Origin of the sequence: Sphingomonas montana, assembly GCF_001956315.1 — a bacterium.
In the GTDB taxonomy this organism is placed as follows: Bacteria; Pseudomonadota; Alphaproteobacteria; order Sphingomonadales; family Sphingomonadaceae; genus Sphingomonas_R; species Sphingomonas_R montana.
Genome location: NZ_KV887144.1, coordinates 1 through 230686 on the forward strand (window position 1 = coordinate 1; position 230686 = coordinate 230686).

General features: G+C 66.7%; 204 protein-coding genes, 4 tRNA genes, 1 other RNA gene, 1 pseudogene and 1 riboswitch (1 of these 211 cut by a window edge). Of the genes and pseudogenes, 107 read left to right on the forward strand and 103 right to left on the reverse strand.

The window, feature by feature from the left end; all coding sequences use genetic code 11:
• Window positions 1-766 (reverse strand): TPM domain-containing protein (locus tag BKY59_RS04790; RefSeq protein ID WP_076069030.1); only part of this gene is annotated, 766 nt, incomplete at its 3' end.
• A 5-nt stretch (window positions 767-771) separates the two neighbouring features.
• Entirely contained in the window at window positions 772-1377 is a 606-nt protein-coding gene (locus BKY59_RS04795; protein ID WP_076069031.1) for a LemA family protein, read from the reverse strand.
• A gap of 135 nt (window positions 1378-1512) precedes the next feature.
• Here BKY59_RS04795 and mscL point away from each other — a divergent pair, with 135 nt between their 5' ends.
• From mscL to BKY59_RS04810, 3 genes are all read left to right on the forward strand, one after another.
• Entirely contained in the window at window positions 1513-1956 is a 444-nt protein-coding gene (mscL, locus tag BKY59_RS04800; protein WP_076069033.1) for a large conductance mechanosensitive channel protein MscL, read from the forward strand.
• Window positions 1957-1973: 17 nt separating this feature from the next.
• Window positions 1974-2335: a transfer-messenger RNA gene (gene ssrA, locus BKY59_RS04805) on the forward strand.
• A gap of 404 nt (window positions 2336-2739) precedes the next feature.
• Complete coding sequence (locus BKY59_RS04810) at window positions 2740-5208, forward strand: TonB-dependent receptor (RefSeq protein WP_076069035.1); 2469 nt, start codon at window positions 2740-2742, stop codon at window positions 5206-5208.
• 206 nt (window positions 5209-5414) lie between these two features.
• Here BKY59_RS04810 and BKY59_RS04815 read toward each other — a convergent pair whose 3' ends face one another.
• Together BKY59_RS04815 and rnd are read right to left on the reverse strand one after the other, a co-directional pair.
• A complete protein-coding gene (locus tag BKY59_RS04815) occupies window positions 5415-5723 on the reverse strand; it encodes an I78 family peptidase inhibitor (RefSeq protein ID WP_083671881.1) in 309 nt (102 codons plus the stop codon).
• Window positions 5644-6900 carry a ribonuclease D gene (rnd, locus tag BKY59_RS04820; protein WP_083671882.1) on the reverse strand — a complete coding sequence of 419 codons (1257 nt, stop codon included), beginning with the start codon at window positions 6898-6900 and terminating at the stop codon, window positions 5644-5646. Before rnd ends, BKY59_RS04815 begins: the two co-directional genes overlap by 80 nt.
• Before the next feature lie 93 nt (window positions 6901-6993).
• On the opposite strand from rnd, the gene aspS reads away from it, so the two are divergent.
• On the forward strand, window positions 6994-8772 hold the full coding sequence (aspS, locus tag BKY59_RS04825) for an aspartate--tRNA ligase (protein ID WP_076069039.1): 1779 nt from the start codon (window positions 6994-6996) through the stop codon (window positions 8770-8772).
• Window positions 8773-8790: 18 nt separating this feature from the next.
• On the forward strand, window positions 8791-9579 hold the full coding sequence (locus BKY59_RS04830; RefSeq protein WP_076069041.1) for a polyphosphate kinase 2 family protein: 789 nt from the start codon (window positions 8791-8793) through the stop codon (window positions 9577-9579).
• Between the two features lie 132 nt (window positions 9580-9711).
• On the opposite strand, the gene BKY59_RS04835 is transcribed toward BKY59_RS04830, so the two are convergent.
• Window positions 9712-10200 (reverse strand): GreA/GreB family elongation factor, encoded by a 489-nt coding sequence (locus BKY59_RS04835; protein ID WP_076069043.1) that lies wholly within the window; start codon window positions 10198-10200, stop codon window positions 9712-9714.
• 98 nt (window positions 10201-10298) lie between these two features.
• A complete protein-coding gene (locus tag BKY59_RS04840) occupies window positions 10299-12302 on the reverse strand; it encodes a lytic transglycosylase domain-containing protein (RefSeq protein ID WP_165374795.1) in 2004 nt (667 codons plus the stop codon).
• A 108-nt stretch (window positions 12303-12410) separates the two neighbouring features.
• Here BKY59_RS04840 and dapA point away from each other — a divergent pair, with 108 nt between their 5' ends.
• The 6 genes from dapA (at window position 12411) to BKY59_RS04870 (ending at window position 19615) form a co-directional block, all read left to right on the forward strand.
• A complete protein-coding gene (gene dapA / locus BKY59_RS04845) occupies window positions 12411-13286 on the forward strand; it encodes a 4-hydroxy-tetrahydrodipicolinate synthase (protein WP_076069046.1) in 876 nt (291 codons plus the stop codon).
• A 70-nt stretch (window positions 13287-13356) separates the two neighbouring features.
• Window positions 13357-13839, forward strand: a complete 483-nt coding sequence (gene smpB / locus BKY59_RS04850) for an SsrA-binding protein SmpB (RefSeq protein ID WP_076069048.1) — start codon at window positions 13357-13359, stop codon at window positions 13837-13839.
• Complete coding sequence (locus BKY59_RS04855) at window positions 13832-14398, forward strand: DUF2062 domain-containing protein (RefSeq protein WP_240499960.1); 567 nt, start codon at window positions 13832-13834, stop codon at window positions 14396-14398. Before smpB ends, BKY59_RS04855 begins: the two co-directional genes overlap by 8 nt.
• Before the next feature lie 115 nt (window positions 14399-14513).
• Window positions 14514-16583, forward strand: a complete 2070-nt coding sequence (locus BKY59_RS04860; RefSeq protein ID WP_129586203.1) for a M13 family metallopeptidase — start codon at window positions 14514-14516, stop codon at window positions 16581-16583.
• A 118-nt stretch (window positions 16584-16701) separates the two neighbouring features.
• The gene (locus tag BKY59_RS04865; RefSeq protein WP_076069049.1) at window positions 16702-19155 is read left to right on the forward strand and encodes a hybrid sensor histidine kinase/response regulator; all 2454 of its coding nucleotides are present in this window, start codon (window positions 16702-16704) and stop codon (window positions 19153-19155) included.
• Window positions 19156-19255: 100 nt separating this feature from the next.
• Window positions 19256-19615, forward strand: a complete 360-nt coding sequence (locus BKY59_RS04870) for a response regulator (protein WP_076069051.1) — start codon at window positions 19256-19258, stop codon at window positions 19613-19615.
• 312 nt (window positions 19616-19927) lie between these two features.
• Here the strand turns inward: BKY59_RS04870 and BKY59_RS04875 are convergent, their stop codons facing one another.
• The 12 genes from BKY59_RS04875 to BKY59_RS04930 form a co-directional block, all read right to left on the reverse strand.
• The gene (locus tag BKY59_RS04875; RefSeq protein WP_076069052.1) at window positions 19928-21280 is read right to left on the reverse strand and encodes a PQQ-dependent sugar dehydrogenase; all 1353 of its coding nucleotides are present in this window, start codon (window positions 21278-21280) and stop codon (window positions 19928-19930) included.
• Between the two features lie 84 nt (window positions 21281-21364).
• Window positions 21365-22258, reverse strand: coding sequence for a hemolysin family protein (locus BKY59_RS04880; RefSeq protein ID WP_076069054.1), 894 nt, complete (start codon window positions 22256-22258; stop codon window positions 21365-21367).
• Between the two features lie 150 nt (window positions 22259-22408).
• On the reverse strand, window positions 22409-22918 hold the full coding sequence (gene ybeY / locus BKY59_RS04885) for an rRNA maturation RNase YbeY (protein ID WP_076069055.1): 510 nt from the start codon (window positions 22916-22918) through the stop codon (window positions 22409-22411).
• 30 nt (window positions 22919-22948) lie between these two features.
• On the reverse strand, window positions 22949-23947 hold the full coding sequence (locus tag BKY59_RS04890; RefSeq protein ID WP_076069057.1) for a PhoH family protein: 999 nt from the start codon (window positions 23945-23947) through the stop codon (window positions 22949-22951).
• Between the two features lie 160 nt (window positions 23948-24107).
• Window positions 24108-25424 (reverse strand): tRNA (N6-isopentenyl adenosine(37)-C2)-methylthiotransferase MiaB, encoded by a 1317-nt coding sequence (gene miaB / locus BKY59_RS04895; RefSeq protein ID WP_076069058.1) that lies wholly within the window; start codon window positions 25422-25424, stop codon window positions 24108-24110.
• On the reverse strand, window positions 25421-26308 hold the full coding sequence (locus BKY59_RS04900) for a lysophospholipid acyltransferase family protein (RefSeq protein ID WP_240499961.1): 888 nt from the start codon (window positions 26306-26308) through the stop codon (window positions 25421-25423). Before BKY59_RS04900 ends, miaB begins: the two co-directional genes overlap by 4 nt.
• Window positions 26309-26334: 26 nt before the next feature.
• The gene (locus BKY59_RS04905; RefSeq protein ID WP_076069060.1) at window positions 26335-26757 is read right to left on the reverse strand and encodes a Fur family transcriptional regulator; all 423 of its coding nucleotides are present in this window, start codon (window positions 26755-26757) and stop codon (window positions 26335-26337) included.
• Window positions 26758-26869: 112 nt separating this feature from the next.
• Window positions 26870-27352: a GNAT family N-acetyltransferase gene (locus tag BKY59_RS04910; protein WP_076069062.1), complete on the reverse strand. Its 483-nt coding sequence runs from the start codon at window positions 27350-27352 to the stop codon at window positions 26870-26872.
• The gene (gene tsaB / locus BKY59_RS04915) at window positions 27349-27966 is read right to left on the reverse strand and encodes a tRNA (adenosine(37)-N6)-threonylcarbamoyltransferase complex dimerization subunit type 1 TsaB (protein WP_076069063.1); all 618 of its coding nucleotides are present in this window, start codon (window positions 27964-27966) and stop codon (window positions 27349-27351) included. The genes BKY59_RS04910 and tsaB overlap by 4 nt, the downstream gene beginning before the upstream one ends.
• Window positions 27966-28556, reverse strand: coding sequence for a malonic semialdehyde reductase (locus BKY59_RS04920; protein ID WP_076069688.1), 591 nt, complete (start codon window positions 28554-28556; stop codon window positions 27966-27968). Before BKY59_RS04920 ends, tsaB begins: the two co-directional genes overlap by 1 nt.
• A gap of 30 nt (window positions 28557-28586) precedes the next feature.
• Window positions 28587-29153, reverse strand: a complete 567-nt coding sequence (locus BKY59_RS04925) for a NifU family protein (protein ID WP_076069691.1) — start codon at window positions 29151-29153, stop codon at window positions 28587-28589.
• Between the two features lie 40 nt (window positions 29154-29193).
• Window positions 29194-30489 (reverse strand): M20/M25/M40 family metallo-hydrolase, encoded by a 1296-nt coding sequence (locus tag BKY59_RS04930; RefSeq protein ID WP_076069065.1) that lies wholly within the window; start codon window positions 30487-30489, stop codon window positions 29194-29196.
• Between the two features lie 527 nt (window positions 30490-31016).
• Here BKY59_RS04930 and BKY59_RS04935 point away from each other — a divergent pair.
• Complete coding sequence (locus BKY59_RS04935) at window positions 31017-32339, forward strand: DEAD/DEAH box helicase (RefSeq protein ID WP_076069067.1); 1323 nt, start codon at window positions 31017-31019, stop codon at window positions 32337-32339.
• Between the two features lie 308 nt (window positions 32340-32647).
• On the opposite strand, the gene BKY59_RS04940 is transcribed toward BKY59_RS04935, so the two are convergent.
• Window positions 32648-33511 (reverse strand): class I SAM-dependent methyltransferase, encoded by an 864-nt coding sequence (locus BKY59_RS04940; RefSeq protein WP_076069068.1) that lies wholly within the window; start codon window positions 33509-33511, stop codon window positions 32648-32650.
• A 50-nt stretch (window positions 33512-33561) separates the two neighbouring features.
• Between BKY59_RS04940 and BKY59_RS04945 the strand changes: the two genes are divergently transcribed.
• From BKY59_RS04945 to BKY59_RS04980, 8 genes are read left to right on the forward strand one after another with little or no spacing between them, the layout of a single operon-like run.
• Window positions 33562-34302, forward strand: a complete 741-nt coding sequence (locus tag BKY59_RS04945; RefSeq protein WP_420822074.1) for a double zinc ribbon domain-containing protein — start codon at window positions 33562-33564, stop codon at window positions 34300-34302.
• Window positions 34303-34360: 58 nt separating this feature from the next.
• Window positions 34361-34618 carry a glutaredoxin 3 gene (grxC, locus tag BKY59_RS04950; RefSeq protein ID WP_076069071.1) on the forward strand — a complete coding sequence of 86 codons (258 nt, stop codon included), beginning with the start codon at window positions 34361-34363 and terminating at the stop codon, window positions 34616-34618.
• Window positions 34615-35442: a carbon-nitrogen hydrolase family protein gene (locus BKY59_RS04955; RefSeq protein WP_076069073.1), complete on the forward strand. Its 828-nt coding sequence runs from the start codon at window positions 34615-34617 to the stop codon at window positions 35440-35442. Before grxC ends, BKY59_RS04955 begins: the two co-directional genes overlap by 4 nt.
• On the forward strand, window positions 35439-35867 hold the full coding sequence (locus BKY59_RS04960) for a DUF1178 family protein (protein WP_076069075.1): 429 nt from the start codon (window positions 35439-35441) through the stop codon (window positions 35865-35867). The genes BKY59_RS04955 and BKY59_RS04960 overlap by 4 nt, the downstream gene beginning before the upstream one ends.
• Window positions 35868-35926: 59 nt before the next feature.
• Entirely contained in the window at window positions 35927-36952 is a 1026-nt protein-coding gene (gene queA, locus BKY59_RS04965; protein ID WP_076069076.1) for a tRNA preQ1(34) S-adenosylmethionine ribosyltransferase-isomerase QueA, read from the forward strand.
• Between the two features lie 13 nt (window positions 36953-36965).
• Window positions 36966-37742, forward strand: a complete 777-nt coding sequence (locus BKY59_RS04970) for an SDR family oxidoreductase (RefSeq protein ID WP_076069078.1) — start codon at window positions 36966-36968, stop codon at window positions 37740-37742.
• Between the two features lie 49 nt (window positions 37743-37791).
• Window positions 37792-38946 (forward strand): tRNA guanosine(34) transglycosylase Tgt, encoded by a 1155-nt coding sequence (gene tgt / locus BKY59_RS04975; protein ID WP_076069080.1) that lies wholly within the window; start codon window positions 37792-37794, stop codon window positions 38944-38946.
• A complete protein-coding gene (locus BKY59_RS04980) occupies window positions 38936-39169 on the forward strand; it encodes a hypothetical protein (RefSeq protein ID WP_076069081.1) in 234 nt (77 codons plus the stop codon). Before tgt ends, BKY59_RS04980 begins: the two co-directional genes overlap by 11 nt.
• A gap of 61 nt (window positions 39170-39230) precedes the next feature.
• On the opposite strand, the gene BKY59_RS04985 is transcribed toward BKY59_RS04980, so the two are convergent.
• From BKY59_RS04985 to BKY59_RS05005, 5 genes are all read right to left on the reverse strand, one after another.
• The gene (locus BKY59_RS04985; protein WP_129586204.1) at window positions 39231-39923 is read right to left on the reverse strand and encodes a hypothetical protein; all 693 of its coding nucleotides are present in this window, start codon (window positions 39921-39923) and stop codon (window positions 39231-39233) included.
• A gap of 74 nt (window positions 39924-39997) precedes the next feature.
• Window positions 39998-41542, reverse strand: a complete 1545-nt coding sequence (locus BKY59_RS04990) for a DEAD/DEAH box helicase (protein ID WP_076069693.1) — start codon at window positions 41540-41542, stop codon at window positions 39998-40000.
• Window positions 41543-41668: 126 nt separating this feature from the next.
• Window positions 41669-42004 (reverse strand): hypothetical protein, encoded by a 336-nt coding sequence (locus BKY59_RS04995; RefSeq protein ID WP_240499962.1) that lies wholly within the window; start codon window positions 42002-42004, stop codon window positions 41669-41671.
• A 10-nt stretch (window positions 42005-42014) separates the two neighbouring features.
• Window positions 42015-43559: a L,D-transpeptidase family protein gene (locus BKY59_RS05000; protein ID WP_083671884.1), complete on the reverse strand. Its 1545-nt coding sequence runs from the start codon at window positions 43557-43559 to the stop codon at window positions 42015-42017.
• Window positions 43560-43649: 90 nt separating this feature from the next.
• Window positions 43650-44795: an extracellular catalytic domain type 1 short-chain-length polyhydroxyalkanoate depolymerase gene (locus BKY59_RS05005; protein WP_076069087.1), complete on the reverse strand. Its 1146-nt coding sequence runs from the start codon at window positions 44793-44795 to the stop codon at window positions 43650-43652.
• Window positions 44796-44958: 163 nt separating this feature from the next.
• Between BKY59_RS05005 and BKY59_RS05010 the strand changes: the two genes are divergently transcribed.
• Window positions 44959-46893 carry an AI-2E family transporter gene (locus BKY59_RS05010; protein ID WP_083671885.1) on the forward strand — a complete coding sequence of 645 codons (1935 nt, stop codon included), beginning with the start codon at window positions 44959-44961 and terminating at the stop codon, window positions 46891-46893.
• On the opposite strand, the gene BKY59_RS05015 is transcribed toward BKY59_RS05010, so the two are convergent.
• Window positions 46886-47743, reverse strand: coding sequence for a glycosyltransferase family 2 protein (locus BKY59_RS05015; protein WP_206362012.1), 858 nt, complete (start codon window positions 47741-47743; stop codon window positions 46886-46888). The genes BKY59_RS05010 and BKY59_RS05015 overlap by 8 nt on opposite strands.
• Window positions 47725-49863, reverse strand: a complete 2139-nt coding sequence (locus BKY59_RS05020) for an HAD-IIB family hydrolase (protein WP_240499963.1) — start codon at window positions 49861-49863, stop codon at window positions 47725-47727. Before BKY59_RS05020 ends, BKY59_RS05015 begins: the two co-directional genes overlap by 19 nt.
• Before the next feature lie 49 nt (window positions 49864-49912).
• On the opposite strand from BKY59_RS05020, the gene BKY59_RS05025 reads away from it, so the two are divergent.
• A complete protein-coding gene (locus BKY59_RS05025) occupies window positions 49913-50965 on the forward strand; it encodes a glycosyltransferase family 4 protein (protein ID WP_076069088.1) in 1053 nt (350 codons plus the stop codon).
• The gene (locus tag BKY59_RS05030) at window positions 50965-52143 is read left to right on the forward strand and encodes a glycosyltransferase family 4 protein (protein ID WP_076069090.1); all 1179 of its coding nucleotides are present in this window, start codon (window positions 50965-50967) and stop codon (window positions 52141-52143) included. The genes BKY59_RS05025 and BKY59_RS05030 overlap by 1 nt, the downstream gene beginning before the upstream one ends.
• Here BKY59_RS05030 and BKY59_RS05035 read toward each other — a convergent pair.
• Window positions 52130-53077, reverse strand: a complete 948-nt coding sequence (locus BKY59_RS05035; RefSeq protein WP_076069092.1) for a glycosyltransferase family protein — start codon at window positions 53075-53077, stop codon at window positions 52130-52132. The two genes, BKY59_RS05030 and BKY59_RS05035, sit on opposite strands and share 14 nt — an antisense overlap.
• A gap of 186 nt (window positions 53078-53263) precedes the next feature.
• On the opposite strand from BKY59_RS05035, the gene BKY59_RS05040 reads away from it, so the two are divergent.
• Window positions 53264-55171, forward strand: coding sequence for a potassium transporter Kup (locus tag BKY59_RS05040; RefSeq protein ID WP_083671886.1), 1908 nt, complete (start codon window positions 53264-53266; stop codon window positions 55169-55171).
• 104 nt (window positions 55172-55275) lie between these two features.
• On the opposite strand, the gene BKY59_RS05045 is transcribed toward BKY59_RS05040, so the two are convergent.
• A complete protein-coding gene (locus BKY59_RS05045; RefSeq protein WP_076069094.1) occupies window positions 55276-55974 on the reverse strand; it encodes a pirin family protein in 699 nt (232 codons plus the stop codon).
• Between the two features lie 107 nt (window positions 55975-56081).
• On the opposite strand from BKY59_RS05045, the gene BKY59_RS05050 reads away from it, so the two are divergent.
• The 3 genes from BKY59_RS05050 to fghA all read left to right on the forward strand — a co-directional run bounded on the left by BKY59_RS05050 (window position 56082) and on the right by fghA (window position 59092).
• Window positions 56082-57014, forward strand: coding sequence for a LysR family transcriptional regulator (locus tag BKY59_RS05050; RefSeq protein ID WP_076069096.1), 933 nt, complete (start codon window positions 56082-56084; stop codon window positions 57012-57014).
• 84 nt (window positions 57015-57098) lie between these two features.
• Complete coding sequence (locus tag BKY59_RS05055) at window positions 57099-58208, forward strand: S-(hydroxymethyl)glutathione dehydrogenase/class III alcohol dehydrogenase (RefSeq protein ID WP_076069098.1); 1110 nt, start codon at window positions 57099-57101, stop codon at window positions 58206-58208.
• Between the two features lie 44 nt (window positions 58209-58252).
• Window positions 58253-59092, forward strand: a complete 840-nt coding sequence (gene fghA, locus BKY59_RS05060; RefSeq protein WP_076069100.1) for an S-formylglutathione hydrolase — start codon at window positions 58253-58255, stop codon at window positions 59090-59092.
• A gap of 1741 nt (window positions 59093-60833) precedes the next feature.
• Here the strand turns inward: fghA and BKY59_RS05070 are convergent.
• Window positions 60834-61661, reverse strand: coding sequence for a class I SAM-dependent methyltransferase (locus BKY59_RS05070; protein WP_083671887.1), 828 nt, complete (start codon window positions 61659-61661; stop codon window positions 60834-60836).
• Between the two features lie 813 nt (window positions 61662-62474).
• Window positions 62475-62565 (reverse strand) — tRNA-Ser (locus tag BKY59_RS05075).
• Between the two features lie 72 nt (window positions 62566-62637).
• Here BKY59_RS05075 and BKY59_RS05080 point away from each other — a divergent pair.
• Window positions 62638-63531: a peptidylprolyl isomerase gene (locus tag BKY59_RS05080; RefSeq protein ID WP_076069105.1), complete on the forward strand. Its 894-nt coding sequence runs from the start codon at window positions 62638-62640 to the stop codon at window positions 63529-63531.
• 449 nt (window positions 63532-63980) lie between these two features.
• On the opposite strand, the gene BKY59_RS17885 is transcribed toward BKY59_RS05080, so the two are convergent.
• Window positions 63981-64598 (reverse strand): hypothetical protein, encoded by a 618-nt coding sequence (locus BKY59_RS17885; protein ID WP_206362013.1) that lies wholly within the window; start codon window positions 64596-64598, stop codon window positions 63981-63983.
• 198 nt (window positions 64599-64796) lie between these two features.
• Here BKY59_RS17885 and acnA point away from each other — a divergent pair, with 198 nt between their 5' ends.
• On the forward strand, window positions 64797-67493 hold the full coding sequence (gene acnA, locus BKY59_RS05090) for an aconitate hydratase AcnA (RefSeq protein ID WP_076069110.1): 2697 nt from the start codon (window positions 64797-64799) through the stop codon (window positions 67491-67493).
• A 324-nt stretch (window positions 67494-67817) separates the two neighbouring features.
• Entirely contained in the window at window positions 67818-68042 is a 225-nt protein-coding gene (locus tag BKY59_RS17240) for a hypothetical protein (RefSeq protein WP_076069112.1), read from the forward strand.
• Window positions 68043-68414: 372 nt separating this feature from the next.
• Here the strand turns inward: BKY59_RS17240 and ygfZ are convergent, their stop codons facing one another.
• The gene (gene ygfZ, locus BKY59_RS05100; protein ID WP_076069710.1) at window positions 68415-69146 is read right to left on the reverse strand and encodes a CAF17-like 4Fe-4S cluster assembly/insertion protein YgfZ; all 732 of its coding nucleotides are present in this window, start codon (window positions 69144-69146) and stop codon (window positions 68415-68417) included.
• A gap of 67 nt (window positions 69147-69213) precedes the next feature.
• Here ygfZ and BKY59_RS05105 point away from each other — a divergent pair, with 67 nt between their 5' ends.
• On the forward strand, window positions 69214-70545 hold the full coding sequence (locus tag BKY59_RS05105; protein ID WP_076069114.1) for a dihydroorotase: 1332 nt from the start codon (window positions 69214-69216) through the stop codon (window positions 70543-70545).
• A 203-nt stretch (window positions 70546-70748) separates the two neighbouring features.
• Here BKY59_RS05105 and BKY59_RS05110 read toward each other — a convergent pair whose 3' ends face one another.
• Complete coding sequence (locus BKY59_RS05110; protein ID WP_240499964.1) at window positions 70749-71555, reverse strand: DUF1134 domain-containing protein; 807 nt, start codon at window positions 71553-71555, stop codon at window positions 70749-70751.
• Window positions 71556-71714: 159 nt separating this feature from the next.
• On the opposite strand from BKY59_RS05110, the gene BKY59_RS05115 reads away from it, so the two are divergent.
• Window positions 71715-71807 (forward strand) — tRNA-Ser (locus BKY59_RS05115).
• Window positions 71808-72002: 195 nt separating this feature from the next.
• Here the strand turns inward: BKY59_RS05115 and BKY59_RS18010 are convergent.
• Window positions 72003-72134 (reverse strand): annotated as a pseudogene (locus BKY59_RS18010) (transposase); the annotation flags it as partial.
• Window positions 72135-72285: 151 nt separating this feature from the next.
• On the opposite strand from BKY59_RS18010, the gene BKY59_RS05125 reads away from it, so the two are divergent.
• On the forward strand, window positions 72286-73422 hold the full coding sequence (locus BKY59_RS05125) for a serine hydrolase domain-containing protein (RefSeq protein ID WP_240499965.1): 1137 nt from the start codon (window positions 72286-72288) through the stop codon (window positions 73420-73422).
• Window positions 73423-74194: 772 nt separating this feature from the next.
• Entirely contained in the window at window positions 74195-74461 is a 267-nt protein-coding gene (locus BKY59_RS18015) for a recombinase family protein (RefSeq protein ID WP_240499966.1), read from the forward strand.
• Between the two features lie 309 nt (window positions 74462-74770).
• On the opposite strand, the gene BKY59_RS05135 is transcribed toward BKY59_RS18015, so the two are convergent.
• Window positions 74771-75190, reverse strand: coding sequence for a hypothetical protein (locus BKY59_RS05135; RefSeq protein WP_129586206.1), 420 nt, complete (start codon window positions 75188-75190; stop codon window positions 74771-74773).
• A 294-nt stretch (window positions 75191-75484) separates the two neighbouring features.
• Here BKY59_RS05135 and BKY59_RS05140 point away from each other — a divergent pair, with 294 nt between their 5' ends.
• The gene (locus tag BKY59_RS05140; protein WP_076069122.1) at window positions 75485-76417 is read left to right on the forward strand and encodes an L-lactate dehydrogenase; all 933 of its coding nucleotides are present in this window, start codon (window positions 75485-75487) and stop codon (window positions 76415-76417) included.
• A 115-nt stretch (window positions 76418-76532) separates the two neighbouring features.
• On the opposite strand, the gene rpsU is transcribed toward BKY59_RS05140, so the two are convergent.
• Entirely contained in the window at window positions 76533-76733 is a 201-nt protein-coding gene (rpsU, locus tag BKY59_RS05145) for a 30S ribosomal protein S21 (RefSeq protein ID WP_076069124.1), read from the reverse strand.
• Between the two features lie 701 nt (window positions 76734-77434).
• On the opposite strand from rpsU, the gene BKY59_RS05150 reads away from it, so the two are divergent.
• Window positions 77435-79582: a calcium-binding protein gene (locus BKY59_RS05150; protein ID WP_165374796.1), complete on the forward strand. Its 2148-nt coding sequence runs from the start codon at window positions 77435-77437 to the stop codon at window positions 79580-79582.
• A gap of 736 nt (window positions 79583-80318) precedes the next feature.
• On the opposite strand, the gene BKY59_RS05160 is transcribed toward BKY59_RS05150, so the two are convergent.
• Together BKY59_RS05160 and BKY59_RS17610 are read right to left on the reverse strand one after the other, a co-directional pair.
• The gene (locus BKY59_RS05160; RefSeq protein ID WP_076069130.1) at window positions 80319-83966 is read right to left on the reverse strand and encodes a lamin tail domain-containing protein; all 3648 of its coding nucleotides are present in this window, start codon (window positions 83964-83966) and stop codon (window positions 80319-80321) included.
• Window positions 83967-84463: 497 nt separating this feature from the next.
• Window positions 84464-84634, reverse strand: a complete 171-nt coding sequence (locus tag BKY59_RS17610; RefSeq protein ID WP_165374793.1) for a hypothetical protein — start codon at window positions 84632-84634, stop codon at window positions 84464-84466.
• A 9-nt stretch (window positions 84635-84643) separates the two neighbouring features.
• Between BKY59_RS17610 and BKY59_RS05165 the strand changes: the two genes are divergently transcribed.
• A complete protein-coding gene (locus BKY59_RS05165; RefSeq protein WP_076069132.1) occupies window positions 84644-87094 on the forward strand; it encodes a glycosyl hydrolase 115 family protein in 2451 nt (816 codons plus the stop codon).
• A 5-nt stretch (window positions 87095-87099) separates the two neighbouring features.
• Here BKY59_RS05165 and BKY59_RS05170 read toward each other — a convergent pair whose 3' ends face one another.
• Complete coding sequence (locus BKY59_RS05170) at window positions 87100-87381, reverse strand: DUF3253 domain-containing protein (protein ID WP_076069715.1); 282 nt, start codon at window positions 87379-87381, stop codon at window positions 87100-87102.
• 272 nt (window positions 87382-87653) lie between these two features.
• On the opposite strand from BKY59_RS05170, the gene BKY59_RS05175 reads away from it, so the two are divergent.
• On the forward strand, window positions 87654-87974 hold the full coding sequence (locus BKY59_RS05175) for a hypothetical protein (protein ID WP_076069134.1): 321 nt from the start codon (window positions 87654-87656) through the stop codon (window positions 87972-87974).
• Window positions 87975-88148: 174 nt separating this feature from the next.
• On the opposite strand, the gene BKY59_RS05180 is transcribed toward BKY59_RS05175, so the two are convergent.
• A complete protein-coding gene (locus tag BKY59_RS05180) occupies window positions 88149-90359 on the reverse strand; it encodes an alpha-galactosidase (RefSeq protein WP_240499967.1) in 2211 nt (736 codons plus the stop codon).
• Between the two features lie 163 nt (window positions 90360-90522).
• Here BKY59_RS05180 and BKY59_RS05185 point away from each other — a divergent pair, with 163 nt between their 5' ends.
• Together BKY59_RS05185 and BKY59_RS05190 are read left to right on the forward strand one after the other, a co-directional pair.
• Window positions 90523-93324 (forward strand): TonB-dependent receptor, encoded by a 2802-nt coding sequence (locus BKY59_RS05185; RefSeq protein WP_076069136.1) that lies wholly within the window; start codon window positions 90523-90525, stop codon window positions 93322-93324.
• A gap of 70 nt (window positions 93325-93394) precedes the next feature.
• Window positions 93395-94438 (forward strand): aldose epimerase family protein, encoded by a 1044-nt coding sequence (locus BKY59_RS05190; protein WP_129586208.1) that lies wholly within the window; start codon window positions 93395-93397, stop codon window positions 94436-94438.
• Window positions 94439-94442: 4 nt separating this feature from the next.
• Here the strand turns inward: BKY59_RS05190 and BKY59_RS05195 are convergent, their stop codons facing one another.
• From BKY59_RS05195 to BKY59_RS05215, 5 genes are read right to left on the reverse strand one after another with little or no spacing between them, the layout of a single operon-like run.
• A complete protein-coding gene (locus BKY59_RS05195; RefSeq protein WP_240499968.1) occupies window positions 94443-95141 on the reverse strand; it encodes an SDR family NAD(P)-dependent oxidoreductase in 699 nt (232 codons plus the stop codon).
• 14 nt (window positions 95142-95155) lie between these two features.
• Window positions 95156-96301 carry a galactonate dehydratase gene (dgoD, locus tag BKY59_RS05200; RefSeq protein ID WP_076069142.1) on the reverse strand — a complete coding sequence of 382 codons (1146 nt, stop codon included), beginning with the start codon at window positions 96299-96301 and terminating at the stop codon, window positions 95156-95158.
• Entirely contained in the window at window positions 96294-97283 is a 990-nt protein-coding gene (gene araH, locus BKY59_RS05205) for an L-arabinose ABC transporter permease AraH (protein ID WP_076069144.1), read from the reverse strand. Before araH ends, dgoD begins: the two co-directional genes overlap by 8 nt.
• Window positions 97280-98806 carry an ATP-binding cassette domain-containing protein gene (locus tag BKY59_RS05210; protein ID WP_076069146.1) on the reverse strand — a complete coding sequence of 509 codons (1527 nt, stop codon included), beginning with the start codon at window positions 98804-98806 and terminating at the stop codon, window positions 97280-97282. Before BKY59_RS05210 ends, araH begins: the two co-directional genes overlap by 4 nt.
• The gene (locus BKY59_RS05215; RefSeq protein ID WP_240499969.1) at window positions 98803-99777 is read right to left on the reverse strand and encodes a substrate-binding domain-containing protein; all 975 of its coding nucleotides are present in this window, start codon (window positions 99775-99777) and stop codon (window positions 98803-98805) included. The genes BKY59_RS05210 and BKY59_RS05215 overlap by 4 nt, the downstream gene beginning before the upstream one ends.
• Before the next feature lie 113 nt (window positions 99778-99890).
• Here BKY59_RS05215 and BKY59_RS05220 point away from each other — a divergent pair, with 113 nt between their 5' ends.
• Both BKY59_RS05220 and BKY59_RS05225 read left to right on the forward strand, forming a co-directional pair.
• Window positions 99891-100751 (forward strand): SMP-30/gluconolactonase/LRE family protein, encoded by an 861-nt coding sequence (locus BKY59_RS05220; protein WP_076069151.1) that lies wholly within the window; start codon window positions 99891-99893, stop codon window positions 100749-100751.
• A gap of 36 nt (window positions 100752-100787) precedes the next feature.
• A complete protein-coding gene (locus BKY59_RS05225) occupies window positions 100788-101543 on the forward strand; it encodes a FadR/GntR family transcriptional regulator (RefSeq protein WP_076069153.1) in 756 nt (251 codons plus the stop codon).
• Between the two features lie 5 nt (window positions 101544-101548).
• On the opposite strand, the gene BKY59_RS05230 is transcribed toward BKY59_RS05225, so the two are convergent.
• On the reverse strand, window positions 101549-103795 hold the full coding sequence (locus BKY59_RS05230) for a penicillin acylase family protein (protein WP_420822079.1): 2247 nt from the start codon (window positions 103793-103795) through the stop codon (window positions 101549-101551).
• 84 nt (window positions 103796-103879) lie between these two features.
• Here BKY59_RS05230 and BKY59_RS05235 point away from each other — a divergent pair, with 84 nt between their 5' ends.
• Complete coding sequence (locus tag BKY59_RS05235; RefSeq protein WP_076069721.1) at window positions 103880-105241, forward strand: M24 family metallopeptidase; 1362 nt, start codon at window positions 103880-103882, stop codon at window positions 105239-105241.
• A 193-nt stretch (window positions 105242-105434) separates the two neighbouring features.
• Here the strand turns inward: BKY59_RS05235 and BKY59_RS17890 are convergent, their stop codons facing one another.
• Genes BKY59_RS17890 through BKY59_RS05250 form a run of 4 tightly spaced genes read right to left on the reverse strand, consistent with a single transcriptional unit; the run spans window position 105435 to window position 108024 of the window.
• The gene (locus BKY59_RS17890; protein ID WP_206362014.1) at window positions 105435-105932 is read right to left on the reverse strand and encodes a Rossmann-fold NAD(P)-binding domain-containing protein; all 498 of its coding nucleotides are present in this window, start codon (window positions 105930-105932) and stop codon (window positions 105435-105437) included.
• The gene (locus BKY59_RS17895; protein ID WP_206362015.1) at window positions 105826-106293 is read right to left on the reverse strand and encodes an NAD(P)H-binding protein; all 468 of its coding nucleotides are present in this window, start codon (window positions 106291-106293) and stop codon (window positions 105826-105828) included. Before BKY59_RS17895 ends, BKY59_RS17890 begins: the two co-directional genes overlap by 107 nt.
• Window positions 106290-106856, reverse strand: coding sequence for a TetR/AcrR family transcriptional regulator (locus tag BKY59_RS05245; RefSeq protein WP_165374797.1), 567 nt, complete (start codon window positions 106854-106856; stop codon window positions 106290-106292). Before BKY59_RS05245 ends, BKY59_RS17895 begins: the two co-directional genes overlap by 4 nt.
• 40 nt (window positions 106857-106896) lie before the next feature.
• Window positions 106897-108024 (reverse strand): FAD-dependent oxidoreductase, encoded by a 1128-nt coding sequence (locus BKY59_RS05250; RefSeq protein WP_165374798.1) that lies wholly within the window; start codon window positions 108022-108024, stop codon window positions 106897-106899.
• A gap of 672 nt (window positions 108025-108696) precedes the next feature.
• Here BKY59_RS05250 and BKY59_RS05255 point away from each other — a divergent pair.
• Together BKY59_RS05255 and BKY59_RS05260 are read left to right on the forward strand one after the other, a co-directional pair.
• Complete coding sequence (locus BKY59_RS05255; protein WP_076069160.1) at window positions 108697-109122, forward strand: hypothetical protein; 426 nt, start codon at window positions 108697-108699, stop codon at window positions 109120-109122.
• 115 nt (window positions 109123-109237) lie between these two features.
• A complete protein-coding gene (locus BKY59_RS05260; RefSeq protein WP_076069162.1) occupies window positions 109238-110215 on the forward strand; it encodes a bifunctional methionine sulfoxide reductase B/A protein in 978 nt (325 codons plus the stop codon).
• A gap of 56 nt (window positions 110216-110271) precedes the next feature.
• Here BKY59_RS05260 and BKY59_RS05265 read toward each other — a convergent pair whose 3' ends face one another.
• The 5 genes from BKY59_RS05265 to BKY59_RS05285 all read right to left on the reverse strand — a co-directional run bounded on the left by BKY59_RS05265 (window position 110272) and on the right by BKY59_RS05285 (window position 112155).
• A complete protein-coding gene (locus tag BKY59_RS05265; RefSeq protein ID WP_076069164.1) occupies window positions 110272-110562 on the reverse strand; it encodes a DUF1488 family protein in 291 nt (96 codons plus the stop codon).
• Window positions 110563-110568: 6 nt separating this feature from the next.
• Window positions 110569-110853, reverse strand: a complete 285-nt coding sequence (locus BKY59_RS05270) for a hypothetical protein (RefSeq protein WP_076069166.1) — start codon at window positions 110851-110853, stop codon at window positions 110569-110571.
• Window positions 110854-110925: 72 nt separating this feature from the next.
• Complete coding sequence (locus BKY59_RS05275; protein WP_129586209.1) at window positions 110926-111432, reverse strand: DUF6438 domain-containing protein; 507 nt, start codon at window positions 111430-111432, stop codon at window positions 110926-110928.
• Window positions 111433-111487: 55 nt separating this feature from the next.
• Window positions 111488-111859: a hypothetical protein gene (locus tag BKY59_RS05280; protein ID WP_206362016.1), complete on the reverse strand. Its 372-nt coding sequence runs from the start codon at window positions 111857-111859 to the stop codon at window positions 111488-111490.
• A gap of 11 nt (window positions 111860-111870) precedes the next feature.
• Window positions 111871-112155, reverse strand: coding sequence for an I78 family peptidase inhibitor (locus BKY59_RS05285; protein WP_076069170.1), 285 nt, complete (start codon window positions 112153-112155; stop codon window positions 111871-111873).
• Window positions 112156-112477: 322 nt separating this feature from the next.
• Here BKY59_RS05285 and BKY59_RS05290 point away from each other — a divergent pair, with 322 nt between their 5' ends.
• Window positions 112478-112873, forward strand: coding sequence for a potassium channel family protein (locus BKY59_RS05290; protein WP_083671893.1), 396 nt, complete (start codon window positions 112478-112480; stop codon window positions 112871-112873).
• 17 nt (window positions 112874-112890) lie between these two features.
• Here the strand turns inward: BKY59_RS05290 and BKY59_RS05295 are convergent, their stop codons facing one another.
• The 4 genes from BKY59_RS05295 to BKY59_RS05310 all read right to left on the reverse strand — a co-directional run bounded on the left by BKY59_RS05295 (window position 112891) and on the right by BKY59_RS05310 (window position 116975).
• Window positions 112891-113715 carry a TrmH family RNA methyltransferase gene (locus BKY59_RS05295; protein ID WP_076069728.1) on the reverse strand — a complete coding sequence of 275 codons (825 nt, stop codon included), beginning with the start codon at window positions 113713-113715 and terminating at the stop codon, window positions 112891-112893.
• Window positions 113693-114607, reverse strand: coding sequence for an oxygen-dependent tRNA uridine(34) hydroxylase TrhO (gene trhO / locus BKY59_RS05300; RefSeq protein ID WP_076069172.1), 915 nt, complete (start codon window positions 114605-114607; stop codon window positions 113693-113695). The genes BKY59_RS05295 and trhO overlap by 23 nt, the downstream gene beginning before the upstream one ends.
• 113 nt (window positions 114608-114720) lie before the next feature.
• A complete protein-coding gene (locus BKY59_RS05305; protein ID WP_076069174.1) occupies window positions 114721-114915 on the reverse strand; it encodes a YbdD/YjiX family protein in 195 nt (64 codons plus the stop codon).
• Window positions 114912-116975: a carbon starvation CstA family protein gene (locus tag BKY59_RS05310; protein WP_076069176.1), complete on the reverse strand. Its 2064-nt coding sequence runs from the start codon at window positions 116973-116975 to the stop codon at window positions 114912-114914. The genes BKY59_RS05305 and BKY59_RS05310 overlap by 4 nt, the downstream gene beginning before the upstream one ends.
• A gap of 226 nt (window positions 116976-117201) precedes the next feature.
• Here BKY59_RS05310 and BKY59_RS05315 point away from each other — a divergent pair, with 226 nt between their 5' ends.
• On the forward strand, window positions 117202-118470 hold the full coding sequence (locus BKY59_RS05315) for an MFS transporter (protein ID WP_076069177.1): 1269 nt from the start codon (window positions 117202-117204) through the stop codon (window positions 118468-118470).
• Window positions 118471-118475: 5 nt separating this feature from the next.
• Here the strand turns inward: BKY59_RS05315 and BKY59_RS05320 are convergent.
• From BKY59_RS05320 to lnt, 4 genes are all read right to left on the reverse strand, one after another.
• Window positions 118476-118549 (reverse strand) — tRNA-Gly (locus BKY59_RS05320).
• Window positions 118550-118609: 60 nt separating this feature from the next.
• Window positions 118610-119290: a tRNA (guanosine(46)-N7)-methyltransferase TrmB gene (trmB, locus tag BKY59_RS05325; RefSeq protein ID WP_076069179.1), complete on the reverse strand. Its 681-nt coding sequence runs from the start codon at window positions 119288-119290 to the stop codon at window positions 118610-118612.
• Between the two features lie 263 nt (window positions 119291-119553).
• Window positions 119554-120741, reverse strand: a complete 1188-nt coding sequence (gene metK, locus BKY59_RS05330; protein ID WP_076069182.1) for a methionine adenosyltransferase — start codon at window positions 120739-120741, stop codon at window positions 119554-119556.
• 82 nt (window positions 120742-120823) lie between these two features.
• The gene (gene lnt, locus BKY59_RS05335) at window positions 120824-122326 is read right to left on the reverse strand and encodes an apolipoprotein N-acyltransferase (RefSeq protein WP_129586210.1); all 1503 of its coding nucleotides are present in this window, start codon (window positions 122324-122326) and stop codon (window positions 120824-120826) included.
• 284 nt (window positions 122327-122610) lie between these two features.
• Here lnt and recA point away from each other — a divergent pair, with 284 nt between their 5' ends.
• The 4 genes from recA to alaS all read left to right on the forward strand — a co-directional run bounded on the left by recA (window position 122611) and on the right by alaS (window position 127867).
• On the forward strand, window positions 122611-123675 hold the full coding sequence (gene recA, locus BKY59_RS05340) for a recombinase RecA (RefSeq protein ID WP_076069187.1): 1065 nt from the start codon (window positions 122611-122613) through the stop codon (window positions 123673-123675).
• Window positions 123676-123995: 320 nt separating this feature from the next.
• Window positions 123996-124253: a hypothetical protein gene (locus tag BKY59_RS17615; RefSeq protein ID WP_165374799.1), complete on the forward strand. Its 258-nt coding sequence runs from the start codon at window positions 123996-123998 to the stop codon at window positions 124251-124253.
• Between the two features lie 261 nt (window positions 124254-124514).
• A complete protein-coding gene (locus tag BKY59_RS05345; RefSeq protein ID WP_076069190.1) occupies window positions 124515-125141 on the forward strand; it encodes a glutathione S-transferase family protein in 627 nt (208 codons plus the stop codon).
• A 65-nt stretch (window positions 125142-125206) separates the two neighbouring features.
• Window positions 125207-127867 carry an alanine--tRNA ligase gene (alaS, locus tag BKY59_RS05350; protein WP_076069193.1) on the forward strand — a complete coding sequence of 887 codons (2661 nt, stop codon included), beginning with the start codon at window positions 125207-125209 and terminating at the stop codon, window positions 127865-127867.
• 45 nt (window positions 127868-127912) lie between these two features.
• Here alaS and BKY59_RS05355 read toward each other — a convergent pair whose 3' ends face one another.
• The 3 genes from BKY59_RS05355 to BKY59_RS05365 all read right to left on the reverse strand — a co-directional run bounded on the left by BKY59_RS05355 (window position 127913) and on the right by BKY59_RS05365 (window position 132204).
• Window positions 127913-128272 carry a hypothetical protein gene (locus BKY59_RS05355; protein WP_076069196.1) on the reverse strand — a complete coding sequence of 120 codons (360 nt, stop codon included), beginning with the start codon at window positions 128270-128272 and terminating at the stop codon, window positions 127913-127915.
• A 16-nt stretch (window positions 128273-128288) separates the two neighbouring features.
• Entirely contained in the window at window positions 128289-131768 is a 3480-nt protein-coding gene (gene mfd / locus BKY59_RS05360; protein ID WP_076069729.1) for a transcription-repair coupling factor, read from the reverse strand.
• Between the two features lie 169 nt (window positions 131769-131937).
• Entirely contained in the window at window positions 131938-132204 is a 267-nt protein-coding gene (locus BKY59_RS05365) for an FAD assembly factor SdhE (RefSeq protein WP_076069731.1), read from the reverse strand.
• A gap of 77 nt (window positions 132205-132281) precedes the next feature.
• Here BKY59_RS05365 and recG point away from each other — a divergent pair, with 77 nt between their 5' ends.
• Complete coding sequence (gene recG / locus BKY59_RS05370) at window positions 132282-134342, forward strand: ATP-dependent DNA helicase RecG (protein WP_076069733.1); 2061 nt, start codon at window positions 132282-132284, stop codon at window positions 134340-134342.
• 125 nt (window positions 134343-134467) lie between these two features.
• On the opposite strand, the gene BKY59_RS05375 is transcribed toward recG, so the two are convergent.
• From BKY59_RS05375 to BKY59_RS05390, 4 genes are read right to left on the reverse strand one after another with little or no spacing between them, the layout of a single operon-like run.
• Complete coding sequence (locus tag BKY59_RS05375) at window positions 134468-135274, reverse strand: hydrolase 1, exosortase A system-associated (RefSeq protein ID WP_076069198.1); 807 nt, start codon at window positions 135272-135274, stop codon at window positions 134468-134470.
• Window positions 135259-135963 (reverse strand): alpha/beta hydrolase family protein, encoded by a 705-nt coding sequence (locus BKY59_RS05380; RefSeq protein WP_076069201.1) that lies wholly within the window; start codon window positions 135961-135963, stop codon window positions 135259-135261. Before BKY59_RS05380 ends, BKY59_RS05375 begins: the two co-directional genes overlap by 16 nt.
• A complete protein-coding gene (locus BKY59_RS05385; RefSeq protein ID WP_076069204.1) occupies window positions 135960-136229 on the reverse strand; it encodes an acyl carrier protein in 270 nt (89 codons plus the stop codon). Before BKY59_RS05385 ends, BKY59_RS05380 begins: the two co-directional genes overlap by 4 nt.
• Window positions 136230-136255: 26 nt before the next feature.
• The gene (locus BKY59_RS05390; protein ID WP_076069206.1) at window positions 136256-137269 is read right to left on the reverse strand and encodes a GNAT family N-acetyltransferase; all 1014 of its coding nucleotides are present in this window, start codon (window positions 137267-137269) and stop codon (window positions 136256-136258) included.
• 47 nt (window positions 137270-137316) lie between these two features.
• On the opposite strand from BKY59_RS05390, the gene BKY59_RS05395 reads away from it, so the two are divergent.
• From BKY59_RS05395 to BKY59_RS05455, 13 genes are all read left to right on the forward strand, one after another.
• Complete coding sequence (locus BKY59_RS05395; RefSeq protein ID WP_076069208.1) at window positions 137317-138825, forward strand: AMP-binding protein; 1509 nt, start codon at window positions 137317-137319, stop codon at window positions 138823-138825.
• Window positions 138822-140069, forward strand: coding sequence for a pyridoxal-dependent decarboxylase, exosortase A system-associated (locus BKY59_RS05400; protein WP_076069210.1), 1248 nt, complete (start codon window positions 138822-138824; stop codon window positions 140067-140069). The genes BKY59_RS05395 and BKY59_RS05400 overlap by 4 nt, the downstream gene beginning before the upstream one ends.
• 128 nt (window positions 140070-140197) lie before the next feature.
• Window positions 140198-140839 (forward strand): XrtA/PEP-CTERM system exopolysaccharide export protein, encoded by a 642-nt coding sequence (locus BKY59_RS05405; RefSeq protein ID WP_420822075.1) that lies wholly within the window; start codon window positions 140198-140200, stop codon window positions 140837-140839.
• A 49-nt stretch (window positions 140840-140888) separates the two neighbouring features.
• A complete protein-coding gene (locus tag BKY59_RS05410) occupies window positions 140889-142442 on the forward strand; it encodes an XrtA system polysaccharide chain length determinant (protein WP_076069213.1) in 1554 nt (517 codons plus the stop codon).
• A gap of 11 nt (window positions 142443-142453) precedes the next feature.
• The gene (locus BKY59_RS05415) at window positions 142454-143335 is read left to right on the forward strand and encodes a P-loop NTPase (RefSeq protein WP_076069734.1); all 882 of its coding nucleotides are present in this window, start codon (window positions 142454-142456) and stop codon (window positions 143333-143335) included.
• Window position 143336: 1 nt separating this feature from the next.
• The gene (locus BKY59_RS05420) at window positions 143337-144941 is read left to right on the forward strand and encodes a hypothetical protein (RefSeq protein ID WP_076069215.1); all 1605 of its coding nucleotides are present in this window, start codon (window positions 143337-143339) and stop codon (window positions 144939-144941) included.
• A gap of 49 nt (window positions 144942-144990) precedes the next feature.
• The gene (locus tag BKY59_RS05425; protein ID WP_076069217.1) at window positions 144991-146031 is read left to right on the forward strand and encodes an XrtA/PEP-CTERM system-associated ATPase; all 1041 of its coding nucleotides are present in this window, start codon (window positions 144991-144993) and stop codon (window positions 146029-146031) included.
• Between the two features lie 6 nt (window positions 146032-146037).
• A complete protein-coding gene (locus BKY59_RS05430; protein ID WP_076069219.1) occupies window positions 146038-146904 on the forward strand; it encodes an XrtA system polysaccharide deacetylase in 867 nt (288 codons plus the stop codon).
• Between the two features lie 274 nt (window positions 146905-147178).
• Window positions 147179-148216 (forward strand): FemAB family XrtA/PEP-CTERM system-associated protein, encoded by a 1038-nt coding sequence (locus BKY59_RS05435; RefSeq protein WP_076069736.1) that lies wholly within the window; start codon window positions 147179-147181, stop codon window positions 148214-148216.
• A complete protein-coding gene (locus tag BKY59_RS05440) occupies window positions 148213-149436 on the forward strand; it encodes a TIGR03087 family PEP-CTERM/XrtA system glycosyltransferase (RefSeq protein WP_076069221.1) in 1224 nt (407 codons plus the stop codon). Before BKY59_RS05435 ends, BKY59_RS05440 begins: the two co-directional genes overlap by 4 nt.
• Window positions 149433-150968 (forward strand): exosortase A, encoded by a 1536-nt coding sequence (gene xrtA, locus BKY59_RS05445; RefSeq protein WP_083671894.1) that lies wholly within the window; start codon window positions 149433-149435, stop codon window positions 150966-150968. Before BKY59_RS05440 ends, xrtA begins: the two co-directional genes overlap by 4 nt.
• Window positions 150968-152866 (forward strand): XrtA/PEP-CTERM system amidotransferase, encoded by a 1899-nt coding sequence (locus BKY59_RS05450; RefSeq protein WP_076069224.1) that lies wholly within the window; start codon window positions 150968-150970, stop codon window positions 152864-152866. Before xrtA ends, BKY59_RS05450 begins: the two co-directional genes overlap by 1 nt.
• A gap of 23 nt (window positions 152867-152889) precedes the next feature.
• On the forward strand, window positions 152890-153609 hold the full coding sequence (locus BKY59_RS05455; protein ID WP_076069742.1) for a queuosine precursor transporter: 720 nt from the start codon (window positions 152890-152892) through the stop codon (window positions 153607-153609).
• On the opposite strand, the gene truA is transcribed toward BKY59_RS05455, so the two are convergent.
• Together truA and fmt are read right to left on the reverse strand one after the other, a co-directional pair.
• A complete protein-coding gene (gene truA / locus BKY59_RS05460) occupies window positions 153584-154378 on the reverse strand; it encodes a tRNA pseudouridine(38-40) synthase TruA (protein ID WP_076069229.1) in 795 nt (264 codons plus the stop codon). The two genes, BKY59_RS05455 and truA, sit on opposite strands and share 26 nt — an antisense overlap.
• Window positions 154375-155277 carry a methionyl-tRNA formyltransferase gene (fmt, locus tag BKY59_RS05465; RefSeq protein ID WP_076069232.1) on the reverse strand — a complete coding sequence of 301 codons (903 nt, stop codon included), beginning with the start codon at window positions 155275-155277 and terminating at the stop codon, window positions 154375-154377. Before fmt ends, truA begins: the two co-directional genes overlap by 4 nt.
• 53 nt (window positions 155278-155330) lie before the next feature.
• Here fmt and recR point away from each other — a divergent pair, with 53 nt between their 5' ends.
• The 3 genes from recR to BKY59_RS05480 all read left to right on the forward strand — a co-directional run bounded on the left by recR (window position 155331) and on the right by BKY59_RS05480 (window position 158048).
• Window positions 155331-155927, forward strand: coding sequence for a recombination mediator RecR (gene recR, locus BKY59_RS05470; protein WP_076069235.1), 597 nt, complete (start codon window positions 155331-155333; stop codon window positions 155925-155927).
• Window positions 155928-155965: 38 nt separating this feature from the next.
• On the forward strand, window positions 155966-156493 hold the full coding sequence (gene def / locus BKY59_RS05475; RefSeq protein WP_076069238.1) for a peptide deformylase: 528 nt from the start codon (window positions 155966-155968) through the stop codon (window positions 156491-156493).
• 82 nt (window positions 156494-156575) lie between these two features.
• Window positions 156576-158048, forward strand: coding sequence for a DNA recombination protein RmuC (locus BKY59_RS05480; protein WP_076069241.1), 1473 nt, complete (start codon window positions 156576-156578; stop codon window positions 158046-158048).
• 188 nt (window positions 158049-158236) lie between these two features.
• Here the strand turns inward: BKY59_RS05480 and BKY59_RS05485 are convergent, their stop codons facing one another.
• The 7 genes from BKY59_RS05485 to BKY59_RS05515 all read right to left on the reverse strand — a co-directional run bounded on the left by BKY59_RS05485 (window position 158237) and on the right by BKY59_RS05515 (window position 163815).
• Window positions 158237-159040 carry a TrmH family RNA methyltransferase gene (locus tag BKY59_RS05485; RefSeq protein WP_076069244.1) on the reverse strand — a complete coding sequence of 268 codons (804 nt, stop codon included), beginning with the start codon at window positions 159038-159040 and terminating at the stop codon, window positions 158237-158239.
• Window positions 159041-159475: 435 nt separating this feature from the next.
• Window positions 159476-159748, reverse strand: a complete 273-nt coding sequence (locus BKY59_RS05490) for an HPr family phosphocarrier protein (RefSeq protein ID WP_076069246.1) — start codon at window positions 159746-159748, stop codon at window positions 159476-159478.
• On the reverse strand, window positions 159745-160152 hold the full coding sequence (locus BKY59_RS05495; RefSeq protein WP_076069249.1) for a PTS sugar transporter subunit IIA: 408 nt from the start codon (window positions 160150-160152) through the stop codon (window positions 159745-159747). The genes BKY59_RS05490 and BKY59_RS05495 overlap by 4 nt, the downstream gene beginning before the upstream one ends.
• A 7-nt stretch (window positions 160153-160159) precedes the next feature.
• Window positions 160160-161077: an RNase adapter RapZ gene (gene rapZ / locus BKY59_RS05500; protein WP_076069251.1), complete on the reverse strand. Its 918-nt coding sequence runs from the start codon at window positions 161075-161077 to the stop codon at window positions 160160-160162.
• Window positions 161074-161514 carry an HPr kinase/phosphorylase gene (locus BKY59_RS05505; protein ID WP_076069254.1) on the reverse strand — a complete coding sequence of 147 codons (441 nt, stop codon included), beginning with the start codon at window positions 161512-161514 and terminating at the stop codon, window positions 161074-161076. Before BKY59_RS05505 ends, rapZ begins: the two co-directional genes overlap by 4 nt.
• Entirely contained in the window at window positions 161511-163103 is a 1593-nt protein-coding gene (locus tag BKY59_RS05510) for a sensor histidine kinase (RefSeq protein ID WP_076069257.1), read from the reverse strand. The genes BKY59_RS05505 and BKY59_RS05510 overlap by 4 nt, the downstream gene beginning before the upstream one ends.
• Window position 163104: 1 nt before the next feature.
• Window positions 163105-163815 carry a response regulator transcription factor gene (locus BKY59_RS05515; protein ID WP_076069259.1) on the reverse strand — a complete coding sequence of 237 codons (711 nt, stop codon included), beginning with the start codon at window positions 163813-163815 and terminating at the stop codon, window positions 163105-163107.
• Between the two features lie 761 nt (window positions 163816-164576).
• On the opposite strand from BKY59_RS05515, the gene BKY59_RS05525 reads away from it, so the two are divergent.
• The 4 genes from BKY59_RS05525 (at window position 164577) to BKY59_RS05540 (ending at window position 169298) form a co-directional block, all read left to right on the forward strand.
• Window positions 164577-166025: a M28 family peptidase gene (locus BKY59_RS05525; protein ID WP_076069267.1), complete on the forward strand. Its 1449-nt coding sequence runs from the start codon at window positions 164577-164579 to the stop codon at window positions 166023-166025.
• 67 nt (window positions 166026-166092) lie between these two features.
• Complete coding sequence (guaB, locus tag BKY59_RS05530) at window positions 166093-167550, forward strand: IMP dehydrogenase (RefSeq protein WP_076069269.1); 1458 nt, start codon at window positions 166093-166095, stop codon at window positions 167548-167550.
• Window positions 167551-167553: 3 nt separating this feature from the next.
• Window positions 167554-168735 (forward strand): RsmB/NOP family class I SAM-dependent RNA methyltransferase, encoded by a 1182-nt coding sequence (locus tag BKY59_RS05535; RefSeq protein ID WP_076069273.1) that lies wholly within the window; start codon window positions 167554-167556, stop codon window positions 168733-168735.
• Between the two features lie 32 nt (window positions 168736-168767).
• Complete coding sequence (locus tag BKY59_RS05540; RefSeq protein WP_076069276.1) at window positions 168768-169298, forward strand: tetratricopeptide repeat protein; 531 nt, start codon at window positions 168768-168770, stop codon at window positions 169296-169298.
• A gap of 274 nt (window positions 169299-169572) precedes the next feature.
• On the opposite strand, the gene rsmA is transcribed toward BKY59_RS05540, so the two are convergent.
• The 4 genes from rsmA to BKY59_RS05560 form a co-directional block, all read right to left on the reverse strand.
• Window positions 169573-170415 carry a 16S rRNA (adenine(1518)-N(6)/adenine(1519)-N(6))-dimethyltransferase RsmA gene (gene rsmA / locus BKY59_RS05545; protein WP_076069280.1) on the reverse strand — a complete coding sequence of 281 codons (843 nt, stop codon included), beginning with the start codon at window positions 170413-170415 and terminating at the stop codon, window positions 169573-169575.
• The gene (pdxA, locus tag BKY59_RS05550; RefSeq protein WP_129586211.1) at window positions 170412-171419 is read right to left on the reverse strand and encodes a 4-hydroxythreonine-4-phosphate dehydrogenase PdxA; all 1008 of its coding nucleotides are present in this window, start codon (window positions 171417-171419) and stop codon (window positions 170412-170414) included. The genes rsmA and pdxA overlap by 4 nt, the downstream gene beginning before the upstream one ends.
• The gene (locus BKY59_RS05555) at window positions 171412-172725 is read right to left on the reverse strand and encodes a peptidylprolyl isomerase (protein ID WP_420822076.1); all 1314 of its coding nucleotides are present in this window, start codon (window positions 172723-172725) and stop codon (window positions 171412-171414) included. The genes pdxA and BKY59_RS05555 overlap by 8 nt, the downstream gene beginning before the upstream one ends.
• Before the next feature lie 115 nt (window positions 172726-172840).
• Complete coding sequence (locus tag BKY59_RS05560; protein ID WP_076069288.1) at window positions 172841-175120, reverse strand: LPS-assembly protein LptD; 2280 nt, start codon at window positions 175118-175120, stop codon at window positions 172841-172843.
• A gap of 204 nt (window positions 175121-175324) precedes the next feature.
• Between BKY59_RS05560 and BKY59_RS05565 the strand changes: the two genes are divergently transcribed.
• The 3 genes from BKY59_RS05565 (at window position 175325) to ndk (ending at window position 177782) form a co-directional block, all read left to right on the forward strand.
• Window positions 175325-176794, forward strand: coding sequence for a leucyl aminopeptidase (locus BKY59_RS05565; RefSeq protein WP_076069290.1), 1470 nt, complete (start codon window positions 175325-175327; stop codon window positions 176792-176794).
• Window positions 176795-176842: 48 nt separating this feature from the next.
• Complete coding sequence (locus tag BKY59_RS05570; protein WP_076069293.1) at window positions 176843-177283, forward strand: DNA polymerase III subunit chi; 441 nt, start codon at window positions 176843-176845, stop codon at window positions 177281-177283.
• A 76-nt stretch (window positions 177284-177359) separates the two neighbouring features.
• Complete coding sequence (ndk, locus tag BKY59_RS05575) at window positions 177360-177782, forward strand: nucleoside-diphosphate kinase (protein WP_076069296.1); 423 nt, start codon at window positions 177360-177362, stop codon at window positions 177780-177782.
• A gap of 203 nt (window positions 177783-177985) precedes the next feature.
• Here ndk and BKY59_RS05580 read toward each other — a convergent pair whose 3' ends face one another.
• The 3 genes from BKY59_RS05580 to purM are packed head-to-tail and all read right to left on the reverse strand — an operon-like array spanning window position 177986 to window position 180298.
• Entirely contained in the window at window positions 177986-178603 is a 618-nt protein-coding gene (locus BKY59_RS05580) for a hypothetical protein (RefSeq protein WP_076069299.1), read from the reverse strand.
• On the reverse strand, window positions 178600-179208 hold the full coding sequence (gene purN, locus BKY59_RS05585; RefSeq protein ID WP_076069302.1) for a phosphoribosylglycinamide formyltransferase: 609 nt from the start codon (window positions 179206-179208) through the stop codon (window positions 178600-178602). Before purN ends, BKY59_RS05580 begins: the two co-directional genes overlap by 4 nt.
• Window positions 179201-180298: a phosphoribosylformylglycinamidine cyclo-ligase gene (gene purM, locus BKY59_RS05590; protein WP_076069305.1), complete on the reverse strand. Its 1098-nt coding sequence runs from the start codon at window positions 180296-180298 to the stop codon at window positions 179201-179203. The genes purN and purM overlap by 8 nt, the downstream gene beginning before the upstream one ends.
• Window positions 180299-180358: 60 nt before the next feature.
• Here purM and BKY59_RS05595 point away from each other — a divergent pair, with 60 nt between their 5' ends.
• The 4 genes from BKY59_RS05595 to BKY59_RS05610 all read left to right on the forward strand — a co-directional run bounded on the left by BKY59_RS05595 (window position 180359) and on the right by BKY59_RS05610 (window position 186033).
• On the forward strand, window positions 180359-181636 hold the full coding sequence (locus tag BKY59_RS05595; protein WP_076069745.1) for a hypothetical protein: 1278 nt from the start codon (window positions 180359-180361) through the stop codon (window positions 181634-181636).
• Window positions 181633-182253 carry an HdaA/DnaA family protein gene (locus tag BKY59_RS05600; RefSeq protein ID WP_076069308.1) on the forward strand — a complete coding sequence of 207 codons (621 nt, stop codon included), beginning with the start codon at window positions 181633-181635 and terminating at the stop codon, window positions 182251-182253. The genes BKY59_RS05595 and BKY59_RS05600 overlap by 4 nt, the downstream gene beginning before the upstream one ends.
• 10 nt (window positions 182254-182263) lie before the next feature.
• Window positions 182264-184441 carry an RNA degradosome polyphosphate kinase gene (locus BKY59_RS05605; protein ID WP_083671895.1) on the forward strand — a complete coding sequence of 726 codons (2178 nt, stop codon included), beginning with the start codon at window positions 182264-182266 and terminating at the stop codon, window positions 184439-184441.
• A gap of 95 nt (window positions 184442-184536) precedes the next feature.
• A complete protein-coding gene (locus tag BKY59_RS05610) occupies window positions 184537-186033 on the forward strand; it encodes a Ppx/GppA family phosphatase (RefSeq protein WP_076069311.1) in 1497 nt (498 codons plus the stop codon).
• Between the two features lie 175 nt (window positions 186034-186208).
• Here the strand turns inward: BKY59_RS05610 and BKY59_RS05615 are convergent, their stop codons facing one another.
• From BKY59_RS05615 to BKY59_RS05625, 3 genes are all read right to left on the reverse strand, one after another.
• Window positions 186209-187996, reverse strand: a complete 1788-nt coding sequence (locus BKY59_RS05615) for a cation:proton antiporter domain-containing protein (protein WP_076069314.1) — start codon at window positions 187994-187996, stop codon at window positions 186209-186211.
• A gap of 68 nt (window positions 187997-188064) precedes the next feature.
• Window positions 188065-189672, reverse strand: a complete 1608-nt coding sequence (locus BKY59_RS05620) for a bifunctional GNAT family N-acetyltransferase/carbon-nitrogen hydrolase family protein (protein ID WP_076069316.1) — start codon at window positions 189670-189672, stop codon at window positions 188065-188067.
• A 52-nt stretch (window positions 189673-189724) separates the two neighbouring features.
• A complete protein-coding gene (locus BKY59_RS05625; protein WP_076069319.1) occupies window positions 189725-190945 on the reverse strand; it encodes an NADP-dependent isocitrate dehydrogenase in 1221 nt (406 codons plus the stop codon).
• 158 nt (window positions 190946-191103) lie between these two features.
• On the opposite strand from BKY59_RS05625, the gene BKY59_RS05630 reads away from it, so the two are divergent.
• Together BKY59_RS05630 and BKY59_RS05635 are read left to right on the forward strand one after the other, a co-directional pair.
• On the forward strand, window positions 191104-191838 hold the full coding sequence (locus tag BKY59_RS05630) for a phosphatidylserine decarboxylase (RefSeq protein WP_076069322.1): 735 nt from the start codon (window positions 191104-191106) through the stop codon (window positions 191836-191838).
• Between the two features lie 5 nt (window positions 191839-191843).
• The gene (locus tag BKY59_RS05635) at window positions 191844-192632 is read left to right on the forward strand and encodes a CDP-alcohol phosphatidyltransferase family protein (protein WP_076069753.1); all 789 of its coding nucleotides are present in this window, start codon (window positions 191844-191846) and stop codon (window positions 192630-192632) included.
• On the opposite strand, the gene BKY59_RS17245 is transcribed toward BKY59_RS05635, so the two are convergent.
• Window positions 192604-192822, reverse strand: coding sequence for a hypothetical protein (locus tag BKY59_RS17245; protein WP_129586212.1), 219 nt, complete (start codon window positions 192820-192822; stop codon window positions 192604-192606). The genes BKY59_RS05635 and BKY59_RS17245 overlap by 29 nt on opposite strands.
• Before the next feature lie 237 nt (window positions 192823-193059).
• Here BKY59_RS17245 and rpsB point away from each other — a divergent pair, with 237 nt between their 5' ends.
• From rpsB to fabZ, 11 genes are all read left to right on the forward strand, one after another.
• Complete coding sequence (rpsB, locus tag BKY59_RS05640) at window positions 193060-193818, forward strand: 30S ribosomal protein S2 (protein WP_076069325.1); 759 nt, start codon at window positions 193060-193062, stop codon at window positions 193816-193818.
• 135 nt (window positions 193819-193953) lie between these two features.
• Window positions 193954-194895 (forward strand): translation elongation factor Ts, encoded by a 942-nt coding sequence (gene tsf, locus BKY59_RS05645; RefSeq protein ID WP_076069328.1) that lies wholly within the window; start codon window positions 193954-193956, stop codon window positions 194893-194895.
• Between the two features lie 183 nt (window positions 194896-195078).
• Window positions 195079-195816 carry a UMP kinase gene (pyrH, locus tag BKY59_RS05650; protein WP_076069331.1) on the forward strand — a complete coding sequence of 246 codons (738 nt, stop codon included), beginning with the start codon at window positions 195079-195081 and terminating at the stop codon, window positions 195814-195816.
• Complete coding sequence (gene frr / locus BKY59_RS05655; RefSeq protein ID WP_076069334.1) at window positions 195803-196360, forward strand: ribosome recycling factor; 558 nt, start codon at window positions 195803-195805, stop codon at window positions 196358-196360. Before pyrH ends, frr begins: the two co-directional genes overlap by 14 nt.
• A gap of 26 nt (window positions 196361-196386) precedes the next feature.
• Window positions 196387-197106 (forward strand): isoprenyl transferase, encoded by a 720-nt coding sequence (locus BKY59_RS05660; RefSeq protein WP_076069755.1) that lies wholly within the window; start codon window positions 196387-196389, stop codon window positions 197104-197106.
• Between the two features lie 85 nt (window positions 197107-197191).
• Entirely contained in the window at window positions 197192-197914 is a 723-nt protein-coding gene (locus BKY59_RS05665; protein ID WP_083671896.1) for a phosphatidate cytidylyltransferase, read from the forward strand.
• A complete protein-coding gene (gene dxr / locus BKY59_RS05670) occupies window positions 197911-199071 on the forward strand; it encodes a 1-deoxy-D-xylulose-5-phosphate reductoisomerase (protein WP_076069341.1) in 1161 nt (386 codons plus the stop codon). Before BKY59_RS05665 ends, dxr begins: the two co-directional genes overlap by 4 nt.
• Window positions 199072-199087: 16 nt before the next feature.
• Window positions 199088-200221, forward strand: a complete 1134-nt coding sequence (locus tag BKY59_RS05675) for a M50 family metallopeptidase (RefSeq protein WP_076069343.1) — start codon at window positions 199088-199090, stop codon at window positions 200219-200221.
• A 78-nt stretch (window positions 200222-200299) separates the two neighbouring features.
• On the forward strand, window positions 200300-202981 hold the full coding sequence (gene bamA, locus BKY59_RS05680; RefSeq protein WP_076069345.1) for an outer membrane protein assembly factor BamA: 2682 nt from the start codon (window positions 200300-200302) through the stop codon (window positions 202979-202981).
• The gene (locus BKY59_RS05685) at window positions 202981-203631 is read left to right on the forward strand and encodes an OmpH family outer membrane protein (protein WP_076069348.1); all 651 of its coding nucleotides are present in this window, start codon (window positions 202981-202983) and stop codon (window positions 203629-203631) included. The genes bamA and BKY59_RS05685 overlap by 1 nt, the downstream gene beginning before the upstream one ends.
• An 11-nt stretch (window positions 203632-203642) precedes the next feature.
• The gene (gene fabZ / locus BKY59_RS05690) at window positions 203643-204119 is read left to right on the forward strand and encodes a 3-hydroxyacyl-ACP dehydratase FabZ (protein WP_076069350.1); all 477 of its coding nucleotides are present in this window, start codon (window positions 203643-203645) and stop codon (window positions 204117-204119) included.
• A 156-nt stretch (window positions 204120-204275) separates the two neighbouring features.
• On the opposite strand, the gene mobA is transcribed toward fabZ, so the two are convergent.
• Window positions 204276-204848: a molybdenum cofactor guanylyltransferase gene (gene mobA, locus BKY59_RS05695; protein ID WP_076069353.1), complete on the reverse strand. Its 573-nt coding sequence runs from the start codon at window positions 204846-204848 to the stop codon at window positions 204276-204278.
• Window positions 204849-204868: 20 nt separating this feature from the next.
• Window positions 204869-206743, reverse strand: coding sequence for a TonB-dependent receptor plug domain-containing protein (locus BKY59_RS05700; RefSeq protein ID WP_076069356.1), 1875 nt, complete (start codon window positions 206741-206743; stop codon window positions 204869-204871).
• Between the two features lie 95 nt (window positions 206744-206838).
• Window positions 206839-206996, reverse strand: a riboswitch (cobalamin riboswitch).
• 97 nt (window positions 206997-207093) lie between these two features.
• Here BKY59_RS05700 and rpmE point away from each other — a divergent pair.
• Window positions 207094-207333: a 50S ribosomal protein L31 gene (gene rpmE / locus BKY59_RS05705; protein WP_076069358.1), complete on the forward strand. Its 240-nt coding sequence runs from the start codon at window positions 207094-207096 to the stop codon at window positions 207331-207333.
• Window positions 207334-207391: 58 nt separating this feature from the next.
• Here the strand turns inward: rpmE and BKY59_RS05710 are convergent, their stop codons facing one another.
• A complete protein-coding gene (locus BKY59_RS05710) occupies window positions 207392-208318 on the reverse strand; it encodes an XdhC family protein (RefSeq protein WP_076069361.1) in 927 nt (308 codons plus the stop codon).
• A 17-nt stretch (window positions 208319-208335) separates the two neighbouring features.
• Window positions 208336-208425, reverse strand: a tRNA-Ser gene (locus BKY59_RS05715).
• Between the two features lie 133 nt (window positions 208426-208558).
• On the opposite strand from BKY59_RS05715, the gene BKY59_RS05720 reads away from it, so the two are divergent.
• From BKY59_RS05720 to mazG, 10 genes are read left to right on the forward strand one after another with little or no spacing between them, the layout of a single operon-like run.
• Window positions 208559-209626 carry a lytic murein transglycosylase gene (locus BKY59_RS05720; protein ID WP_076069758.1) on the forward strand — a complete coding sequence of 356 codons (1068 nt, stop codon included), beginning with the start codon at window positions 208559-208561 and terminating at the stop codon, window positions 209624-209626.
• Window positions 209610-210455: a septal ring lytic transglycosylase RlpA family protein gene (locus BKY59_RS05725; protein WP_240499971.1), complete on the forward strand. Its 846-nt coding sequence runs from the start codon at window positions 209610-209612 to the stop codon at window positions 210453-210455. The genes BKY59_RS05720 and BKY59_RS05725 overlap by 17 nt, the downstream gene beginning before the upstream one ends.
• A complete protein-coding gene (locus tag BKY59_RS05730) occupies window positions 210452-211615 on the forward strand; it encodes a D-alanyl-D-alanine carboxypeptidase family protein (RefSeq protein ID WP_076069366.1) in 1164 nt (387 codons plus the stop codon). The genes BKY59_RS05725 and BKY59_RS05730 overlap by 4 nt, the downstream gene beginning before the upstream one ends.
• Window positions 211612-212244 (forward strand): dTMP kinase, encoded by a 633-nt coding sequence (gene tmk, locus BKY59_RS05735; RefSeq protein WP_076069368.1) that lies wholly within the window; start codon window positions 211612-211614, stop codon window positions 212242-212244. The genes BKY59_RS05730 and tmk overlap by 4 nt, the downstream gene beginning before the upstream one ends.
• A complete protein-coding gene (locus tag BKY59_RS05740) occupies window positions 212241-213233 on the forward strand; it encodes an AAA family ATPase (protein ID WP_076069371.1) in 993 nt (330 codons plus the stop codon). The genes tmk and BKY59_RS05740 overlap by 4 nt, the downstream gene beginning before the upstream one ends.
• Entirely contained in the window at window positions 213230-214762 is a 1533-nt protein-coding gene (gene metG, locus BKY59_RS05745; RefSeq protein ID WP_076069375.1) for a methionine--tRNA ligase, read from the forward strand. Before BKY59_RS05740 ends, metG begins: the two co-directional genes overlap by 4 nt.
• Window positions 214763-214793: 31 nt before the next feature.
• Window positions 214794-215570, forward strand: coding sequence for a TatD family hydrolase (locus BKY59_RS05750; protein ID WP_076069378.1), 777 nt, complete (start codon window positions 214794-214796; stop codon window positions 215568-215570).
• Window positions 215567-216334, forward strand: coding sequence for an MBL fold metallo-hydrolase (locus BKY59_RS05755; protein WP_076069381.1), 768 nt, complete (start codon window positions 215567-215569; stop codon window positions 216332-216334). Before BKY59_RS05750 ends, BKY59_RS05755 begins: the two co-directional genes overlap by 4 nt.
• Complete coding sequence (locus BKY59_RS05760) at window positions 216331-216936, forward strand: retropepsin-like aspartic protease family protein (protein ID WP_076069384.1); 606 nt, start codon at window positions 216331-216333, stop codon at window positions 216934-216936. The genes BKY59_RS05755 and BKY59_RS05760 overlap by 4 nt, the downstream gene beginning before the upstream one ends.
• 36 nt (window positions 216937-216972) lie before the next feature.
• A complete protein-coding gene (gene mazG, locus BKY59_RS05765) occupies window positions 216973-217698 on the forward strand; it encodes a nucleoside triphosphate pyrophosphohydrolase (RefSeq protein WP_076069387.1) in 726 nt (241 codons plus the stop codon).
• A 5-nt stretch (window positions 217699-217703) separates the two neighbouring features.
• On the opposite strand, the gene hflX is transcribed toward mazG, so the two are convergent.
• The 7 genes from hflX to dusB are packed head-to-tail and all read right to left on the reverse strand — an operon-like array spanning window position 217704 to window position 226854.
• On the reverse strand, window positions 217704-219005 hold the full coding sequence (gene hflX, locus BKY59_RS05770) for a GTPase HflX (protein ID WP_076069389.1): 1302 nt from the start codon (window positions 219003-219005) through the stop codon (window positions 217704-217706).
• Window positions 219002-219577 (reverse strand): RNA chaperone Hfq, encoded by a 576-nt coding sequence (gene hfq, locus BKY59_RS05775; RefSeq protein WP_083671898.1) that lies wholly within the window; start codon window positions 219575-219577, stop codon window positions 219002-219004. The genes hflX and hfq overlap by 4 nt, the downstream gene beginning before the upstream one ends.
• A gap of 47 nt (window positions 219578-219624) precedes the next feature.
• Window positions 219625-221013, reverse strand: a complete 1389-nt coding sequence (gene ntrX, locus BKY59_RS05780) for a nitrogen assimilation response regulator NtrX (protein ID WP_076069395.1) — start codon at window positions 221011-221013, stop codon at window positions 219625-219627.
• Window positions 221014-221016: 3 nt separating this feature from the next.
• Window positions 221017-223299 (reverse strand): sensor histidine kinase, encoded by a 2283-nt coding sequence (locus tag BKY59_RS05785; RefSeq protein WP_083671899.1) that lies wholly within the window; start codon window positions 223297-223299, stop codon window positions 221017-221019.
• Window positions 223300-223358: 59 nt separating this feature from the next.
• Window positions 223359-224813, reverse strand: coding sequence for a nitrogen regulation protein NR(I) (gene ntrC / locus BKY59_RS05790; RefSeq protein WP_076069396.1), 1455 nt, complete (start codon window positions 224811-224813; stop codon window positions 223359-223361).
• Window positions 224810-225856 (reverse strand): two-component system sensor histidine kinase NtrB, encoded by a 1047-nt coding sequence (locus BKY59_RS05795; RefSeq protein ID WP_240499972.1) that lies wholly within the window; start codon window positions 225854-225856, stop codon window positions 224810-224812. Before BKY59_RS05795 ends, ntrC begins: the two co-directional genes overlap by 4 nt.
• Window positions 225853-226854, reverse strand: a complete 1002-nt coding sequence (dusB, locus tag BKY59_RS05800; RefSeq protein WP_076069398.1) for a tRNA dihydrouridine synthase DusB — start codon at window positions 226852-226854, stop codon at window positions 225853-225855. The genes BKY59_RS05795 and dusB overlap by 4 nt, the downstream gene beginning before the upstream one ends.
• A 93-nt stretch (window positions 226855-226947) precedes the next feature.
• On the opposite strand from dusB, the gene BKY59_RS05805 reads away from it, so the two are divergent.
• From BKY59_RS05805 to BKY59_RS05815, 3 genes are read left to right on the forward strand one after another with little or no spacing between them, the layout of a single operon-like run.
• The gene (locus BKY59_RS05805; RefSeq protein WP_420822077.1) at window positions 226948-228084 is read left to right on the forward strand and encodes a bifunctional 2-C-methyl-D-erythritol 4-phosphate cytidylyltransferase/2-C-methyl-D-erythritol 2,4-cyclodiphosphate synthase; all 1137 of its coding nucleotides are present in this window, start codon (window positions 226948-226950) and stop codon (window positions 228082-228084) included.
• A complete protein-coding gene (locus BKY59_RS05810; protein ID WP_129586213.1) occupies window positions 228085-228609 on the forward strand; it encodes a hypothetical protein in 525 nt (174 codons plus the stop codon).
• Window position 228610: 1 nt separating this feature from the next.
• Entirely contained in the window at window positions 228611-229132 is a 522-nt protein-coding gene (locus BKY59_RS05815; RefSeq protein WP_076069403.1) for a CinA family protein, read from the forward strand.
• Here BKY59_RS05815 and BKY59_RS05820 read toward each other — a convergent pair.
• Both BKY59_RS05820 and lipA read right to left on the reverse strand, forming a co-directional pair.
• Window positions 229075-229554: a type II toxin-antitoxin system RatA family toxin gene (locus BKY59_RS05820; protein WP_076069404.1), complete on the reverse strand. Its 480-nt coding sequence runs from the start codon at window positions 229552-229554 to the stop codon at window positions 229075-229077. The two genes, BKY59_RS05815 and BKY59_RS05820, sit on opposite strands and share 58 nt — an antisense overlap.
• Window positions 229554-230486, reverse strand: coding sequence for a lipoyl synthase (lipA, locus tag BKY59_RS05825; RefSeq protein WP_206362017.1), 933 nt, complete (start codon window positions 230484-230486; stop codon window positions 229554-229556). Before lipA ends, BKY59_RS05820 begins: the two co-directional genes overlap by 1 nt.
• A 65-nt stretch (window positions 230487-230551) precedes the next feature.
• On the opposite strand from lipA, the gene BKY59_RS05830 reads away from it, so the two are divergent.
• On the forward strand, window positions 230552-230686 hold the start of the coding sequence (locus BKY59_RS05830) for a carbonic anhydrase (protein ID WP_076069406.1). Its footprint extends 498 nt past the window's final position; 135 of the gene's 633 nt are visible here — the first part of the coding sequence; the start codon lies at window positions 230552-230554; the stop codon falls past the right edge of the window.

Consider the following 230686-nt stretch of genomic DNA (forward strand, 5'->3'; position numbering starts at 1 on the left):
TGAAGCCGCCGCCCATCCAGCCGCCGCCGGAACCGCCCCCCGAGCCACCCCCGCCGCCGCCGCCCCATCCGCCCCCGAGGCCGGGGCCCCACAGGATCACGGGCATGCCACCGCCGCCCCGATGCCGCCGTCCACCGCCGCCGCGCCGCATCGCCGAGAGCAGGACGATCAGCAGGACCAGGCCGATGAAGATGAATTCGATCGGGATGCCGCCGCCGCCGCGATCGCGCTCGGCATCATATTCCTTCGCGGCCGCCTCGACCTTGGCGCGCGCGGCGGCGTCGGGCAGCCGGAGCTGCGCGATCAGCGCGTCCGCCCCCGCATCCAGCCCGCCGGGGATATCACCCGCCCTGAACCGCGGCAGGATCTGCGTATTGATGACGATGCTGGAAAAGGTATCGGTCAGCACCGGAGTCAGGCCGTAGCCGACCTCGACCCGCACGTCGCGTTGGCCGACCGGGGCGTTGGGTGCCACGAACAGGATCGCGCCATTGTCCAGCTTCGCCAGGCCGATGCCCCATGCGCGGCCGAGCCGGTAACCGTAATCCTCGCCGCTATATCCCTGCAGGTCGGCGATCGTGGCGACGACGAGCTGGCGGCCGGTATCCTTCTGCAACGCCTGCAGCTTGTCGGTCAGCGCGGCTTCGGCGGCGGGGGGGATGACGTTCGCCTGATCGACCACCAGCCCGGTAAAGGCGGGAAAGGTCTGCGCAAGCGCGGGCAGGGGGGTCAGCGCGACGATCGCTGCAAGGCCCGCGCGCCACATGCGGGTCAGGCCGGTTTCGGCGCGAAATCAATGGTCGGCGCGGTCTGTGCGCCCGGGGTCGTCGCCTCGAACGGCGTCATCGGTTTCGCGCCGTAGAAGATCTTCGCACCGATCGCGTCGGGGAAGGTGCGGATGCGGGTATTATAGGCCTGCACCGCCTCGTTATAGTCCCGGCGCGCGACGCGGATCTGGTTTTCCGTCCCTTCCAGCGTTGCCTGCAACGCCAGGAAATTGGCGTTCGATTTCAGGTCGGGATAATTTTCGGTCACCGACATCAGCCGGCCGAGCGCGGCGGACAGCTCGCCCTGCGCCGCGCCGAACCGCTTGAGCGATTCCGGATCGTCGGTGCGGACGTTGATCGCGGTGGCGCTGGCGCGGGCCTGCGTCACCTGCGTCAGGACGTCCTTCTCCTGCGCGGCATAGCCTTTGACGGTGGCGACCATGTTGGGGATCAGGTCGGCGCGGCGCTGATATTCATTCTGCACGTCGGCCCAGCGCGCCTTGGCGGTTTCCTCCGCGGTGGGCACGCTGTTCACGCCGCAACCGGCGAGCAGCAGCGCGACGGCGGGGGCGAGCAGCGCCGTGCGGCGGCGACGGGACGATGGCGGCATGATGTTCCCCCTTGAACGTGGCTGCGGGTCTAGCCCGCGGTCCGCCGGCCCGCAATAACTGCTTGCGGGGCGCGTGACGGCGGTGCGAAACCGCGGGGACAGACAGGCCCGAGGGCAGACAGCGGAGACAGGACCATGCTTACCGAATTCAAGGCGTTCGTCAGTCGGGGCAATGTCCTCGACCTGGCCGTCGCGGTCATCATCGGGGCGGCGTTCGGGCGGATCGTCACGTCGCTGACGGACGATATCATCATGCCGCTGATCGGCCGGGTGTTCGGGGGGCTGGATTTCAGCAGCTACTTCGTGCGGCTGGGAGCCGTCCCGGCGGGCTATGCCGGGTCGCCGGACGATTATGCCGCGCTGAAGAAGGCCGGTGTCCCGTTGCTGGGTTACGGTCAGTTCCTGACGGTGGCGGTCAATTTCATGCTGGTGGCGTTCGTGATCTTCCTGGTCGTGCGCGCGGTCGCCCGGGCGTTGCCCAAGGCACCGGAACAGCCCGTGGTGCCGGTTGAGCCGACCGACGTCCTGCTGCTGCGCGAGATCCGCGACGAACTGCGCGCCGGGCGTGTGACGCCCTGATGACGCCCTGATGACGGCATGTTGCACCGGCCTGTATCTCCGCCTATATCGGCGGTGCCGGGTTCGCCCGGCTATGGTGATAAATGATATCGTGACATAGACGCAGCGGACCCGGGGGCAGTACCCGGCGGCTCCACCATCATCGGCGCACCCCGACCCTAGACGGGGACTGCGCCGATCCTGACGGGGCCGAACTAGGATCGACGTGTGTTGAAAGACGATGTTTTTGCCCGGCCTGATTGAGCCGTAAAACCGATCGCAACCACAAGTGCTAACGACAACGAGGCACTCGCGATTGCTGCGTAACTAAGTCCTAACGGACGAAGTTAAACAGACAAGAGCGCGGTTGGGGCCGCACCGGGCAACAGAAGCGGAAACCGGCGGTACGGGGGGCACCGAGCAACAGAAGCTCCCCACTTTTCGTGCCGAGAGATGCCTGCTTTATTGCGCGTCGCGTTCGGCCGGACCTTCCAGACCATGAAACGACTTGTCCGGCGACCGTTTGCTTTGCGACGGCCGTGCGCGCGGTCTTGTGCGTCGGCATGCCGGCGGTTCGGCGAGGCCCCCATGGGAGCGGCACGAAGGGCCCGGCCCCCAGGCGAACGGTGACGACGACATGCCGGCAAACCCGCATTGTCATCGCTAAAGTTTTATCTCTATCGATTTAGTTGTGATTGATGGCATCATCGGGATCGAAGGCACACCGCCTTCGACCTGCCTCCGCCGCGACGTCGGGCCGCAAACGGGGGCAGGTCATGACGTGTGTAGGATCAGGGGGCTTTCATGAAATTCCGGACCATCGTCTGCGCAGGATCGGCGCTGGCCGCCTTCGCGCTGCCGGCCGCCGCCGCCGTGCAGCCGGTCGCGACCGAACCGGGGCCGACTGCGCCGACGGAAGACGCGGCGACGGCGCCGGCAGCGGCGCCAAACCCGCTCGATATCATCGTGACCGCCCGCCGCCGGGCCGAAAGCGTGCAGAGCGTACCGCTGGCGATCTCGGTGGTCGATGCCCGCACACTGGAATCGACCGGCAGCTTCAACGTCGCCAAGCTGACCCAGCTGCAACCCTCGCTGCAATTCTATTCGACGAACCCGCGCAATTCGGCGGCCAACATCCGTGGCCTGGGCGCGCCGTTCGGGCTGACCAATGACGGGATCGAACAGGGCGTCGGCGTCTATATCGACCAGGTCTATAACAGCCGGATCGCGGCCGCGACGTTCGACTTCCTCGATGTGGAACAGGTCGAGGTGCTGCGCGGGCCGCAGGGGACGCTGTACGGCAAGAACACGACGGCCGGCGCGATCAACATCACGACGCGCGCCCCGAGTTTCGAATATGAGGGCCGGGCCGAGGCGACGGTCGGCAATCTGGGTTTCGTCCAGGCCAAGGCGTCGGTTTCCGGCCCGTTGATCGCCGACAGGCTGGCGATCCGGCTGGCGGCATCGACCACCGACCGGAACGGCACGATCTACAACGTCACCAGCGGGCGGCGGGTGAACGAGCAGGACAATCTGGGCTTTCGCGGTTCGCTGCTGTGGCGAGCGAGCGAGGTCTTCAAGCTCACCCTGTCCGGCGACTATAACCGCCAGAACCCGGAATGCTGCGCGCAGATCTATGTCCGCACGGGCGCGACACAGCGGCCGTTGAACCGCCAGTTCGCCGGGCTGGCGGCGGCGTTCGGCTATGCGCCGCCCAGTACGAATGCGTTCGACCGGCGGACCGATCTGGACACGCCGCTCGACGCGTTCCAGGAAATCGGCGGCGCGTCGCTGCGGGCGGAATGGGAGGTCGGGCCGGGCACGCTGACGTCCGTTTCGGCATGGCGGTTCTGGAACTGGGCACCGTCCAACGACCGCGATTTCACCGGCCTGCCGATCACGACGCGGTCCAACAACCCATCGAAGCAGGATCAATATTCGCAGGAACTGCGCTATGCGGTATCGGGCGACCTGCTGGACTATGTTGTCGGGCTGTTCGCCTATCACCAGAAGCAGCGCACGACCGGCGTGCAGGAACAGGGTATCGCGGCCAGCCGCTGGCTGCTGAACCCGACCAGCGCGAATGCGAACAACCCCGCGGTGCTGAACGGCCTGACGTCGTCCAACAACATCCTGTTCACATCGACCAGCCTGGCGGCGTTCGGGCAGGTGAGCTGGAAGGTGACCGACCGGCTGAAGCTGCAACCCGGGCTGCGCGTGAACTATGATCGCAAGTCCGGCAACTATGTCGCGACGGTCACCAACGGCGCGGGCGTCGCGCTCGATTGTACCGTCATCCCGACGACCAATACCGTCCTGCGCGACCAGTGCGCCACGTTGCCGCCGCAAAGCTACAACCCCAGGTTCAGCGACTGGAACGTGTCGGGGGACTTTACCGCATCCTATCAGTTCGACCGCGACGTGCTGGCCTATGCGACCTATGCGAGAAGCTTCAAGTCGGGTGGGATCAACCTGGCGGGCCTGCCGCTCGATGCGGGCAATCGGCCGATCCTAGGCGCGCAGACGGTCCGGCCGGAGAGCGTCAATCATTATGAACTGGGCCTCAAGACGCAGCTGTTCGATCGTCGGGCCACGTTCAATCTGGCCGCGTTCTGGACCGAGATCGGCGATTATCAGGCGACGGTCACCAACGGCCAGCTCGGCGTCCTGCGCGGCTACCTCGCCAATGCGGACAAGGTACGGGTGCGCGGGATCGAGGCGGATGTCTCCGCGCGGCCGACCGATCGGCTGACCGTCTATGCCAGCGGTGCGTTCACCGACCACGAATATGTGAAGTTCGTCGATGCGCCATGCCCGCCCGAACTGTCCGGTGGTACCGCGCCCACCGCCGGCCAGACGCCCAGCCTGCCCGGTACGGCGGGTGGGATCAGTCCGTCCAATTGTGACATCTCCGGCCAGTGGCTGCCCGGCATATCGAAATGGGCCTTTTCCTACGGCGTGGAATATAACCATCCGGTCATGCTGTTCGGTCTGGACGGGCAGGCCTATGCCGCGTTCGACGGCAATTACCGGTCGAAATTCTCGTCCAACCCGTCACGTTCCGCCTACACCGACATCGCCGGCTATGCGGTGGCGAACGTCCGCGCGGGGTTCCGGGCCACCGAGCGGTGGGACGTCTTCGGCTGGGTCCGCAACGCGTTCGACCGCGATTATTTCGACATATTGGCAACCCAGTCGGGCAGCACGGGGCTGATCGTCGGGCAACCCGCAGATCCGCGGACATATGGCCTGACGGTCAAGCGGCGGTTCTGATCGAACCGGGGTGACGGGCGGGCGGAGGCGTGTCCGAAATCCGACGGCAGCCTCCGAACGTCATACAGACGGACGTCAGTATCCCTTATCGCTCAACTCGGAGGTCTTACCGAAACCGGCGTGATGATGGATCCCAGCGTCCGCTGGGATGACGACTGAAGGGCGCGCGATCATGTCTCGATCGGCGTGGGGCGGGAGTGATCGGCTTATCCGCAGGCCACGCGGCTTGCCCGGCCGGCGTCGTCCACGTCCACCGTCAGGCGGCCACCATTGAACTCGGTCGTGACGATCATGCCCGCTCGGACAATCCGCACCGTCCGCGCGCCGCTGTGGACCCGCCATCGTTCGACCATGGCATCGGACACCGGCTGACCCATCGGGTTACCCAGCACGGCCGCGTTGCAGGCGGACGCCGGACCGGCCGGCGCGGCCGGCTTATCCGGCCGCAGGCAACCGCCCGTCGTGATCGACAGCGTCGCGAGCATCGCGATCGTCGCCATGTGCGGCAGGATCATCGTCGGTCTCCAGCGCAGTGCGGGTCATGGTCAGCTTGCCGTTCACGACCGCGAAGGCGAGCCGGCCCTCGACCAGGTCCAGCGCGTCGCGCCCGAACTGTTCGAACCGCCAGCCTTCCAGCATCGACAGCCCTTCGCGCCGGCCGGCGGCCAGATGCTCCAGTTCGTCGGCGCGTGCGATCAGCTTGGACGCCACGTCGGCATCGCGCGCGCGGATCTTCAGCAGCAGTTTCAGGAGGTCGGCGACCAGCGAGCCGTCCTTGCCGAGGCCGGGCTTCCGGTCCTCGCGCGCGGGCATCTCTGCATCGGGGAGGGGGCCGGCGTCACGGATCACCGCGAACAGCCGGGCACCGATATCGTTGGAGGCCCAGCTCGGGCTCATCCCGCGGACCCGCGAAAGGTCCTGCTGCTGCACCGGTGGATGGGCGGCGAGATCGGCGATCGTCTCGTCCTTAATGAGGCGGCCGCGCGGCAGGTTCTTGGTCTGCGCCTCGCGCTCGCGCCAGGCGGCAATCGCCTTCAGCCGGCCGAGCACGTCGGCCTTGCGGCTCGGGATCTTGATGCGCAGCCAGGCGAGGTCGGGAATGTTGACGTAGCTGGCCGGATCGCCGAGCCGCTCCATCTCCTGATCCAGCCAGGCTCCCCGCCCCTGGCGCTTAAGCTTGCCCAGCATCTTGGGAAAGATATCCGCCAGATAGGTGACGTCGCCAATGGCATAGTCGATCTGTCGCTTGTCGAGCGGGCGGCGCGCCCAGTCGGTGAAACGTGCGCCCTTGTCCAGCTTCACGCCCACCATGCTTTCGACCAGGTTGGAATAGCCGACCTGTTCGCCCATGCCGAGCGCCATCGCCGCGACCTGCGTGTCGAACAGCGGATAGGGCGTCTTGCCGGTGATGTTGTGGACGATTTCCAGGTCCTGCCCGCCAGCGTGGAAGACCTTCAGCACATCCTCATTTTCAACCAGCAGGTCCATCAGCGGGGTCATGTCGAGCCCTTTGGCCTTGGGGTCGATCGCGGCCGCTTCCTCCGCATCGCCGATCTGGATCAGGCAAAGTTCGGGCCAGTAGGTGTTTTCGCGCATGAATTCGGTGTCGACCGCGACGAAGGGCGATTTGGAAAGGCGGGCGCACAGATCGGCAAGCGTCTGGCTGTCGGTGATGAGCGGATGGATCTTCATGGGGACCGTCATAGCGGCTGTGCGCGCCTTGACAAACCGGGGTGGCACGCGTGAAGCGGCACCCTATCAAAATCACTATTTTGTCGAGATCCCATGCACGCCTATCGCACGCACACCTGCGCCGCCCTTCGCGAAAGCGACGTCGGCGCGACCGTCCGCCTGTCCGGCTGGGTCCACCGGAAACGCGATCATGGCGGCGTGCTGTTCGTCGATCTGCGCGATCATTACGGGCTGACCCAGATCGTGGCGAAGGCGGACAGCGATGCGCTGCGCATTCTCGACGGGTTGCGTGCCGAATCGGTGGTAACGATCGACGGCACGGTCGTGGCGCGCGGTCCCGAGGCGACGAACGCCAACCTGGCGACGGGCGCGATCGAGGTTGTAGCGGACACGGTGACGGTGCAGTCGTCGGCCAGCGAGCTGCCGATGCCGGTGGCGGGCGACCAGGAATATCCCGAGGATATCCGGTTGCGCTACCGCTTCCTCGATCTGCGGCGTGAGCGGATCCACCGCAACATCGTGCTGCGGTCGAACGTCATCGCATCGATCCGCCGGCGGATGATCGACCAGGGGTTCATGGAGTTCCAGACGCCGATCCTGACCGCGTCGTCCCCCGAGGGTGCGCGCGACTATCTGGTGCCGAGCCGGGTGCATCCGGGCAAGTTCTACGCGCTGCCGCAGGCGCCGCAGATGTTCAAGCAGCTGCTGATGGTCGCCGGGTTCGACCGCTATTTCCAGATCGCACCATGTTTCCGCGACGAGGATGCACGCGCCGACCGGTCGCCGGGCGAGTTCTACCAGCTCGATTTCGAGATGAGCTTCGTCACGCAAGACGATGTTTTCGCAGCGATCGAGCCGGTCCTGCACGGTATCTTCGAGGAGTTCGCGGTCAACCGGACGGTGACGGCCGCGCCGTTCCCGCGGATCGCGTATCGCGATGCGATGCTGCGTTACGGGTCGGACAAGCCGGATTTGCGCAACCCGATCGAGATCGTCGACGTGACCGAGCATTTCGTCGGGTCGGGCTTCGGCCTGTTCGCCAAGATTGTCGAGGGCGGCGGCGTGGTCCGCGCGATCCCGGCACCGGGCGCGGGGGCGAAGAGCCGCAAGTTCTTCGACGAGATGAACGAGTGGGCGCGCGCGGCCGGTCATGCGGGGCTCGGCTATATCAACATCAAGGACGGCGTGCCCGGCGGGCCGATCGCCAAGAACCATGGCGAAGCGGCGACCGCGAAGCTGATCGCGGCGCTGGGCCTCGGGCCGAACGACGGCGTGTTCTTCGCGGCGGGCAAGGAACTGGCGACCGCCAAGCTGGCCGGTGCTGCGCGGACCCGGACGGGCGAGGAGCTCGGCCTGATCGAGGAGGGCGTGTTCAAGTTCTGCTGGGTCGTCGACTTCCCGATGTTCGAATATGACGAGGACGCCAAGAAGGTCGATTTCAGCCACAATCCCTTCTCGATGCCGCAGGGCGAACTGCATGCGCTGGAGACGATGGATCCGCTCGATATCCTGGCTTATCAATATGATATCGTCTGCAACGGTGTCGAGCTCTCAAGTGGTGCGATCCGGAACCACAAGCCGGAGATCATGTACAAGGCGTTCGAGATCGCCGGCTATTCGCAGGCCGATGTCGACACTAACTTCTCGGGCATGATCAACGCGTTCAAGTTCGGCGCGCCGCCGCATGGTGGTTCCGCACCGGGCATCGACCGGATCGTCATGCTGCTGGCGGAGGAGCCGAACATCCGCGAGGTCGTGCTGTTCCCGATGAACCAGCGCGCCGAGGACCTCATGATGCAGGCGCCCGCACCCGCGACGCCGCGCCAGTTGCGCGAACTGTCGATCCGGGTGGTGGACGGCCCGAAGGCGTAACCGAGCGGAGCTGTGGCGATGGGCATCGACCTTTCCGAGTATGAGACCGGCGCGAAGTATGACGGCGATTATGAGGCGGATCTGGCGACGCTGCAGGAGCGGCTGACCCGGATCATGGTCGCCCATATCGTCCACAAGCGGCGGTCGATCATAGTGTTCGAGGGCTGGGACGCGGCGGGCAAGGGCGGCGCGATCCAGCGGATGACGGCGGAATGGGACCCGCGCTATTTCCAGGTATGGCCGATCGCGGCACCGTCACCGGAGGAGGCGTCGCGGCATTTCCTGTGGCGGTTCTGGACGCGGTTGCCCGCCAAGGGGCGGATCGCGGTGTTCGATCGCAGCTGGTACGGGCGCGTGCTGGTCGAGCGGGTGGAGGGCTATGCGACCGAGGACGAGTGGCAGCGCGCCTATGACGAGATTAACGCGTTCGAGGCGCAGCAATGCGCCGACGGGACGAAGATCGTGAAGCTGTTCCTGCATATCGACCAGCAGGAGCAGGACGAGCGGATCATGCGGCGCGTGCGGCATCCGTGGAAACGCTGGAAGACCGGCGCCGACGACTTCAGGAACCGCGACAAGCGCGCGGGCTATCTCGATGCGATGGCGGACATGTTTCGCCATACCGATACCGAGACCGCGCCGTGGCATGTCGTCGATGCGGGGAACAAGAAGGCGGCGCGGATTGCGGCGCTGACCCATGTCGCGACGGTTCTGGAGAAGCATGTGCCGATGGATGCGCCCGAGGCGGATCCGGAGACGATCGCGCTGGCAAAGGCGCATTTCGGGGCGGCGCTGAAGCTGGATTGACAGTTTCTCGGGTCCCGGCTGATCTACGTCATCCCCCGTTTGGTTCGAGCTTGTCGAGAACTCCGCGCAGGGTTCTCGACAAGCTCGAACCAAACCGGGAGGGGTTTCTAGCCAGACCGGGGGGCGTCGGCGTCAGGGCTGTGGTGTCGGGTAGCTGATCGCCATAATTTCATAGTCCTTCGTGCCGCCGGGGAGGTCGACGCGGCGGACGTCGCCGATCGTCGCGCCGCGCAGCGCGTGGGCGATCGGGGAGGACCAGCTGATCCGGCCGGCGGCGGTGTCGGTTTCGTCCTCGCCAACCAGGGTGAGCGTGCGTTGGGCGTCGTCTTCGTCGGCGATCGTGACGCAGGCGCCGAACAGGACGCGGTGGCGCTCCGTCTGCTGGGCTGGGTCGACGATCCTGGCGGCCTTCATGCGCTTCGACAGCCAGCCGAGTTCGCGGTCGATTTCACGCAGGCGCTTGCGCCCGTAGATATAGTCGCCGTTTTCGGAGCGGTCGCCGTTGCCCGCCGCCCAGCTTATGACCTCCACGAGCTTCGGCCGTTCTTCGCCGAGGAGGTGGCGGTAGCGGGCCTGCATCATGTGGTAACCGGTGGGGGTGATGTAGTTGGGGCGGTCCATAGGTTTGGATCGGATTGCCTGCTGGTGTTGTGCTTGTGGAACTGTTGTCCCCACCCCAACCCCTCCCCTGAAAGGGAGTGGCTTTCGGCAAAGAGGCGTCAGCCCGCCGTGCGCTTGCCGAGGTACGCCGAGAGGCGGTTTGTCGCCGGCATCTTTGCACGGGCAGGGTTCATCATGTCGTAGACGACGGCATTTTCCAGGACGTGCTGGACATAGCCGCGCGTTTCGGAAAGCGGAATCGCCTCGATCCAGTCGATGACATCGACGCCCGCCATGCGCGGATCACCGTTGGCGCGGATGAACTTGTTCACATTGCCGGGACCGGCATTGTAGCTGGCGACGGCCAGGACGTGGCTGCCGCCATAATAATCCAGCATACGCCGGAAATAGCTGGCACCCAGGGTGATATTATATTGCGGATCGCTCGTCAGGCGGCCGTAATCATAGGACATTCCAAGTTTTCCCGACGTCTCGCGCGCGGTGCCGGGCATCAGCTGCATCAGCCCGCGTGCGCCGACGCGGCTGTTCGCCTGCCGGTCGAACTGGCTTTCCTGGCGGCTGATTGCGTGGATCATCGTCCAGTCGCCGGCATAGGGGCTAGGGACGGTCATGGTGGGAAAGCCGTACCGCACCGGATCGGTGGTACCGATCCGCGCATTGCGGGCGACCATGACGCCGAGGTCCGGCCGGTTCATCGTCCGCGAAAGGTCGACCGCGAGCTGATGCGCCACCTGGTCCTTCGCCGCGGCCGCGATCGACCGCACGAACAGAGTCTGATCCTGCCAATTGCCTTCGCGGCCGAGCAGGCGGGCGGCGCGGACCGGTTCGCTGGCCTCGAACGCGGCGCGTTCCGCGGCGCCGACCGGCACGGGGGTCGGTTCGGGCGGGAGGATGATCGCGCGTCCCAGCCGTTCGGCCGAAAGCTGGCCGTAAAACTGATCCATATGCTGCGCGGCTTCGGTCAGGTAGGCGATGGCCGCGGTGGCGTTGCCCGCCGCCTGTGCCGCGCGGCCGGCCCAATAGAGGCCCTTGGTCTGGGTCTGCGGGGTCTGTGCGGCACGGGCATAGCGGGCGAACATCGTTGCGGCGTCCGCAGGTCGGCCGAGTTTCTTGAGCGCGGTAATGCCGCCCAGCCAGACAAGGCTGGTATAGTCGTCGCGCTCGTCCAGATCGCGGTCGCGGATGTTGGTGCCGGGGGCGAACGCCGCCTCAGCCTTCTCGGCGATGGCATAGGCGTAGCTCGACTGATTGTCGGTCGCGGCCCCCCGCGCGATCGTCAGCAGCGCATCGAGATACCGTTCCGCATCATAGGGTTGCGTGTCGATCCTGAGCGGCGATGCGAGATAGGCGCGCGCCGCCGGCACCTGGCCGCTGTTGCGCAGCCAATTCGCGCGATCAACGACATAACCGGGATCGCCGTCATAGCCCGCCGGGGCGACGCCGGCCCCGGGCAGGTTACCCTGTAGCGCGAGGCGTGCGGCGTAGAGCGGGCGTCGTGCGGAGGAGACCAGCGCGAGCTGCCGCATCGCGGGCACGTTGGACCGCGCCCACAACAGGGCCTCCATCCGCCGGTCCTGATCGGTGGCCGAGAAGCCTGCACCATAACGGGTGGAGATCCCGGCCTCCAGATCGGCGGGCAGATAGCCACCGGTCCAGGCCGCGACGGCCGCGGCCTGTGCATCGGCACTGCGACCGGTTGCGGCAAGCGCGTCGGCAAAGCGCGCATTCGCGATCGGAGTGCGCGGCGGGTAGCGGGTGAAGAAGGCGACGATGGTCTGCGGATCGGCCCCGGTCGTCTCCAGCCGTTTCTCCGCCGTCCGGCGCATCGCGGCGTCGCCCGGCCAGCCGGGGTGGGCGGTCAGAAAACGCGCATAATCGGCAAAGACATAGCCGTCCGACTGCCGCAACCGGTTCCATTCGGCGATGATCGCGCGGATCGGATCATAGGCCGACGCCGCATAGCCCGGATAGGGCGCGGGCGCGGCCTGGCCGGGGGCGGGCAACGGGGCCGGGGTGGCGGCCGGCCCCTGCGGCTGGGCGGTGATCGCCGCCGTGGCGACCGATGCGACCAACGTGGAGGAGAGGAGGATACGACTAAGCATGCTGGACACGGTGGCAGGGGCGTCCTTATCAGGCGCTGAACGATCACGGGGCTGCGACATGCCGGCGACTATGCCGGGTGGCGGCGTCCGGGTGAAGGGGAGAAGCGCATGTTTCGCGGGTCCATACCGGCTCTGGTGACGCCGTTCCGCGACGGGGCGTTCGATGAACGCGCCTATCGGATGTTCATCGATCTGCAGATCGAATCGGGCAGCAGCGCGCTGGTGCCGTGCGGGACGACGGGCGAAAGCGCCACGATGACCATCGAGGAGCATGATCGCGTCGTCACGGTCTGCGTCGAACAGGCGGCGGGGCGGGTGCCGGTGATCGCCGGCTGCGGATCCAACGACACGCGGGTCGCGCTGGAACATATGCAGTCGGCGCAGCGGGCGGGGGCGGCCGCGGCGTTGCTGGTGCCGCCTTATTACAACCGCCCGTCGCAGGCCGGCATCATCGCCCATTTCGAGGCGCTGGCCCGCGGGTGCGACCTGCCCATCCTGCTGTACAACGTGCCGGGGCGGACCGCGGTCGACATCCACGTCGACACGATGGCGCATCTGGCGACCCTGCCGACCGTGATCGGCGTGAAGGATGCGACCGGCAATGCGGTGCGCGTGACGGCGCAGCGGCTGGCGTGCGGCCCGGACTTCTGCCAGCTGTCGGGCAATGACGACATGGCGCTGGGGTTCATGGCGATGGGCGGCGTCGGGTGCATATCGGTGACCGCCAACGTCGCGCCGGCCTTGTGCGCGGAATTCCAGGATGCGTGCCTGGAAGGACGCTGGACCGAGGCGCTGGCGTTGCAGGACCGGTTGTTCCCGCTGCACACCGCCTTGTTCAGCGATGCGTCGCCGGGCCCGGTGAAATATGCCTTGTCGCGGGTCCGGCCCGACTTTCCGACCGAACTGCGTCTGCCGATGACCTGGCCATCTGTCGCCGCCCAGGCGCAGGTCGATGCCGGGCTGCTGGCGGCCGGGCTGTTGTGAACGGAGCCCCGACCGACCATCTAGGCGCGACCATGATCGCTTCTTCATCCCTTGCCGAGTATGCCGCCTGATGGCCCGTCCCAAGCCCGTCCAGTTCGAGAAGGTGAAGGTCGTCGCCGAGAACCGCCGTGCGCGGTTCGAATATTTTCTGGAGGATTTCTTCGAGGCGGGCATCGCGCTGACCGGGACCGAAGTGAAGTCGCTGCGGTTCGGCGAAGGCTCGATCGCGGAAAGCTATGCCGAGGTGAAGGACGGGCAGGTGTTCCTCGTGAACGCCAACGTGCCGGAATACAGCTTCGGCAACCGGTTCAACCACGAGCCGAAGCGTCCACGCAAGCTGTTGCTGCACGAACGCGAGATCGAGAAGATGCGCAACGGCGTGTCGCGCGAGGGGATGACGCTGATCCCCATGGCGATCTATTTCAACGCGCGGGGCCGGGCGAAGGTGGAACTGGCGCTGGCCAAGGGCAAGAAGCTGCACGACAAGCGCGAGGTACAGAAGGACCGCGACTGGACCCGCGACCGCGCCCGGATCATGCGCGAACGTGGCTAAGACCTGGCTCGCCGATCGCATCCGCGCGATGCTGCCCGCCCGCGAGGAGCTGGAGGCGAACCGGATGCTGCGTCCCGTGGCACATCTGCTGCTGCGGCCAGCGCTCTGGCGGTTCACGCGGCGGTCGGTGCCGCGGGCGATCGGTATCGGCCTGCTGGTTGGCATATTCGTGATGATCCCGGTGGTGCAGCCGTTGTCCGCCGCGATGCTGGCGATCCCGTTTCGCGCCAACGTGCCGTTGACAGCAGGTACAACGCTGCTGTCGAACCCGGTTACGACGCCGCTGATCGTGATCGCATCGTTGTGGATCGCATCGGCGCTGTTCGGGATGGAGACGGACCCCGGATCGGTCATGCGGATGATCCACGCCGGGGCGTCGTTCGCCGAATGGAAGCATTGGCTGCTGTCGGCGGCGGCGCCGGGCCTGCTGATCGGGCTGACCGTGCTGGCGATCGGGACGGGCGTGGTCGGCTATGTGCTGGCGACGGTCGGGTGGCGGATCTGGATCGGGCACAAATGGCATGCGCGCGGCCGGGAACGCGCCTTGCGCGGTGCCTGAGCGTTGCGACCAAGATGGCGAATGGGACGACGGAACCGCTCGCTTAACCGAAAAATGGCCCTAAGCTGCGGCGTTTAGCCGCGGTATACGCGGTGCCCGATCGAAAAGGATTTCCATGCGTCTGAAGATCGTCCTGCTGGGCGCGCCTGCGCTTGCCAGCATCGCTGCCGCCGCCCTTGCCCAGACCGCACCGTCGCCCGCGCTCATGTCCGCCGCGTCTACCGTGGCAGCCGCGCCGGCCGGAAAGCCCGAACTGGGCACGTTCGGATTCGATACGACGGGCATGGACCGCAGCGTGGCCCCCGGCGACAATTTCGACGCATTCGCCAGCGGCACCTGGAAGAAGACCAACCCGATCCCGGCCGACCGGTCGAGCTACGGCATGTTCACGCGGCTCGACGACCTGTCGACGCTGCGCAGCCGCGAGATACTGGAAGCGGCCGGCCGGACGCCCGGATCACGGATCGGCGACCTGTATGCCAGCTTCGTCGATCAGGCCACGGTGGATGCCAAGGGTGCGACGCCGTTGAAGCCGACGCTGGCCGCGATCGACGCCGCGACCACGAAGCCGGCGCTGGCGGCCGAAATGGGCCGACTGGCGCGGGTCGGCGTGCCGTCGCCGTTCCGGCTGGGCGTGGGGCAGGACGACCGCAACCCCGAAACCTATATCGTCGCGATGGGCCAGTCCGGGCTCGGTTTGCCCGATCGCGATTATTACCTCAAAACCGACGCCAAGCTGGTCGAGGCGCGTACCGCCTATGCCGGTTACCTGACCAAGCTGTTCGCGCTGGCCGGGCTGCCCGACGGGGCCGCACGGGCGCAGGCGGTGATCGCGTTCGAGACCAAGCTGGCGCAGGTCCAGTGGACGCGGATCGACTCGCGCGATTCGGTCAAGACGTACAACAAGTGGGCTAAGCCCGATTTCGCGGCCAAGGCGCCCGGTTTCGACTGGAACGGGTATCTGGCGGCGACGGGCGTCGCCGCGCAGACCCAGTTCCTCGTCGCGCAACCGAGCGCGTTCACCGGCAGTGCGGCCGTGTTCGCCGCGACGCCGCTGCCCGTGCTGAAAGATTATCTGAAGCTGCGCGCGATCAACCGGTTCGCGCCCTATCTGTCACAGCCGTTCGTCGAGGCGGCGTTCGCGTTCAATTCGACGCAACTGCAGGGCACGCCGCAGAACCGCGACCGCTGGAAGCGTGGCGTGGCACTGGTCAACGGGCAGATCGGCGAGGATCTGGGCAAGATCTACGTCGCAAAATATTTTCCGCCGGAGGCCAAGGCGCAGGCCGACCTGCTGGTGAAGAACGTGATCGCCGCGATGGGCGACCGGATCGACGCGCTGACCTGGATGGCGCCGGAGACCAAGGTGAAGGCGCGTGCCAAGCTGGCCGCGTTCCGCGCGAAGATCGGCTACCCCGATACGTGGCGCGACTATTCAGCGCTGAAGATCGAGCGCGGCGACCTGCTGGGCAATGTGCAGCGCGCGACGGCGTTCGAATTCAACCGCGACCTGAACAAGCTGGGCAAGCCGCTCGACCGCGAGGAATGGGGCATGACCCCGACGACGATCAACGCCTATGCCAATTTCGGCATGAACGAGATCGTGTTCCCGGCGGCCATCCTGCAACCGCCCTTCTTCGATCCGAATGCCGACCCGGCGGTGAACTATGGCGGGATCGGGGCGGTCATCGGCCACGAGATCAGCCATCATTTCGACGATCAGGGGTCGCAATATGACAGCACCGGCAAGCTGACCGAGTGGTGGACGCCGAAGGACGTCGCGCAGTTCAAGGCGCTGACCGGGCAGCTGGTGGCGCAGTATGACCAATATGAGCCGCTGCCAGGCCTGCACGTGCAGGGCGGGCTGACGCTGGGCGAGAATATCGGCGATCTGGCCGGGCTGACCGCGGCTTATGGCGCGTACCAGAAATCGCTGGGCGGCAAGCCCGCACCGGTGATCGACGGGATGACCGGCGACCAGCGCTTCTACCTGGGCTGGGCGCAGGTGTGGCGTCGCAACGATCGGGAGGCCGCGTTGCGCCAGCAGTTGCTGACCGATCCGCATTCGCCCGCCGAACAGCGCGCGAACGTCGTCCGCAACCTTGACCCGTGGTATGCCGCATACAAGCCGACGCCGGGGCAGAAACTGTATCTGACGCCCGAACAGCGCGTCCGGATCTGGTAGTATCGATCGGGGGCGGTGACGATCGTCGCCCCCGGATACCCGACCGGCGCCGCTGGTCGGCCGTTTGCGCCAAGCCGCTTGACGCTGCCCCCCCGGCGGGACGAAAGCGCATCCCTGAATGACATTACTTCCTGAACTTGCCGTCGATCCTGATCCCCGCGCGCGCGTCGCGCTGGCCGGCGTGGCGGGCGTTGCGTTCGCCAGCGCGGCAGCGATCTGGTGGATGGCGGGCGACCGTCAGGTGGCGACGATCTTTCTGGCGACGCTCGCCTGCATCGTCGCGCTGATATGGTTCACCCGCCGGTTGCGTCCGGCGGGCGGCGACCGGGCGATACCGGTCAACGACTGGGCCGTGGCGTTCGCGGCGATCGAACAGGATGACGAAGCAGTCGCGATCACCGACCGCGACGGCCATCTGGTCTGCGCCAATCCCTGTTACGAGGCGTGGTTCGGCGAATTGTCGCCGCCATCCGCCATCCTGTTCGATGCGGACGGCAACGCGCGGCTGACGACCGCCGGCCGGGCCGCGTGGCGCGACGGCGCCGGCGAGGCGCAGTCGCTGGGGATGCCGGACCGTATCCTGTCGGTGAAGGTGGTTCGGGCCGGGCAGGCGGAGGATCATCTGGTCTGGCGGTTCCATCCGCATCGGGCGATCGACCCGGTGCGCGACCTGCTGGCGCTGGTCACCGGCGATCCGGGACGGCGGATGGGCGACGCGGGCGTGATGGCGGCACTGGTCGATCGCGCCGGCCGCCTGCTGGGTGCCAATCGCGTGTTGTCCGTCCGGGCGCTGGAAGGGGCAGGGGCCGCGGGGGGGGGCGACGTGGACGCGACCGGCCGACTGTTGACCGATCTGTTGCGGCGTGGGCCCGACGACTGCATCCGGTTCGCAAGCGAGCCCGACGACACCGGCGCACTGCGGCTGGTGCAGGTGCCGATTGATCCGGACCGCGACACGAGCCTGTTCCTGATCCTGGACGAAGCCGAAGGGGCCGGCCCGGCGCCGGCCACCGCGGCGACGTCGGCCGTCCATATCCATAATCTGCTGGGCATGTTGCCGCTGGGCCTCGCGCTGGCGGAACGGGACGGGCGGCTGCTGTTCGTCAATGCGGCGTTCGAACGCGCGGCTGGACTGCCGCCTGGGCAGACGGTGGTCTATCCCAGCGACCTGGTGGTGAAGGACGACAAGGGCGCGGTGTCGGACGCGGTACGGCGGTTCGGATCGGGGCGGAAACATTCGGGGGACCTGTCGGTACGGTTGCGCCACCGGCCGGACGAACCCGTATCGCTGACCATTGCGACGGCGCGCGGGCTGGGCGACGCATCGGTCCTGCTGAGCCTGAAGGATACGACCGAGGAATCGAAGCTGAAACGCCAGGTGGCGCAGGCGACCAAGATGCAGGCGGTCGGCCAGCTGGCCGGCGGCGTGGCGCATGATTTCAACAACATCCTGACCGCGATCATCGGACATTGCGACCTGATGATGATGCGCCACACGCCCGGCGACAGCGATTATGACGATATCCAGCAGATCAAGCATAATTCGAACCGGGCCGCCGGGCTGACCCGGCAACTGCTCGCCTTTTCCCGCCAGCAGACGCTGCGGCCGCAGGTCCTGCAGTTGCCCGATGTGATTTCGGAGATATCGAACCTGCTGAAGCGCCTGCTCGGTGAAACGGTGACGTTGCAGGTCAAGCATGGCCGCGCGCTTGGCGCGGTGCGAGCCGATCCGGGGCAGCTGGAACAGGTGATCGTCAACCTGGCGGTGAATGCGCGCGATGCCATGCCGGGGGGCGGCACGCTGACGTTGCAGACCTATGGCGTGACCGCGGCGCAGGTCCGCGATCTGGGTTCGGATGTCCTGCCGATCGGCGACTACACCGCGCTGTCGGTGACCGATACCGGCACGGGCATCGCACCCGACGTGTTGGGCAAGGTGTTCGAACCATTCTACACCACCAAGGCGGTCGGCAAGGGGACCGGGTTGGGGCTTTCGACGGTCTACGGCATCGTCAAGCAGTCAGGCGGTTTCATCTTTGCCGATTCGCGGATGGGGGAGGGGACGAGCTTCGTCATCTACCTGCCGGTGCATCTGGCCGACTCCAAGGCGGAGGTGGTGCTGCCGCTGCCCAAGGAGAAGCCGGCGGAGGTGTGGGGGACGGGCACGATCCTGCTGGTCGAAGACGAGGACATGGTACGCGCGGTGGCGGAACGCGCGCTGACCCGGCAGGGCTACCGTGTGCTGACCGCGGCGAACGGCGAACTGGCGCTGGAGATGCTGGGGATCGGCACCTGGGGTGCGGGCAACCCCGATCCGGTGACGATCGACCTGCTGATTTCGGACGTGGTCATGCCGACGATGGACGGGCCGACGATGGTCCGTCATGCGCGCGCCACGCTGCCGCAGCTGCCGATCCTGTTCATGTCGGGCTATGCCGAGGAGCAGCTGCGCCGTTCGATCGCGATCGATAACGTAGCGTTCCTGCCCAAGCCGTTTTCCGTGCAGCAGCTGGGGCAGGCCGCGCGTGATGCACTGGGCGTCGCGGTGAAGCCAACCGGACCCTCCCGCTGACCGGACATTACGCGTCTATATTGATTTGTCTTAAGCCATACACCCGGATCCGATACCGAAATGGCTTTGACGCCCGGTTCCGACCTTCTAAAGCGATGGCATGAAGCAACCCCTGTCCGTTCTCATCGTCGAAGACGAACCCCTGATCGCGATGATGCTGGAAGACTTCATCGATGCGCTGGGCCATGTGGTGGCAGGCACGGTCGACAACGTGTCCGCCGCGCTCGACCATGTCGATACGGTGCCATTCGACATGGCGATCCTGGACGTCCACCTGCGCGGCGGCGAAGCCAGCTGGGCGGTCGCCGATGCGCTGGCGGATCGCGGCAAGGCATTCGTGGTCGCCACCGGCGGCATGATCGACCCGCCCCCCGCCCGGCACGCCGATTGTCCGACATTGCCCAAGCCCTTTACGCTTGACCGGGTGGAAAGCGCGCTGGAGAGCATGCGCGCGGACTGACGGCCGCTGGTAACGGGATTTCAGTCGCGGACTGTCCCATGCGTGAATTGGATGGGTCAGGGGCAAGACAAGCGACTTGGTTCATCCATCCCGGATGTGATCCGGAATCAGGAACAATTAGCTCTGCGTTGGGCACATCTGCCTGTTCATCCGTCATCCTGACGAACGTCATTGTCCATTATCACTGCGGTTGTAGCTGGCCCCGGACGAAGTGATAGTGGATCCTGGATCAAGTCCGGGATGACGACCGTAATGGCCGGACCCGATCCAAGCTGACTTTACGACGGGCCACTGGTGCCCGACAGCAGGCCGTTACCGCGCGGCAGTACGGACCTGCGATGCGGCGCTGACCCGCCAGATGCGGTTGCCGACGTCGTCGGCGACGAGCAAGGCGCCGGTGCGGTCCTTGATGACGCCGACCGGGCGGCCGCGGGCGTCCTCCGTAGGACTAAGGAAATCGGTCAGGACATCGACCGGCTTGCCGGTCGGCCGACCGTTCACGAAAGGCACGTACACGACCTTGTAGCCGGACATCGGCTTGCGGTTCCAGCTGCCGTGCTGGCCGATGAACGCACCGTTCGCGAAGCGTGCACCCAGCTTGGCACCGTCCGCAAAGGCGAGGCCCAGCGAGGCGGTGTGCGGCCCGAGCGCATAGTCCGGCCGGACGCTATACTGTCGCATGTCCTCCGGCGGGGCGGGCGAGCGCTTGTCGATGTAACCGCCCCAATAATAGAAGGGCCAGCCGTAGAAGCCGCCGAATTCGACATGGGTCAGATAGTCGGGGACCATGTCGGACCCGAGCTCGTCGCGTTCGTTGACGACGGTGAACAGCTTTTTCGATGTCGGTTCGAACGCCATGCCGACCGGGTTGCGCAAGCCATAGGCGTAGATGCGGTGCTTGCCGGTGGCGGGGTCGATCTCCCAGATTGCGGCACGGCCTTCTTCGGCGTCCAGGCCGCGTTCGCCGACATTGCTGTTCGACCCGATCGACACATACAGCCGCGACCCGTCCGCGCTGGCGACCAGATTCTTCGTCCAGTGATGGTTGATCGGGCCGCCGGGCAGGTCGACGACCTTCACCGGCGGCGTGTCGATCCGCGTCTGGCCCGGCACATAGGGATAGCGGACGACGGCGTCCGCATTGGCGACGTAGAGATTGCCGCCGACCAACGCCATGCCGAACGGCGATATCAGTCCGGTGAGCAGCGTGGAACGGCTTTCGGCGACGCCGTCGCCGTTCGCGTCGCGCAGCAGGGTGATACGGTTGGCGCTGGGCACCTTGGCCCCGGCGCGGCCCATGACCATCGACTGGACGATATTGCGGACGCTCTTCTTTTCGCCGGGCTTGGGAGGCGCATTTGTTTCGGCGACCAGCACGTCACCGTTCGGCAGCAGCAGCATCCAGCGCGGATGATCGAGTCCGGCGGCGAAATCGTTGACGGCCAGGCCTGACGCGGGCGTGGGGGCCTCACCCTGTTTCCAGCCGACCGCCGGGGCGATCTTCACGGTGGGGAAGAAGGACGTCGTCGGATCCGGGATTTCGGGCTTCGTACCCTGCGTCTGCGCCAGATCCAGCTTAGCGGTGGTGCCGCGCGTCAGCCAGTAGAGGAGGCCGCCGCCGGCGACCAGCAGCAGGACGATGACGGCGAGGATACGGTTGCGCACGGGCGTGGCCTTCCAGGCGAGAGACGGTCTTTGAGACGATAACGATCGGGGGGCCGGCCGAGATGCATGCGCCCGGAGCCGGGGTCAGTCCTGGTCCACCACCGGATCGACCGGAGGATGGAGCCTGAGCCGATGGATTCGCTTGGTATCGCCCGCGGTCACTTCCAACCGCCAGCCGCTGGGGTGGAGGATGGTTTCGCCCGGCTGCGGAACGTGGCCGGCCAGCGCGGAGGCGAGGCCGCCGAGCGTGTCGACATCCTCGTCCGTATCGACCAGCCGCGGATCGATGATCGCGATATCTTCCAATTCGGCGCGGGCATCGGCATCCCACATCCCGTCGTCGAGCTGGACGAACAGCGCGTCGGCCGCCTCGTCATGCTCGTCCTCAATATCGCCGACGATCTCCTCCATCAGGTCCTCGATCGTGACGAGGCCTTCCGTGCCGCTATATTCGTCCACGACGATCGCCAGATGGGTACGCGACGAGCGCATCTCGGCAAGCAGGTCCAGCACACCCATCGACTCGGGCACATAGCGCGGTTCGCGCAGCAGCCCAGTCAGGTCGGTCGGGGGCGCGGCACCGGATGCGAGGATGGCGAACACATCCTTGACGTGGACCATGCCGACGACATGGTCGAGATTGCCCCGGTAGACGGGCAGGCGGCTGTGGCCGGCATCGGCGAAGGCGGCGACGAGATCGGGAAAGGAGATCGTTTCGGCGACCGCGATGATGTCCGCCCGCGGCACGCCGATCTCGCGGACCGTCCGCTCGCCGAAATGCAGTAGGTTGCGCAGCATCTGCCGTTCGACGGAGGACAGGTCGCCCGGATCGGGGCGGGCGCCACCATCCTCATGATCCTCGATCGCTTCCTCAATCTGATCGCGCAGCGTCGGTTCGCTGTCCTCGCCGAACAGGAGATTGCGGAGACCGGACCACAGGCGGCCACCGGTCTCGTTGCTACTGGAATAGTCTGGCATGGGGTGGGGAGGGGTCCTGGGTTGCGGTCGCATAATCCTAGCGCGGAATGGAGCGCTGTCGCTATCGCGATGATGAGCGGGCGGAACGATTTCTGGTTGAGCCTTCTCCCGCCCATTGAGGGAGGGGCTCATAAACAAGGCGTTGCGCGCTCAGTCGTCGGCGATGGCGTAGGGGTCGTCGATGCCGATCGCGGCCAGGGCGACGCGTTCGACAGCTTCCATCGTGTCGCCGGCCGCCTCGTTGACATGGTCGAAGCCGAGCAGGTGGAGCGTGCCGTGGACGATGAGGTGGCTGGCGTGGACTTCGACCGGCACGCCGCGCTCGACCGCTTCGCGCGCGCAGACGCCGGACGCGAGCACGATATCGCCCAGCAGGACTTCGCCGTCGTCGGTGTTGGCGAGCGCCGGCAGCAGGTCGGGCTGGACCATCGGAAAGCTCAGGACGTTCGTCGGCCGATCCTTGGCACGGTAGCTGGCATTCAGGCCCTGCACTTCGTCATCGTCGGTGAAGCGGACCGAAACCTCGATCAGCGCTTCGGCATCGATCAGTTCGCCGTACGAGCTGTGGCGTAGCGCGGTGCGGACAGCGCGGTCGGCCAGCGCCTGCCAATCGGTGGTGCCGGACCAGCCGTCTTCGGGGGAGATGGCGACTTCGATCATGCGGCGGTCCGATGCAAATCGCAGAATGCCTCACGCATCGTCGGGGCCTTCATAGGCCTGGACGATGCGGCCGACGATCGGGTGGCGGACGACGTCGGCCGCGCCGAAGCGGACCGTGCCGATGCCCTCCAGACCTTCCAGCCGGCGGACGGCGTCGGCAAGGCCCGACTGTCCCACGCCGGGCAGATCGATCTGGCGGGGGTCGCCGCACACGACCATGCGGCTGTTCATGCCGAACCGGGTCAGGAACATCTTCATCTGCGCGATGGTGGTGTTCTGCGCCTCGTCCAGAATGATGAACGCATCGGACAGCGTGCGACCGCGCATGAAGGCGATCGGCGCGATCTCGATCTCCCCGCTGGCGATGCGGCGTTCGACCTGCTCGGTGGGCAGCATGTCGTACAGCGCGTCGTAGAGCGGGCGGAGATAGGGATCGACCTTCTCCTTCATATCGCCCGGCAGGAAGCCGAGCCGCTCGCCGGCCTCCACCGCGGGGCGCGACAGGATCAGCCGCTGGACCGATCCGTTGATGAGTTGCTGCACCGCCTGTGCGACCGCCAGATAGGTCTTGCCGGTGCCCGCCGGCCCGAGCGCAAAGATCACGTCGTCGCGGCCGAGCGATTCCATATAGCCGATCTGCGTGCCGGTGCGCGGCACGATCGTCTTCTTGCGCGTGCGGATCATGACCGGGGGGGTGTCGCCCGCATCGGCGCGGATGATCCCTTCCAGCGTCGGTTCGGCCGACATCTGGATCACGCCGTCCACCATGCCGGGATCGACATCCTGCCCCTGCACGATGCGATTGTAGAGGCCGGTCAGGATTTCACGCGCGCGCGCGGCGGCCTCGGCCTCGCCCTCGATCTGGATCTTGTTGCCGCGCGCGGACATGTAGACGCCCAGCTTGCTTTCGATCGCGATCAGATTCTGGTCATATTGCCCGAACAGCCGGCCGAGCAGCTGCGGCTTGTCGAACAGGATTTCGATGCGGGCGCGCTCACCCGCGCGGGCTTGCACCGGCTTACGCGACATGGACACTCGTCATCTGCGTCTCGCTCCCTCGGCCGCCGGGGATTCCGGTTCGGCCCGATACTAGCCGAGATGGGGGGTGGGGGGGAGATTGGAAAGATGGGCGTGGGTGATTTGGTTTTGGGTGGTATCTTGGTCACTCCCCTTCACAGGAGGGCTCAAGTCAGATGAGCGCCACCCCACCTACGCTGTTGGGGCCGGCGGAGACGATCCGGACGTCGAGCATCGCGCCGACGGGGGCGTCGGTTTCGAGGTGGACCGATTGCAGCCAGGGCGACTTGCCGATCCGCTGGCCCGGCTTGCGGCCGTCGCGCTCGATCAGGATGCGCGTAGCCCGGCCGACCGTGGCGGCGTTGAACGCGGTCGCCTGTTCCCAGATCAGCGCCTGGAGCGCGTGCAATCGGGTGTCCATGACATGTTCGGGCACGGCCCCGTCCATGCTGGCGGCGGGCGTGCCGGGGCGCGGGCTGTATTTGAAGCTGTAGGCCTGCGCATGGCCGACCTGGCGGACGAGATCGAGCGTCGCTTCGAAGTCCGTGTCGGTCTCGCCCGGGAAACCGACGATGAAGTCGCCCGAAACCGCGATGTCGGGCCGTGCGGCGCGGACCCGGTCGAGGATGCGGAGGTAGCTGTCGCGGCTGTGGCTGCGGTTCATCGCCCGCAGGATGCGATCGGACCCGGCCTGAACGGGCAAATGCAGGAACGGCATCAGCTTTTCGACATCGCGGTGCGCGTCGATCAGGCCCTGCGTCATGTCGTTCGGGTGGCTGGTGGTGTAGCGGATCCGTTCCAGCCCCGGCAGCCGATCGAGTGCGACGATCAGCGCGTCGAGCCCGCCGGGTGCGCCCCTGGCATCGGTGCCGGTCCAGGCGTTGACGTTCTGCCCCAGCAGCGTGATCTCCCGCGCGCCGGCGTCCACCAGCGCGCGTGCCTCGTCCATGACCTGGCCCCAGGGGCGCGAGATTTCGGCGCCGCGGGTGTAGGGCACGACGCAGTAGGTGCAGAATTTGTCGCAGCCCTCCTGCACGGTCAGGAACGCGCTCGGCCCCTGGCGACGGCGAACGGGCAGCTGTGCGAACTTCGACAGTGCCGGCATGTCGGTGTCGATCGCGCGCGTGCCGGCGCTGGCCTGGGCCACCATGGCGGGCAGGCGGTGATAGGCCTGTGGGCCGACGACGATATCGACGGTCGGCGCGCGGCGTGGAATCTCCGCCCCCTCCGCCTGGGCGACGCAGCCGGCGACCGCGATCATCGGCGTGCTGCCGTCGGCGCGTTTCAGGCGGCCGATGTCGGAATAGACCTTTTCCGCAGCGCGTTCGCGGATGTGGCAGGTATTGAGCACGACGAGGTCCGCCTCGCCCGGTTCCGCCGTCGCGGTCAGGCCCTCCGCCTCCAGCATTTCCGCCATGCGGGTGCCGTCATAGGCGTTCATCTGGCAGCCGAAGGACTTGACGTGGAAGGAGCGGGGTGGGGCGTTCATCCCGGCGCTATAGGCGAGCCGGGGGAGAGGGGGTAGCCCCGGTCGCCGAGCGCCGCGTCGATCGCGGCCTGCGCCGCGGCGGCAAGCTGCTTGCGGTCGGCGGAGGGCGCGAGCGGTGCCAGGAAACGCAGCGTTACGGCCAAGCGCCCGGCACGACCGATCAGCCGCCGGGCGACGGCGAGCGCGGTCTCATCCTGTGCCCAGGCGATTTCGGTGGCGGCGGTGCCATAGTCGATCGCGACCGGCTGGACGACCACGCCAGCCGCCGGCGCGGCCCCGAACAGCGCGGCGCGGAACGGCAGCAGGGTGCGTCCGTCGTCGACGGTGCCTTCGGGAAACAGCGTGGCGGGGCGACCGGTGGCGAGTGCGGCGGCGAGCGCATCGGCCTGCGACCGGGCGGCAGCGCGGCTGGTGCGGGCGATGAAGATCGTGCCCCCGACCCGCGCCAGCCAGCCGACAACCGGCCATGCCGCAACGCTGTCCTTCGACACGAACGCCGTACCGGTCGCGCCACCCATCGCCAATATGTCGAACCAGGACAGGTGGTTCGCGACGTAGAGGACATTTGCGGGGAGCGGTGTCCCCTCGACGGTCACGTCCGCGCCGAGCACGCGCGCTGCGCCCTTGAGAAAGCGGCGTACCCAGGTCAGCGGCGTGCCGGCGACCCGGGCAATGCCGTACCCGACGAGGCAGTAGAGAAGGAAGCCGATCAGCATGCCGACCCGCAGGACGATGCGGAAAATGATGGTGAGATTGGTCGACTGCGCGAGTCGTTCGCCATCGTCCCGGCGCAGGCCGGCACCGCGATCCGGCTTGGAGGGCCGCCCGACCGGCGGGAGGTCCCGGCCTTCGCCGGAATGACGGTCCGGAGGCGGGCTGGTCATCTTTCCTTGGTCACCGCCAAGCCCATTCAATGATCGCGGTTCAGCGGGACGCCGTAGAGTTCCATTCGGTGGTCGACGAGCCGGTAGCCGAGCCGTTCGGCGATTTTAGCCTGAAGCAATTCGACCTCGTCGTCGACGAATTCGATGACGCGGCCGGTTTCGATGTCGATCAGGTGGTCGTGATGCGAATCGGGTGCTGCCTCGTAACGGGCGCGGCCGTCGCCGAAATCATGGCGGGCCAGAATGCCGGCTTCCTCGAACAATCGGACGGTCCGGTATACCGTGGCGATCGAGATGCCCGGATCGATCGCGACGGCGCGCAGGTGCAGCGCCTCCACATCGGGATGGTCTTCGGCTTCGGAAAGGACGCGGGCGATGACGCGACGCTGCTCGGTGATCCGCAACCCCTTTTCCGCGCAAAGTGCTTCAACATCGATTCGGCGGTGCATGGCGTCCCTGGGTTCAGGCGCGGCCGCGCGGGATTCGCGGCCGTATCACGGTTTGTCTAGAACATGGCGGGGTCAGGCGAAACCCCGAAGCCGGAACAGGTGCCGGGCAGGATCAGCGAATGTCCAGCCGGCGTTCGAGCGTGTGTGCGTCGTGCGCGGTGCCGTCACGTCCGCGATAATAGCCCTGGCGGGTGCCGACCGCGCGGAAACCGGCCGCGTCGTAGAGGCCGCGCGCCGGGTTGCCGCTGCGGACCTCGAGGAAGAGGCGCCTCGCGCCGCGGGTTCGCGCGGCATGTGCCACATGTTCCAGCAACGCAAGGCCGATGCCGGCGCGGCGATCCGCGGGTCGGACCGCCAGCAACAGCAGTTCCGCTTCGTCGATCACGACGCGGCTGAGCGCGAAGCCGGCGGGGCGATCATCGATCCGCGCGAGCGTCAGCCAGACGCCGGGCAGCGACAGGATGCCAAGGCACTGGCTCTGCGTCCACGCCTCGCCAAAGACCGGGTCGAACGCGTCGGCCATCGTCGTCATGACCTCGGGCAGGCCATCGACCCCGGCATCGCACAGTGTCGGCGGCTCCCGCGGGGGCGTCATGCGGGCAGCTTCGCATCCGGCGCGCGGCCGTAGACCGGGGTGGCGGGCAGGGCGGTGAACGCCGCGGCCAGATAGCGGACGTCGGCGGCGTCGGGCAGACTTTCCGCCCCGTCCGCATCGCCGCGGGCCGCCAGCAGCGCCGGGGCACCCGAACCGACGACCCAGTCGCGCTCCGCCACCGCCGCCGCGGCGGCGGGCAGCAGAGAGGCCAGCGACGTGCGGGCGGACAGGTCGGGACCGCCGAACCGCTGGACGAACAGTTCGCCGTGGCCGCCGGTGATCGCGACTGTCACGGCCGCCAGGTCCGGCCGTTCAGCACATGCGGCCGCCGCCAGCAGCGCGGGCGCGCCGTAGCCATGGACCGGGATCGCCCAGCCGAACGCCAGCGCGCGGGCAGCGGCCAGTCCGACCCGGACGCCGGTAAAGCTGCCGGGACCGCAATCGACCAGGATGGCGTCGGCGCGCCCCCCGCCGGGCAGTTCGGATATCATCGGCACCAGTCGTTCGGCATGGCCGCGCCCCACCACCTCATGCGCGGCCGCGACTACGACGCCGTCGTCGAGCAAGGCGACCGAACAGGCGGCGGTCGCGGTTTCGATCACCAGCACGCGCATCAGGTGATCTTGTTATATGCCTCGAAGTCCGGCCGGGGCAGGCGCGGATGCAGCGCGTCCGGCCGGCCATGACCCACCGAGACGATCAGGTTCGAGCGGATGTTGGTGCCCGCAAAGAACGCCGCGTCCACCGCCGCATTGTCGAACCCCGACATCGGCCCCGTATCGAACCCCAGTGCGCGGGCAGCGAGGATGACATAGGCCGCCTGGAGTGAACTGTTGCGCAGCCCGGCGGTCTCGATCAGCGGCGCATTGCCGATATACCAGGACCGCGCGTCGGCCGGCGGGAACAGTGTGGGCAGATGATCCGGGAAATCCAGGTCGGTGCCGACGATCGCGGTGACCGGCGCATTCAGGATCTTGTCGACATTCCCGCTGCTGGCGCAATCGGCCAGCCGGCGCTTCGCATTGTCGCCGACGCACCAGACCAGCCGGGCTGGCAGCATGTTGGCCGATGTGGGCCCCATCTTCGCCAGATCCCATATCGCGCGCATGTCCGCTTCGGTGACGGGCGTGTCGGCGAAGCTGTAATGGCTGCGCGCGGTGCGGAACAACTGGTCCAGCGTCTCGTCCGGCAGGATGGTCGTCATCGTCGTCATTCCTCGGTCTGGTCGGTTGGCTCAGGCGGCCCGGACTTCGATGACTTCCGGCACATAATGCTTCAGCAGCGACTCGATTCCCTGCTTCAGCGTGGCGGTGGACGATGGACAACCGGCGCAGGCCCCCTGCATCGCGAGGTAGACGACGCCCTTGTCGAACCCGCGATAGACGATGTCACCCCCGTCGCGCGCCACCGCGGGCCGAACCCGCGTATCGACCAGTTCGCGGATCTGGGCCACGATGTCGGCGTCGGCCGGATCGTCGTTATAGTCCGGGTCGACGGCGATGCCGCTCGCGCTGCCGCCGCTGAACAGCGGCGCGCCGCTGGAGAAATGATCGAGCAGCACGCCAAGGACCTGCGGTTTCAGGTCGCGCCAGTCGCTGCCGGGGGCGGCGGTGACCGAGACGAAATCGCTGCCGAAGAACACGCCTTCGACATCGCCCAGCGAAAACAGCGCGGCGGCGAGCGGCGACGCGTCGGCTTCTTCCGGCGCGGCGAAATCGCGCGTCCCGGAATCCATGACGGGGCGGCCGGCCGAGAATTTCAGCGTGGCCGGGTTCGGTGTGGGTTCGGTTTCGATCAGCATGGGCTGCATGTGGTCCGACGGCGGGGCGGGATCAAGTCAATCAAGGCTTGGCCCGCCCAAGCCGAGCCATCAGCAGCGCGGCACGTTTCGCCTGGGTCCCGATGCTGGGGATGTCGACCGTCTCGCCCGGCGCGTGATCGCCGGTGGAATAGGGGCCGAGCCCGGCGAGCCCGTCCACGTCGCGCGCGACGAAGGCGATATCGCCAGCGCCGCGCTTCAGCGGATCGAGTTCGGGCATTGGCGGCAGGCCGAGATCGCGGTTTACCCCGTTGAGCGCGGCGAGCAGCGCGCGGTTGCCGGCGGTCGGCGCCATCGACGGATAGCCTTCGTCGAACAGGATCTTTGCCGACGTGCCGGGCGCATGGGCGGCGACGATCGCCTCCATTTTGGCGCGGACGCGGGCGGTCTGTTCGTCCGACAGCGTGCGGAAATCGCCCCGTGCGATGGCGATGGCGGGAATGATGTTGGGCTTGCCGGTCGCCTGCCCACGCACCGCATCGGCATCGAACGACGCGGTGGCGCCGCCGACGACCAGGCCGGTGTTGAAGGTGAGGTTGGGTTCGGGCAGTTCCCTGCGGAACACCGCCAGAATGCGGGCAAGTTCGTTGATTGCGCCGTCGCCGTGCGAAGCGTCGAAGATCAGGCTGCTGTGCCCGGTCGTGCCGGTGGTGGTCAGTTGCCAACTGTTCGACGAACGGCGCGCGACGGAGCCCATATCGCGCCCGTCCTGTCGGACCAGCCCTTCGAAATCGAGCGCCGCGTCGGCACGCTTCCCGGCCGCGATCAGGCCGGCGCGGGCGACCGACGTCGGATCGCCGGTGCGTTCCTCGTCGCCGGTCAGCACGATCTCGAACGTCGCGTCGTCCAGCGTACCAGCGGCCTTCATCGCCTTCAGCGCGGCAAGCATCACGACCATGCCGCCCTTGTCGTCGCCGACGCCCGGGCCTTCCGCCTTGTCGCCGGTGCGGCGGTAGCGCTGGAACGGGCTGTCCGCCTCGAACACCGTGTCGAGATGGCCGATCAGCAGCAGGCGCTTGCTGCCCGCCCGCCCCGCACGCGTGGCGACGAGGTGGCCGGCGCGCTTGGTCTGCGGCAGCGGCGTCCAGACGACCTTGAAACCGAGCGGTTCGAGTTCGGCACGCATCATTGCTCCGACCCTTGTCACGCCAGGCAGGTTCATGGTGCCGCTGTTCTGGTTCACCAGCCGTTCGAGCAGCGCCAGGTTGGCGGGCATGCCGGCATCGACCGCGGCGATGGCGGCGCGTTCGGCGGGCGTGGGGGCTGCGGGCGCGGGCAGGGCGGTGGCGGCGAGGAGGAGGGCAGCGATGCGCTTCATCGGGAGTGGGCCTTTCGACTGTAGAGCGGGGTGGTATCCCGTCGGGTCGGGGACGTCACCCGTCGTGATGTAGTCAGGACTGCCCTATGCCCCGTCATTCCGGCGGAGGCCGGAATCCATTATCACTACGCTTTGGGTCAGGCCTTCGCGCGGAGTGATACTGGATCCTGACTTCCGTCAGGATGACGGGGGAGGGGTTTCGTTGGGACCAAGGGGTCGGGGGTGTCACGTTGGCGGACGGACCGCACCCAAGGTCTCGTTCGGCGCACGCTTCGGTAGTTCGATCGTTCCCCATCCGAAACTGCTTGTAAGGAGCCGACAACGCTGCCATATGGTCAGCAGCGTCGACGTCCGGTTTACCGGCCGTTAGGGCATGGCAGCGTGAATTCTGGCGTATCAAGCGACAGACCGGCCTTCCCCTTCGGACGCGACCCCACAGGGCTTCCCCATTCACGCGGGTCGTCACACGAACCCGCTTCGTGTCGTCGGCGTGATCGCTGGCGTCCGTCGCGCCGCGAAAGCCGAACATGACCAAGTTTTCAGACCTTTACCTCGCCGAGCCGTTGCAGAAGGCGCTCGCCGCCAAGGGCTATGAGGTGCCCACCCCGATCCAGGCGCAGGCCATTCCGCCGCTGCTCGACGGACGCGACCTGTGCGGCATCGCGCAGACCGGCACCGGCAAGACCGCGGCGTTCGCGCTGCCGTCGCTTCACCGCCTCGCCGCGTCGCCCCGCCCGCGTCCGCCGGGTGGCTGCCGCATGCTGGTGCTCGCCCCGACGCGCGAACTGGCCAGCCAGATCGCCGAAAGTTTTGTCGAATATGGCAAGTTCATGCGCCTGTCGGTTGCGACCGTGTTCGGCGGCGTGCCGATCGGCAAGCAGATCCGCCAGATGGGTTCGGGCGTCGACATCCTCGTCGCCACGCCGGGCCGGCTGCTCGACCTGATCGACCAGCGCGCGCTCAGCCTCAAGAATGTCGAGATCTTCGTCCTCGACGAAGCCGACCAGATGCTCGACCTGGGCTTCATTCATGCGCTGAAGCGGATCGACCAGCTGCTGCCGGCCAAGCGCCAGTCGCTGTTCTTCTCCGCCACGATGCCGAAGGCGATCGCGGAACTGGGCGACCGGTTCCTGACCGACCCGATCAAGGTGGCCGTCGCCCCGCAGGCGACCACCGCCGAGCGCGTCGAGCAGTTCGCGATACTGTGCAACCAGACCGAGAAGGCCGCGCTGCTGATCATGAAGATCCGCAGCGAGCCGATCGACCGCGCACTGGTGTTCAGCCGCACCAAGCATGGCGCCGACAAGGTCGTGAAGCATCTGAAGGCATCGGGCATCGGCGCGGAAGCGATCCATGGCAACAAGAGCCAGCCGCAGCGTGAGCGCGCGCTGGCGCAGTTCCGGTCGGGCGAAATCAAGATCCTGGTCGCGACCGACATCGCCGCGCGCGGGATCGACGTCGGCGGCGTGAGCCATGTGTTCAACTTCGAACTGCCCAACGTGTCGGAGCAATATGTCCACCGCATCGGCCGCACCGCGCGCGCCGGGGCGAGCGGCATCGCGATCGCCTTCGTGGCAGATGACGAGAAGGCGTATCTGCGCTCGATCGAGAAGCTGACCCGCATCAAGATGGAAATGCTGCCGCTGCCGGACAATTTCCTGGCGGAAAAGGCGAAGCTGCCGAAGCCGGCACCGTCCGCGCCCGGCGACGAGCGCCGCAGCGATCGTGGGGCTCCGCGTCGTCACGACGGTCCGGGTGCGCCGTCGGGCGAGAAGCGCCGCTTCGCACCGCGCCGCAGCGGATCGGTCGGGGCGCACAAGGGTGCCGTTCGGAAGGTTGGCGGGCGGTAAGCTTTCGCTGGTTTTCTAAGAGGGGCGTGGCCGGGAGGCTGCGCCCCTTTTTTTTGTTCGTACTCCCTGCTCCGTTTGGTTCGAGCCTGTCGAGAACGTTGCGCAGAGTTCTCGACAGGCTCGAACCAAACGGGGTGGGGGTTTGGGTTAAATTAAACCCGTCTATCCCGAGCGAAGTCGAGGGACCCTTGAGCGCAGTCGAGAAGCCGACAGCGCCCCTCGGCTGCGCTCGGGGGAGAGCGTGCCTTGACTTCGCTCGGCATGGACGGGTTTAAGGGGCGGTCTGACGTTTCGTCGGTCGGCTTAGTTCAGCCCACCCGCGCCCCGCGGAACGCTGGGGGAGGCGGCAGCGGCACGCCCGGTTCCGGTGCCCAGCCGCTCATGAACAGCAGTTCGAATGTCTCCGCGCGTCGCCCGTCCGGATCGGCGCCCGCCGCGAACCGGGTGCGCATGGCGACGAGGCCGGTGCGGGTGATCGGAGAGCGGCCACCGTCCGCCAGCAGGTTGGTCGCCGCCATGCCGCGCAGGTCGTGGATCAGTCGGACAGGATCACCGTAGCGGACGCCGAGCCGGACGCTGTCGGCGACAGGCAGGCGGAAGCCGATGCGGTGGAGGAGGTCGCCCGCCGCGCGGACGTCGATCTGCGGATGGATGCGGGCGGCCACGCCACGGTCGGCGGCGATGTCGGCGGCGAGCAGCGCGTCGCGCAGGACGGTCAGGCTGCCGGCGCCGACGAACCCCGCGAGGAAGAGTCCGTCGGGCCGCAGCACGCGCCGCACCAGCGCGAGTGCGCCGGGAATGTCGTTGACCTGATCGAGGACGCCGGCCGACACGACGAGGTCGAAGCTGTGGTCGGCGAACGGCAGCCGGTCCTCGTCGCACTGCACCCCGCCAGCCATGCTTGCGAAGCGTCGCCCGGCATCGGCGGAGGTCACGGTCATCCCGCGGGCCGCCAGCCGCGCGCCGAGCCGGCCGTCGTGGCAGCCGAGGTCGAGCGCGTCGGTGAAGGTGCGCGTGGTATCGTCCAGCCGGTCGAGAATCTCGTCGCCGATCGCATCGATCAGAAAGGCGTGGTCGCCGAACCGCGCCGCCGCCCGGTCACGCCGGTGGCGGCGGCGGGCGCGATCGAAGATTTCGGGGGGTGCGTCGTCGCGTGCGGTGGGGTCGGCCATGCGGGGCTTGTGCCCGCCGCGGTCGCGCCCGACAAGCGGGGATGGCCGTCATGCTCTCCCATCTCGCCCAGTTCGGTGGTGCGTGCCTCGCGCTCGCGCTGCCGCCGCGTTGTCCGGGATGCGGGGTGGTGGTGCCGGGCGATCATCGTTTCTGCCTGACCTGCTGGGTGGGGTTGGATTTTCTGGGTGGACCCGCCTGCATGCGGTGCGCGATGCCGTTTCCGGACGAGGCGGTGGGCGTGCTGACCTGTGCGCCATGCCTTGCCCGGCCGCCGGCATTCGACCATGCGTCGGCAGCGGTCGCCTACGGCCCGATCGCGCGGGCGCTGGCGCTGAAGCTGAAATATGGGCGGCGGCCGGGTGTCGCGCGGACGATGGCGCGGCTGATGGAACGGCTGGTTCCGGCGGGCGAGGATGTCGTGCTGGTCCCGGTTCCGCTGCATCGCTGGCGGATCTGGACGCGTGGGTTCAACCAGTCGGCGCTGATCGCGCAGACGCTGGCGCGCCGGCGTGGCAGCGCGCTGGCTATCGACGCGATCGAACGGCACCGGCGCACGCCGCCGCTGCGCGACATGAACCCGCGGCAGCGCGCGATGACCGTGCGCGGGGCGTTCCGCGTCCGCGATCCGGCGCAGGTCGCGGGCCGCCGGGTCGTACTGATCGACGATATCTTCACGACTGGGGCCACGGCGGAGGCCTGCGCGCGCGTGCTGCGCCGGGCGGGGGCGGCGGAGGTGCGGCTGGTCTGCTGGGCGCGTGTCGTGGTGCGCGATGGCGATCCCGTGCGTTGACAACGCCGACGGAGCGCGACACCGCGCGCCGCACCACATCGAAGAAGGACGACAAGTCATGGCGAAGGTCGAGATCTACACGAAAGCGACGTGCCCCTATTGCCAGCGCGCCAAGCGGCTGCTGGACGGCAAGGGCGTGGATTATGTCGAGACCGACATCCTGCGCACCCCGGGCGAGCGCGACACGATGATCGGCCGCGCGGGTGGCAAGTCCACCGTGCCGCAGATCTTCATCGACGGGAAGCATGTCGGCGGGTCGGACGATCTGGCGGCGCTCGAGCGCGGCGGCAGGCTGGACGCGCTGCTGGCGGCATGACGCGGATCGCGGTCCATCAGAGCCGGACGGGCATCGATCCGACCACCAACGCCGCAGCGCTGGTGGCGGCTATCGATGCGGCGCATGCGGGCGGGGCGGCAATGCTGTTCACGCCCGAGAACGGCAATCTGATGGACCGCGACCGGAACCGGGCCGCGGCCCACCGCCGGGCCGAGGCGGACGACCCGGTGGTCGCGGCGGTCCGCGCGGCGGCGGCGCGGACCGGCATCTGGGTGCAGTTGGGGTCGGTCGGCGTGGCGCTGGACGACGGGCGTCTGGCGAACCGGTCGCTGCTGATCGACGGTGGCGGCGCGGTGCGTGCGCGATATGACAAGATGCACCTGTTCGACGTGGACCTGCCCGACGGTCAGTCGTGGCGCGAGTCGGCCGCGTACCGCGCGGGCGAGGAAGCGGTCGTTGCCGATACGCCGGCCGGGCGCATCGGCCTGAGCATCTGTTACGACCTGCGCTTTCCGGCGCTGTACCAGGCACTGAGTGCGGCGGGTGCGACTGTGCTGTCGGTGCCGGCTGCGTTCACCGTGCCGACGGGCCAAGCGCACTGGCATCTGCTGCTGCGCGCGCGGGCGGTGGAGACCGGATGTTACGTCGTCGCGGCCGCGCAGGCGGGGGTCCATGCGGATGGTCGCGAAACCTATGGCCGGTCGCTGGTCGTCGATCCGTGGGGCGATATCCTGCTCGACATGGGCGACGATCTCGGCGTCGCCTTTGCCGAGATTGCGGACGCGCGGGTTGCCGAGGTTCGCGGGCGCATCCCGACGCTGGCCCACCGCCGCACGATCCGGCCGGCGCGGGTCTGCCCGTGATCGTCTACGATCTGGCGTGCCGGCCGGCAGGGCATGTCTTCGAAGGGTGGTTCGGCTCCGCGGCCGACTATGACGGGCAACGCGCCCGCGGCCTGCTGTCCTGCCCGATCTGCGGGGCGGCGGACGTCGCCAAGGCACCGATGGCACCGCGCTTGTCGGGGACCGACACGACGCCCGCGTTCCGGCCGGAAGTCGCAAAGGCGATGCTGGCGGGGCTGGCGCGGGCGCAGGCCGAGGTGCTGAAGCGGTCCGACGATGTGGGCGACCGGTTCGCGCGGGAGGCCCGCGCGATCCATGATGGGGACAGCCCGGACCGCGCGATCCATGGCAGCGCGACGCCGTCCGAAGTACGGTCGCTGTCGGAGGATGGCATTGCCGTGATGCCGCTGCCGCTTCCCGTCCGGCCGCCGGGAACCGACAACTGATCGGCGTGCGGCCCGCGGCGGGGCTTTCATGCGATCCGAACCGCGGCTAGAGCGCCGGAATGCGTACCGACCTGTTCGATTTTCCGCTGCCGACCGATCGGATCGCGTTGCGCCCCGCGGTGCCGCGCGATGCGGCGCGGATGCTGGTGCTGGATGCCGCCGGGATGCGCGACATGGTCGTATCGCAGCTCGCAGACTGCCTGCGCCCGGGCGACATGCTGGTGTTCAACGATACGCGCGTCCTGCCGGCGCAGCTGGAGGGGACGCGCGGTGATGCGCGGATCGGCGCGACGCTGCACAAGCGGGCGGGCTTGCGCGCCTGGCATGCGTTCGTCCGCAACGGACGGCGGGTGCGGACGGGTGACCGGATCGATTTCGGTGCGGGCGTCAGCGCGACGGCGGGGGCAAAGGCGGAAGACGGATCGATCCTGCTGACGTTCGACGGCGACGAACCGGTCGAACTGCTGCTGGAACGGGCGGGGCGGATGCCGCTGCCGCCCTATATCGCCGCACGGCGCGCCGCCGACGCGCAGGACCGGTCCGATTACCAGACGATGTTCGCGACCACCGACGGCGCGGTGGCGGCCCCGACCGCGGCGCTGCACTTCACGCCGGCGCTGATGGCGGCGCTGGCGGAACGGGGCGTGCAGGAGGCGCGGCTGACGCTGCATGTCGGGGCGGGGACGTTCCTGCCGATGAAGGCGGACGATACCGACGACCATGTCATGCACGCCGAATGGGGCCGGATCGACGCGGCGACGGCGGACCGGCTGAACGCGGTCCGCGCCGCGGGGGGACGGGTGATCGCGGTCGGCACCACCAGCCTGCGGCTGATCGAAAGCGCCACCGGGCAGGACGGGATCGTCCGGCCGTTCGAGGGCGACACCGCGATCTTCATCACGCCGGGCTATGTCTTTCGCGGGATCGACGGGTTGCTGACGAACTTCCATCTGCCGAAATCGACGTTGTTCATGCTGGTGTCCGCGCTGATGGGGACGGACCGGATGCAGGCGGCCTATGCCCATGCCGTGGCAGGGGGATATCGCTTCTACTCCTACGGCGACGCCTCGCTGCTGCTGCCGTGAGCGGAGCGGGCGCTTGAGACTGCACCACAAGATCTGCGTCGTCACCGGCGCGGCCCGCGGCATCGGGCGCGCGATCGCAGCCCGGTTCCACGCGGAAGGGGCGACCGTGATCGTCACCGATATCGACGCGCCTGCGGGTGCCGCGACCGCTGCGGCGATCGGTTGCCGGTTCGAGGCGCTCGACGTGCGGGAGGAGGCGGACTGGCACCGGCTGGCGGCGATCGTCCCGGTCGCCGACGTGGTGGTGAACAATGCCGGGATCACCGGGTTCGAACAGGGGATGGTGGCCCATGATCCGGAGCATGCCAGCCTGACGGACTGGCGCGCGGTGCACCGGGTCAATCTGGACGGGACGTTTCTCTGCTGTCGCTATGCGATCGGTGCTATGAAGGGGGCGGGCACCGGGTCGATCATTAACATATCGTCGCGGTCCGGGCTGGTCGGCATTCCGGCGGCGGCCGCCTACGCGTCGTCGAAGGCGGCAGTGCGCAATCACAGCAAGACGGTGGCGTTGTACTGCGCGCAGCAGGGATGGCGGATCCGGTGCAACTCGGTCCATCCGGCCGCGATCCTGACGGACATCTGGGAGCCGATGCTGGGAACCGGAGATGACCGTGAGGACCGGATGGCGGCGTTGGTGGCCGATACGCCGCTGAGGCGGTTCGGGATGCCGGACGAGGTCGCGGCGATCGCGGTAACGCTGGCATCCGACGAGGCGACCTATGTGACCGGCACGGAGATCAGCATCGACGGGGGCCTGCTGGCCGGGTCGGCGGCGTCGCCGGGCTAGACGCGCCGCTGCGCTTTTCATCGCGGCGGACAGGCCGTAGAGCGGTGGCATGACCGCTGCACCCCGTTTCGCCTTTGCCGTTCACGCCACCGACGGGGCCGCGCGGACAGGCACGATCCGCATGCGGCGGGGCGATATCCGCACGCCCGCGTTCATGCCGGTCGGGACCGCCGCAACGGTGAAGGCGATGAAGCCCGCCGACGTTCGCGCCACCGGAGCGGACGTGCTGCTGGGCAATACCTATCACCTGATGCTCCGCCCGACGGCGGAGCGGGTGGCGCGGTTGGGCGGGCTGCACCGCTTCATGGGGTGGGACCGGCCGATCCTGACCGACAGCGGCGGGTATCAGGTGATGAGCCTGTCCGAACTGACCAAGCAGTCCGAGGACGGCGTTTCGTTCAAGAGCCATATCGACGGATCGCGGCACATGATCACGCCCGAGCGGTCGATGGAGATCCAGCGCCTGCTGGGGTCGGACATCGTGATGGCATTCGACGAATGTACGCCGCACCCCGCAACCTATGACCGGTCGGCGGCGTCGATGGAACGGTCGATGCGCTGGGCCAGGCGGTCGCGCGCCGGGTTCGACGCGGGGGAGGCCCATGCCGAGGCGGCGGCGCTGTTCGGCATACAGCAGGGGTCGATGGACGAGGGGTTGCGCCGCACGTCGGCGGACCAGCTGATCGATACCGGGTTCGACGGCTATGCGGTCGGCGGACTGGCGGTGGGCGAGGGGCAGGCGCAGATGTTCGCAGTGCTCGATTTCGCACCGGGCCAGTTGCCGGCGGATCGGCCGCGCTACCTGATGGGGGTCGGCAAGCCGGACGATATCGTCGGCGCGGTGGAACGCGGGATCGACATGTTCGACTGCGTGATGCCCACGCGGTCGGGCCGGACCGGTCAGGCGTTCACGCGCGACGGGCCGATCAACATCCGCAACGCGAAGTTCGCCGAGGATCGCGGGCCGCTGGACCCCGAATGCCCCTGTTCGGTCTGCGCGACGTGGGAGCGCGCCTATATCCACCATCTGGTCCGGTCGGACGAGATGCTGGGCGCGATGCTGATGACCGAACATAACCTGGCCTTCTACCAGACGCTGATGGCGGACCTGCGCGGCGCGATCGCGGCGGGCGGGCTGCGCGCCTATGCCGATGCGTTCCGATCGCGATACGTACGGGTGAAGGAGCCGACCGATGGCGCGTAGATATCGGGTGATCCATCAGAAGAAGTCGCTGGTCGAGGCGCTGTTCTCCGGCCGGACCTATACCGACTGGTATGTCGCGCAATGCTGGCGCGTGCTGGCCTGGACGAAGATCGGCATCTATCCGACGCGCGTCGAGGCGGAAGCGGCGTGCGAACATCATGCGGACGGGACACTGATCCGCGGTAACAGCCGGATCGTGTCGGAGTTCGAACGCAAGGACTGAATTTCGCGGGCAAGCAGGGCGAATGACCTGAAGCCGCGATCGTGCGGACCCGTCGACTTCCCTACGACGTCTCGCGTGGCCCCAACAGGCGGGCCAGGGCACGGCGGCCGACCCGGTGCCAAAGCCATGCCAACAGCAGCAGCAATGCCAGCGGGGACCCGAGATAGGCGATCAGCATGAGCGCGGTCGTTATTGTCCAGCTCAGCGAGACATAGCCGACATGCAGCGCCTCGGCGACGCGCGCGCGCAGGCCGACGCCCGTGCCAGCCGTATAGACGAACCCGATCGGCGTGGTGGAGACGCTCGTCGGTGACGCCATGGCTTCCCCGGTCGCACGACCGGTTCCGGCGTAGGCGGTCTCAGCCGTCCGGTCGGAACGCCGATCCGTCCCGACGATCTCGGCGCCGGTCAGCGCACCTCCGGCGGCTTCGATTCGCTGCACCCCGGCCCGGCCGAACGCGCGCGCGATCGGAGCGGCCACCGCGACATCGAGGCTCGCGGTCAATTGGCCCGACTGGTCAAGGCGATAGGTCATGCCGGTGATATGGCAGCGAGCCGCCGTCAGTGCCTCGCACGCGCGCGCGTCGGCTTTCTGCGCGTTGGCGATCCGGTCGGATGGCAGGCGGAAATCATAATGATAGGCAAAGGCGACATTGCTGGCGGACGCGACCGCGTCACCGGGTCCGTCGTCTCCGGGTGCCTTGCTGCACCCGATCGACAGCAGGAGGAACAGATATACACCCAGCCGCCGCATCGCCATTTTCCCTTGCCCGAACCGGACCGAAGCTGACGCCTGTCAGGCGCGGAGGCAAGACAGGGACGTGATGGTCAGTCGCGTGGAGGCAGATCAAGGCGGACCGCAAGAAAGGCGGGGAAGGGGCCGTTCCAGCCGTCGTCCGGGCCTTCGTCGACCATGCGGGCCGGGCGGCGGTCCTCCTGCGGCGCGCGGCGCGGTTCGCGAAAGGGAATGTCGCGACGGTCGTCGCGCACAGGACGCTCGTGGCGATCCTGGCGCGGCTGGGGTGCCTGGGCGGGCTTCGGTTGGACGACCGGGGCGGCGGCGGGCTGCGCCACCACCGGCTCGGCGATCGCGACGGATGTCGTGACCGGCGCGCGTGCTGCGTCCGGCGCAGGTGCTGCGACCGGGCCTGACTTGGCCGGACGGTCGCTGCGTGGGCGGCGGCGGGGGCCGCGGGTTTCCTCGCGGGCGGGTGCTTCGGCAACAGGCGCGGTCGTCTCTGCGACCGGGGTAACGACGACGGGCTTGCCGACGCGTTCGATGGTGGACTTGGTCAGCTTTTCGATGTTGGCAACGGCTTCGGCGTCCTCGGGCGTGACGAGGCTGATTGCCTTGCCGGTGGCGCCCGCGCGGCCGGTGCGGCCGATGCGGTGGACATAATCGTCCGGATGCCAGGGGATGTCATAGTTGAAGACGTGGCTTACGCCCTTGATGTCGAGGCCGCGCGCCGCGACGTCGGACGCGACCAGGATGTTGATCGTGCCGTCCTTGAACCGATCCAGTTCACGCAGCCGTTCGGCCTGTTCCATGTCGCCGTGGATCTGGCCGGCCTTCATGCCCGATCGTATCAGCGTTTCGGCCAGGTCGCGGACCGTGGTCTTGCGGTTGGAGAAGATGATCGCGGTGCGCACGTCTTCCGCCGCCAGCAGCGCCTTCATCGTATCGCGCTTGCCGCGGGACGTGGTTTCGACCAGCCGCTGTTCGATCAGCAGGTTGTTCATGCCGGCGCGCGCGACTTCGATCTGCTTCGGATTTGACAGGAAACGATCGGCCAGCTTCTTGATCGGGGCCGGCATGGTGGCGGAGAACAGCAGCGTCTGGCGGGTCGCCGGCAGCTTGGTGCAGATTTCCTCGATATCGGGGATGAACCCCATGTCGAGCATGCGGTCCGCCTCGTCGATCACCAGGATCGAACAGCCGGACAGCAGGATCTTGCCGCGCTTGAACAGGTCCATCAGCCGGCCGGGCGTGGCGATCAGCACATCGACGCCGCGGGCAAGCGCCGCGGTCTGGTCGCCCATCGATACGCCGCCGATCAGCAGCGCCATCGATAACTTGTGATATTTACCGTATTTCTCGAAATTTTCGGCGACCTGCGCCGCCAGTTCGCGCGTCGGTTCCAGGATCAGCGATCGCGGCATCATGGCGCGCGCGCGGCCGTGGGCCAGCACGTCGATCATCGGCAGGACGAAGGAGGCGGTCTTGCCCGTGCCGGTCTGCGCGATCGCGATCAGATCGCGGTTCATCAGGACGGGCGGGATGGCCTGCGCCTGAACCGGCGTCGGTTCGGTATAGCCGGACTCTGTCACGGCACGCAGCGTTTCGTCGGAGAGGCCGAGATCGGCGAATGTCATGAACGATCCGGATATGATGGCGACCGCAAAGCGCGCGATCCGCGACACCGTCCGCTATGGCCGAATGCCGCCGATTGTCAAGGTCGCAGGTGCGCCGGACGCCCCGGCGCGCGCCTCCGACCGGCCTTACTGGCCTTCGGCGACCGGTGCGTTCTGCGTCTCGGCTTCCTCGCCGCGCGACACGCGTGCGGTCATGCCGGTCGCCTCGGCGTCCTCCATCATCTGATCGTCGGGCGGCACGACTTCCGGCGGGGGCGGCACGTCGATCGCGGCGGTGGCGGGTTCGGCCGTCACCGGTTCATCGGCAGGCAGCTGTTCCGGCTCAGGTTCGGGAAGGGCCGCCGGCGTCACTTCGGTCACCGTCTCGTTATACGGCTCGCCCTCCGGCTGCGGCGGGGGGCTGCGGTCGCAGGCGACGATCAGCAGCGCGGCGGACAGGGCGAGTGGCAGACGGGTCTTCACGGGCATGCTCCTATCGCGATGCGAGGGCGGCGGCACGATTGCCGCGCGCTTCGATCTTGGAAGCCAGGATACCGTCCCAGTCATAGGGGTCGGCACGGAAATTGATCTGCCCCCCGGCACTGGCGAACGCGGTCCAGTAGAGCAGGTACACGGTGACCGGGTTGGTCAGCCGGGCGCGCTTGGTTTCGCCCGCATCAATCGCCGGCTGTACCCCGCCTGCATAGGCCGGGTCGCCGGCAAGCAGCCGATCGGCGAGTTCGACCGGTTTTTCCAGCCGGACGCAGCCATGGCTGGCCAGTCGGTCCCACCGCGAAAACCCGGCCTGCGCCGGCGTATCGTGCAGATAGACCGAGTAGGGATTGTCGAAATCGAACTTCAGCCGGCCGAGCGCGCTCATGTCGCCGGCCGCCTGCTGCAACCGGTTGCCGCCGCCGTCGAGCGGGATCACCTTGATGCGGTTGCGCTTGAAATAGCCGGGACTGGCCTTTTCCTTCGGCCACAATTCCTTCGTCGCGATCGACGTCGGCACGTTCCACGGCGGATTGATGACAATGCTGTGGATGCGCGATTGCAGCATCGGCGTATTGTCGCCTGGACGGCCGGTGACCGCCTTCATCGATGCGACGGGCGTGTCCCCGTCGAACAGCGTGAGGACGGCGGCGGCGATGTTCACCTGTACCCGGTCCTTCGCCAGATCCTGCGGCAGCCAGCGCCAGCGTTCCATATTGGCCATGATCTGCCGGACGCGATCGCGCGCGGGCACGTTCAGCGCGGCAAGCGTCTGCGTCGAGACGATCCCGCTGGGGTTCAGGCCGTAGCGGCGCTGCGCCCGGCGGACCGCATCGAGCAGCGGCCGGTCGAAGCTGTCGCCGCTGCGGGCGACCGCGCTGTCCTCGACCGCGAGCCGCTTGCGGAGCGCCAGGACGCGGGCACCGCTGGCGTTGATCGTCATGTCCGGACCGGGGGCAAGCGTGGGCCAGCCGCCCGATGCCTCGATCGCGCGATAGGTCTTCAGGCCCTTCAGCAGCCCGTCATAGCCCGCGTAGGGCGGCGGCAGCGAGGCGATCCAGGCCGCGAGCCGGTCGTTGGCGACCGCCTGCGAAAATGCCGGCCACGGATCATAGGCGGCGGGACGCAGGCCCCAGTCCTTCAGGAAATCGCTGCTGTCCAGCCGACCGCTGTGGACCGCGCGGGCATGGTCGAGCGCGGCGGTGATGAGGTCCGCATCGCCGCGGTCCGCCGCTTCGCCGTCCGTATCGCGCAGATCGTGCCGCAGGCCCTGCGCCGCGGCGGCATCGATCATCGCCGCAAGCTGCCGCGCCTGTTCGCGCGACAGCGTCGGCATCGTGCGCGGCGCGGGCGGCGGCGGCAGGGCGGTGGTCGTCGTAAGCGCGGGTGCGGGGATGCCGAATGTCGGGATGGCCGGGTCGGCCGGCTGCGCCGATGCAGGGGCGACTGCCGAAACCGCGGCGACGGCCGTCAGCAGGGAGTGCCGGAAGATTGTAGGCGAGCGCGTCGGCAAGGTCGGAAACTCCAGGGTCGTTCCGCGGGGCATAGCCTGTCCCGCCATGGGGCGTCTAGCGCGGTGGACCCTTCGCCAGCCTGAACCGGACACGGCGATCCGGGAATATTCCCGGATCGCCGCCTACTTCATCAGACCGGCGGTGCGCAGCGCGTTCTCGATCACCGTACCGACCGCGCCCTGCATCGGCATGCTCACGGGCGTCGCGAAGCCGGGCAGACCGGCGTCGGAGAAAGGGAGGTCGGCGCCAGCGGTGTCGGCGGCCGGCGCGACCGTGTCGACCGTCAGTTCCGCGGCATCCGTTTCGAGATCCCAGAAGCGCAGGATGAGGTGCGACGAGGCGATCCCGGCATCGAGCATATAGGCGCCGCTGGTCCCATGGTCGGTCCCGGCCGACGGATTGAGCGGGGTCCCGTGGCCCATGCCGGCGATGCGATATTCCTCCAGCACCGACCGGCCGGCGGCATCGTGCCACACGCGGTGCCGGTGTCCGTCGATCGTTTCCTCCTGCGTCGGGCGGTCGGCAAGGCCGTGCAGGTCGCGCCACTGGCCGGCGATCGCGTCGGCATTGGTCTGGGCAACGGTCTGGTCGGCCGCCCCCTGCCAGATCGACAATGTGGGCCAGCGCCCGTCATGCCCGGCCGCATCCCGCGCCCGCGCCGCGAGCATGTCGCGCGAAGGGCCGCCATGGCCGCGCATCCGGTCGAACGCCTCCGGCACGGTCGTCGCCGATCCATAGGGAAGGCCGGCGATCGCGGCACCGCCGGCGAACACGTCGGGATAGGTGGCGAGCATCACCGCGGTCATTGCCCCGCCCGCGGACAGGCCGGTGACGAACACGCGCGCCGGATCGATGACATGGTCCGCGGTCACCTGCGCCACCATGTTGCGGATCGACAGCGCCTCGCCATCGCCGCGCGTCGTATCGCCCGGCACGAACCAGTTGAAGCAGAGGTTCGGGTTGTTCGCACGGCGCTGTTCGGGAAACAGCAGCGCGAAGCCGTGCCGATCGGCAAGCCGGGACCAGCCCGATCCATGATCGTACCCCGCCGCCGTCTGCGTGCAGCCGTGCAGCACGACGACCAGCGGCGCGCCGGGCGGCAGATCGGCCGGAACATAGGTGCGCGCGCGCAGGCCGCCCGGATTGTCACCGAACGCGACGAGATCGGTCAGGCGGTCGACGGGGTTGGCCGTGCCGAATGCCGGCATGCCGGCAGGCAGGCCGGTGGCACGCGTAAGCCGGGCAATCGTATCGCTGATGTTTCGCATCGGGCCAAGCCCTCCGGATCGGGGGTCGTGACCCCGGGTATCGCCAGCATGTTCATGCTGCACTGCACAATAGATGGGCGTCCGCGCGCCAGCGTCAATAGCTGATGTGTTTGGCGGCAGCGAACGCCTATGGTCCCGCCGGACTCGGGCGGGGACGGTACGCATGGACAAGCGGGAGAAGCTTTCCGGATATGAGAATATCGTGACGGGCGACCGGACCGGCGTACCGTCGCCCGACGCCGCGGTCACCATCCCGGGCGCATCGGCACCGGAAATCCGCAGCCTGCTGGGGCTGGCGGTGGCGGCGGTCGTGGTGGGCGCGCTGTATTTCGCGCAGGACGTGCTGATCCCGATCACCCTGTCAGTGATGCTGTCCTTCGTGCTGGCACCGCTGGTGAACATGATGCAGCGGCTGGGCCTGTGGCGCGCGCCGTCCGTGGTGCTGGCGGTGCTGATCGCGGTCGGCGTGCTGGCCGCGGTGGGGACGATGATCGGAACGCAGGCCGCCAACCTGACCGCCGACGCGCCGCGTTATGCTCAGACGATCGAACGCAAGGTGGCCGGGGTGCAGGCGTTCGCGGCGGCGCGGATGGCGGCGGTGTCGAAGGAATTCGCACCCCGATCGCGACCCGCGGCGCGCGGTCCTGCGCCCGCCTCAGGATCAGTATCGGCACCGTCGATCGTGACGGTGTCCACGACAGGCGCGAGCGGCGACCGGCGACCGGTGCTGGTCCAGGTGGTGCAGGAACAGCCGTCGCCGCTGACGGTCGCCCGGACGATCCTGCAACCGATCCTGGGGCCGCTGGAAACCACGGTCATCGTGCTGATCGTCGCGATCTTCGTGCTGTTGCAGAAGGAGGATCTGCGCGACCGGTTCATCCGGCTGTTCGGATCGCACGACCTGCACCGCACGACGATCGCGATGGACGAGGCGGGGCAGCGGCTGAGCCGCTATTTCGCGTCGCAACTGGCGGTCAATACCGGGTTCGGGATCATCGTCGGCGGTGGCCTGGCGCTGATCGGCGTGCCGTCGGCCGCGATGTGGGGCATATTGGCGGGGCTGTTGCGGTTCGTGCCCTATATCGGATCGTTCCTGGCGGCTGTCGCGCCCATCGCGCTGGCGGCCGCGATCGATCCCGGCTGGGGCACCGCCATCGCGGTGGCACTGCTGTTCGTGATCGTGGAACCGCTGGTGGGCTATGTCGTCGAACCCTATCTCTACGGTCATTCGACGGGTCTTTCGCCTGTCTCGGTCATCGTCGCCGCGGTGTTCTGGACGTGGATCTGGGGGCCGATCGGGTTGATCCTGTCGACGCCGCTGACGCTGTGCCTGGTGGTGATGGGGCGGCACGTGAAGTCGCTGGAATTCTTCGACGTAATGCTTGGCGACCGGCCCGCACTGTCCGCGGTGGACAGTTTCTACCAGCGCATCCTCGCGGACAATCCGGACGAGGCGCTGGCGCAGGCGGAACTGCTGCTGACCGACCGGACGCTGGAACGCTATTATGACGATGTCGTGCTGCCCGGCCTGCGGCTGGCGGGGATCGACCATGCGCGCGGGACGATCGATCGCGCGCGGGCGGACCGGATGACGGATGCGATGCTGGCGCTGGTCGGCGATCTGCAGGACCATCGCGACGGGCCGAGCAGCGGCGCGGTGATACCGACGGAGGCGGCGCCGCCCGGCATCGTGGCGTGCGTGACCGGGCGTGGCCCGTTCGACGAGGCAGCCGCCGCAATGCTGACGCAGTTGCTGGGTCGACGGGGGATCGCGACCCGCCGGGTGACGCATGCGGCGGTATCGCGCGCGGCGATCGGCACGCTCGACCTGTCCGGCGTGGCGGTGGTGGCCTTGTGCCATCTGGATCTGGCCGGCACGCCCGCGCATCTGCGATACCTGGTGCGGCGCGTCCGGCAGCGCGCGCCGGACGCACGCATCGTCGTCGGGCTATGGGCGGCGGGCGATCCGGTGCCCGACGACGCGGAGGCGGCACGCCAGGTGGGCGGTGATGATCATGTCGCGACATTCGCCGCGGCTGTTGCCGGGTGCGAAGAGGCGTTGCGCGTGCGCGAGCCGGTCCTGGAACCCGTCAGCTGAACAGGATGTCGTCCGGCTGGCGGGCGGCGGCGATCTCGTCCGCGGTCGGGTGGCGCAGGATGGCGATCCGGTCCCCGGTGACCGCGATCAGGCCGCGTTCCACAAACTGCCCCAGCCAATAGTCCATGCACCACCGACCCCATTTCGCGCGGAACAGCATGGCGTTCCGCACGATGGGATCAAAATGCTGGTAGGGCGGAATGTGGACGCTGTGATGCTGGTGATAGGCGCGCGCACCGCCTACCCAGAACATCGGCACTGCCGCCGCCGCGAGCGACGCGGCGAAATCGGTTTCTTCCCCGCCGTAGCCGACATAGCGTTCGTCCATCCCGCCACTGCGTTCCCACGTCGACCGGGACAGCGCGAAGGATAATCCCCATAGCTCGCCATGATCCGCTTCGGCGCGGATGCCCGTTTCGGGCGGCGCCGGCTTGGCCGGGTGGCGGCGGCCCAGACGGCCGAGCGCGGCGTAATCGAGCGGCAGCGTGACCGCGCCGGCGGGCAGGTAGCGGACCTCGCCCAGGAAGATCGCGTCCATGGATTCGGCCGCGCGGGCATAGCTTTCCACCAGTGTCGGGGTCGGAATGCAATCGACATCGAGCAGGATGAGCAGGTCGCCGGTGGCGGTCGCGACCGCGCGGTTGCGGGCGCGGGCCAGCGGCATGGGGTCGCCCGGCACCAGGACAGTCCGGACCGGCAGAGGCAGCGCCGGCAGGTCGCCGGGCGTGGCGTCTTCCATGAAGGCGATGACGAACTCGTCCGCCAGGCGGGTCTGCTGCGCCAGGCCGGCCATCAACCGTTCGAGATGCGCGCGACGACCGCGCACGAGGGTCAGGACGCTGATACGCACGATATTCCGGTGTTTGCCGCCGCCGGAAGCCCGGACCGCGAAAGCCGCCGGAAATGATCGACGCCATCGATGATCCCGCCGGCATGGCCGAACCGCGACACGAAGCTGTGCGCCAGCGTCGGATCCTGATCCAGCCCGTCGCTATGGTTGGCGACGATGATCGAATGGCGGACGGACCGCAGCATTTCGACGTCGTTGCCGCTGTCGCCCGCGACCATCACCTGTTCGCGCGACAGGCCGTAATGCCGGCGGACATGTTCGACTGCGGTCCCCTTCGACGCCGCGTGGGGCAGGATGTCCAGATAGGTGCCGTGGCTCTGGATGACCGAACAGGCATGACCGGCGGCGCGCAGCAGATCGCGCACGCGCCGCGCGGTATCCGGATCGCCGCGCGTGAAGTAGCTGAGCTTGAACGTCCGTTGTTCAAGCGAGCCCTGCGGTTGCAGGTCGCCCGCCTGCGCCAGCACCGCCGCCACCGCCGCCCGGTCCCAGCCGACCGCGATCCGCGCGGCCCATGCCTCGTCGCGGTCGTAGCCGGTGCCGGTCGGATCGAGATGGTAGATTTCCGAACCGACCGACGTGATGAGCACCTGCGGCTGCGGCACATTCTCGCGCGACAGGATGGCCTGCGCACTGTGCAGCGACCGACCGGTGGCGATGCCGAACAGCAGGTCGGCCTGTCGTCCGTGCCAGTCGGTGAACCGCGACGTGCTGGCCGGGCAACCGACCAGCGTGTTGTCGATATCGCACACCAGCAATGTGGTGTCCGCCGGAACGGGCAACGGGCGGGGCGGACGGCGGCCGAGTGCGGACTCGGCGAAGTCGTGATAGAGTTCGGCATGCCGCGTCCAGTCATAGGCGGCGACCGCGACGGCACCTGCCCGCGAATAGCGATCCCACTGCGCACGGTCGTCCAGGATGCCCGCGATCGCGGTCGCCATGGCCGCATGATCGCGCGGATCGACCAGCACGCCGTTGCCGCACCGTTCGACGATATCGTTCGGGCCGCCGCTGTCGGTCGCGACGACGGGCAGGCCGGCCGCTGCCGCCTCCAGCAGCGTCAGCCCGAACGGTTCGTTCAGCGCCGGGTTCACGAACACCCCGCCGCGCCGCCGGGCGAGCGCGTAGATCGACGGGACTTCGCTTGGCAGATGATGCTTCGGATAGGCGACATGGCCGTAAAGGTCGTAGCGATCGATCAGCCGCAGCAGTTCGTCCAGATTGCCGGCGATCTCCGGCTCCATGCCGCCGATATCGTCGCGGATGCCGGCGACGATGACGAGGTTCGCCGTGCGGCGCAGGTGCGCGGACGTGCCATAGGCATGGACGAGCCCGGCGAGGTTCTTCTTGGTGACGGGCCGGGCGATCGCCAGGATCATCGGCTTTTCCGGGACGGTCAGGAACCGGTCGATCCGCGCAGCCATTGCGGGGTCGGGGGCGGCATCGGCGAAGGCAGCAAGGTCGCTGCCCGGTTCGATCACCCGGATGCGGCCGGGGCAGTACGCGCCATAGCCAGCATATTGGACCTCCGCCTCGTCGCGGGACGAGGCGATGATGCCGGCGGCGGCGGCGATCGTCTTTTCCTCCAGCGCGATGCGGCGGTCCATGCCGGCCAGCGCGTCGTCATCCACGCCGGCAAAGGCCGCGCGCTTGACCCGGCCGAGCGAGTGGGCGGTGAACAGGAAAGGGATGTCGAACGCCGCCCCGACGCGGCGGGCGATTTCGCCGGCGTCGGCATAATGCGCATGCAGGATGTCGGGACGCCGGTCGAGCGCGGCGATATGGGCGACGAGGGCCGCGGTCAGGCTGTCATGTTCCGGCCACAGCGCTTCCTTCGGCAAATAGCGCGAACAGGCGGTCGCCAGCCGGACGATCCGGGTCTTGGCATCCACCGTCTCGGTCTCCGCGGAATAGCAGGTGGACATGCCGTCCTGCTGGAAGCCGCGCGTGACGATCTCGATCCGGTCGACGCGCGGTTCGGCGGCCGATGCACGGACCAGATCGAGCAAATACCGGATGTGGCCACCGGTGTCAGCGTTCACGCCATATTCCACGTCGCGGGCGCGCAGGCACCCCTGCAACGCAATATGCATCACGAACATCGCCGCCTGCCCATTCATTTGTCGTTCAGGCCGGAACCGCCGGCCATATGGCTTGTTCCGGGCGTTAATGTCGATCAGCCCTTTTCTCCGTATCGCGCAACTTGCCCCCGTCATCTTCCCCACGCCGCCCGTCGACCATGGCGGGACGGAACGGGTCGTGGCGGACCTGACGGAGGCGCTGGTCGCGCTTGGCCACGACGTCACGCTCTATGCCCCATCCGACAGCGTGACGTCCGCCCGGCTACGGTCCGCCCATCCCAGCCTGTCCGCGCTGGAGCGGGCGGCGGGGGGCAAGGTCGCGCCGGGTGTGCCGGGGGTGCTGGAGGCGGCGCAACTCGACCTGGTCGCACGGTCGATCGGCGACCATGACATCGTCCATGGGCACGGCGAGTTCGCGCATGCCGCGGTGCTGGCGGGGCGGCCGTCGCTGACCACGATCCACTGGCGGGTCGACGAGCTGGACCGCAGGCTGTTCTTCGCGCATTTCGATCGCCTGCCGGTCGCGGCGATATCGGCGGCGCAGGCGGCGGACATTCCGGCGGGCAATCTGGCGGGCGTGGTGCATCATGGCATCGCGGAGGATCGGTATCGATTGGCCGGCGGCGGCGGGCATCTGGCGTTCATCGGGCGGATGACGGACCAGAAGCGGCCGGACGTCGCGATCCGGGTGGCGCGCGCCGCGGGCCACACGATCCGGCTGGCGGGTACGATCGACGTCGGCAATCCGCGTTACTTCGACGATCGGGTCCGGCCGCTGCTGGACGACGACGCGGTCTATGTCGGGCCGGTCGGCGATACGGCGAAGCAGGCGTTGCTGGGCGATGCGGCCGCGCTGCTGTTCCCGATCGACTGGCCCGAACCGTTCGGGCTGGTGATGATCGAGGCGATGGCGTGCGGCACGCCGGTGATCGCGTGGGACCGCGGCAGCGTGCGCGAGGTGATCGAGGACGGCGTCACCGGTTTCGTCGTGCGCGACGAGGCGGAGGCGCTTGCGGCGATCGCCCGACTGCCGTCGATCGACCGGGCACTGGTCCGGCAGCGGTTCGAGGCGCGGTTCGGCGCGCGGCGGATGGCGGCGGATTATGTGGCGTTGTACCGCGCCATACTGGCCAGGGGCTGATGGAGATCGGGCTGCTCAGCTGGAGCTATCATCCCGAACAGAGCGGTCTTGCGGTCGCCGCGCGGGAGATTGCGCAGGCGCTGGCCGCGGCCGGCCATGCGGTGCGCGTGCTGACGTTCGACCGCACGGGCCGGGAGGCGGACGGCGCGGTCTCGGTCATCGGATGCGCGGTGCGGGCCGGCGGCGTGCTGGCCCGGCTGCGCGGTGTGCCGGCAGCGGGGCATCTGGTGGGGCCGTGGGCGATAGCGCGGGCCGTGCGCGCGGAACATCGCCGGCGCGCGTTCGACCTGATCGAGGCGACGAACTGGTACGCGCCCGGCCTGTTCGTGGCGCTCGACCCGCGACTGCCGTTCGTGACGCGCAATTCCACGCCGGTGGCAACCAGCGGTGCCGGCCGGCGTGGCTTTCGCGCCCGGACGGACGGGGCCGCGGCGCGCGCGCTGGAGGCGCTGTCGGCCATGCGCAGCGACATACTGATATCGAACACCGCGGCGCATGGCGGCAAGATCGCGGCGCTTTACGGGGTGCCGAGGCCCGGGCCCACGCATCATGTGGTGGGGCTGAGCCTAAATCCGGCGATCGTAGCGGCGGGGGCCGTTGCTACATACCCGGAAGGAACGGCCGGGCCGGTGCGCCTCCTGTTCATCGGGCGGGCGGAACGGCGCAAGGGATATGATGCGTTGACCGCCGCCGTCACGGTGCTGGCGGACGAAGCGGAACTTGGGGCGATCTCGGACTTCGCGCTCACGCTGGTGGGGGTGGACGACGCGGCGCTGGCGACACTACCCGCGGCGGCGCGGGCACGGGTCACGGCGCTGCGGGGCGTGGCGCCGGACCGGCTGCACGCGCTGCTGGCGGCGGCGCATGTCGTGGTCGCGCCGTCGCGCTACGAATCGTTCGGGCTGGTCTATCAGGAGGCGATGGCGTTCGGCCGGCCGATCGTGGCGTGCGCGAAGGACCCGAGCGCGCGGTCGTTCGTGGGGGAGACCGGGGCGGGGCTGCTGGCCGAACGCTGCGACGGGCCGGCGGTGGCGGCGGTTCTGCGCCGTGCGATCGCCGAACCCGCGCTTCGCCGGACGTTGCATGATGCCAGCCGGGCGGCGGCGGGTCGGTTCACGCGGACCACGCTGGCCCGCGATACGATCGCGGCGTATCGTAGGCTGCTCAGTCGCGACTGAACGGGCGGAGCAACGCCGCCTCGTCCGCCGGGCGGGCACCGTCGGGGGCCATCGCGCCATAGGCCGCGGTCCGCGCCCGGACGCGGTCACCATCCAGTCGGTGAACGATCGCACCGATCGGGGCGAGCGCGGACCGCCGCCAGTCGCGGGACGGGTCCGGCCGTTCGTGGACGACGCCGGAAAAGCGGACCTCCGCACGGTTCAGTCGGTACTGCACGTCGGGCCAATGGTCCGAGGGCACGCCGTCCACCAGATTGCGACGCGGGAAGGCGAGCGACAGCAGGCGGTGCGCGTCGGCATCGGCCGCCAGGCCGGGGAGCGCGGTGAGCAAGGCGACGTCAAGATCCTCGTCGGCATCGAGTTGCAGCATCCACGGTGTATGGCAGGCGGCGTGGAGCCGATTGCGCTGGGCGGCGAAATCCTGCGCCAGCGGGTGGACCGCATAGGTCAGGCCGGGTCGCGACAGGCCCGCGACGACGACGGGATCGGCGCTGTCGACCAGCACCCGGACCGCGGCGAAACCGGAACCGATACGTTCGATGAGCGCTGCGATGACGGGCAGTTCGGACGCCCGCCCGATCATGCCGAGCGTGATCGCGGGGCCATGTGGCGGCAGCGGAGATAGCGTGGCGGCGGCAGGCAGGCGACCGGTCGGCGCGGCAAGTTCCGTAGCCTGGGGGGCGTCCGCCGGTCGAATGGCGCGACCGATGCCGTAGGCCGCGATGCGCAGCGTCGCGATGCCGCAGGTCCAGTCGGCGGGCGGGTCCCGTGCAAGATCGATCGCGGGCGCGGCCAGCCGTTCGGTCAGGTCCGCGCGGATCGCCACGGGCGGGCGGTGGCCGGGCAGATAGCGCAGCCCGCAATGGGTACATTCCGCGACCCCGCCGTGACGATCGTGGCGCCCCCGGTTTCCACAGATCGCACAGCGCGTCATCACAGAAGCGGTCGGGGCAGATCGCGGCATCGCATCCTGTTGCCTTCGCGCACTATCGCGGCGCAAACAATGCGGCGGCCCCGAAAACATATGGCAATACTATGCGGCGGCGGGTCGCGATGGCTGGTCTTGGCGGGCCGCATCGTGCGATGGCCGACCCCAAGACTTGCGACGAAACGGGGATTTATGGCGACCGGCATCGAACTGGACGGCGCACCGCCGGCGGCCCATCACGGCCCGAACGATCATACCGGCAAGCTGGCGCTGGGTGCGATCGGCGTGGTGTTCGGCGATATCGGGACGTCGCCGCTCTATGCGTTGAAGGAAAGCTTCATCGGCCATCACAAGCTGGCCGTCGATGCGCCGCATCTGTACGGTGTCATCTCGCTGATATTCTGGACGATGACGCTGATCGTCACGCTGAAATATGTGCTCATCATCCTGCGCGCGGACAATCGCGGCGAGGGCGGGAGCCTGGCGTTGCTGGCGCTGATCGTCCGCAATAGCGGCGACCGCGGCTGGACGCGCGGCATCGTGCTGCTGGGCATCGTGGCGACCGCGCTGTTCTACGGCGATGCCATCATCACGCCGGCCATTTCCGTCCTCTCCGCGGTGGAGGGGCTGACGATCGTGCAGGCCGGGCTGGCCCCGCTGGTGCTGCCAATCTCGATCGCGGTGCTGATCGGGCTGTTCGCGATCCAGTCGCGCGGCACGGCGAAGGTCGGGCTTATCTTCGGCCCGGTCATGCTGGTCTATTTCGCGGTGCTGGCTGTTCTGGGCGCGCGCGGCATCCTGCGCCATCCGGAAGTGCTGCAGGCGCTCAGCCCGACCTTTGCCTATCAATTCTTCGCGTTGGACCCGCTGCGCGCGTTCCTGGCGCTGGGGTCGGTCGTGCTGGCGGTGACGGGTGCGGAGGCGCTCTATGCCGACATGGGGCATTTCGGACGCAAGGCGATCGCCATTTCGTGGCTGTACATCGCGTTTCCCTGTCTGCTGCTGAACTATCTGGGGCAGGCGGCGCTGCTGATCGAAACGCCGGCGGCGATCGAAAATCCCTTCTACCTGCTCGCGCCCGACGCGTTCCGCCTGCCGCTGGTCATCCTGGCGACGATGGCGACGATCATCGCCAGCCAGGCGGTGATATCCGGTGCGTTCTCGGTGACGCAGCAGGCAATCCAGCTGGGCTTCCTGCCGCGGTTGAAGGTGGCGCACACCAGTGCCACCGCCGCGGGGCAGATCTACCTGCCGCTGGTCAACTGGGTATTGCTGGCGTTCGTGATCATGCTGGTGGTGGGGTTCCGTACGTCGAGCGACCTGGCCGCCGCCTACGGCATCGCGGTGACCGGCACGATGTTCATCACGGCCTGCATGCTGGGCGTGCTGGCGGTGACGGTGTGGAAGTGGAACCGCTGGCTGGCGTTCGGCCTGACGGGCGTGTTCCTCGTCATCGACGGCGCGTATCTGGCATCGAACCTGACGAAGATTCCCGACGGCGGCTGGTTTCCGCTGCTGGTGGGGGCCGTGGTGTTCACCGTGCTGACGACCTGGGCAACCGGGCGGCGGCTGATGCGCGCCCGGCTGGACGAGAGTGCGATGCCGGTCGACATATTCATCCGTTCGGCCGCGGGGTCGGTCGGGCGGGTGCCGGGCACCGCGATCTTCCTGTCCGCATCGCCGCAGGGTATCCCGTCCGCGCTGCTCCACAACATGAAGCACAACCGCGTGCTGCACGAACGGGTCGTCATCCTGACCGTGACGATCGAGGGCGTGCCGCTGGTCGAGGCGGGGGCATGCCCGGAGGTGATCGATCTGGGACAGGGGTTCTGGCGCGTCGTCCTGCATTACGGGTTCATGCAGGAAATCGACATTCCGGCCGCGCTGGCGACCGTGGCGATCGGCGGCGGCACGTTCCGGCCGATGGAAACCAGCTACTTCCTGGGCCGCCAGACGCTGATTTCCTCCGCCCGGCCGGGCATGGCGCGGTGGCGCGAACAATTCTTCGCCTGGATGCTGCGCAACGCGGAGACGGCGATGGAGTTCTTCAAGCTGCCGCACAACCGCGTGGTGGAGTTGGGGAGCCAGGTGGAGATTTGAGGCTTGTGTCCGTCGCCCCGGACTTGATCCGGGGCGCCGCTGCCTCTTCGACGGTGGAGAAGAAGCGGGATCCCGGATCAAGCCCGGGATGACGGTCTCTCAGGTCAGGCCGCATCGACCAGGATCAGTTCGCTGTCCTCCACCGCGGTGACGCGCAGTACGTCCACGTCGCTGATTGCGGCGCCGTCGCGGGCGTTCACGGTGATGCCGTCGATCGTCACCGAACCGGTGGCGGGGACGAGATAGCCGCGGCGGGCCTTACCGAGCGGATAGTCGATCGTGTCGCCGGCCTTCACCGACGCCGCGACGATGCGGGCATCGGTACGGATCCGCAGCGCGTCCGCATCCTCCGTGAAACCGGACGCCAGCGTCACGAACCGGCCGGACCGTTCCCCCTTCGGAAAGGGCCGCGCGCCCCAGCTCGGGGCCACGCCGCGACTGGTCGGTTCGATCCAGATCTGGAAGATGCGGGTCTCGACGTCCTCCACATTATATTCGGCGTGGGTGATGCCGGTGCCGGCGGACATCACCTGCACGTCGCCGGCCTCCGTCCGGCCCAGATTGCCCAGGCTGTCCTTGTGGGTGATGGCGCCTTCGCGAACATAGGTGACGATTTCCATGTCGCGGTGCGGATGCGGCGGAAAACCGGATTTCGGCGCGATGATATCGTCGTTCCAGACGCGCAGATTGCCCCAGCCCATCCGGGCCGGGTCGTGATAGCCCGCGAAGGAGAAGTGATGCTTGGCATCCAGCCAGCCATGGTTCGCGCCGCCGAGCGTGGCGAAGGGACGAAGGTCGATCATGTCATGCTCCGATCAGTGGCCGGATGGCGGCCGTCGCGAGCAAGATATGCTTCCCGTACCGTACCGGAAGTGCAATGATGGCATCTCATCGGTGAAGGAAACATCCTGTGTCCACGCTGCCCGACCTGGAAGCGTGGGCGATCTTCGCCAAGGTGGTGGAGGCCGGATCGTTCGCGCGGGCGGCGGACGCGCTGCATTTGTCCAAACCGACCGTTTCGAAGGCGGTCAGCCGGCTGGAGGCCAGGCTGGGCGTGCCGTTGCTGCACCGCACGTCGCGGCAGCTGGCGTTGACCGAGAGCGGCCGCGGCGTGCTGGACCGCGCAAGGCGGATCCTGGCGGACGGGGAGGCGGCCGAGGGCGAGGCAGCGTCGCAGGCGGCGACTCCGCATGGCCGTGTCGTGCTCGCGCTGCCCATGACGTTCGGCGTGCTGCATGTGGCGCCACTGCTGCCGGAATTTCTCGAAACCTATCCCGACGTCAGCATCGACATGCAGTTGAGTGACGCGCAGGTCGATCTGGTCGCCGGCGGCGTGGACGTGGCGTTGCGGATTGCCAGCCTGGCGGACTCGTCGCTGCGCGCGCGACGGCTCTGTTCGGTCCGGCGGCCGCTGGTGGCGACGCCGGCCTATCTCGACCGGCATGGCCGGCCGGCGCATCCGCGCGACCTCGATCCGCGGCACGGCCTGCTCTACACCAATGTCACGACGCCCGGGCAGTTGCGGCTGTTCCACGCGGTCGAGGGAGAGCATGTCCTGTCGATCGACGGGCGGCTGCGCGCGAACAGTGCGGACGCGCTGGCGCCCGCGCTGCTGGCCGGGCTCGGCATCGCGGTGCAGCCTGATTTCATGGTGTGGCGCGAACTGGCGGACGGCACGCTGGAGGAAGTGATGCCCGGCTGGCGCATGGCGGACGTCGGGTTGCACCTGATGACGCCGCCGGGGGTGCAGCGGCCGGCGCGGGTGACCGTCCTGCTCGATTTCCTGGCAGGCCGACTGGGCAATGCCGAATGGGCGCAGGCCTGCGCGAACGAGGGCGGCTGACCGGGTCGGGCAAGCGGTGCTGGCGGGGCGGATGCCGGATCGCTACGTTAGGCGACAGACCGAAACCATGACGACGGGTGCAGTATGAAGACACGGGCAGCAGTGGCGTTCGAGGCCAAACGACCGCTCGAGATCGTCGAACTCGATCTGGATGGGCCGAAGCCGGGCGAGGTTCTGATCGAGATCATGGCGACGGGCATCTGCCATACCGACGCCTATACGCTGGACGGGCTGGACAGCGAGGGGCTGTTCCCCAGCGTGCTGGGCCATGAAGGCGCGGGCGTCGTTCGCGAGATCGGGGCCGGGGTGACCAGCCTGGCGGTTGGCGACCATGTCATCCCGCTCTACACCCCCGAATGTCGCGAATGTAAGTCGTGCCTGAGCGGCAAGACCAACCTGTGCACGAAGATCCGCGCGACGCAAGGCAAGGGGCTGATGCCGGACGGCACGACGCGGTTCAGCTACAAGGGGCAGCCGATCTTCCACTATATGGGCTGTTCGACCTTCTCGAACTTCACCGTGGTGCCGGAGATCGCGGTGGCCAGGATCCGCGACGACGCGCCGTTCCAGTCGGCCTGCTACATCGGGTGCGGCGTCACCACCGGGGTCGGCGCGGTGGTCAACACCGCCAAGGTCGAACCCGGTGCGAATGTGATCGTGTTCGGGCTGGGCGGCATCGGCCTGAACGTGATCCAGGGCGCACGGATGGTGGGCGCGGACCGGATCATCGGCGTGGACCTGAACGACGACAAGGCGGCGTGGGGCGAACGGTTCGGCATGACCCACTTCGTCAATCCGTCGAAGATCGACGGCGATATCGTCCAGCATCTCGTCGGCCTGACCGATGGCGGCGCGGACTATACATTCGATTGCACCGGCAACACGACCGTCATGCGGCAGGCGCTGGAGGCGTGCCACCGCGGCTGGGGCGTGTCCGTCGTCATCGGGGTGGCGGAGGCCGGCAAGGAGATCAGCACGCGGCCGTTCCAGCTGGTCACCGGGCGGGTGTGGAAGGGATCGGCCTTCGGCGGCGCACGCGGGCGGACCGACACGCCGAAGATCGTCGACTGGTACATGAACGGCAAGATCGAGATCGATCCGATGATCACCCACGTCCTGACGCTGGACGAGATCAACAAGGGGTTCGACCTGATGCACGCCGGCGAATCGATCCGCTCGGTCGTTGTCTATTGAGGCCGGCAGCCTGAACCCATCTGACCCATCCGGAGTATGAGACCATGGAAATCATTTCCACCGCCCATGCGCATGGCGGCATCCAGGGCGTGTACCGCCACGCATCGAGTGCGACGAGCACCGACATGACCTTTTCGGTCTTCGTGCCCGCACATGCCAGCGGCGACCGGCTGCCCGTCGTCTGGTTCCTGTCGGGGCTGAGCTGTACGCACGCCAATGTGACCGAGAAGGGCGAATATCGCCGGTTGTGCGCCGAACTGGGGCTGATCCTGATCGCGCCGGATACGTCGCCGCGCGGCGAACAGGTGCCGGACGATCCGGCCGGGGCCTATGATTTCGGGCATGGCGCGGGCTTCTATGTCGATGCCACGCGGTCGCCCTTCGCGGCGCATTACCGGATGTGGACCTATATCACCGACGAACTGCCCCGGTTGATCGCCGCGGAGTTCCCGGCCGACATGGGCGCGCAGGGCATCTTCGGTCATTCGATGGGCGGCCACGGCGCGCTGACGATCGCGCTGGGCATGCCGGGGCGCTACCGGTCGGTCTCGGCCTTTGCGCCGATCGTGGCACCGACGCAGGTGCCGTGGGGACGCAAGGCGCTGGCCGGCTACCTGGGTGACGACGAAGCGGTCTGGCGCAGGCATGACGCGGTCGCGATGATCGAAGACGGCGCGCGCGTGCCGAACCTGCTGGTGGACCAGGGCATGGCCGACCAGTTCCTGACGGAACAGCTGAAGCCGGAACTGCTGCGGGCGGCGTGCGACGCGGCGGGCATCCCGCTGACCCTGCGGATGCAGCCGGGGTACGACCACAGCTATTACTTCATCTCGACCTTCATGGAGGATCATCTGCGCTGGCACGCCGAGCGCCTGCGCGGTTGACGGCGATGCATGTCGGACGCGAAGTTTGACGGGCAGGGCCGTGACACCGGGTGAAATTCGGAAAGGTCCCCCGCACGCTGGGCGACCCTTCCGGAGCGGTACCGGCGTTGCGGATATGGAACAATGGTAAGACTCGAGCGGCGCGTTCGCCAGGGTCGCGCGGCTCGATCCTGCGGTTTCGGCGGTGGCCGGCGGGGGGCCAACACCAGGCGTTTGCGCGGATCAGGTCGGTCGGCGACGTGTTTGCGATAGGCCGGTTCAGTCCCGTCGAACGATCACGACCGAGGGCCGGAGCTATTCACGTCTGACCAGGGAGCAGGGGGCTCGATATCCGGTGCTCCCTGCACTCGGGATGACATCGACAACACCGCTCAGTATCCGGGTCTCTTCGTCGATCGTTTCGGGAAGCTGGAAGGAGAAGATGGCCGGACCGATCTGGCCACCGTGCAGCCTCATGTTGAGACGCGCGCCCGCAACGCTGCATATTCCGACCGCGGCACCGTTCTGCAGGACCTGATCGTCCAGGATCCGGTAGGGAGGATCCACCGCTATCGAGCATTGTGGACTGTCAATGACAGGCCACCAGTCTCCTGCCAGACTTGGCTTGCCGGAGGATGTTGAATTATTGATCATATGCTAGGCGGAGTATATGCTTTGCCAGTAATATCATGGTTTCAACACATCCAAGTTATGAACAGGATGATACGATTCGCCATAAAACGACCTGATAAGACTCGATTTATCTGAATGGGAATAGAGTTATTACCTACAAGCGCATTAACATGCGTTTATCATCCGTCGGATCGTCGATGCTGTACGCACTACTCACGCTTGGTCCCGTGCGGGTTGGCTGAAAAGTGAATTGCGGCAGCCGAGTACGAGCCCGGATGGACGTCAGCCAAGCATCTGACGAGCCGGTATGCCGGCTGTTGATCGACCGTCATTATCTTGGGGCCGAGGCGTCTGCCAAGTCCGCCACCAATCGAGCGATGGATATCGGACAGCTGATGTTCACGATCTAAGTTCGGTCCAGCGCTCGGCGATCGACGCTCGCGTTCTGCCGCCGCCCGGCTGGGCACCGCCGCGTGTACCTGCTGATCGGTATGCGATCGTTTTACCACCAGTGACCCAAAACGCCGCTGCCGGCTGGGCTTGATGGCTTCGGGCGCTTACTGAGCGAGCGATCGACAGCCATCGCCGCTTCTGGCGGTCGCATGGGGAATGATCGCAAAATGCGCCGCAGCCTTCTGCGTTTCGCTACGTCACCCGGGCTCCCAACTGGCTTGTGCGCAGCCTTGAGGGTGATCCCAAATCGTCAGCAGTGCGGGTATGGGCACAGCAAGCTGGCTGACCCTGTCGCAACTATGCTCGCCCAAATAGCCGCTGCCGGTCATAACGGACGTCAATCGCGGCCCCATAGTAGCAGGAATGGATAGACGCATAGCCGATATTCCGTTGAGCAAAAACGGCAGCGGTTATTCCAGCCGCAGCGGAGAGCCTTGACCACTCACGGATTTTTTGCCGCCACAACGATGTGGCCGTCATAGATTGCAAATTGACCTAAAGCAATTATTTGGTTCGATTATAGGATTTATTAATCCTCAACTACAATATATCGGACAATTTCTTGATTGTACTACATTATAAGATTTTACGACGCATCGGCTTTATTAGGGAAAACTGAAAATTGCCGCCGTACCTTTGTAAGGCGGTCTCTGCATCTTATATACAATGCTATCGCCTAGATTGGCTTGCGAAGTACTACGATACTTTGATCGACATGCTCGGTATTTTCGGAGAAGCTCACAAGCATGGATCCATACTTTTCCAACAGATATTTTTCCGGAATGAATGTTTCGCCCCAAAAATCTGCAGTAAGTTCAAGACCTCCGGCCATGGGGAACCATTGGAATTGACCCTCCGCATAGTTTCTGGCGATTCGAGCTGGTGTCGGCATATCTTGAACAAGCCGCTCGACATAGGCTACCAAGTTTGAAGGCAGATCGCCACGACTATCCCGTAGCGACTGCAAATGCTCGATAAACTGCCATCCGCGGGTTGTGAAAACAATATGACCACCGGGTTTCAGCTTGGAAAGAAAATACTGGACCCAGTCCAAAAAGTATTTCTCAGAAAGATGTGAGAAGACTGAATACGCGTAAATCAAATCCAGTCCGTCAGGGATACCTTCAATTGGTGGAGACTTTGTATTGTATATGATATTGCAAGGGTTATTAGTATTTTTCAAGCAATCAATTGCGACGTCCATCGCGTCTACTAGATACATATTTTTCGGCGATGTTTCACGTAGAAAGAAACGCGAAATACGCCCCCAACCACAACCAAAGTCCATGATCTTTGGCTCATGGATTGACTTGATATACTCTACCGCCTTTCCGTAAAAACCAAATGCCTGAAGTAGATTCTGACGACCAGACAGAGATGTAAATCCGGTTTGTATTTCGTCACTTGGAAGTGACGGAAGGCGAATGCCAAACTTTCTGAGCGAGCTTTCCCAGTCAAACTGAGCATCAAACCATGTCTGATCATCTGGTCTCAAAACGATCATCTATTTGTCCTCGGTTATAAGGCAAATAAAACATAGCAGCGGTCGTTTAGAAATGTCCAGACCGCAAAGGGTCAACTTACGCACTGCGTTCGAGTGAATTGCGCTGCGTCTTCTACGTTTTGCTACGTCCACCGAACCTCACAACGATGTGTGCAGTAACGGGCAAGGCAGACGGACGGACGCTGTCGTGCTCATGTCGGCCAAAATATGTGCTACCGGTTCCACGCTGGCCGATCGCGGCCGCCCGTGTTAACCCTGTTCATATTTTAGGATTGTCGATGAACACTCCTTCGGTACTATAAATATAAGTTTTGTATTGCTCGATCAGCTAGTGCAAGAAACTAAATGCGCAGAATTTACAACCGATACAAAATTAGCTCGGCGATGCCTAAGTCTAGGGTCACCCTCGGCCTATACTAGAGATTGCTGCGCTTACGCCAGAGCAAAAGGGCAGCTTTGCTGCGACGACCACCAACATTGAAGCCGGACAATACCCTGAGTCCTCGGCCATTGTCGTAGCACGCCATTTAATTTTATCAGGCGAAACCGCCCTTGCCATTGCCGAAGCTGTTCTGCCCGAGTGCACCGCCTCTTGGCAAGACTTCTCGCTAACGACACCAAGCCGGGAACTACAGGCGCGACGGTAGCAATCGGCCGTTTCGACCAGCTACTCCGTCGACGGCTTCGGTCTGAAGGAGCGCGTCACAAACCTAAGCGCGAGCACAATCGTGATTATAATGTGAACTGGAAGAGGGGTTAATCTGCCCAACCGGGAGAATAATCGCTCATTCTCAGGGGCCTACAATAGAATATTGGCGGAGCGGGAGGGATTCGAACCCTCGAAGGGCTATTAACCCTTACACACTTTCCAGGCGTGCGCCATCGACCACTCGGCCACCGCTCCGCGTCCTGGAAAGCGCGCCCTATCGGGTGATGCCGGCTTCCGCAAGTGGCATCGACATGGCAGGATCGCGATATGATCTCCTGGCTTCCCTCGATCCTCGCCCTGGCCCTGCAGCCGTCGGTTCCCGCTACGCCGCCGCGGCCGGCCGCCGCGACGCCCGGCAGCGTGGTCGCGGCAGCACCCGCATCGGCCTGGGCCGACGTGCCGGCGGACCGGTTGCTGGTAATGGACCTGGCCGATGGGCGGCGCGTGACGATCGCGCTGTCGCCCGATTTCGCGGCCGCGCATGTGGCGAACATCGTCGCGCTCGCCCGCGCACATTGGTGGGACGGGACGAGTATCAACCGGGTGCAGGATAATTACGTGACGCAGTGGGGTGACGCGACGGAGGCCAAGCCATTGCCACCGGGCATCGTCGCGCCGTCGCGCAACTACGACCGGCCAGCGGCGGGGCTGGCGTTTCGCGCGCTTCCGTACCGCGACAGCTATGCCGCCGCGGTGGGGCATGTCGGCGGCTGGGCGGTCGCCAGGAGTCGCGACCGGGCGTGGTTGCCGCATTGCTACGGCATGGTCGGCGTAGGGCGGAACCTGGCACCGGATACCGGGACCGGCGCGGAACTCTATGTCGCCATCGGGCATGCGCCGCGACAGCTGGATCGCAACATCGCGGTCGTCGGACGGGTCCTGTCCGGCATGGAGACACTTGCCGCCCTGCCGCGCGGGACGGGTGATCTCGGCTTCTACACCGATCCGGCGCAGCGGACCGGGATCGCGACTGTGCGGCTGGCCAGCGAATTGCCGCCGGGCAAGCGGCCCGCGTGGCAGATCATGAAGACCGACGCACCGGCGTTCACCGCGTGGATCCGGGTGCGGGCCAATCGCATGGACGACTTCTACGAACGACCCGCCGCGGCGTTGGACATCTGCAACAGCCTGCCGCCGGTGCGAGCGCGTCCTGCGGGCTAGAACGTGATGGCGTCCCGGTCACCCGGCCTTGTTCGGTCGATTCCAAGGCCGATCGATATTCAGCCACTGGAGCTTACGGGCTGGTGCAGTTCGGGTCGAACCGATCGGGGGCTGACCCCGATACCGATCGCGCCTCGCGATCCGCGTTCCGAGCGTAAAGGCGACTTCCGGTTCGATGGCGACCTGTCCCGGTGACGTCGCGGGGTGCGTTGCAGGAAGGTACAAGGTGCTGCCGTACCTCTCGACACGTTTCTTCGATCGCCTGCCGAAGCAGGTGCTCACGACATCTTTCCGAAGACGACCCGACGCAGGACAGACGTCTGCGCCGTAAATCAGTCCGAGGTCGTGATGACATGTCGAGCGGGGGCTTCGGACCAGCCCTCCACGATCGGGCACAGCTGAGATACCGATCCGACGGGGGCCCTCGCCCCCGCCGTTTCGGATCGAATTTAGCGCTGACGCTCGACGCGGTTCTGCACACGGCCGAGGATGCCGTCGCGGCGTCCGCCGCCGCCATTGCCGATGGCACGCGGCGGACGGCCGGTGTTCTGGCGGAACTGCTGCCGATCCTGACGCCGTTCCTGACGGAAGTCCTGGCGGTCGCCGCGGCGGTCCTGCCGGAACTGTTCCGGCGTCACCGTACCGTTGCGCAGGCCGCGGCGATCCTCGCGCCGTTCCTGACGGAAGTCCTGACGGTCGTCGCGACGGTCACCGCGATATGCCTGGCGCTGCTGCTGCCAGTAACGCTGCTGCCCGCTGTTCCAGCGCGAGCGGCGGCCACCGCGATCATAGACATAATACCCGTTACCCGGATAATAATAGTTGTTGTACCAGCCCGACCCATAGCCGACGCCGCCGACGGCATAACCCGGCCCGCCATAATAGCCGTTACCGTAGCCATACCCGTCGTAACCACCGCCATATCCGCCCGCGATGCCGTAGCCGGTGTTGATGCCGCCATAGCCATAGTCGTCATACGCGCAGCCGCCGAGTGCCAGGGAGGCCACCATCAACGCGCCGGCAGCAATCTTTTTCACAGAAAAGCCCATGTCCGCTCCGATCGTCATTTATTTGCTTGATGGGCGGTTCTTTGCAGACTTGCGTTGAACCGCCGCTGAACCAAGACGGAGCGTTTCGCCCGATAAACGGTTCCGCGGGGGCCGTACGCGTGCGGTCGCTCGTGCGCGGCCCGTGCCCTTCCCCAAAGCGCGCCCCCTTGCTATGCGCCCCTGAAACGTCGCAATCGCAGACCCAAGGGAAATCCCATGACCGCAATCGGCCAGGACACGCTCGGCACCCGGACCACGCTGGAGGTCGGCAGCAAGACCGTCTCCTATTATTCGATCCCGAAAGCGGCCGAGCAACTGGGCGACGTGTCGCGGCTCCCATTCTCGATGAAGGTCCTGCTGGAAAACCTGCTGCGGTTCGAAGACGGCAAGACCGTCACGATCGACGACCTGAAGGCGATGGTCCAGTGGCTGACCGACAAGACGTCCGAGCGCGAGATCCAGTATCGCCCGGCCCGCGTGCTGATGCAGGATTTCACGGGCGTCCCTTGCGTCGTCGATCTGGCCGCGATGCGCGATGCGATGAACGCGCTGGGCGGCGACGCGCAGAAGATCAATCCGCAGGTGCCCGTCCACCTCGTGATCGATCACTCGGTCATGGTCGACGAATTCGGCACGCCGAAGGCCGCGGAACAGAATGTCGAGCTGGAATATCAGCGCAATATCGAGCGTTATGAGTTTCTGCGCTGGGGATCCAAGGCGCTCGACAATTTCAAGGTCGTGCCGCCCGGCACCGGCATCTGCCATCAGGTGAACCTGGAGAATCTGGCGCAGACCGTCTGGACTTCGGTCGACGCCAACGGCGACATGGTGGCCTATCCGGACACGCTGGTTGGCACCGACAGCCACACCACGATGGTGAACGGCCTGGGCGTGCTCGGCTGGGGCGTCGGCGGAATCGAGGCGGAGGCCGCGATGCTGGGGCAGCCGGTGTCGATGCTGATCCCCGAGGTCGTCGGGTTCAAGCTGACCGGCACGCTGGCCGAAGGTATCACCGCGACCGACCTGGTGCTGACCGTCACGCAGATGCTGCGCGCCAAGGGCGTGGTCGGCCGCTTCGTCGAATTCTATGGGCCGGGGCTCGACGCGCTCAGCCTGGCCGATCGCGCGACGATCGCCAACATGGCGCCGGAATATGGCGCGACCTGCGGCTTCTTCCCGGTCGACGATGCGACGCTCACCTACCTGCGCCTGACGGGTCGTGAGGACGACCAGATCGCGCTGGTCGAGGCCTATGCCAAGGCGCAGGGCTTCTGGCGCGATGCGGCGGCGCCCGATCCGATCTTCACCGATACGCTGGCGCTCGACATGTCGGGCGTGCTGCCGTCGCTGGCCGGGCCGAAGCGTCCGCAGGACCGCGTGCTGCTCGATGCGGTGGACGAGAATTTCAACACGGAACTGGCGAATGGCTACAAGAAGTCGGGCGACAGCGACGTGCGCGTGACCGTCGATGCGGACGGCGCGCGGGTCGGCCACGACATCGGCCACGGCGACGTCGTGATCGCGGCGATCACCAGCTGCACCAACACGTCCAACCCCAACGTCCTGATCGCGGCCGGGCTGGTCGCGCGCAAGGCGAACGCGCTGGGCCTGAAGCCCAAGCCGTGGGTGAAGACCTCGCTGGCGCCTGGTTCGCAAGTCGTGACCGACTATCTGGACAAAGCGGGGCTCAGCGCCGATCTCGACGCGATCGGGTTCAACCTCGTCGGCTATGGCTGCACCACCTGCATCGGCAATAGCGGGCCGCTGCCCGCGCCGATTTCGAAGGCGATCAACGAGAACGACCTCGTCGCCGCCTCCGTCCTGTCGGGCAACCGCAATTTCGAGGGCCGCGTGTCGCCCGACGTGCGCGCCAACTTCCTCGCATCGCCGCCGCTGGTCGTCGCCTATGCGCTGAAGGGTACGGTCCGCGAGGACATCACCAAGACCCCGCTGGGCCAGGGGAGCGACGGGCAGGACGTGTATCTGCGCGACGTGTGGCCGACCAACCAGGAAATCACCGACATGGTGACCGCGCATATCGACAGCGGCATGTACCGTTCGCGCTATGCCAACGTGTTCCTGGGCGACCGCCATTGGCAGGGGATCGCGGTCGAAGGATCGGACACGTACAGCTGGGCCGCCGGTTCGACCTATGTGCAGAACCCGCCCTATTTCGAAGGCATGTCGATGACGCCGGCGGCGGTCGCCGACATCGTCGAGGCGCGCCCGCTGGCGATCTTCGCGGACAGCATCACGACGGACCACATCAGCCCGGCCGGGTCGATCAAAGCGGATAGCCCGGCCGGCAAATATCTGTCGGAACATCAGGTCAGCCGCGGCGACTTCAACAGCTACGGCGCGCGGCGCGGCAACCATCAGGTCATGATGCGCGGCACCTTCGCGAACATCCGCATCAAGAACCAGATGACGCCGGGCATCGAAGGCGGCGTGACCCGCTACATCCCGACCGGCGAGACGATGGCGATCTACGACGCGGCGATGCGGTACAAGGAAGACGGCACGCCGCTGGTCGTGCTGGCCGGCAAGGAATATGGCACCGGTTCTTCGCGCGACTGGGCGGCGAAGGGCACGATGCTGTTGGGCGTGCGGATGGTCATCGCGGAGAGTTTCGAGCGGATCCACCGGTCCAACCTGGTCGGCATGGGTATCCTGCCGCTCCAATATGCGGTGGGGGAAAGCCGCGAGACGCTTGGCTTCGACGGGACCGAAACCTTCTCGGTCGCCGACGTCGCCGGGCTGCGCCCGCGCCAGCAGGTCACGGTGACCGTCGGTCATGCGGACGGGCGGACATCGACGTTCGAGGCGCGCTGCCGGATCGACACCGTGAACGAGCTGGAATATTTCCTGAACGGCGGCATCCTGCAGTACGTCCTGCGCAAGCTGGCGGCGTAAGCGGCGTAATCGACCGGGGGCGGGGCCGGGGATGGGGCCGAGTGGGTTTCATCCCTGCGCCCCTTGCCGCGTCATCCCGGTGGAGACTGGATCCTGGTCGGGCACGGTGAATGCCCTTCACCGGCACAAGCTCCGGCCCTTCGCCGGGATGAGGCCAGGGCAGGGGGAGGAGAAACCAAGACGGGCTTCCCCGGCTTGGCGTATATCAGCTCTCGCCACATGGACCGTCTTGCGCTACGCTCCGGGGATCGTCGCAGCATATCCGCAGGCATCCGGCGACTGAGAGCGCGGTTCGTGCTCCCGCTTGCGTCTGGGAGCAGCGCTATGAGCACCGTTGAAGATTATAGCGCGAAGGCCGCCGAGAGCCTCGCCGCCGCCGAAGCCGCGACCAGCGAGCGCGACCGTGCGTTTCATCGCCGCGCCTACAGCATCTATCGCAAGCTCGTCGCCAATGTCGGCGAGGCCGAAGCCCGCGCCGAAGCCCGCGTGCCCGCCCGCGTCGAAGCCGCCAAGCGCGCCGCGACGGCCAGCGCCATGCGCCAGCGCTGACAGCAGGAGAGACGACATGGCCAAGGGTCAGAAGAAGAGCAACAAGGAAGCCCGCAAGCCCAAGAAGGAAGCGGACAAGAAGATCGTGCCGCTTGCCACCGTGCTCGGTGTGAAGGGCTGATTTCGGCTGCTACCGAGAAGTAGTTGGGTCGTGATGCGAGGATTTGCGTCGCGGCCGTCATCGTGACGGACGTCAGGATCCATTATCGTTACGCCAGTGGCGAACCTTCAGCCTAGTGATAATGGATCCCAGCGTTCGCTGAGATGACACCGACGGGGTAGGTTTTCAGGCAAACCCGTTATGATCGCGACTATGTCGCCGCATCTCTCGGCACTATCGCCACGCCACGCCACGCCATGCACGTCATGCCTTTACTCGGGCTTTGCTTCCGTGCCCTCGTCCCGCTCCGAACCGGCGATCCAGTCCGGCAACGCCCCCTCGGCAAGTCCTTCGACCCGGCGATGCATCACTGCAACGCCCAGTTCCGGATACCAGGCCCGTGCGTCCACTGGCGCGTCGGTGGCGCGCTCCACCAGCAGGCGACGGTTGACCTTGCTGCGATGATGCATCCGCGCAGTGTTCTCCTGACCGACATAGCAGCCCTTGGTGAAGCTGACGCCGTTCAGTTCGCGCGCGTTGGTCTCCAGCCATAATGTCCGGTCGCTGCCGAGTTCAGTGGCCCCCTCGGTCACGCCGAGCGCGAGGCGGTGCGCCGGCCACCCGGTGGCGGGCAGCGTCGGTGGGGCGATCCAGCGATGGCCGAGCGCAGGCAGGCGGGGGTCCGGTACGCCCTGTTCGCCGCTAAGCGCCCAGTGGACGGCCAGTCGCTCATCCCGCCCGATCGTAATTGGCCGGCGCAGGCGGTAGAGCGAGAGCCGGCGGACGAGGGCGTCGACCTGCGCCGCCTCGACGTCCAGCAGCAGGTCGTCGCCGTCCGCCCAGACCAGAAAGTCGAACAGCGCCTTGCCCTGCGGCGTCAGCAGACCGGTCCAGACCGGCAGCTGGCCGGCGACGTCGCTGGTGACGAGCCCCTGCAGGAACCCGCGAACGTCTGCACCGGTCAGGCGGATGACGGCGCGGTCGGACAATGTGGTGGCGTGCATCGAGAACAGGTAAGGCGCGTTCCGGACATTTGTAACCCGCATCACGCACCGCGACGGAGACGACAGCATGGCGACCTATGACATGATCTTGACGGGCGGCACGGTGTGGACACCGGGCGGGCCGGCCGAAACCAGCATCGGCGTACGCGACGGCCGGATCGCCGCGATCGGCGCGGACGGGGATGCGGGCATGGTGATCGATTGCACCGGCCTCACCATCCTGCCTGGCGTGATCGACAGTCAGGTCCATTTCCGCGAGCCCGGGCTGATCGCCAAGGAAGATCTGGAAACCGGCAGCCGCGCGGCGGTGATGGGCGGCGTGACCGCGGTGTTCGAAATGCCGAACACCAAACCGAACACGGACAGTGCCGCCGCGATCCAGCAGAAGCTGGATCTGGCGCGCGATCGGATGTGGTGCGATCATGCCTTCTACGTCGGGGCGACCAACGCCAACGCCGCCGAACTGGCGACGCTGGAGCGCATGCCGGGCACGGCGGGCGTCAAGATCTTCATGGGCGCATCGACCGGCGACCTGCTGGTGTCCGAAGACGCCAATCTGGCGGCGGTGCTGGCATCCGGCACGCGCCGCGTCGCGATCCATGCCGAGGACGAGGCCCGCATGCAGGCGCGGCTGGATCAGCGCGTTGCGGGCGACCCGTCGTCGCACCCGGTGTGGCGCGACGACGAAAGCGCGATGATCGCGGTGAAGCGAATCGTGAAGCTGGCGCGCGCGGCGGGGCGGCGCATCCACGTCCTGCACATCACGACGCCGGCCGAACTGGAATATCTGAGCGCGCACAAGGATATCGTGACGTGCGAGACGACGCCGCAGCATCTGACGCTGGCGGGGGAGGAGGCCTATCCGCGGCTCGGCACCTTTGCGCAGATGAACCCGCCGATCCGGTCCGGCGCGCACCGCGACGGGTTATGGCACTGGCTGGGGCAGGGGGTGGTCGACGTCCTGGGGTCCGACCATGCACCCCACACGCTGGCCGAAAAGGCGCTGCCCTATCCGCAGTCGCCCTCGGGCATGCCGGGCGTGCAGACCTTGCTGCCGCTGATGCTGGACCATGTCGCCGCCGGGCGGATGACGATGCAGCGGCTGGTCGAACTGACGAGCGCGGGGCCGCAGCGCGTGTTCGGCATCGTCGGAAAGGGGCGGATCGCGGTCGGCTACGATGCGGACTTCTCGATCGTCGATCCAAAGGCACGCTGGACGATCGGAGAGGACTGGCTGGCGTCGCGCTGCGGCTGGTCGCCCTATACCGGCATGGAACTGACCGGGCGGGTGACGGGCACGATCGTGCGCGGCCGGCGCGTGATGTGGGACGGGGAACTGTCGGACACGGCCACCGGTCGGCCGATCCGCTTCGAAGGGACGATCGCACCCCAGAGCTGAGATGGCTGCCGCGTGTTGCCGCAGAGGTGGCGCGCGCGGTGTCCTGGCTGGATGCCAGGCGGCGTGCGGTCGTTCCATGCGGCGCGAAGTGATCTGGCGACCCCGGGGTAGCCCTCCCCAACTCACGCCGTCATCCCCGCGAAGGCCGGGATGACGGTTGGAGTCCGAATTTTCACGGACAACCCGCTTGTTCGATCGGCGCCTCAGAACGGCAGGATCTTCGCCTTCTCGCTGAACTTCATGTAGCCGACGTTGGCGCCCAGCCGCCAGCCTACCCCAAGCCGGATCGGGATGAGTACCACGTCGCCGCGCCGCAGATAGCTGATGTGGAAACCGCCGACGAGATAGGCTTGCCCCTCGGCGGCCGGGAAGCGCTTGAACAGATCCTGGCTGTCGTAGAGGTTGTAGACCAGCACGAAGGTCTTGGCGCCGCTACCGCCAAAGTCGATGCCAAGCGACGGCCCGGTCCAGTAGACCGGACGGTCGCCCTCGATCTTGTGGTGCATCGTGCCGGACCCGTAGCGCAGTCCGACGACGAACGCGCCGCCGACCTCGCGCCCCGCGATATAGGCGTTGGGCCGGCCCTGCTTGCGCAGCACGCTTTCCACCGCCTTGGCGAACCCTTCCGCCCCGCGCCCGAACACGCCTTCCGCCGCGCCCAGGATATCGTCGTCCTGATATACGCTGGTGGGGTCGGTCTTGCTTGCCTCGTCGGCGATCGCGGCATCGACCGGCCCCTGCGGCTTGCCGGATGCGGGCGCGGTCCGCAGCGGGGTCGTGTCGCCCGCCACCGGCACTGGATCGGACGTCGGCACCGTTTCGGCGCCATAGTCGGCATCCGGGGCGGGGGCGGCCGATTGCGGGGCGGCGGAGCCGCGCGACCCGGCGACCGACGGGGCCGACGGATCCACCGTGCGGATCTGCGCCGCCTGACCTGCCGTGGCGATCAGTACCGGCACCGCGGCCAAGCCGAGCATCGCGGTCCTGAACATCGTGGCCAAATTCGTCATAGCGCGCTCCCCCGGGGCATCCGGCTTTTGTCGCGGTACCTAAGGCGCAAACCGGCTGTCGCTGCAATGAACATCGCTATTTTTCGCGATCGACACGCTTTTGCGTACGCCCTGTTGATCGAACGCAAGACCTTGGCTATAGCCGCGGCTTGCCGACCCGGAGACGTGGGTGAGTGGCTGAAACCAGCGGTTTGCTAAACCGCCGAGCGGGGTTTACTCGTTCCGAGGGTTCGAATCCCTCCGTCTCCGCCAATTTTCGTAGAAATCACCACATTTAATAGTGGGTTGTGCGATTTGTTGTTGTGCATCGCCATTGTGAGTCCCACTGGCCGCCGCGGCTAGGTTCCGCAGGCTGAGCGTTCTTCTACCAATCCGAGGCATTTGTCGCGACGGGTGACGTCGGCGCAATGCTCGTAGGACAGGTCCCGTTGTCATCCATAATGATGGCCGCGTCTTCCAGTTGTAGAACGTCGCATCGCTGATCCCGTGCTTCCGGCACAACTGGACCGTCTTTACGCCAGCCTCATGCTTGCCCAGCACCCCAATGATCTCATCCTCGGTAAATCGGCCTCGCCGCATCACTCGTCTCCAACTTACAAGCTAACTTACCAGTGGCACGATTTTCGGAGAGCACGTCACCCCCTCGCAGTGCGATCCTGCAACCCCCGCGCAGACTGATCGTTGTCGGCGTGACCGAGCCCCGGCAATCTATCAGATGGAGTCGCGAAATATGCCCAGTTGGGAGAGTCGGCCGGTTGAGCTGTTCGGTGGCGGTGAACAGACGGAAAATTTTGCAAATATGGCATCGATATACCCGTCGCGCCGTATTCGCCGCTCTACCGAGTCCCGTCCGCTGGCGGACGGGCCCCCGATTGAGTTGCCGCTCCACGTGCCGGGCGTTGATGGAATCGGTAATGTGGCAGCCTTTCTGGAGGATGGTCGTTCGACCGGACTGCTGGTTCTGAAGAATGGAAAAGTTCGGTACGAAAAATATTGGCATGGTTTTGATCGTACGACGCAGCATATCTCGTTTTCGGTTTGCAAGTCTTTCGTCGCAACGCTGGTCGCCTTTGCCGTGCGTGAGGGCGTGATCAATTCACTTGATGACAATGTCGATCATTATGTTCCTACCTTACGCGGTTCGGGCTATGAAGGTGCGACTATCCGGCAGGTGTTGCAAATGTCCTCCGGCGTCCGATGGAATGAAGATTATACCACTTCTGAAAGCGATGTAGCCAAGTTCAATGACGCCTTGACAAAAGGTGGATCATTTGGCGCCGTGTGTTCTGGGTTGCCCCGAGAGCATCCACCTGGCACCTTCAATCGATACAACAGCTGTGATACGCATGTACTAAGTATGGTCGTAGCCGGTGCTGCCGGCATACCGTTGTGGGATTTTACCGAACGGATGCTATGGCAGCCGCTCGGAATGGAAGAAGATGGCTATTTTCTCGTTGATGGCCTCGGAACAGAGGCGGCGGCGATGGGTCTGAATGCGACGCTGCGTGACTATGCCAAGTTGGGACTTTTTTACGCCGATCGTGGATGCCTGGACGGTCACGATCTTCTTCCCGCTGGCTTCTGGACAGGTTGTGCGACTGCAACTGAACCACATTTGCGGCCAGGAGAGCGCTTAAATGCTACCTCGCCGTTCGGTTACGGCTTTCAATGGTGGATACCCGACGACACGGGACCCTTCACGGCTATCGGTGTTTATCATCAATATATCTGGATAGACCCGAAATCTCACGTCGTCGTTGTTAAAACCTCCGCTGATCCAAGCTTCGGACAAAACGAACTTGTATCCGATAAGAAGGATAGACAGCATTTTGCACTATTCAAGGCAATTTCCCGTCTACTAGGTTAATAACCAGAACTGAGCTAGGCTATGTTTGCCGGAGGCTCCAGTTCCTGAAAGGGTGGAACCAGGACTATCAAGACGGCGCAGAGCGAGAGGCCACAGATTTCGTAGTATAGATGCGCTATAAGATCAGATTTCGCTCAACCCCTTCATCCGGACGGCGACTATGTGAACTGGAGGCTCGGGATCGAAAATCGTCGCGAGCAGCTTTAGGTCAGTGTGAAGTATCTTGGGATGAACGTCTTATAGACGTTGCGGTCTGAGCGTCAGCCAGTGCGAGAGAGAGACTGGTGGGAAGGGTGCGTTTCAAATTCTGAAAAACGACGAGGTGGCAAATATAACTTCGTTCAACTCGTTGCGCTGCGAGCTATTGATTGGTGGTGTGACTGGAATGTTACCGGTGCTAGTTGGAGCGGGGGGCCGCCAAGTGCAACGGTGTTCCTAACCTACGGCTTTCTGCCGGACCACATTTCCTAAACTTGTTCCCGATCGAGTCTTCCCGGAACTGGCCATCAGAAGTGAAGAGATACCCCGTGACCGACCGGCGGCAACCGAAGTCTTCTTCTTTGTGCCTAAAAGAGAGCTATGCCACTCCGCGTAATATGACACAAAGTCGTTCTGACATCATGTCCAACCTATCACTGGCATCGTATCAATATGGGTATATCCTGAGCATATAGGCGATGAGACGCTACGACTGTTCAATCAGGGACAGTCGCAGCGGTATTGAACACGTGCTGCGGAAGGTCTGGAGCCTGATCGAACAGAAAGGGCTTCGATGACGCTTTTTGGCTACGCGCGTGTATCGACGACTGATCAGGATTTCGGCATTCAGGAAGCCGCGTTGCGGGCGGCTGGTTGCCAGACGATCCGGTCCGAGAAGACGTCGGGCACCGAGCGCGGCGCACGAACCGAACTCCAGATCCTGCTCGACTTCCTGCCCGCAGGCGACACGCTAGTCGTGAGACGCATCGACCGGCTCACCAAATCAATGACGGATCTTCAGGACATCGTCCATGAACTGAAGGGCAGGGGGGCGCACTGAAAGCGACCGAGCACCCGAGCGACACGAACATTGCGGCCGGCAAGGCGTTCCTCGACATGCTCGGCGATTTCGCCGAGTTGGAGACCAACCTGCGCGGCAGGCCGAAGGCATCAAGGCTGAAAAGATGAGGGGTTTCTACAAGGGCGGCAAGGCACGGATCGATCCGGATATGGTCCGCAGATTTGGCAACCGAAGGGATCAAGCCGGCGCACATTGCCCGTCAGGCCGGCATCTCACGCAGGACCGTGTACGGCTTCTTTGCCTAAGGTGATCGCAGAGTCGGTATCGCATAAGGACTTCATCGAATAGCTACGCCGCCCGCAGCGGTGGTTGGCCTTGCGCCTTGCTACCGACGAAATGCTGCCATCGCGCCGCTTGGGTAAACTGCATAGTTGCCGGGGTGCTGATCTCCGAAGGGGCGGCGGCCTTGCAGGCGTCTGCTGTAGCGAGCAGGTCGGTATTGTTCAGTACACGATGATCGACCCACCATTTAGCATCGGTCAAACGCATCCAGGCGGATCTGCCGGCTAGATCATTTGCCACGGCCGCGGAAACGATCGCGGCGAGACGTTTGGCCCGGATCGTCGTTGCCCAGGACACCTGCCGATCGCTGCCGACGAGCGTGGGCAGGTCAAGATGGGCTGCGGCTGCGCTTGCCCGCGCTGCGACATCGGCCTGCTCCAACCGCTTGTCGGCGGCAAAGCACTCCCGATACTTGGTCGTGCGCAACCACGGCACCTTCCGATCCCGCTGCGCGGCAAAGCCGCGGATGTAGTGGGCCTGCGCATGACCGAAGGCATGTGCGATGCGATGTTCCCTGCGGTGATTCTGGCATATCTGGTCACCCCGGCAACGGTCATGAGTCGAGCCGAATCGATCCCGCGATTGGCTGTTGATGCGGACGTCCGATCATTCGCAGCAAGTGTGTGGCCTGACGGCGGCGTTGATCGTTAGTGACGTTACGATCTCGTGCAGCGGCTATAGCGGCTTGCACGTCCAGCTCTAGCCAAAGGAAATTCCGACATGTCCATATCCTCCCGTGTCGCCATCATCGGCGCCGGCAACGTCGGCGCGACGACCGCCTACGCATTGATGCTGCGCGGTCTGTTTTCCGAGATTGTCCTGATCGACCACAATCCCGAACGGGCGGCGGCCGAGGCCACCGACATTGCGGATACCAGTGCGATCGAGCAGCCGGTGCGGATCTGGGCTGGCGACTATGGCGACGTCAAGGAGGCCAGCATTCTGGTCGTCACAGCCGGGGCGAATGCCAAGGACGGCGAACCGCGCACCGCCGTGGCGGCGAAGAGCGCCAAGATCGTAGGGGAGTGCGTCCGGCAGGCACGGGACGCAGGATTCGATGGCATCATCGTCGTCTCGTCCAACCCGGCCGACGCGATGACCCAGGTGGCGCAGATGACATCCGGGTTGCCGCCGGAACGGGTGATCGGAACCGGCACGCTGCTCGACAGCAACCGGTTCCGGAAACGGATAGCGGACCAGCTGAAGATCGCGCCGGCCGCGGTCGAGGCACTGGTGCTGGGCGAGCATGGTGACAGCGAGGTAATGGCTTATTCCACCGTGCGCATCGGCAGCATGCAGCTCGATGATTTTCTCGGCGATGCGGTGTTCGATCGTGAACGGACGGCTCATGACGTGATGCGGGCAGGCTACGCGATCAGCGACGGCAAGGGCTATACGTCGTTCGGCATCGCCACCGCGATCACGCGCATCTGCGAGGCGATCCACCGCGACGAGCATGTCGTCCTGCCCGTGTCTGCCATGATGGATGGTCAGTACGGGATCGAGGGCGTGTATCTGAGCCTGCCGTGCCTAGTCGGTGCAGAAGGGGTGCTGCGTATCCTGACCCCGCAGCTGTCGCCGGATGAGGAGGCCGCGCTCGTGGCATCGGCCGATGTGTTGCGCGAAACTCTTCGTTCCTGCGACGGCCGATGATGCGGCGTTGCTCCGGCGCGTGGTCCGGGCCGTCGAAACGCCTGCACTGCATGGCCGGGAAGATGATCTTTCAGGCTGCGGCGTGAGACTGTTGCATTTGGCGCTTCTGTTAGGATCAGGTGTCGCGTTCAGCACGTTTGCGATCAGCCTTGCGCGCCCGGCTTATGGCGGCTGCGCGTTCCCGGGCGCGCTTCTCTGACGGCTTCTCATAGTGCCGGCGCAGTTTCATCTCCCGATACACGCCCTCCCGTTGCAACTTCTTCTTCAGGGCGCGGAGGGCTTGGTCGATGTTGTTGTCGCGGACAATGATCTGCATGCTGAGCCTTCGCTTGCCGACGCTTCGGTGAATTGCACCTGCTGTATGGCCGGGTGGGCGGCGTGCCAAGTAGCGTCTCCGCCAGCGGTCGGCTGCAAGGCATTAAAAAGGTCGAGTGATTGAATTGACGCCCCATGGACGCCTACATTTGGCCCCACAATCGTATGTGGGCTGCGATAAACCTAACGGCTCAGGGTTGGCTTACGCGAACGGGCGACAACTTTGTTCGAGCTTATCTCCAGCATTGATAGCGCCAGGCTGGCGCCGCGTCGCCACTCGATACGACCGTTGTCGAACCGTCTTTTTCCGCTGTCGCATGCGCCGCCACCCTTAGCTCTGGCTATGGCAATCGAGTACTAAGCCTAGTGTGTTTGCGGCGCTTAGGTCCTGTATGCGGTTTCATGGGGTAGTGTGGGGCCCTAGCCGCCGTCGCCATCCCCCCCCCCGGTTGAAAAATGCCTAAACTTACGAAATATTGTGGAAGGTAGGCCATGCTCTCTACGTCGTAGATATTCGCCCCAACCGACGCCTTGCCGGNCCAACCGACGCCTTGCCGGACAAAGTTATGGTTAAGCGGCTGCTTATCGGAGCAGCTATTGCTTTAATGTGGCGCGGATATGGCTGACAGCTTGCCCGGATGCATGCCAGAACGAGGTAACCGGCGCAGCGCTGAAGCAGATCATAGTAATTTGGAGCTTACAGTGAAAATTCGTAACACCAAGCCGACCAAATTCGGTGTCGACGTAGTCACCTACCCCGATGGTTTTAGCTTTGTCCGATCTTCATCCGCGCCTGGTGTTGACGATAGCCAGACCGGCTCCGAATACCTGTCTGCGCTCGGAAAACCGAGCATGACCATACTGGCTGGGATGCCGAAGGTCATATCGTCGGCATCCCGGTCTGACTCTAGGGTTGCCGCGGATGACGTGTCGTCATGGGCAATCGAGACGGTCGAGCGGTCGATGTTCTACGACATTGGGTTGAACGACGTGATCGAAGGGACGGCAGCCGGCGACACGTTGTATGGCGGCGAAAAGAACGACGTCATCAGCGGACGGGAGGGCGAGGATCGGGTTTATGGCGTTGCCGGCGACGATATACTCTATGGCAATCAGGACAACGATTTTCTGTATGGCGATGCCGGCGTCGACTATCTCTTTGGCGGCCAGGGCAACGACGCGCTTTATGGGGGGGAAGGCAACGACAATCTTGCAGGTGGTGTAGGAAGCGATGTCATCGATGGAGAAGCGGGAGTCAACACCGTTTCCTATTCGATCATAGCGTCCGGGGTAACGGTTAATCTGAACCTGGGGACCGCAACGGGTGGCAGCGGCGACGATATGTTGGTTAATATCCAAAATGTAGTCGGGTCGCTTCATGCCGATACACTGATCGGTAACGCGGCGGACAACGTCTCCTATGGCGGCCAGGGTAGCGATTTGCTGTCCGGCGGTGAGGGCAATGATACGCTGGACGGCGGCACCGGTGGGGGGAGCCTCGGTGAGCTTACTTTCGATCGTCCTGACCTCGTCAAACCAGGCACGAAAATTATCGACTTCCCGACCCGGTTCCAGTTTGGACCCGCATCTCACGATCTCATTGCGAATGATAACATTGCAGATTCGACGACAATCCCGCATGCAACAGTCCATGCCACTGCATCCGGCGGTGTACCCGAATATTATGCATTCACTTTCTTAGCTGGAACACGTTTATATTTGGATATTGATAACAATAGTTTTAACTCTCTTATTCAAATTGTTTCTTACACGGGCATCGTCATTGCCGAGAATGATGACTCCCTCGATCCCGGCAGTAATCCCGGGGCCAGCTTTCTTGACTACACCTTTTCGAATAATGGCTATGCTTACCTTCGCGTGCTGGATCGTGACAACGGCACCGGACCAGCGGCGGGTTCGACCTACACGCTTCATATCTCGAACACGTCGGCGGGAGTTGAGTATCCGGTCACTTCCTCGGCCGAAACAGACGTCCTGGACGGTGGCGCAGGCATCGATACCGTCAGCTATGAAAGCGCGACGTCCTATGTTTATGTCAACCTTGAGCACACGGGCGCGAGACGCACGGGTGGCGGCGGCACAGATAATTTGATCTCGATCGAAAATCTGGTCGGTTCGGCTTTCGCCGATTACCTGAGGGGTAATGCCGGGTCGAACGTTCTGTCGGGTGGAAACGGCGGTGACGAACTTCAGGGCGGCGCCGGTGATGATGTTCTGCTCGGTGGGTTCGGCGTCGATATACTCTATGGAGATACCGGCAACGATCTGCTTTTCGGGAATCAGGGTAATGACGAGTATATGAATGGCGGCGTCGGTGACGATCAGTTGTTCGGAGGTCAGGGTGACGACCAGATGCAAGGCGGCGAAGGCAACGATATCTTGCAAGGTGGCATCGGCAGTGATGTTCTTTCTGGTGATAGAGGCGCCGATATCTTCAGATATGTCACCGTCAACGATTCGCCCCGGATCGCTTCGGACGGCATTGGTGGTTTCCAGACCGGTATCGACAAGATCGACTTTCTGGCGCTCAACACCTCGGCGGCGGATTGTGTCTCGATTTCCAACTCGGGTGAGTTGGCCCTTGTGACGTTTGACCAAGGCGGTACAGGGCTCAACCAGATCCTCATCAGGGTCTACGGCTATAACTCCGGAAATGCAGTGGTATCGGTCGGCGATCTTTTGCTGCACTCGGCAATCGTAACCGTGGACGGAGTCTCCGGCGTGGCAATGGGCGATGAGATAGCTGCATTTGGCCGAGAGCTTGCCCCGATCGACTTTATGGCAATACCGTTCTTCAATAACATCGACGGTGATCTAGCAATGTTTTGATCTAGCGTACCACCATTGCCCAATTGGCTGCGCGGATCGTACAACGCGACCACGATTGACGAAGGCTCGCCTGGACACGCTAGGTGCCGAGGTGGATCTGGCTGTGCGGTTGGGAAAGCCGCGGTCATATGTCTCGAAAGTCGAGACCGGCGAGCGGAAACTGGATTTTGTCGAGTTCGTGGACTGGGCCCCAGCCGGTCGGTGTGAATGAGCTAGATCTTGCAGCTTTGATCCTCAGCGACGCTGCTTTCCAGAACGCTTGATGCGACCTCCCTCGCCACCAGGTCGCCTGGGTCAACGGCGCCTTTGCAGGCGCCCTACGGGAATCAGATCGCTGCTGATTGCACGCCTGAAAAAGACCAGCCTAGCCGCGCTCGTCTAGACGTTCGACGCCGCGGCGGCGCTGTCGGTGCCTGGAGCGCGCAACAACCTTCTCGGTGACATTCTGTCATCAAGCCATGCGGAGCGGCGACGTGACAGGCACCGTTACCCGTTTCGCGAACAACAACGGCCGCTAATGCTTCGGCCGGCTGGCGCTTCTGATGGATTGCATGACCTAGCGCCGACAGGTGCGAGACGGCACCAATGCAGGGAGCATAAAGCAGCCTTGAGACAAACGCGGTTCGTGCTCTACCGTGATCGGCCGGGCATCACGCGACGGCTGCCGATGCTTCGCCGTCGGGAGGGTCTGTCATTCCGACAAACCCTCCTTCGCCATACTTGGATCTGCGACCGTTCAGGCGGAAAGATCAACCGTCGCTACGCCCGCAGCGGACCCGACCAGGCTGTAGACATAATGGTCGATGCCGGTCGCGTCGTCACGCCAGATCCCGTCAAATTCCAGCGCCGTGATCCTCTTGCCGGAAGAGCTGGTCATGTTCACCTGCCCACCCCCGGTCAGATCCAGGACCCTGTTACCACCGAACGTGATCACGCCGTTGGCATTACTGTCGAACAGCATGGCATCGGTGATCAACACATCCTCGGACGAGAAGTCGCTGATGCGATCGACGGTTTTCTTGCGCGATGGAGACGGTGCGTTGTCGCTGAGCAGGAAGGCGAAGACATCGCTACCTGCATCGCCGCGCATCGTATCGGAGCCCGCACCCCCGAACAGCCAATCGTTCCCGCCCAAGCCCGTCAGGCGGTCGTTTCCGGCGCCGCCCTGGATGATGTCGTCGAGGACCGTGCCCGAGAGTATGTCGTCACCCGAGCCGCCGACGATCCGCAAGGCCGCGATATAGCCGGGGGACCCGGTTTCGCTATTGCCTTCCCCGTTCACGATGGTGAAGGCGCCATCGTCGCCCGCGATCGCGAGATTTGTCAGGCGAACATTGTTCAGGCCGTCGGCATTGTCGAAGGTCGCGAGTGCAGGCAGGCCGGTCGATGCGCCGAAGCTGACATTCGCCACACTGGCGCCATCGGCGTTGAAGAGGTTCACCGAGTCCCCGCCCGCGCTGAGACCGATGCCGGAGCCATCATAGGTGCCGAAGGTGAGGCCGGCCGGAGCATTCCCGCCGAACCAGTTATCGATGAACGCGGCCTGCGCCTGCACCAAATCGCCCGTCTGCAGGAAAATCACCGACTGGCCGCTGGCAATGCTGGTGACGCCGTTCAGTGCGACCGACGATGCGAAGCTCTTGGAGTCATCATCGACCCGCCAACCGGAGATGTCGACGGCCGCGTCGGAGACGTTGCTTACCTCGAACCAGTCGAAACCGACCGGGCTGTCTCCACTCGCCCATGGCGCCACCTCCGTTATGCGGATTGCGGGGCCCGTACCTTCATTGGCGATATCGGTGACGTTCAGCACGAAGCTGGTGCTGGCATCGGGCGTCGCACCCACGGTGGGATCGTCAACGGTGACGGTGACCGCGTAGGCAGCCCTCGTTTCGAAGTCGAGGTTGGTGCCGGCTTTCAGATACAGGCCGGTTGCGTCGACCTCGAAGAAACCGGCGTCTGCGCCGGCCAGCGCAAAAGCATTGCCGCCGCGCCCGTCATCGGCGATCACGACGTCGGCGACCTTGACCCGTGCGAGCGTGCTGCTGTTCTCGTCGATCGCGGTCGTTGCGTTGGCGAGCGTGATGCCGGTCGGCGCGGCGTTGTTCTCGTCGATAATGGTCCTGATCGTGCCCGGCGAGCCCGTCTCGGTCCCTTCCGACGTCTGGATCTGATAGGCGCCATTGACGCCGATGCTGCTGACTTGCGTCACGATGCCATTGACGCCGGCGGCATTGTCGAACGTACCCAGCGACGGCAGTGACGTCGATGTTCCGAACACGACGCTGGCGCGCAACATGTTGTTGGCGTCGTACAGGTTCACCTGATCGCCACCGGTGCTCAGGCCGATGCCCGAGCCGTCATAGGTCCCGATCCGAACACCCGCAGGCAGCGTCCCGCCGAACCAGGTCGTGACGAAGGCCTGAACTTCGGTCGCCCCGCCATTGACGAACAGCACCGACTGGCCCGCCGCAATGCTGTCGATCCCATTCAGGGCGACGGCGGCGATCGGCGACTGGGAATTGTCATCGACCTTCCAGCCGGCGAGATTCACCGCGAGACCGGTCGTGTTGGTCACCTCGAACCAGTCGGCGCCCACCGGGCTGTCCCCACTCGACCACGGCGCGATTTCGGAGACGAACAGTCGACCGACCGTACCGGGCGAGCCGATTTCGGTGGTTTCCCCATTAGTGACAGAGAATGCACCGTTGCTGCCAGCTTCGCTCAACAGCGGGATCTCCGCGTTGTTGACGGCACCGGCGTTGTTGAACGTCGCGTAGGGACTGGCGGCCGGCGAGGCACCGAAGCTGACGCTCGCCTGGACTTCGCCCGCAGCGTTGTACAGATTGACCTGGTCGCCGCCGGTGCTGAGCCCGACGCCTGCGCCCGTATAGGCGCCGAACTGCACGCCCGCCGGTGCGACGCCGTCGAACCAGTTGTCGATGAAGGCGGCCCGGGTCGCGTCCAGATCGCCGGTTTCGAAGAAGATCACCGACTGGCCCGCGCCGATCGAAGTTATGCCGCTCAACGCGCGCGCGTTGCTGAACTGGGCCGAACTATCGTCCATCCGCCAGCCAGTGATGTCGATCGCCGTGCTGCCGTTGTTGGTTACTTCGAACCAGTCGGCTGCGACCGCGCTGTTCCCGCTCGACCAAGGCGCGACTTCAGAGATGAAGAGTGTGGGCGCAACGGCTTCGTCGGCAACGTCGGTGACGTTCAGGACGTAATCGACGCTCGCGTCCACGCCAGTTCCGACATTGGCGTCGTCCGTCGATACCGTCACCGCATAGCTGGTCTTGGCTTCGTAATCGATCGCGGTTCCCGCCTTCAGGTACAGGCCGGTCGAGTCCACTTCGAAGAATGCGGCGTCGGAACCCGAGACGCTGAGGGCGTTCACGCCGATCCCGTCATCTGCGATGACGATGTCGGCGACCTTCACGCGCGAAGCAGTCCCGGTATTTTCCTCGATCGCTGTCAGCGCGTTATCGAGCGAGATGCCGGTCGGGGCCGCATTCGGGAAGTCGGCAGGCGCATAGACCCACATCTGCGGACGGTCGGCGGTTCCGCCGCCATTCTCGCTGACGACATAGATGAAGCCGTTGCGATCGACCGTAATCCCTTCATGCTGCTGATCCGCCACGCCCAGCGCATTGCCTGCATCCGTCTGGATGACGAGTTCGCTCAGCACGTTGCCCGCGCGGTCGACCTTGACGATCTTGCCTTCTTCCTGGCTGATGATCAGCAGGTTTCCCTCCTCCGCCGTACCGGCAAACGAAGGGATGTTGGACAGCGCGAACACATCGGCGACATCGGACAGGCCGAGCAGTGCCGGATCGAACAGATCCGCCGAATTCTGTGTCGTCGCCGATCCGTTGCTGGCGGTGTTGGTAGCGAAGTCGATCGTGGTCTGGAACACACCGATCGGGCCGGACTCCTTGACGAAGATGAAGCCGCCGGTCAGCGGATCGTAGGTCAGACCCTCGAGACCGATATTGTTCACGAACGTGCCCAGATTGGCGACCTGCGCGTCGTCGCGGCCCTTCACGGTATCCGCTTCGTAGCGGATGAGCACCGCGTTGCGATCGCGCTCCTCCGTGAAGACGAACTGGCCGTCCCCGATGTAGGTGATGCCTTCCGGATCGTAGAAGGCGGTGCCCTGCGGGCTGTCGCCTGCGGCAAGGGTCATGGTGCTGACCAGTTCGCCGGACTTGCTGACTTCGGTGATCGAGCGGCCGCCGTCACCGATGATGAACAGCGTATCGGTATCCCAGTTGTAGGCGACGCCCGATGCCTCCTGCCCCAGCAGGTTACCGGCCGGCGCAGCGGTGCGGGTAGGCTCCGGCAGATCGTAGCGGCCAACGCGGATATAGTTTGACAGGTCCACAACTCTCTCCGGACTGGATGACGAAACGCAAGCGGATGAAGGTCTACGCGCGAGGCTCCCTCGGTCCCCGAAGTCTGAGCATCATCGCATCCCCCCAATCGGAATGGTTATTGGGGAATTAACTTCGCCTTATGACGAAGCGGTGACACCGAGCGGGATTTCTATGCCGTTGCACAGCAGACCGTTGGGCGCGCCATGTTCACGTGAAATCCGGCCCCCCGGGAGCCGGAGAGGTACGCGGATCATTGGTAAATTTCCGTGCCGGTTGGCGGACCAGTCCTTCTAACGTGCCCGGTGTTATTCAAACATGGCAGCAGAAACCTGAAACTGTCGCCATGCTATCGGCCTCGAAAGGCCGGGCGCTTGCCTCCTTGCCGCCCCGGCAGCGGCTTTGCACCACTTAGGGCAAGCATGATGCCCGGATCGCGGCGGTGGCGAACGGTAAGTGTCGCGTTTCGCCATCCGGACCACCATGCAGCGTTCATGGAACCCGCAGATCACGCTCCGACCTCCCCTTCGAACGGCATCGTCTTCACCGACATCTCGCGCAGCAGCGCAGGCAGCACCAAATAACGGAAGGCGATTGCCCGAAATATCGTAGAGCAATAGTCATGTCGTAAATGGGCGAGGGAAATGTCGCGTTGAGAAGAAGCAGCGGCCGGTTCCATCGGGCTGTGATGGCGCTGGTAGCGCTGTTGCTGGCGCCGGTGATGCCAGCGTCGGCCGAGTCCTTCGTGCGGTTCGCCTCCCTGCCGGGCGGCGTGGTGCTTGCAGATGCCACCGGCGCCGCGCCGATCCTGAGCGATCCCGGCGACGCCGCTGTCGTGGGTCATGCCATCGACGATCTGGCCGACGACATCGGCACTGTTTCTAGCCAGCATCCGGACCGGCTCGCGGCTCCGCCCGCCAGGGTCAAGACGCTGGTGATCGTCGGGACGCTGGGGTCTAGCCGGTACATCGACGCGCTTGCTGTGCGCGGACGCATCGACGTGCGGCGGCTGCGGGGGGCGTGGGAAAGCTTCCTGATCGTCACCGTCGCGCGACCGATGCCCGGCGTCGATCGTGCATTGGTGATCGTCGGCAGTGACCGACGCGGCACCGCGTATGGCGTCTATGAACTGAGCCGCGCGATCGGCGTGTCGCCCTGGATCTGGTGGGCGGACGTTGCGCTGCGCCGACACGCCATGCTGGTTGTCGCACCGGGGACGCGCCGCTTCGGTCCACCCGCGGTCCGCTATCGCGGCATCTTCCTCAACGACGAGGATTGGGGGCTCCAACCCTGGGCAGCGCGGACGCACGATCCTGAATACGGCAATATCGGCCCGAAAACCTATCGCCGCATCTTCCAGCTGCTGCTGCGGCTCAAGGCGAACACGCTCTGGCCGGCGATGCACAAGGTCAGCGCGCCGTTCAACGCCGATCCCGCCAATGCGCGCGCCGCGGACGACTGGGGCATCGTGATGAGCGCATCCCACGCCGAACCGATGCTGCGCAACAATGTCGGTGAATGGCGTGATACTGCCGACCGTTTCAACTATGCGCGCAATCCCGACGGCGTCACCCGCTACTGGCGCGAGCGCGTCCAGGCGAATGCCCGTTTTGAGAATCTATGGCCGCTCGGCATGCGCGGTATTCACGACTCCGCACTGGTCGGCGCGACGACGGACGGGGACAAGGTGACGCTGCTCGAGCGCATCGTTGCCGATCAACGCAGGATGCTCGGCCCCGAGCCGGCGCGGGTACCGCAGCTGTTTACACCCTATAAGGAAGTACTGGATGTGTATCGGAACGGGCTGAAAGTGCCCGACGACGTGACGCTGGTGTGGCCGGACGATAATTTTGGCTACATCCGGCACGTACCTGATATGGTGGAACAGGCCCGAACCGGCGGCAACGGCGTATATTATCATCTGTCGTACCTCGGCGCGCCACTGTCCTATCTGTGGCTCGCCACCACTCCGCCGGCACTGGTGCAGGAGGAGATGACCCGCGCCTGGGATCGTAACGCCCGCCGGGTCTGGATCGCCAATGTCGGCGACATCAAGCCGGCTGAGATCAGCATCCAGCTGTTCATGGACCTTGCGTGGAACGTGCCCGGCCGTCGCCGGCTGAGCCAGCGCGCGCAGCTCGACGCATGGGCGGAGGAGACGTTCGGGGCGGGGCAGGGCAGGACGATCGGGGGAATGCTCGACACCTATTACAGCCTCAATTTCGAACGGCGTCCGGAGCATCTGCAGTGGTGGCTGCCCGGCCAGAAGCCGCGGGCGAGCGGTTGGAGCGGTGCGGATATCGACGCGCGGCTTGCGCGCTTCGCGGCGTTGGTCGCCGCGACGGATCGAACTGCGGTCGGTATTCCTGCCGATCTGCGCGATGCATGGTTCGAACTTGTCGGCTACCCGATCCATAGCGCCGCCGCCGCCAACCGCCGGGCGTTCGCCAACGAACGCTATGCCGCGTTGATCGATAATCAGCCAGATGCCGCCCGGGCCGCGGCGGGCATGGCACGCGCCGCCGATGGCGAGATCAAGGCGCTGACCGATCGGTACAACACCGCCACGGCCGCGGGGAAGTGGCGTTACATGATGGCGGAGGAACCGGCGGACAATCAGTGGCGGACGATGCGGATCAGCCCGGCGGCGTTACCTGCGCCGGGCATCGCAACCGATGCCCTTATGGCCAACGCGCCGCTGCCGCCGCTGCCGATCGATCCGCACCCTGCGATCGTCGTGGAGGGGGAAGATGGCCGGGCATTCACCGGCTGGCGCTTCGTTCAGGGTCTCGGGCGGAGCAGGGGCGCGCTCGTTGCCGACCGCACCGGCACGCCGGCGACGTACGATATCGACCTGCCGGATGCGCGTGCGCTTGTCATCGGCCTGTTGCCGCGCTTTCCGGAGGATGGCGATCGCATCATGATCGACGTTTCAATTGACGGCGATCCCTCCCGCCGGATCGACATGCCTCGCGTTACGGGCAGCCCGGATTGGGGGCAGGCCGTTCTCGACAATCTGTTGCAGGTGCCGGCCGGGCGTCTCGGAGCCGGCCGACACCGATTGACCATCATTGCTCGCAGCGGTGGCGTCGCGATCGATCGCCTGACGTTTCCGCCTTCAGGAGAACCCGACCGCTAGTATGACTACATCGATTCTCGTCCCGCCTTGTCTGGCGCGTCCAAGCCCGGGCAGATCACCGTGAGACGGGCGATCCTGTATGGCCCAGATCGTGTTTCCAGCGGCCGTCCTTTCCAGCTGAGCTGCACCAGTCCGTCGCGGACCAGCCCGTCGATCGCGGCGTGGACCGCGGGCATCGCGCCGCGCCAGTCCGTCGCGATCGCGCGCGCTACCTCGCTCGGGCAGATCGTCGCGTCCGGTGCGCGGTGCGCAAGGAGGGACAGCGTCGCAGCCCGTGGATCGCTCATTTCGTTTACGTCGCGCCCGGACGCCATCCGGTCAAGCTGCAAAAGACGCCAGCTGCGTCGTGCAAGCCTGGCCTGCGACGGGATCTGACCGGCGCCTTGGCAGGCGCGTGAGACCAGCATGGATGACCATCAGCTTGCAACGGTGGTGAACAGGGGTTTGCATGGCCGACTGTGCGCCGTTCTGCTTCGCAGCACGGGCATTCGCCGCTCCGTGGCGTGATCGATTTGCGGGTGCTGATGGCTTGGTCGGCGAGGCGTGCTAGGGCTGGGCCATGTCAAACACCCGAAACAACACCGGTACCGTCGATGTCGATGGATTCAAGTACGACTGGCAGCTCCACCGCGAGCCGCAATGGTCGGATGACGAGGGATGGAGAGGTATGTCGATACGCTTGCAGCAGCAGGATAGCCAACGCGAGGCGTTGCTGGAATTTCCTGCTCCGAAGCGCTTGATGAAGGGGCTGCCGCGTGGGCGTCTCCAGATCGACGACCCGACTGTTTGCCGCGCCGTTCGCTCAGCCCTGCTGGCGGGGTGGGAGCCGATGTCACGCGGCAAGCCGATGATCTTTATGGTCGATGCAGAGGGCAACTGACGTCTTGAGATTAGCCAAGGATGATCCGCCCTTCACTGAGCGTGTCACTTTAGCTCCGCCGTTACCGTCGCGCCGTCGATCGAGTCACCGTGCGGCTTCGGCTCCGCTTCGCCCGGCTCGCGCAACCACGATCGGGCAGTTCTGCCCGATCGTGGTGATGACCGATCGTCACCCTCAACCGACGCGCGTGAGGATGAAGCCGGCGGCCTGGAAGTCACCGCGCAGCGGAACGTCGATGCCGCGCCCCATCCAGTACGCGCCGCTCGCGACTGACGGGATTTCCGTGATCAAGGGCTCGCCGTCCATACGCTCGATCCGGTAGCGCGCTTGGGGATCGAGCCCGGCCAGCTGGATCGGTGCCCGCGGATCGAGGCGGTACGTGCCCTGGACCAGCGAGAATAGCGCCGCCTGGGACCTGTCGGCCGCCACGTAAAGCGTCGTGGACTGCACATCGCCCGGGGTGGGTCGCACAAGCCGATACAGTTCCCCGCGCTGAACGGTCTGCCGGATGCGCTTGTAGACCGCAACATAGCGGGAGGCCGTCGCAAAATCCTCCTCGGCCCAATGGTTCAGGTTGTTGCCGATACCGAGCCCGCCCTGCATCGCCGACAGGAAGCGGAAGGCGAGCGGGGTCGCACGCTTGTTCAGCCAGTTCGGGCTGTCCGTCACCCAGGCCATCATCGTGCCGGGTGCGTAGGCCTGGGTGAAGCCGTCCTGGATCAGCAGGCGGTCGACCGGATCGGTGTTGTCCGAAGCCCAGACCTGGTCGGTGAGGGCCATGATGCCGAGATCGACGCGGCCGCCGCCGCCGGAACAGCTTTCGATTTCTACGTTGGGGTGTCGTTTCCGAAGTTCCGCGAGAAGCCAGTAGAGGTTGCGGACATAGTCGACGTAAATCTTCTGCTGATCGGCGGGCGCTGCGCCGATCATACCCGGTTCGGACCAGTTGCGGTTATAGTCCCATTTCAGGAAGGCGATGTCGTTGCTGCTGAGCAATCGATCGAGTTCGGCCAGCAGGTGATCGCGGACATCGCGCCGGGCGAGGTTCAGCACCATCTGGTTGCGACCCTCGGTGCGCGGTCGGCCGGTCATGCCGATCACCCAGTCCGGGTGCGCGCGGTAGAGGTCGCTATCGGCGTTGACCATTTCCGGTTCGACCCACAGGCCGAATTCCATGCCCAGCGATTTCACCTTGTCGATCAGCGGTTTCAGGCCGTTCGGGAATTTCCGGCGGTTGACCGTCCAGTCGCCAAGCCCGGCCCGGTCGTTGTTTCGCGCGCCGAACCAGCCGTCGTCCATGACGAAACGTTCGACGCCGATCCGTGCCGCCTTCTCGGCGAGCGATATCTGGCCTGCTTCGTCGACCTTGAATTCGGTCGCTTCCCAGCTGTTGTACAGGATCTTGCGCAGGGGCGGGGCGGCACCCTGCTTGGGGAGGATGCGATCGCGTTCGAACCGGTGGAGCAGCCGCGACGCATCGCCCATGCCGTGTCCGGAATAGCCGGCGTAGAAGACGGGCGTATCGAGCGTCTCACCGGGGCGTAGCCGGTAGGCGAAGTCGAATGGATTGTAGCCGCCCGTGATCCGGACGCGCCCCGCAACGTCCTGCGCCACGGTGATGCGGTGGGAGCCGCTCCAAGCCAGCGCACCGAACCAGACCGGCCCGTCCTGTTCGGTCGATCGTCCTGCCCGGCCGATGGCGAACCAGGGGTTGTTCTCGCTACCGGTCGATCCGCGGCGGCTTTCGAGGACCGTGGCGGCCGCCGACACGGGGCGCTGCTGCCGCGTCCATTCCGCGCCCCAGCGGCCGGTGAGGGAATGCAGCTGATAGTCCGGTGCGAACGGAAGCACGTAGGTTGCCGACATCGCCTGATCGATACGCAGGTCACCACGCGTTCCGTTGCGGATCGTGGAGGAGCGGGCGACGATCCCGGTGGCCCGGTCGATCGCGTACCGCAGCGATACCGTGATCGGGAGGCGGATGTCGTGCATCTCGACGGTGACCCCGTCGGCATCCATTCGGTGCGATCCGTACACCAGGACCAGGTCTCGATTGCCGTCTGGCATCGCGATCTTCAGCGCCGGTTCCGCGAACAGGCCGCCGCCCCAGCCGGCATATTCCTGCGGGACAACGTTGGCGGCGACGTCGAAGCCGCTTGCGGCCTTGGCCTGCGCTGCGTCGATCGGATCGCCCGCGCCGATCCGCCGACCCCAGTAGACCGATCGGACGAGCCCGTCCGGATCGATCTTGAAGGCATAGGTGACCGCCCCGCCGTCGAGCCTGAACAGGCGTTTGTCCGCGTCATACCCCGACTCGGCCGCAGCACTGGCGAGCGGGAACAGGCACGCGCCGAGCAGCAGCGACTTGTGAACCAGTCTCAGCACCAGAACCACTCCTTTATCATACATTATTAGTCCCAGTAGCTGGGCGACGGACTTTCTGCAGTCGATAAGTGCGTCAGATATGCAACGCAGGCAACGAGATTCCGCTCGACAACCCGAAATTTAATATCATACTTATTCTCATAGGCACAAAAGGGAGGACACAATGCGCCGCGTTCAATTTGCCGCTTATCTGGTTACCTCGGCCACCATCGCGCTGGCCGCATCGGGTGCCGCGGCGCAGACATCCGGCAGCATCGATCGACCGTCCGTGCCGCAGCCCGCGGGCCAGGTCGATTCGCCGGCATCCGCAACCAATCCGTCCAGTGCCAGCGACGCCGAGGCCGAGATCATCATCACCGGCCAGCGCGCCAGTCTTGCACGTGCCCTAGAAATCAAGCGCGAGACGATCGGCGTCGTCGACGCGATTTCCGCGGAGGACATGGGCAAGTTTCCCGATCAGAACATCGCGGAATCGCTCCAGCGTATTCCCGGCGTCTCGATCGATCGCGTCAACGGCGAAGGGCGCGGCATCACGGTCCGCGGGCTCGGACCGGAATTCAACACTGTCCTGTTGAACAACCGGCTATTGTCGACCGATGCCGGAGGGCGGTCATTCTCGTTCGATATCCTCTCGTCGGATCTGATCAGCGGGGCGGAGGTCTACAAGTCGTCCGAAGCGCGATTGCAGGAAGGCGGCATCGGATCCACGGTCATCCTGCGAACCGCAAGGCCGACGGATCGGTCCGGATTACGCGTCGCGCTGAACATGGCCGGCCGTCACGACAGCACGTCGGACAAGATCACTCCATTCGGATCGGCCGTGATCAGCAGTTCGAACGAGGACCGCTCCTTCGGTATCCAGGCCAGCGTCATCTACGACAAGCGCATTTCGAAGCTGACCAATATCAGTACGGACGGCTGGATCACCGACCAGAATATCGACGCCAACGGCGACCGCGTCCGCGATACGCGCGGGGTCGCATTACCGCGGTCGTTGAACTTCACGTCCACGCGCAACGACCGGGAGCGGATCGGCGGTACGTTCGCGTTGGATTACATATTCTCCGACACGTTGAAGTTCACGATGGATGCGCTCTACACGCAGCAGAAGGTCGCGAGCCGGACCAATCAACTGGGTTATTATGTCGACCCGGACCGGATCACCAACGCGACCGTCAACGGCAACGGCACCGCGACAAGCTTCACCGTACTGCCCGCGACAGCGACGGCGGGACTGGCATCAGACAATATCGTGGCGACGAACCCGCAGGACGCGCGCACCTATCAGATCGGCGGAAACCTCACCTGGACGCCCAGCGATGACCTGACGGTCTCGTTCGACGGCGCGCATTCAAATTCCCGCAATTCGTCGGACCAGCTGTTCTACGTCGTGGGGACCCGGCAGATCGGCGTAACGCCGACATTCGTCCTGGACGGTGCCGGCGGGTTGCCGGAAATGACAAACATCCTGCCGACGAATGACGTTTCGGCGCCACGCCTCCATTGCTGTTCGGAACGCGGCGGGCGGAATGGCGACACCGTGAACCAGGCGACGCTGGACGCGACGTGGAAGACGGACTGGGGCGCGCTTTCAAAGATCCAGACGGGCCTGCTGTTCACCAATCGTAGGAAATCGACGATCGTCCGGGAGTCACCCGAACCGCTTGGCTGCTTCTATTGCGGCTACCAGGCGGTAGCGCCGGCTTCGCTGTTCACCGAGTTCAGCGACAAGGTGCAGGGTCGCAACCTGACATGGCTCGATTACGACCGCGATGCGCTGGTCAGCTATTACGGCAGTGCCGCGGCGGTGAACCAGGTAGGCGGCACGACGCAATCGGCCATCGACGCGCGCAACCGGTTCCTGGCGGTCTATGCCGGCAACAACAACAGTCTCGACCCGATCGACCGGGATCGCGGTTCGGGCACGGTGCGCGAGAACACCTATGCCGGCTATGTGCAGGCAAGCCTGGAGGGCGACTTCGGCGATCGCCGCTGGACCGCCATGCTGGGCGCGCGCCTGATCCATACCGACCTTCACGCGACCGGATTTTCGGTCACGCTGCTGAACGTGATCCAGAATCCGGCCGATCCGACCGCGGCGGTCCCGGTCTACAGCCCCACGGTCGCCGTGACCGCAGACAACAACTACACCTATGTCCTGCCGACGGTGAACTTCCGGCTCGATGCGACCGAGCAGCTCAGCTTCCGGCTTGCCGGGTCGCGCACGCTGACGCGACCGACGCTGAGCCGGCTCGGGCTGTCGCAGGATTTCGTGTTTCGTCCCCCGAACTCCAATACTGTCAGCGGCGGCAATCCATTCCTGAAACCGTTCCTGGCGTGGAATGCGGATGTCTCGGCCGATTATTATTTCAGCAAGACCAGCTATGCGAGCATCGCCGGATTCTACAAGAAGTTGCAGAATTTCATCATATCTGGTCAGCAGCCCGAGCAGTATTTTGGGCTGAACTTCATCGCCAACCGGCCGTTCAACGCCCAGAATGGCGAAGTCTACGGTTTCGAAGCGGCGGTTCAGTCGACGTTCGACTTCCTGCCCGCGCCCTTCAGCAATTTCGGCGGGTCAGCCAACTATACGAAGGTGGAAAGTTCGATCAAGTTCGATCCATCGTTGAGTAACCAGACGTTCAACGTGGAAGGGCTGTCCGACTCCGCGAACCTCGTCCTGTTCTACGAGGATGATCGTTTGCAGGTTCGCGGCGCCTATAACTGGCGTGCGCCGTTCCTGCGGCAGACATTCGGCCCGCAGAGCCAGCCAGAGAACATCAATGGCTACGATCAGATCGACGCGAGTGCATCGTTGCGGATGTTCGGCGAATTCTCGCTCTATGCCGAGGTGCTGAACCTGACGAACAAGAAGTTCCGGAGCTACTCGCGGTTTGACGAGCGGTTGATCACCTTGTCCGACCAGGGTCGCCGGGTCACCGTCGGGGTGCGTGGCAACTTCTGACAGACCGGCCTTGGCGGGCCAGGGTCGGGGCGGCGCAGCGATGCCCCGCCCCGATCGTTTCGAGGGACCCATGGTCGACGTAGAACGCATGCCCACGCGGCTGAAGGACGGACGGGAGATCGCGGTCTTCCGGCTTTCGGCGCGCGATGGGATCGCCGTGACGGTCGCCGAACTCGGTGCTACGCTGATGGGCATCGAAGCGCCGGACCGCGACGGCCGCATGGCCAACATCGTGCTGGGCCTGCCCGATATCGCTGCCTATCCGTCCGCGGGCGCGCCGGGCGCGGATGTCTGCCTGGGCGGCAGCTGCGGCCGTTTCGCGAACAGGATCGGGGGGGCATGTCTAGAACTGGACGGGCGGACCGTTCGGCTCGTTGCCAACGAGGGCCGCAACCATCTGCACGGTGGACCGGATGGGTTCCATCGCCGCATCTGGAAGGGTGAGCGGCTGAGTGATGGGGTCGCCATGACGATCGACAGCCCGGACGGCGATCAGGGCTGGCCCGGCCGTCTGAAGGCGATCGTGGAGTTCAGGCTGATAGGTTCGGATACGGTGTCGATCACGTACCAGGCGACGACCGACAGGCCCACGTTCGTCAACCTTGTGAGCCACGGCTATTTCAACCTCGATGGGGCAGGGTGTGGTGATGTCCGGCAGCACGAACTGCTGATCGCATCCGATCGCTTCCTGGCAATAGACACGGCGGCGCTGCCGACAGGTGAAGTGCGCGATGTCGCGGGCACTGCGTTCGATTTTCGGTCCCGGCGCGCGATCGGGGACGCGATGCGGCTGCCCGACGTGCAGCTTCGCCCGGGGCGCGGCTACAATCATTGCTACATCCTGCCCGGCGACGGCTTGCGGCCGGCGGCCTCGCTTCGGTCGCCACGGTCGGGGCGGACGATGGAGTTGGCAACGGACCAGGCGGGTCTGCAATTTTACGACGGCTATGCGCTCGGACGCGGTGGTTCGCCGTTCGCGGATCGCGCCGGGCTCTGTCTGGAAGCACAGGGATGGCCGGACAGCCCGAACCACGCCGCATTCCCGTCGGCGCGGCTAGACCCGGGCGAGACATATCTTTCGCAGTTGCGATTGCGTTTCGGTACACGCGACTGACGGCCTACAACCGGCCAATGCGGCCACCGTCGGCGACGATGTCTTCACCGGTGACGAAGCCCGCCGCTTCGGACACGAGGAAGAGCGCCAGCGCCGCGATGTCCTCGGGACGCCCTATGTCGGCCGGGTCGATGACCTCCGCCCCGGACCTGATCGCCGGACTTGCATGGAGCAGCGGCGTATCGATCGCCCCGGGCAGGATGGCGTTGCACCGAATGCCGCGTTCGCGTCCCTCGATCGCGGTGGAGCGTGTCAGGCTGATGAGTGCGGCCTTGGATGCGGCATAGGATGCCACCAGTGTCGTCGTCCGCCGTCCATGGACCGACGCCACGTTGACGATCGCCCCGCCGGGGGACATGGCCCGCAACGCGAAGCCGGTCAGCAGGGCAGGCGCGATGAGGTTGACCGCAAGCAATCGCCGCCAGTCGTCCGCATCCTGATCCTCGATCGGCTTGAAGATCATAACACCGGCCACGTTGACGAGAATGTCGATCGCGCCGAACCGCGCAATGCCTGTGTTCCAAGCCGCCTTGACCGCCGCGGCTTCGCCCAGGTCCGCCGCGATCCACATGACGGTATCGCTTGCCGGGATGTCCGGCGTGGCGCCGTTGCGGTCTATCAGGACAAGGCGTGCGCCGGCGCGGGACAGGGCATGCGCCACCGCTCCACCGATCCCGCCCGCGGCCCCCGTGACGAAGGCCACTTTCCCGTCGAGATCTACCATTCGCGCAGCGACCCGTCGCGCCCGCGCCAGACTGGGTTACGCCAGCGATGCGGCCTGGTCGCCGCCGAGCGGACGGCATCCTCGTCGATGTCGACGCCGAGACCCGGCCCTTCGAGCACCTGCACCATACCCTCGCTGACGTTCAGGACCTCCGGGTTGCGGATATAGGTCAGCAGGTCCGCGTCGGCCTGATTGTAGTGGATGCCGAGCGACATTTCCTGGATGACGAAGTTCGGCGCGCTGGCGGCCACCTGAAGACTTGACGCGAGCGCGAGCGGGCCGATCGGGCAATGCGGAGCGAAGGCGACGTCATAGGCCTCCGCCATGGACGCGATGCGCCGACATTCCGATATGCCGCCGGCGTGGCTGAGATCCGGCTGCGCGACGTCGATGCTCGCGGCCTCGAAGAACGGCTTGAAGTCCCAGCGGCTGTAGAGCCGTTCGCCGAATGCGATCGGGATGCTTGTGTGCGCCGCGACCTGCGCGATCGCCTCGGGTTGTTCGCTGGTCAGGATCTCCTCGACGAACAACGGATGCAAGGGTTCGAGCGCGCGGACCAGTTGCCGCGCCATCGGCTTGTGCACACGGCCATGGAAATCGATGCCGACGTCGACACCGGTTTCGCGCACGAGCGCCAGTCGTTCGACCGACGCGTCCACGGAGGCCGGACTGCCGAGCCATTCCATGTCCTCGGTGCCGTTCATCTTGACGGCATCGAACCCTTGCAGGCGCCGTGCCTTGGCCGCTTCGGCAACGTCACCGGGCCGATCGCCCCCGATCCACGCATAGACGCGCATGCGATCGCGGACGCGGCCGCCGAGCAGTTCCGAGACTGGGACGCCGAGCAGGCGACCCTTGAGGTCCCACAATGCCTGGTCGATGCCCGAGATCGCGGACATCAGGACGGGACCGCCGCGATAGAAGCCGAGGCGGTACAGCATCTGCCAGATATCTTCGATCCGGTTCGCGTCGTGACCGATGATCCGGTCGCGCACCGCTTCCATCGCACCGACGACCGCTTCGGCATGACCCTCCAGGCTCGCCTCGCCCCAGCCGACCGCGCCTTCGTCCGTCGTGAGGCGGACGAACAGCCAGCGCGGCGGCACTAGGAATGTGTCGACGCTTGAGATTCTATGCATGGGAAGTCCCGTCTGGGGCCGCGACGCTGCGCCGCAGGCGGAAAGTGGGCAGGCGGCCACCCTGGCGCAGCCGATCGGCGACGACGGCGATCAGCAGGATGCCGCCGCGGACGACATATTGATAGAATGTCGGCACGTTCAGCAGGTTCAGCGCGTTTTGGGCCGCGCCCATGATCAGGACGCCGACAACGACGCCGCCGATCGTGGCGATACCGCCCGACAGCGAGACACCGCCAAGCACGCATGCGGAAATAACGGCTAGTTCGAGGCCGACGCTCGTGTTCGGCTGTCCGCTGGTGATGCGCGCGGCAAGGACGATGCCCGCTAGACCCGCGACGAAGCCCTGTACGGCAAAGACGGTAATCCGCACGCGCGTGACCGGGACGCCGGCCAGACGGGCTGCCTCCGGATTTCCGCCGATCGCCAGGATGTTTCGCCCGAATACTGTTCGATTGAGCAGGACGCCGAAGCCCGTGAAACTGGCAAGCATGACCCAGATCGGCCAGTTGATCCCGAGGAAGCCACCCGATCCGAGCGCGTAGAAGGACTCCGCCGGAATAGCGACGGATTCGCCACCCGAAGCGAGAAAGGCGAGGCCCCGGACGACCTCCATCGTGGCGAGCGTGACGATCAGCGAATTGACCTTCAGCCCGGCCACGACAGCGCCGTTGAACAACCCGACCAGGGTCCCGCCGGCAAGGCCCGCAACCACGCCCAGGCCCACGCTGCCGGTCGCGCCGATCACCACCGCCGTCAGAACGCCCGACAGCGCCACGGTCGATCCGACCGACAGGTCCACTTCGCGCATCGCGAGCACGAGCATCATGGTTGCCGCGATGGTGCCGACCAGCGTCACGGACAGCATGAGGCCGCGCAGATTGCGCAGCCCCATGAAGTCGGGGACGAACAGCGCGAGCACGGGCAGCAGCAGCACGAGCAGGATCAGCGGGCCCGATCGCTTGATGAGGTTCCGAACTGTCATGCGGGCATCCTGAGATCGGCGGGGGCGGAGGCGGACGCGTCCGCGTCGGGCAGCGCGAGGCGGAGCAGGCGCTCGGGACTGGCTTCGTCGCGGGACAGAATGCCGGAGATCCGCCCTTCCCGCATCACGACGATACGGTCGGCGACGCCAAGAACTTCCGGCATGTCGCTCGACGCGAACAGGATGCTGCCACCCTGCTCGGCGAACCGGTACATATGCGCGTAGATTTCACTGCGTGCCCCGACGTCGATCCCGCGGGTCGGTTCGTCGAACAACAGGATGCGTGCGTCGGCCATCAGCCATCGTGCGATGATCGCCTTCTGCTGGTTTCCGCCGGACAGCGTCGAGATCGCGACGTCCGTATTGGCTGCCTTGACGCGCATGCCCGCAATCTGTTCGCGGGTGACTGTCGCCTCCAACCGGTCGCGGAGCAGGGGCGTGGCACCGGCCCGATTGCGCCAGGCGAGCGCCACATTTTCCTGCACCGATGCAAGCGGCACGATACCGTCGGCCTTTCGATCTTCCGGCAGAAGCGCGAGACCGGCCGCGATGGCCGCGCAAGGATCGTCAACAGGAAGATCGGCGCCGTTGATGCTCACCCCGCCACCGGTCCGCGGAACCGCGCCGAAGATGAGACGGAAGAGTTCCGAGCGGCCGGCCCCGACGAGCCCGAAAAATCCCAGGACCTCGCCACGTGCCAGATCGAGCGAGACCGGGGCCACAAGTCCCGGACCCGACAGGCCGCGGATCGACGCGACGGTCGGGCCGTGCGGACGTGCCCGCCAGTCATAGATGTCGTTGATCGTCCGGCCCGCCATCGCGGACACGAGCCTGCCTTCATCCGCCGCGCTGACCGGCGCGGCATCGAGCACGTGACGCCCGTCGCGCAGGACGGTGGCGCTGTCGGCGAGCGCGAACACCTCTTCCATCCGGTGACTGACGTACAGGATCGCGCGGCCGTCGCGGCGAAGCTGCTCGATGATCTCCATCAGCCGTGATGTCTCGCGTGCGCTGAGCGAACTTGTCGGTTCGTCGAAGGCGATGATGCGGGCATCGCGCAACAATGCACGGCCAATTTCGACCATCTGTCGTCGCCCGATCGACAGGTCGCCCAATCGAGCGTCCGGGTCGATCGGTTCACCGAGTCTGTCGAGGATCTCGCGGGCACGCCGCCGCAGTTCTCCACGATCGACGAAGCCCAGGCGTCTCGGCAGTGCACCGAGCATCAGGTTCTCGCCGACACTCAGGTCCGGGACGAGCTGCAATTCCTGATGGATGATACTGATGCCGGCCGCCTGGCTTTCCGCGGGTGTGGCGAACCGTTGCGCGGTCCCGTCCACGAGGAGCGTGCCCGAGTCCGGCTGGTACTGGCCTGCCAAAATCTTGAGCAGCGTCGACTTGCCGGCGCCGTTTTCGCCGATCAACGCGCGCACCTCGCCCGGCGCGACCGAGAAGCTGACCCCGTCGAGAGCGACGACGCCCGGGAAGACCTTGCCGACGGCGGCATATTCGAGTGCGGTCACGCCGCCGCCTCCCGCACCAGCAGGGACCGGTAGTTGTCGCGCGTCATCAACGTGCCGCTCGTCAGCGTCACCGGCGGTGGTTGGCGGCCGTCGTGGATCCAGCGGTACATGGCGATCGCCGTATCGTAGCCATGCCGGCGCGGGCTCAACAGGACGGATGCGTAGAAGCCCGTGGGACGTGTCTTGGAAAGATCCGCAATCGCGACTTCCGAACCGCCGATACCGATGCCGATGATGTCGGCGGCTTTCATCGACAGCCCTTCCGCCGCGCGGACGCCGCCGATCACGGTTTCGTCGTTCAGGCCGAGGACGATCCATTTGTCGACGCCGCCATGCGCGGTTAGGACCGGTGCCGCGGCGCTGAACGCGCCTTCGGTATCGGTCGTGCGTTGCGGCGCGTCGAAGACGGCCGCCGCCGGATAGCCCGCCGCCCGCAGTGCGTCCACGGCACCGGTCAACCGTTCACGACCGGTTTCCAGGGTATCGAAGCTGATCCGAAGGATGCCGGTTTCCGCGATCGTCCAGCCGCGCCGGCGCGCTTCCGCTGCGGCGCTGGCGCCGGCCAACGTGCCGATCGCGCGAGCGGAGATGCCGACATGCGGTATACCCGGCACCGGGCGTCCGTCGGCTCCGGTCAATCGATCGTCGACGGACATCGCCTTCAGTTTCGTCTGGTCTGCAAATCGCGCAATGGCCGGGCCGAGCCGCGGATCGGGCGCGCAGATGATGAAGCCGCCTGCGTAGCGCGCGTAGAGTGTGTTCAACGCGGACAGCACCCGATCGCCGTCTTCCGCACCGATCGCGATCAGTGAGAAGCCATACTCGCGTGCGGCGCTGCGCGCGAACCGCCATTCGTCCTGGAACCACTGTTCCTGCGGTTGCTTGACCAGAAAGCCAATGCGGATGTCCCTGGGGTTCTGCACGCACCCGCCGAGCAGCGCTGCACCGCCCGCGACCGCCCCCCCGGCCAAACAAGATCTCCGCGTGAACTGCACCGGTCGTCGCCCTTCATCCTCTGCGCGCAACATGCCGCGTCGATCGACAAGGGTCAAATAATATCATACTTATTTGTTCAGGAGGCGACATGGCCGAGTATCGAATAGTTCCGCGCGTCACAGGCGACATATTGGGGGAGGGGCCGCTATGGAGTGCATCCCGCCAGCGGCTTTTCTGGGTCGACATCATGGGCCAGCGCCTGTGGTCGCTTTCGCTGGACGACGACCGGATCGAGAGCTGGGCAATGCCCGAACGGATCGGCTGGGTCGTCGAGCGAGGATCGGACGGCCGCCTTCTCGCGGGCTTTAAAAGCGGTATCGTCGCGCTATCACTCGATCCGATTTCGACCGAACGACTGTATGAACCGGAGCGCGACAGGCCCGACAATCGCCTGAACGACGCGAAGGTCGATAGCGCCGGCCGACTGTGGTTCGGCAGCAAGGACGACCGTGACCGAAACGCGAGCGGCGCGCTGTATCGACTCGATCCGGGCGGCATGCCGATCCGGGTCGATGACGGATACCGCGTCACAAACGGTCCGGCTTTCAGCCCGGACGGCAGGGTCCTGTACCACACCGACAGCGGGCTCGGGCTGGTCTACCGCTTCGCCGTGGCCGCGGACGGGCAACTGGGTGAACGGGAGATATTCCTGCGGTTCGAACCCGGCTGGGGGAGCCCGGACGGTATGACGTCGGATCGTGAGGGTTGCCTGTGGATCGCGCACTGGGGTGGTGGCCGGGTTACCCGGTTCGATCCGTCCGGTCGGCCGATGCGGTCGATCATGCTGCCAACGACCAATATCACCAGTTGCGCATTTGCCGGGAAGGGCATGGATCGGCTGTTCGTCACTTCTTCCAGGATCGACGCGGACGGAGAGGCGCATGCCGGGGCGCTGTTCGAAGTCGACGCGCGCGTGATAGGGGGACCGACATACAGCTTCGGCGGTTGAGTATGGCGGCACTACCGATGCGATGCGAGGCAATGAATGAACGAACAACCCGCGGCTTTCCTGGATCGCGCGTCAGGCATTGGCGAGGACGGGCGGAATCTGACGGGTAGCATCGTCAACGACCTTGGCAGCATGATCGTTACCCAGATCTACACGCCGGGCCAGCCTTTTCCAACCGAAGCGGAACTGTGCCTGCGCTACGCGGCCAGTCGTCCGGTGTTGCGGGAAGCCGTCAAAATGCTCACGGCAAAGGGATTACTCCTGTCGCGAAAGCGCGCCGGCACGGTCGTTCAGCCGGAGGAAAGCTGGAACCTGCTCGATCCCGACGTCCTGCGGTGGATGCTGGAACGGGCGTTCTCGATCGACTTGCTCATCGACTTCACCGAGATGCGCCTGGCGATCGAGCCACGCGCGGCGACACTTGCCGCCCATTCCTCGACCGGACCGCAACGTCGCGCGATCATTGATGCGATCGATCGGATGTTCGCGGCCGAACGCGGGGAGGAGGACGCGCTGCAGGCCGATATCGGCTTCCACATCGCGGTTCTGCAGGCCAGCAACAACCGGTTCCTGCGGCAGTTCACGGACTTGGTCGATACAACGCTGCGATTCTCGATTCGGCGAACCAACGAATACAAGGGCGTGCCCCGTGCCAGTGCGCGCGATCATAAAAGAGTCGCCGACGCCATCACCGCTGGCGATGCCGATCTGGCCGCCGAACGGATGTACGAGTTGATCAAGGGCGCGCTGGATCTGCTGCTGACCGCGGGCAAGCTCCCCAATCGGCCCTGACGGGCTCACCGATCGAGGCAGCGACCGTCGCCGATCGGTGCGGGCCCCGCGCGGCGTGACGCGGCATCCGGCCTTTGGTCACCCGGGCGATAGCGCCGTGCCGCGAACGGGCGCAGATCCGCGGCGGTCAGCGGCACGCGACGGAGCGCTCCGTCGGCATATCGGCGCGACTGGTCATCGAAGTGCGGCGACGCGGGATCGCCGCTCTGGCCGCCAACCGACACGGCCCACGCCCTGATCTGCGGTCCGAACTCCACGGCCGCGACGAAGCTGTTGCCGGTGGTGCCGTACAGGCATCGCTGGCCCGGCTGATGCTCCACGCTGAACGCGGCCAGCGATCCGAAATTTCCCGACGTGAAGCCGATCGGCATGCTCGGTCGTGCGTCGTCGAAGCGCTGGACGGCAGCACCGTCGATCCGTTGCAGTCGATTGATGCGACCCCACGCGATCCGCCAGCCGCCGAAGTCACGGGTCATGACGCCCACGGCCCGATCGAGGGCCGAAATGCGGTCGGCGTCCGTCATGCGCGCGCCGAACCAGGTGAAAAGCGGCATATTGGCAGCGGCGGCCTTCGGACCTTCCTGCCGCCACATCGCCTCGCCCCAGTAGACGGCCAGGCTGGTCGGTTCGGACGTGACGCCCCAACGACGGTCCCAGGTTGCCAGGAGGTCGAGCGGACCTTTCAGGCGCGCCCGGCGTGGATCGGCTGATCCCAATGCCTTGTAGGCACGCACGAGGCGAGGGATCTGTTCCTCGAACAGCGGAAGAGACGGATCGAACGCGGCTGCGGTCAGGCTGGCCGGTGTGAAGGCCTTCGTGCCGCTCAACAGGCGGGTCGCATGAAGGCCACGCGGATTCTCGCCGAACTGGTCCATGTAACGTGGGAAATCGGCCGCGCGCGGACTGGCGGAACCCGCGGCACCCCAGGGCCAGTTGTTGGTATTCATCACCCAGCCCGTCACCGGCGCGACGGCCGCCGGCAGTTGATCGAGCCGGTGCAGGCCGTGCCAGTCGGTTGCCGGGTCGCTGCCATCCACCGGCCGCGTATAGTCGAACCGGCGGTCGCGGATCGGCACGAACTGGGGATGGAGATAGGCGATCATGCCATCGTCGCCGGCGAAGATCGTGTTGTTGGACGAATTGGCCTTGCGGTCCGCCGCGCGCAGATAGTCGGCAAGGTTTCCCGCCTTCGTTCGAAGGTAGCTCTGTTCGAGCGCGGCACGTGGCGAGTTGAGCATCGCGACCGCAATCCAGCGCCCCCCGTCCGAGCGGATGATCGGACCATGATGCGTGGCGAGCACGGTGAAGCGCCGGTTCGTCCACATGCCGGCGGGTTGCCGCACGCGCAGCGTGACGACGCGTTGCCGGACCGGGCGCCATTCCTTGCCGTAGCGATAGGACAGGACCTTCCCCCGCCGGGCGATTTCAACAGCAAACTCGTCGATATTGTCCACCCCGCTCGACGTGTGCATCCAGCCGATGTGCCGGTTGAAACCCTGATACACGAAAAACTGTCCCCAGGTCGCCGCCCCGTACACATCCAGCCCGGCATCACTGGTAACCTGCTGTTCTGCCCGGAAGAAGAACGAGGTGTGGGGATTGATCCAGAGGAGCGGGTGTCCGGAGGCCGACCGGGACGGGCCGATCGCGATCCCGTTCGAACCCTTCGGTTCCGTCATGCGACCGGCGGCGGCAAGGCGATCGGCGGCACCGGGCGACTTCGTGCCGCCATAGAAGGCGCGAAGCGCGTCGAGATCGACGCCGCGCTCGATATCGCCGCCAATGCTACCTTCCGAGAAGGCAAGCGCCATCCAGGGTTCGAAACGTTGGATCACCCGCGGACGGACGTCGGGATGAGTGGCGAGATAATGGTTCAGACCCGCGGCCCACCCGTCCATCAGCGCGCGCAGCCAGCCGGGTGAGCGACGATATTCGGACTGGAGAGCCTGCGGATCCACGAACAGTCGTTGGCGTAGATCCTGCCAGACGGCGCCTTCGCCATCGACCTCCGCCACGCGCCCCAGCGCGGTAAGGTAATTGCGCTCGATCCGCGGGAAGTCGTCCTCGGCTTGCGCGTACATCATGGCGAACACGGCGTCGGCATCGCTGGGTCCATGGATGTGGGCAATGCCGAAATCGTCCCGCACGATGCTGCTCCGTGCCGCGCGGGCAGCATCGCGAACGCCCGCGGCATGAACCGGCGCGACCAGCAACGATGTCAGGATAAGCCCGCATGTCCGACCGAAGCGCATCGCCATTCCAATCATAGCCACCTGCAATTGCGTCCCGGATAAATCATATATAAAGATGTCGAAAGCAAAAGATTGGAGCTGTCGATGGTCCCCCGCCTGCGTGAAATCGCCATTCCCGATTTCGGCCCGATTGCCGATCCGGCGCCTTTGTCCGGCACGATCTATGCCGCACGTTGCGACGCCGCGCTGGCCGCTGCCGGCACCGACTGGCTGATGGTGTATGCGGATCGGGAGCATATGGCGAATGTCGCCTTCCTCTCCGGTTTCGAGCCCCGGTTCGAGGAAGCCCTGCTGCTGCTTGGACCGGGTGCAACCCGCGTGCTGGTCGCGGGGAACGAGTGCTTCTCCTATGCGCGCATCTCGCCCCTGCCGGACCTGCATGTGCTGTTGGCGCAAAGCCTGAGCCTGTTGGGTCAGGATCGGACACGTGCGCCGCGGTTGACGGATGCGCTGCGCGAGGCCGGGATCGGCGCGGGCGACAGCGTTGGCCTCGTCGGCTGGAAGTATCTGGAACCGGCGGAATGGGAGGCCGATGAGGACCTGCCGATGTTTCTGCCGGCGGCTTTCGTCGCAGCCGCGCGTCGGGTTGCCGGTCGCGTCGTCGATGCCACGCACGTCATGCTCCATCCGGAACGTGGGCAGCGCTCCATCATCGACGCGCACCAGATCGCCATATTCGAAGCGGCCGCCGCGCGCAGTTCGGAAATGGTCTGGTCGATACTCAGCCAGCTCCGCCCGGGCGATACCGAGCGGGAGGCGGCGGCGCGGATGACGTATCGGGGCGAGCCGTTCGCGGTTCACCCGATGCTCGCCTCCGGTGATGCGTCGGGCGGCCCGGTGATTGGCCTGGCAAGCGCGGGCACGCGACGCATCGCCGAAGGGGACGGGGTATCGACCGCGGTCGGGCTATGGGGTGGCCTTACTGCACGCGCAGGGTTGATCGTCCGCGAGGACGCGGCGTTCGAACAGGTCGCCGCCAACTATTTCAGCGGTCTCCTCGCCTGGTATGCCGTGGCGGACGTTGGGGTGGAAGGCGGCGTTCTGGATGCCCACGTCCGCGAGGCTCTGGCTCGGGGTGGGTTGCAGTCGATGCTGAACCCCGGACATCTGACCGGTCACGAGGAATGGTCGCATTCCCCTGTCCGGCCCGGTTCGACCGATCGGTTGCGGTCAGGCATGCATATGCAGGTCGACGTGATCCCGGTGCCGATGCCCGATGGATGGGCGCTGAATTGCGAGGACTGCATCGTTTTTGCCGACGAAGGTCTGCGGGCTGAACTGGCACGCGATCATCCCGCGATGTGGTCGCGGATCGAGGCACGCCGACGGTTCATGACCGACGTGATCGGCGCGACCATGGCGCCGTCGATCCTGCCGCTTTCGTCCACGCCGCTTTGCCTGCCGCCGGCCTGGCTTCGCAGTGACCGTATATTCTGCGCTGCATAGCATCCCGTGGCGAGCGCAGTATCCGGTCTGTCATTGCGAATAGCCGGTCAAAGGAACAGGCCGCCTCTAGAATTGCAGCGCGACGATGGCGTGATCGGGGGGCGTAGCGATGAGTACGGGCGCGGCGTTTCAAACGAACCACGTCCGCGACCCGCGGGAGCATCCGTTACGCCCGCCCGATATCGATCCGGTCCTAGTCCAGGGTTTTCTGCAAAGAACACGGGTTTGCCCCCAGAATGTGCGCCAGTGCCGGATCGGTGGCGGCGAACTCATGATCCCGCGCGGCGCGATAGAGGCCCAGCATGATCGCGATCGCCGTCGGCGGCAGTCCGCTGGCGGCGAGGCGTCGTTCCGCTTCCGCGTCGGTCACGACCCTGTGCTCGACAGGTCGCCCGATCCGCGCGGAAAGGATGGCCGCGATATCGGTCATGTCGCACGCCGCCGCAGCCGTGAGCGGTGGTGTCGGTCCGTCGAATCGGCCTTCGTCGACGAGGATGCGGGCGGCCGCCCGGGCGAGGTCGACATGCGCTGTCCATGCCACGGGGCCGTCCGCAGGAACCGCCAGGACGCCGGTATCGGCGGCGTCACCGACCAGCTGCGACACCGTGGATGCGTAGAAGCCGTTGCGCAGCGCCGTCCAGGCGATGCCACTTTCCGCAAGCATCGCCTCGGTCGCGGCATGCGTGTGCATGGGTTTGAACGCCGAGGTGGCGCTGGCCCCCATATGACTGGTGTAGACGATCCGCCGGACGCCGGACGCCGGATGCCCTGGCGGCCGCGATCGCATTCCAGTGCTGAGCGATCGGATCGCCGCCCGACGATGCCGCATTCGAGGATATCATCAGGAGCTGGGTTGCGCCCTCGAATGCCTCTGGCAGGCTGCCCGGATCGCCGAAGTCGCCCTGGCGCACCCGAACGCCGCGCCGGACGAGGTCGCCCGCCTTCGACGGATCGCGTGTCATGGCGGCGAACCGTTCCGTGCCGACCAAGGCGACCAGAGCGTGGGCGATGCGGGAGCTCAGCTTGCCGCTCGCACCGGTCACGACGATCATGATGCTCTCATCCTTCCGGGCTGCGCGCTGTCCGGCGATCCGCTGAGACCGTGCGCGAGGAGCGCCAGCCGGCGATCGAACACGGCGGCGAAGTCCGCACCGTCGTCGAGCTTCCAATGCGACGCCAGCATGCGGCAGGCGATCAATATGTCCGCCGCGGTGAGATCGGCCCGCAGCACGCCGGTCGCCTGCGCGTTCGCGAGCGGCGCGGCCAGGATATCGGCCATACGCGCCTGATTGGTCGCGGCATCATAATCCGGCATGTCCACGAGCCGCGCCAGGAAGCGGTCATAGACGCGCATCATCTCGGCGGTGTGGCGCAGGAAGGCGAGCGGATTTGCCGCACTGTCCTCGGCAATAGCGTGAACCAGGTTGTGCAGATCGCGCTCGAGCACCGCCTCGTACATCGCCTGCCGGTCCGCGAAGTTGCGGTACAGGGTCGGGCGGGTCACGCCAGCCCGGTCGGCGATCAGTTCCATCGCCACGTCGCCGCCCTCGCTGCGCATCACGTCGCTGGCCGCGACGATCAGCCGCTCTCGGTTCCGCTCGGCATCTGCGCGCATCGTTGGCCTCGGTGTCGGCATGACGGACATCGTCATGCGATCACGCCGCCTCGCCCAGGTCGAAGCCGAGATCAATCCCGTAGGCGTAACGGCCGACCCGGAGACAGGCGCGGATCTCCGTCGCGGTGCGGGCTTGCATCGCCCGCTCGAACCCCACAACCGCCTGCTGCACCGGTCGCGCAGGGTCGCAGGACAAGGCATTGGCAAGGTCGAGCGCGTCGAGCAGAGCGAGATTGACGCCCTTGCCGGTAAACGGGGGCATAACGTGCGATGCATCGCCGAACATCGTCAGGCCGGGCCGGCTTTCCCAGCGATAGTCCGGCGGCATGACGGACGTGGGCCACAGGTGGAACCCGTCCTGAACCTGCGTCAGCATATCGAGCAGTTCGGGCGACCAGTCGCGATAGGCGGCACGCACCGACGCCATCACCGCAGCGTGATCGTCCACCGCGAAGCCGGCATCGCGGGGCCAGCCCTGTGACACCGCCATCGAATAATAGAGCAGGATGACATCGCGCGCGCACCGCTGGACGAAGATCGTCCGTTTCCCGCCGGCGAACATCACCGAACCTTCGCCGAGGAAGTCGGACAGCGCCGATCCGCGCCGGAGTTCCGGGCGGATATAGGCGGCGACCATGGTGATGCCGGTGTGGATCGGCCGTACGTCGGTCAGTGCGGCACGAACGCAGGAGCCGATGCCGTCCGCGCCGACGACGAGATCGGCGACGACCGGCCCGCGGCCGGCGACGTCGATCCGCCACCGGCCATCGCCCTGCGGCGATACGCGATCGACCTTGTGATCCCACGCGATCATGCCCTCCGGCAGCGCCTCCACCAGCATGGCGCGAAGGTCGGCGCGGTCGATTTCGGGGCCGGCATCCTCATGTGTGTCCTGACCGGCACCCGGCATGGCGGATCCCATCGAATCGATCATCCGGAACGCCTTGGCGTCGTCGCGCGAGCGTGCCGCGAACGCGCGATCGAGCCCGGCCGCAGTGATCGCACGCTGGCCGGAGTCCGGCCGCAGGTCCAGGCTGCCGCCCTGCGGACGCGCATCGAGCGACGCGTCGCGCTCGAACAGGCGGACCCGGAAGCCACGCCCGGAAAGCAGACGGGCGAGCGTCGCCCCGCCGGGACCCGCCCCGATGATGGCGATCGTACCACCCATGCGAAGCCCGTCGCAGGTCAACATGTCGTTCCTCCAACTGTGCAGATACGTGGCATTCGACGTAACCGTTCACGCATGTACGTTTAAACGGTCATGCGTGTAAAGGTTGTAGCCGGCGGTTCCGCAGGGTGTGTTCCGGGTTGCAGATGATGTTGCCCGCAAGGGCTGGCGGATCGCCGCTTTGCGATTAGGTGGAGGCGGCGAGTAAAAGTTCGGCGGTCCAGTTCGGTCATGACCCGGCTGTCGGTCTGATCGTGCGCAGGTTGCCCAGCGGTTCGAAAAACCGCCCATGACCAAACCCGGACGCCGCAGGACGTGACGTCCGCCGCACCCGGTGTGGAGGACGGTTCCCAGCACATCGAAGCCATCTGGGCTGACCCCATTTGCGAAAGGGATCAGGATCCAGGCAGGCGTTTCGAGGCAAGGCTGGCCAGCAATGGAAGCACGCCGAACCGTCGAGTGCGGGATCGGCGGTCCAGCGAACGGGCGGCAGGGGCGTGATGCCACATTGAGCCGCGAACAGGCTTTCGTACAATGGGCGCCCGGAAACACGGCTTTCGTCAACGCTTTCGATCCCACAAAGCTGTTTCCGCCGTTAGCGATACGGGCTGGTGCGTGGCGGTGCGCGCCTCTTGCCGAACGCGGTTCGGCGCAACCATTTGAGGGACGATCATGGATGAATTTGCGCGCATGATGAATATGGAGGGGGTGCGCCCTCTCGAGCAACCGAAGGAGAAGGCCCGCCGCCCGGCGAGACAGCCGGCACCGGCCTCCCCGCAAACCATCGCGGCACCGGCAGAACCGCGACCGTCGGGCCATGCGTGGGTCACCGGTCCCCGCGCCCGTACGGCGCTGGAGACCGCGCTCGATCGCCTTGCGACCGAGATCCGCGATGGCCGGCGCGGCTGGGCAACCGGCATTCGGCAGGATGGCGGCACGATCACCCTGCCTGCTGCGTCGGGGGCCGCATCGCTGCTGGGCACCGCAGATCGCCAGTCGCTGCGTCTGATGATCGTCGGCGGCGACGGCTGGACCTTCGTCATGCATCCGCTGATGGGCGTCGCCACGCTCGATGAGGATCCGGCCGGACCCGAATGAACGACCATCGACGTGGCCGCGCCTTGGGGATCACCCGCGCGGCTCCCTGTTACAAGGTGCGGGAACGCCGTTTCGGGCTCTCGACAGCGGACCGGTCGCGCACCACATCCGTGTCATGACCAGCTATGCCAAAACCGAAGAAGCCCTTGCCGCCCTGACGCCCGAGCAGTTTCGGGTCACCCAGCAGAATGGCACGGAGCGCCCGGGCACCGGTCCGCTCCTGAAGAACCGGGAAGCGGGCATCTATGTCGACATCGTGTCCGGCGAGCCGTTGTTCGCCAGCACCGACAAATATGAGTCGGGCTGTGGATGGCCAAGCTTCACCCGCCCGATCGACGCGGCGAACGTGCAGGTGCGGCGGGACTGGTCCATGCTGATACCGCGCACCGAGGTGCGTTCGGCGCACGGCGACAGCCATCTCGGCCACGTCTTCAAGGACGGGCCGCGTGACCGCGGCGGCCTGCGCTACTGCATCAACTCGGCGGCGTTGCGCTTCGTGGCGCGGGCGGAGATGACCGAGCAGGGCTATGGCGACTATCTGGACCAGATCGCGGAGCCGCCCGCGACGACGCAGCGCGCGGTCCTGGCCGGCGGCTGTTTCTGGGGGATGCAGGACCTGGTCCGGAAACTGCCGGGCGTCGTGGCGACGCGTGTCGGCTATTCGGGCGGCGACGTGCCGAACGCGACCTACCGCAATCACGGCAGCCACGCCGAGGCGATCGAGATCCTCTTCGATCCGGCCCGCACGGATTTCCGCACGCTGCTCGAATTCTTCTTCCAGATCCACGATCCGACGACGGTCGACCGTCAGGGGAATGATCGCGGCGCCGGCTATCGCTCGGCCATCTTCTACACGGGCGACGCGCAGAAGGCGGTGGCCGAAGAGACCATCGCCGACGTCGAGGCATCCGGACTGTGGCCGGGGAGGGTGGTGACCGAACTGTCTCCGGTTGGCGACTTCTGGGAGGCAGAGCCCGAGCATCAGGACTATCTCGAGCGCAAGCCCAACGGCTACACCTGCCACTTCGTCCGGCCGAACTGGCGATTGCCGCGCCGTGCATCGGCAGCAGACGGAAGCGTCGCGGCAGCCTGACCCCAACAACGAACAGCGTGGTCAATCGATGGGCGACGCCTATCGGCTGTTCCTTCTCACTCCTCGACGTCCGCCGTGGTCAGCAGGATCGGCGGTTCGCCGCCCAAGCGCTTGACGAACTCCCGCTGCGCGATGCGGTGGATGTGTTCTTCGAAATCAGCAAAGACCTCGAGCGCGGTTTCGCTATCCAGCATGTCGCGGTCCGGATCGAGAAGCTGGGTCAGCGCCTCGCTGGTGATGAGGAATTCGACCATCCCGAGGTTGGTGGTTCCGGTGAAGCCGACGCTTTCCCGTTCGGCGACCCAGTACCACTCGCCGGGTTCGAAACGTACGCTGGGCTCGGCCATGCTCGATTACCCTTTCGTCAAAGCGTCGGTGGGGAGATGATCGACAAGCACCGCGATGTCCTGGCCGGTAAAGGTCGTGCCGGAGGTGCCGTCGACCTGTACCGGATACTCCGTGGTCAGGACCGCGGCCGCCCGGTGCCCGGCGTCGAGCGTGCACCAATCACGGACCGCGCGCTCCAGATTGGTGACTTCGGCCACGTCGCTGTCGCCGCGGGGGACGTTCGCCAGCGATGCGCTCATCCGCCAGTCGATGGCGGGGGTCTTCGCGTCGCCCCAGGTCGCTTCCGCCATAATGGTCTGCCTTGCTGAAATGTCGTCGACCGCGATGCGGCAATCACCCTGTCGGCGATCGCCGGCGCAAGATCAACGCCGGCCTATCAGCTCTGCGATCGGGAGCACAGTCGGTGCGGCACGCAGCGCATCGGCCAGCTGCCGGTGTTCGTCGCGGTCGCAGCCATAATCGTAGACAAGATGCCCGGACCCGCCGGCGCCGCGCCATGTCACGTCCGCCGATGGCAGGTCGGACGCATACGAGTTGCAGGCATCGGGCCCGTTCAGCAGCAACTCCCCGGTCGGGAGATAGGGCTGCAACCGGGCGAAGAACGCGGCCGCCTGTGCCGGCCTGACCGTGAAGCGGCGTTCGCCGGTGACCGCGGTATTGCGCGTGCCGGTGAACGTCCCGGTGCCATCGGCTGCGATAGTCACCGAATAGACCGGGCAGAAGCCGTGACAGGGCGTCGTCGCATAGGTGATCGCCTGGATCTGCGCCTGCGGTGGCGCGGGGGTCTGCAATGTGGCCACCGGTCCGCTCGTCGCGCACCCGGTCAGCGCGAGTGCCGCGCCTGCCGAAAATCCCATCAGGCGAATCATGCTGTTCCTTCCCGCCATGGTCACCGGTTCCACGGTCCTGCTGCTTCGTGCGCTGTCATAGTCCACCCTGAAAATCGAAGCTGAAACGGTAGGACGCCGTACCGATAGCCCTGCGGTTCCGCCGGCGATCCGGGACCGCGGCGATCAGCGTCAGCGCGCCGTCCGCGATCGGGACGGGTTGGCCGAGCATGAGGTCGACCTGCCTGGACCAGCTTCCATCCGATACGGTCGCCCGCACGATCAGCCGACCGGCCCGGACGCACTGCGTATCGACGGGACAGCGGCTGTCCTCGACGACGCGGTCCGCCCGGACGCGTGGCCCGCCGACATGCGCGGTCTGGCCGAGCCGTACCGGTCCTTCGACCGCGCCGGTCGCGGCACAGCCGGCGAGGAACGGCAGGAGGAGCAGGGGGGAGGGGTGTAGCACCGCGTATGCGATCAGCCGCAGGATGCGGAGATGACCCGGCCCGCCGCGATCGTGACGGTGACGCGATCCGCGCGGTAGTCCTGCGTCGCCATGTCACCGGGGGCCAGGCGCCTGACCGTCGCAGCCCCCGTCTGGCGCAGGATGGCGGCGTCGTCCGGCGCGGGCCGCCCGACCAGCGCCTTGGCGACACCGGCACGGCAGGTCGCGGCCCCAGCATGGTCGCCGCTGCCGGCGCAGGCGCTCAGCACGGTCAGGCCGAGCAGGGCACCCGCGCGCTCAAACGGTCTGGTGTTCATCGTCACTTCCTCATCGAAACCACGGATCGAGCACTTACATCACGGGGTCGAACGATCATGCGCAGCGGTCGCTGGTCGAACGAACCCGGCTTGCCGAGCGGACCGTAGAGCGCGTCCCCCCGCACGATCATGCGGGTAGGACGGTCGGGTCACCCAACGCAACCCGGTCGTTGCCCGGTGAGGGCGCGGAGGCCCGAGCCCGCCGAACGTTGCGGTAGGTGGCTGCGACGCCGGCGTTTTGCTCCGTTCGTCAGCAGTTTCCAGTCGGTCGGTCTGTGGCGACCTGCTAAGCGCTGTTCGATCGGGAACGGGGGAAAGCGGCATGGCAGGGCGGCGATATGCGAAACGGGTGAAGGGGATCGCCACGAACGCGATCGACGACGTGGCGGGGCTGCTGACGCTCTACATCGGCTGCATCTTCGCGGCGTCCGCGGTGTTCGCGCAGGTCGAGGGCAAGCCGTTCGGGGAGGCGCTGTGGTGGGCGTTCGTTACCGCGATGACGATCGGCTACGGCGATATCTATCCGGTGACGGTGGCGGGCCGGATCGTCGGGATCGCGCTGATGCATATCGTCCCGCTGTTCATCATCCCGCTGATTACCGCACGAATGGCGTCGCGGCTGATCGTCGATAACGACGCGTTCACGCATCATGAGCAGGAGGAGATCAAGGCGCTGCTCCGCCGGGTCGATGCGAAGCTGGACGAACAGGCGCGCTGAGCCGATCGAGCCGCGGCTCAGCCGGACGCCACCCGGTTCAGATGATGCAGCACGATGCCGCTGGTGGTCGCGACGTTCAGGCTGTCGAACCCCGGCGCCATCGGGATCGACAACGGATGCGCCCGCGCCAGCAGTGCGGGATCCAGCCCCGGCCCCTCGGCACCCAGCAGGACCGCGGTGCGTGCGGCCGGGCGATAGGCGGCCAGCGTCGCCGGAGCGGACGGGCTGAGCGCGACCGGCGCAAAACCATGCCGGTCGAACAGCGCGACCGGGTCCGCGCCGCGCGGCAGTTTGGCGAACGGCACCAGCAACGCCGCGCCGACCGAGACGCGGATCGCCTTTCGGTAGAGCGGATCGCAGCAGTCCGAATCGAGCAGGATCGCCGGCACGCCGAACGCCGCGGCGTTGCGGAAGATGCCACCGATATTGTCGTGATTGGCGATCGCGGACAGCAGCAGGACGGTCGCCGGCCCGTCGATCCGAGCCAGCAGCGTATCGGCGTCCGGCGTATCGACCCGCCGCCCGACCGCCAGGATGCCGCGGTGGATCGCAAAGCCGGCGATCGCGTCCAGCACCGGCTGCGTCGCGGCATAGACCGGCACGTCGTCCGGCACTCGGGCGAGCAGATCGGTCAGCTGCGGCAGGCGGTGGGCGGCGATCAGCACCGATATCGGGCGATACGCCCGCGACGCCAGCAGCATCGCCAGCACGACCTTGCCCTCCGCCACGAACAGCGCGTCGCGGCCGACCAGGTCACGGTCGCGGATATCGCGATAGGCCTCGATCCGCGGGTCCGCGGGATCGTCGACGGGTATCGCGTCACGCACGACGCGCGCCGACATGCGGTTCGCCGCGGTGCTGCGCCAGCGCGACCTGCCGGTGGCGTTCGGCATAGCCGGCGCGCTGTTCGGCGTTGCGCACGGCGTGGCAGGCGGGGCAGCTTTCGCCCGCCACGAACAGCGGCGACGCGCGGTCCGCGGCGGACACCGGGCGGCGGCAGGCGCGGCACAGGTCGTGCGTCCCGGGCACCAGGCCGTGGCCGACCGCGACCCGTTCGTCGAACACGAAACATTCGCCGTGCCACAGGCTTTCGGCCGGCGGCACGGTTTCCAGATATTTCAGGATGCCGCCCTCCAGATGGTGGACGTCGGTCAGCCCCTCCGCCTTCAGGAACGCGGTCGCCTTCTCGCACCGGATGCCGCCGGTGCAGAACATCGCGATCCGCGTGTCGGGCGCGATGGCGTCGCGGTTCGCGCGGAACCAGGCGGGGAAGTCGCGAAAGCTCTGCGTCTGCGGATCGACGGCATTGGCGAAACTGCCGATCGCGACCTCGTAATCGTTGCGCGTGTCGATCACCAGCGTGCCTGGATCGGCGATCAGCGCGTTCCATTCGGCGGGCGGCACATAATGGCCGACGTCGCCCAGTGGGTCGATCTCGGGTTCGCCCATCGTCACGATCTCGCGCTTGAGGCGGACCTTCATCCGGTGGAACGGCATGGTCGCGGTCTCGCTATATTTGACGGCGATGTCCGCGCAGCCGGGCAGGGTGCGGATATGATCGAGCACCGCGGCGAGCCCTTCGGTCGGCCCGGCGACGGTCCCGTTGATCCCCTCCGCGGCGAGCAGCAGCGTGCCCTTCACCCCGTTCGCGACGCAGGCGGCGAACAGCGGTTCGCGCAGCGCCCGCGGGTCGGGCAAGCGGGTGAAGCGGTAGAGGGCGGCGACCTGAAGCATGTAGCGGCCTTAGCAGCCCGGGACCGTCCCCGTCATCCCGGCGCACACCGGGATCCGGTTTGAGCTTCAATGGGGTACGCGCTTCACCGGAACAGCACATCGCGAACCGTCCCTCAACAGCAGCGCCCACCGCCGGCGCTGCCGTAGCGGGCGTCCTGCCGGTTGCGGAAGAAGCTGCGTTCGGACATCGGTTCAAGGTCGGGATGCCGTTCGGCCATGTGCGCGCGATACGCGGCATAGCTCGGCACGCCGACCATCAGCCGGGCGGCATCGCGCAGCGCGCGAAGGATGCGGGCCGCGCGGCTCATTCCGCGGCCACCGCGGCTGCCACCGGGGCCGGAAGCTCCGAAACCGTTGGCCGGTCCACCCGGCGCGCGGCAAGGCAGGTCCGGACCCCGTAGAACAGGATCGCGGCGACCACGCCCAGGAAGATCGCACACAATCCCGCGTCGATGCGGTCGTTCATCACGATCCGGCCCATGTCGGCCAGCGACTTGGCTGGGGCCAGCACCTCGCCGCGCGCGAGTGCGTCGGCGTAGCGAGCGGCGTGCGACAGGAAACCGACCTTCGGATCGGCGGAGAACAGTTTCAGCAGCCCCGCCGTGGTGGTGCACAGAATCAGCCAGCCGGCCGGCACGATCGTGACCCAGGCAAACCTGTCCCGCTTCATCCGGAACAGCACGACGGTCGCCAGCGTCAGCGCGATCGCGGCCAGCATCTGGTTCGATATGCCGAACAGCGGCCACAGCGTGTTCACCCCGCCCAGCGGATCGGTGACGCCCTGGTAGAGGAAGAACCCCCACGCCGCGACGCACAGTGCGGTCGCGACGAGGCCGGGCATGACGGCCGACGTATCGCGGAAGCGCGGCACGACCAGCCCGAGCAGGTCCTGCAGCATGAACCGCCCCGCCCGCGTGCCGGCATCGACCGCGGTCAGGATGAACAGCGCCTCGAACAGAATGGCGAAATGATACCAGAACGCCATCATCGTCTTGCCGCCCAGCACATGGCTGAAGATCTGCGCCATCGCGACGGCCAGCGTGGGGGCGCCGCCGGTGCGGGAGATGATGCTGGCCTCGCCCACGTCGCGCGCGGTCTGGATCAGCGTTGCGGCGTCGATCGGGAACCCCATCGCGGTGACCGCGGCGGCGGCGCTGGCGGCATCCGGCCCGAGCAACGCGCCCGGGCTGTTCATCGCGAAATAGATGCCGGGATCGAGGATCGACGCGCCGACCAGCGCCATGATCGCGACGAAACTTTCCATCAGCATCGCGCCATATCCGATGAACGGCGCGTCCGCTTCCGACGCGATCAGCTTGGGCGTCGTGCCGCTGGCGATCAGCGCATGGAAGCCCGACACCGCGCCGCACGCGATGGTGATGAACAGGAACGGGAACAGCGACCCCGACCAGACCGGCCCGCCGCCACCCGCGAACGCGGTGACCGCCGGCATGCGGAGCGGCGGCGCCATGATCGCGATGCCGATCGCCAGCGCGGCGATCGCCCCGATCTTCAGAAACGTCGACAGATAGTCGCGCGGCGCGAGCAGCAGCCAGACCGGCAGAACGGAGGCGACCGCGCCGTAACCGATCAGGATCCAGCAGAGCTGCACCGGCGTATAGGTGAACAGCGGGGCGAGCGTCGGCGATGCCGCGACGTTCGCGCCGAAGACGATCGCCGCGAACAGCCCGACCATGCCGAGCAGCGAAACCTCCCCCACCCGGCCGGGGCGGATCCAGCGCGTGTAGCAGCCCATCAGGATGGCGAGCGGGATGGTGGCGGCGACCGTGAACAGCCCCCAGGGACTTTCGGCCAGCGCGCGCACGACGATCAGCGCGAGGACGGCCAGAATGATGACCATGATCATGAACGCGCCGAACAGCGCGATCGTGCCGGGCACCGTCCCCATCTCCATCCGGATCAGTTCGCCCAGCGACCGGCCGTCGCGGCGCATCGAAATGAACAGGACCATGAAATCCTGCACCGCGCCCGCCACGACGACGCCGGCCAGGATCCAGAGCGTCCCCGGCAGATACCCCATCTGCGCGGCCAGCACCGGGCCGACCAGCGGCCCTGCGCCCGCGATTGCCGCGAAATGATGCCCGAACAGGATGTTGCGGTTGGTCGGCACATAATCCAGCCCGTCCGCGCGACGGTGCGCCGGGGTCGCGCGGGCGGCGTCGATCCCCAGCACGCTGTCCGCGATGTAGCGCGCGTAGAAGCGATAGGCGATCAGGTAGACCGAGACCGCCGCCGCGACGATCCACAGCGCGTTGATCTGTTCCCCGCGCGACGTGGCGACCACCGCCAGCGCACCCGCCGCCAATGCCGCGACCGCGGCCCAGCCGGTCTTCTGGATGATCGTCATGCGCCGCCCCTTTTCTTTGCGTGAAACCTAGTCGCGGTTTGGGTCGGAGGGCAAGCGCGGGGCAGGGGTGTTCGTACCCCGGCGCAGGCCGGGGCCCAGGTGGGACGGCCGCGTCCAGGTCCCGGCCTGCGCCGGGGTACGTTCAGGTCGATAGTCTCCGCGGCGTTGGGTCTCCCTTCCTCGCCCGGACAGGGTAAGGAGGCCGGCACGAGATGAAGGAAATCATATGACCGACCCGAACATGAACCGCCGCGTGCTGTGGGCGAGCCTGGTCGGGACGGCCGTCGAGTTCTACGACTTCTACATCTATGCCACCGCGGCCAGCCTGTTCTTCGGTGCGATGTTCTTTCCTGCCACATCGCCCGCCGCGCAGCAGATGGCGGCCTATGCCAGCCTCGGCCTCGCCTTCGTCGCGCGACCGGTGGGGGCGGCGGTGTTCGGCCATTATGGCGATCGGATCGGGCGCAAGTCGACGCTGGTCGCCTCGCTGCTGCTGATGGGCGGGTCGACCACGCTGATCGCGTTCCTGCCGACGTACCAGATGGCCGGCTGGTGGGCGCCGGCGCTGCTGTGCATCCTGCGGTTCGGGCAGGGGTTCGGGCTCGGCGGCGAATGGGGCGGCGCGGCGTTGCTGGCGGTGGAAAACGCTCCGCCGGGCTGGCGCGGGCGGTTCGGCATGGTGCCGCAACTGGGCGCGCCGGTCGGGTTCATTGCGGCCAACGGCTTCTTCCTGCTGCTCGGCCTGACATTGACGCCGGACCAGTTCCGCGACTGGGGCTGGCGCGTGCCGTTCCTGGCAAGCGCGGTGCTCGTCGGGTTGGGGCTGTGGGTCCGGCTGAAGCTGACCGAGACGCCGGCGTTCGCGCGGGCGCTGGCGGACGGGCCGCCCGTGGCCGTGCCGTTCGCGACCGTGTTCGCCCGGCATCTCGGGGCGACGCTGGCCGGTACGTTCGGCGTGGTCGCCTGCTTCGCGCTCTACTATCTCGCCACCGCCTTCGCACTGGGCTGGGGCACCGGGCCGCTCGGCTATTCGCGGACCGCGTTCCTGCTGATGCAGCTCGGCGCGATCCTGTTCATGGCGGCAGGCATCGTGGCGGCGGGCGTCCTGTCCGATCGCTATGATCCGCGCCGCGTGCTGATCGGCGGCTGTGTCGGAACGATGGCGGTCGGCGTGCTGCTCGCCCCGCTGTTCGGCAGCGGGTCGGCGGTCGGCGTATTCCTGTTCCTGTCGCTCGCGCTGCTGGCGATGGGGTTCGTCTACGGCCCGCTCGGCGCGTGGCTGCCGGGCCTGTTCCCGGCTGGCGTGCGCTACACCGGCGCGTCGATCGCGTTCAACGTCGGCGGAATATTGGGCGGCGGCGTCGCACCGCTGGCGGCGCAGGCGATGGCGGAACGCGGCGGGCTGGCCCCGGTCGGCTGGTATCTGGCGGGCTGCGCGGCGGTCAGCCTGATCGCGCTGCTCGCCGCGTCGCGATCGGGGCGGGCGGTGGCGTGATATCCTGGAGCGGGTAGCGGGGATCGAACCCGCGTCACAAGCTTGGAAGGCTAGTGCTCTACCATTGAGCTATACCCGCGCTGGCGGTTCCCTGCCATTCGCGCGGGCGGTTCGTCAACCGTCTTGGCGCGTGCCGGCGCTAATGCCGGCGATATCGGAAATACCACACCTCGTGCCCCTTGGTCCGCGCCTTCTGTTCGTAGCGGGTCTCCGGCCAGTCGTCCGGCCGCACCAGGAAATCCTGCGGCCCGTCCACCAGCCACTCGAAATCGGGGCTCTGGCTCATGATCATCATCGCCCAGCGGACATAGACCGGATGGTCGGTGCCGAAGCGGAACTCGCCACCCGGCTTCAGCTTGCGCGCGATCCGGTCGACCGGCCCGGCATTCATGAACCGCCGCTTGGCGTGGCGCGCCTTCGGCCACGGGTCGGGATGGAGCAAATAGACGCGCTCCAGCGACGCATCGGGCAGCCGTTCCAGCACGTCGAGCGCATCGCCCATGTGCAGCCGGACATTGTCGACGCTGTCCGCATCGATCTTCATCAGCGCGCCGACCACGCCGTCCAGAAACGGTTCGCAGCCGATGAAGCCGTGATCGGGATGCATCGCGGCCTGACCGACCAGATGCTCGCCCTTGCCGAACCCGATCTCCACCTGCAGCGGCCGGTCGTCGCCGAACAGCGCCCGTGCATCGATCGGTCCGGTCGCGGGGACCGACAGTTCGGGCAGCATCCGCTCGACCAGCCCGGCCTGGCCGTCGCGCAATTTATGTCCGGTGCGGCGGCCGTACAGCCGGCGGAGCGTCGTTGGATCTTCCATCGCTGCGCGGTTAGCCGAGCGCGCGGGGAAGGGGAAGGCGGGTTGCGTTTTCGCGGCTATGATGAGGTGGTACCGCGTTGTATCCCATCTTCGCCGTCATCCCGGACTTGATCCGGGATCCAGAGTTTCGGGCGTTGCGTCTCGCGGCCCTGGATTCCGGATCAAGTCCGGGATGCCGAGATGTTTTCGATCCGTCCGCGAGCTGAACCAAATAACGACTTACGGTCGCGCGGAACGCGTCCGCGCAACCGCCAAGTCTACCCTCAGAAAGCGCGCTTCAGCTCTTCCACCAGATCGGTCTTCTCCCACGTGAAGAAGTCCCCGTCCGGCTGACGGCCGAAATGCCCATAGGCCGCGGTGCGCGCATAGATCGGGGCGTTGAGCTTCAGATGCGTGCGGATGCCCTTCGGCGTCAGGCGCACCAGCTGCGGCAGGATGCGCTCGATCGCGGCCTCGTCCACCTGGCCGGTGCCGTGCGTGTCGACATAGAGCGACAGCGGCTCGGCCACGCCGATCGCATAGCTCAGCTGGATCGTCACGCGGCGCGCGAGGCCCGCGGCGACGATATTCTTCGCCATATAGCGCGTGACGTAGGCGGCCGACCGATCAACCTTCGTCGGATCCTTGCCGGAAAATGCGCCGCCGCCGTGCGGGGATGCGCCACCATAGGTGTCGACGATGATCTTGCGCCCGGTCAGGCCCGCGTCGCCATCCGGCCCGCCGATTTCGAACAGCCCGGTCGGGTTGACGAAGATCGACTCGTCGCCCGGCATCCAGCCGTCGGGCAGGATCCCGGCCATCACGTCCTTCGCATAATCGCGCAACATGACCTGGTCGGTGCCCTTGCCGTGCTGGGTCGATACGACCAGCGCCGTCGCGCGGACCGGCTTCTCGTTGCGATATTCAAGCGTCACCTGGCTCTTGGCGTCCGGTTCGAGGAACGGCGCGGCGCCGCTGTGACGATCCTCTGCCATCTTCTCCAGGATGCGGTGCGCGTAGTAGAGCGTCGCCGGCATCAGGTCGGGCGTCTCGTCGGTCGCATAACCGAACATGATGCCCTGATCGCCGGCGCCTTCGTCCTTGTTGCCGCTTTCGTCCACACCCTGCGCGATGTGCGCCGATTGCGGGTGCAGGTGGTTGGCGAATTCCGCCGTCTGCCAGTGGAAGCCTTCCTGCTCATAGCCGATGCGCTTCACCGTCTCGCGCGCGGCCGCCTCGATCTCGTCGAGCGCGCCGGGGGACCAGTTGCCCTTGGTATCGATCATCCCTTCGCCGCGGACTTCGCCGGCCAGGATGATGCGCTGCGTCGTCACCATCGTCTCGCATGCGACCCGCGCCTGCGCGTCCTTGCCCAGGAACAGATCGACGACCGCGTCCGAAATCTGGTCGGCAACCTTGTCCGGGTGGCCTTCGGAAACGCTTTCGGAGGTGAACAGGAACGTATCGCGCATGGGTACAAGCAGCCTTTTCCGGTGGTGCGGCAGTGGTAGAGACGACCGCATATAAAGATATAAAGCTATCCTTATATCGGCCTTAGCGCGGCTTCCACCAACGTGCAATCGCGGCGACCCCGCCCAGCGCGAGCGCCAGCAGCAGCGGCAGCAGGTTGCCGAACCGGCCGAACGGCGTGGGTGCGAACGGCGCAGGCAGTGTCATGTCGATCGCGCCGGCCCGGTGGGTGGGGATCGTTCTCAGCAACCGTCCGGCCGGATCGATCACCGCCGATATGCCGTTGGGCGTCGCGCGCACCACGGGCAGCCCCTCCTCGATCGCGCGCAGTCGGGCCTGCGCCAGATGCTGCGGCGGGCCCCAGCGGCCGAACCAGGCGTCGTTGGACGGGTTGAAGATGAAGTCCGGTCGATTGCCGCGATCGACCACATGGCCGGAAAAGATGATCTCGTAACAGATCTGCACGCCGATCTTCCCGAAGCGTGGGAGCGCAAACGACCGCGGTCCCGGACCCGGCCAGAAATCGATATCGCCCGGCACCAGCCGCGACAGCCCGATCGGCGACAGCAGCGCCCGCATTGGGAGATATTCGCCGTACGGCACCAGATGCGCCTTGTCGTACCGGTGCAGCAGACGCCCGCCGGCATCCATCACGAACAGGCTGTTGCGCGCGCCGATGACGTTGTCGCGATCGTCGCGTTCCAGCCGTGTCCCCCCCGTCACCAGCAGGTCGCCCGGCCGCAGCAGGTCGGTCAACGCGTCGCGCGCCAGCCGGTCGGTCTCCAGATAATATTCGACCGCCGCCTCCGGCCAGAACAGCAAGCGCGGCGGGGCGCCCGCCGCCGGACGATGCGACAGCCGCGCGAGTTTCAGCAGGCCTTCATAGGCATAATCGGGATGGTTGCGGGCATCCTGATCGATATTGGGCTGCACGACATGGATCGCCCGCCCGGTATCGCGTGCCGCCGGGGCAGGGGTCAGCGACAGCAGCAGCGGGAGCGCCGCCGCGCCCGCCGTCGCACCCGGCCGGCGGAGCGCCGCCAGGAACACCGCGCCGCCCGCCAGCACCGTCAGGGCCGACAGGCCATAGGTCCCGATATAGCGCGCCGCCTGCGCCGCCGGCTGGCCGATCCACACGACGCCCAGCGGGTTCCACGCGAAGCCGGTGAACAAGGTCGCGCGCAGCCATTCGGTGACCGGCCACGCCGCCGCCAGCGCGAACGGCAGCGGGATCGCGCGTCGCCCGGCGACGGCCCGGGCCGTCAGGGCCGCAATGGCCGGAAAGACCGCGAGATAGACCGACAGCAACAGGACGGCGAGCCACCCCAGCCAGGCGGGCATCGTCGCCTGATAGGTGAATGCCGTCGCGATCCAGTTCAGGCCCAGCACGAAATGGCCGAGCCCGAACCACCAGCCGGTCGCCGCCGCCTGTCGCGGGCCGCGGGCATGGTGCAGCAGCCACGACAGCCCGGCCAGCGCGACGATCGTCAGCGGCCATGCGCCCAGCGGCACGAACCCGGTCGCCGAAACGAGCCCAAGGCCCGCGGCGGCCAGCGCGCGCTGGACCGGCGATGCCCGCACGATCATGCTTGACCCAAGGTGGCAGACATCGGCGGCACTCCTTCGCGCCGCCGCTAGCCGATCTTCGCCGGCGATGGAACCGGCGTGGTAGTCCTTCGGTCCCATCGGCCCGTCATCCCGGACTTGATCCGGGATCCCGCTTCTTCTGCGCCCCGGTCTGTGCCAAACGGAACGGCGACGTCACCGACCCACCGCTATGAAATCCATCGTTCCCTACTTGTTCCTACAGAACAAAGCACGTACATACGAAGTTCTGTACGGACTGGACCTGACACGCGGGGAACGACATCATGGCGGCACAACTGAAGCTCATCGGATCCGAAAAGGAAAAGGCCGACATGGACAGGCAGAAGGCGCTCGACGCCGCGCTGGCGCAGATCGACCGCGCATTCGGCAAGGGTTCGGCGATGAAGCTGGGCAGCAAGGAAGCGGTCGAGATCGAAGCCGTCTCCACCGGCTCGCTCGGGCTGGACATCGCGCTCGGCATCGGCGGCCTGCCCAAGGGCCGCGTGATCGAGATCTACGGCCCCGAATCGTCGGGCAAGACCACGCTGGCGCTGCATGTCATCGCCGAGGCGCAGAAGGCCGGCGGCACCGCTGCGTTCGTCGACGCCGAACATGCGCTGGACCCGAGCTATGCGCGTAAGCTGGGTGTCGACACGAACGAACTGATCGTGTCGCAGCCGGATAATGGCGAACAGGCGCTAGAGATCACCGACACGCTGATCCGGTCGAACGCGATCGATGTGCTGGTCATCGATTCGGTCGCGGCACTCGTGCCGCGTGCCGAAATCGAGGGCGAGATGGGCGACAGCCATGTCGGCCTGCAGGCCCGCCTGATGAGCCAGGCGCTCCGCAAGATCACCGGATCGATCAGCCGGTCGAAGACGCTGGTGATCTTCATCAATCAGATCCGCATGAAGATCGGCGTGATGTACGGTTCGCCCGAGACGACGACCGGCGGCAATGCGCTGAAATTCTACGCGTCCGTCCGGCTCGACATCCGCCGCATCGGCCAGATCAAGGACCGCGACGAGATCGTCGGCAACACGACGCGCGTGAAAGTCGTAAAGAACAAGGTCGCGCCGCCGTTCAAGCAGGTCGAATTCGACATCATGTACGGCGAAGGCGTGTCGAAGATGGGCGAGCTGCTCGACATTGGCGTCAAGGCCGGCGTGGTGGAGAAGTCGGGCGCATGGTTCAGCTACGATTCGATCCGGATCGGTCAGGGGCGTGAAAACTCCAAGACCTATCTGAAGGAACATCCGGACGTCGCCGTCCGCCTCGAAAAGGCGATCCGCGACAACGCCGCGGGCGTCGCCGAGCAGATGATGACCGGTCCCGACGAGGACTGAGGCGGCCACGGCCCTGACGCGGCGGGAACGGCAACACGCCGCCCGCCGCTTCTGATGTCGGCGGGTCGGTTCTGATGACATCGAACGGCTAACCGCGTCACTCCGGACTTGATCCGGGATCCAGGGTCACAGACGCAGCCCCTGAAACTCAGGATGCCGGATCAAGTCCGGGATGACGACTGATTGTTACTGGTTCCTCGCGACTCCAGTCGGGGCTGCGAAACCGGTCCGGTCCCGCGGCTTCTCTGGACCGGCCCGTCTTGCACCCGGCCACCAACGAGCGCAGTTTCCGGCGATCCGATCGATCGAAGGATGCCGCAATGCGTGCCCTATCCCTACTCCTGATCCTGTCCCCTTCGCTGGTCATCGCCGCGGCGCCCGTTCCGCCATCGCTATCGATCGGTAGGGACATTCCACCTTGTCGCGTGATCGAGAAGCATCTGGCCGTGACGACCCGTCCGGCCGTCCCGCGCAAGCTCGGCGACCTGCCCCCGGCCAATCAGTATCTTGCGGTCGATCGTCATGTCGGCGGGTGCCGTGCACCGATCATGGTCGGAACCGGCATCGGCAAACGCTAAACGACTCGGGCATCATCGTCCGCGACTCGAAGCCGCTGTTGTTCAGCATGCTTTAATCGGTGACAGCCTGACCCCCCCCGCCATCTTTTTCGTACCTTTGGTGGCTTGCAGGTCGATCCGGTTTTTCCCTCCGTCGGTACGGTGTACCGGTTGGGCGCGAAATCATAGGACTTCGCTGTCCTACGCGGACTTGCAACGTCAGCGTCTTTGCCCTGTCGGACCGGAACCCGACTGTCACCCCGCAGCCACAGGCCCGCCATCATGACCCTGATCGTCCATCACCTCGAAAATTCCCGGTCGCAGCGCATTCTCTGGCTGCTCGAGGAACTCGGCCTCGCTTACGAAGTGAAGCGTTACGAACGGGACCCGAAGACGATGCTGGCCCCGCCCGAACTCAAGCAAGTCCACCCGCTCGGCAAGTCGCCGGTGATCGCCGACGACAACCGCATCATCGCGGAAACGGGGGCGATCGTCGAATATCTGGTCGAGCGTGGTGGCGGCCGCCTGGGCGCGCCGGGCAACCGCGATGCGGCGCTGCGCTACCGCCACTATCTCCACTATGCGGAGGGCTCGATGATGCCACCGCTGTTCGCGATGCTCGTGCTCGGCCGGCTCGGCGTCCTCGGCCTGCCGGCACGCAAGCCGATCCAGGCAATGCTCGACACGCATCTCGATTGGCTGGAGACCGAGCTTGCGGACCGGCCGTGGTTCGCCGGGGCAGATTTCACCGCCGCAGATGTCATGATGAGTTTCCCTATCGAAGCCGCACGGTCGCGGGCGGGGCTGGATGGCCGACGACCGCAACTGATCGACTGGCTGGAACGCTGTCACGCCCGTCCCGCCTACGGGCGTGCGCTCGATCGGGGCGGCCCTTACGCCTATGCCTGACCCTGTGCCTGGGGCCGGAACCGATTTGCTTGAGTAGCGGCGGGTGGTCGATTAAGCCCGCCGACATGACATCGACCAACGATATCCGCCGTTCCTTCCTCGATTATTTCGGAGGCGCCGGGCACCGCATGGTGCCCTCCGCGCCGCTGGTGCCGCAGAACGACCCGACATTGATGTTCGTGAACGCCGGCATGGTGCCGTTCAAGAACGTCTTCACGGGTCTCGAAACGCGGCCCTACGTCACCGCCACCTCTTCGCAGAAATGCGTCCGGGCCGGCGGCAAGCATAATGATCTGGACAATGTCGGCTACACGGCGCGGCACCATACCTTCTTCGAAATGCTCGGGAATTTCTCGTTCGGGGACTATTTCAAGGAACAGGCGATTACCCACGCCTGGACGTTGCTGACGCGGGAATGGGGGCTCGACCCGAACCGCCTGACCGCCACCGTCTACCATACCGACGACGAGGCGTTCGACCTGTGGCGCAAGATCGCCGGCCTGCCCGAACAGCGGATCATCCGCATCCCGACCTCCGACAATTTCTGGGCGATGGGCGATACCGGCCCCTGCGGCCCCTGCTCCGAAATCTTCTACGATCATGGCGATCACATTCCCGGTGGCCCGCCCGGTAGCCCGGACGAGGACGGCGACCGCTTCGTCGAGATCTGGAACCTGGTGTTCATGCAATATGACCAGGTGACGAAGGACGACCGCGTCGCCCTGCCGCGCCCGTCGATCGACACCGGCATGGGGCTCGAACGGATCGCTGCGGTCATGCAGGGCGTGACCGACAATTACGACACCGACACGTTCAAGGCGCTGATCGCCGCCTCATGCGACCTGACGCGTACCGCGGCGACGGGCGAGAGCAAGGCGTCGCACCGCGTGATCGCCGACCATCTGCGCGCCGCAGGGTTCCTGGTGGCGGACGGCGTGCTGCCCGCCAACGAAGGGCGGGGCTACGTCCTGCGCCGCATCATGCGCCGTGCGATGCGCCACGCCCATCTGCTCGGTGCGGCCGAACCGCTGATGCACCGCCTGGTGCCCAGCCTGATCGCGGAGATGGGCGTCGCCTATCCCGAACTGGTCCGCGCGCAGCCGCTGATCGAGGAGACGTTGAAGCTTGAGGAGACGCGCTTCCGCCAGACGCTGGCCAACGGTCTGCGCCTGCTGGACGATGCGACCGCCGACATGGCGGCGGACGGCGAACTGCCCGGCCGCGTCGCGTTCAAGCTCTACGATACGTTCGGCTTTCCCTACGACCTGACCGAGGACGCGTTGCGCGCACGGGGCCGCACCGTCGACCGCGCCGGGTTCGACAGCGCGATGGCCGAGCAGAAGACTGCCGCGCGCGCCGCCTGGAAGGGGTCAGGCGAAAAGGCGTCGGACGAGGTCTGGTTCGACATCGTCGAGGAACATGGTGGGACCGAGTTCACCGGTTACGCCAATGACAGCGGCGAGGCCAAGGTGGTCGCGATCCTGCGTGAGGGCGCGCGCGTGCCGCGGGCCGAAACCGGCGATGCCGTGACGATCCTGACCAACCAGACGCCCTTCTACGCGGAAAGCGGCGGGCAGGTCGGCGATGCGGGCACGATCACGTCCGATACCGGCCTGCATGCCGCTGTGGCCGACACGGGCAAGCCGCTCGGTCGGCTCCATGCGCATCGCGCGCGGATCGAGGCGGGCAGCGTCGCGGTCGGCGATACGGTGCGGCTGGCGATCGACGTCGCGCGCCGGGGCCGGATCCGCGCGAACCACAGCGCGACGCATCTGCTGCACGCCGCTCTGCGGGAACGACTGGGCCATCATGTCGCGCAGCGCGGCAGCCTGGTCGCGCCCGAGCGGCTGCGCTTCGACTTCTCGCAACCGCGTCCCATGACGCCGGAGGACGTCGCCACGGTCGAGGCCGAGGTCAACCGCTACATCCGCGGGAATGACGTCGTCACGACCCGCCTGATGACGCCGGACGAGGCGATCGCCGAGGGCGCGATGGCGCTGTTCGGCGAGAAATATGGCGACGAGGTTCGGGTCCTGTCGATGGGTCGCGCCGAAAACGGCACCTATTCGGTCGAACTGTGCGGCGGAACGCATGTCGCCGCGCTGGGCGAGGTCGGGCTGTTCAAGATCGTCGGAGAAACCGCGGTCTCGTCCGGCATTCGGCGGATCGAGGCGCTGACCGGCGAGGCGGCGCGGCTGTGGCTGACGGCGCGCGACGAACGACTGCGTGAGATCGCCGCGGCGTTGCGGACCGGCCCGGATGAGGTGGTGGGTCGCGTCCAGGGACTGATCGACGATCGCAAGCGGCTTGAGCGCGAACTGGCGGAGGCAAAGAAGGCGCTCGTGGTGGGTAGCCCGGCCGGTCCGGACGCCGCCCCGATGGAGACGATCGCCGGCGTGCCGTTCGTGGCGCAAACGCTCCAGGACTTCGATCCGAAGGGCCTGCGCGGTCTGGTCGATGAGGCCAAGCAGCGCATCGGGTCGGGCGTCGTGGCTATCGTGGCTGAAAAGGACGGTCGCGCGGCGGTCGCGGTGGGTGTGACCGCGGATCTGGTCGACCGGTTCAGCAGTGTCACCCTGATCAAGGTCGCGGTGGCGGCACTGGGCGGGCAGGGCGGCGGCGGTCGTCCCGACATGGCGCAGGGCGGCGGACCCGACGGGGCGGCGGCACCCGCCGCGCTCGATGCGGTGCGTGCAGCGCTGGCTGGGAATGCGGTGCCGGCCTGAAGCAATTACTACGTCATCCCGGACCTGATCCGGGATGACGTATGGTTAGAGTCGGGCGCCCTTCAAGCGTTCCGGTAGCACGCAGCGCGGCAATTTGAGCGCTACGAGGTCCTTGCAGGGCCGGACTTGGACCGACTGGTCCTGTCCGATGAAGATGCCATAGTCCGCCCCGCGACCGCAGCGCGCGTTCCACACCGACAGGTTGCGCCATGATCCCCGGCGCAGGTCCTGCGAGACGCGATCGCACCACAAATTGCTGTCGAGGATGGCACGACGGAGCACCGCGCGGCGCGGCACGTCCTTCAGCGTCGCCAGCTTGTCGCTGAACGGGTTCGGGGCCGGGCGCTGCGCGATAGCGGGCGTCGCCAGGACCAGCATGGCGGCAAGGCCGAGAATCTGTTTCATGGGCGCAGGTCTCCGTTCAGCTGCCGAGGATCTTGGCCAAACCCTTGGACAGCTGCAACGCTCCGTGCAGGCGCGCCTTCGGATCGGGCCAGGGGCGGGTGATGACCAGCTTGTTGTCGGGGCGCAGTTTGGCGGTGCCCTTCAGCCGATCGACATAGGCAAGCAGGCCCGGAATGTCCGGGAACCTGTCGTCGTGGAAGCTGACAAGCGCACCGCGCGGGCCGGCGTCGAGCTTGGCGACGCAGGCCTTGCGGCAGTTCAGCTTGGTTTCGATCACGGTCAGCAGGTTCTGCGTCGCATCGGGCAGCGGGCCGAACCGGTCGATGAGCTCGGCGGCGAAGGCCTCGATCGCCTGCTTGCCGTCCAGTTCGTTCATCCGGCGGTACAGGCCCATCCGCAGGTCGAGGTCGATGACATAGTCGTCGGGCAGCAGGATCGGCGCATCGATCGTGATCTGCGGGCTGAAATGGTCGCGGACCCGGTCGTCGCGCAATGCGCCGGCCTTGGCCTCGATGATCGCCTCCTCCAGCATCGACTGGTAGAGTTCGAACCCGACTTCCTTGATGTGCCCCGACTGCTCGTCGCCCAGCAGGTTGCCCGCGCCGCGAATGTCGAGGTCGTGGCTGGCAAGCTGGAAACCCGCCCCCAGCGTATCGAGGTTCGAGAGGATATGGAGCCGCTTCTCGGCCGTGTCCGTGATGATCCGTGAGGCCGGCGTGGTGAGATAGGCATAGGCGCGCGTCTTGGCGCGGCCCACGCGGCCCCGGATCTGGTAGAGCTGCGCCAGCCCGAAGCGATCGGCGCGGTGGACGATCATCGTGTTGGCGGAGGGGATGTCGAGCCCGGATTCGATGATGGTGGTCGACACCAGCACCTCGAACTTGCGGTCGTAGAAGGCGGACATCCGTTCCTCCACGTCGCTGGCGGCCATCTGTCCGTGCGCGATGACGTAGCGCACCTCGGGCACTTCGCGGCGCAGGAAGTCCTCGATATCGGAGAGGTCGGCGACGCGTGGCGTGACGAAGAAGCTCTGCCCGCCACGATAATGTTCGCGCAGCAACGCCTCGCGCACCACGACCGGATCCCACGGCATGACATAGGTCCGCACCGCCAGCCGATCGACGGGCGGGGTCTGGATGACGGACAGTTCGCGCAGGCCCGACATCGCCATCTGCAACGTGCGGGGGATGGGCGTGGCGGTCAGCGTCAGCTGGTGGACGTTGGTCTTGAGCGCCTTCAGCCGTTCCTTGTGCGTGACGCCGAACCGCTGTTCCTCGTCGACGATGACGAGGCCGAGCCGCTTGAAATCGATTCCCTTTGCGAGCAGCGCATGCGTGCCGATGACGATATCGACCGTGCCGTCGGCCAGGCCCTCCTTGGTCTGGCGAACCTCCTTGGCGCTCACCAGCCGGGACAGCCGGCCGATGTTCATCGGGAACCCCTGGAACCGGTCGACGAAGTTCATGAAATGCTGGCGCGCGAGCAACGTGGTAGGGCAGACGACCGCGACCTGCATGCCCGCCAGCGCCGCGACGAACGCGGCGCGCAACGCCACCTCCGTCTTGCCGAAGCCCACGTCGCCGCAGACGAGCCGGTCCATCGGCCGCCCGGCGGACAGATCGGCCAGCACGTCGACGATCGCTGCGTCCTGATCCTCGGTTTCCTGATAGGGGAAGCGCGCCGTGAACTCCGCATAGCCGCCGGGATCGACCTCCAGCACGTCGGCCGGGCGCAGCGCGCGGGCGGCGGCGGTGGCCATCAGGTCACCCGCGATTTCGCGGATGCGCTCCTTCATCCGGCTCTTGCGCGCCTGCCACGCAACGCCGCCCAGCCGGTCCAGCCCGACGCCGTCCTCCGCATTGCCGTAGCGCGAGAGGATGTCGATATTCTCGACCGGCACGTACAGCTTGTCGCCGCCGGCGTAGCTCAGCATGACGCAATCATGTGGTGAGGCGCCGACCGGGATCGAGGTCAACCCTTCATAGCGCCCGATGCCGTGGTCCATGTGGACGACAAGGTCGCCGGGGGACAGCGTCGCGAGTTCGGCCAGAAAGGCGTCGGCGGACTTCTTGCGCTTCGGGCGGCGAACCAGCCGGTCGCCCAACATGTCCTGTTCGGTGAGGACCGCCACGTCGGGCGTGGTGAAGCCGTGATCGAGCGGCACGACCGCGAGCGATACGCCGCCATGGGCCTTGCCCAGCGCATCCTGCCAGCTTTCGGCCAGCGAGAAAGTCTCCAGCCCATGGTCGCGCAACAGGCCCGAGAAACGATCACGCGATCCGCGGGTGTAGCTGGCGAGGACAACCTTGCGCTTCTGCTTCCGGAGGGCGGCGACATGATCCACGACCGCGTCGTAGATATTGATCTGCTGCGAGCGTTCCGGGGCGAAATCGCGCGCGGGATCGACGCCGAAATCGAGGACGGTATCGCTCTCGGGCTCGTGGAACGCGCCGACCAGATGGACCGGCCGCTCGGCGATCGCCGCCTGCCAGTCCCTGGGGCTGAGATACAGCGTGGCCGGGGCCAGCGGGCGGTAGCTGCCGGGGTCGGACGACTGCGCCCGGACGCGGTTGGTGTGATAGTCGGTGATCGCCTCGAACCGCGTTTCGACCGACGGATCGGCGGATGCGTCCCGAACGATGATGTCGTCGTCGGACAGATGGTCGAACAGCGTCTCCAGCCGTTCCTCGAACATCGGCAGCCAATGTTCCATACCGGCCAGTCGCCGCCCTTCGCTGATCGCCTGGTACAGCGGATCGCCGGTTGCACTTGCACCGAACCGTTCGCGATAGGCGCCGCGGAACCGCTTGATCGTGTCCTCGTCGAGCAGCGTCTCGGATGCGGGGAGGAGCGTGAAGCCGTCGATCCGGCCGATCGTGCGCTGGTCGGCGATGTCGAACTGCCGGACGCTCTCGATCTCGTCGCCGAAGAAATCGAGCCGCAGCGCGTGCGCCGCGCCGGCAGGCATCAGGTCGACCAGACCGCCGCGCACCGCATATTCGCCGGCGTCCGCGACCGTATCGGTGCGGACATAGCCGTTGGCCTGGAGCAGGGCCGCAAGCCGGTCGCGCCCGATCCGTTCCCCGGGCGCCAGCTTGGCGACAAGTTGCCGGACGCGGAACGGGGTGAGCGTCCGCTGCGTCGCCGCGTTGGCGGTGGTGACGAGCAGTTGCGGCTTCGTCCGCTTGTCCTGCAAGGCGTAGAGCGCCGCCAGCCGTTCGGAGGTGGAGCGGAGCGATGGCGAGGCCCGGTCGTAGGGCAGGCAGTCCCAGGCCGGATACTGGATGACTTCCAGTTCGGGCGCGAACCAGGTCGCGGCATCGCCCACCGCACGCATCGCGGCCTCGTCGGACGTCACCAGCACGGCGCGGCCCCCAGCCTTGTTTCCTTGGGCCGCGCGCGCCAGATCGGCGACGAGCGACGGCAGGAACCCGATCGGCACGCCCGACAGGGTGAGGGGGCGGGTGGCGGCGAGGATCGTCTTCAGATCGGGCATTCGGGACTTTCGGAAGGGCAGGGCAGTCGTCGGCCGCGATCGGTCGTCATCCCAGCGGATGCTGGGATCCATTATCACTCCGGTCGGGGCCGAATGCCGGCGTAGTGATAATGAATTCCGGCGTCCGCCGGAATGACGGTCGCGGGGTCGGGAACCTCAAAAGAGCGCATCATTCCGCGACGGGAATATAATCCAGCTTGCGCATCCGCTCCAGCATCGGTCCTTCATAGCGTTTCGGCACCGGGATCGTGCCGAGCGCCCAGCCCATGATCTCGACATCCTCTTCGTCGAGCAGCGCCTCGTACCAGTCGACCTCGGCCAGGGTCCAGCCGGCATGTTCGCGGTCGAAAAAGCCGCCGATCAGCAGGTCGGCTTCCTTGGTGCCGCGATGCCAGGCCCTGAACCGCTGGCGCTTGATACGGATGTCGATGTCCATCGTCGGTTCCAACACGAATAGGCCGGCGGATGTCTTGGCGAACATCGTCGGCGGGGGCTATGGGCACGCAGATAGTCATGCGCCCCGATATTCTCAATCCGCTGTTCGTAGACGTCGACGCGCTGAAGGGCGTCGGTGCCGCGCTGTCCAAGCCGCTGGCCAAGCTGGGCCTGGCCCGCGCGGTCGACCTGCTGTTCGATCTGCCGACCGGCTATATCGACCGGACGGCGGTGCCGGAACTGGACGCGGTCGATGTCGGGCGGGTGGTGACCGTGGTGGTGACGCCGATCGAGCACCGCATCGGCAACGGCCCGCGCAGCCCGTCGCGCGTGATCGCGACCGATCCGGCGGGCAACATCGTGGCGCTGGTGTTCTTCCGCGCCAACGCAGGGATGGCAAAGGCGCTGCTGCCGATCGGCGAGGCGCGCGCGGTGTCGGGCAAGCTGGAGCAATATGACCAGTGGCTGCAGATCGTCCACCCGGACGTGATGACGCCGGAAGAGGCCGCGGCACTACCGCCACGCGATCCGGTCTATGCGCTGACCGCAGGCCTCACCAACCGCCGGTTGCAGGCGCTGGTGGCGCAGGCGGTTGCGCGCGCACCGACCTTGCCCGAATGGATCGAACCGACGTTGCTGGCGAAGAACGACTGGCCGGCGTGGCGCGACGCGCTGGTTCGCGCCCATGCCGATCCGACCGATGCGATGGCGAAGGACCGGCTGGCCTATGACGAGGTATTCGCCAACCAACTGGCGCTGATGCTGCTCCGCGCCTCGTCGCGCCGCCGCAAGGGCGTGCCGCTGCAGGGTGACGGACGGCTACGCAACGCGCTCAGGCTGCCCTATGCGCCGACCGGTGCGCAGGCACGCGCGATCGCGGAGATCGAGGGTGACCTGATCCAGCCGCGACCGATGACGCGGCTGCTACAGGGCGATGTCGGGTCGGGCAAGACGCTGGTTGCGACGATGGCGCTGCTGGCGGCGGTGGAGGCGGGGGCGCAGGGCGCGCTGCTGGCCCCGACCGAGATCCTGGCGCGGCAGCATTATGCGACCTTTTCCAAGACGCTGGCCGGGCTGCCGCTGACGGTCGCGATCCTGACCGGGCGCGACAAGGGGCGGGTGCGCGAATCGACGCTGATGGGGCTGGCGGACGGTTCGATCGATATCCTGATCGGCACGCATGCGATCTTCCAGGAGGCGGTCGCCTATCGGAAACTGGGGCTGGTCGTGGTGGACGAACAGCACCGGTTCGGCGTGGCACAGCGGATGATGCTGCAGGCCAAGGCGGAACGGCCGCCGCACCTGCTGGTGATGACTGCGACCCCGATCCCGCGCACGCTGACGCTCAGCCAATATGGCGAGATGGACGTCAGCCGGCTGGACGAGATGCCGCCGGGGCGCCAGCCGATCGAGACGCGCGTGCTGAACGCCGCGCGGCTGGACGAGATCGCCGACGCGCTCGGGCGTCATGTCGCCGCCGGGGGGCAAGCCTATTGGGTGTGCCCGCTGGTAGAGGAAAGCGAGATCAGCGACCTGACCGCCGCGGAAAGCCGGGCGGAAACATTGCGCGAACGGTTCGGCGACAAGGTCGGGCTGATCCACGGGCGGATGAAGGGGCCGGAAAAGGACGCGGTGATGGCCGCGTTCCAGCGTGCTGAGACGCAGGTGCTGGTCGCGACGACTGTGATCGAGGTCGGCGTCGATGTGCCCAACGCGACGCTGATGATCATCGAGGCGGCGGACCGGTTCGGGCTGGCGCAGTTGCACCAGTTGCGCGGGCGGGTCGGACGGGGGACGGGCAAGTCGACCTGTCTCCTGCTGCGTGGCGACGGGCTAAGCGAGACGAGCCGCGCGCGCCTCGCGCTGATGCGGGAGAGCAATGACGGGTTCCGGATCGCGGAGGAGGACCTGCGGCTGCGCGGTGCGGGGGAAATGCTGGGCACGCGCCAGTCGGGCGAGGCGCAGTTCCGGCTGGCGAGCCCGGAGAAGACGGCCGCGCTGATCGAGACCGCGACCGCGGACGCGCGGCTGCTGGTCGACCGCGACGGCGGGCTGGACGGCCCGCGTGGGCAGGCGGCGCGGGTGGCGCTGTACCTGTTCGAACGCGATGCGGCGGTGGGCTTGCTGCGGTCGGGGTGAGGGGTGCCTTTCTTTAGCCCCTCCCTTCAGGGGAGGGGTTGGGGTGGGGCTGAGCGCTTCAAGCCGGTGAGGTTGCAGGTGCGAGGCTGTTGCCCCCACCCCAACCCCTACCCTGAAGGGGGGGGCTAAGAAGAGAAACGCTCCAGGCCGGCCACCACGAACGCGGCCAGCATGGCCGCATCGCCGGCGGCAAAGGTGTGGGATGGGCTGTCGATGCGCACAACCTCCACGTCGTCGCGGATGGCAGCGAAGGACTTGCCGCCCCATGCGTCGTCGAAGGCGATCGCGGTGGCGTCGCCCTTGGCCAGCAGGATGGCGAGCGGTCGCCGGCCGGTGAGCAGTGCGCCCGCGATCCGCGCGGGCAGGCTGTCGTCGGTCGCCGCACCCAGGCTGGCGACGCCGCGCGCGGCCTTGCGCAGGTCCACGCCGCCGGTGAGCGCGCGTTTCCAGAACCGCCAGTCGGTCAGCCGCGCCAGATAATGCGCGCGCACCGCGGCCGGCGGCGGCAGATCGCCGACCGGTTCGACCACCCAGGGGTTGGCGAGCAGCAGCCCGTCCACCCGCGCCGCATGGTGGTGCAGGGCAAGCGCCGTCGCACCGTCGCACAGGCCGAACCCGATCACCCGCGCGCCGGGGGCCAGCCGCGCCCTCAGCGTGTCGGCGGCGACCGTGATATCCGGTCCGCTGTCCGCGAAGCCCGGATCCGCGCCGGCGCTGTCGCCCACACCGCGCCGGTCGTAGCGCAGCACGGGCCAGCCGGCCGCCGCGACCGCCGCCGCCAGCTGCGCCATGCCGCCATGCGCGCCGCTACGGATTTCGGTGCCACCGCCGACGATCAGCAGCCCGGCCGGTGCCGCTGCGGCGTCCATGCCGGTATCGAGCGTCGCGGCGATGGCATCGCCCGCGCAGTCGAAGTTCAGGAATTCGCGCATGTCGCCGCCGTCCGATCGATATCGCGTGCGATAGCCAGTGCCATCGCAAGATCGCGCCCCGGTTCCGCGCGCCGCCACAGCGGCGATCCCGTCAGCCGTTCGTCCGCGTTCTTGCCGTCCTCACCCAGCCGCACGATACGCGCCGACCCCTGGGGTCGCGCGGACCCGAGCGGCCCGGCCAGTCCGGGGGCAAGCGGCGTACCGGCGAACACAGCCCCGGAGAGCGGCGGACCCGACGTCCCGGCCAGCCGTTGCGCACGGCCTAGTTCGCGCAGCACGGTCGCACCTTCGACGGGGGTCATGCGCCAGCGGCCGGCGACATCCACCGGATCGGGCGCATCGTCCAGCAGCGCGCCACCGCGCAGCGACGCGATCATCACCGTGCGGCCGGTCGCGGCGTGGAGCAGCGCAGCGCACGCGGCGACCATCGCCCGCCAGTCGTCCAGCGTCACCGCACCGAACGGCATCAGGCTTTCGCCTGTACCGGGCAGGTCGGGCAACGCGCTGCCGCGGCCGAGCGTCGCCAGTTCTGTCATCACATCAACCATGAGGCGGCGACACCGGTTCATTTCCCCGAACAGCGGGGGGACCAGCAGCACCGCCGCGGCGTCGCCCGATCCGACGATCCGGGCATATTCCTCCCGCCCGGCGATCGTCAGCCGCGCGACCTCCGCCAGCGGGGTGGTCAAAGCAGCGCTTTCGTCCGGATGAAGTGCAGCAGGCTGCCGAACGTCTCCATCATCTCGCCGTCGACCTCGTCATCCTCCACGACGATGCCGAGCCGGTCCTCGATCTCGGTCAGCAGGCCGGCGACCGCCATCGAGTCGAGTTCGGGGAGCGATCCGAACAGCGGCGTCAGCGAATCGAACGTCGCGACGCGCGCCGGAGGGATGCCCAGCACGTCGGTCAGCACCGACCGCAACGTGGTCTCGACGATCTCGGCGTCCTGGCTCATTGTCATACTCCCTTGGGGGGCCGCCACTAACGGCCCTTCGCCCCCCGGACAAGCGCCGCCGCTCGCGCCCGGGCGTAGCGCAGCAAAGCGGATGGGCTGGAGAGCCGGAACAGATCGACGCGCCATAGCTGTTGCCGTTCGTCCATCCAGTCCGCCTTGTACGGATCGTCGCCCGTGCCGAAGTCGATCGCCGTCGGCCGGTCGCGGTCGATGACATGGCGGAACATCGCCGCGGTCAGCACCGTGCCCGGCGACAGCGCGCGGGCCGCATCGACATAGGCCAGCTTGTGGATCGTCGCTTGGCCGCGCTCGACCAGCCACCACTGCGCCGCGACCGGCGCGCCCTTCAGAAAGGCGATGCCGAGCCGGAGCGTGCCAGCGGCACCCTCCTGCTCGACCAGCGCGCGGAGCAGGGCAGGCGCCCCCTCCGCACCCTTCCAGCTGTCCGCATAGACCGTCTCGTAGGCGGCCCACAGCGTAGGGTCGAACCCGTCCGCGATCTCGATCCGGAACGCGGATGCCTTCGCCTTGCGCTTGGCCGTGTTGCGCAGCTTGCCCGGTCGCCCCGCCCACCAGGTGGCGAAGTCGCCCTCCACCGCGACCGCATGACGGATCGTCGCCGGCGTCGCGATGGTGCCCCAGCCGGTGGCGACGAAGGCGCGTTCGACCAGCGTGCGGTCTTCGTCCGTCATCGGCGACAGGGTGACGAGCCGGAACCGCGCCTTGGCTTCCTTCGCACAGGCGGCCAGCAACCGGTCATGCCCGCCGGCACCGGCGAACACCGGGGCGAAGCCGAGCGTGTACCAGCAGGCGAGCGCCTCCGCCCGACCGCCCCCGCGATCCGTGAGGAACAGCCAGGCGCGTGCCCCGTCGCATTCCGCTCGGATGACGACCGGGCGGAGGTCGGCCAGATGCGCGGCGATCAGCCGGAACCAGGCGATCCGATCGAACAGGTTCGGTTGCGCGGCACGGTCCAGCGCCGGGCCGGCGTCGGCGGCGACCGCAGCGAGATCCTCGTAGAGGTGAACATTAACGTGCATCGCGTTATCCTGCGGCCGGTCGCCGTCGCTGGATGTAGGGAGGAAGAGTGCAAGTTCCGGTTAATGGACCCGATCCGGTGCCGCAACGGCTCGACCGGCTGGCGCTGCGCGGACGGCCACGGGATGCGGCGCTGGTCGATCGCGGCGGCACGCTGGACTATGGCGCGTTCGATCGGACCATCGGCGTGCTGGCTGCCGCTTTGCTAACCCGGGCGGCGGTCGGGGACCGGGTTGCGTGCTGGCTGCCGAAGACGCGCATTGCGTGCCTGCTGCCGCTGGCCTGTGCGCGGGCGGGGATGGTCCATGTTCCGATCAATCCGCTGCTGAAACGGGCGCAGGTGGCGCATATCCTGGCCGACAGCGGGGCCGTGCTGCTGATAAGTCAGCCGGCGCGGATCGCGACGCTGGAACCCGGCGACATACGCGCGGCGGCGGCGATCGATGCGCTTTCGATCCCCACGGACCACGATCCGCTGCCCGCGTCGCCGCCGGACGCCGATCCGCACGCGTTAGCGCAGATCCTCTACACCTCCGGCTCCACCGGACGGCCGAAGGGGGTGATGCTGAGTCACGCCAATCTCTGGCTTGGTGCGGTTTCGGTCGCGCATTATCTCGGGCTGGCGGCCGACGACCGCGTGCTGGCACTGCTGCCGCTCAGTTTCGACTATGGGCAAAGCCAGCTGCTCGCCACCTGGGCGGCCGGTGGCTGTGCCTGTCCGCTCGACTATCTGACGGCGGGTGATGCGGTGAAGGCGGTCGCGCGGCACGGCATCACCACCCTGGCCGGCGTCCCGCCCCTCTGGGTCCAGCTGGTCGAGGCGAAGTGGCCGGGTGCGGGCGCGCCGACGCTCCGCCGGATCACCAATACCGGCGGGCGGCTGTCGGTGCCGCTCGTCCGGCGGCTGCGCGCGTTGTTTCCCGACGCACGGCTGTTTTCCATGTACGGGCTGACCGAGGCGTTCCGGTCGACATTCCTCGACCCCGCGCTGATCGATCGGCATCCGGACTCGATCGGTACCGCGATCCCGTTCGCCGAGATACTGGTCGTGGCGGCGGACGGCACGATCGCGGCGGACGGGATGCCGGGTGAGCTGGTGCATGTCGGGCCGCTTGTGGCGCAGGGCTACTGGCACGATGCGGAACGGACCGCGCTGCGTTTCCGGCCCGCGCCGGCTGCTTCGGTGCTGGGTGGCATGGCGGTCTGGTCCGGCGATACGGTAATGCGCGACGCGGCCGGGCTGCTCCGTTTCGTCGGGCGCGACGACGAGATGATAAAGTCCGCCGGCAACCGCATCAGCCCGACCGAGGTGGAGGAAGCGGCGGTTGCGGCCGGCGCCGCGGAGGCGGTAGCGCTGGGCATTGCGGACGAACGGCTGGGGCAGTCCGTGTTGCTGATCGCGCGCGGCGATGGCGACGCGGAACGGCTGTTGTCCGCGATGAAGCGTGACCTGCCGAATTTCATGGTGCCGCGTGACGTGATCTGGCGCGCGGACATGCCACGCAACGCGAACGGCAAGCTCGACCGCGTGGCGCTGAAGACGGAGTATCGCGCATGAAGGCAATGGGGATCATTCCGGCTGGCTTCGCCGCGATCGACGGGGAACTGCAGATCGCGGGGAAGGGCGTTTCGGCGCATATCGCCGCGGCCGGCGATACCCCGCTGTTCGTGTACGATCTGGCGCGCGTCCGGGCGCAGGTGGCAGCATTTCGCGCGCATATGCCTGACGGCGTCTCGTTGCATTACGCGATGAAGGCCAATCCGTGGCCCGCGCTGCTGACGCATATGGTGGCGCTGGTCGACGGGATCGACGTGGCGTCCGCGGGCGAACTTGCCAGTGCGGTCGCGGCCGGCGCGACGCATGTCAGCTTTGCCGGGCCGGGCAAGCGCGACCGTGAACTGCGCGCCGCGGTATCGGCCGGCGTCACGCTGAACCTAGAGTCGGAAGGGGAGGCGGAACGCGCCATCGCGATCGCGGCGGATGCGGGGGTACGGCCGCGGCTGGCGGTGCGCGTGAATCCGGATTTCGACCTGCGCGGGTCGGGCATGAAGATGGGCGGCGGGGCCAAGCCGTTCGGGGTGGATGCGGACCGGGCCGCGGCCCTGGTCCGGCGGATCGTGGCGGCGGGCGCGGACTATCGCGGGTTGCACATCTTTGCCGGATCGCAGGCGCTGGATGCCGATGCGATCGCGGATGCGCAGGCGTCCGCTATTGCGCTGTCGGCGCGCGTCAGTCGCGACAGCGACACGGCGCCGCCGCTGGTCAATCTGGGCGGCGGGTTCGGCATCGCCTATTTCCCGAACGAGGTGCCGCTGGATATCGCCGCGGTGGGTCGCCGGCTGGCGGATGCGCTTGCGGCGCGGGACGCGGTGCTGGCGGATACGCGGTTCGCGATCGAACTGGGCCGCTGGCTGGTGGGGGAGGCGGGGGTGTACCTGACCCGGATCATCGACCGGAAGGAGAGCCACGGCGAAACCTTTCTGGTCACCGATGGCGGCTTGCATCATCAGTTGGCGGCGTCCGGCAATTTCGGCACGGTCGTGCGGCGCAACTATCCGCTGGCGATCGCGACGCGGTTCGGCGCGCCGGCGACCGAGACGGCCAGCATCGTCGGGTGCCTCTGCACGCCGCTGGACCGGCTGGGCGACCGGGTGGCGGTGCCGCACGCCGATGTCGGCGATGTCGTGGCGATCTTCATGGCGGGCGCCTATGGCGCGACGGCCAGCCCGGCGGCCTTTCTCGGCCACCCGCCACCGATCGAACGATTGGTGGACGGCGACGCCCGAATCTGTCCCGAATGACGGTTACTTTCTGGTAAAGACGCGAACCAGGCGGTGTTCCTAACCGTATCTTCACCTGTACCACGCATGCAGGAACCCTAACCCCAGGAGCGATCCGCATCGCCCGAGCAGCTGCCAAGGTGAAGACCATGACCGTTAAGACCGCAACTGTCCTGACCTTGGCGCTGACCGCCACCGCCATTGCCGGTTGCGCCGGCGGGCAGTCGGCGGCACCGCAGCTGCCGGCCGCCGCGTTCGTATCGGGCGCGCAGGGGCCGAGCGAGAATTATGTCATCGGACCGCTCGACAGCCTGACGATCTTCGTCTGGCGGAACCCGGAACTGGGCGGCAAGGTACAGGTGCGGCCCGACGGACGCATCACGACGCCGCTGATCGCCGACCTGCCGGCCGTGGGCCGTACGCCGGCGCAGCTGGCGGACGACATCACGCAGCGGTTGGGTACCTTCATCAAGGAGCCGCTGGTTTCGGTGATCGTCGACAATTTCTCGGGCACCTTTTCGCAACAGGTGCGCATCGTGGGCGCCACGGCGAAGCCCGCGTCCATCCCGTACCGCGCGAACATGACGCTGCTGGATGCGATGATCGCCGTTGGCGGCCTGAGCGAATTCGCGTCGGGCAACAAGGCGCGGCTGATCCGGTTCGACAAGGCGTCGGGCAAGCAGACCGAATATGGCCTGCGCATCGGCCGCCTGCTGAAGCAGGGCGACGCCAGCGCCAACGTGGCGTTGCAACCGGGCGACGTCATCATCATCCCCGAAAGCATGTTCTGACCCCGGCGGGGCGATCGGACGGGCAAGCGAGCGGGAACGGCGGATACAGATGAACGGCCTTTACGACGAACTGAAGATCGCGCTGCATTCGGTCTGGCGGCAACGCTGGCTGGCGCTCGGTGTCGCTTGGGGCGTCGCGCTGCTTGGCTGGCTGGTCATCGCGCTGATCCCCAACAGCTACGAAAGCGTAGCGCGCGTCCAAGTGCAGAACCAGTCGATGCTGAGCGACACGATGGGCATCAGCCCGAACGATCAGCAGGGCGATATCGACCGTGTCCGGTCCGCGCTGCTGTCCGCCGCCAACCTGCGCAAGGTTGTGCTGGCGAGCGGGATGGTGCCCGCCGGTGCCGACGATGCGACGATGGCGGGCCATATCACGACGCTGCGCGACGCGGTGACAGTGAAGGCGCTGCCGGACAATATGTTCGAGATCAGCGCGCGGATATCGGCCGGCGGCAACAGCGACGCGACCAACGCCGTGCTGGCCCGCCGGGTGGTGGAACAGCTCGTCACGATCTTTTCGACCGAAAACGTCATGGGCGGCCGGGCGGAGGCGGGCCAGACGCTGGCGTTCCTGAACCAGGAACTTGCCCGGCGTGCGGCGCAGCTTTCGGATGCGGAGGCCAGGCGCGTTGAATTCCAGCAGAAATATATGGGCCTGCTGCCCGGCGTCGGTTCGTTCGAACAGCGCGCCGAACAGGCCCGGATGGAGCTGAGCCAGGTCGAAACGGAACTGGTCGCCGCGCAGAGTTCGCTGGCCGCAATGAGCGGCCAGCTGGCCAGCACGCCCGCCACCGTGCCCGCGCCATATTATGGCGGCGGCGGTGCGGCCGTCGGCGGTGCGCGGTCGCGGCTGGCGGCGCTGGAGGCGCAGATGGGCGACGCGGCGGCGCGTGGCTGGACGGACCAGCATCCGGACGTGATCGCGTTGCGCGCCCAGATTGCGCGGGTCCGGCCGGAGGCAGCACGGGAGTCGACTGGCGGCGGCGGTGGTGGTGGCAGCATGCAGAACCCGGCCTATGCCTCGCTGCGCGCGGTGCAGGCGGACCGGCAGGGGACGGTATCGGCGTTGTCGCAACGCCGCGCCAGCCTGCAGGCCGATATCGCGTCCTATTCGTCGCGGCAGGCGTCCGAACCCGGCGTTGCCGCCGAACAGGACCGGCTGAACCGCGGCTACGAGGTGCTGAAGACGCAATATGACAAGCTGCTGCTTGACCGCGAACAGGTGCAGTTGCGCGCCGACGTCAGCACCAAGACGGATGCCGTGCGGGTGCAGGTGATGGACCCGCCGTCCGCGCCGCAGGTGCCCGTCGCGCCGAAACGGCCACTGCTGCTGGCCGGCATCCTGATCGTGGCGCTGGGCGCCGGCGTCGGCGTGGCCTTCGCCCGCGGACAGTTGACGACGACCTATCCCACCGCGGGCAAGCTGGCGTCCGCTACCGGCCTGCCGGTGCTGGGGGCGGTGTCCGAAGTGGTGACGCCGGTTCAGCAGGCGGTGCGGCGCAAGCATGCGGTGCGCTTTGCGGGCGGCCTCGCAGGTCTGGTCGGCTGCTTCATCCTGCTGATGACGATCGAATTCATCCAGCGCGGGCTGGTAGCGTGAGGAACGTCGAGATGACCGAACCCCGCCGTTCGCTGTTCGAGCGTGCCGCCGAAGTCTATGATTTCGGGGCCGCGGCCCGCGCCCGTGCGCCCGGCCCGGTGGTGGACGCTCGGCCACCGCTGGATAGGGAGCGGATCGAGGCGGCGTTTGCGGGGCCGGCCGCCCCCAACCGGCGCGGCAGCGTCAATCAAGGCGCGCTGGCCGCCGCCGGGTTCGTCACGCTGGATGGCGGGGTAACCGCGATCGCGGAGGAATTCCGGCTGGTGAAGCGCCAGCTGTTGCAGGCCGCGACCGCGCCGGACGCCAGCCCGCGCGACAGGATGCTGCTGGTTGCGTCCGCATTGCCGGCGGAAGGCAAGACCTTCTGTGCCGTCAACCTTGCGCTGTCGATCGCGGCGGAAAAGGATTTCGAGGTATTGCTGGTCGATGCCGACGTCGCCAAGCCGTCGATCCCCGCACTGCTGGGGCTGGAGGACGGACCCGGCCTGATGGACGCCATCGCCGATCCACGCTTGGATGTGGAAGGCTGCATCATCCGGACCGACGTCGGCAACCTGTCAGTCCTGCCGGCCGGACGGGCGGGCAACGACGCGACCGAACTGCTCGCGTCCGACCGGACCCGGACCGTGCTGGACAGGATCGCGGCGCAACGGTCCAACCGGATCGTGCTGTTCGATTCGCCGCCCGCGCTGGCGGCGTCGCCGGCGTCCGAACTGGCGCATCATGTCGGCCGCGTCATGCTGGTTGTCCGCGCCGACCGTACGGGCGAGACGGAGCTGCACGAAGCGGTGGCGCTGCTGTCTGGTTGTGCCGATATCCGGCTCCTGCTGAATGCGACGGCCATGTCGTCCGGCGGGCGCCGGTTCGGTTCCTATTATGGGCAGGGGGACTGACATGCGCCGGTCGATCATCCTGGCCGCGGCCATCGGCAGCCTGCCGGGGACGGGCGCGTTTGCCGCGCCACGGACCTTTGTCACGCCCTATATCGAAGCGCAGCAGATCCTCGACGTGCCGATCACCGGCGGTCGCGATGTCCTGACATACAGTGTGCTGGCCGCCGGCGTCGATGCGGGGGCGGCGGGCCAGCGCGTCGAAGGCACGCTCAGCTACCGCTACGAACGGCGCTTTCCATGGGGCGGCGACGGTGCGGTGCCCAGCGACACGCACAGCGGGCTGGCGCGGGGCAGCATGCAACTCGTTCCCAACCTGCTGACCATGCAGGCCGGGGCGATCGCGACGCGGACGCGGATCGACGCGCGGGGGGGCGGCATCGATTTCCTCGGGCGCGGCGACAATGTGACCCAGGTCTATGGCGGCTATGTCGGCCCGAGCCTGGCGACGCGTGTCGGCGGGCTGGACGTCGCGGCAAATTACCGGTTCGGCTACGTCAAGACGGACGACGGCTTCGGCGGCACCGCGCTGGGCGATGGTCAGGCGGCCCTGAACCGGTACAACAGTTCGACCAGCCATCTGGCCAATGCCAGCGTGGGGATGCAGCCGGGCCGGCTGCCGTTCGGCTGGAACGTGTCGGGTTCCTATTCGCGCGAGAACGCCCGGCCGCTCGATCAGCGGTTCGAGAATGCGTTCGTGCGCGGGCAGGTGGTGGTGCCGGTCGCCCCCACGCTCGCGCTGACGGCAGGCATCGGATATGAGGATATCCGCGTGTCGCAACAGGCCGTGCAGCGCAGCGCCGCCGGCGTGCCGGTGGTGGACCGCAACGGCCGCTTCGTGGCCGACCGGTCGGCTCCCCGGCTGATCGCCTATGATTTCGACGGGCTGTTCTACGATGCCGGCGTCATCTGGCGACCCAGCGTGCGGACCACGCTGGTCGCCACGGTAGGCAAGCGGTACGGGCAGCTGGCGGTCAACGGATCGTTCAGTCACCGGATCAGTTCGCGCAGCGGCGTGACGATCGGCGTCTATAACGGCATCGACAGTTTCGGCCGGTCGGTCGGCAACAACCTGGCTTCGCTGCCCACGCAGTTCGCAGTGCCGCGGACCGGGCTGAACAACCGGTTCGACGGGTGCGTGTTCGGCAATCAGGGCACCGGCGGCTGTTTCAACGATGCGTTCCAGTCGGCCAGCACATCCAACTACCGCGCGCGCGGCATCAACGCGCTCTATACCAACCAGCGTGGGGCGGTGTCGCTCGGCTTCGGGATCGGCTATGACGAGCGGCGCTATCTGGGGCCGGTGCTGGTCGCCAACGGCATCGCGTTCGACAATGTCACGGATCGCGGCGTGACGGCGCAGGCCAATGCATCGATTGCGCTGGACGACCGGTCCAGCCTTTCGAACCAGATCTTCGTCGGCTGGTTCGAAAGCGGGTTGCCGGGGGCCGACGGTGTCCTGACCGGCGGCGCGTCGAGCAGCTATTACCGCCGCCTGACCGACCGGTTGAGCGGCAATGCGACGGTCGCGGTCTTCGCGACCGACCAGACGGATTACGACACGGACATCTCCGGCCAGTTGCTGGTCGGCGCCCGCTACGTTTTCTAGGCGATCGTTAAGGAATGCGCGGTTATCATGCCGCGCAGGAGGCGCGAAGATGTACCAAGACCATTATGGCCTGACCGACCGGCCGTTCCAGCTGACGCCCGATCCGCGTTTCTGGTTCGAAAGCGCGACGCACCGCAAGGCGATGGCCTATCTGGGCTACGGCCTGGCGCAGGGGGAGGGCTTCATCGTCATCACCGGCGATATCGGCGCGGGCAAGACCACGCTGGTCGCGCACCTGATGGCGACGATCGATCCGCAGCGACTGACCGCGGTACGGATGGCGTCGACGCAGGCGGACGGCGATCAGCTGGTGGGGCTTGCCGCGCAGGCGTTCGGCATCGCCAGCGGCGAGCAGGGCAAGGCGGTACTACTCGACCGGATCGAACGGCATCTGCTCGACCAGGCGCGGAGCGGACGGCGGACGTTGCTTATCGTCGACGAGGCGCAGACGCTGTCGCCCGGCGCGCTGGAAGAACTGCGGATGCTGTCCAACTTCCAGTCGGGCGGGGAGTCGCTGCTCCAGATCTTCCTGCTGGGCCAGCCCGAGTTTCGCGAGCTGTTGCAGGGATCGGACCGGCTGGAACAGTTGCGGCAGCGCGTGATCGCGACGCACCATCTGGACCCAATGACCGCGAACGAAGTCGGACCGTACATTCTGCACCGGCTGGCGCAGGTCGGCTGGGCGGGCAATCCGGATTTCGAAACCTCGGCCTACGACGCGTTCTACCGTCATTCGGGCGGGGTGCCGCGCAAGCTGAACCAGATTGCCGGTCGCGTCCTCCTGGCCGCCGCGGTCGACGGTCGTAGCACGATCGATGCGGCGCTGGTCGACAGCGTGGCGGCCGAGATGGACGGCGACGCCAATCGCCCGCGGATCGCGGCCGGCAGCGATGTCGAACCGCGGCTGCGCAGCGCGTCGGTCACGCCGCTGCGTGCGGAGCCGGCGCAGGACGCCCGCCTGAACGCGATCGAAGCGCGGCAGGACGAACTGGAAGCGTCACTCCGCCGGGTGCTCGGCCTGCTGATCGACTGGGTCGAGAGCGACACTCCGTTCAGCCGCGCCGATCGTTCGCGTCACAACGCGGCCTGATCCGCCATGCCCGACGTCCAGACGCCCCCACTGCGCAACGCGATGTCGGTCGATGTCGAAGACTGGTTCCACGTCGGCGCATTCGAAAAGGTGATCAACCGGGCGGACTGGGGAAGATGCGAGGACCGCGTCGCGCGCAACGGTGATGCAGTGCTTGCGCTGTTCGACCGGGCGGGAGTGAAGGCGACCTTTTTTACGCTGGGCTGCGTCGCGGCGCAGCACCCGGCGCTGATCCGGCGGATCGTGGCCGCCGGGCATGAGATCGCCAGTCATGGTTGGGACCACAAGCGGGTCTTCACGCTGACCCCCGACCAGTTTCGCGACGACCTGGCGCAGGCACGCGCCGCGATCGAGGATGCCGGCGGCGCGCACGTCACGGGCTACCGCGCACCCAGTTTCTCGATCGATGCGCGGACGCCCTGGGCGCACCCCGTGCTGGCGGAGGCGGGCTATGCCTATTCGTCCAGCGTCGCACCCGTGCGGCACGACCATTATGGCTGGCCCGAGTCGCCGCGCCACGTCTGGCGTCCGCTGGCGGACAGTGCGTTGATCGAACTGCCGGTCACAACCGCGCGGATCGGCGGACGGACACTGGCGGCGGGCGGCGGCGGCTTCTTCCGCATGCTGCCTTATGGTTTCACGCGCTGGGCGATCGACCGCGCGAACGGGACGGAGGGACGTCCGGCGGTGTTTTATTTCCATCCGTGGGAGATCGACCCGGCGCAGCCGCGCGTGACGCACGCCCCGCTGCGGTCGAAGTTGCGCCACTACAGCCGACTGTCCGCGATGGAAGGCAAGCTGGAACGGCTGCTGACGGAATTCGCCTGGGACCGCACGGACAGCGTCGCTGCCCGGCAGGCCGCGACGTTGTGAGTGCCCGACCCGCGAACCGTGGTCCGATGTGTTGCGATGAAGTCGTCTGTGTCATGCCGCCGCACGGGCGGCGTTACGCGGTATCTTCGGTCGTGGCGATCGGCCGGCACCGCATGAACCGCAGCCCGGCGAAGGCCGGGGCCTTGGTAAAGCAGTTTTACCTAGCCCCCGGCCTTCGCCGGGGTACTGTTGTCCGTTGCACGCGGCTTATCCATCGCAGGTCCGGTGATCGACGGGGCGTCCGGTGATGCCCGACGGTGGCGGTCATCTTGTGATGACGGGTCTTTCGGTCCGGGACGTGATTGCCGATCCTGCGGTCGTCAGCGCGTGCGACCATTATGCGCGCGGCCATCCCGATGGCACGCCCTTCCACCTGTCGACCTGGAATTTCGCCGTATGCGAAGGGTGCGGACAGACGCCGCATCTGCTCGCGGCGTATCGCGGCGAAGCGCTCGTCGGCATCCTGCCATTGACGGAGGTCCATTCGGCGCTGTTCGGGCGCGCGCTGGCGGCGACCGGATTTGCGGTGGGCGGCGGGATACTGGCGGACGACGACGATGCCGCTCATGCGCTGGCCGATGCGGCGGTAGCGCTGGCGGAACGGACGTCCTGTCCCTCCGTCGAACTGCGCGGCGGCTGGCTGCCTACCGGATGGCACCGCGACGATACGACCTATGCCGGTTTCACGCGCCCGATCGCGGCCGATGATGCAGCCGAACTGCTTGCGATCCCGCGCAAGCAGCGGGCCGAGGTGCGGCGCGCGCTGGGCAATCCGCTGACCGTAACCACCGGCCGCGATGCGCAGGCGCGCGCAGACCATCATGCCGTCTATGCGGCGAGTGTTCGCAACCTCGGCACGCCGGTTTTTCCTGCCAAGCTGTTCGGCGCGGTGCTCGACCGGTTCGGCGACGATGCCGACATCCTGACCGTCCATCATGACGGAAGGGCGATCGCATCGGTCCTCAGCCTCTATCATCGCGGCACCGTGCTGCCCTATTGGGGCGGCGGGACCGGGGAGGCCCGGGTCATGCGCGCCAACGACCTTATGTACTATGCGTTGATGGGTCATGCCCGTGCGCGCGGCTGTACCCGGTTTGATTTCGGCCGGTCGAAGGTCGGCACCGGGGCCGCCGCGTTCAAGCGCAACTGGGGGTTCGATCCGCAACCCCTGTCCTACGCAATTCACGGCGACGCTCCGCGCGAGATCAATCCGCTCGATCCGCAATATCAGGCGAAGATCGCGCTTTGGAAGAAGCTGCCCCTGCCGGTCGCGAACCTGATCGGGCCGTGGATCGCACGGGGTCTGGGGTGAGCCGCGACATCCTGTTCCTGTGCCACCGCGTGCCGTTCCCGCCGGACCGCGGCGACAAGATCCGGTCCTTCAATATCCTTAAGGCACTGGCCGCACTCGGCCGTGTCCACCTGCTGACCTTTGCCGACGACGCGGCCGATGCCGCACATGCCGACGGCCTGGCACCGTGGGTCGCGTCGTCAACGGTCGTCGTGCGGCGCCGCGGGCGGGCGTTCGCCGCGCTGTCGGCGCTTGCGTCGCGGCGGCCGGTGTCGCTGGCGATGTTCGACGATCCGGCGATGCGCCGCGCCGCACACGGCCTGTTCGGACGGATCCGGTTCGACACGGTCTATGCCTTTTCAGGGCAGATGGCGCAGTTCGTGCCGGATGACGTTCATGCCCGCTTTCTGATGGATTTTGTCGACGTCGATAGCGCGAAGTTCGCCGGTTACGCGGCCACCGCCGGTCCATTCTGGCGGCACGTCAACGCACGCGAAGGCCGCTTGCTCGCGGCCTATGAGGCGGCGGTCGCCGACCGCGCGGACCTGTCGCTGTTCGTCAGCCGGGCGGAGGCGGCGCTGTTTGCCAGTCGCCATCCCGCCGCCGCCGCGCGCGTGATGGCACTGGAGAACGGCATAGACCTGGCGACTTTCCGGCCCGATGCGGATGTCGTGCCCGTCGCGTCCGACGGCGGCCCGCTGATCCTGTTCACCGGGCAGATGGACTATGCCCCGAATGTCGAGGCGGTCGACGGGTTCGCACGGGCTGTGCTGCCTACCATCCGCGCCGGCTTCCCTACCGCGCGGTTCGTGATCGTCGGGCGCGCACCGGTGCCGGCGGTGCGGGCGCTGGCCGCGCTGCCTGGCGTCGAGGTGACCGGGGCGGTGGCCGACGTACGGCCGTGGCTGGCCGCGGCGGAGGTCGTGGTGGCCCCGCTGAAACTGGCGCGCGGCATCCAGAACAAGGTGCTGGAAGCGATGGCGATGGGCAAGGCCGTGGTCGCCAGCCCCGCGGCGCATGAGGGGATCGACGCTGATCCGGGCCGCCACCTGATCGTCGCCGGCCCGGACCGGCAGGCGGACGCCGTCCGCGCGCTGATCGCCGATCCGGTGCGGCGCGCCAGCCTGGGCCGGGCGGCGCGCGCGCGGATGGTGGAACGGTACGGCTGGGACCGGGTGCTGGCCCCGCTGGCCGCGATGGTGGGCGGGACCGAGGACGCCAGCGCGATCGCGGCGGAATGACGCCCGGCACGATCGCGTCGGCCCGGGCGATGGCGGCTGACGGCCGCGCGGGCTGGCCGGCCGCGATCCCGGTGGTGGCCGCGGCGTTGCTGGCGATCCTGCTCCTGTTGCATGGCGATGCCGCGGACATGGCGGTCATCTGGTGGACCAGTTCGACGTTCGAACATTGCCTGTTCATCCCGCCGCTGATCGGCTGGATGGTGTGGCAGCGCGCGCCCGAACTGGCGCGGCTGAACCCGCGGGGCTGGGCGCCGGGGCTGCTGATCGTGGCCGTAGGGGCGGGCGGTTGGCTGCTGGGACAGGCGGCGGGCGTGGCGGTGGCGCGGCATCTCGGGCTTGTGTTGATGCTGCAGGGCGCTGTGGTGGCGACGCTCGGCCCGGCGGTGGCGCGCGGGCTGCTGTTCCCGCTGTGCTACGCCTTCTTCCTCGTGCCGGCGGGGGAGGGGCTGGTGCCGCCGTTGCAGGCGGTGACGGCGCGGATGTGCATGGTGCTGCTCCAGCTGTTCGGGATCGCGGCGCGACTGGACGGCATCTTCATCACGACGGCGAACGGCTGGTTCGAGGTGGCGGAGGCCTGTTCCGGCGCCAAGTTCCTGATCGCGATGCTGGCGTTCGGTGCGCTGGGGGCCAATGTCGGGTTCCGCAGCCCCCGGCGTCGCGCCGTGTTCATGAGCCTCGCGATCCTCATCCCAGTGCTGGCCAACGGGGTGCGGGCGTTCTGCACGATCCTGGTGGCGCATTATTCGGACACGGATGTCGCGGGCAGTTTCGACCATGTGCTGTACGGTTGGTTCTTCTTCGCGTTCGTGATCGCGCTGCTGCTGGGCGTCAGCTGGCGGTTCTTCGATCGCGCGCCGGACGATCCGGCGTTCGACCCGGCCCGGATCGAACCGGTCGCGCCGCTGGTCGATCCCCGTCGTAGTACGGTGATCGCGGTCGCCGCGGTGCTGATCGCCGCCGCGCCGATCGCCTGGTCCGCACTGGTGATATCGGGCGGACGGTTGCCGCCCGCACCGATCACGCTGCCGCAGCCGGCGGGATGGACGATCGTACCGGACGGCGCGGGCCTGCCCTGGTCTCCGCAATTCCCGGGGGCGGACCGGTTCGCGCTCGCGCATTACCGCGCGGCGGAAGGCCAGATAGTCGATCTTGCCATCGCCGCCTATGGCGATCAGGCGGAAGGGCACGAGATCGTCGGCTACGGCATCGGTGCGGTCGATCCGACCAGCCGCTGGACATGGGGGGCGGACGGCGCGAAGATCGCGGACGGGCGCGCGATGCGGATCGTCGGTCCCGGTGATACGCCGCGCGACGTCCTGATCTTCTACCGTATCGGCACCCTCACCACCGGCAGCGAGACCCGCGTGAAACTTGAAACCCTTCGTAACCGGCTGATGGGCGGATCGCAGCGCGCGGTCGCCGTGTTGCTGTCGGCGCAGGCTCCGCGCGGCGGCACCGCCCGCCCGACGCTGGATGCGTTCCGCGTCGCGATCGGTCCGGTCGATGCACTCGCCGATCGGGCCGCGCGCTGATGTGCGGCATTGCGGGAATATTTCACCGCGAAACGGCAAAGCCGGTCGATCCGGCGCGTGTGCGGGGCATGACCGACGCGATCGCGCATCGCGGGCCGGACGGGGCGGGTGTCTGGACGGGCAGCGGCGTCGGGCTGGGCCATCGTCGCCTGGCCATCCTCGATCCGACGCCCGCCGGCGCGCAGCCGATGCTGCTGGATGCGCTGACCATCGTGTTCAATGGCGAAATCTATAATTTCAAGGAAGTCCGCACCGAACTTCTGCTGTCTGGCCACCGGTTCCACACCGATTGCGATACCGAGGTGATCCTGCATGCCTATCGGCAATGGGGGCCGGCCTGTCTCGACCGGTTCAACGGCATGTTTGCCTTCGCGCTGCACGATGCGGCGGCGAACACGCTGTTCCTGGCGCGCGACCGGTTCGGGGTGAAGCCGCTATTCTACACGACGCTGTCGGACGGCGCGCTGCTGTTCGCGTCCGAACTGAAGGGCATCCTGGCCCACCCGCTGTTCCGCGCGGCGCCGGACCTGACCGCGATCGACGATTATCTGGCCTATGGCTATGTCCCGGACGACGCCTGCATCGTGGCCGGCGTCCACAAGCTGCCGGCGGGGCATCATATGCTGGTCCGGCGCGGGCAGCCGCTGCCGGCCCCGACGCGCTGGTATCAGCTGAGCTTCGCGGACCGCGCAACCGGCAGTGCGGCGGCGCTGGAGGAGGAACTGGACGTCTGCTTACGCGATGTGGTGCGGTCGCGGATGGTAGCGGACGTGCCGCTGGGCGCGTTTCTGTCCGGCGGCGTCGATTCGTCGGGCGTGGTCGCGATGATGGCGGAGGCCAGCCCGCAGGCGGTCCGCACCTGTTCGATCGGGTTCGACAGCGCCGGTCATGACGAGACCCGCTATGCCCGCATGGTGGCGGACCGGTTCGCGACCGACCACCGCGAACGGACCGTGTCGCCGACGGACTTCGGGCTGATCGATACGCTCGTCGCCGCCTATGACGAACCGTTCGCCGATGCGTCGGCGCTGCCGACCTACCGCGTTTGCGAACTGGCGCGCGAGACGGTGACGGTCGCGCTGTCGGGCGACGGCGCGGACGAGGCGTTCGCCGGCTATCGTCGCCATGCCTTTCACGCGGCGGAGGAACGGGTGCGCGGTCTGATCCCCGCGCGTTGGCGCGAACCGGTGTTCGGGCGGCTGGGGGCGGCCTATCCGAAACTTGCGTGGGCGCCGCAGATGCTGCGCGCCAAGTCGACCTTGCAGTCGCTGGGGCAGAGCGGGGCGGAGGCCTATGCCACCGCAGTCGGGATCACGTCGCATGCCGATCGCCACGCGCTGTACGCGCCCGGTTTCGCGCGCGGCCTGGGCGGACACCGGGCGGAGGACCGCTATGTCGCGGCGATGGAGGGGGCGCCGGCGCGTGACCCGATCGACCGTGCGCAGTATGCCGACATGCAGATCTGGCTGCCCGGCGACATCCTGACGAAGGTGGACCGCGCCAGCATGGCCGTCAGCTTGGAGGCGCGCGAGCCGCTGCTCGACCACCGGCTGGTCGAGTTCGCCGCCCGTCTTCCGGCGGCGCTGCGGCTGCACCGCGGGCAGGGCAAGTGGTTGCTTAAGAAGGCGCTTGCCCGAAGGCTGCCCGACGAGATCCTGTATCGCCGCAAGATGGGGTTCGTGACGCCGATCACCGCATGGTTCCGTGGCCCGCTGGCAGGTGAGGCGCAGCGGATCGGCGAGGGATCGGCGCTGTCCGCGACCGGCTGGTTCGACGGCGCGCGGCTGAAGGCGATCGCCGACGACCACCGCACGGCCCGCGCCGACCATGGCCGCCTGCTGTGGCAGTTGCTGATGCTGGAGAAGTCGCTGGTGCGGCTGTTCGGGGTGGCGGGGTGAGCGAGCCGTCCGCGACGCCTGCCATGACGTCGGCCAGGACTTTGGGCGATCGTCCGTTCCGCTATTACGATCTCGTCATGGCGGCGTTCGTCACGATCCTGCTGCTCAGCAACGTGATCGGCGCGGGCAAGCGCGCGGTCGTCGACCTGCCGCTGATCGGACCATGGCCGTTCGGGGCGGGGTTGCTGTTCTTCCCGATCTCCTACGTCATCGGAGACGTCCTGACCGAGGTGTACGGCTATGCCCGTGCGCGGCGATGCATCTGGGTCGGGTTCGCGGCGCTGCTGTTCATGGCCGGCATGTCGTGGATCGTCGTCCGGATGCCACCCGATGCCGGCTGGACCGGCCAGGCGGCGTATGAACAGGTGTTCGGTCAGGTGCCGCGCATCGTGCTGGCGTCGATCTGCGCCTTCTGGGCGGGCGAGTTCGCCAATGCGCTGGTGCTTGCCCGGCTGAAGGTCCGCACCCGCGGCCGCCACCTGTGGCTGCGGACGATCGGCAGCACGGTGGTGGGGCAGGGGGTCGACAGCCTGATCTTCTATCCGCTCGCCTTCTACGGCGCGGCGGGCTGGTCGAGCGATGCCCTGCTGATGGTCATGGTCAGCCAGTTCGTGCTGAAGGTGGCCTGGGAGGTTGCGCTGACGCCGGCCACCTACGCCGCCGTCGCGTTCCTGAAGCGTCGCGAAGGGATCGACGTCTATGACGAGGGGACGGACTTCACGCCGTTCCGGACGACGATCTGACGGCCGGCGCGAGGTCGTGCGGCTCCGGTTCCGGATAGTCCGCACCGGCAAAGTACAGTCCGTCCGGCGGGGCGTTCAGGCCGAGCCGGGTCCGGTCCCGCGCATTGAGCGCGTCCGCCATGTCGGCAAGCGACCAGCGACCGCGCCCGACCAGCATGAGGCAACCGACCATCGAGCGGACCTGATGGTGCAGGAACGAGCGCGCGTCTGCATGGATGTCGATCGCCTGCCCCATACGCGTGACCGACAGCCGGTCGAGCGTGCGAACAGGGCTGTCCGCCTGGCAGTGGGCGGAGCGGAAGGTGGTGAAATCGTGCCGCCCGACCAAGATGCGCGCGGCCTCCGCCATCGCATCGCTGTCGATCGGCGCGCGGACATGCCAGGCGCGGCCCGCGTCCAGCGCCAGCGGCGCGCGGCGGTTGACGATGCGATAGCGATAGCGCCGCCCGGTGCAGGAAAAGCGGGCATGCCAGTCGTCCGGGACCGCCGCGGTCGCCAGGATCGCCACCGGTTGCGGCCGGAGCAACGCGTTCAGCCCCTCGCCCAGCCGGAACGGATCGATCGGGCGGGCTATGTCGACATGCGCGCTCATCGCTTCGCCGTGGACGCCGGCGTCGGTGCGGCCCGCCGCGGTCACGGTGGCAGGTTCGCGGGTGATCGCCAGCACCGCGGCCTCGATCGCGCCCTGCACGCTCGGCCCATGCGGTTGCCGCTGCCAGCCCATATAGGGTCGACCGTCGAACTCCACCGTCAGCCGGAACCGCGTCATGCGATCCGCGTGCCGGCGGGCAGGGGGAAACCGCGCAGCAGGTCGGCCGGCGTCATCACGCCGCGTCCGGCGCGCTGCACCGCGGTCGGCCGGATGGCACCCGCCGCGCAGGCGATGGTCAGCCGGTCGTCCAGGACGGTGCCCGCGGGGCCGTCGCCCGCGACGATCTCGGCCGACAGCACGCGGACGCGGTCTCCGGCATGTTCGAACCAGGCGCCCGGCGCGGGGGCGAAGGCGCGGATCTGGCGTTCGACCGCGACGGCGCTGCCGGTCAGGTCCAGCCGTGTCTCCCCCTTGTCGATCTTCGGCGCGTAGCTCGTCTCGCCGACTTGGGGCACAGGCGGGAATGCGGCGATATCGGTCAGCACCTGGACCATCAGCGCGGCACCCATGGCGGCCAGTTCGGTGGTGAGCGTGCCGGCATCCCTGGTGCCGATCGTCGTGCGCCCCTCCAGCCGCACCGGCCCGGTATCGAGCCCGCGTTCCATCTGCATGATGCCGACGCCGGTTTCCGTGTCGCCCGCCAGGATCGCGCGCTGCACCGGGGCGGCCCCCCGCCAGCGCGGCAGCAGCGATCCGTGGACGTTCAGGCACCCCAACCGCGGCGCATCCAGCACGACCTGCGGCAGGATCAGCCCATATGCGGCGACGACACCCACGTCTGCGTTCAGCGCCGCGAACGCCGCCTGTTCGGCCGGATCCCGCAGCGACAACGGACAGCGGACGGGCAGGCCGAGCGTTTCCGCCCGCGCCTGCACCGCGCCGGCGCGCAACGCCTTGCCGCGGCCGGCGGGGCGGGGCGGCTGGCTGTAGACCGCGACGATGTCGTGCCCGGCCGCGACCAGTGCGTCGAGCGTCGGCACCGCGAAATCGGGGGTTCCCATGAAGATGATGCGCATCCCCCTCCTGAAACGCTTGGCAAGCCGCGATGCAAGCCCATATCGCATGTTCCATGGCATCCACCGAAATCGAAGGGCTCGTCCAGGCGCTCGCCCGGCTTCCCGGTCTGGGGCCGCGCTCCGCCCGGCGGGCCGCGCTGCACCTGTTGAAGAAGCGGGAAGGCGCGCTCGTGCCGCTGCTTCAGGCGCTGGGCGCGGTAGCGGACCGGCTGGCGACGTGCGGCATCTGCGGCAATGTCGACACGAGCGATCCGTGTGCGATCTGCACCGACGATCGGCGCGATCCCCGCATGCTGTGCGTCGTGGAGGATGTCGCCGACCTGTGGGCGCTCGACCGGTCGCGGCTGTTCCCCGGCCGGTTCCATGTCCTGGGCGGCCGGCTTTCGGCGCTGGAGGGGATCCGACCGGAGGATCTGACGATCGACGCGCTGCTGCGGCGGGTCGCGGCCGGCGGAATCGACGAGGTCGTGCTCGCGATGAACGCGACGCTGGAAGGGCAGACCACCGCGCATTATCTGGCCGAACGGATCGAGGCGTTTCCGGTGCGGCTGACGCAACTCGCGCACGGCCTGCCCGTCGGGGGGGAGCTGGACTATATGGACGAAGGCACGTTGGCGCAGGCGCTGCGTGCGCGTCGACCCGTGGTCTGAGCCTTGACCGTATCGCCGCCAAATCCTAGCTGCGGCGCATGGCCATTCTTCCTATCCTCGAAATTCCCGATCCGATCCTGCGTGAGATCTCCGTACCGGTCGCGCCGGACGATGCCGATCTGCCGCGACTGATCGCCGACATGTTCGACACGATGTACGATGCGCCGGGCATCGGGCTCGCCGCCATCCAGATCGGCGTGGCCAAGCGGCTGATGGTGATCGACCTGCAGGAAGAGGAAGGCGAGGACGAAAAGCCGGTCCGCCGCCCGCGCGTTTTCATCAACCCCGTGCTGAGCGAACCGTCGGAGGAGCTGTCCGCCTATAACGAAGGCTGCCTGTCGATCCCGGAATATTATGCGGAGGTGACGCGGCCCGCCAGTGTCCGGGCACAGTGGACCGACGAGACCGGAGCCGCGCACGACGAGCGGCTGGACGGCATGCTCGCCACCTGCGTCCAGCATGAGATGGACCATCTGGAAGGCGTTCTGTTCACCGATCATCTGTCCAAGCTGAAGCGCGACATGGCAATGAAGAAGGTGCTGAAGTCGCAGCGTTTGCGCCGATAAGGTGTGAACCCAAAGCGTTCGGCCTTGCAAGGAGGAAGCGAAGACGGCATTGTTCCTACAATGTTCTTGTCGGGATGATGTGATGGACGGCCAGTTGATTTTGCTGATGCTGGTGGCGCTTGCCGTCGGGGTCGCGCTGGGCTGGCTGCTGTTCGGTCGCGCGGTGCCGGCTCTTCGTACCGAACGCGACAAGGCGGTCGAGCGCGGCCGCGTGGCGGAACAGGCGCTGGCCGTGGCGGAGGAACGCGCGCGGGACGCCGGCCTCGTCCGCCAGATGCTGACCGAGGTTACCCGCGAACGCGACGATGCGCGGCAGGCGCTGGCGAGCGCGGAGGCGACCGCGACGCGCGTCCCGACGCTGGAGGCGCGGCTGGCCGATGCGGTCCTGCGGGTCGAGACGCTGGCGGCCGAGCGCGCCGCCTTCGTGCGGGGCGAGGCGGAACGCGCGCGGGCGCACGATGAGCAGGCGGCGCGGCTGGGCGAGCTGGAAACCCGGCTGGACGCGCGGTTCGGCGAACTGGCCGGCAAGGCGCTGGGGGATGCGCAGAAAGTCTTCCTTGAACGCGCCGACGCGCGCTTCCGCCAATCGGAAGAGAAGAGCGGCGTCGAGCTGAAGGCGCTGCTGCAACCGGTGCGCGAACGGCTGCAACGCTATGAGGAGACGGTAACCAAGGTCGAGCAGGACCGTCGACAGGAATATGGCACGCTGACCGGCCTGATCGCATCGATGCGCGACGGGCAGGACGCGGTACGGAACGAAGCGGCCAAGCTGGTCAACTCGTTGCGCTCCGCACCCAAGGCGCGCGGCCGCTGGGGCGAACAGCAGCTCCGCAACGTGCTCGAAAGCTGCGGACTGGCCGAACATACGGATTTCCAGATGGAGGTCAGCATCGCCGACGGGGAAGGCGACGGCGGCCGGATGCGACCCGATGCGGTGGTCCGCGTGCCCGGCGGCCGCGCGCTGGTGATCGATGCCAAGGTGTCGCTGAACGCCTATCAGGACGCGTTCGGGGCAGTGGACGACCGGGAGCGCACGCTGGGGCTGGCCGCGCATGCAGCGTCGATGAAGGCGCATGTCAACGGGCTGGGCAACAAGGCCTACTGGTCGCAGTTCGCGGATGCGCCCGACTATGTCATCATGTTCGTGCCCGGCGAACATTTCCTGTCCGCGGCGCTGGAACATGATCCCACGCTGTGGGACTTCGCGTTCGACAAGCGCGTGCTGCTCGCCACGCCCACCAACCTCATCGCCATCGCGCGGACCGTATCTGCGGTGTGGCGGCAGGAGAAGCTGGCCGCCGAAGCGCAGCAGATCGGCGAGCTGGGCAAGGAGATGTACGACCGGCTGGCGGTGGCCGCGGGCCATCTCAAGACCGTCGGTGGAGGGCTGTCGACGGCGGTCAATAACTATAACAAGTTCGTCAGTTCGTTCGAGGGGCGGGTGCTGGTGACTGGCCGCAAGTTCCGCGACCTCAATATCGAGACGGGTGCGAAGGCGATCGAGGATTCCGTGCCGGTCGAGGCGCTGCCGCGCTACAGCGAGGCGGCAGAGTAGGGGATCGGTTGGGTTTTGTCGCGTCACGTATCCGCCCCTCTTCGCAACCCTGTCCCCGTACAGGAGCGGCGGTTCTGTGCGACTCAAGGCGATGTCGGCGACTGCCGTCAGCTTGAAGCGGGTGTCGCTTCGGACCGAAGTACGACAAGCCTTTCTCCGTTCCTGGGTAGATGGGCTGGGGCTTGAAGCTACCCGCGGCGCCACTGGTTGCGGATCTCGTAGGCGGCGACAGCGGTCGCGACGGCGGCGTTCAGGCTGTCCGCCTTGCCCAGCATCGGGATTTTCACGCGGAGGTCCGCGGCTGCAGCATAGTCGGCGGGCAGACCTTGCGACTCGTTGCCGACCAGCAGGAAGCAGGGCCTTGCATAACGCGGTTCCTGATAATCGACCGCCTCGTCCAGCGCGGTCGCGACGAGCTGTCCGGGACTGCCGCGCAACCATTCGAGAAACGCGGGCCAGCGCGCGGTCGCCAGAGTCTGCGTGAAGATCGCCCCCATCGACGCACGGACCGCCTCGACCGAGAAGGGATCGGCGCAGTCGTCGATCAGGATCAGCCCGCCCGCACCCACCGCATCGCCGGTGCGCAGGATAGTCCCGATATTGCCGGGATCGCGCAGCGCCTGTGCCACGATCCACAGGTCGGCGGACGTGCGGTCGACCAGTGTAAGGTCGGTCGCCGGTTCGTCGAAGACGCCAAGGATCGCCTGCGGATTGTCCTTGCCGCTGAGTTTCGACAGGATGTCGCGGTCTGTCTGGATCGCCTCGCCGCCCGCTCCCTCGACCGCGGCGATCAGTGCATCGACCAGCGGGTGGGCCGCACCTTCGGGGGCATAGAACACCCAGTTCGGAACCCGCCCCATCTCGCGCGCCTCGGTCAGGATGCGCAGCCCTTCCGCCAGGAACAGCCGTTCGAGCCGGCGCCCCTTCTTTTCACGAAGGGACCGGACACGCTTGATAAGCGGGTTGGAAAAGGCGGTGATGGTGCGGGGCATGGCGGGTGTCTAACCGACGATCGCGGTTAGAAACAGTGTGGTCATGAGGGTGCCGCACCCGATCCCAAAACCGCAATTTCAGGCTTCCGTCTGATCTGCTCGCACGACCACCGGTCAGATCGTTACCGCCCGGTCCGTTTGGTTCGAGCCTGTCGAGAACGGCGCGAGGAGTTCCCGACAGGCGAACCAAACGGAACTGGAGCCAAGTGACACCGTCTCCTGCGATCCTGCCACCGTGTCGAAGTCGACTGTCCACCAGCATCGCCGCCAGGATCGGGCGGCCGAGCGTGACCATCTCAGATCGGCTCGGTAGCTTTCCCGTCCAGTTCAGGTCTGGCGATCATTCGACGCCGGGTTCTCGATTTGCCAAGACCAGACCATGTCAGGACGGCTCGCGCAAACCGATGTGATCGTGCCCGACAGGCGTGCGTCGCCTCAATCCTCGCCGAACTTGTTCTCGACCAGTGCGACGAGCAGTTCGAGTGAGCGTTCCGCGCCCGGGCCGGTTGCGGAGATGGTGACGCTGTCGCCCATTGCCGCCCCGAGCATCATCAGTCCCATGATGGACGTACCGGTGACGCTGGTCCCGTCCTTTTCAACCGCGATCGCGGCGGATTGCTGACTGGCCAGCGTCACGAACTTCGCGCTGGCCCGCGCATGCAGGCCGCGCCGGTTGGTGATCGGGACGGTGCGGGTGCAGTCGGTCATGCCGCTGCCACGCCGAGAACTTCGGACGCGACCGAGATATACTTGCGACCGGCATCCCGCGCGGCCGCGACCGCTGCCTGTACCTTCAACATCTTGCGCGCACCCTCCAGCCGGATCAGCATCGGCAGGTTCACCCCCGCGATCACCTCGACCCGGCCCGGTTCCATCAGCGAAATCGCCAGATTGGACGGTGTGCCACCGAACAGGTCGGTCAGCAGGATGACGCCGTGCCCCCGATCGACCTCGGCCACCGCGCGTGCGATGTCCGCCCGGCGGGCTTCCATATCGTCGTCGGGACCGATGCAGATCGGGACGATCGCCTCCTGCGGGCCGACCACATGTTCCATCGCGGTCACGAACTCCGCGGCCAGCCGGCCATGCGTCACCAGAACCAGTCCGATCATCGTCGCATCATGCCCTCTTCGCCGCCGGCGCGTCGCCGATGGAATTCCGGGCAGGATCGCCCAGATCGCGGTGTATGATCGTGGGCGAAAAGCCAGCATCGCGCAACCGCTGCCCGACGCGTTCGGTGACGTGGACCGACCGGTGACGCCCGCCGGTACAGCCAAACGCCACCGTCACGTAGGATTTTCCCTCGGTATGGTAACGCGGCAACAGCGTCAGCAGCAGATCCTCGATCCGCCCGACCACGTCGGCATAGGCCGGATCGGTCGCGATGTGATCGACGACGGACTGGTCCAGCCCGGTCAGCGGGCGCAGCGCTTGGTCCCAATGCGGGTTGCGCAGGAACCGCATGTCGAACAGCAGGTCCGCGTTGCGCGGCACCCCTCGCGAAAAGCCGAAGGACAGGACGGTCAGCGTCGGCATTTCGTCGGTCGTGCCGAACCGCCCGCGGATGTCGGCCTGCAAAGCGTTGGTCGACAGGTCGGTGGTGTCGATCAGATGATCGGCCGCACGGCGCACCGGGGCGATCAGGTCGCGTTCGCGCAGGATGCCGTCCGCCGCCGGCCGGTCCAGTGCCAGCGGGTGCCGTCGCCGGGTTTCCGAAAACCGCCGCACCAGTTCCGGCCCGCTGCAATCCAGGAACAGGATCTCCGCCAAGCCCCCGCGTTCGATGCGCAGCCGGGCGATCCGCGCGACGATCTGGTCCGCGTCGAAGCCGCGCGTGCGCATGTCGATGCCGATCGCCAGTGGACGGTCCGCATCCTCGGCCCCTTCCGCACTCGGCGCGCCGAGCAGCCGGTCCAGTAACGCGAGCGGAAAGTTGTCGACCGTTTCCCAGCCCATGTCCTCGAACGTCTTGAGTGCGGTCGTCTTGCCCGCGCCGGACATGCCGGTGACCAGCAGGATGCGGCTCGGTTCGGTCATGCCGTAATCCTTTGCAGCGCCAGTTCGAGTTTCAGCGGCGCGGACGGTTCGAGCGCGGCCAGCACGATGCGGGGCAGGGCGATGCCGGCTACGGTTCCGGTGCACGCGCCCGGCATCCGCTCCACCAGACCGTCGAGGTCGCACAGCAAGGCCACCGGCACCGCGGTGCGATGGGGCATCCCGACGATGCCGATCCCGCGCACTTCCATTCGGCCCGCGATCGACGGCGGCGGCGATGCGACCGCGGATGCACCGTGCCGTGCGACGATCGTATAGTCGTCGCTGACCAGCGACCAGCCGCGATCGATCAGCCGCAACGCGAGATCCGACTTGCCCGCACCTGACCGTCCGAACAGCAGGACCGCCAGATCGTGGCGTGCGACACTGGTCGCGTGGACGGTCTCGGTCGCTTCGCCGGATGCCGCATCGGACGTCACAGCTCGGCTGCCGGCAGTTCGATGACGAAACGCGCGCCGCTCGCGCCGCTGTCACGATCGCGTACCGCGATGCAGCCCTGATGACCCTCGACCGTCGCCTTCGCGATCGCCAGACCCAGGCCGCTGTGCCGGCCGAATGTCTCGCCTTCCGGTCGGACCGAATGGAAACGCCGGAAGATATCCTCGCGCGATGCCGCCGGGACGCCGGGGCCTTCGTCTTCCACCCAGACCGTCACACGTTCACCGATCCGCGTCGCGCCGATCTGCACCAGCCCGCCCGGCGGCGAGAAGGACACCGCATTGTCGATGAGGTTTTCGACGACGCGGGTCAGGCGCGATCCGTCCCCCAGCACCACGGCGCTGCCACGGTGCGGGCGGGCGAAGGCGATCCGCACGCCGCCGTCGATTCCGCGATCCTCGCGTGCCTGGGTCAGCCCTTCGATCATCGTGCCCAGATCCACGAATTCGAACTTCGCCCTAGCCAGTTCGGAGTCGACGCGCGACGCCTCCGATATGTCGGTGATGAGCCGGTCCAGCCGGCGAACGTCGTCATGGACGATCGCCACGAGCCGCGCGCGCAGTTCAGGATCGGTCACCACGTCCAGGCTGTCGACCGCGGACCGCAGCGAGGCGAGCGGGTTTTTGAGTTCGTGCGTCACGTCGGCTGCGAAAGCCTCGGTCGCGTCGATCCGCTGGCGCAGGGCCTGCGTCATGTCGGACAGTGCGCGCGCCAGCATGCCGATCTCGTCGCGGCGGCTGGGCAGGCGGGGAACCTGCACCTCGCGCGATCGGCCCAGCCGCACGCGCTGCGCCGCGATCGCCAGGCGGCGCAGCGGACGGGCGATCGTCCGCGCCAGGAACAGCGACAGCATGACTGATGTCAGGATGACGACCAGCAGGACGATGCCCAGCCGCAGCCGTTCCTCGCGCACGATCCGCGTGATGTCGCGCGCGTTGCCGGTGATGAACAACGCGCCGCGACCGCGCATCGGCAGCGGGCTCGCCACCGACACGACCAGCGTCCGGTCCGGCGCCCGGCGGACGCGCGCCTCGACCGGATCTCCGGTCAGGACGGCGGCGACCTCCGGCCATGCGGCACCGCGATCGAGCGCGGGTTCCACGAACGCCTCGGGCACGTCGGCGCCGACCACCATGTCGACGCCGCGGTCGAGAGCGCGCGCGACCTGCCGCCGCCAGCCTTCGGTTGCCGGATCGCGCAGTTCGTAGGTTGCCGGTTCATGCCGCCAGCTGTCGTCCATCAATCGTCCGTCCGGCCCGTACAGCCTCAGCCGCAGCCGGGTGGACTGTCCCAGCCGGGCGATCAGCGCCGGCCGGTCGGCGGGGCGCGCGGCATCGATCGCCTCGCCGATCAGGGCCGCCTGCACGGTCGACTGATCGATGCGCTGGTCGATCAGCCGCGAACGGTAGCTGTCGAGGTAGAAGAAGCCCCCGGCCAGCAGCGCCAGCGCGAAGATGTTGACCGCCAGAATGCGGGTGACGAGCGTCCAGCGTCCGGACCAGGCGAGCGCGAGGTCGCGGTCCAGCTCGTGGTCGCCGGTACTCCTGCCGCGGGATCGCGAGGCGGCCATTCTATTCCTCGGAAAAGCGATAGCCGACGCCGTATAGCGTCTCGATCGCCCTGAAATCGCCGTCCACCTGCCGGAACTTGCGCCGCAGGCGCTTGATGTGGCTGTCGATCGTGCGATCGTCGACATAGACGTCGTCCTGATAGGCCGTGTCCATCAACGCGTCGCGCGATTTCACGAAGCCGGGCCGCTGGGCCAGCGCCTCCAGGATCAGGAATTCGGTGACCGTCAGCACGACTTCCGCGCCGTTCCACAGGACGCGGTGGCGAGCCGGGTCCATCGTCAACCGACCGCGCACGATGCGTTCGGCTGCGGGCACCGGCTCGCCCTCCGCATCCGGCGCGGCGCGGGCCTCGGACCGGCGCAGGATGGCGCGGATGCGGGCGATCAGCAGGCGCTGCGAAAACGGCTTGGTGATATAGTCGTCCGCGCCCATCGCCAGGCCGAGCGCCTCGTCCAGTTCGTCATCCTTGGACGTCAGGAAGATGACCGGCATGGCGCTCTTTTCGCGCAGGCGGCGGAGCAGTTCCATTCCGTCCATCCGCGGCATCTTGATGTCGAGCACCGCCAGATCCGGTGGCGAATCAACCAGAGCCTTCAACGCGGTATCGCCGTCGGAATAGACCCGCACCGCGAAGCCTTCGGATTGCAGGGCAATCGATACCGACGCCAGAATATTGCGATCGTCATCGACGAGCGCGATCGAAGCGGACATTCCGGTTGCCTTTCCTGCCCATCCGGCAAGGGCACCGGTTAGCGGATAGGTCTGTCGAGGGCAACGCGCGTGCCGCGTGTATCGGGCGTGAACCTGTCAACGCTGTCGGTAACATTGTCGCCGGGGCGTGGCTGCGCTAGTACCCGAAATACAGGAAGCAAGCCGATCTCCGCGTGGGACGAGCCAGGCTCCTGACCAGGAGAGCTGCCCAACAAACCGTCCGTTGCCGCGCGGGCTCCCCCCGAAGGGGACCGCCGAACCCCGCCCCGAGACCGGACATGGTGCCATGTCCGACCAGCGCGCGCGGGATGGCAGCGGGCGGTTCTTGTTTCCCGTGAATCCCTGTGCACGGTCTCGCGCAGACAACGAATGATGATACGCGATCGGGCTGAACGATCAGGCGGAGTGGACCTTCGACGTCTGGAGGTGAACCGCTCGCCGGGGCCTGCTCGGAGCAATCGAGGCCTCGCCCGGATTCAGGATAGTTTCGGGGCATATGCGAGCGGCAGCCATGGCTTACGTTATGGCAGCGAGGCGTTCCGGCTGGTCTTCGACTGGAACCGGTTCGACGAGGCCGGCAAACGGTTCGATGCGATCCGCCGAACACGCCCGGATCAGACGTAGCGGGTTCGCGAGACCGGCAACCGATCCTAAGGCCGGCGAAACCCACGGCGTGATCCTTGATCGGACGGGTGCGGCCAGCGATCGATGAACTGCGGGGCAGGCTTGGCAGGCCGGGGGATCGGTGGGTATCGGGGTACATGATCGATCTCCGCACTGCGGCCTTGCTGCCGCTTCTCGCCCTGTCCGCGCCGGCCGCGGCCGCCCCCATCACCGAGGCTGCGCTGGCCCGCCATATCGATGTGCTGGCCAGCAACGCCTATGAGGGGCGGAAACCCGGAACACCCGGTGCGGTGAAGGCGGTGACCTACATCGCCGGTGCCTTTCGTAATGCAGGGCTGGTCCCCGGCGCGGCGGACGGCAGCTGGTACCAGACGGTCGCCTTCGTCGAGCGCATGCCGGTGTCCACCGACCTGCGGATCGGCGACCGGCACGAAAGCGAGGTCGTGGCAACGGGACTGAACCCGCGCATCCGCATCGTCGACGCCCCAGTCGTCTTCGCTGGCTACGGTATCGTGGGGGAGGGGCGCGACGACCTGAACGGAGTTTCGCTCGCCGGGGCCATCGTGCTCATCCGGGGTGGCACACCGAAGGGCATGGCGCATCCGCCGCGCCCGGCCGAACGCGTGGCCGCCTTGCTAGACCGTGGCGCACGGGCCGTCCTCACCATCACTCCGGCCGGGGCGGCCTGGGTGGATGTCGCGTCACAGGTCGGGCGCGGATCGACCATGCTGGCGACCGCAAAGCGCCCCGCGGTGCAGGGCGCGATCAGCCATGCGGCGTTCGCGCGATTGACGCCCGCCGCCCCGGCGTTGCTCGCGGCGGCCGATGGGGCGGCGTTCCGCCCCGTGACGCTGGCGCGGCATATGACGATGACGGTCGAAACGCAGGTCCGGCCATTCGCGTCCTGGAACGTGATCGGACGCCGCGCCGGTACGGCCGCGCAGGGCAAGGCCGTGCTGTTCACCGGCCATTGGGATCATCTCGGCATCTGTCGGCCGGCCGGGGCGGCGGATCGGATCTGCAACGGCGCGGTCGACAATGCCAGCGGCATTGCCAGCCTGATCGAGACGGCGCGGCAGCTGGGGGCGGGGCCGAAACCGGTACGCGACGAAGTGTTCATCGCGACCACCGGCGAGGAACTTGGGTTGCTGGGCATGGAGGCGTGGGCCGCCGCACCAACCGTCCCGCTGACCGAGATCGTGGCGGCGATCAACGTCGATACCGTCGCGATCGCCCCGCGCGGGTTGCCGGTGGCGATCGTCGGGCGTGGGCTGACGCGGCTGGATCCGATCGTCGATGCCACTGCGCGGCGGCTCGGCCGGCGGGTGGATGACGATCTGGAGGCGAATGCATTCATCGATCGGCAGGACGGCGCGGTCCTCGTCCGGCGCGGCGTTCCGGCGGTCATGATCGGTGGTTCCTTCAGTGATCTGAAGCGGTTACAGGCCTTTCTGGGTGGGGCCTATCATGGTCCGACCGACAATCCAGGCCACGGGGTCGTGCTGGGCGGGGCGGCCGAGGATGCGGATCTGACGGTCGCCGTCGCGCGCGTGCTGGTCGATCCGGTCGCCTACCCTGCACCGTGACGGTCTGGCCTACGCGCTTGATCCGCCTTATAGGGGCGCACCCGACTCCCCTTGCTTCAGGACCATGATGGATATTCCGCTCGGCCTCACCTTCGACGATGTTCTGCTCCGTCCGGCCGCGTCGGACGTGATGCCGGGGCAGGCCGACACCCGCACGCGCGTCACCCGGTCGATCGCGCTCAACATCCCGATGATGTCGGCCGCGATGGATACCGTGACCGAGGCGGATATGGCGATCGTCATGGCGCAGCTTGGCGGGCTCGGTGTCCTGCACCGCAACCTGACGGTCGCGGAACAGGCGGCGGCCGTGCGCCAGGTCAAGCGGTTCGAGAGCGGTATGGTGGTGAACCCGATCACGATCGCGCCCGATGCGACGCTGGCCGACGCGCAGGCGCTGATGGCCCGGCACCGTATTTCCGGTATCCCGGTGGTCGAAACGTCGGGGCGGCTGGTGGGCATCCTTACCAATCGCGACGTCCGGTTTGCCGAAAATCCGAACCAGCCGGTGTCCGAGCTGATGACGCGCGACAACCTCGCCGTCGTGCCGGCCGATGTCGATCAGGAAGGTGCGCGCCGACTGCTGCACCAGCGCCGGATCGAGAAGCTGCTGGTCGTCGACGACGATTATCGCTGCATCGGTCTTATCACGGTCAAGGATATTGAGAAGGCGGTTACCTATCCCACCGCCACGAAGGACGAAGCGGGCCGGCTGCGCGTGGCGGCGGCGACGACCGTGGGCGACCTGGGCTGGGAACGGACGCAGGCACTGATCGATGCGGGGTGCGACCTGATCGTCATCGATACCGCGCACGGCCACAACCGCGAGGTCAGTCGCGCAGTCGAGCGGGTACGCGCCATATCGAACCAGATCCAGATCGTGGCCGGCAACGTCGCCACGGCGGAAGCGACGCGGGCACTGATCGACGCCGGCGCGGACGCAGTAAAGGTCGGGATCGGGCCGGGGTCGATCTGCACCACGCGGATCGTGGCCGGGGTCGGCGTGCCGCAGCTTACCGCCATCAAGGAAGCTGCGGACGAGGCGGCGAAATCGGACGTGCCGGTGATTGCGGACGGCGGATTGCGCACATCGGGCGACGTCGCCAAGGCACTTGCGGCGGGCGCGAGCTGCGTGATGATCGGATCGCTGCTCGCGGGGACGGAGGAAGCACCGGGCGAAACCTTCCTGTTCCAGGGCCGTGCCTACAAGTCCTACCGTGGCATGGGATCGGTCGGCGCCATGGCGCGGGGCTCTGCGGATCGCTATTTCCAGCAGGAAATCAAGGACTCGCTGAAACTTGTTCCCGAAGGGATCGAAGGGCAGGTGCCGTTCAAGGGGCCGGCGCGCGACGTGATCCACCAGTTGGTCGGCGGCGTGAAGGCGGCGATGGGCTATACCGGATCGCAGACGCTGACCGACCTGAAGAAGGCGAAGTTCGTGCGGATCAGCAATGCCGGCCTACGCGAAAGCCATGTTCATGACGTCGCGATCACGCGTGAGGCACCCAATTATCCGACCCGGGGCTGATCGATGACACCTGCCGCGCGCGTCCAGGCCGCGATCGACCTGCTGGATGAAACGATCGCGGCGGCCGGCGCCGGGGGTGCCGCGGCTGACACGCTGATTGCGCGCTATTTCAAGACGCGTCGCTATGCCGGGTCGAAGGATCGTCGTGCGGTTCGAGACCTTGTGTACGCCGCGATCCGGCGTGCGGGGGAACGGCCAGTTTCGGGACGTGCCGCAATGCTGGGGCTGGCGACCGACCAGCCGGAACTGCGCGATCTGTTCGACGGCAGCGACCATGGTCCGGCGGCGATCGATCCGGGGGAACTGGTGGCGCGGGCCGGCGTCGCCCCAGCTTGGCTGCTGGGCAAGCTCGAGACGCTGGACGGCGCGGAACGGGCCGCGCTGCTCGGGCGCGCGACGCTCGACCTGCGCGTCAACCGCTTGAAGGACGACCGTGCCGCGGTGCTGGCCGAGCTGCCTGATGCGGTGGCGACGCCGCATGCGCCGGACGGCGTCCGCATGCCGGAAGGCACGCAATTGGAAACACTTGCGGCTTACCGCGAAGGTCGCGTCGAGGTTCAGGACGAAGGCAGCCAGTTGCTGGCCATCGCCTGCGATGCGCGGCCGGGCATGACCGTGATCGACCTGTGCGCGGGGGCCGGTGGCAAGACGTTGGCGCTGGCCGCGGTGATGGCGGACGAGGGGCGGCTGATCGCATGTGATACGGACCGGCGTCGGCTCGGCAACCTGGCGCCGCGTGCGGTGCGGGCCGGCGTCACGATCGTCGAGCCGCTGCTGCTCGACCCGGATCGGGAGCGTGAGGCGCTGGCCGATTTCGTCAAGCAGACCGATATCGTCCTGGTCGATGCCCCCTGTTCCGGGACGGGTACGTGGCGGCGCAATCCGGAGGCGCGCTGGCGGCTGACGCGCGCCCGGGTCGAAAAGCTGGTGGCGTTGCAGGCGCATGTTCTCGACGTCGCGGCATCGATGGTGCGACCGGGCGGGGCGCTGGTCTATGCGGTCTGTTCGCTGATTGATGATGAAGGGGCGGGCGGTTTCGACGCGTTTCTGGCCCGCCATCCGAAGTGGACCGTAGATCCCGTCGCTATTGGCGCGGGGCGGGTACACGGACAGGGTCGCCGCCTGACACCGCTGCATGACGGCACCGACGGATTTTTCGTCGCGAGGGCACGGGCGCCGTGCTAGCGTCGCAGCGCGCCAGTTTTAAGGATTACCTCATGCGTTTCTCCGGCCCCGCCGTTGCCCTCGCCGTCGTTCTCGGCCTGACTGCCAGCGTGGGTTCCGGGCAGAAGCCCGACGATCAGATCAACCCGCGCTCCATCGCGCTCATGCAGGCCGGCGATGCGGCCCGCCGCGCCGGCAACCTGACCGGCGCGAACGACCTGATCGAAACCGCGCTTGCGGTCGATCCCCGCAATCGGGCGGCCTATATCGCGCTGGCCCGCGTGGCGCAGGCGCAGGCGTTGCCCGGCAAGGCGATCAGGCTGTACCGCGAGGCGCTGGTCATCGAACCGAACGACGTGGCGGCGCTGGGTGGGCAGGGTGAGGCGATGGTCCAGAAGGGTGCCGTCGAGCGCGCCAAGGTCAACCTCGCCCGCATCCGGGCATTGTGCAAGGCCGCGCCCTGCGCCCCTGCCGCCACGCTCGCCGCCGCGATCGCGAAGGGCCCGCCGCCCGCCGTCGTAACCGCGCAGGCGACGACGGTGGTGCCGCCAAAGGGTCAGGAAGCCGCGACCATCAAGCGATGATCGGTTAATCACCACTAAGCGTGCGCGTTATTCAGTGACTGCAGCAGGTTGCGCGGTTCTGGTCCCACCCGGCGCGAACATCGCACGGTTCGTGAGAGGCGTGAGGCAAACCGAAGACAGGGACCAAGACGTCCGGGTAGATGAGCTATAAACAACGCCACCCGTCTGCGTCATTCCGGACTTGATCCGAGATCCGGTGTTTCAAACGTAACGCATATGTCCTTTGATATTAAATCAAAGTCCGGATGAAGCGTAGTTGGATCCAACCAATTCTTCAGCCGCCATCCAGTACCCCCGCGAGCGCGGCGAATTCGGATACCGGCAATGTCTCGGCCCGCCGGGTCGGATCGATTCCGAGCATGTCGAGCGCATCGACCGCGCCGGGGACCCCTTTCAGCGACTGGCGCAGCATCTTGCGCCGTTGCCCGAACGCGGCGGCGGTAACCTGTTCCAACGTGCGCATGGCCACGCCGGCGGGCTGGACCGCGGGGACGAGGTGGACGATCGCCGAGGTGACTTTCGGCGGGGGGACGAAGGCGGAACGGTGAACCGGGAAAGCCAGCGTCGCGATCGAACGGAACTGCGCCAGCACCGACAGCCGGCCGTAGGCGGGCGTATCGGTGCGTGCGACGATCCGTTCCGCCACTTCCTTCTGGAACATCAGTGTCAGCGATGCCCAGAAGGGCGGCCATGGTTCGGCCGTCAACCAGCGGACGAGCAGCGCCGTACCGACATTATACGGCAGGTTCGACACGATATGCGCGCCGGGGCCCGCCAAGGCGGCCTCGTCGACCGCCAGCGCGTCGTCATCGATCACGGTCAGCCGGCCGGGATAGGCATCCGCCAGTTCGGCCAGTGCCGGCACGCAGCGCCGGTCGCGTTCGACCGCGACGACGGTCGCACCGGCCTTCAGTAGCGCGCGGGTCAGGCCGCCCGGTCCAGGCCCGACCTCATACACGCGTTGCCCATCGAGCGGACCAGGCACGCGCGCGATACGATCGAGCAGCTGCCCGTCCAGCAGGAAGTTCTGGCCCAGCGCCTTCGAGGCCGCCAGCCCGTGGCGGGCGATGACATCGCGCAGCGGCGGCAGCACGACCGCCGCCGATCTATCCGTCACGCGCAGTCCGCGCGGTAACGAACCGCGCTGCCGGCCAGCGCGATCGCCGCGATCATCGCGCCCGGATGGGCCTGATTCTGCCCCGCAATGCCGAACGCGGTGCCGTGATCGGGTGCGGTCCGCACGATTGGCAGGCCCAGCGTCATGTTGACGCCTTCGTCGAAATGCAGCGTCTTGATCGGGATGAGCGCCTGATCATGATACAGGCATAGCGCGACGTCATAATGCGCCCGCGCCCGCTCGTGGAACATCGTATCGGCCGCCAGTGGGCCGACGATATCGATCCCCTCCAGACGCAGGATCTCGACCGCAGGCAGGATCAGATCGATCTCTTCACGCCCAAGCGCGCCTTCCTCGCCGGCGTGCGGATTCAGCCCGGCGATCGCCAGCCGCGGGCGGGCAATGCCGAAATTGCGCACCAGACCGCGTTCGGTCACCCGGGCCTTGGCGACGATCAGTTCGACCGACAGCGCGTCGGGCACGTCGCGCACTGCCAGATGCGTGGTGATCGGCACGGTGCGCAGCGTCGGACCGGCCAGCAGCATGACGACATTGTCCGCCGCCACGCCGCAGCGTTCCGCCACGAACTCCGTCTGACCCGGATGGACGAAGCCGATCGAGTAAAGCTGCGCCTTCGACACCGGAGCGGTCACAAGTCCGGATGCGACACCCGACCGGGTCAGCCCCGCCGCGAGTTCCAGCGCATCCAGCGAACAGCGCGCACCGGCCATGTTCGGCTTGCCGGGGACTATATCGGCAGCACCTTCGACCTGCACAACGGGCAGCGCGCCGTCGAACCGTTCGGCCGCCTCCGACGGATCGGCGATACGCACGACGGGGCCGTCCCACACCGCAGTGATCGCACGGATATCACCCACCGCGAAGAACGGCGGCAGGCGGTGGACCTGCCGCAGGCTCCACGCCTTGGCGACAATCTCCGCGCCGATACCGGCCGGATCGCCCAGCGCCACCGCCAGCGGAACCAGGGCAGGATCGTCAGCGATAGTCGACCACCGCGTCGCGCCGCAGGTCGCGCAAATACCGCCGCGCGCTGCGATTTACGCGTTCCTCCTCAAGCTGCGACTGGATCGTCGCGGCGTCGGGACCGGCGGCGGCCTGCGCCTCGTCGCGCCCGCAGAGCACCAATGACCGGACACCGTCCTCGACCGATCCGAACGGCGGACTGGCCTGACCGATCTGAAGGTCCAGCATCATCTGCTGCAGGGCGGCGGGCAGGCCGCGAACCGGGATCTGGTCGTTGTCGACCACTTCGGCACCCAGCGTCTTGGCGATCGCCTCGACCGAACCGCACCCGCGCACCGTCTTCATTGCGGCACCGAATTTGGCGACCTCGGGTGCGACCTGCTCACGCGTGACGCCGGCCGGAAACTTGATACCGACCTGTTTCAACGCCAGTACGGCATCGCGCGCATCGACACCGCCGCCGGTGCGACGATCGACCACGGCGATGACCGAATAGCCACCCGCCACCGGGATGGGCACGCTGACCGATCCGGGCTGCATCGTCTGTGCCACGGCCGCGAGTTCAGGTGGAAGCTGTTCGGCCCGCACCCAGCCCAGATCGCCGCCGACCGCAGCGGTCGATGCTTCGGAAAACTGGCGCGCATAGGCGACGAACGATCCGCCCTTGCGAACCTGATCCACGATGCGGTTCGCGTTGGCGAGCGTCGCTTCCGCTGTTTCCGGGGTCGACGAGAGAAAGATCTCGCCGATGCGGAATTCCGGCGCGCCCTTGTTCGCGTTGATCCGCGCCATCACGGCCGCGACCTCGTCGTCGCCGACGTTGACGAACGGTTCGATCCGCCGGCTGAGCAGGCGGCGCCACGCCAGTTCGCCCTCGATCTGGCGCTTGATTGACGCTTCGGACGAACCCTGTTCGCGCAGGAATGTGCCGAACGTGGCCGGCGTCCGCTTGAAATTGCCGGCGACGCGCGCGTAGGTCTGCTGCACTTCCGGCGCGGTGATGACGATATCGCGCGCCTTGGCCTCCTGGATCTGCAGCGTCTCGTCGATCAGGTTGCGCAGCACCTGAAGCTTCAGCCGGTCGCGTTCCTCGCCTTCCACTTTGCCGCCGTTCGCGGCCAGCACCAGCGCGAGCCGCTGTTCGATATCGGTCTGCGTAATGATGGTGCCGTTGATGATCGCCGTCGCCTTGCGGACGTTCGGGTCGACCTTGCCGAACACGGTCAGGTCGTTGGGCAGGTTCATCGATTGAACCGCAGGGCCGACGCTGTCGTCCACCGTCTGCGCCAGCCCAACCGCACCAAAGCCGAGACCTGCCGCGAGCAAGACGGCACGCCCGACCCGAGCTTTACGTAATCCGCCCAAAACCCACTCCAATTCGAAAGTACCCCAGCTGCCGACGCATTTCTGCCCGCGTAGGCGCCCCCGCCTGAACCCTAGCTTAGCGCCCGAGGTTCTTGAGCGCCAGCCTGACCGCAACCGTGCTGCCGCGGCGTGTCGATCCGATGATGTCAAAGTCTCGGCGATAGGTCGCACCCACTTCCAGACATTCGTCGGAATAGAGCAGGCCGATGCGCTGCCGGACGGGCTGGTAGCCGTCGGACAGCGAGACCGGGTCCTCCCGCCGGCCGGTCAGATCGATCACCGTCGATCCGAAGACGGACATGGTGCGCGTCAGCTGTATCCGCCCGCCCAGCCGGACCTCCTCGCGATCCCGGAGATCCTCGATCGCGGTGTTCACGTTCCGATTGAGCCGGAAATAGCCGACGGTGGCATAGGTGCGCCGCCCGCCGATCGTGGCGTCGACCTCGTTGCGGCGGACGTTGAGGCTGTCCTTGTCGATCCGGATCCGCTGCGTCAGCGCCGCGAACCGGCCGTAGCGCACCGTGGTCTGTGCGACGATATCGGAGAAGCGGTCGGTCAGGCCGGTCCCTTCCGGGAACAGCGTCGGCTCCTTGGTCAGGCGATAGCTTTGTCCGATGACGGACCGGACCGAGAGCCGTGGCCGGTCGAACGCCCATTGCGCTCCATAGACGGCGCGCGATCCATCCTCGAACCGGTCATATCCGCTGAACCGGTTGATGGCGAACAGGTTGAGTGTTTCGAGGTCGATCGCGCGGCTGTCCTCGTTCGGAATGTCCGAATTGCGGAGCGGTGGCGTGGCGACGATCTGCACCCGCGGGGTGATCGTCTGCGTACCGCCGAACAGGGTGCCGACGAACGGCCAGCGCATGTCGACCGCGCCGGCCAATACCCCGCGCCCGGTCCACCCGTCCTGCCCGCGATAGCTGACCGTCGGCGTCAGCGCACCGTCATCGGTGTGGTACACGTCGCCGCGCGCATAGGCGGTGAGGGTCACTTCCTGGCCCAGCGCGGTGTAGCGATGCATATCCCAGCGCGCGCCGGCAAAGGCGCGCTGCGTATCCTGGCCCGCGGTGCGGATCAGCGACAGGCTGTTGACCTGAAGCTCCACGCGGCCGCCGAGTAACGGATCGTCGAGCCGGCGACGGTAATCGATCGCCGGAATTGCGATCGGCTGCTGCCCCTGGATCGCGCCAGCACGCAGCGTCTGCACCGCATAGCCGGCGATCGACAGATAGCTGCTGCGGTCGATCCGTTCGACGTTGGCGACCGATCGCAGCCGGTCGTCGTTGGTGATGTCGTAGCGCCGCAGGAACGTCCGGTCGGTGGTCAGCCGGAGCGACTCCGTCAGCGACCAGGCCGGATCGAACTGGAACTTGCCGTTCGCATCAATGTAGCCGCGGACGCCGCGATCCGTATCGACGTCCGCCGGCATCAGCAGCGCAGGTGACCGCGATCCGTAGGTCACCATGCCGCCGACTTGATAGGCCCCGTTCGACGTCAGTTCTCGGTACTGACCACCGATCGCGGGCAGGACCTTGGTATAGACGTGCGGCGTGATGGTCAGGTCGCGCCCCGGTGCCATCTTGATATAATAAGGCACCGAAAATTCGGCCCCGTTCAACCGCGAGAACTGGAAATCCGGCACCAGCAGCCCCGGCCCGCCGCCCTGTTGCCCGTCGGGATGCGAAAAACCGGGCAGCCACAATATGGTGACGCCGAGCAGCGTGAACCGCGCGTCGCGGTAGCTGATCCTGTGACGAACCGGATCGTGGACCACGCGCACCGCGCTGATCGTCCAGACAGGCGTCCGCGGGCAGCCCGCCGCATCGGTCACCGCGCAGGGGGTATAGGCGGCGCGTTCCAGCGTGCTGACGCCGTTCACGCGCGTACCGCGGACCGCGGCCAGCCGCCCGCCATCCTCAAGCACCAGCAGCAGATTCTCGATCACGCCGTCCTTCAGCGTGTCGGTCAGGTCCACGCTGTCGCCGTAAGCGGTGTCGCCACCGGGATTGGCGACCGCGACATTGCCTTCGGCCCGGACCGCGCCGGTGCGGCGGTTCCAGACGATACGGTCAGCGCGCACCCGGTTGCCGGCACGCACCATCCGCACGTCGCCCGCCGCGGTGACTACGTCGCCGTTGCTGTCATAATCCAGCGTATCCGAACTGAACCCGACTTCATCGTCGTTGAGCGGGGTCGTGACACCGACGTCGGCCGGCGGCGCCACCGCGCGCGGCAACAGGTCCGGCACCGCATCCGGCGCCGCGACCGCGGGCGGGGCGGACGGGCCGGGCTGCGCCGCGGCAGCGCCAGACATCAGGATCGCAAGCGAGAGGAATGCCCCGCCGGTCGTCATCACATGCAAGCCAGCAACCCTCTGCGGCCGCTATGGCCGGTGTTCGCCTATCGCATCGTCTCCGTATGGCCGCAATCGCCGATGCGGCGGATCGCGGCCGACGCGGGAAGATGCTGGCAAACGGCGGGCATGATCCCCATTTCGAATTGCCCCGGGACGGCGGATCGCTACCCGCGACGATCAAACATAAGGAAGCAGACACCCATGCAGGTCCGTTTTGAAGACAGCCGTCCCGCCGACATGCGGACCGTCGCCTATCCGGTGGCCGGCACCGCGTTCCCGGCCATCGATGCCGCGGCCGCGGCACTGGCGACGGCGTCCGCTGCCGCGCAGCGGTTCGAAGGCGATGCCGGCACGCTTCTCGACCTGTTCGTGCCGACCGGCGATGGTGCGACGCGCGTGCTGTTCGCCGGTGTCGGCAAGGCGGCACCGTCCGCTGCCACATATGAGAAGGCCGGATCCGCGCTGGCCGCGCGGCTGCTGACGTCCGGCGAGACGACGTTGGTCGTCGACCTGACCGGCAGCAGCATTGCCGATACGGCGACCGCGGCCGCCCATATCGCGTTCGGCGCACTGATGCGCAGCTGGCGCTATGACAAGTATCGGACGAAACTGTCCGATACGGCGAAGCCGACGCTGACCGATATCGTGATTGTCGGCGGTGGGGCGGGGGCGGCCGATGCCTATGCACCGCTCGCTGCACTGGCGGAGGGGCTGTCGCTGACCCGTGAACTGGTGACCGAGCCGGCGAACATCATCTATCCGGAATCGTTCGTCGCGCGCTGCCGGCCGCTCGCGGATCTCGGCATCACCATCACCGTGCTGGGCGAGGCGGAGATGGAAGCCGCCGGCATGGGGGCGATCCTGGGCGTCAGCCAGGGAAGCGCGCGCGAGGCACAGCTGCTCGTCCTGCACTGGAACGGGACGGACGACACCGGCACGCCCCCGCTGGCGCTGGTCGGCAAGGGCGTGACGTTCGATACCGGCGGCATATCGATCAAGCCGGCCGCCGGCATGGAAGACATGAAATGGGACATGGGCGGCGCGGGCGCCGTGGCCGGTGCGATGGCGACCCTAGCCGGGCGCAAGGCGAAGGTGAACGTCGTCGGCATCTGTGGCCTGGTCGAAAACATGCCGTCCAGCACCGCGACCCGCCCGGGCGACGTCGTGACATCGATGTCCGGCCAGACGATCGAAGTCATCAACACCGACGCAGAAGGTCGCCTCGTCCTCTGCGATGCGATCACCTGGGTGCAGAAGAACTATGCACCGAAGACGATCGTCGATCTCGCCACGTTGACCGGCGCGATGATCGTGGCGCTCGGCCATGAATATGGCGGCCTGTTCGCCAATGACGACGGGCTGGCGGATCAGCTGCTGGCGGCCGGCACGGCATCGGGCGACATGTTGTGGCGTTTTCCGCTGGGCGATCCGTACGACAAGCTGATCGACAGCCCGATCGCGGACATGAAGAATGTCGGCCCGCGCCCCGGGGGATCGATCACCGCGGCGCAGTTCATCAAGCGGTTCGTCGACAAGGACGTGCGCTGGGCGCATCTGGACATTGCCGGCATGGTATGGGCGGCCAAGCCGGGCACGTTGCACGACAAGGGCGCGACCGGATACGGCGTGCGGCTCCTCGACAGCTTCGTCCGCGACAATTTCGAGAGCTGAGCCGGTAGGGCGTTTCGGAGACGGCCTGTGACCTGCTAGACCGCGGGGATGCAGGTCGACTTCTACCATCTGGGGCATGCGCCGATCGCCGCGGTGCTGCCCCGCATCGCCGAGCGGGTGACCGGGTCCGGCGCGCGACTGCTGGTCGTGGCCGACGATGCGGCGCTGCTCGAAAGGCTCGATCGTGACCTGTGGGCCTATGCCGCCGATGCGTTCCTGCCGCACGGTCGGACGGGGCAGGGGGGGGAGGCGCATCAGCCGGTGCTGCTCTCCACCACGCTCGATCCGCTCAACGCCGCGCGTAACGTGGCACTGGTCGATGGTCGGTGGCGGGCGGAAGCGCTGGACTATGACCGCAGCTTCCACTTCTTCGACGACGAATCGATCGAGCCGGCGAGGGCGGCCTGGCGGTCGCTGAACGACGTCGCGGGCCTGGAACGCCGGTTCTGGCGACAGGACGAGGACGGCCGCTGGACGCGCGTCGCCTGAACCCCGCTTGCGGCCTGCGATTCGCACGCCTAGAGCGGCGCCATTCCCAATCGCTAACATAGGAGCCCGTCCGGCCATGGCGACCGAGCGTACCTTTTCGATCATCAAACCCGATGCCACCCGTCGCAACCTGACCGGTGCCGTCACCGCGATGCTGGAGGCCGCCGGCCTGCGCGTCGTGGCGTCGCGCCGCATCCAGATGACGCGCGAACAGGCGGAAGGCTTCTACGCCGTCCACGCCGAACGCCCGTTCTTCGCCGACCTGGTCGGTTTCATGGTGTCCGGCCCCGTCGTGATCCAGGTGCTGGAAGGCGAGAATGCCGTCGCCCGCAACCGTGAGATCATGGGCGCCACCAACCCGGCAAACGCCGACGAAGGCACGATCCGCAAGGTCCACGCCGAATCGATCGAAGCCAACACGGTCCACGGTTCGGACAGCGCCGAGAATGCCGCGACCGAGATCGCGTACTTCTTCAAGCCGGAAGAGATTGTGGGCTGACTGGACGGGGCGTTGCATCAAGCCATCGCCCCACTCCCCAACCCTCTCCCCGATGGGGAGAGGGGGCCTGTCACGCTGGTGAAGTGCCACCGCTCCACCATCAAAGCCCTCTCCCTTCCGGGGAGAGGGTAAGGTGAGGAGTGGTGGCCTGAGCTAACCGGGCCCCAGTAGAACGCCGCGATCATCCGCGACACTGCACACCCTCAGCGCGCCTTGCCTGCCCATAATGTATCGAGCCGTTTCACGCCGTCGGCCTTGACCCGCGCCACCAGCGACAGGCCGCGCAGCCGCACGTCCGTACCGCTGAGGAACGCCGTGTCGGTCGCATAGCCGATGTCGTAGATCGCCCGGTCCGTCATCACGACCCCGTCCGCCAGATAGCGTGTGGTAAGCAGCACCGGCAGCCGTTCGTCGCCACGCGTTTCGGCCGGCATGCCGGCCGCCTTGCGCGCACGGACCAGCGCATCGTGGAACCAGCCCGTCTCGATCCGCGCCTCGCCCGTGGTATCGACCGCCGCGACGCCGAGTGCGGACGGAAACGCCACCGTCTGCCCCTGGATGCTTTGTTCACCACGCAGCGGAGCGAGGTCCAGCCGCGCCGCTGATCGGTCGGCGGTCGCCTTGAGCAGCAGCGTGCGGTTGGCCACATTGGCCTTGGCCGCTTCGCCCGCCTTTTCGACGCGGACGTCCTGCCGTTCGGTATAGCTGTTCCAGAGCGTAAGCCCGGAAATCGAAACCGCGGCGACCGCCAGCACCTCGCCCATCGTGATCCAGCGCCGCCGGTTGCGCGCGGTCTCCGCCTTGTCCTCTCGGTCCGTCATGCCCGCACCAGCTCCGCCAGTGTTTTCGGATATAGTGCATGTTCCGCGGGCAGGACCCGCGCCGCCAGCGTGTCGGGCGTATCGCCGGGCAGGATCGGTACGCGCGCCTGTGCCACGACAGGCCCGTCGTCCAGTTCCGGCGTCACGATATGCACCGAACAGCCGCCCTCCGTATCGCCGGCCGCGATCGCGCGGGCATGCGTGTCGAGCCCCTTGTAGAGCGGCAGCAGCGACGGATGGATATTGACGATCCGCCCGGTCCAGCCCGCGATGAAGCTGGGCGACAGCAGCCGCATGTAGCCGGCGAGCGCGATCCATTCCGCGCCCGCCCGGCGGATCTCCGCGTCCAGCACCGCATCGAATGCCGCGCGCGCCATGCCCTTGTGGCTCAGCGCGAACGTCGCGATGCCGGCGGTCCGCGCGATGGCGAGGCCGCCGGCATCGGGATCGTTCGCCGCAACCAGCACGACGCGGTAGGGGCAATCGTCCGCCTGCGCCGCCGCCACGAGCGCCGCCATGTTGGATCCTCGGCCGGAGATCAGGACGGCGACCGGGATCCGTTCCGCAGAGGCATCCGCACGGCCGACCGCGCCGAAATCAGCCATGGAACGATGCCGACCATTCGCCACGCCCGCTCCAGCTTTCGGCCGATCCGCGGACGGTGCAGCCCTTGTCGCCGGCGGCGATCGATCCGATCCGGAACACCGTCTCGCCGGCCGCGGTCAGGTCTGCCGCGACCGCATCCGCATCGTCCGCGGCCGCCACCACCGCCATGCCGATGCCGCAGTTGAACGTGCGTGCCATCTCGCCCGGCTCGATATTGCCCTGCGCCTGCAGAAACGCCATCAGCCGCGGCTGGACCCAGGCATCGGCGTCTATCGTGGCGTGCAGCCCGTCCGGCAGGATGCGCGGGATATTCTCCAGCAGCCCGCCGCCGGTGATGTGAGCCAGCGCATGGATGCGGCCGTACCGCACGACCGGCAGCAGCGATTTCACATAGATCCGGGTCGGCGCCATCAGCGCGTCGATCAGCATGACGTCCTGATCGAACAGCGCCGGCCGATCGAGCTTCCACCCCTTGTCGGCCGCCAGCCGCCGGACGAGCGAATAGCCGTTGCTGTGGATGCCGGACGACGCCAGCCCCAGCACAACGTCGCCGTCCGCCACGCGGTCGCCGTCGAGAACGTCCGACCGCTCGACCGCACCGACGCAGAAACCCGCCAGGTCATAGTCGCCCGGCGCGTACATGCCCGGCATCTCTGCCGTTTCACCGCCGATCAGCGCGCATCCCGCGATGCGGCAGCCCTCCGCGATGCCCGCCACGACGGTTTCGGCCTGGCCGACGTCCAGACTGTTGCAGGCCAGATAATCGAGGAAGAACAGCGGTTCGGCGCCCTGCACGATCAGGTCGTTGACGCACATCGCGACCAGGTCGATCCCGACCGTTTCGTGCCGCCCGCTGTCGATCGCCAACTTCAGCTTGGTGCCGACCCCGTCGTTGGCCGCGACAAGCAGCGGATCGGCATAGCCGGCCGCCTTCAGGTCGAAGAAGCCGCCGAAGCCGCCGAGTTCCGCGTTCGCGCCGGGGCGCCGGGTGGACCGGGCCAGCGGCGCGATCGCGCGCACGAGCGCGTTGCCCGCCGCGATCGAAACGCCCGCCTGGGCATAGGTATAGGGGGTGTCGTCATTGGCCATGCGCGGCGATTAGACATAACGCGCTTGGATTTCCACGACCAACTCGCCACAAGCGCGTTCGTGGCCCGACTTCTGACCCCTTCGCGCATCCTGATCGCGCTTTCCGGTGCCGCCGCGCTCGTCGCCGGCGGCATGGCGGTCAGCCAGATCGAACCGGGTGACCGCGGTGTCGCCCCCATCGACAGCACGTCCAGCTACGAGATCGGCGGCGTGACCGTGGACGTTTCGGGCAAGGATGCCGATGCCGCGCGCACCGGCGGCTGGCGCGAGGCGCAGCGCAAAGGCTGGCGCATGCTCTACGCGCGCGTGCACAATGTCCCGTTCGCCGCGGCGCCACGGTTGCCCGATTCGACGCTCGATTCGATCGTGGCGGGGATCGTGGTCGAAGACGAACAGATCAGCGCGAGGCGCTATATCGGTCGGCTGGGCGTGCTGTTCGATCGCGGGCGGGCGGGGGCGTTGCTGGGCGTGGGCGGTCAGGTACGGCGGTCAGCCCCGATGCTCACCATTCCGGTAATGTGGTCCGGCGGCGCGGCGCAGAGTTTCGAACTGCGGACGCAGTGGCAGCAGGCCTGGGCGCGGTTCCGCACCGGCGGCAGTCTGATCGACTATGTCCGCCCCGTCGGCACCGGGGCCGATCCACTCCTGATGAACATGGCGCAGGCCCGTCGGCCGGGGCGCGCGTGGTGGCGGATGCTGCTCGACCAATATGGCGCGTCGGACGTGCTGGTACCGGAAGTCTCGATCAAGCGCAGCTATCCCGGTGGCCCCGTGCTGGCGACGTTCACCGCGCGGCACGGCCCCGATGGCACGGTGATCGAGCGGTTCGTACTGCGTGCCGAAACATCCGCCGCGATCCCCCGCCTGCTGGACGAAGGCGTCCGGCGGATCGACATGGCCTATGCCGACGCGTTGCGGTCGGGCGGGCTGTATCCCGATGCCATGCTGGTCGAGGATCCGGTCCCGATCGATCCGCTCGACCTGGCCGGCGCGGACCCCGATGCCGCGGTCGTCGCGCCCGGCGACGTCGCAAGCAGCAGTTTCTCGCTGGACGTCGACACACCCGACGCGGCAGCGCTGGCCCGCGCGGAACAGGCGATCCGCGCGATCCCCGGCGTGCGGTCGCTCAGCACGCCCAGCCTTGCGCTCGGCGGTGTCTCGGTGATCCGGGTGCTGTTTCAGGGGGATGCCGCCGCGCTGTCGATCGCGCTGCGCGCGCGCGGCATCCGGGCGGAGGAGACCGGCGACAACCGTTTCCGCCTGCGTCCGCCGGCCGCGACCGCACCGCCGGCCGCGGCTCCGGCCGAAACCGTGCCCGAACCCGGCACGCCGGCGTGAACCAGATCGCGCTGCCGCTTCTGTGGCCGGCGGACGCGGCAGCCGGGGATTTCATCCTGTCCCCCACCAATGCGGATGCGGTCCGGCATCTGGAACGGCTGGCGCTCTGGCCCGTCATGGCGACGGTGCTGGTCGGGCCGCGCAAGTCGGGACGCAGCCTGCTTGGCCGGATCTTCGCGGCGCAGAGCGGCGGCACGTTGATCGACGCGGCCGATCGTCAGCCGGAAGAAGACCTGTTCCACGCCTGGAACCGGGCGCAGTCCGAACGGCAGCCCCTGCTGATGATCGCGGACCATGCGCCGCCGGTCTGGTCCGCCACGCTGCCCGACCTGCGCTCGCGCCTTGCGGCGACGCCGGTCGTCCGGCTCGAACATCCGGACGACGCGCTGGCCACCGCGCTGCTCGACAAGGAACTGGGCGCACGCGGGCTGGCGGTGCCGTCGGCGGTGGCCGCCTATGTCCTCGCGCGAATTGATCGCAGCCACGTCGCCATCGCGCGGATCGTCGACGCGCTCGATACCGCCGCACTCGTCCGGCAACGCGGGTTGACCGTGCCGCTGGCCCGCGACGCGCTGGTCGCATGCGGATTCATCGACGCGTCATCCGATGTCGGGTAGGAGGGAAGCCATGGAACCGACCGCAGCACCCCTTGCCCCCGCAACCGATCCGGCCGCCCCGATCACGCTTCGCGAACGCTATTTCAATCGCGAACTCAGCTGGCTCGCGTTCAACCAGCGCGTGCTGGACGAGGCCTGCAACGAAGCGCATCCGCTGCTCGAACGGCTGCGTTTCCTCTCGATTTCCGGCAACAACCTCGATGAATTCTTCATGGTCCGCGTCGCGGGGCTGAAGGGTCAGTTGTTGCAGGACGTCGATACGCGGTCGCCGGACGGGCTGACCGTGGCGCAGCAACTGGCCGCCATCACCGAGGAGGCCGACCGCCTGATGGATGCGCAGCAGCGTGTCTGGTCCTCGATCCGCGGGGCCTTGTCCAAGGCCGGCATCGACGTGCTCGACCTGGGCCAGATCCGCGACGACGAGACCGCGTGGCTGGAACGCTTCTTCCGCGAACAGGTGTTCGCCGTGCTGACGCCGCAGGCGCTGGACCCCGCGCATCCGTTCCCGTTCATCCCCAACAAGGGGTTCAGCCTGATCTTCGATCTACGCCGGTTGTCGGACGACGAGCCGATTCGCGAACTGCTGATGGTGCCGGCGCGGCTGCCCAGTTTCGTGCGGCTGCCCGATCTGGCGGGCGAGGAGGGCGTCGTGCCGCGCGCGCGCTATGTCGCGATCGAAACCGTTATCCGCCGTTTCACCAATATTCTGTTCCCCGGATACGAAGTGCAGGGGGATGGCGCGTTCCGCATTATCCGAGACAGCGATATCGAGCTGGAGGAGGAAGCCGAGGATCTCGTCCGCTACTTCCGCTCCGCCATCAAGCGGCGCCGCAAGGGTCGCGTGATCCTGCTGGTGATGGAAGTCGGCATGCCGGAAAATCTGGAGAAGCTGATCAAGGAAGAGATTGGCGGCGCCGACGCGATCATCACCGACACCGGCCGTTTCCTTGGCATCGCCGACTTGGAACAGCTGGTCGAGGAGGACCGGCCGGACCTGAAATTCCCGTTGTTCAACCCGCGTTTCCCGGAACGCATCCGCGAACATGGCGGCGATTGCTTTGCGGCGATCCGGTCGAAGGACATCGTCGTCCATCACCCATATGAATCGTTCGACGTCGTGCTCGCCTTCCTGAAACAGGCGGCGCAGGATCCGGACGTCGTCGCGATCAAGCAGACGCTGTACCGCGCGGGCAAGCAGTCCGCCGTCATCCGCGCGCTGGTCGATGCGGCGGAGGCGGGCAAGTCGGTCACCGCGGTGGTCGAACTGAAGGCGCGGTTCGACGAAGAGCAGAACCTGATGTGGGCAAGCCAGCTGGAGCGCGCCGGCGTCCAGGTGGTGTACGGCTTCATCGACTGGAAGACGCACGCCAAGGTTTCCATGGTTGTCCGTCGCGAAAACGGCACCTACCGCACCTACTGCCATTTTGGCACGGGCAATTATCACCCGGTAACCGCGAAGATCTATACTGATCTCAGCTTCTTCACGGCCGATCCGCGGGCGGGGCGCGATGCGGCGCGACTGTTCAACTACATCACCGGCTATGTCGAACCGCACGACATGGAACTGCTCACTATATCGCCGATCGGGATGCGGGAACGGCTGGCCGAACTGATCGATACCGAGATCGATATCGCGCGGGGCGGGGGCGAGGGCGCGATCTGGATCAAGATGAACTCGCTCGTCGATCCGGCGATCATCGAGAAACTATATCGGGCATCCGCGGCCGGCGTGCAGATCAATTGCATCATCCGCGGCATCTGCTGCCTGCGGCCAGGGGTGCCGGGTCTGAGCGACAATATCCGCGTGCGGTCTATCGTCGGGCGGTTCCTGGAACATAGCCGCATCATGTGTTTCGGCAATGGTGCCGCACTGCCGAACCGCAATGCGAAGGTCTATATCTCGTCCGCCGACTGGATGCCGCGCAACTTCGACAGGCGCGTCGAATATCTGCTGCCGATCGAAAACCCGACCGTGCATGCGCAGATCCTGGAACAGGTCATGGTCGCAAACCTGATCGACGACGAACAGAGCTGGCAACTGTTGCCCGACGGCAGCTACGATCGGGTCCATAACGCCCGCCGGCATTTCAACCTGCACCGGTATTTTATGACCAACCCGTCGCTGTCCGGCCGCGGTGAGGCCCGCAGCGGCGCGGTACCGAAACTGAGTCTGAAACGCGGTGCCTGAGATCGTTACCAGCCTTGTCCGACAGGTGGGTCGGCCGGGCGGGTCCGGTCGGACAAGGCTTCCACCCCGCGGCCATCTCCGCTAACCCCCAGCGCATGGCCTTACCGATTTTCCGCCGCCGGGACGAGGTCGTCGTCCCGACGGGCCGTATCGGCATCATCGACATCGGATCCAATTCGATCCGGCTGGTCGTCTATGATGCGCCGACCCGCACCCCCGTCATATTGTTCAACGAAAAGGTAATGGCCGGGCTGGGCAAGGGGCTCGCCAAGGATGGTGCGCTGGCCGAGGACGGCATCGCCCGCGGCATGACGGCGCTGACCCGTTTCGCCGCTCTCGCGCGGCAGATGCAGGTAAAGACGTTGCGCACCGTGGCGACCGCTGCCGTTCGTGATGCCCGCAACGGCGCGCTGTTCCTGGCGCGCATCGAGGGGCTGGGCCTCAAGGTCGAGCTGTTGTCCGGCGACCAGGAGGCGACGATGGCCGGCATGGGCGTGCTGGCCGGCATACCGGGGGCGGACGGCATCGTGGGCGACCTGGGTGGTGGCAGCCTGGAACTGATCCGCGTTCACGGCGGTGCGGTGCACGAGAAGCTGTCGCTGCCGCTCGGCGTCCTCCGGCTCGGCGCGATCCGCGCGCGGGGGCCGGGCGCGTTGCAGCGGACCGTCGCCGCCGGACTGGACGCCGCCGGGTGGACCGACATTCCCGCCGGACTGCCACTCTATCTGGTGGGCGGATCGTGGCGCGCGCTGGCCCGGCTCGACATGTATCTGGAGGATTGGCCACTGCCGATCATCCATCATTACCGCATGCCGGCGGACCGTGCGGCGCGGCTCGTCCGCGTGCTGGCGCAGATCGATCGGAAACGGTTGCGCGAAGTGATCGGACTGTCCGCATCGCGCGCACCGACGCTGCCCGATGCGGCGGCGCTGCTTAGCATCGTGGTGCGTCAGTTGCAGACCAGTTCGCTGATCGCCTCGGCTTACGGCCTGCGCGAAGGGCTGCTCCACGATTCGCTCTCGGTCGAAGAGCGGCGGCAGGATCCGCTCGTCACGGCGGCGCGGGAGGAAGGTGTCCGGCAGGGGCGCTTTCCCGAACATGGCGATCTGCTCGATCGCTGGATCGCGCCGCTGTTCCCGGACGAGGGGGCCGACGACGCCCGCCTGCGCCATGCGGCCTGCCTGCTGGCCGATGTCGGTTGGCGCGCGCATCCCGAATTTCGCGCGGCACGCGGCCTCGACACTGCGTTGCACGGTAATTGGGTGGGCATCGACGCGCGCGGCCGGGCCATCATGGCACGCGCGCTCTACACCAGTTTCGGCGGCACGTTGCCTGTCCCCCTGCTGGACCGGCTGTTCACGCCGGAGGACAAGGCGATGGCGGACCGGTGGGGCCATGCGATGCGACTGGGACAGCGCCTGTCCGGCGGCGTCGCCGGCCCGCTGGAGGGAAGCCACGTCACGCTAGGCACCGAAACGGTCACGCTGACGCTACCCAGCGAGTGCCGCGAGTTGTCGGGCGAGTCGGTGGAACGGCGAATGAAGGCGCTGGCTGCCGCGCTTGATCGGCGGGCGGAGCTGGTGGTCGGGTAAGGCACGATAATTCAAGATAAATTCGCACCCAATTCGTTTGGTTCGAGCCTGTCGAGAACTCAGCGCAGGGTTCTCGACAGGCTCGAACCAAACGAACTGGGAGAGCGGATAACTCCGAGGCCGTCACGCGGTCGCTACACGGCAGAAACGCGCGGGCGGGATCGCGAAATATTGCTCATTCCACGACCGGATCGGCCACCGGATCGCTCAGCCGGCGGCGCTGGATCGGCGGCTCATGGTCGACCGCGCCCATTTCCATGATCTTGGTGCGCAGTTCGGCGCGCTTGGTATGGATCGATGCGATCACCGGCCCCATCGCGACGCCGAGGTCGACCAGCACCGCCTCCGACAGTTGCAGCGAACTTTCGAGTGTTTCGGGCACCGCGTCGGTCACGCCGGCGCGGTAGAGTTCGGCGGCATGGTTCGGGTCCCGTGCGCGCGCCACGATCGTCAATTCCGGGTGCAGCAGGCGCACCTTGCGCGTGATGCGCACGAGTTGGACCGGATCGTCCATCGTCAGGACCAGCGCCTTGGCGGTTTCCAGCTGGAGCCGTTCGATCATGCCGGGACGCGCGATATCGCCGAACTGCGCATGGTATCCGCGGCTGCGCGCATGGGCGACCGCATCGACGTCCGCCTCGATCGCGACATAAGGCTGGGCGTGCGCGTCGAGCATCTGCGCCACCAGCCGGCCGACCCGGCCGCAGCCTACGATCACGGTACGGGCGCCATCGGCGGGCGGTTCGGGAAAGTCGGTCTTGGCTGCGCGTTCCGCCCGCTTCGACAGGTCGCTGCCGACCCGCGCCAGCAACGGCGTGATGGTGAGGCCGAGCGCGGTGACGATCTGCCAGAAGGAGGCGGTCGACGGCTGGATCAGCTGCGCCTGGGCCGCGGTCGCCAGCACGATCAGCGTGGTTTCGGACGGGGACGCCATCAACAGACCAACCTCCGCCGCCATGCCGCGCCGCGCGCCGCGCAGCCGGAGCAGGACGGCGGTCACGACCGTCTTGGCGATCACCACGCCCGCTACCGCGGTGGCGAGCGGTACCCAGCTCCCCGCGATCAGCCGGAGGTCGAGCGACATGCCGACCGTGATGAGGAACACCCCCAGCGCAAGGCCACGGAACGGCGCGGTCATCGCCTCTACTTCGGTATGGTAATCGGTCTCCGCGATCAGGATGCCGGCGAGCAACGCCCCGACGATCGGCGACAGGCCGGCGGCGGTCGTCGCCACACTGGCCAGGATCACGACGAGCAGGCTTGCCGCCAGGAACAGCTCGGGGCTCTTCGTGCGGGCGGCCTGCGCGAACAGGCGGGGCAGCAGCAGCCGACCGAGCACCATCATGCCCGCCACGGTCGCCGCGCCAATGACAAGCGTGCGGACCAGCCCGTCCCACCCGCCGTCCGCCGCCATCGGTGCCAGCGCACCGAGCAGGAAGATGATCGGGACGAGCGCCAGATCCTCGAACAGCAGCATCGCAAACGCCGCCTTGCCGACCGCGCTACGCATGCCTGCGATCGGCAGCACGAGCGCGGTGGACGATAGCGCAAGAGCGAGGCCAAGACCCATCGCGCCCGCCGGTTCCTGCCCGATCAGGAACAGCGCACCGCCGATGAGGCCGGCGGAGACAACCAGTTCCGCTGCGCCCAGCCCGAAGACATCGACCCGCATCGACCAGAGCCGCCGGAACGACAATTCCAGGCCGATTGAAAACAGCAGCAGGACGATACCGAATTCCGCGAACGGTTCGATCGCGTGCGGGTTGGATATGGTGATGTGGTAGAGCCACGGAAACCGACTGGACAACGCGCCGAGCCCGGCCGGCCCGACAAGCATGCCGACGAGGATGAACCCGATGACCGGATTGACCCGCGCGCGCGCGAAGGCGGGGATCACCAGACCCGCCGCCCCGAGGATTACCAGAGCATCGCTGAACGCGTCGGATTCGATCGGGAGTGCCATCGTCCGACCATTCGTTATCCGACGTGCGGTGTCACCCTTTTACCGCACCGTGCGGCCTGAAAACCCGGTCAGCCGCCGCCGGGCGCGCGCGTGCCCATCGGCCGGCTGTCGACCTTCGGCTGTTCCCCGTGCGGACGGTTGCTCCAGTCGATCGCGTACAGGTCGAATCGACGGTCGGCCAGGTTCCGAACGGTGCCCTCGGCCCGCGCCCAGGTCAGGTCGGCCAGGTTCACGTCGGCGATCGTCAGCGTTTCGACATTCTCCGTCGATTCGGCGGCGATGCCGTCCCGCGCGAAGGGAAAATCGCACGGCGTCAGGATCGCCGACTGGGCGTATTGGATGTCCATATTGTCGACGTTCGGCAGGTTGCCGACATTGCCGGACATCACGACGAAACACTGGTTTTCGATCGCGCGGGCTTGCGAACAGTAGCGGACCCGCAGATAGCCCTGCCGGCTGTCGGTGCAGAACGGCACGAAGATGATGCGCGCGCCACCGTCTGCCAGCCGCCGCGCCAGTTCCGGAAACTCGCTGTCGTAACAGATCAGCACGCCGATCGGGCCGCAATCGGTCTGGATCGTATCGAGCGAGTCGCCGCCCCTGATCTTCCACCAGTAGCGTTCGTTGGGCGTGGGGTGGATCTTCTCCTGACCATGCACCGATCCGTCGCGCAGGCAGACATAGGCGATGTTCTGGATGTCGCCATCCTCGGCGCGGGTCGGATGCGATCCGCCGATGATGTTGACGTTATACTCCAGCGCCATTCGGCTGAGTTCGGCGATCAACGGTTGGGTATGTTCGGTCAGCCGGTCGATCGCCTCCATCGGCGAGAGTTCGCGCTTCTCGAACGACAGCAGCGCGAGCGTGAACAGCTCGGGGAACACGACGAAATCCGCCTTGTAGTCGGACGAGATGTCCACGAAATATTCCACGTTGCGGATGAATTCCGCAAAGTCGGCGACCGGCTTCGCCTGGAACTGGACCGTCGCCAGCCGCACGCTCTCGATCCCGCGCGGCACGCGGAACTCGGGCGCCTCGTTCGGATCAACATAGGGATTGCGCCAGATCATGAGTGCGGCCGCACCGCCGGACTGCTTGTCCTCCGGCAAGTAGCGCGGCAGTATACCGGCCGGTTCGAACCCGTTGGCGAGCTGGAACCCGATCACCGGATCGCGCAGCGTGCCGTCCTTGATCCCGGCGAGATAGCCCTCCGGCCCGTTGACCCGGTCGCGTATGCGGCGATAGCCGGGCAAGCGACCGCCGAACGCAATGCCGCGCAGCTCCAGCCGTTCGGCAAGCGCGCGACGCGAGTCGTACAACCGCTTCCCGATCCGCAGGCCGCGACGGTCGGGGTCGACGCACATCTCGAACCCGTACAGCCAGTCGCCGGTGGGATCGTGGCGCGAGCCGAAGCCGTTGCCCGAAATCTGTTCCCAGTCGTGCGGCGACATGACGACCGTTTCGTCCAGCCGCGACGAGGCGCAATAGCCGACCACCGCGTCGTCATAGACGGCGACGAACTGTCCCTCGGGAAAATTGTTCATCTGCCCGCGGATCTGGCCGTCGGAATAAGTGCCCATCCGCGGATAGACCTTCTCGATCAGCGTCATGATCGCGGTGGCGTCGGCCGGCAGCGCGTTGCGCACCTCCAGCCGTGCCCGTGTACTTTTCGACATTCAGTCCCCCGTTCGTTCGTCGAAAGAACGAGGGACCCGAATGCGCGTTCCGTCAAGCGGCCTCGGTCATTGCCTTGTCGAGGTTCTGGACGATCGCTTCGAAGAACTGCTCGGTGGTCATCCACGGCTGTTCCGGCCCGATCAGGATGGCCAGGTCCTTGGTCATCGCGCCCTGCTCGACCGTTTCGACGCAGACCCGCTCGAGCGTCTCGGCGAACTGCGTCACTTCCGGCGTGCCGTCGAACTGGCCGCGGAACTTCAGGCCGCCGGTCCACGCGAAGATCGACGCGATCGGGTTGGTCGACGTCGCCTTGCCCTTCTCGTGCATGCGGAAATGGCGCGTGACGGTGCCGTGCGCGGCTTCCGCCTCGACCGTCTTGCCGTCGGGCGACAGCAAGACCGACGTCATGAGGCCGAGCGAGCCGAAGCCCTGTGCGACCTGATCCGACTGCACGTCGCCGTCATAGTTCTTGCAGGCCCAGACGAACTTGCCGCTCCACTTGAGCGCGGAGGCGACCATGTCGTCGATCAGGCGATGCTCGTAGACGATATTGGCGGCGCGGAACTTGTCGGCGAACTCGGCGGCGAACACCTCGGCGAACAGATCCTTGAAGCGGCCGTCATAGGCCTTGAGGATCGTGTTCTTGGTGGACAGGTACAGCGGCCAGCCGCGCTGCAGCGCATAGTTCATCGAGGCGCGCGCGAAATCGCGGATCGAATCGTCGAGATTGTACATGCCCATCGCGACGCCGGCGGACGGGTAATTGAACACTTCTTCCTCGATCCGCTGGCCGTCTTCGCCTTCCCAGATCATCTTCAGCTTGCCGGGGCCGGGCACCTTGAAATCGGTCGCGCGGTACTGGTCGCCGAATGCGTGGCGGCCGACGACGATCGGGTCGGTCCAACCGGGAATCAGGCGGGGCACGTTCTTGATGACGATCGGTTCACGGAAGACGACGCCGCCCAGGATGTTGCGGATCGTGCCGTTGGGCGACTTCCACATCTTCTTCAGGCCGAACTCCTCGACGCGCTGCTCGTCCGGGGTGATCGTCGCGCACTTCACGCCGACGCCGTACTGCTGGATGGCGTGCGCGCTCTCTACCGTGACGCGGTCGTCGGTGGCGTCGCGATGCTCCATGCTGAGGTCGTAATATTTCAGGTCGATGTCGAGATATGGCAGGATCAGCCGTTCACGGATCCAGGCCCAGATGATGCGGGTCATCTCGTCGCCGTCCATCTCGACGACGGGGGTCTTTACCTTGATCTTGGCCATGCTGGTCCGCCTTGTTCCGGGGAAGGAAAGTCGTTGTCCGACTATGGGGATCGCTTACGGGACCGCGCGGCCCGGATCAACCGGGGGTAGGGCCGGAATGGGGCGGGGGACGAAGCGTCATCATTGTCAGGCGGGCCGACGCTGCTAGGATGGCAGGCATGACATCTCTCGAAAAGCCGGACGTCGGCACTACCACGATCAAATGGCGCTTTCCCTCGGTTCATCCGGATGGACGCAAGTTCGTGCTCATATCCGCGACCATCACCGTCCTGCTGCTGTTCTTTGTCTGGGACGAGCTGGGGTTCATTTTCGTTGGCGTCACGATGTGGGTGGCGGCGTTCTTCCGTGACCCGATCCGCACCGCACCGCGGGGGGAGGGGCTGGTGATCGCGCCGGCCGACGGCCTCATCACGATGATCGTCACCGTGCCGCCGCCCCGCGAACTCGAAGGGCCGGACGGGCTGGGCTGCCTGCCAATGACGCGCGTCTCGATCTTCATGAGCGTGTTCGACGTTCACATAAACCGATCGCCGATCTCAGGCACCATCCGCCGCGTGGTCTATATCTCCGGCAAGTTCTTGAACGCCGATCTGGACAAGGCGAGCGAGGATAACGAGCGCCAGCACATCCTGGTCGAGGGCGCGGACGGCACCCGGATCGGCTTTACCCAGATTGCGGGCCTGGTCGCGCGGCGGATCGTACCGTTCGTCAAGACCGGCGATATCGTGGCGCAGGCGCAGCGCGTCGGCCTGATCCGCTTTGGCAGCCGCGTGGACGTGTATCTGCCCTCCGGCACGCAGCCGCGTGTCGCCTTGGGGCAACGTACGCTGGCCGGCGAAACGGTGCTGGCCCGGATCGGCGAAACCGTAGCCGTGACTGGAATTGCACAGTGAGGCCGATCCGCCGTGTCGGGCAGAAGGACCGTCCGCGGCGTGGCATCCCGCTGCGTGCGGTGGCGCCCAATGCGGTCACCGCGCTGGCGCTCTGCTTCGGCCTGTCTGGCGTGCGCTTCGCGATCTCGGCGGCCGGTGGCGCCGCCGGGGACTGGGAGAAGGCGCTGCTGTCTATCCTGTTCGCGGGCGTCCTCGATGGTCTCGACGGGCGGATCGCCCGCATGCTGAAGGGCGAAAGCCGGTTCGGTGCGGAACTCGACTCGCTTTCCGACGTGATCGCCTTCGGGGTTTCACCCGCGATCGTGATCTATCTCTGGTCGCTGCAGGCGATGCCGCAGTTCGGCTGGACCTTCGCGCTGGCCCACGCGGTATGCTGTGCGCTGCGGCTCGCGCGGTTCAACGCCGCGATCGACGTGAAGGAGCAACCGCACAAGTCCGCAGGCTTCCTGACCGGCATACCGGCACCCGCGGCGGCCGGTCTCGCCTTCCTGCCCATCTATCTCTGGTTGTGGACGGGCCTCGGCATTTTCCGCGAATGGTATGTCGTCGCACCTTGGACCGCAGCAGTCGCGTTCCTGATGGTGTCTGATATCGCGACGTTCAGCTGGGGGGCACTGCGCCTTCGCCATGGCGTCCGCTTCGGGGCGCTGGTCGCGGTGGCGGTGCTGGCCGGTGCCCTGATCAGCGCGCCCTGGGCGACGCTGACTGTCGCCAGCCTGGCCTATATTGCTGCGATACCGTTCGGCATCACGGCCTATCGCAAGGTCAGGCGACTGCGCGAAGGGGCGGCATGACCCGGCGGGCGGTCGACACATAACGGACGCGAACCCGAGCCACGCCGGGCGCGGTCGTAACCACCGGCGCTGCGTTCAACCCAAGCGCAGTACCGATCGCATCGCGTGCATTGAGCAGGATCGCGACGAGGCCACAACCAGTGGTAAAAAACAGAACCGAGAAAAACACGAAACCGATGATATGAAGCACGGGAGCCTCCCTGGCCGCAGTCCCGATTATCCACGCCGGCCTGCCGAAGTGTAACGGGGATGGTTTATGTGGGTTCCGTATGTTCCCTTTCTGTTCTTAGATCAAGCCTTGATTTGTGCTGCGAACGCGGCTAACCGCGCCATATTCCCCATGCAGGGCGTCATAAACCGGTGCTGTGGACGTATGATGCGTCCCGGTCACTGCCCTGCAGAGGTATAACCGGAAGGAGACTATCCTATGGCGGTACCCACCGTCTCGATGCATGACCTGCTCGACGCAGGCGCACATTTTGGCCACCAGACGCACCGCTGGAACCCCAAGATGAAGCCCTACATCTTCGGCGATCGCAACGGCATCCACATTCTCGATCTGTCGCAGACCGTGCCGCTGATGGCGCGCGCGCTCGACTTCATCGGCCAGACCGTCTCGCACGGCGGCAAGGTTCTGTTCGTCGGCACCAAGCGCCAGGCGCAGGAGCCGATCGCAGAGGCCGCTCGCCGTTCGGGCCAGCACTATGTCAACCATCGCTGGCTGGGCGGCATGCTCACCAACTGGAAGACCATTTCCGGTTCGATCAAGCGCTTCAAGTCGCTTGAGGAGCAGCTGTCGGGCGACACGCACGGCCTGACCAAGAAGGAAGTGCTGCAGCTGACGCGCGAGCGCGACAAGTTCGAGCTTTCGCTCGGCGGCATCCGCGACATGGGTGGCATTCCGGACGTGATGTTCGTGATCGATGCGAACAAGGAAGAACTGGCGATCAAGGAAGCCAACACGTTGGGTATTCCCGTCGTGGCAATTCTGGACTCGAACGTCAGCCCCGACGGCATCGCGTTCCCGATCCCGGCGAACGACGACGCCGCCCGCGCGCTGCGCTTGTACTGCGATGCGATCGCGACCGCCGCGACGCAGGGCAACCAGGGTGGCCGTGCCGCCCGTGGCGAAGATCTCGGTGCCATGATGGAGCCGCCGGTCGAGGAAGCATTGGCGACCGCCTGATCGCTCGTTCGTGCCCCCGCGCGGGGGGTCCAGTCCCGATCTGTCGAACTGGACCCCCGCCTGCGCGGGGGTACGCATATGTGCAACATGGCGCTGCCACATACGGCGCGCCTGACCCATTGAAAGGAACATGACATGGCGGACATTACCGCTGCGGCCGTGAAGGACCTGCGCGAACGCTCGGGCGCGGGCATGATGGATTGCAAGAAGGCGCTGACCGAAACCGGCGGCGACATGGAAGCTGCGGTCGACTGGCTGCGCACCAAGGGCCTCGCCACCGCCGCCAAGAAGTCCGGCCGCACTGCGGCAGAGGGCCTGATCGGCGTCGTGGTCGACGGCAAGAAGGGCGCTGCGGTCGAGGTCAATTCCGAGACCGATTTCGTGTCCAAGAACGAGCAGTTCCAGGATTTCGTCCGGACCGTGACCGGTCTTGCGCTGACCACCGGTGACGACATCGCCGCGCTGAAGGCGACCGCATACCCGTCGGGTGGCACGGTCGAGGAGAAGCTGACCGCGAACATCGCCACGATCGGCGAGAACCAGGCATTGCGCCGTGCGCGCACGGTCACCGTGACGCAGGGGGCCGTCGTCGCCTATGTCCACAACGCGGCCGCACCGGGCCTCGGCAAGATCGGCGTGCTGGTTGCGCTGGAAGGCGATGCCGACGTCGCCAAGATCGAGGCGCTGGGCAAGCAGATCGCGATGCACATCGCGGCGGCCTTCCCGCTGGCGCTGACCGCCGACGGCATCGATCCCGCCATCGTGGAACGCGAAGCCGCGATCGCGCGGGAGAAGAATGCCGACAAGATCGCCGGCAAGTCCGACGAGGTCGCTGCCCGCATCATCAACGGTCCGGTCGAGAAGTTCCGCCGCGACAATGCGTTGCTGACGCAGGCGTTCGTGATCGACGGCAAGACGCCGATCGGGGACGTTGTCGCACAGGCGGCCAAGGAAGCCGGCGGCACGATCGCGCTGACCGACTATGTCCGGTTCCAGCTGGGCGAAGGCATCGAGCGCGAGACGAGCGATTTCGCCGCCGAAGTCGCTGCGGCATCCGGCGTCGGCGCCAAGGGCTGATCCGACACGATGTGAGCAAGGGGGCGGGTGGGAAACCATCCGCCCTTTTTCTTGACCTGCGACTTTCGCGTGGAAGACATTCGGCCGTGCGTTCGTGTCAAGGCCGATCGACCGCTTGGCACCGGGTGCTGCACTGCCTAAGGTGCGCCACCCTTCATTCATGAATCGGAACCGTTGCCCGTAATGATACGTCCGCGCTTCAAACGCATCCTGCTGAAGCTGTCCGGCGAGGTCCTGATGGGCAACGGACAGTTCGGGATTGATCCGGATACGGTCGGCCGCGTTGCGGAGGAGATTTCCGGCGTCGCGCGCGAGCATGAGCTCTGCATCGTGGTGGGCGGCGGCAACATCTTCCGCGGGCTGGCCGGTTCGGCACGCGGCATGGATCGTACCAGCGCCGACTATATGGGCATGCTCGCGACCGTGATGAACGCGCTGGCCGTGCAGAGCGCGCTGGAACGGATCGGCGTCGATACCCGCGTCCAGTCCGCCATTCCGATGCCGACGGTGTGCGAACCGTTCATCCGCAGGCGTGCCGAACGGCATATGGAGAAGGGCCGGATCGTGATCTTCGCGGGCGGCACCGGCAACCCGTTCTTCACCACCGACAGCGCCGCCGCCTTGCGGGCAGCCGAAATGGGCTGCGATGCGCTGCTGAAGGGCACCTCCGTAGACGGCGTTTACGACGCCGACCCGAAGAAGGTGCCCACCGCGCGGCGTTACGAAAGCGTCAGTTTCAATCGTGTCCTGAGCGACGACCTGCGCGTCATGGACGCCAGTGCAGTGGCATTGTGCCGCGACAACAATATCCCGATCGTCGTCTTCAACATCCGCGAACGCGGCAACCTTGCCCGCGTGCTGGCGGGGGAAGGGGTCGCGACGATCGTCCGCAACGAGGAGAGTCCGCATGGCGGCGTATAACAAGTCCGATCTCGAACGGCGCATGGCCGGCAGCATCGATGCGCTGCATCATGACCTGCAGGGCCTGCGGACCGGTCGTGCATCCGTGTCGTTGCTCGATCCCGTGCAGATCGAGGTGTACGGCGCGCGCATGCCGATCAATCAGGTTGCGACCGTTTCGGTGCCGGAACCGCGGATGATCTCCGTGCAGGTATGGGACAAGACCAATGTCGGCCCGGTGGACAAGGCGATCCGTGCGGCGGGCCTGGGGCTGAACCCGATCGTCGATGGCCAGACCCTGCGCCTGCCGATCCCCGAACTGACCGAGGAACGGCGCAAGGAACTGGCCAAGCTCGCCAGCAAATATGCCGAGGGTGCCCGCATCGCCGCGCGCAACGTGCGCCGCGACGGCATGGACACGCTGAAGGCCGACGAGAAGAAGGGTGAGATCAGCGAGGACGAGCGCAAGCGCCATGAGGGCGACGTCCAGAAGCTGACCGACAAGACGATCGGCGACATTGACAGTCTGGCGTCGTCGAAGGAAAAGGAAATACTCGGGAAGTGAAGGGTGTCCCGGCCGTAGCGGAGCCCCTGTCCGGGCCGGTCGACGATCGGTCGGGCCGGTCCGGCCGTCCACGCCACGTCGCGATCATCATGGACGGCAACGGGCGCTGGGCCAAGAAGCGGCTGCTGCCGCGGATCGCCGGCCACCGGGCGGGAGCCGAGGCGTTGCGTCGCACGATCCGGGCCGCTGGTCAGCTGGGGATCGAGGTCCTGACGCTCTACGCCTTCTCGTCCGAGAACTGGCGCCGACCGGCCAGCGAGATCGCCGACCTGATGGGGCTGCTGCGCCATTATATCCGTGCCGAAATCGCGGAGATTGCCGAGGCTGGTATCCGGCTGCGGATCATCGGCGATTACCGGCGTTTCGAACCCGATGTGGTGACGCTGATCGATGATGCGGTGATGCGGACGGCCGGCAACAGCGGGACGACGCTGGTAATCGCGCTCAACTACGGCGCGCAGGACGAGATTGTCCGCGCCGTCCGGGCGATCGCCGCCGAGGGGCTGGATCCGGCTGCCATCGACGTGGACACGATCGGCGCAAGGCTCGATACCGCGGACCTGCCGCCGCTTGATCTGCTGATCCGCACGTCCGGCGAACGGCGGCTGTCAAACTTCCTGCTCTGGCAGGCGGCCTATGCCGAACTGCTGTTCGTCGACACGTTGTGGCCGGATTTCGATGCTGCGGCGCTGACCGCGGCGGTCAACGACTTCGTGACGCGCGAACGGCGGTACGGCGGCCTGTGACAGTCATTCCGTGGTAGTCGTTCCGGGCCAGACGCCCGCTCGGCGTCGATCCGATCTTGCGACCCGAGCGCTTGCCGGCGCGGCCATGATCCTGGTCGCGGTCGTCGCGCTGTGGCTGGGTGGAACGGCGTTCTGGCTGCTGTCCAGTGCAGCGGCGGCGCTGATGCTGGCGGAATGGGCCGGTCTGATGCGAAGTTCGTCGCGGCGGATCCTGCTGGCGCTGGCGCTGTTCGCCGGACCGATGCTGTTCCTGATGCCCGCGCTGGGCGGGCCGGGGCGCGATGCCGTCGCCTTGCTGGTCGCCGCGGCACTGCTCGTCATGGTCATCGGCAATTCCGGCCGGCTCGGGGTGGGGCTGCTCTATGCCGGCCTGCCCACGGCGGGGCTGATGTTCCTGCGCGATCAATCGAACGGCGTCGGCTGGACGCTGTGGACGCTGGCCGTGGTATGGGCGACCGATATCGGGGCGTATTTTGCAGGCCGGGCGATCGGCGGGCGCAAGCTGGCGCCGCGGCTCAGCCCGAACAAGACCTGGGCCGGGCTGTTCGGTGGAATGGCCGGTGCGCTCCTGGTCGGCGGGCTGATCGCCTGGATTACCGGGCTGCCGACCGCCTGTCTCCTGCTCGGCCCGCCGCTGGCGGTGCTGGCGCAGATCGGAGACCTATTCGAGAGCTGGCTCAAACGTCGCGCCGGGGTGAAGGACAGCGGGCGGCTGCTGCCGGGGCATGGCGGCGCGCTCGACCGGCTGGACGGTGTCGTGCCGGTCGCGGTGCTGGTGTCCGGGCTCGTCGCAGGTGGCGTGCTATGACGGTTCGGACGGTCACGGTCCTGGGGGCGACCGGGTCGGTCGGGCGATCGACGCTCGACCTGATCGAACGTACGCCCGATGCGTATAATGTCTTGGCACTGACCGCGCACCGCGATGTCGCGGGTCTGGCGGCGGCGGCGATCAGGACGGGTGCCGAACTGGCGGTGATTGCCGATCCGGATCAGGCGGGGGCTTTGGCGGCTGCACTGGCCGGGACGGGGATCACCTCTGCTGCCGGGCCGGATGCGGTACGCGATGCCGCGGCGCTGGGCGCGGACTGGACGATGGCGGCCATTGTCGGATGCGCCGGTCTGGTGCCCGTCATGGCCGCGATCGGCGCAGGCCGGACGGTGGCACTGGCCAACAAGGAAGCGCTCGTTTCCGCCGGCGACCTGATGATCCGCGCGACCGGGCGGAGCGGCGCAACGCTGCTGCCCGTCGACTCCGAGCATAATGCGATCTTCCAGTGCCTGGCGGGCAGCCGCATTGAACGGGTCCGCCGCATCCTGCTGACCGCGAGCGGCGGACCGTTCCGCACCGCGTCGCTGGACAGGATGCGGACCGTCACGCCGACGGAGGCCGTGCGCCATCCGAACTGGTCGATGGGCGCGAAGATCTCGATCGATTCGGCGACCATGATGAACAAGGGGCTCGAACTGATCGAGGCCCACCACCTGTTCCCGGTGGGGTCCGACCGGATCGAGATCGTCGTCCATCCACAATCGATCATCCATTCGATGGTCGAATATGTCGACGGATCCACGCTCGCGCAGCTGGGTATGCCGGACATGCGGACGCCGATCGCGCACGCGCTCGCCTGGCCCGACCGGATGGACGGACCGTCGGCACCGTTGGATTTCGCAACGCTCGGCCGGCTGGATTTCGAATCGCCCGATCCCGAACGATTCCCTGCGCTCCGGCTTGCCCGCGACGCGGTTACGGCCGGCGGCGGTCGGCCGGCGATCCTGAACGCGGCGAACGAGGTCGCGGTCTCGGCATTTCTCGCGTCGCGGATCGGTTTCCTCGACATTGCCGCAATCGTCGGCAAAGTGCTTGCACGCTATGACCCGCCGGTCCCGGTGGCGATTGACGACGTCCTGGCGATCGATGGCGAGGCGCGGCGGGTGGCCGCCATCGTGATGGCGGAAATGGCGTGATTAAGGAAATGGCGGCGTGATCGAAACCCCCGGTGTCGTGATGACGGTCCTGAGCTTTTTCCTCGTCATCGGGCCGCTCATCTTCATTCACGAAATGGGGCATTACCTTGCGGGTCGCGCGTTCGGGGTAAAGGCGGACGCTTTCTCGATCGGCTTCGGGCGCGAGCTGGTCGGCTGGACCGACACGCGCGGCACCCGCTGGCGCGTCGCCTGGCTGCCTCTGGGTGGCTATGTGAAGTTCGCGGGCGACATGAACCCGGCCAGCGTGCCGACCGCCGACTGGCTGGCATTGCCGCCCGAGGAGCGCGCACGCACCTTCCAGGCGAAACCCGTGTGGCAACGTTTCCTGATCGTGGCGGCCGGGCCGGCGATCAACTTCGCGCTCGCCATCCTGATCTTCATGTCGATCTTCGCCATCGTGGGCGAAGGGCGGACCCCGTCGACGGTCGCGGCGGTGATGCCGGGGTCGGCCGCGCAGCAGGCGGGGATCCGCGCGGGGGACCGGATCACAATGATCGCAGGGCAGGGTGTGTACCGGTTCGAGGACATCGGCGATATCGTCCGCCACCGGGCGGGCGAACCCGTGCGGCTCGACGTCTATCGCGGCCAGCAGAAACTGCACCTGACGGCGACACCGGCCACCGACCTGCAACGCGACCGGTTCGGCAACGAATTCCGGATTGGCATGCTGGGGATCGCAGCGGGGCGCCAGGTCACGGTGCCGCTGGCGTTCGCCGAACTGCCCGGTGCCGCGCTCCGTCAGACCGTGCTGATGACGCGGACGATGGTCGATACGCTGTGGCAGATCGTGTCCGGCCGGCGATCGGTCCGGGAACTGGGCGGACCGTTGCAGATCGCGCGCCTGTCCGGGCAGGTCGCGACGTTGGGCTGGCTGGATTTCGTCTACTTCATGGCCGCGATCTCCATTAATCTGGGATTCATGAACCTTCTTCCAATCCCCATGCTGGATGGCGGCCATCTGTTCTTCTACGCGATCGAAGCGGTGCGGCGGAAACCGCTTGCCCCGGTCGCGCAGGAATGGGCGTTCCGGTCCGGGCTTGTGCTGTTGTTGGGTTTCATGGTGTTCGTGACGGTCAATGATCTGGGCTCTTTCGGATTGTGGCGGCGGCTTGCCGGGTTGATCGGCTGATCCTGATAGGGCAGGGCAGCAACATGGCGTTACCTCGCGGGGGCAGGGGCGACACATCCTTATCGAGGGCGGGTTTGCGTGACGGTGATTAAGACCAATTTCGGACGACGGGCTGCGTCCGGGTTCCTGCTCGGCAGCATTCTGAGCGGGACCGCTTCGCTGGCCGGCGCGCAGACTGCGACCCCGGCCGGTCCGCGCGTGCCCCCCACCGTGCAGCCTACCCCCGGGGCCGCCGGCGCGACACCCGCCGCGGTCAGCCTGGCGCCGACCCGCATGATCCGGACGCTGACCGTCACGGGCGCGCAGCGGCTGGAGCCGGAGACGGTCCGGTCCTACGTCAAGCTGCGCGTGGGCGAGACCTATACGACCGAACAGCTCGATCAGGCGATCAAGGACCTGTATGCGACCCAGCTGTTTGCCGATGCGCAGATTGTCGGCGCCGAAACGGGCGATATCGTCCTGCAGGTGCGCGAAAATCCGGTCATCAACCGCATCGTGTTCGAAGGGAACAAGCGGCTGAAGGAAGACAAGATCCGGCCGGAGGTCAAGCTCGCCCCCCGGCAGATCTTCACGCGCGAGGCGGCGCGCGCCGACGTCGCGCGGATCATCGAACTCTATCGCCGCCAGGGGCGGTTCGCCGCCACGGTCGAACCCAAAATGGTGCAGCTCGACCAGAACCGCGTCGATGTGGTGTTCGAAATCACCGAAGGGGCCAAGTCCAAGGTCCGCCAGATCAACATTATCGGCAACGAGAAATTCTCGGACGGCGACCTGCGCGGTGAAATGGCGACCAAGCAGTCGCGTTTCTATCGCTTCTTCTCGTCGGGCGACAGCTACGACCCCGACAAGCTGTCGTACGACCAGCAGAAGATGCGGCAATTCTACCTGACCAACGGCTATGCGGATTTCCGCGTGGTGTCGGCAGTGGCGGAGCTGACGCCGGACAAGCGCGACTTCATCGTGACCTACGTCGTGGAGGAAGGGGATCGTTACAAGTTCGGCGATGTCGACCTGGAAAGCGACATCCGCGACGTGAAGGCGGATACGTTCCGCTACCTCGTGCCCATGAAGAAGGGCGACTGGTACAACGCCAAGCAGATCGAGGACACGGTCGACGCGATTACGGAGACCACCGGACTGCTGGGCTTCACCCCCGACGTCCGACCGGATTTCCGTCCGGACAAGGAGACGCTCACCATGAACGTCACCTTCAAGATCAACGACGCGCCGCGCGTCTATGTCGAGCGGGTCGACGTCAACGGGAACACGCTGACGCAGGACAAGGTCGTTCGCCGCGAGTTCCGGCTGGCGGAAGGCGACGCGTTCAACTCGTTCCGCGTCAAGCGTTCGCGCGACCGGATCCAGTCGCTCGGCTTCTTCCAGGACAAGTTCGAGATCGAACGCAAGCAGGGCTCCGCTCCGGACCGCGTCATTCTAGAAGCGAACGTCGTGGAGAAATCCACCGGCGAGCTGCAATTGTCGGCCGGCTATTCGAGCCTCGAGAAGTTCATCGTCGATCTGTCGATCACGCAGCGGAACTTCCGCGGCAAGGGGCAGGTGCTGCGTGCCAGCGGCAGCTACTCCACCTATTCGAAATCGGTAGAGCTCGGCTTTACCGAACCCTATCTGTTCGACCAGAATATCGCGGTCGGCGTGGACGTGTTCCGCCGCGACTTCAACTCGTTCAATTTCCAGAACAATAGCCGCAACACGACCTACCAGCAGACGACGACCGGGTTCCAGGTTCGTGCCGGCGTGCCGCTGACCGAATTCGTCCAGCTGGCGCTGCGCTACGGGTTGAGCCAGGACAATGTCACGCTCGACCGTGGGACCTTCTATACCGATCTGGATGGCAACGGTATCAGAGGCGAGCTTCCAGGAGACACGTGCGATCCGTTGCAGGCCGGGCGCTATCTCTGCGATGCATTGGGCAAGCGGATAACTTCGTCGGTCGGCTACTCGTTGGTTTACAGCACGCTCAACAACTCGATCCGCCCGACCGGCGGTCAGCGCGTCATCTTCTCGCAGGATTTTGCCGGGCTCGGCGGTAGCGTGAAATATATCAAGACTAAGATCGACGCCGATAAATATTGGGGGCTTGGCTCCGGCTTCGTTTTCTCACTGGGTCTCGAGGGTGGGTATATCTACTCCTACGACAAGAGCCGCGGCGAAGGCGTCGACAAGGTCCGGCTGGTCGATCGCTGGTTCCTGGGCCAGCCCCAGCTGCGCGGGTTCGACATCCGCGGCGTCGGGCCGCGGGTGCAGCGTATCCCGTATAACGCGGACGGTACGCTTAACACCACGATCGCACGCAACCAGATCCAGGATGATGCGATCGGCGGGCGGGTCTATTATCTGGGCCGTGCCGAACTGGAAATCCCGCTTGGCTCCGGCGCGCGCGATCTCGGCCTGCGCCCTTCGCTGTTCATGGATGCCGGTGCGGTCTTTGGCCTGACCCGGCCCAACCTGGTCGATACGCAGATCTGCGACGTACCTGCGGTCGGTACAACCCCGGCAAGGCAGCGCCTGGTCAACAGGTCCGCAGGCTGCCCGACCGGTTCGGCACCTGCCGCCGATCAGTCGGGTGCGTTCCGCGAAGTCTATCTCGGTAACAGTGCCAAGCCGCGGCTTTCCGTCGGTGCCGGCGTCAACTGGAATTCGCCGTTCGGTCCGTTCCGGATCGATGTCGCCCGTGCGCTCCTGAAGGAACCCGGCGACGATACGAAACTTTTCACTTTCAACGTAGGGACGCAGTTCTGATGACCAACCGTATGAAGACCATCGCGATCGGCATGGCACTGGCGACGACCCCGCTGCTTGCGACGCAGGCCACCGCCCAAGGGCTGGGTGTCGCGTCTGCGAACCTCGAAGGCGCGCTGGGTAACTCTGCCGCGCTGCGGGCCGCCGAGGCGCAGATCCAGGCGCAGTACAAGCCGCAGATCGACGCATTCAACGCGCGCCGCACCGCGATCAGCGGCGAACTCGACCCGATGGCACGCGAAATCCAGACGCTGCAGGCCAATACGGCAACCCCGCCCGCGACTTTGCAGGCGAAGGTCACCGCATATCGTGCCCGCGAGGCCGCCGCCCAGCGCGAGCTGCAGCCGCTCGCCGCGCCGTTCCAGCGTCCGCTGTCCTATGCGCAGGAACAGGTCGCGACGAAGCTTGACCAGGCATTGCGTGCCGCGATGGTCGCCAAGCGGATCGGCATCATCATCAACCCGCAGGCCGTCGTCGCCATCCAGCCGGCGGCGGACCTGACCGCCGACGTCACGACGCAGCTGAACGCACTGGTCAAGACCGTGGCGATCACCCCACCGGCCGGCTGGCAGCCGGGCCAGGGCGGCCAGGCCGCAGGTGCTGCACCTGCTGCCGCCGCCCCCGCCGCACGCCGTCCGCAGGGCCGGTGAACGACGCGTCCATGACGGACGGTCTGCAGACCGACGTCGCCATGGGCCCGCTGGATATCCGGCAGGTCATGGCGGCGTTGCCGCACCGATATCCGATGTTGCTGGTCGATCGGGTCGAATCGCTCATTCCGGGCAAGTCGATCCGTGCGATCAAGGCGGTGACGATCAACGAACCGTTCTTCCAGGGGCATTTTCCGGGTCGGCCGATCATGCCCGGCGTGCTCATCATCGAGGCGATGGCGCAGGCCGCCGGCGTACTTGCGGTCAAGTCGCTCGGGCTGGAGGGGACGGGTAAGCTCGTCTACTTCATGGCCATCGACGATGCGAAGTTCCGGGTGCCGGTCGAACCCGGTGTCCTGATGACGCTGGAGGTAGAATTCACCCAGATGCGGAAGTCGGCCAGCAAGTTCGCAGGCCGTGCACTGGTCGACGGCAAACTTGCCGCACAAGCGAGCTTCATGGCAATGATCGCCGATCCGCCAGCCTGATCCGCGTCTGATCCAAGACATGCGGCAGGCTTTCACCTGCCGTAGAATCCAGCAAAGTCAACGTGCTAGCCCGTTTAGTTTAAGTTTTTCGAGAATTTCGCAGTGGCGTCTCGGCAGATTTGGTCAGACGGGTGGCAGCTACGCTTGTCCCGGGCATTACATCAAGCCCGCGTTAGGTCCGGGAGGTGACAGGTTAGTCGCGCAGTGCGCACGCTCCAACGCCTCCAGATCCTCCACCCGGTTGATATTCGCTATTTCCGTGTCGAGCGTCACCCGCCGTGCGTCGGTCTCGGCGATCCAGGCCCGCATGGACCGGTCCGACGAAGTCGTCGCCCACGCAACCGCCCGGTCGGCGAGTGTCGCGCCCCATAGGCCGAGCAAGGGCTGACCGGCGACGACCGCAGGTGCGTCGCCCAGCCTGACCGCAAGGTCGCGCGGCAGGTCGGGCAGGTCGCAGCCGCTCGTCAGGACCCGATCGAACCCGTGGTCGCGGGCATGGCACAGCGCGCCGGCCAGACCACCGAGCGGGCCGAGGCCCGGTGCGGGCCGGTCCGCCACGCCCGGAAGGCCGGGCCAGTCCCGACCGATCACCACCACCGCCGCGCATTGCGATCCCAGCCGGTCCGCCACATGGGCCAGCAGCGGGCGTCCATCGAGCAGCGCCAGTGCCTTGTCGCTGCCGAACCGACGCCCGGCGCCACCCGCGAAGATCGCGCCGAGCGTCCTCATCGACCAAGCCTTCTCATTGATCAGTCGAAGCGCAACCGCACGCCGCCGAACACGGTCCGGCCCGGCGTCGCGTAACCGACCACGTCCTGATATTGCACATCGCCGATATTCTCCACGCGGCCGAACGCCTCGATCGCCGGAGCAATACGGTAACCGATCCTGGCGGACCCGAGAATATAGTCGTCCAGCAGGACGCGCTGCGCCGGGAACGCGTCGAAGTCGGTGTCGCGACGCCGGCCGACATAGCTTGCCGCGGCACCGAGGCTGACCGGACCGATCACATAGTCCGCGCTCAGCGTGGCGCCATGCTTGGGCCGCCGAACCTCGCGCAACTGCATGCCCGCCGCGACCTGCTGATCCTCCGCATCCAGATAGGTGTAGCTGGCATCGACACGAAGGCCGTCCAGCGGGCGAACCTGGCCCGACAGCTCGAAGCCGCAGCGGCGGCTACGCCCGGTTGCGTTGGCGGTTGACGACAGGAAGGTCAGATTGTCGAACGTCGACACGATCTCGTTGCGCAGGCGATTGTCGAACGCGGCCGCGGACAGGAAGAAGGTCGGGCGTTCCAGCCGGACGCCCGCCTCATAGCCGCGCGACCGTTCGGTCGTGACGTTTGGGTTGCCGACGAACGATCCGGGGAAGAACCCGTACAGATCGAAGAAGGTCGGCTGGGCAATCCCCTCGCCATAACCGCCAAAGACGGACAGCGCGGGCGTCAGTTTCAGCGCTGCATTGCCGCGGAACGTGGTGGCGTCCGCGAACCGGTTGAACTGGTCGCGCCGCACGGCGAAGTCGGTGGTGAGCAGCGTGCCCCAGGTCCCGCGCCATTCCCCGACGAAGGCGGTGCGGCCGCGCGTCCGGTTCTGGTTGGTCGCGCCGCCATATTGCTGGTCGTTCGACGCGAAACTCTCATCCTCGCGCTCGATCCGCCCGATCAGTTCGTGCGAGACCGTGCCGGTCATGAGCCGGCCGACCAGTTGTCCACCGGTGCGGAAACGATCGCCGATGGTCCGGTTCAGCGCGGTGTCGCCGTTGCGGTTGTGGTTGGTTGAGCGCAGATACTGCCCGTCGATCTGCACGGCGAACGGATCGGTCGGCTCAAGGCCGTAGCGTGCCCAGGCCCGGATCGCGCCGGTTTCGGTGCGCGATGAGTCCGCCGTGTCGGCGCGCAGGAAGGTGACCGGATCGGTCCCGTCAAATTCAGAGTCGGACTGGATGTAGCGACCGACGATGCCGATCTCGCCATTCTCGCCCGGCCGTGCCACGCCCTTCAGGCTTGCGGTGATATTCTCATATCCGTCGCGGTCGCCGGTGCCGCCGCCCAGGATGTCGATCCCGTCGTCGCGGAGGTAGCTGGCGGTCGCCGACACGCCGCCCTGATCCGTGCCGACCGCGGCCGCGACCGATCCGCGCGCGAAACCACGGCTGCCATATTCGCCGGTTGCCACGACGCGCGTACCGGCCAGCGGATCGGGCGTTTCGAGCGCCACGACGCCGCCCAGCGCTTCGGACCCGAACAGCGCGGATTGCGGCCCGCGGATGATTTCCACCCGGCCCAGGCCGTGGGTGATCAGCGTCTCGAACCGTGCCTCGTTGCCGGCGGCCGGATCGTTGAACGCGATACCATCGATGAACAGCAGCGTATGGTTGGCCTCCGCCCCGCGGACCCGGACCTGCGCCTGCGCGCCGCGGCCACCCGAGGTGGCAACCGACAGGCCGGGCGTCAGGCGCAGCAGATCGGTGACCAGCGGCAGGCCCTGCGCATCGATCGTCGCCTGGTCAATGACGGTGATCGATGCCGCGGTATCCCGCGCGGCGATGGGTTCAAGCGATGCGGTGATGACGATATCGGACGGCGCCGCGGCGGCGGCGGCGAGAAGAAACAGATTGAGCATGATGATCCTCGACGAGACGGTGACGTCGTCTCGGAGAGTCGGACCACCCGCATGGGACGTGCCGATCCACGCGCTGACGGCTGGACCCGGCCGGGCGCGGACGACGACCAGTGGCAGGTTCCTGGCTGACGCACGTCGCCGGGGCGACAGGCGAACACAGTTGCGGGCACAGCGCCGGTTTCGGACCGGCTTCCCTTTCAACCGTCCCCCCGGGATCGCTCCCGTGAACGGCACCTCTAGTCCCGGCGGCGGGTGCGTCAGGCCGGGCGGGTTGTCAAGCGGTACAGGGCACGGTAGGAGCGCGCCTTCGCCCGGCTGGTCGGAAACCAGCACAACATCGGAGCTGCGACATGAAGAAGAATATCCACCCCGAATATCACGTCATCAAGGTTCAGATGACGAACGGCACCGTGTTCGAAACGCGGTCGACCTACGGCAAGGAGGGCGACACGCTCACCCTCGACATCGATCCCACCGTCCATCCTGCATGGACCGGCGGCAAGTCGAGCATGCTCGACACGGGTGGCCAGGTCGCCCGCTTCAACAAGCGGTTCGGCGGTCTCTCGCTGGGCGCGAAGAAGCCGGCCTGATCCTACGACAGAAAGGGCCGCGGCGGGATATCCCACCGCGGCCCTTTTCTTATGGCCTTCAGCCGGCGGTCCGGAACGCGCGGACCATGCCGGCGGCGACGGACAGCGCGATCTCCGCCGGGCCGAGTGCCCCGATCGGCAGGCCGGCGGGCGCATCGATCCGCGCCAGCTGTCCGGGCGTCAGGCCTGCGGCAGCAAGCCGTTCCAGACGCGCGGCATGGCTGCGCTTGCTGCCCAGCGCGGCGATATAGCCGGTGTCGGCGGACAGCGCGGCAACCAGCGCCGGATCGTCGATTTTGGGATCGTGGCTGAGCGTGATGACCGCCGTTTCCGGGCCGGGCGCGTAGGCGGCGATTGCCTCGTCCGGCCAACGGGAATCGAGTTCGATGCCGGGAAAGCGGGCGGCGGTCAGGAACCGCTCGCGCGGATCGATCAGCACGGCGCGCGTATCGAGCGGACTGGCGAACTCCACCAGCGCCTGCGCGATCTGCACAGCGCCGACGATCAACAGCGTGCGGGCGGGACGATAGCGGTTCACGAACTGCCCGTCGCCGGGTTCCGCCGCGATTCGGCTCTGCCCCGATTCGATGTCCGTCGTGACCGACAGGCTCCGTCCTGCCGCGCGCGCCTCGGCCAGTGCGTCGAAGATTTCCGGCCGATACCCATCGGGCGAAACCGGCTGAACCAGCACGCTGATCGCACCGCCGCAGGGCAGATGCGCCTCCCAGGCGGTCTCGTCACCGATCGTATAGTCGAGCAGGCGGCTGCGTCCGTCGACGATCGCTTCGCTGGCAACCTGCAGCACCTCGTTCTCGACGCAACCGCCCGAGATCGATCCCTCGAACCGACCGTCGGCCGCGACCAGCATATGGCTGCCCTTCGGCCGCGGCGCCGAACCCCAGGTCGATACGACCGTGGCGATGGCCATCGGCGCGCCCTCCCATGCGGCACGTGCCGCGATCATGCGGTCCAGTTCGGCAACCATGCGATACTCCGGGATTTTGGCGGACGGGGTGGGATTCGAACCCACGGTGGGCGTGAACCCACGACGGTTTTCAAGACCGTAGCCATAAACCACTCGACCACCCGTCCGGTGCCATCGCCAATTAGCGTGGTTGGCGCGGGGTGGGAAGGGCCGGCCGTGCCGACGCTGCGACGACCGGGGTTATCGTGCCGCGCCGGACGTGGCATCAGGGCGGCTTGCGGGGTTTTGCAGGGAATGAAGATGCGATCGACCATCGTGGCGGCGATGCTGCTGGCGACCATGCTGCCGTCCGCGTCCTCCGTCCATGCGCAGGATATGGACGCGACCGATCCACGGCCCGATCCACGCGATGCGGCGTTCCGGGATTTCCTGGCCGGTCTGCGGCCGCGCGCGATGGCGGCCGGGGTGAGCGCGGCGACGCTGGACGGTGTGTTGCCGACGCTGACGTTCAACCCGCGCGTCATCAGCCTGGACCGCGGCCAGCCCGGCGGCAACCCGGCCAGCACGACGCCGTCGATCCCGGCGTTCGCGCCGTACCAGCGCACCCATGTCGATGCGGACCGCATCGGCCGCGGGCAGACCCGCTATGCGCAACTGCAGCCGCGCCTCCAGCGGATCGAGGCGGAAACGGGCGTGCCCGGTCCGATCATGATGGCGATCTACGGCCACGAAACCGGTTATGGCCGGGTGGTCGGGGATTTCGATCTGCTGCGCTCGCTCGCCAGCCTGGCGTTCGAGGGCCGGCGCCGCGAATTGTTCACCGCAGAATTCATCGCAACGCTAAGGCTACTCGAACGCGGGGTGCCGCGGTCGACGCTGAAGGGCAGCTGGGCCGGGGCGACGGGATATCCGCAGTTCCTGCCGAGCATGTACCTGCGTCTGGCGGTCGACGGGGACGGTGACGGACGGGTCGACATCTGGAACAGCGAGCCGGACGCGCTGGCGTCGATCGGCAACTATCTGGCGAAGGCCGGGTGGCGGCGGGCGGTGCCGTGGGGCGTCGCAGTCCGCGTACCGGCCGATCTCGACCGGGCGGCCGTGCGGACCAGGCTCGTCTCACCGCGTTGCCCGCGCGTGTACGACCGGCACAGCCGCTGGCAGACGATCGGCGAATGGCGGCGGCTCGGGGTCCAGATCGTCGGTTACCCGGTGCCGGCGGACGGCGAACAGGCGAGCCTGATCGAGCCGGACGGTCCGGGTGCGACCGCCTATCTCCTCACCACGAACTATCGCTCGATCCTCGACTATAATTGTTCCAATTTCTACGCCTTGTCGGTCGGACTGCTGGCCGATGCCGTCCGCCGCTGAGCGGCCGGGCCCGATGCGGTATCAGGCGATGCTGCTCGGCCTGCTGGTGCTGGCCGGATGTGCCGGTGCGCCGGACCGGCCGCGCGGGTCTTCGGGCGGCTATCGTCCGGTCGCGGACCTGCCGGTCAGGATCGGGCCGCCCTATACGGTCCGGGGGCGGACCTATGTCCCGGTGGACGAGCGTGGATATGACGCGGTCGGCATGGCATCCTGGTATGGATCCGAATCAGGCAGCCGGACCGCGAACGGGGAACGGTTCCGGCCGGACTGGATCGGCGGCGCGCACCGAACCTTGCCGTTGCCAAGCTATGTCGAAGTTACCGCGCTTGGCACCGGCCGTACCATCCTGGTGCGGATCAACGATCGCGGGCCTTTTGCAGCAGACAGGATCATCGATCTGTCGCGCGGCGCGGCGCGACTGCTCGGCATCGAACGCGATGGTCGCGCCCGTGTTCGGGTCCGCCGCGTCTTCCCCGACGAGCGGGACCGTGCCGCACTCCGCGCAGGCCGACCTGCGGCTCCGCGTACCGGCCAATACACCACGCTGCTTGCGGTCCGGACCGTTCCGATCGAGGTCGATTCCGCGACCGATGCCGGCCTCTATGTGCAGGTCGCGACCCTGTCCTCCCCAGATCGTGCGGACCGGCTTGCCCGCGATCTCGGCGGTACTGTTACCCGGGCGGGGGTGCTGTTCCGCGTCCGCATCGGCCCGGTGACGCCAGATGATGCGCAACCGGCGCTGGCGCGGGTCAGGGCTGCCGGCTATCAGGATGCCAGGCTGGTCCGCGATCCCGGTCCGACACCCCAGTTCATGGAACCCGTACGATGAAGCGTCTCCTTCCCGCGATCCTGCTGCTCGGCACCGCCGGTCAGGCCGCCGCGCCGCCTTTCGACACGCCGGCACCCGTCGCGTACATGAAGGACCTGTCGTCCGGCGCCGTCCTGTACGCCAAGGATGCCGACCGCCGCATGCCGCCGGCCTCGATGGCCAAGATGATGACCGTCTATGTCGCGTTCGACCTCATCAAGAAGGGCGACCTGAAACTGGACCGGATGGTCACCGTGCGGCCCGAGACGTGGCGGCGCTGGCACGGGCCTGAGGCCGGATCGACCATGTTCCTGTCACCGGGCGAACAGGTCAGCGTCGAAAACCTGCTGAACGGCATCGTCACGCTGTCCGGCAACGACGCTTGCGTCGTGCTGGCAGAGGCGATTTCCGGCACGGAGCCGGCGTTCGTGGCGCTGATGAACCGCCGCGCGGCGGAACTGGGCATGCGCAATTCGCAGTTCGGGACGTCCAACGGCTGGCCCGATGCAGGCCGCACCTATGTCACCGCGAAGGATCTGGGCACGCTGGCCGAGGCGACCATCTCGAACCATCCGGACCTGTACAAGAAATTCTACAGCCGTACCTCTTTCACCTGGGGCAAGACGATGGGCGGGGGTGAGGCGATCACGCAGCAGAACCGCGATCCGCTGCTCGGCCGGGTCGACGGGGCCGATGGCCTGAAGACCGGCCACACGGAGGAGGCGGGTTACGGCTTCACCGGATCCGCCAAGCAGGGCCCGCGCCGGCTGGTCATGGTCATCGCCGGGCTGACCTCGGCCGGACAGCGTCAGGAACAGTCGGTGTCGTTCATGAACTGGGGCTTCGGGGCATGGACGTCCAAGCCCGTCGTCCGGAAGGGCGCGCATGTCCAGGATGCCGAGGTGCAGGGCGGTGACGCGCGTAGCGTGGCGCTGGTGGCGCCCACCGATCTGGCCGTCACCGTGCCCGCCGGACTCGGTTCCGACCTGCGCACGCGCGTCGTGTATCAGGGGCCGGTCGCCGCACCGATCGCGGCGGGGCAGCACATTGCCGACCTGGTCATCAGCGGGCCTGACCTCGCACCGCAGCGCCTGCCGCTGGTGGCCGGCGCGGCGGTCGAAGAAGCGGGCTTCTTCGGGCGGATCGCGGCCGGCTTCCGCTGGTTGTTCGGGATCGCGTGACCACCACGCCAGGCCGTTTCCTGTCGCTGGAAGGCGGGGAGGGGGCGGGCAAGTCGACGCAGATGCGCGCGCTGTCGGCCGCGTTGCGCGCGCGCGGTCACGACGTCGTCGAAACGCGCGAACCCGGGGGCAGCGCGGGGGCGGAGGCGATCCGTCGCCTGCTGCTCGAGGGCGCGGCCGACCGCTGGACCGCCCGGACCGAAGCGATGCTGTTCGCGGCCGCCCGGGCCGACCATGTCGCGCGCACCATCCGCCCGGCGCTCGCCGCCGGCCGATGGGTGCTGACCGACCGGTTCCTGGACAGTTCGCTCGCCTATCAGGGCGGGGCGGACAGCATCGGCGCCGACCAGATCCGCGCGCTGCACGCGATCGGGAGCGAGGGACTGTTGCCCGACCGCACCCTGCTGCTGACCCTGCCGCTGGCGGAGGCGACGGCGCGTGCGGCGGCGCGCGACGCGGGGCACAGCGACCGGTTCGGCGCACGCGATGCCGGCTATCACCAGCGCGTCGCCGATGCGTTCCTGGCGCTCGCACATGCGGCACCAGCGCGGTTCCGAATCGTGGATGCAACAGGCCCGGCCGAGCGGGTGACCGAACGGCTGCTTGCCGCGATCGACGATCCGGCATGACGCCGATCGGCCATGACGCCAACGTCGCCGCGGTGCGCGGCGCGGCGGAAAATGGCCGGCTACACCACGCCTGGCTGCTTGCCGGGCCGGAGGGGGTGGGGAAGGGACTGTTCGCGCGGGCCGCCGCCACCTGGCTGCTGGCCGATTCCGCAGGGCCGCGTCCGGCGGGGCCGGGTTTCAGCGTCGATCCGTCCCACCGGATCGCCGCGCTGATCGCGGCGGGCAGCCACCCCGACCTGCGCATCGCCGAACGGTTGTTCCGCGACAAGACCGGCGATCATGCGCGCAACATTTCGATCGAACAGGTCCGCACGCTGAACGGCGTGTTCGCGACCACGGGCAGCATGTCGTCACGCCGGATCGCGATCATCGATTCGATCGACGATCTGGAGACGAAGGCCGCCAACGCGCTGCTCAAATCGTTGGAGGAGCCGCCGGCCGACGGGCTGTTCCTGCTCGTCACCCACGCGCCCGGCCGGTTGCTGCCCACCATCCGGTCGCGGTGCCGGCTGCTGCGTTTCGGCCCGCTGGACGATGATGCGATGGCGACTGCGCTTATCCGTGCCGCGCCGGACCTGACACCGGACGAACGGGCGGCGCTGATCCGCGCAGGGGACGGATCGCCGGGGCGCGCACTGCGGTTCGCGGGGCTCGACATCGCATCGATCGACGCGGCGCTGGACCAGCTTATCCAGAGCGGCGATCCGACGAACGCCATCCGCAATCGGTTCGCCCGCACGATGGCGACGAAGGCCGCACAACCCCGATTCGAGGCGTTCCTCGATCGCGCGCCCAGCCGGTTCGCGGCTGCCGCGCGTGGCCGCACCGGCGCGGCGCTCGAACAGGCGCTGGACGCCTGGGCACGGGTCCGGGGGGTGTCTGCCGCCGCCGTTGGCCTGTCGCTCGACCCGCAGACGACTGTGTATGAGATTGCGAGCCTTGCCGCCGGCCTTGCCCCTGCCGCCGGCTCGGTTAAGGACCGCGCATGACCGAGCCCTATTATATCACCACCGCGATCAGCTACCCCAATGGGCGGCCGCATATCGGCCACGCCTATGAGGCGATCGTGACCGACGCCATCGCGCGCTATCACCGGCTGGCCGGACGCGACGTGTATTTCCAGACCGGCACGGACGAACACGGCCTGAAGATGGATCAGGCGGCGCGCGCACGCGGCATCGCGGCCCGAACCCTGGCCGATGAAATGTCCGGCTATTTCAAGGAAATGGCCGAGACTTTCGATATCTCCTACGATCGCTTCATCCGCACGACCGAACCCGCCCACCACCGCGCCAGCCAGGCGCTGTGGCAGGCGATGGCCGACGCCGGCGACATCTACGCCGACCGTTACGAAGGCTGGTATTCGGTGCGGGACGAAGCGTTTTACGACGAAAAGGAACTGGTCGACGATCCCGCCGGCGGCGGCAAGCTGTCGCCCGAAGGATCGCCCGTCGCCTGGACGGTGGAGGAGGGGTGGTTCTTCCGGCTCTCGGCCTATCAGGACCGGCTGATCGCCCATTATGAGGCCAACCCGCACTTCATCCTGCCCGAAAGCCGTCGCAATGAAGTGCTGGCTTTCGTGCGCGGCGGCCTGACCGACCTGTCGATCTCGCGCGCCAGTTTCGACTGGGGCGTGCCCGTCCCGAACAGCCCGGGCCACGTCATGTATGTCTGGGTCGATGCGCTGACCAACTATCTGACCGGGGCAGGATATCCGGACGATGCCACGCGCATGGCGCGCTGGTGGCCCGCCGACCTGCACGTGATCGGCAAGGATATCGTCCGGTTCCACGCCGTCTACTGGCCCGCTTTCCTGATGTCCGCCGGCCTGCCGCTGCCCAAGGGCGTGTTCGGTCATGGCCATGTCCTCGACCGCGGCGTGAAGATGTCGAAGTCGCTCGGCAACGTGGTCGATCCGCAGGATCTGGCGACGCGGTTCGGGGTGGATCCGGTGCGCTACTTCCTGTTGCGTGAGGTCAGTTTCGGGCAGGACGGCAGCTATGCGGCGGACGCGATCGTAACCCGTTCGAACGCCGACCTTGCCAACGGCCTCGGCAATCTGGCGCAGCGATGCCTTTCGATCATTGCCAAGAATTGCAATGGCCTGGTTCCGGAACCTATGGCGGGGTCGGAGGATCCGGACCTTGCCGGGGCAACCACCCGGGCGGCGGTCGATGCAGCGATAGCGCAACTGTCGCCCAACCGTGCGCTGGAGGCGATCTGGGAGGCGGTCGGGGACGCGAACCGCTATTTCGCTGACAACGCGCCGTGGAGCCTGCGCAAGACCGATCCAGCAGCGGCCGATACGATCCTGTATCATACGGCCGAGGCGGTCCGACGGCTGGCGATCCTGGTGCGGTGGGCGGTGCCGGGTAGTGCCGATCGGCTGCTCGATCTACTCGGGCAGGGGGCCGACGTCCGCGACTTTGCCGCGCTCGGGCTCCCGATCGTGGTCGGAACGCCGCTGCCGACGCCGGTCGGCGTGTTTCCGCGGCTGGAGGATGAAAAGGCGGGGTGACGCGGTGCGGGGCAGTCCCTATCTCATGCCCATGTTTGCCGACAGCCATTGCCATCTGAATTACCCCGGCCTGGTCAAGGACCAACGTGCCGTAATCGACCGCGCCCGGGTTCGTGGCGTCACCGAAATGTTGAACATCGCGACGCGCGAGGCGGACTGGGATGCCATCGTCGCCACCGCAGACCGCGAGCCGGATGTCTGGGCATCGGTCGGCATTCATCCGCATGAAGCGGACGCGCACCCGGACGTCGATACGGCGCGGCTGATCGATGCGGCTGAACATGCGCGGGTCATCGGTATCGGCGAGACCGGGCTGGACTATTTCTACGACCATAGTGACCGCGAACGCCAGCGACGCAGTTTCCGGGCGCACATCGCCGCGTCGCGCGAGACCGGCCTGCCGCTGATCGTCCACACCCGCGATGCGGAGGACGACACGGCCGCGATCCTAGCCGAGGAAATGGGGAGGGGGGCCTTCACCGGTGTCATTCACTGCTTCACGGCGTCTGCAGAGTTCGCGGCCAAGGCATTGGCTCTAGGACTTTATATATCCATTTCTGGTATCGTGACGTTCAAGAATGCAAAGGTGTTGCAGGCGACCGCCGCGACCTTGCCCGGCGACCGGTTGCTGATCGAAACGGACGCACCGTTCCTTGCACCCGTACCGCATCGCGGCCGTCCGGGTGAGCCCGCGTTCGTCGCCGATACGGCCACGTTCCTGGCGGCCTTGCGCGGCGCGAGGGTCGAGCACCTTGCCCGCGAAACACGCGCGAATTTTCTGACGCTGTTCGACAAGGCCGCCGCGTGAAGCTGACGATATTGGGTTGCGGGACGTCTTCCGGCGTGCCGCGAATCGGTAACGACTGGGGCGCGTGTGACCCGATGGAACCGCTTAACCGCCGGTCGCGTGCCGCCATCCTGATCGAGAGCGCGACGACGCGGATCTTGGTCGATTCTGGGCCGGATCTTCGCGAACAACTTCTGCGTGCGGACGTCGGCACATTCGATGCGATCATCTGGACGCATGACCACGCGGACCATACGCATGGTATCGATGATCTCCGCCAGGTCTTCCACAACCGGCGATCGCCGATACCGGCCTATGCACGGCCCGATACGATGACCTCGCTCGCGCGCCGTTTCGGTTACGCGTTCGGTGGGAACTCCGGCTATCCCGCGACGTTGGCGGGTCGGGCGTTGCCCGACGTCGTCATGATCGGCGATATCGAGTTGCGGGCTACGGACCAGCCGCACGGCGGGACGAAAAGCGCCGGCCTGCGCTTCTCGCAACCGGGGGTCGCGATCGGTTATGCCACGGATTTCAGTGATATGACCGATGACATGGCCATATTATATCAGGAACTCGATATCTGGGTCGTGGACGCCTTGCGGCGGGCACCGCATTCCAGCCATCCGACGCTTGACCAGTCGCTAGGCTGGATCGCGGACTTCGCGCCCGGTGAGGCGATCCTGACCCATATGGACCAGTCGATGGACTATCGAACCCTGGTGGCCGGTCTGCCGCCGACAGTCGTGCCGGGCCATGACGGGTTGACGCGGGTCGTCGGATGACCATGGACCAGGGCATGCATGCGGGCTATCTCGGGCTGCTGATCGTCCTGCTGCTGGCATCGCTCGGCGCGCGCAGGCTGCCGCTGGGGCGGACGATCGGGTATCTGCTGTCCTGGGCTGCCATATTTTTGGGTGCGTATCTGCTGTTCGTCAATCGCGACGCGTTCCGGCCCTTGATCGATCGGGTGGCGACGGACATCCGGCCGGCAACGCCGACGGTCGTTGGCAAGACGGTACGGATCGCGATGTCGCCGGACGGGCATTTCTGGGTCGATGGTCGGATCGGGCAGGAGAAGATCCGTTTTCTGATCGACAGTGGCGCCACCATGACCGCACTGTCAAGCGATACCGTCCGCAAGGGCGGGCTCGAAGTCGACACGCGGCGGCCTATGATCCTGCGTACCGCGAATGGCGATATACGCGCTGACCGGGTCGTCATCCCAACGTTGAAGATCGGCTCGATTCGCGTCGAGACGCTTGGTGCGGTAACGACTACGGGCTTTGGCGACGTCAACGTACTCGGCATGAATTTTCTCTCCGGGTTGCAGCGCTGGGGGGTCGAGGATCGCACTCTGATCCTCACACCAAAAGCCTCGACTTAACATAATATATATTATCAGACTTGGATGGAGCCCGTCATGTTCGGCCGGTTGGTGACGTTGATGGCCACCCTGCGCGGTCACGGTGGCTGTGACTGGGACCGTGCGCAGGATTTCGCGTCGATCGTCCCGTACACGATCGAGGAAGCCTATGAAGTCGCGGATGCCGTCGCGCGCGACGACATGGCGGCATTGTGCGACGAACTTGGCGATCTTCAGCTTCAGGTCGTGTTCCACGCAGCGATCGCGGCGGACCGCGGTGCCTTCACGATCGACGACGTCCTGGCGGCGATCGTCGCCAAAATGGAACGACGTCATCCGCATATCTTCTTTGACGCTCCGCGCAGCGACTGGGAAAGCATCAAGGCGGCAGAACGCAGCACCGCGGACTTGCCCGGTGCGCTGGCCGGCGTGGCGCAGGCGTTGCCGGCCCTGCTCCGCGCGACCAAGCTCCAAAAGCGTGCCGCGCGGGTCGGGTTCGACTGGCCCGACCCGCGCGGCGCACGCGAAAAGATCAGCGAGGAACTTGCCGAGGTCGAGGCAGCGACCGACCCGGATCATCAGGCAGAAGAAGTCGGCGACCTGCTGTTCGCTGTGGTCAACTGGGCACGCCATCTCGGTATCGATCCGGAAGCCGCACTGCGCAACGCCAACGGCAAGTTCGAGCGTCGGTTTGCCGCCATGGAGGCCCTGGACCCGGACTTCGTCGGGCGCAGCCTTGCGGAAAAGGAAGCGCTCTGGACCGCGGTCAAGCAGCGCGAGTGATCGGTTCAGACGTGGCGTCGCGCCTGGAACCGGTCCCATTCCATTTCCGTCATCCGCACGTCGACCAGCATCCGGTCGCCATCCGGATCGCTCGATACGACATCGCCATGCGCGTGCAGCCAAGCCAGATCCGCGCCGTCGCCCGCATCGAGATCGACGTGCCGCAACCGCGCACCCTGCGTCAGCCGCGCCGACACGGCGTCGCGCAACTCGGCAACGCCTTCGCCCGTCAGTGCCGAAACGATCGCCACATCGTCGCGTAGCGCCGCCTCGTTCGTCGCATGCTCGACCAGCGCAGGCTCGAGTAAGTCGAACTTGTTCCAGACTTCGAAGATCGGAGCCCCCTCCTCCCCCGTTACCCCGATGTCGCGCAGCACGGTCAGGACGTCTGCCGCCTGTGCCGCGCTGTCAGGATGCGACATGTCGCGGACATGCAGGATGAGATCGGCGGCGATCACTTCCTCCAGCGTAGCCCGGAACGCTGCGACCAGCTGCGTCGGCAGGTCGGAGACGAAACCTACCGTGTCGGACAGGATGGCCTTGTCGATCCCAGGCAGCGCGATCTGCCGCATCGTGGGATCGAGCGTCGCGAACAGCAGGTCCTCCGCCATCACTGCTGCACCGGTCATCCGGTTGAAAAGCGTCGATTTGCCCGCGTTGGTATAGCCGACCAGCGCAATCGTAGGCCACGGCGCCTTCTGCCGCCGGGAGCGGTGGAGCGTACGCGTACGCGCCACCTGTTCCAGCTCGCGCTTCAACTTCGCGATCCGATCGCGGATGAGGCGACGATCCGCCTCGATCTGCGTCTCGCCGGGGCCGCCCAGAAAGCCGAAACCGCCGCGTTGCCGCTCCAGATGGGTCCAGCTACGGACAAGCCGCCCGGCCTGATAGTCGAGATGCGCGAGTTCGACCTGCAACCGTCCCTCGGCGGTCGCGGCACGTTCACCGAAGATCTCCAAAATCAGGCCCGTCCGGTCGATGACCTTCGCGGACAGGCCCTTCTCCAGATTGCGCTGCTGGATCGGCGAAAGTGCGGCATCTACGATGACCAGTTCGGCCTCCGCGATCCGCGCTGCGGTCGCCAGATTTTCGACTTGTCCCGACCCGAACAACGTAGCCGCCTTCGGTTCACGCAGCTTGATCGCGATCCGGTCGATGACCTCGATCCCGATCGCCGCGGCCAGACCTGCCGCCTCGGCGAGCCTGGCTTCCGTCGTCCGCGCGTTCTCGCCTCGCTCCGGCAGGGCGACGATCGCGCGCGCCCCCCGTGTCACGCCATCCGCATCGGCGCGGTTGAAGACGCTCAATCCGCATCCTCCGCATTGTCGTCCACGCCGCCCAGATAGATCGGGTTTGCCGGCTGCACCGTTGATATCGCATGCTTGTAAACAAGCTGCGACTGACCGTCGCGCCGCAACATCATGCAGAACAGGTCATAGGCCGCAATTTCGCCTTGCAGCATGACGCCGTTTACCAGGAACATCGTGACCGGCTCACGCTGCTTGCGCACGGCCGACAGGAAGATCTCCTGCAGCAATGTCGCCTTGCGCTCTTCGAAAGACGCGTCGACATCGCTCAGGTCGACCGGCTGGGCCGGCATCACGGTGGAAATGGCGTGCTTGTAGATAAGCTGCGACTGCCCGTCGCGGCGCAACAGAACGGAAAAATTATCGAACCAGGTGATGATGCCTTGCAGCTTCACACCCTTGACTAAGAACATCGTCACCGGTGTCTTGGTCTTGCGCAAGGTGTTTAGGAAGATGTCCTGAAGATTGTTGACCTTTTCGGCCATGGTGCCGGTCTCCGGTCTTGGCGGACCGTAAGTCCGCGGGGGCACCCTGAAGGGCGTCGGTAAGCCGGAACACCACGTCCCGGCCATGCCCGATGTAGGACGTGCGAACCGTTCCGTAAACGCCCCGTCGGCAGTCAATCGCCGCCTTCCTCCTTCGCATCTGCCAGCCCGAGCGTCTTCAGCTTCCGGTGGAGAGCGGATCGTTCCATGCCGATGAATGTCGCCGTGCGCGAGATATTGCCCGAAAAGCGCCGGATCTGGACCCGCAGATATTCGCGTTCGAACGTCTCGCGTGCCTCCCGCAGCGGCGTACCCATGATCGACTTGGAGGCGCTGGTCGGGGCGAACTTCTCCTGGTCCGACATGACCTCGGGCGGCAGCATGTCGACGTCGACCCGACCGATCCGATCGCCGGGCGCCATGATGATCGTCCGTTCCACGATGTTGCGCAACTGGCGGACATTGCCCGGCCAATCATAGGATTGCAGCGCCGCGTAGGCCTCGTCGGAAACCTTCGGCGTGGCGACCCGCCGCTCGGTGGCGTAGCGCGCGACGAAATGATCGACCAGCGCCGGAATGTCCTCGCGCCGGTCGGTCAGCGACGGCAGATGGACGGGCACGACATTGAGCCGGTAATAGAGGTCCTCGCGGAACCGACCCGCCTCGATCTCGGCCGGCAGGGTGCGCGCGGTGGCCGACACGACCCGCACATCGACCTTCACCACACGGCGTCCGCCCACGCGGGCGAAGCTCTGGTCGGTCAGGACGCGCAGGATCTTGGCCTGCGCGGTCAGCGGCATGTCGGCGATCTCGTCCAGGAACAGGGTGCCGCCATGCGCCTGTTCGAACAGACCGGGGCGGATCGCACCGCTGCCGTCCTCGATGCCGAACAATTCCTCCTCGACGCGCTCCGGCGTCATCCGGGCCGCCGACACCACGATGAAGGGCGCGGCATCGCGTGTGCTCCACATATGGAGCAGCCGGGCGGCCACTTCCTTGCCGACCCCTGCCCCGCCGGTAATCAGGACCCGGCTGCCGGTGCTGGCCACACGCTTCAGTGTCGCGCGAACGGCGTTGATACTGACCGAACTGCCGGTCAGCTCCTCCTCCTGGCCGATCTGGGCGCGAAGCGACGCATTCTCCCGTCGCAGCCGGTCGGTCTCCGTCGCGCGGGCGACCAGTAGCAGCAGCTTTTCCGCCTCGAACGGCTTCTCGATGAAGTCGGCGGCGCCGCGGCGGACCGCGGAGACCGCGGTGTCGATATTGCCGTGGCCCGAAATGACCAGCACCGGCAGTGACGGATCACGCCGCTTGATCTCGTCGAGCAGGTCCAGCCCGTCGAGCTTCGAATCCTTCAGCCAGACGTCGAGCAGCACCAGCGATGGGCGCCGTTCGTCCAGCGCCGCCAGGCAGGCGTCGCTGTTGGCCGCCACGCGTGTCTGATAGCCCTCGTCCTCCAGCACGCCGGCCACGAGTTCGCGGATGTCCTGTTCGTCGTCGACTACCAATACGTCCAACGCCATCGATCAATCGGCCTTCGTTCGAGTAAGTTCGGGGACACGGATTTGATGTCCTCCGTCGCCATCTTCGTCGTCATCGTCCATGCTGGCCATGGGGACCAGCGTAGCCGCGTCGAAACTCAGTCTTACAACGGTTCCACCGCCTGGACGATCCTCGAACCCGATCGTGCCGTGATGTTCTTCGACGATCTTCTTGACGATCGCCAGACCAAGACCGGTGCCACGGGCGCGTGTCGTCATATAAGGTTCGGTGATCCGTTCCCGTTCCGGCGGCAGGCCGATCCCATTGTCGATCAGGTCGATCACCAGCCGCTGCGTGCCGTCTGCCGGCATGGGGTGGACGACCAGCCGGATCTCGCCCTGCGGTGCGCCGGCTGGCCGCGCCTCGATCGCTTCCGCTGCGTTCTTGACGACGTTGGTCAGCGCCTGCCCCAGCTGCCGCCGGTCGCAGACCAGATGCGGCGACGGATCGGCCGCATCGACCACGAACTGGATCGATGGATGCGCGACCTCGTGCAGGAACATCGCCTGCCGCGCGATCTCGGCGATCTCTTCGTCGCGGAACACAGGCTTGGGCATGCGCGCGAACGAACTGAATTCGTCGACCATCCGGCGCAGGTCGCCCACCTGCCGCACGATCGTCTGGGTCAGCCGTTCGAACGTCGCAGGGTCCGACTGGATCTCACGGCCATAGCGGCGTTGCAGCCGTTCGGCGGCCAGCTGGATCGGGGTGAGCGGGTTCTTGATCTCGTGCGCGATCCGCCGTGCTACATCGGCCCACGCCGCACGCCGCTGATCGAGCAGCTGCTGCGTGATATCGTCGAACGTCAGCACGTCGTCCTCCGCCGTGCGGACGCGCTTGACCGCAAGCGTACGCATGTCGCCGCCACTCGCCATCTTCACGACCGCCTGGCGATCGCCGGATGCCCGGAACGACTCAAGTTCCGGCGACACCGCGCCAAGCGGCCGCCCGACGGGGCTGCGTCCGCCGATCTTCAGCAGGTCCGCCGCGGTCGAATTGACGATCCGGATCAGACCGTCCGCCCCGACCGACACGACGCCCGCCGTCACGCCGGACAGCACCGCCTCGATCAGCGCACGCCGGCTTTCGGCCTGCTCGTTCGCGGCGACCAGCGCCCCGGTCTGTTCCGACAGGCGGCGGGTCATGCGGTTGAATGCCAGCGCCAGAGTGCCGACCTCGTCCTGGCCGCGCCGCATCTTGACACGTACCGAAAGATCGCCGCCCGCCACGCGCCGCGCCGCGCCGACCAGTTCGCCCACCGGCCGCACGAACCGGTCCGCCACCGCCAGCGCGACCCAGATCGACCCGCCGACGATCAGCAGCGAAACGAGCAGCAGTGCGGCATTGAACCGAAGCTGCAACGACTTCGACCGGTCGAGCAGCGCGTTATATTCGGTCAAGGCCTCTCGTCCGCGCGAAAATTGCTGGAGAACCAGCGGTTTGACCGAGCGCGAGGCGTAGAGATAGGTCCGGCTGGCGGGATCGAACGCGATTGTTCCCTCCACCCGGTCCCCGGACGAGAAAGACGTCAGCGGCGCGCCGTTGCGCAACGTGGCGAGTGCGGATGCGGGCAACCGCTTTTCCAGCGGCCGCTGGTCCAGCGAACCGATCAGCATGCGCGGCACGCCGTCCCCGCCGACCTGGATCAGCGCGGCCTCGCCGAACTGGCGATAGGCGATCTGTTCGGCCACGAAGAACTGCATCCGCTGGTCCTGCAACGGCACCTGGCTGGCGGCCAGCCGGAAATCGGTGCGCGACGCGACGATATCGTCCGCCAGCCGCTTGCTGTTCTCGCTGATATAGGCCTGTGCCACCTTGTCGCTGTTCTCCAGCACTGCGCGGGCGCGGTTGGAGAACCAGAACTGCACGCCATATTGAAACAGCAGCGACGCGAAGATCACCACCAGCAGGGTCGGCACGCTGGCCACGACCGAGAACAGCGCGACCAGCCGGACATGCAACCGCCCGCCCCCGCCGATCGGTGACGACGCCGCCCGCCGCATCGCGACGCGCCGCGCCATTAGCACCATGAGCGAGATGATCGGCACCAGATTGGCCACGAGCAGGAGCGCCACGGTCGGCGGCGTCAGCAGCCGGTCCGCTGTACCGCCGCGCAGGACCGCAAAATAACTCGCCGCCGCGATGCCGACGACCGCGACCATGACGAGGATTTCGACCAGACGAAGAAGTCGCCGCTGACGGATCAGGGTGACCAGCCGCCGCCAGCGCGGCGCGCGTCGCAATTTGCGGATGGGAGATGCCGTCATCGACTCATAGCATATCAGGTTGTTGCGTCTTGGCCACACCCCTGCCCGCTACCGCGCGATCACCCGTCCGGCGTGCCTTCGGTCCGCCGCAGGTCCGCCGCCTCGATGCCGAGCGAAACCAGCTTCTTGCGCAACGTGTTGCGATTGATGCCGAGCATCCGGGCGGCGCGCAGCTGGTTCCCGCGCGCGGCCACCAGCACATGCCGCAGCAACGGCCCCTCGAACGCCGGGAGCAGGCGATCGTACAGTCCGTCCGGAATCGCTGCCGCGCCGTTCCGGAACCACCCGGCCATCCACTGATCGACGACATCCGCCAACGCGCCGTCGCCGTCCGCCGCCCGTTCCATTTGTCGGGTATCACCGCCCAGTTCCGCGTCCAGCAGCGCGGCGTCGATGACGTCGGCGCGCGCCAGCACCGCGGTCCGGCGCATGACATTTTCCAGTTCGCGGACATTGCCGGGCCAGTCGTGCAGCAGCAGGCGTGCACAGGCCTCGTTGCTCAGCCGCTTGCGCGGCAGCCCTTCCACTGCCGCTCGGTCGAGAAAATGCCGTGCAAGGTCAATGATATCAGCTCCACGCTGACGAAGCGGTGGCAAGCGAACTGGGACGACGTTCAGGCGGTAATAGAGGTCCTCGCGGAACCGCCCGTCCGCAATGAGGGCAGTCAGGTCCTTGTGGGTCGCCGCGATCACGCGGACGTCCGCCACAATCTGCCGCGTGCCGCCGACGGTCGTGAACGCGCCGGCCTGCAACACGCGAAGCAACCGGGTCTGTGCGTCGATCGGCATGTCGCCGATCTCGTCCAGGAACAGCGTGCCGCCCTGCGCCTGTTCGAACCGGCCGATGCTACGCTGTGCAGCGCCGGTGAACGCGCCGCGCTCATGCCCGAACAACTCGCTTTCGATCAGGTCGCGCGGGATTGCCGCCATGTTGATCGCCACGAACGGCCGGGCGGCGCGTGGCCCCAGATCGTGGATCGCCTGCGCGACCAGTTCCTTGCCGGTGCCGCTTTCGCCCAGCACCAGCACCGTCAGGTCGTTGGCGACGACGCGGGCGATGGTGCGGTACACATCCTGCATCGCCGGCGATCGGCCGATCAGCGGCAGGCCATCGGTGACCGCGTCGCCCTCCGGCCCCGCCGGTTCGCGTCGGCCGATCGCCAACGCCGCATCGACCGATCGGCATAATTCGCCCAGATCGAAGGGCTTGGGCAGATAATCGAAGGCACCTTCTTCGGTCGCGCGGACCGCGGTGGTCAGCGTATTCTGCGCGGACATCACGATGGCCGGCATGCCGGGACGCAGCGCGATTAGGCCGGCGAGCATGTCGAGGCCATTGCCGTCCGGCAGAATGACGTCGGTCACCAGCACGTCCGGCGCGAACGCCGGAATGCGCGTGCGTGCCGCGGCCAAGGTCGCGGCGAGTTCGACGACATGGCCGGCGCGGTGCAGCGCCTCGCGCACGACGGTGCGGATCGCGGCGTCGTCGTCGACCACCAGGATGCGCCCGGTCATGCGCGCCCCCCGACCCGCGGCAGCAGCAGCCGCACGACCGTCCGCACCGGATTGCCTTCGCGCCTATATTCCACGACCGCGCCATGATCGCCGATCAGCTTGTCGACCAGGGCCAGCCCGAGGCCGCTGCCGCTGCGTTTGGACGTGACGAACGGTTCGAACAGGTGGTCGGCGATATCATCCGGCGCGCCGGGTCCATCGTCGATCACGCAGACCTCGATGGGCAGGGCAAGCGGTGCGTCGGCATGGATACGCTTCGTCAGGCCCGACCGGTATCCGGTCCGCAGCACGATCTCACCCGACTGCGCGTCGACCGCCTCGACCGCGTTCTTGATGAGGTTCACGAATATCTGGACCAGCGCGTCGCGGTCGCCCAGCACCGGGGGCAGCGACGGATCGTAGGATTCGCGTATCGTGACGTTTCCGGCGAACCCCTGCACCGCCACGTCGCGGGCATGCGCCAGAATGGCATGGATGTTCTGCGGCGTACGGACCAGCGGTCGGGAGTCGGTGAAGCCTTCCATCCGATCGATCAACCGTGCGATGCGGTCGACCTCGTCACGGATCAGCCGGGTCAGCGGCGCGGTCTCGTCATCCGCGCGGTCGAGCAACTGCGCCGCCCCGCGAATGGCGGACAACGGGTTCTTGATCTCGTGCGCCAGCATCGCAGCCGCTGCCGTCGCGCTGCGTTGTCCGCCATCGCGTCGCCCGCCGATCGGTCCGGGACTGCGCGGATGAAGCGTCAGCACGCGCCAGCCCGCCTCGATCGCCAGTGGCGCGGCCATGACGTCGGCCACCACCCGCCGCCCGCCGGGCAAGGTCAAAACCTGGTCATACGCGGCATAAGGCGCCGCGACCGGCGCACCGGTCGGGCCGGGGCCGATCAGGTCGTCGATCCGACGACCGACCAGGATATGGCGCGACAGGTTGAACAGCGTCTCGCAGGCCGGGTTGGCTTCCCGGACCCGATCGTCCCCGTCGATCGCCAGGCTGGGCGTCGGTCCGGCGGCGAACAGGGCGGCACCGGTCGGCGGCCCGGTCACGCCGCCGCGCGGCAAAGCCAGGGTTCGTAGAACCGTTCGAGCATGGCGAGCACGATCTTCGGATCGGGCTGCTGGTTCGCGCGGTTGCGGAACTCGGCGGATCCGTCCAGCCCCTTGGTGTACCAACCGATATGCTTGCGCGCCATGTTCACGCCGATCTCGGTGCCATAATGATCGAGCATCGCATGATAATGCCCGACGATCATGGCATATTGTTCCGCGATGGACGGGTCGGCGCGCCGTTCGCCGGTGGCCAGATACCGCATGACCTGCGACAGCAGCCAGGGCCGTCCATAGGCCCCGCGCCCGATCATCACCCCGTCCGCGCCGGACTGTTCCAGCGCGGCGATGGCGTCGTCGATGCTGTTGATGTCGCCATTGGCGATCACCGGGATCGACACCGCGTCCTTCACCCGCCGTATGAACTTCCAGTCGGCGGTGCCCTTGTACATCTGATTGCGCGTGCGACCGTGGACGGTCACCATTTTCACGCCCAGGTCCTCCGCGATGCGCGCCAGTTCGGGCGCGTTCAGGCTGTCATGGTCCCACCCCATTCGCATCTTCAGCGTTACCGGCACGTCGACCGCCTTCACCGTCGCGTCAATGATCGCCGCCGCATTGACCAGGTCGCGCATCAGCGCGGAGCCCGCATCGCCGTTGACGATCTTGCGGACCGGGCAACCCATGTTGATGTCGATGATTGCTGCACCGCGATCCTGGTTCAGCTTGGCCGCCTCCGCCATTTCGCGCGCGGTGCAGCCCGCCAGCTGCATCGACACCGGCTCTTCCACCGGGTTCCACGCCGCCTTCTGCAGCGACTGGCGCGTCTCACGGATCATCGCTTGGCTGGCGATCATTTCCGTGACGTTTAGGCCCGATCCGTAGCGCCGCACGATCCGCCGGAACGGCAGGTCGGTGACGCCCGTCATGGGGGCGAGGATGACGGGGTTCTCGATCCGCACGGGACCGATGTCGATCGGGGACAACATCGCAGGCATCTCAGCGATATGCCCGAAAATGAGGCAGTGCGCCAGATGGATAACCCGCTGGCGGGCGGCTCCCGCCTCCGCTAGGCACGCGCCATGGATCACATGCGTACCGTCGCCCTGATCGTCGCCGCCGGATCGGGCATCCGGATGGGCGGTGACGGCCCCAAACAATATGCCATGCTCGGCGGCCGGACCGTCCTGGCGCACGCCATCGACGCGTTCCTGAGCCATCCCGGCATCGATGCGGTGCAGGTCGTGATCGGGGACGGACAGCAGGCCGTCTATGAGGACGCGATCGGTGACCGCCCCCTGCCCCCGCCCGTCATCGGCGGCGCAACCCGGCGGGCGTCCGTCGCGGCTGGGCTGGCGGCGATCGGCGGGGATCGCGTGCTGATTCACGATGCGGCCCGGCCGGTCGTGCCGGCGGCGGTTATCGACCGGCTGCTAACAGCGCTGGATACGGCGGACGGCGCGGTACCGGTCCTGCCGGTTGCCGATACGCTCGCGATGGGCGGCGACGCGCTGGGCGATGTCGTGCCCCGCGCCGGCCTGGTGCGCGTCCAGACGCCGCAGGCGTTCCGGACCGCCGCGATCGTCGCGGCCCATGCCGCCTGGGACGCTGCGGTCGAGGCGACCGACGATGCGCAGATGCTGCGCGCCGCGGGCGGCCCCGTGGCGATCGTCGATGGCGACGCGGCGCTCGACAAGCTGACCCACCAGCGGGACCTGACGGATGCCCGCGCGCGAATGATGGTGGTGCGGGTCGGATCCGGGTTCGACGTCCATGCCTTCGCGCCCGGTGATCATGTCATCCTGGGCGGGGTCGTGGTGCCGCACGCTTTCCGGCTGATGGGGCACAGCGACGCCGACGTCGTGCTGCACACCATTACCGATGCGATCCTGGGCGCGATCGGCGACGGCGATATCGGCGACCATTTTCCACCCAGTGATCCGCAGTGGCGCGGCGCATCGTCCGACCGGTTCCTGGTCCACGCGCGGGATCTGATGGCGGCGCGCGGCGGCATCCTGGATCATGTCGACGTGACCATCATCTGCGAGGCGCCGAAGGTCGGGCCGCACCGCGCCGCGATCCGCACCAGCATCGCACGGCTGTTGCAGCTTCCCGAACGGCGGATTAGCGTGAAGGCGACGACGACCGAACGGCTCGGCTTTACCGGTCGTGGTGAGGGGATCGCGGCACAGGCCGTGGCGACCGTTCGACTGCCGGAGGACGAATAGATGCGTTCCAGTTGCCCGGCGACCCTTGCGGCCATTGCGATCACGCTGTCTATCACTCCGGCGATGGCGCAGTCGGCCGACTGCCTGACCGAGGCGGAAGCGCGTTCGGTCGTCGCCTACGCACTCCCCGCGGCGATCGAGGCGACCGCCGCGCGCTGCCGCCCGGCCTTGCCCGCATCCGCCTGGCTCAATCGCGGTGCGGCCGGGATGGCCGCGCGCTATCGCCGGGACGGTGGCGGCAATCCCGCGGCCGCGCTTGCAGTGATCGAGAAACTGTCGGGACAGTCGGTCCCCGACATGCTGGATCCGTCGACGCTCACCACAGTCGTCGAACAGCTGATCGCCGACCGGATCGGCACCGCGGTCGCGACGCGCGACTGCACCGCGATCAGCCGAATCGCGGAACAGATCAGCCCGCTGCCGATCGGGAACGTTGCTTCCCTGCTGGTTGCGCTGGTCCAGCTGGATCGCGGCACAGCATCGCGGACCGGTATCCGCATCTGCCCCACCGCCGGAGCACGCTGACATGCCCGATACCCTGTTGCCTGCCGAGCTGGTCGCTGCCGCCCGCCGCGTCGTGGACGCGAACCTGGCGCTTGGCCGTCGGATCACGGTTGCCGAAAGCTGCACCGGCGGGCTGGTCTCGGCCGCACTGACCGAGATCCCCGGATCATCCGCCGTTTTCGAGGCGGGGTTCGTGACTTACGGCGATACCGCGAAGGTGGACCTGCTCGGCATCAGCAGCGAGGTCGTCGAAACATTCGGTGCGGTTTCGATCGCGGTCGGATGGGCGATGGCGCGTGGTGCGCTCGCACGGAGCAAGGCGGACGTCGCGGTCGCGATCACCGGCATCGCCGGTCCGGACGGCGGGAGCGCGAAGAAGCCGGTCGGCACCGTCGTGTTCGCCCGTGCCGACCGGGACAGCGACCCGGACGAGGTCACCGCGGACATGCGGCATTTCGCCGACAATGGCCGCGCCGGCATCCGGCTTCATGCGGCGTTGTGCGCGCTCGAACTGCTCATGCCGGGTGCCACGCTCGACCCGTAAAGCGCCGCCGCCCGTTCCTCGAACGCACCGATCATCTTGCGCAGCGCGCGCTCGAACACCTGGCCCGCAATCGCCTCGAAGATTCGCGACCGGAATGCGAAATCGACCTTGAAGTCGATCAGCGTTCCGCCCTTTCCATCCGGCCGGAACGTCCAGTCGTTCAGCAGATGTTCGAGCGGCCCGTCGACATATTCGACGCTGATCCGCTCGGCCCGGGTCTTCGTGACGCGCGACGTGAATGATTCGCGCAACGCCTTGAACCCGACGACCAGGTCGGCCACCATCTCCGTCTCGCTGTTCGACCGGACACGCACCGCTACAACCCATGGCAGGAACTCACGGTATCGCGCGACATCTGCCACAAGATCGAACATCTGTTCCGGACTGTACGGCAGGTGCCGCGTCTCGCTGTGTCGGGGCATCAGCGGCGGGCCAGCTGCGCCTCGCGCGCGGTGCGCAGTTTCGCGAAATCGTCGCCGGCGTGATAGCTCGACCGGGTCAGCGGGCTAGCCGCGACGAGCAGGAAGCCCTTGGCCCGCGCGATCGATGCGTAGGCGTTGAACGTGACCGGCGGCACGAACTCGGCCACCTTCGCATGCTTCGGCGTCGGTTGCAGATACTGCCCCATGGTCAGGAAATCGATGCCGGCGGATCGCATGTCGTCCATCACCTGATGGATCTCCAGCCGCTCCTCACCCAGGCCCACCATCACGCCGGACTTGGTGAAGATCGACGGATCGAGCCGCTTCACCTGTTCCAGCAGCCGCAACGAGGCATAATAGCGCGCGCCGGGCCGAATGGTCGGATAGAGCCGCGGCACGGTTTCGAGATTGTGGTTGTAGACGTCAGGCCGCGCCGCGACGATCGCCTCGATCGCGCTGTCCGCCTTGTTGCGGAAATCCGGAGTCAGGATCTCGATCGTCGTGCCCGGCGTAGTGCGCCGCAACGCCTCGATCACCTTGACGAACTGGCTCGCCCCGCCGTCGGGCAGGTCGTCGCGATCGACCGACGTCACCACGATATGCTGCAGCCCCATCTGCGCTGCGGCGTCCGCGACGTTCTGCGGCTCCATCCGGTCCACCGCGCGGGGCATGCCGGTCTTCACGTTGCAGAATGCACAGGCCCGGGTGCAGGTATCGCCCAGGATCATGACGGTCGCGTGCTTCTTGCTCCAGCATTCGCCGATGTTAGGGCATGCCGCCTCTTCGCAGACGGTGGTCAGGCTTTTCGAGCGCATCAGCGCGCGCGTGGCGGCCACCACCGCGCCGGTTGGCGCCTTGACCCGGATCCAGTCCGGCTTGCGGACGCGGGCGGGGGTTGCAACGTCGGCGGAGTTCGGCACCATCTGGTTCATAGGACGTTAGATAGCGCCTATGGGGTGGTTTGCCACCCCTCGACGGTCATCGACAGGAGCATATCATGGATGGAATCACTCCCCTCATCGACGGCTATCGCCGTTTCAAGGCGACCGGCTGGGATACGCAGCTGGAACGCTGGGAAACGCTGGCCAAGGGGCAAAGCCCCAAGATCATGATCATTGCCTGTTCCGACAGC

Coding starts and splice junctions, on each gene's coding strand:
- BKY59_RS04795 (WP_076069031.1), bottom strand. CDS start 1,377: ATGCCGCCATCGTCCCGTCGCCGCCGCACGGCGCTGCTCGCCCCCGCC.
- mscL (WP_076069033.1), top strand. CDS start 1,513: ATGCTTACCGAATTCAAGGCGTTCGTCAGTCGGGGCAATGTCCTCGAC.
- BKY59_RS04810 (WP_076069035.1), top strand. CDS start 2,740: ATGAAATTCCGGACCATCGTCTGCGCAGGATCGGCGCTGGCCGCCTTC.
- BKY59_RS04815 (WP_083671881.1), bottom strand. CDS start 5,723: ATGATCCTGCCGCACATGGCGACGATCGCGATGCTCGCGACGCTGTCG.
- rnd (WP_083671882.1), bottom strand. CDS start 6,900: ATGAAGATCCATCCGCTCATCACCGACAGCCAGACGCTTGCCGATCTG.
- aspS (WP_076069039.1), top strand. CDS start 6,994: ATGCACGCCTATCGCACGCACACCTGCGCCGCCCTTCGCGAAAGCGAC.
- BKY59_RS04830 (WP_076069041.1), top strand. CDS start 8,791: ATGGGCATCGACCTTTCCGAGTATGAGACCGGCGCGAAGTATGACGGC.
- BKY59_RS04835 (WP_076069043.1), bottom strand. CDS start 10,200: ATGGACCGCCCCAACTACATCACCCCCACCGGTTACCACATGATGCAG.
- BKY59_RS04840 (WP_165374795.1), bottom strand. CDS start 12,302: ATGCTTAGTCGTATCCTCCTCTCCTCCACGTTGGTCGCATCGGTCGCC.
- dapA (WP_076069046.1), top strand. CDS start 12,411: ATGTTTCGCGGGTCCATACCGGCTCTGGTGACGCCGTTCCGCGACGGG.
- smpB (WP_076069048.1), top strand. CDS start 13,357: ATGGCCCGTCCCAAGCCCGTCCAGTTCGAGAAGGTGAAGGTCGTCGCC.
- BKY59_RS04860 (WP_129586203.1), top strand. CDS start 14,514: ATGCGTCTGAAGATCGTCCTGCTGGGCGCGCCTGCGCTTGCCAGCATC.
- BKY59_RS04865 (WP_076069049.1), top strand. CDS start 16,702: ATGACATTACTTCCTGAACTTGCCGTCGATCCTGATCCCCGCGCGCGC.
- BKY59_RS04870 (WP_076069051.1), top strand. CDS start 19,256: ATGAAGCAACCCCTGTCCGTTCTCATCGTCGAAGACGAACCCCTGATC.
- BKY59_RS04880 (WP_076069054.1), bottom strand. CDS start 22,258: ATGCCAGACTATTCCAGTAGCAACGAGACCGGTGGCCGCCTGTGGTCC.
- ybeY (WP_076069055.1), bottom strand. CDS start 22,918: ATGATCGAAGTCGCCATCTCCCCCGAAGACGGCTGGTCCGGCACCACC.
- BKY59_RS04890 (WP_076069057.1), bottom strand. CDS start 23,947: ATGTCGCGTAAGCCGGTGCAAGCCCGCGCGGGTGAGCGCGCCCGCATC.
- miaB (WP_076069058.1), bottom strand. CDS start 25,424: ATGAACGCCCCACCCCGCTCCTTCCACGTCAAGTCCTTCGGCTGCCAG.
- BKY59_RS04900 (WP_240499961.1), bottom strand. CDS start 26,308: ATGACCAGCCCGCCTCCGGACCGTCATTCCGGCGAAGGCCGGGACCTC.
- BKY59_RS04905 (WP_076069060.1), bottom strand. CDS start 26,757: ATGCACCGCCGAATCGATGTTGAAGCACTTTGCGCGGAAAAGGGGTTG.
- BKY59_RS04910 (WP_076069062.1), bottom strand. CDS start 27,352: ATGACGCCCCCGCGGGAGCCGCCGACACTGTGCGATGCCGGGGTCGAT.
- tsaB (WP_076069063.1), bottom strand. CDS start 27,966: ATGCGCGTGCTGGTGATCGAAACCGCGACCGCCGCCTGTTCGGTCGCC.
- BKY59_RS04920 (WP_076069688.1), bottom strand. CDS start 28,556: ATGACGACCATCCTGCCGGACGAGACGCTGGACCAGTTGTTCCGCACC.
- BKY59_RS04925 (WP_076069691.1), bottom strand. CDS start 29,153: ATGCTGATCGAAACCGAACCCACACCGAACCCGGCCACGCTGAAATTC.
- BKY59_RS04930 (WP_076069065.1), bottom strand. CDS start 30,489: ATGAAGCGCATCGCTGCCCTCCTCCTCGCCGCCACCGCCCTGCCCGCG.
- BKY59_RS04935 (WP_076069067.1), top strand. CDS start 31,017: ATGACCAAGTTTTCAGACCTTTACCTCGCCGAGCCGTTGCAGAAGGCG.
- BKY59_RS04940 (WP_076069068.1), bottom strand. CDS start 33,511: ATGGCCGACCCCACCGCACGCGACGACGCACCCCCCGAAATCTTCGAT.
- BKY59_RS04945 (WP_420822074.1), top strand. CDS start 33,562: ATGCTCTCCCATCTCGCCCAGTTCGGTGGTGCGTGCCTCGCGCTCGCG.
- grxC (WP_076069071.1), top strand. CDS start 34,361: ATGGCGAAGGTCGAGATCTACACGAAAGCGACGTGCCCCTATTGCCAG.
- BKY59_RS04955 (WP_076069073.1), top strand. CDS start 34,615: ATGACGCGGATCGCGGTCCATCAGAGCCGGACGGGCATCGATCCGACC.
- queA (WP_076069076.1), top strand. CDS start 35,927: ATGCGTACCGACCTGTTCGATTTTCCGCTGCCGACCGATCGGATCGCG.
- tgt (WP_076069080.1), top strand. CDS start 37,792: ATGACCGCTGCACCCCGTTTCGCCTTTGCCGTTCACGCCACCGACGGG.
- BKY59_RS04980 (WP_076069081.1), top strand. CDS start 38,936: ATGGCGCGTAGATATCGGGTGATCCATCAGAAGAAGTCGCTGGTCGAG.
- BKY59_RS04985 (WP_129586204.1), bottom strand. CDS start 39,923: ATGCGGCGGCTGGGTGTATATCTGTTCCTCCTGCTGTCGATCGGGTGC.
- BKY59_RS04990 (WP_076069693.1), bottom strand. CDS start 41,542: ATGACATTCGCCGATCTCGGCCTCTCCGACGAAACGCTGCGTGCCGTG.
- BKY59_RS05000 (WP_083671884.1), bottom strand. CDS start 43,559: ATGCCCCGCGGAACGACCCTGGAGTTTCCGACCTTGCCGACGCGCTCG.
- BKY59_RS05005 (WP_076069087.1), bottom strand. CDS start 44,795: ATGCGAAACATCAGCGATACGATTGCCCGGCTTACGCGTGCCACCGGC.
- BKY59_RS05010 (WP_083671885.1), top strand. CDS start 44,959: ATGGACAAGCGGGAGAAGCTTTCCGGATATGAGAATATCGTGACGGGC.
- BKY59_RS05020 (WP_240499963.1), bottom strand. CDS start 49,863: ATGAATGGGCAGGCGGCGATGTTCGTGATGCATATTGCGTTGCAGGGG.
- BKY59_RS05025 (WP_076069088.1), top strand. CDS start 49,913: ATGTCGATCAGCCCTTTTCTCCGTATCGCGCAACTTGCCCCCGTCATC.
- BKY59_RS05030 (WP_076069090.1), top strand. CDS start 50,965: ATGGAGATCGGGCTGCTCAGCTGGAGCTATCATCCCGAACAGAGCGGT.
- BKY59_RS05035 (WP_076069092.1), bottom strand. CDS start 53,077: ATGACGCGCTGTGCGATCTGTGGAAACCGGGGGCGCCACGATCGTCAC.
- BKY59_RS05040 (WP_083671886.1), top strand. CDS start 53,264: ATGGCGACCGGCATCGAACTGGACGGCGCACCGCCGGCGGCCCATCAC.
- BKY59_RS05045 (WP_076069094.1), bottom strand. CDS start 55,974: ATGATCGACCTTCGTCCCTTCGCCACGCTCGGCGGCGCGAACCATGGC.
- BKY59_RS05055 (WP_076069098.1), top strand. CDS start 57,099: ATGAAGACACGGGCAGCAGTGGCGTTCGAGGCCAAACGACCGCTCGAG.
- fghA (WP_076069100.1), top strand. CDS start 58,253: ATGGAAATCATTTCCACCGCCCATGCGCATGGCGGCATCCAGGGCGTG.
- BKY59_RS05070 (WP_083671887.1), bottom strand. CDS start 61,661: ATGATCGTTTTGAGACCAGATGATCAGACATGGTTTGATGCTCAGTTT.
- BKY59_RS05080 (WP_076069105.1), top strand. CDS start 62,638: ATGATCTCCTGGCTTCCCTCGATCCTCGCCCTGGCCCTGCAGCCGTCG.
- BKY59_RS17885 (WP_206362013.1), bottom strand. CDS start 64,598: ATGACGATCGGAGCGGACATGGGCTTTTCTGTGAAAAAGATTGCTGCC.
- acnA (WP_076069110.1), top strand. CDS start 64,797: ATGACCGCAATCGGCCAGGACACGCTCGGCACCCGGACCACGCTGGAG.
- BKY59_RS17240 (WP_076069112.1), top strand. CDS start 67,818: ATGAGCACCGTTGAAGATTATAGCGCGAAGGCCGCCGAGAGCCTCGCC.
- ygfZ (WP_076069710.1), bottom strand. CDS start 69,146: ATGCACGCCACCACATTGTCCGACCGCGCCGTCATCCGCCTGACCGGT.
- BKY59_RS05105 (WP_076069114.1), top strand. CDS start 69,214: ATGGCGACCTATGACATGATCTTGACGGGCGGCACGGTGTGGACACCG.
- BKY59_RS05110 (WP_240499964.1), bottom strand. CDS start 71,555: ATGACGAATTTGGCCACGATGTTCAGGACCGCGATGCTCGGCTTGGCC.
- BKY59_RS05125 (WP_240499965.1), top strand. CDS start 72,286: ATGCCCAGTTGGGAGAGTCGGCCGGTTGAGCTGTTCGGTGGCGGTGAA.
- BKY59_RS18015 (WP_240499966.1), top strand. CDS start 74,195: ATGACGCTTTTTGGCTACGCGCGTGTATCGACGACTGATCAGGATTTC.
- BKY59_RS05140 (WP_076069122.1), top strand. CDS start 75,485: ATGTCCATATCCTCCCGTGTCGCCATCATCGGCGCCGGCAACGTCGGC.
- rpsU (WP_076069124.1), bottom strand. CDS start 76,733: ATGCAGATCATTGTCCGCGACAACAACATCGACCAAGCCCTCCGCGCC.
- BKY59_RS17610 (WP_165374793.1), bottom strand. CDS start 84,634: ATGGAACCGGCCGCTGCTTCTTCTCAACGCGACATTTCCCTCGCCCAT.
- BKY59_RS05165 (WP_076069132.1), top strand. CDS start 84,644: ATGGCGCTGGTAGCGCTGTTGCTGGCGCCGGTGATGCCAGCGTCGGCC.
- BKY59_RS05170 (WP_076069715.1), bottom strand. CDS start 87,381: ATGAGCGATCCACGGGCTGCGACGCTGTCCCTCCTTGCGCACCGCGCA.
- BKY59_RS05175 (WP_076069134.1), top strand. CDS start 87,654: ATGTCAAACACCCGAAACAACACCGGTACCGTCGATGTCGATGGATTC.
- BKY59_RS05185 (WP_076069136.1), top strand. CDS start 90,523: ATGCGCCGCGTTCAATTTGCCGCTTATCTGGTTACCTCGGCCACCATC.
- BKY59_RS05190 (WP_129586208.1), top strand. CDS start 93,395: ATGGTCGACGTAGAACGCATGCCCACGCGGCTGAAGGACGGACGGGAG.
- dgoD (WP_076069142.1), bottom strand. CDS start 96,301: ATGCATAGAATCTCAAGCGTCGACACATTCCTAGTGCCGCCGCGCTGG.
- araH (WP_076069144.1), bottom strand. CDS start 97,283: ATGACAGTTCGGAACCTCATCAAGCGATCGGGCCCGCTGATCCTGCTC.
- BKY59_RS05220 (WP_076069151.1), top strand. CDS start 99,891: ATGGCCGAGTATCGAATAGTTCCGCGCGTCACAGGCGACATATTGGGG.
- BKY59_RS05225 (WP_076069153.1), top strand. CDS start 100,788: ATGAACGAACAACCCGCGGCTTTCCTGGATCGCGCGTCAGGCATTGGC.
- BKY59_RS05230 (WP_420822079.1), bottom strand. CDS start 103,795: ATGCGCTTCGGTCGGACATGCGGGCTTATCCTGACATCGTTGCTGGTC.
- BKY59_RS05235 (WP_076069721.1), top strand. CDS start 103,880: ATGGTCCCCCGCCTGCGTGAAATCGCCATTCCCGATTTCGGCCCGATT.
- BKY59_RS17890 (WP_206362014.1), bottom strand. CDS start 105,932: ATGCACACGCATGCCGCGACCGAGGCGATGCTTGCGGAAAGTGGCATC.
- BKY59_RS17895 (WP_206362015.1), bottom strand. CDS start 106,293: ATGATCGTCGTGACCGGTGCGAGCGGCAAGCTGAGCTCCCGCATCGCC.
- BKY59_RS05245 (WP_165374797.1), bottom strand. CDS start 106,856: ATGCGCGCAGATGCCGAGCGGAACCGAGAGCGGCTGATCGTCGCGGCC.
- BKY59_RS05250 (WP_165374798.1), bottom strand. CDS start 108,024: ATGGGTGGTACGATCGCCATCATCGGGGCGGGTCCCGGCGGGGCGACG.
- BKY59_RS05255 (WP_076069160.1), top strand. CDS start 108,697: ATGGATGAATTTGCGCGCATGATGAATATGGAGGGGGTGCGCCCTCTC.
- BKY59_RS05260 (WP_076069162.1), top strand. CDS start 109,238: ATGACCAGCTATGCCAAAACCGAAGAAGCCCTTGCCGCCCTGACGCCC.
- BKY59_RS05265 (WP_076069164.1), bottom strand. CDS start 110,562: ATGGCCGAGCCCAGCGTACGTTTCGAACCCGGCGAGTGGTACTGGGTC.
- BKY59_RS05270 (WP_076069166.1), bottom strand. CDS start 110,853: ATGGCGGAAGCGACCTGGGGCGACGCGAAGACCCCCGCCATCGACTGG.
- BKY59_RS05275 (WP_129586209.1), bottom strand. CDS start 111,432: ATGATTCGCCTGATGGGATTTTCGGCAGGCGCGGCACTCGCGCTGACC.
- BKY59_RS05285 (WP_076069170.1), bottom strand. CDS start 112,155: ATGAACACCAGACCGTTTGAGCGCGCGGGTGCCCTGCTCGGCCTGACC.
- BKY59_RS05290 (WP_083671893.1), top strand. CDS start 112,478: ATGGCAGGGCGGCGATATGCGAAACGGGTGAAGGGGATCGCCACGAAC.
- BKY59_RS05295 (WP_076069728.1), bottom strand. CDS start 113,715: ATGTCGGCGCGCGTCGTGCGTGACGCGATACCCGTCGACGATCCCGCG.
- trhO (WP_076069172.1), bottom strand. CDS start 114,607: ATGCTTCAGGTCGCCGCCCTCTACCGCTTCACCCGCTTGCCCGACCCG.
- BKY59_RS05305 (WP_076069174.1), bottom strand. CDS start 114,915: ATGAGCCGCGCGGCCCGCATCCTTCGCGCGCTGCGCGATGCCGCCCGG.
- BKY59_RS05310 (WP_076069176.1), bottom strand. CDS start 116,975: ATGACGATCATCCAGAAGACCGGCTGGGCCGCGGTCGCGGCATTGGCG.
- BKY59_RS05315 (WP_076069177.1), top strand. CDS start 117,202: ATGACCGACCCGAACATGAACCGCCGCGTGCTGTGGGCGAGCCTGGTC.
- trmB (WP_076069179.1), bottom strand. CDS start 119,290: ATGGAAGATCCAACGACGCTCCGCCGGCTGTACGGCCGCCGCACCGGA.
- metK (WP_076069182.1), bottom strand. CDS start 120,741: ATGCGCGATACGTTCCTGTTCACCTCCGAAAGCGTTTCCGAAGGCCAC.
- lnt (WP_129586210.1), bottom strand. CDS start 122,326: ATGATCGTGCGGGCATCGCCGGTCCAGCGCGCGCTGGCCGCCGCGGGC.
- recA (WP_076069187.1), top strand. CDS start 122,611: ATGGCGGCACAACTGAAGCTCATCGGATCCGAAAAGGAAAAGGCCGAC.
- BKY59_RS17615 (WP_165374799.1), top strand. CDS start 123,996: ATGCGTGCCCTATCCCTACTCCTGATCCTGTCCCCTTCGCTGGTCATC.
- BKY59_RS05345 (WP_076069190.1), top strand. CDS start 124,515: ATGACCCTGATCGTCCATCACCTCGAAAATTCCCGGTCGCAGCGCATT.
- alaS (WP_076069193.1), top strand. CDS start 125,207: ATGACATCGACCAACGATATCCGCCGTTCCTTCCTCGATTATTTCGGA.
- BKY59_RS05355 (WP_076069196.1), bottom strand. CDS start 128,272: ATGAAACAGATTCTCGGCCTTGCCGCCATGCTGGTCCTGGCGACGCCC.
- mfd (WP_076069729.1), bottom strand. CDS start 131,768: ATGCCCGATCTGAAGACGATCCTCGCCGCCACCCGCCCCCTCACCCTG.
- BKY59_RS05365 (WP_076069731.1), bottom strand. CDS start 132,204: ATGGACATCGACATCCGTATCAAGCGCCAGCGGTTCAGGGCCTGGCAT.
- recG (WP_076069733.1), top strand. CDS start 132,282: ATGCGCCCCGATATTCTCAATCCGCTGTTCGTAGACGTCGACGCGCTG.
- BKY59_RS05375 (WP_076069198.1), bottom strand. CDS start 135,274: ATGCGCGAATTCCTGAACTTCGACTGCGCGGGCGATGCCATCGCCGCG.
- BKY59_RS05385 (WP_076069204.1), bottom strand. CDS start 136,229: ATGAGCCAGGACGCCGAGATCGTCGAGACCACGTTGCGGTCGGTGCTG.
- BKY59_RS05390 (WP_076069206.1), bottom strand. CDS start 137,269: ATGCACGTTAATGTTCACCTCTACGAGGATCTCGCTGCGGTCGCCGCC.
- BKY59_RS05400 (WP_076069210.1), top strand. CDS start 138,822: ATGAAGGCAATGGGGATCATTCCGGCTGGCTTCGCCGCGATCGACGGG.
- BKY59_RS05405 (WP_420822075.1), top strand. CDS start 140,198: ATGACCGTTAAGACCGCAACTGTCCTGACCTTGGCGCTGACCGCCACC.
- BKY59_RS05410 (WP_076069213.1), top strand. CDS start 140,889: ATGAACGGCCTTTACGACGAACTGAAGATCGCGCTGCATTCGGTCTGG.
- BKY59_RS05415 (WP_076069734.1), top strand. CDS start 142,454: ATGACCGAACCCCGCCGTTCGCTGTTCGAGCGTGCCGCCGAAGTCTAT.
- BKY59_RS05420 (WP_076069215.1), top strand. CDS start 143,337: ATGCGCCGGTCGATCATCCTGGCCGCGGCCATCGGCAGCCTGCCGGGG.
- BKY59_RS05425 (WP_076069217.1), top strand. CDS start 144,991: ATGTACCAAGACCATTATGGCCTGACCGACCGGCCGTTCCAGCTGACG.
- BKY59_RS05430 (WP_076069219.1), top strand. CDS start 146,038: ATGCCCGACGTCCAGACGCCCCCACTGCGCAACGCGATGTCGGTCGAT.
- BKY59_RS05435 (WP_076069736.1), top strand. CDS start 147,179: ATGACGGGTCTTTCGGTCCGGGACGTGATTGCCGATCCTGCGGTCGTC.
- xrtA (WP_083671894.1), top strand. CDS start 149,433: ATGACGCCCGGCACGATCGCGTCGGCCCGGGCGATGGCGGCTGACGGC.
- BKY59_RS05450 (WP_076069224.1), top strand. CDS start 150,968: ATGTGCGGCATTGCGGGAATATTTCACCGCGAAACGGCAAAGCCGGTC.
- BKY59_RS05455 (WP_076069742.1), top strand. CDS start 152,890: ATGACGTCGGCCAGGACTTTGGGCGATCGTCCGTTCCGCTATTACGAT.
- truA (WP_076069229.1), bottom strand. CDS start 154,378: ATGACGCGGTTCCGGCTGACGGTGGAGTTCGACGGTCGACCCTATATG.
- fmt (WP_076069232.1), bottom strand. CDS start 155,277: ATGCGCATCATCTTCATGGGAACCCCCGATTTCGCGGTGCCGACGCTC.
- recR (WP_076069235.1), top strand. CDS start 155,331: ATGGCATCCACCGAAATCGAAGGGCTCGTCCAGGCGCTCGCCCGGCTT.
- def (WP_076069238.1), top strand. CDS start 155,966: ATGGCCATTCTTCCTATCCTCGAAATTCCCGATCCGATCCTGCGTGAG.
- BKY59_RS05480 (WP_076069241.1), top strand. CDS start 156,576: ATGGACGGCCAGTTGATTTTGCTGATGCTGGTGGCGCTTGCCGTCGGG.
- BKY59_RS05485 (WP_076069244.1), bottom strand. CDS start 159,040: ATGCCCCGCACCATCACCGCCTTTTCCAACCCGCTTATCAAGCGTGTC.
- BKY59_RS05490 (WP_076069246.1), bottom strand. CDS start 159,748: ATGACCGACTGCACCCGCACCGTCCCGATCACCAACCGGCGCGGCCTG.
- BKY59_RS05495 (WP_076069249.1), bottom strand. CDS start 160,152: ATGATCGGACTGGTTCTGGTGACGCATGGCCGGCTGGCCGCGGAGTTC.
- rapZ (WP_076069251.1), bottom strand. CDS start 161,077: ATGACCGAACCGAGCCGCATCCTGCTGGTCACCGGCATGTCCGGCGCG.
- BKY59_RS05510 (WP_076069257.1), bottom strand. CDS start 163,103: ATGGCCGCCTCGCGATCCCGCGGCAGGAGTACCGGCGACCACGAGCTG.
- BKY59_RS05515 (WP_076069259.1), bottom strand. CDS start 163,815: ATGTCCGCTTCGATCGCGCTCGTCGATGACGATCGCAATATTCTGGCG.
- BKY59_RS05525 (WP_076069267.1), top strand. CDS start 164,577: ATGATCGATCTCCGCACTGCGGCCTTGCTGCCGCTTCTCGCCCTGTCC.
- guaB (WP_076069269.1), top strand. CDS start 166,093: ATGGATATTCCGCTCGGCCTCACCTTCGACGATGTTCTGCTCCGTCCG.
- BKY59_RS05535 (WP_076069273.1), top strand. CDS start 167,554: ATGACACCTGCCGCGCGCGTCCAGGCCGCGATCGACCTGCTGGATGAA.
- BKY59_RS05540 (WP_076069276.1), top strand. CDS start 168,768: ATGCGTTTCTCCGGCCCCGCCGTTGCCCTCGCCGTCGTTCTCGGCCTG.
- BKY59_RS05560 (WP_076069288.1), bottom strand. CDS start 175,120: ATGACGACCGGCGGGGCATTCCTCTCGCTTGCGATCCTGATGTCTGGC.
- BKY59_RS05565 (WP_076069290.1), top strand. CDS start 175,325: ATGCAGGTCCGTTTTGAAGACAGCCGTCCCGCCGACATGCGGACCGTC.
- BKY59_RS05570 (WP_076069293.1), top strand. CDS start 176,843: ATGCAGGTCGACTTCTACCATCTGGGGCATGCGCCGATCGCCGCGGTG.
- ndk (WP_076069296.1), top strand. CDS start 177,360: ATGGCGACCGAGCGTACCTTTTCGATCATCAAACCCGATGCCACCCGT.
- BKY59_RS05580 (WP_076069299.1), bottom strand. CDS start 178,603: ATGACGGACCGAGAGGACAAGGCGGAGACCGCGCGCAACCGGCGGCGC.
- purN (WP_076069302.1), bottom strand. CDS start 179,208: ATGGCTGATTTCGGCGCGGTCGGCCGTGCGGATGCCTCTGCGGAACGG.
- purM (WP_076069305.1), bottom strand. CDS start 180,298: ATGGCCAATGACGACACCCCCTATACCTATGCCCAGGCGGGCGTTTCG.
- BKY59_RS05605 (WP_083671895.1), top strand. CDS start 182,264: ATGGAACCGACCGCAGCACCCCTTGCCCCCGCAACCGATCCGGCCGCC.
- BKY59_RS05610 (WP_076069311.1), top strand. CDS start 184,537: ATGGCCTTACCGATTTTCCGCCGCCGGGACGAGGTCGTCGTCCCGACG.
- BKY59_RS05615 (WP_076069314.1), bottom strand. CDS start 187,996: ATGGCACTCCCGATCGAATCCGACGCGTTCAGCGATGCTCTGGTAATC.
- BKY59_RS05620 (WP_076069316.1), bottom strand. CDS start 189,672: ATGTCGAAAAGTACACGGGCACGGCTGGAGGTGCGCAACGCGCTGCCG.
- BKY59_RS05625 (WP_076069319.1), bottom strand. CDS start 190,945: ATGGCCAAGATCAAGGTAAAGACCCCCGTCGTCGAGATGGACGGCGAC.
- BKY59_RS05630 (WP_076069322.1), top strand. CDS start 191,104: ATGACATCTCTCGAAAAGCCGGACGTCGGCACTACCACGATCAAATGG.
- rpsB (WP_076069325.1), top strand. CDS start 193,060: ATGGCGGTACCCACCGTCTCGATGCATGACCTGCTCGACGCAGGCGCA.
- tsf (WP_076069328.1), top strand. CDS start 193,954: ATGGCGGACATTACCGCTGCGGCCGTGAAGGACCTGCGCGAACGCTCG.
- pyrH (WP_076069331.1), top strand. CDS start 195,079: ATGATACGTCCGCGCTTCAAACGCATCCTGCTGAAGCTGTCCGGCGAG.
- frr (WP_076069334.1), top strand. CDS start 195,803: ATGGCGGCGTATAACAAGTCCGATCTCGAACGGCGCATGGCCGGCAGC.
- BKY59_RS05665 (WP_083671896.1), top strand. CDS start 197,192: ATGATCCTGGTCGCGGTCGTCGCGCTGTGGCTGGGTGGAACGGCGTTC.
- dxr (WP_076069341.1), top strand. CDS start 197,911: ATGACGGTTCGGACGGTCACGGTCCTGGGGGCGACCGGGTCGGTCGGG.
- BKY59_RS05685 (WP_076069348.1), top strand. CDS start 202,981: ATGACCAACCGTATGAAGACCATCGCGATCGGCATGGCACTGGCGACG.
- fabZ (WP_076069350.1), top strand. CDS start 203,643: ATGACGGACGGTCTGCAGACCGACGTCGCCATGGGCCCGCTGGATATC.
- mobA (WP_076069353.1), bottom strand. CDS start 204,848: ATGAGGACGCTCGGCGCGATCTTCGCGGGTGGCGCCGGGCGTCGGTTC.
- BKY59_RS05700 (WP_076069356.1), bottom strand. CDS start 206,743: ATGCTCAATCTGTTTCTTCTCGCCGCCGCCGCCGCGGCGCCGTCCGAT.
- rpmE (WP_076069358.1), top strand. CDS start 207,094: ATGAAGAAGAATATCCACCCCGAATATCACGTCATCAAGGTTCAGATG.
- BKY59_RS05710 (WP_076069361.1), bottom strand. CDS start 208,318: ATGGTTGCCGAACTGGACCGCATGATCGCGGCACGTGCCGCATGGGAG.
- BKY59_RS05720 (WP_076069758.1), top strand. CDS start 208,559: ATGCGATCGACCATCGTGGCGGCGATGCTGCTGGCGACCATGCTGCCG.
- BKY59_RS05725 (WP_240499971.1), top strand. CDS start 209,610: ATGCCGTCCGCCGCTGAGCGGCCGGGCCCGATGCGGTATCAGGCGATG.
- BKY59_RS05730 (WP_076069366.1), top strand. CDS start 210,452: ATGAAGCGTCTCCTTCCCGCGATCCTGCTGCTCGGCACCGCCGGTCAG.
- BKY59_RS05740 (WP_076069371.1), top strand. CDS start 212,241: ATGACGCCGATCGGCCATGACGCCAACGTCGCCGCGGTGCGCGGCGCG.
- metG (WP_076069375.1), top strand. CDS start 213,230: ATGACCGAGCCCTATTATATCACCACCGCGATCAGCTACCCCAATGGG.
- BKY59_RS05750 (WP_076069378.1), top strand. CDS start 214,794: ATGTTTGCCGACAGCCATTGCCATCTGAATTACCCCGGCCTGGTCAAG.
- BKY59_RS05760 (WP_076069384.1), top strand. CDS start 216,331: ATGACCATGGACCAGGGCATGCATGCGGGCTATCTCGGGCTGCTGATC.
- mazG (WP_076069387.1), top strand. CDS start 216,973: ATGTTCGGCCGGTTGGTGACGTTGATGGCCACCCTGCGCGGTCACGGT.
- hfq (WP_083671898.1), bottom strand. CDS start 219,577: ATGGCCGGGACGTGGTGTTCCGGCTTACCGACGCCCTTCAGGGTGCCC.
- ntrX (WP_076069395.1), bottom strand. CDS start 221,013: ATGGCGTTGGACGTATTGGTAGTCGACGACGAACAGGACATCCGCGAA.
- BKY59_RS05785 (WP_083671899.1), bottom strand. CDS start 223,299: ATGACGGCATCTCCCATCCGCAAATTGCGACGCGCGCCGCGCTGGCGG.
- ntrC (WP_076069396.1), bottom strand. CDS start 224,813: ATGACCGGGCGCATCCTGGTGGTCGACGACGACGCCGCGATCCGCACC.
- dusB (WP_076069398.1), bottom strand. CDS start 226,854: ATGCCTGCGATGTTGTCCCCGATCGACATCGGTCCCGTGCGGATCGAG.
- BKY59_RS05805 (WP_420822077.1), top strand. CDS start 226,948: ATGCGTACCGTCGCCCTGATCGTCGCCGCCGGATCGGGCATCCGGATG.
- BKY59_RS05810 (WP_129586213.1), top strand. CDS start 228,085: ATGCGTTCCAGTTGCCCGGCGACCCTTGCGGCCATTGCGATCACGCTG.
- BKY59_RS05815 (WP_076069403.1), top strand. CDS start 228,611: ATGCCCGATACCCTGTTGCCTGCCGAGCTGGTCGCTGCCGCCCGCCGC.
- BKY59_RS05820 (WP_076069404.1), bottom strand. CDS start 229,554: ATGCCCCGACACAGCGAGACGCGGCACCTGCCGTACAGTCCGGAACAG.
- lipA (WP_206362017.1), bottom strand. CDS start 230,486: ATGAACCAGATGGTGCCGAACTCCGCCGACGTTGCAACCCCCGCCCGC.